General features: G+C 70.9%; 184 protein-coding genes and 4 tRNA genes (1 of these 188 only partly in view). 113 read left to right on the top strand and 75 right to left on the bottom strand.

Annotated features, from left to right (window positions below; translation table 11 throughout):
* Together POL25_RS09920 and POL25_RS09915 are read right to left on the bottom strand one after the other, a co-directional pair.
* A protein-coding gene (locus tag POL25_RS09920; protein WP_272085693.1) for a hypothetical protein crosses the window boundary here: on the bottom strand, positions 1-418 show its 5' portion. It extends 158 nt beyond the left edge of the window; only the first 418 of its 576 coding nucleotides appear in the window; its start codon is at positions 416-418; its stop codon lies beyond the left edge, outside the window.
* A 39-nt stretch (positions 419-457) separates the two neighbouring features.
* Positions 458-1,828, bottom strand: a complete 1,371-nt coding sequence (locus POL25_RS09915; protein ID WP_272085692.1) for a tetratricopeptide repeat protein — start codon at positions 1,826-1,828, stop codon at positions 458-460.
* A gap of 172 nt (positions 1,829-2,000) precedes the next feature.
* Between POL25_RS09915 and POL25_RS09910 the strand changes: the two genes are divergently transcribed.
* Entirely contained in the window at positions 2,001-2,978 is a 978-nt protein-coding gene (locus POL25_RS09910; RefSeq protein WP_272085691.1) for a hypothetical protein, read from the top strand.
* Positions 2,979-3,050: 72 nt separating this feature from the next.
* Here the strand turns inward: POL25_RS09910 and POL25_RS09905 are convergent, their stop codons facing one another.
* Positions 3,051-3,458 carry a hypothetical protein gene (locus tag POL25_RS09905; RefSeq protein WP_272085690.1) on the bottom strand — a complete coding sequence of 136 codons (408 nt, stop codon included), beginning with the start codon at positions 3,456-3,458 and terminating at the stop codon, positions 3,051-3,053.
* Between the two features lie 117 nt (positions 3,459-3,575).
* Between POL25_RS09905 and POL25_RS09900 the strand changes: the two genes are divergently transcribed.
* The 3 genes from POL25_RS09900 to POL25_RS09890 are packed head-to-tail and all read left to right on the top strand — an operon-like array spanning position 3,576 to position 5,541.
* Positions 3,576-3,974, top strand: a complete 399-nt coding sequence (locus POL25_RS09900) for a hypothetical protein (RefSeq protein WP_272085689.1) — start codon at positions 3,576-3,578, stop codon at positions 3,972-3,974.
* Between the two features lie 5 nt (positions 3,975-3,979).
* Complete coding sequence (deoC, locus tag POL25_RS09895; protein ID WP_272085688.1) at positions 3,980-4,693, top strand: deoxyribose-phosphate aldolase; 714 nt, start codon at positions 3,980-3,982, stop codon at positions 4,691-4,693.
* Positions 4,690-5,541, top strand: coding sequence for a nucleoside phosphorylase (locus POL25_RS09890; protein WP_272085687.1), 852 nt, complete (start codon positions 4,690-4,692; stop codon positions 5,539-5,541). The genes deoC and POL25_RS09890 overlap by 4 nt, the downstream gene beginning before the upstream one ends.
* A 49-nt stretch (positions 5,542-5,590) precedes the next feature.
* On the opposite strand, the gene POL25_RS09885 is transcribed toward POL25_RS09890, so the two are convergent.
* From POL25_RS09885 to POL25_RS09870, 4 genes are read right to left on the bottom strand one after another with little or no spacing between them, the layout of a single operon-like run.
* Positions 5,591-6,910 carry a hypothetical protein gene (locus POL25_RS09885; RefSeq protein ID WP_272085686.1) on the bottom strand — a complete coding sequence of 440 codons (1,320 nt, stop codon included), beginning with the start codon at positions 6,908-6,910 and terminating at the stop codon, positions 5,591-5,593.
* Positions 6,911-6,933: 23 nt separating this feature from the next.
* Entirely contained in the window at positions 6,934-7,704 is a 771-nt protein-coding gene (locus tag POL25_RS09880; RefSeq protein ID WP_272085685.1) for a tetratricopeptide repeat protein, read from the bottom strand.
* Positions 7,688-8,287 carry an RNA polymerase sigma factor gene (locus tag POL25_RS09875; RefSeq protein ID WP_272085684.1) on the bottom strand — a complete coding sequence of 200 codons (600 nt, stop codon included), beginning with the start codon at positions 8,285-8,287 and terminating at the stop codon, positions 7,688-7,690. The genes POL25_RS09880 and POL25_RS09875 overlap by 17 nt, the downstream gene beginning before the upstream one ends.
* A complete protein-coding gene (locus tag POL25_RS09870; RefSeq protein WP_272085683.1) occupies positions 8,284-9,420 on the bottom strand; it encodes a hypothetical protein in 1,137 nt (378 codons plus the stop codon). Before POL25_RS09870 ends, POL25_RS09875 begins: the two co-directional genes overlap by 4 nt.
* A gap of 31 nt (positions 9,421-9,451) precedes the next feature.
* On the opposite strand from POL25_RS09870, the gene POL25_RS09865 reads away from it, so the two are divergent.
* Positions 9,452-9,583, top strand: a complete 132-nt coding sequence (locus POL25_RS09865) for a hypothetical protein (protein WP_272085682.1) — start codon at positions 9,452-9,454, stop codon at positions 9,581-9,583.
* Positions 9,584-9,596: 13 nt separating this feature from the next.
* Here POL25_RS09865 and POL25_RS09860 read toward each other — a convergent pair whose 3' ends face one another.
* A complete protein-coding gene (locus POL25_RS09860; protein ID WP_272085681.1) occupies positions 9,597-11,657 on the bottom strand; it encodes a cation:proton antiporter domain-containing protein in 2,061 nt (686 codons plus the stop codon).
* Between the two features lie 288 nt (positions 11,658-11,945).
* On the opposite strand from POL25_RS09860, the gene POL25_RS09855 reads away from it, so the two are divergent.
* A complete protein-coding gene (locus POL25_RS09855) occupies positions 11,946-13,361 on the top strand; it encodes a DUF4215 domain-containing protein (protein WP_272085680.1) in 1,416 nt (471 codons plus the stop codon).
* A gap of 57 nt (positions 13,362-13,418) precedes the next feature.
* On the opposite strand, the gene POL25_RS09850 is transcribed toward POL25_RS09855, so the two are convergent.
* The 3 genes from POL25_RS09850 to POL25_RS09840 form a co-directional block, all read right to left on the bottom strand.
* On the bottom strand, positions 13,419-14,063 hold the full coding sequence (locus POL25_RS09850) for a BON domain-containing protein (RefSeq protein ID WP_272085679.1): 645 nt from the start codon (positions 14,061-14,063) through the stop codon (positions 13,419-13,421).
* Between the two features lie 268 nt (positions 14,064-14,331).
* Positions 14,332-14,922, bottom strand: coding sequence for an OmpA family protein (locus POL25_RS09845; protein WP_272085678.1), 591 nt, complete (start codon positions 14,920-14,922; stop codon positions 14,332-14,334).
* A 249-nt stretch (positions 14,923-15,171) separates the two neighbouring features.
* Positions 15,172-16,356 (bottom strand): vWA domain-containing protein, encoded by a 1,185-nt coding sequence (locus tag POL25_RS09840; RefSeq protein WP_272085677.1) that lies wholly within the window; start codon positions 16,354-16,356, stop codon positions 15,172-15,174.
* 109 nt (positions 16,357-16,465) lie between these two features.
* On the opposite strand from POL25_RS09840, the gene POL25_RS09835 reads away from it, so the two are divergent.
* The 3 genes from POL25_RS09835 (at position 16,466) to POL25_RS09825 (ending at position 19,217) form a co-directional block, all read left to right on the top strand.
* Positions 16,466-17,047: an adenylate/guanylate cyclase domain-containing protein gene (locus POL25_RS09835; protein WP_272085676.1), complete on the top strand. Its 582-nt coding sequence runs from the start codon at positions 16,466-16,468 to the stop codon at positions 17,045-17,047.
* A 135-nt stretch (positions 17,048-17,182) separates the two neighbouring features.
* Entirely contained in the window at positions 17,183-18,154 is a 972-nt protein-coding gene (locus tag POL25_RS09830; RefSeq protein WP_272085675.1) for a hypothetical protein, read from the top strand.
* A 124-nt stretch (positions 18,155-18,278) separates the two neighbouring features.
* On the top strand, positions 18,279-19,217 hold the full coding sequence (locus tag POL25_RS09825) for an MYXO-CTERM sorting domain-containing protein (RefSeq protein ID WP_272085674.1): 939 nt from the start codon (positions 18,279-18,281) through the stop codon (positions 19,215-19,217).
* 4 nt (positions 19,218-19,221) lie between these two features.
* On the opposite strand, the gene POL25_RS09820 is transcribed toward POL25_RS09825, so the two are convergent.
* The 4 genes from POL25_RS09820 to POL25_RS09805 all read right to left on the bottom strand — a co-directional run bounded on the left by POL25_RS09820 (position 19,222) and on the right by POL25_RS09805 (position 23,608).
* Positions 19,222-20,211: a sialidase family protein gene (locus POL25_RS09820; RefSeq protein WP_272085673.1), complete on the bottom strand. Its 990-nt coding sequence runs from the start codon at positions 20,209-20,211 to the stop codon at positions 19,222-19,224.
* Positions 20,212-20,227: 16 nt separating this feature from the next.
* Positions 20,228-21,433, bottom strand: coding sequence for a cytochrome P450 (locus POL25_RS09815; protein ID WP_272085672.1), 1,206 nt, complete (start codon positions 21,431-21,433; stop codon positions 20,228-20,230).
* A gap of 169 nt (positions 21,434-21,602) precedes the next feature.
* Positions 21,603-22,286, bottom strand: a complete 684-nt coding sequence (locus POL25_RS09810; protein ID WP_272085671.1) for a hypothetical protein — start codon at positions 22,284-22,286, stop codon at positions 21,603-21,605.
* Positions 22,287-22,393: 107 nt separating this feature from the next.
* Positions 22,394-23,608: an FG-GAP repeat domain-containing protein gene (locus tag POL25_RS09805; protein ID WP_272085670.1), complete on the bottom strand. Its 1,215-nt coding sequence runs from the start codon at positions 23,606-23,608 to the stop codon at positions 22,394-22,396.
* A 159-nt stretch (positions 23,609-23,767) separates the two neighbouring features.
* Here POL25_RS09805 and POL25_RS09800 point away from each other — a divergent pair, with 159 nt between their 5' ends.
* Entirely contained in the window at positions 23,768-24,340 is a 573-nt protein-coding gene (locus POL25_RS09800) for a hypothetical protein (RefSeq protein WP_272085669.1), read from the top strand.
* Here the strand turns inward: POL25_RS09800 and POL25_RS09795 are convergent.
* The 4 genes from POL25_RS09795 to POL25_RS09780 all read right to left on the bottom strand — a co-directional run bounded on the left by POL25_RS09795 (position 24,333) and on the right by POL25_RS09780 (position 30,257).
* On the bottom strand, positions 24,333-25,316 hold the full coding sequence (locus POL25_RS09795; protein WP_272085668.1) for a WD40/YVTN/BNR-like repeat-containing protein: 984 nt from the start codon (positions 25,314-25,316) through the stop codon (positions 24,333-24,335). The genes POL25_RS09800 and POL25_RS09795 overlap by 8 nt on opposite strands.
* A gap of 89 nt (positions 25,317-25,405) precedes the next feature.
* On the bottom strand, positions 25,406-25,657 hold the full coding sequence (locus POL25_RS09790; RefSeq protein ID WP_272085667.1) for a hypothetical protein: 252 nt from the start codon (positions 25,655-25,657) through the stop codon (positions 25,406-25,408).
* 37 nt (positions 25,658-25,694) lie between these two features.
* Positions 25,695-27,833, bottom strand: coding sequence for a hypothetical protein (locus tag POL25_RS09785; protein ID WP_272085666.1), 2,139 nt, complete (start codon positions 27,831-27,833; stop codon positions 25,695-25,697).
* A gap of 282 nt (positions 27,834-28,115) precedes the next feature.
* A complete protein-coding gene (locus tag POL25_RS09780) occupies positions 28,116-30,257 on the bottom strand; it encodes a hypothetical protein (protein ID WP_272085665.1) in 2,142 nt (713 codons plus the stop codon).
* 122 nt (positions 30,258-30,379) lie between these two features.
* On the opposite strand from POL25_RS09780, the gene POL25_RS09775 reads away from it, so the two are divergent.
* From POL25_RS09775 to POL25_RS09740, 8 genes are all read left to right on the top strand, one after another.
* A complete protein-coding gene (locus tag POL25_RS09775; protein ID WP_272085664.1) occupies positions 30,380-30,712 on the top strand; it encodes a hypothetical protein in 333 nt (110 codons plus the stop codon).
* A gap of 46 nt (positions 30,713-30,758) precedes the next feature.
* Entirely contained in the window at positions 30,759-31,172 is a 414-nt protein-coding gene (locus tag POL25_RS09770; RefSeq protein ID WP_272085663.1) for a molybdopterin-binding protein, read from the top strand.
* Between the two features lie 38 nt (positions 31,173-31,210).
* On the top strand, positions 31,211-32,269 hold the full coding sequence (locus tag POL25_RS09765) for an agmatine deiminase family protein (RefSeq protein ID WP_272085662.1): 1,059 nt from the start codon (positions 31,211-31,213) through the stop codon (positions 32,267-32,269).
* 187 nt (positions 32,270-32,456) lie between these two features.
* A complete protein-coding gene (locus POL25_RS09760) occupies positions 32,457-34,610 on the top strand; it encodes a catalase (RefSeq protein WP_272085661.1) in 2,154 nt (717 codons plus the stop codon).
* Between the two features lie 199 nt (positions 34,611-34,809).
* The gene (locus tag POL25_RS09755) at positions 34,810-37,044 is read left to right on the top strand and encodes a DUF4139 domain-containing protein (protein WP_272085660.1); all 2,235 of its coding nucleotides are present in this window, start codon (positions 34,810-34,812) and stop codon (positions 37,042-37,044) included.
* A gap of 3 nt (positions 37,045-37,047) precedes the next feature.
* The gene (locus tag POL25_RS09750; RefSeq protein WP_272085659.1) at positions 37,048-38,682 is read left to right on the top strand and encodes a mucoidy inhibitor MuiA family protein; all 1,635 of its coding nucleotides are present in this window, start codon (positions 37,048-37,050) and stop codon (positions 38,680-38,682) included.
* Positions 38,683-39,062: 380 nt separating this feature from the next.
* The gene (locus POL25_RS09745) at positions 39,063-41,582 is read left to right on the top strand and encodes an FG-GAP repeat domain-containing protein (protein WP_272085658.1); all 2,520 of its coding nucleotides are present in this window, start codon (positions 39,063-39,065) and stop codon (positions 41,580-41,582) included.
* A gap of 167 nt (positions 41,583-41,749) precedes the next feature.
* A complete protein-coding gene (locus tag POL25_RS09740) occupies positions 41,750-44,098 on the top strand; it encodes an FG-GAP repeat domain-containing protein (protein WP_272085657.1) in 2,349 nt (782 codons plus the stop codon).
* Between the two features lie 136 nt (positions 44,099-44,234).
* On the opposite strand, the gene POL25_RS09735 is transcribed toward POL25_RS09740, so the two are convergent.
* The 4 genes from POL25_RS09735 to POL25_RS09720 form a co-directional block, all read right to left on the bottom strand.
* The gene (locus POL25_RS09735) at positions 44,235-45,887 is read right to left on the bottom strand and encodes a M66 family metalloprotease (RefSeq protein ID WP_272085656.1); all 1,653 of its coding nucleotides are present in this window, start codon (positions 45,885-45,887) and stop codon (positions 44,235-44,237) included.
* 102 nt (positions 45,888-45,989) lie between these two features.
* The gene (locus POL25_RS09730) at positions 45,990-48,290 is read right to left on the bottom strand and encodes an alanine:cation symporter family protein (protein WP_272085655.1); all 2,301 of its coding nucleotides are present in this window, start codon (positions 48,288-48,290) and stop codon (positions 45,990-45,992) included.
* Positions 48,291-48,308: 18 nt separating this feature from the next.
* A tRNA-Sec gene (locus POL25_RS09725) sits at positions 48,309-48,404 on the bottom strand.
* A 47-nt stretch (positions 48,405-48,451) separates the two neighbouring features.
* Positions 48,452-49,081 (bottom strand): hypothetical protein, encoded by a 630-nt coding sequence (locus POL25_RS09720; RefSeq protein ID WP_272085654.1) that lies wholly within the window; start codon positions 49,079-49,081, stop codon positions 48,452-48,454.
* A 149-nt stretch (positions 49,082-49,230) separates the two neighbouring features.
* Between POL25_RS09720 and dnaJ the strand changes: the two genes are divergently transcribed.
* Positions 49,231-50,349: a molecular chaperone DnaJ gene (gene dnaJ / locus POL25_RS09715; protein ID WP_272085653.1), complete on the top strand. Its 1,119-nt coding sequence runs from the start codon at positions 49,231-49,233 to the stop codon at positions 50,347-50,349.
* Between the two features lie 147 nt (positions 50,350-50,496).
* Here the strand turns inward: dnaJ and POL25_RS09710 are convergent, their stop codons facing one another.
* From POL25_RS09710 to POL25_RS09695, 4 genes are all read right to left on the bottom strand, one after another.
* Positions 50,497-50,982, bottom strand: coding sequence for an MOSC domain-containing protein (locus POL25_RS09710; protein ID WP_272085652.1), 486 nt, complete (start codon positions 50,980-50,982; stop codon positions 50,497-50,499).
* 7 nt (positions 50,983-50,989) lie between these two features.
* A complete protein-coding gene (locus POL25_RS09705; protein WP_272085651.1) occupies positions 50,990-51,277 on the bottom strand; it encodes a hypothetical protein in 288 nt (95 codons plus the stop codon).
* A gap of 80 nt (positions 51,278-51,357) precedes the next feature.
* Entirely contained in the window at positions 51,358-52,995 is a 1,638-nt protein-coding gene (gene pruA, locus POL25_RS09700) for an L-glutamate gamma-semialdehyde dehydrogenase (protein WP_272085650.1), read from the bottom strand.
* A 100-nt stretch (positions 52,996-53,095) separates the two neighbouring features.
* A complete protein-coding gene (locus POL25_RS09695) occupies positions 53,096-53,752 on the bottom strand; it encodes a hypothetical protein (protein ID WP_272085649.1) in 657 nt (218 codons plus the stop codon).
* A gap of 127 nt (positions 53,753-53,879) precedes the next feature.
* Between POL25_RS09695 and POL25_RS09690 the strand changes: the two genes are divergently transcribed.
* Positions 53,880-55,487, top strand: coding sequence for an ABC-F family ATP-binding cassette domain-containing protein (locus tag POL25_RS09690; protein ID WP_272085648.1), 1,608 nt, complete (start codon positions 53,880-53,882; stop codon positions 55,485-55,487).
* 96 nt (positions 55,488-55,583) lie between these two features.
* On the opposite strand, the gene POL25_RS09685 is transcribed toward POL25_RS09690, so the two are convergent.
* Positions 55,584-56,126 (bottom strand): lytic transglycosylase domain-containing protein, encoded by a 543-nt coding sequence (locus POL25_RS09685; protein WP_272085647.1) that lies wholly within the window; start codon positions 56,124-56,126, stop codon positions 55,584-55,586.
* Between the two features lie 222 nt (positions 56,127-56,348).
* Here POL25_RS09685 and POL25_RS09680 point away from each other — a divergent pair, with 222 nt between their 5' ends.
* The 4 genes from POL25_RS09680 (at position 56,349) to cgtA (ending at position 59,937) form a co-directional block, all read left to right on the top strand.
* On the top strand, positions 56,349-57,878 hold the full coding sequence (locus tag POL25_RS09680) for an MYXO-CTERM sorting domain-containing protein (protein ID WP_272085646.1): 1,530 nt from the start codon (positions 56,349-56,351) through the stop codon (positions 57,876-57,878).
* Between the two features lie 195 nt (positions 57,879-58,073).
* Positions 58,074-58,394, top strand: a complete 321-nt coding sequence (gene rplU / locus POL25_RS09675; protein ID WP_272085645.1) for a 50S ribosomal protein L21 — start codon at positions 58,074-58,076, stop codon at positions 58,392-58,394.
* A 22-nt stretch (positions 58,395-58,416) separates the two neighbouring features.
* Positions 58,417-58,707 carry a 50S ribosomal protein L27 gene (gene rpmA, locus POL25_RS09670; protein ID WP_272085644.1) on the top strand — a complete coding sequence of 97 codons (291 nt, stop codon included), beginning with the start codon at positions 58,417-58,419 and terminating at the stop codon, positions 58,705-58,707.
* A gap of 3 nt (positions 58,708-58,710) precedes the next feature.
* The gene (gene cgtA, locus POL25_RS09665; RefSeq protein WP_272085643.1) at positions 58,711-59,937 is read left to right on the top strand and encodes an Obg family GTPase CgtA; all 1,227 of its coding nucleotides are present in this window, start codon (positions 58,711-58,713) and stop codon (positions 59,935-59,937) included.
* 96 nt (positions 59,938-60,033) lie between these two features.
* Here the strand turns inward: cgtA and POL25_RS09660 are convergent, their stop codons facing one another.
* The 7 genes from POL25_RS09660 to POL25_RS09630 form a co-directional block, all read right to left on the bottom strand.
* Complete coding sequence (locus tag POL25_RS09660) at positions 60,034-61,632, bottom strand: TolC family protein (RefSeq protein WP_272085642.1); 1,599 nt, start codon at positions 61,630-61,632, stop codon at positions 60,034-60,036.
* A gap of 55 nt (positions 61,633-61,687) precedes the next feature.
* Positions 61,688-64,969 carry an efflux RND transporter permease subunit gene (locus POL25_RS09655; RefSeq protein ID WP_272085641.1) on the bottom strand — a complete coding sequence of 1,094 codons (3,282 nt, stop codon included), beginning with the start codon at positions 64,967-64,969 and terminating at the stop codon, positions 61,688-61,690.
* Positions 64,970-64,980: 11 nt separating this feature from the next.
* Positions 64,981-66,003 carry an efflux RND transporter periplasmic adaptor subunit gene (locus tag POL25_RS09650; protein WP_272085640.1) on the bottom strand — a complete coding sequence of 341 codons (1,023 nt, stop codon included), beginning with the start codon at positions 66,001-66,003 and terminating at the stop codon, positions 64,981-64,983.
* Entirely contained in the window at positions 66,000-66,602 is a 603-nt protein-coding gene (locus POL25_RS09645; RefSeq protein ID WP_272085639.1) for a TetR/AcrR family transcriptional regulator, read from the bottom strand. The genes POL25_RS09650 and POL25_RS09645 overlap by 4 nt, the downstream gene beginning before the upstream one ends.
* Positions 66,603-66,829: 227 nt before the next feature.
* Positions 66,830-68,107 carry a flotillin family protein gene (locus tag POL25_RS09640; RefSeq protein WP_272085638.1) on the bottom strand — a complete coding sequence of 426 codons (1,278 nt, stop codon included), beginning with the start codon at positions 68,105-68,107 and terminating at the stop codon, positions 66,830-66,832.
* Between the two features lie 2 nt (positions 68,108-68,109).
* The gene (locus tag POL25_RS09635; RefSeq protein ID WP_272085637.1) at positions 68,110-69,483 is read right to left on the bottom strand and encodes a flotillin family protein; all 1,374 of its coding nucleotides are present in this window, start codon (positions 69,481-69,483) and stop codon (positions 68,110-68,112) included.
* 29 nt (positions 69,484-69,512) lie between these two features.
* On the bottom strand, positions 69,513-70,082 hold the full coding sequence (locus tag POL25_RS09630) for a hypothetical protein (protein WP_272085636.1): 570 nt from the start codon (positions 70,080-70,082) through the stop codon (positions 69,513-69,515).
* A gap of 155 nt (positions 70,083-70,237) precedes the next feature.
* Here POL25_RS09630 and POL25_RS09625 point away from each other — a divergent pair, with 155 nt between their 5' ends.
* The 4 genes from POL25_RS09625 to POL25_RS09610 are packed head-to-tail and all read left to right on the top strand — an operon-like array spanning position 70,238 to position 73,541.
* A complete protein-coding gene (locus POL25_RS09625; RefSeq protein ID WP_373372071.1) occupies positions 70,238-70,846 on the top strand; it encodes a DNA-3-methyladenine glycosylase in 609 nt (202 codons plus the stop codon).
* A 10-nt stretch (positions 70,847-70,856) separates the two neighbouring features.
* A complete protein-coding gene (locus tag POL25_RS09620; protein WP_272085634.1) occupies positions 70,857-71,288 on the top strand; it encodes an HIT family protein in 432 nt (143 codons plus the stop codon).
* A gap of 25 nt (positions 71,289-71,313) precedes the next feature.
* Complete coding sequence (gene hemB, locus POL25_RS09615) at positions 71,314-72,324, top strand: porphobilinogen synthase (RefSeq protein ID WP_272085633.1); 1,011 nt, start codon at positions 71,314-71,316, stop codon at positions 72,322-72,324.
* A 2-nt stretch (positions 72,325-72,326) separates the two neighbouring features.
* Positions 72,327-73,541, top strand: a complete 1,215-nt coding sequence (locus POL25_RS09610; RefSeq protein WP_272085632.1) for a 2-hydroxychromene-2-carboxylate isomerase — start codon at positions 72,327-72,329, stop codon at positions 73,539-73,541.
* Between the two features lie 94 nt (positions 73,542-73,635).
* Here POL25_RS09610 and pip (POL25_RS09605) read toward each other — a convergent pair whose 3' ends face one another.
* A complete protein-coding gene (gene pip, locus POL25_RS09605; RefSeq protein WP_272085631.1) occupies positions 73,636-74,628 on the bottom strand; it encodes a prolyl aminopeptidase in 993 nt (330 codons plus the stop codon).
* A gap of 38 nt (positions 74,629-74,666) precedes the next feature.
* Positions 74,667-75,632, bottom strand: a complete 966-nt coding sequence (gene pip, locus POL25_RS09600; protein WP_272085630.1) for a prolyl aminopeptidase — start codon at positions 75,630-75,632, stop codon at positions 74,667-74,669.
* Positions 75,633-75,832: 200 nt separating this feature from the next.
* Here pip (POL25_RS09600) and POL25_RS09595 point away from each other — a divergent pair, with 200 nt between their 5' ends.
* From POL25_RS09595 to POL25_RS09580, 4 genes are all read left to right on the top strand, one after another.
* Positions 75,833-78,163 carry a DUF4139 domain-containing protein gene (locus tag POL25_RS09595; RefSeq protein WP_272085629.1) on the top strand — a complete coding sequence of 777 codons (2,331 nt, stop codon included), beginning with the start codon at positions 75,833-75,835 and terminating at the stop codon, positions 78,161-78,163.
* Between the two features lie 333 nt (positions 78,164-78,496).
* Positions 78,497-82,435: an nSTAND1 domain-containing NTPase gene (locus POL25_RS09590; protein WP_272085628.1), complete on the top strand. Its 3,939-nt coding sequence runs from the start codon at positions 78,497-78,499 to the stop codon at positions 82,433-82,435.
* A 208-nt stretch (positions 82,436-82,643) separates the two neighbouring features.
* Positions 82,644-83,738 carry an ADYC domain-containing protein gene (locus POL25_RS09585; RefSeq protein WP_272085627.1) on the top strand — a complete coding sequence of 365 codons (1,095 nt, stop codon included), beginning with the start codon at positions 82,644-82,646 and terminating at the stop codon, positions 83,736-83,738.
* A gap of 52 nt (positions 83,739-83,790) precedes the next feature.
* Positions 83,791-84,690 carry an alpha/beta fold hydrolase gene (locus POL25_RS09580; RefSeq protein ID WP_272085626.1) on the top strand — a complete coding sequence of 300 codons (900 nt, stop codon included), beginning with the start codon at positions 83,791-83,793 and terminating at the stop codon, positions 84,688-84,690.
* 112 nt (positions 84,691-84,802) lie between these two features.
* On the opposite strand, the gene POL25_RS09575 is transcribed toward POL25_RS09580, so the two are convergent.
* The 6 genes from POL25_RS09575 to POL25_RS09550 form a co-directional block, all read right to left on the bottom strand.
* Entirely contained in the window at positions 84,803-85,384 is a 582-nt protein-coding gene (locus tag POL25_RS09575; protein ID WP_272085625.1) for a hypothetical protein, read from the bottom strand.
* A 525-nt stretch (positions 85,385-85,909) separates the two neighbouring features.
* Positions 85,910-87,607 carry an NAD(P)-binding protein gene (locus POL25_RS09570; RefSeq protein ID WP_272085624.1) on the bottom strand — a complete coding sequence of 566 codons (1,698 nt, stop codon included), beginning with the start codon at positions 87,605-87,607 and terminating at the stop codon, positions 85,910-85,912.
* A gap of 106 nt (positions 87,608-87,713) precedes the next feature.
* Positions 87,714-89,252 carry a polyamine aminopropyltransferase gene (locus POL25_RS09565; protein WP_272085623.1) on the bottom strand — a complete coding sequence of 513 codons (1,539 nt, stop codon included), beginning with the start codon at positions 89,250-89,252 and terminating at the stop codon, positions 87,714-87,716.
* Between the two features lies 1 nt (position 89,253).
* Entirely contained in the window at positions 89,254-89,439 is a 186-nt protein-coding gene (locus tag POL25_RS09560) for a hypothetical protein (protein ID WP_272085622.1), read from the bottom strand.
* A 100-nt stretch (positions 89,440-89,539) separates the two neighbouring features.
* A complete protein-coding gene (locus tag POL25_RS09555) occupies positions 89,540-90,925 on the bottom strand; it encodes a DUF4178 domain-containing protein (protein ID WP_272085621.1) in 1,386 nt (461 codons plus the stop codon).
* Positions 90,918-91,565: a DUF4178 domain-containing protein gene (locus POL25_RS09550; protein ID WP_272085620.1), complete on the bottom strand. Its 648-nt coding sequence runs from the start codon at positions 91,563-91,565 to the stop codon at positions 90,918-90,920. The genes POL25_RS09555 and POL25_RS09550 overlap by 8 nt, the downstream gene beginning before the upstream one ends.
* A gap of 82 nt (positions 91,566-91,647) precedes the next feature.
* On the opposite strand from POL25_RS09550, the gene POL25_RS09545 reads away from it, so the two are divergent.
* A complete protein-coding gene (locus tag POL25_RS09545; protein WP_272085619.1) occupies positions 91,648-92,487 on the top strand; it encodes a hypothetical protein in 840 nt (279 codons plus the stop codon).
* Positions 92,488-92,655: 168 nt separating this feature from the next.
* Complete coding sequence (locus POL25_RS09540) at positions 92,656-94,602, top strand: N-6 DNA methylase (protein ID WP_272085618.1); 1,947 nt, start codon at positions 92,656-92,658, stop codon at positions 94,600-94,602.
* Here the strand turns inward: POL25_RS09540 and ygiD are convergent.
* Positions 94,599-95,378 (bottom strand): 4,5-DOPA-extradiol-dioxygenase, encoded by a 780-nt coding sequence (gene ygiD, locus POL25_RS09535; RefSeq protein ID WP_272085617.1) that lies wholly within the window; start codon positions 95,376-95,378, stop codon positions 94,599-94,601. The two genes, POL25_RS09540 and ygiD, sit on opposite strands and share 4 nt — an antisense overlap.
* Before the next feature lie 139 nt (positions 95,379-95,517).
* Between ygiD and POL25_RS09530 the strand changes: the two genes are divergently transcribed.
* The 3 genes from POL25_RS09530 to POL25_RS09520 all read left to right on the top strand — a co-directional run bounded on the left by POL25_RS09530 (position 95,518) and on the right by POL25_RS09520 (position 98,737).
* Positions 95,518-96,750 (top strand): hypothetical protein, encoded by a 1,233-nt coding sequence (locus tag POL25_RS09530; protein WP_272085616.1) that lies wholly within the window; start codon positions 95,518-95,520, stop codon positions 96,748-96,750.
* A 66-nt stretch (positions 96,751-96,816) separates the two neighbouring features.
* Positions 96,817-97,287: an RDD family protein gene (locus tag POL25_RS09525; RefSeq protein WP_272085615.1), complete on the top strand. Its 471-nt coding sequence runs from the start codon at positions 96,817-96,819 to the stop codon at positions 97,285-97,287.
* 145 nt (positions 97,288-97,432) lie between these two features.
* Positions 97,433-98,737: an MYXO-CTERM sorting domain-containing protein gene (locus POL25_RS09520; RefSeq protein ID WP_272085614.1), complete on the top strand. Its 1,305-nt coding sequence runs from the start codon at positions 97,433-97,435 to the stop codon at positions 98,735-98,737.
* A gap of 65 nt (positions 98,738-98,802) precedes the next feature.
* Here POL25_RS09520 and POL25_RS09515 read toward each other — a convergent pair.
* A tRNA-Asn gene (locus tag POL25_RS09515) sits at positions 98,803-98,875 on the bottom strand.
* A 311-nt stretch (positions 98,876-99,186) separates the two neighbouring features.
* On the opposite strand from POL25_RS09515, the gene POL25_RS09510 reads away from it, so the two are divergent.
* The 6 genes from POL25_RS09510 (at position 99,187) to POL25_RS09485 (ending at position 105,912) form a co-directional block, all read left to right on the top strand.
* A tRNA-Gly gene (locus POL25_RS09510) sits at positions 99,187-99,259 on the top strand.
* A 183-nt stretch (positions 99,260-99,442) separates the two neighbouring features.
* Positions 99,443-99,976, top strand: a complete 534-nt coding sequence (locus POL25_RS09505) for a hypothetical protein (RefSeq protein ID WP_272085613.1) — start codon at positions 99,443-99,445, stop codon at positions 99,974-99,976.
* A 126-nt stretch (positions 99,977-100,102) separates the two neighbouring features.
* Positions 100,103-101,539, top strand: a complete 1,437-nt coding sequence (locus tag POL25_RS09500) for a DsbA family protein (RefSeq protein WP_272085612.1) — start codon at positions 100,103-100,105, stop codon at positions 101,537-101,539.
* Positions 101,540-101,620: 81 nt separating this feature from the next.
* Positions 101,621-103,729 carry a DsbA family protein gene (locus POL25_RS09495; protein WP_272085611.1) on the top strand — a complete coding sequence of 703 codons (2,109 nt, stop codon included), beginning with the start codon at positions 101,621-101,623 and terminating at the stop codon, positions 103,727-103,729.
* A gap of 120 nt (positions 103,730-103,849) precedes the next feature.
* The gene (locus POL25_RS09490; RefSeq protein ID WP_272085610.1) at positions 103,850-105,268 is read left to right on the top strand and encodes a DsbA family protein; all 1,419 of its coding nucleotides are present in this window, start codon (positions 103,850-103,852) and stop codon (positions 105,266-105,268) included.
* A 35-nt stretch (positions 105,269-105,303) separates the two neighbouring features.
* Entirely contained in the window at positions 105,304-105,912 is a 609-nt protein-coding gene (locus POL25_RS09485; protein WP_272085609.1) for a peroxiredoxin family protein, read from the top strand.
* A gap of 87 nt (positions 105,913-105,999) precedes the next feature.
* Here POL25_RS09485 and POL25_RS09480 read toward each other — a convergent pair whose 3' ends face one another.
* Positions 106,000-107,508: a serine/threonine protein kinase gene (locus tag POL25_RS09480; RefSeq protein WP_272085608.1), complete on the bottom strand. Its 1,509-nt coding sequence runs from the start codon at positions 107,506-107,508 to the stop codon at positions 106,000-106,002.
* 148 nt (positions 107,509-107,656) lie between these two features.
* Between POL25_RS09480 and POL25_RS09475 the strand changes: the two genes are divergently transcribed.
* Complete coding sequence (locus POL25_RS09475) at positions 107,657-108,361, top strand: hypothetical protein (RefSeq protein WP_272085607.1); 705 nt, start codon at positions 107,657-107,659, stop codon at positions 108,359-108,361.
* Positions 108,362-108,714: 353 nt separating this feature from the next.
* On the opposite strand, the gene POL25_RS09470 is transcribed toward POL25_RS09475, so the two are convergent.
* The 4 genes from POL25_RS09470 to POL25_RS09455 all read right to left on the bottom strand — a co-directional run bounded on the left by POL25_RS09470 (position 108,715) and on the right by POL25_RS09455 (position 116,416).
* Positions 108,715-110,475 carry a DUF2330 domain-containing protein gene (locus POL25_RS09470; RefSeq protein WP_272085606.1) on the bottom strand — a complete coding sequence of 587 codons (1,761 nt, stop codon included), beginning with the start codon at positions 110,473-110,475 and terminating at the stop codon, positions 108,715-108,717.
* A 158-nt stretch (positions 110,476-110,633) separates the two neighbouring features.
* Positions 110,634-113,783: a serine/threonine-protein kinase gene (locus tag POL25_RS09465; RefSeq protein WP_272085605.1), complete on the bottom strand. Its 3,150-nt coding sequence runs from the start codon at positions 113,781-113,783 to the stop codon at positions 110,634-110,636.
* Positions 113,780-115,162 carry a rhomboid family intramembrane serine protease gene (locus tag POL25_RS09460; protein WP_272085604.1) on the bottom strand — a complete coding sequence of 461 codons (1,383 nt, stop codon included), beginning with the start codon at positions 115,160-115,162 and terminating at the stop codon, positions 113,780-113,782. The genes POL25_RS09465 and POL25_RS09460 overlap by 4 nt, the downstream gene beginning before the upstream one ends.
* A gap of 324 nt (positions 115,163-115,486) precedes the next feature.
* Entirely contained in the window at positions 115,487-116,416 is a 930-nt protein-coding gene (locus tag POL25_RS09455) for an alpha/beta fold hydrolase (protein ID WP_272085603.1), read from the bottom strand.
* Positions 116,417-116,543: 127 nt separating this feature from the next.
* Here POL25_RS09455 and POL25_RS09450 point away from each other — a divergent pair, with 127 nt between their 5' ends.
* From POL25_RS09450 to POL25_RS09300, 31 genes are all read left to right on the top strand, one after another.
* Complete coding sequence (locus POL25_RS09450; RefSeq protein ID WP_272085602.1) at positions 116,544-117,032, top strand: hypothetical protein; 489 nt, start codon at positions 116,544-116,546, stop codon at positions 117,030-117,032.
* Positions 117,029-118,015: a heme o synthase gene (gene cyoE, locus POL25_RS09445; protein ID WP_272085601.1), complete on the top strand. Its 987-nt coding sequence runs from the start codon at positions 117,029-117,031 to the stop codon at positions 118,013-118,015. The genes POL25_RS09450 and cyoE overlap by 4 nt, the downstream gene beginning before the upstream one ends.
* A complete protein-coding gene (locus POL25_RS09440) occupies positions 118,012-118,722 on the top strand; it encodes an SCO family protein (RefSeq protein WP_272085600.1) in 711 nt (236 codons plus the stop codon). The genes cyoE and POL25_RS09440 overlap by 4 nt, the downstream gene beginning before the upstream one ends.
* Before the next feature lie 19 nt (positions 118,723-118,741).
* Positions 118,742-119,224, top strand: coding sequence for a c-type cytochrome (locus POL25_RS09435; protein ID WP_272085599.1), 483 nt, complete (start codon positions 118,742-118,744; stop codon positions 119,222-119,224).
* Between the two features lie 447 nt (positions 119,225-119,671).
* Positions 119,672-120,325: a cytochrome c3 family protein gene (locus POL25_RS44190; RefSeq protein ID WP_272085598.1), complete on the top strand. Its 654-nt coding sequence runs from the start codon at positions 119,672-119,674 to the stop codon at positions 120,323-120,325.
* 24 nt (positions 120,326-120,349) lie between these two features.
* Entirely contained in the window at positions 120,350-123,613 is a 3,264-nt protein-coding gene (locus POL25_RS09425) for a Fe-S-cluster-containing hydrogenase (protein ID WP_272085597.1), read from the top strand.
* 15 nt (positions 123,614-123,628) lie between these two features.
* Positions 123,629-125,041, top strand: a complete 1,413-nt coding sequence (gene nrfD / locus POL25_RS09420) for an NrfD/PsrC family molybdoenzyme membrane anchor subunit (RefSeq protein WP_276593720.1) — start codon at positions 123,629-123,631, stop codon at positions 125,039-125,041.
* A gap of 2 nt (positions 125,042-125,043) precedes the next feature.
* Positions 125,044-125,589 carry a DUF3341 domain-containing protein gene (locus POL25_RS09415; RefSeq protein ID WP_272085596.1) on the top strand — a complete coding sequence of 182 codons (546 nt, stop codon included), beginning with the start codon at positions 125,044-125,046 and terminating at the stop codon, positions 125,587-125,589.
* A gap of 1 nt (position 125,590) precedes the next feature.
* Positions 125,591-126,229: a c-type cytochrome gene (locus tag POL25_RS09410; RefSeq protein ID WP_272085595.1), complete on the top strand. Its 639-nt coding sequence runs from the start codon at positions 125,591-125,593 to the stop codon at positions 126,227-126,229.
* A gap of 2 nt (positions 126,230-126,231) precedes the next feature.
* Positions 126,232-127,488 carry a hypothetical protein gene (locus tag POL25_RS09405; RefSeq protein WP_272085594.1) on the top strand — a complete coding sequence of 419 codons (1,257 nt, stop codon included), beginning with the start codon at positions 126,232-126,234 and terminating at the stop codon, positions 127,486-127,488.
* A 17-nt stretch (positions 127,489-127,505) separates the two neighbouring features.
* Positions 127,506-128,309 carry a hypothetical protein gene (locus POL25_RS09400; protein ID WP_272085593.1) on the top strand — a complete coding sequence of 268 codons (804 nt, stop codon included), beginning with the start codon at positions 127,506-127,508 and terminating at the stop codon, positions 128,307-128,309.
* A 17-nt stretch (positions 128,310-128,326) separates the two neighbouring features.
* A complete protein-coding gene (locus POL25_RS09395; protein ID WP_272085592.1) occupies positions 128,327-129,166 on the top strand; it encodes an SCO family protein in 840 nt (279 codons plus the stop codon).
* A gap of 23 nt (positions 129,167-129,189) precedes the next feature.
* Positions 129,190-130,218 (top strand): cytochrome c oxidase subunit II, encoded by a 1,029-nt coding sequence (coxB, locus tag POL25_RS09390; protein WP_272085591.1) that lies wholly within the window; start codon positions 129,190-129,192, stop codon positions 130,216-130,218.
* 32 nt (positions 130,219-130,250) lie between these two features.
* Positions 130,251-131,894 (top strand): cytochrome c oxidase subunit I, encoded by a 1,644-nt coding sequence (gene ctaD, locus POL25_RS09385; protein WP_272085590.1) that lies wholly within the window; start codon positions 130,251-130,253, stop codon positions 131,892-131,894.
* Positions 131,895-131,933: 39 nt separating this feature from the next.
* Positions 131,934-132,620, top strand: coding sequence for a cytochrome c oxidase subunit 3 family protein (locus POL25_RS09380; RefSeq protein WP_272085589.1), 687 nt, complete (start codon positions 131,934-131,936; stop codon positions 132,618-132,620).
* 22 nt (positions 132,621-132,642) lie between these two features.
* Positions 132,643-133,191 carry a cytochrome C oxidase subunit IV family protein gene (locus POL25_RS09375; protein WP_272085588.1) on the top strand — a complete coding sequence of 183 codons (549 nt, stop codon included), beginning with the start codon at positions 132,643-132,645 and terminating at the stop codon, positions 133,189-133,191.
* Between the two features lie 160 nt (positions 133,192-133,351).
* Positions 133,352-134,416: a GTP 3',8-cyclase MoaA gene (moaA, locus tag POL25_RS09370; RefSeq protein ID WP_272085587.1), complete on the top strand. Its 1,065-nt coding sequence runs from the start codon at positions 133,352-133,354 to the stop codon at positions 134,414-134,416.
* Positions 134,417-134,422: 6 nt separating this feature from the next.
* A complete protein-coding gene (locus POL25_RS09365; protein ID WP_272085586.1) occupies positions 134,423-134,842 on the top strand; it encodes a cytochrome c maturation protein CcmE domain-containing protein in 420 nt (139 codons plus the stop codon).
* 20 nt (positions 134,843-134,862) lie between these two features.
* Entirely contained in the window at positions 134,863-136,878 is a 2,016-nt protein-coding gene (locus POL25_RS09360) for a heme lyase CcmF/NrfE family subunit (protein ID WP_272085585.1), read from the top strand.
* Between the two features lie 2 nt (positions 136,879-136,880).
* Entirely contained in the window at positions 136,881-137,642 is a 762-nt protein-coding gene (locus POL25_RS09355) for a zinc ribbon domain-containing protein (protein ID WP_272085584.1), read from the top strand.
* Positions 137,639-139,576 carry a hypothetical protein gene (locus POL25_RS09350; protein WP_272085583.1) on the top strand — a complete coding sequence of 646 codons (1,938 nt, stop codon included), beginning with the start codon at positions 137,639-137,641 and terminating at the stop codon, positions 139,574-139,576. Before POL25_RS09355 ends, POL25_RS09350 begins: the two co-directional genes overlap by 4 nt.
* Positions 139,573-140,331 carry an ABC transporter ATP-binding protein gene (locus tag POL25_RS09345; RefSeq protein WP_272085582.1) on the top strand — a complete coding sequence of 253 codons (759 nt, stop codon included), beginning with the start codon at positions 139,573-139,575 and terminating at the stop codon, positions 140,329-140,331. Before POL25_RS09350 ends, POL25_RS09345 begins: the two co-directional genes overlap by 4 nt.
* Positions 140,332-140,405: 74 nt before the next feature.
* Positions 140,406-141,167, top strand: a complete 762-nt coding sequence (locus POL25_RS09340; protein ID WP_272085581.1) for a heme exporter protein CcmB — start codon at positions 140,406-140,408, stop codon at positions 141,165-141,167.
* A complete protein-coding gene (gene ccsA / locus POL25_RS09335) occupies positions 141,164-141,844 on the top strand; it encodes a cytochrome c biogenesis protein CcsA (RefSeq protein WP_272085580.1) in 681 nt (226 codons plus the stop codon). The genes POL25_RS09340 and ccsA overlap by 4 nt, the downstream gene beginning before the upstream one ends.
* Entirely contained in the window at positions 141,841-142,161 is a 321-nt protein-coding gene (locus POL25_RS09330; RefSeq protein WP_272085579.1) for a hypothetical protein, read from the top strand. The genes ccsA and POL25_RS09330 overlap by 4 nt, the downstream gene beginning before the upstream one ends.
* A complete protein-coding gene (locus POL25_RS09325) occupies positions 142,158-142,349 on the top strand; it encodes a hypothetical protein (protein WP_272085578.1) in 192 nt (63 codons plus the stop codon). The genes POL25_RS09330 and POL25_RS09325 overlap by 4 nt, the downstream gene beginning before the upstream one ends.
* Positions 142,350-142,411: 62 nt before the next feature.
* Positions 142,412-143,557, top strand: a complete 1,146-nt coding sequence (locus tag POL25_RS09320) for an acyl-CoA dehydrogenase family protein (RefSeq protein WP_272085577.1) — start codon at positions 142,412-142,414, stop codon at positions 143,555-143,557.
* 1 nt (position 143,558) lies between these two features.
* Positions 143,559-144,425, top strand: coding sequence for a glutamate racemase (murI, locus tag POL25_RS09315; RefSeq protein ID WP_272085576.1), 867 nt, complete (start codon positions 143,559-143,561; stop codon positions 144,423-144,425).
* Between the two features lie 212 nt (positions 144,426-144,637).
* Positions 144,638-148,123, top strand: a complete 3,486-nt coding sequence (locus POL25_RS09310) for a TonB-dependent receptor (RefSeq protein ID WP_272085575.1) — start codon at positions 144,638-144,640, stop codon at positions 148,121-148,123.
* Between the two features lie 285 nt (positions 148,124-148,408).
* The gene (locus POL25_RS09305; protein ID WP_272085574.1) at positions 148,409-149,626 is read left to right on the top strand and encodes an alpha/beta hydrolase family protein; all 1,218 of its coding nucleotides are present in this window, start codon (positions 148,409-148,411) and stop codon (positions 149,624-149,626) included.
* Positions 149,627-149,890: 264 nt separating this feature from the next.
* Complete coding sequence (locus POL25_RS09300; protein WP_272085573.1) at positions 149,891-151,390, top strand: DUF4215 domain-containing protein; 1,500 nt, start codon at positions 149,891-149,893, stop codon at positions 151,388-151,390.
* A 97-nt stretch (positions 151,391-151,487) separates the two neighbouring features.
* On the opposite strand, the gene POL25_RS09295 is transcribed toward POL25_RS09300, so the two are convergent.
* Complete coding sequence (locus POL25_RS09295; RefSeq protein ID WP_272085572.1) at positions 151,488-151,901, bottom strand: hypothetical protein; 414 nt, start codon at positions 151,899-151,901, stop codon at positions 151,488-151,490.
* Between the two features lie 176 nt (positions 151,902-152,077).
* Entirely contained in the window at positions 152,078-153,688 is a 1,611-nt protein-coding gene (locus POL25_RS09290; protein ID WP_272085571.1) for a hypothetical protein, read from the bottom strand.
* 187 nt (positions 153,689-153,875) lie between these two features.
* Between POL25_RS09290 and POL25_RS09285 the strand changes: the two genes are divergently transcribed.
* The 6 genes from POL25_RS09285 (at position 153,876) to POL25_RS09260 (ending at position 164,501) form a co-directional block, all read left to right on the top strand.
* Positions 153,876-157,073: a hypothetical protein gene (locus POL25_RS09285; protein WP_272085570.1), complete on the top strand. Its 3,198-nt coding sequence runs from the start codon at positions 153,876-153,878 to the stop codon at positions 157,071-157,073.
* A complete protein-coding gene (locus POL25_RS44185; RefSeq protein WP_272085569.1) occupies positions 157,063-158,715 on the top strand; it encodes an SWIM zinc finger family protein in 1,653 nt (550 codons plus the stop codon). Before POL25_RS09285 ends, POL25_RS44185 begins: the two co-directional genes overlap by 11 nt.
* 400 nt (positions 158,716-159,115) lie before the next feature.
* Positions 159,116-160,669, top strand: a complete 1,554-nt coding sequence (locus tag POL25_RS09275; RefSeq protein ID WP_272085568.1) for a reverse transcriptase family protein — start codon at positions 159,116-159,118, stop codon at positions 160,667-160,669.
* Between the two features lie 30 nt (positions 160,670-160,699).
* Positions 160,700-161,410, top strand: coding sequence for an NnrU family protein (locus POL25_RS09270; protein ID WP_272085567.1), 711 nt, complete (start codon positions 160,700-160,702; stop codon positions 161,408-161,410).
* 10 nt (positions 161,411-161,420) lie between these two features.
* Positions 161,421-162,800, top strand: coding sequence for a tetratricopeptide repeat protein (locus POL25_RS09265; RefSeq protein ID WP_272085566.1), 1,380 nt, complete (start codon positions 161,421-161,423; stop codon positions 162,798-162,800).
* Positions 162,801-162,992: 192 nt separating this feature from the next.
* Complete coding sequence (locus tag POL25_RS09260; protein ID WP_272085565.1) at positions 162,993-164,501, top strand: YfaP family protein; 1,509 nt, start codon at positions 162,993-162,995, stop codon at positions 164,499-164,501.
* Between the two features lie 584 nt (positions 164,502-165,085).
* Here POL25_RS09260 and POL25_RS09255 read toward each other — a convergent pair.
* Positions 165,086-165,733, bottom strand: coding sequence for a hypothetical protein (locus POL25_RS09255; protein WP_272085564.1), 648 nt, complete (start codon positions 165,731-165,733; stop codon positions 165,086-165,088).
* A gap of 89 nt (positions 165,734-165,822) precedes the next feature.
* Here POL25_RS09255 and POL25_RS09250 point away from each other — a divergent pair, with 89 nt between their 5' ends.
* Positions 165,823-166,845, top strand: coding sequence for a phosphoinositide-specific phospholipase C-related protein (locus POL25_RS09250; protein WP_272085563.1), 1,023 nt, complete (start codon positions 165,823-165,825; stop codon positions 166,843-166,845).
* 31 nt (positions 166,846-166,876) lie between these two features.
* Complete coding sequence (locus POL25_RS09245) at positions 166,877-167,020, top strand: hypothetical protein (RefSeq protein WP_272085562.1); 144 nt, start codon at positions 166,877-166,879, stop codon at positions 167,018-167,020.
* A 111-nt stretch (positions 167,021-167,131) separates the two neighbouring features.
* Here the strand turns inward: POL25_RS09245 and POL25_RS09240 are convergent, their stop codons facing one another.
* Positions 167,132-167,527 carry a hypothetical protein gene (locus tag POL25_RS09240; protein ID WP_272085561.1) on the bottom strand — a complete coding sequence of 132 codons (396 nt, stop codon included), beginning with the start codon at positions 167,525-167,527 and terminating at the stop codon, positions 167,132-167,134.
* Positions 167,528-167,565: 38 nt separating this feature from the next.
* Complete coding sequence (locus POL25_RS09235; RefSeq protein WP_272085560.1) at positions 167,566-168,486, bottom strand: hypothetical protein; 921 nt, start codon at positions 168,484-168,486, stop codon at positions 167,566-167,568.
* A gap of 239 nt (positions 168,487-168,725) precedes the next feature.
* On the opposite strand from POL25_RS09235, the gene POL25_RS09230 reads away from it, so the two are divergent.
* The 4 genes from POL25_RS09230 (at position 168,726) to POL25_RS09215 (ending at position 172,208) form a co-directional block, all read left to right on the top strand.
* A complete protein-coding gene (locus POL25_RS09230) occupies positions 168,726-169,022 on the top strand; it encodes a hypothetical protein (protein ID WP_272085559.1) in 297 nt (98 codons plus the stop codon).
* 71 nt (positions 169,023-169,093) lie between these two features.
* Positions 169,094-170,806, top strand: a complete 1,713-nt coding sequence (locus POL25_RS09225) for a 1-acyl-sn-glycerol-3-phosphate acyltransferase (RefSeq protein WP_272085558.1) — start codon at positions 169,094-169,096, stop codon at positions 170,804-170,806.
* Positions 170,803-171,744 (top strand): NAD(P)-binding domain-containing protein, encoded by a 942-nt coding sequence (locus tag POL25_RS09220; protein WP_272085557.1) that lies wholly within the window; start codon positions 170,803-170,805, stop codon positions 171,742-171,744. The genes POL25_RS09225 and POL25_RS09220 overlap by 4 nt, the downstream gene beginning before the upstream one ends.
* Before the next feature lie 5 nt (positions 171,745-171,749).
* Positions 171,750-172,208, top strand: a complete 459-nt coding sequence (locus tag POL25_RS09215; protein WP_272085556.1) for a hypothetical protein — start codon at positions 171,750-171,752, stop codon at positions 172,206-172,208.
* Between the two features lie 110 nt (positions 172,209-172,318).
* Here the strand turns inward: POL25_RS09215 and POL25_RS09210 are convergent, their stop codons facing one another.
* The 4 genes from POL25_RS09210 to POL25_RS09195 all read right to left on the bottom strand — a co-directional run bounded on the left by POL25_RS09210 (position 172,319) and on the right by POL25_RS09195 (position 176,187).
* Positions 172,319-172,771 (bottom strand): hypothetical protein, encoded by a 453-nt coding sequence (locus POL25_RS09210; protein ID WP_272085555.1) that lies wholly within the window; start codon positions 172,769-172,771, stop codon positions 172,319-172,321.
* A complete protein-coding gene (locus tag POL25_RS09205; RefSeq protein WP_272085553.1) occupies positions 172,768-172,995 on the bottom strand; it encodes a hypothetical protein in 228 nt (75 codons plus the stop codon). Before POL25_RS09205 ends, POL25_RS09210 begins: the two co-directional genes overlap by 4 nt.
* Positions 172,992-173,240 carry a hypothetical protein gene (locus POL25_RS09200; protein WP_272085552.1) on the bottom strand — a complete coding sequence of 83 codons (249 nt, stop codon included), beginning with the start codon at positions 173,238-173,240 and terminating at the stop codon, positions 172,992-172,994. Before POL25_RS09200 ends, POL25_RS09205 begins: the two co-directional genes overlap by 4 nt.
* Before the next feature lie 289 nt (positions 173,241-173,529).
* Complete coding sequence (locus POL25_RS09195) at positions 173,530-176,187, bottom strand: SIR2 family protein (protein ID WP_272085551.1); 2,658 nt, start codon at positions 176,185-176,187, stop codon at positions 173,530-173,532.
* A 304-nt stretch (positions 176,188-176,491) separates the two neighbouring features.
* On the opposite strand from POL25_RS09195, the gene POL25_RS09190 reads away from it, so the two are divergent.
* The gene (locus POL25_RS09190) at positions 176,492-177,472 is read left to right on the top strand and encodes a peptidyl-prolyl cis-trans isomerase (protein ID WP_272085550.1); all 981 of its coding nucleotides are present in this window, start codon (positions 176,492-176,494) and stop codon (positions 177,470-177,472) included.
* 142 nt (positions 177,473-177,614) lie between these two features.
* Here POL25_RS09190 and POL25_RS09185 read toward each other — a convergent pair whose 3' ends face one another.
* From POL25_RS09185 to POL25_RS09155, 7 genes are all read right to left on the bottom strand, one after another.
* Entirely contained in the window at positions 177,615-178,328 is a 714-nt protein-coding gene (locus POL25_RS09185; protein WP_272085549.1) for a hypothetical protein, read from the bottom strand.
* A gap of 221 nt (positions 178,329-178,549) precedes the next feature.
* On the bottom strand, positions 178,550-180,013 hold the full coding sequence (locus tag POL25_RS09180; protein WP_272085548.1) for an NCS1 family nucleobase:cation symporter-1: 1,464 nt from the start codon (positions 180,011-180,013) through the stop codon (positions 178,550-178,552).
* Positions 180,014-180,078: 65 nt separating this feature from the next.
* Positions 180,079-180,825, bottom strand: coding sequence for a hypothetical protein (locus POL25_RS09175; protein ID WP_272085547.1), 747 nt, complete (start codon positions 180,823-180,825; stop codon positions 180,079-180,081).
* Positions 180,826-181,180: 355 nt separating this feature from the next.
* Entirely contained in the window at positions 181,181-183,457 is a 2,277-nt protein-coding gene (locus POL25_RS09170; RefSeq protein WP_272085546.1) for an RCC1 domain-containing protein, read from the bottom strand.
* Between the two features lie 59 nt (positions 183,458-183,516).
* The gene (locus tag POL25_RS09165; RefSeq protein WP_272085545.1) at positions 183,517-185,088 is read right to left on the bottom strand and encodes a vWA domain-containing protein; all 1,572 of its coding nucleotides are present in this window, start codon (positions 185,086-185,088) and stop codon (positions 183,517-183,519) included.
* Between the two features lie 284 nt (positions 185,089-185,372).
* Positions 185,373-185,446: transfer RNA gene (locus tag POL25_RS09160), tRNA-Pro, on the bottom strand.
* 232 nt (positions 185,447-185,678) lie between these two features.
* Positions 185,679-186,887, bottom strand: a complete 1,209-nt coding sequence (locus tag POL25_RS09155; RefSeq protein WP_272085544.1) for an FHA domain-containing serine/threonine-protein kinase — start codon at positions 186,885-186,887, stop codon at positions 185,679-185,681.
* 160 nt (positions 186,888-187,047) lie between these two features.
* Between POL25_RS09155 and POL25_RS09150 the strand changes: the two genes are divergently transcribed.
* The 6 genes from POL25_RS09150 (at position 187,048) to POL25_RS09125 (ending at position 197,823) form a co-directional block, all read left to right on the top strand.
* Positions 187,048-187,776, top strand: coding sequence for an HAD family hydrolase (locus tag POL25_RS09150; RefSeq protein ID WP_272085543.1), 729 nt, complete (start codon positions 187,048-187,050; stop codon positions 187,774-187,776).
* A gap of 156 nt (positions 187,777-187,932) precedes the next feature.
* Entirely contained in the window at positions 187,933-189,150 is a 1,218-nt protein-coding gene (locus POL25_RS09145; protein WP_272085542.1) for an efflux RND transporter periplasmic adaptor subunit, read from the top strand.
* A 3-nt stretch (positions 189,151-189,153) separates the two neighbouring features.
* Positions 189,154-192,765 (top strand): efflux RND transporter permease subunit, encoded by a 3,612-nt coding sequence (locus POL25_RS09140; protein ID WP_272085541.1) that lies wholly within the window; start codon positions 189,154-189,156, stop codon positions 192,763-192,765.
* Complete coding sequence (locus POL25_RS09135) at positions 192,762-195,938, top strand: efflux RND transporter permease subunit (RefSeq protein WP_272085540.1); 3,177 nt, start codon at positions 192,762-192,764, stop codon at positions 195,936-195,938. Before POL25_RS09140 ends, POL25_RS09135 begins: the two co-directional genes overlap by 4 nt.
* A 34-nt stretch (positions 195,939-195,972) precedes the next feature.
* On the top strand, positions 195,973-197,061 hold the full coding sequence (locus POL25_RS09130) for an alpha/beta hydrolase-fold protein (protein ID WP_272085539.1): 1,089 nt from the start codon (positions 195,973-195,975) through the stop codon (positions 197,059-197,061).
* A gap of 303 nt (positions 197,062-197,364) precedes the next feature.
* Positions 197,365-197,823, top strand: a complete 459-nt coding sequence (locus POL25_RS09125; protein ID WP_272085538.1) for an NUDIX domain-containing protein — start codon at positions 197,365-197,367, stop codon at positions 197,821-197,823.
* On the opposite strand, the gene lnt is transcribed toward POL25_RS09125, so the two are convergent.
* Complete coding sequence (gene lnt, locus POL25_RS09120) at positions 197,795-199,381, bottom strand: apolipoprotein N-acyltransferase (RefSeq protein ID WP_272085537.1); 1,587 nt, start codon at positions 199,379-199,381, stop codon at positions 197,795-197,797. The genes POL25_RS09125 and lnt overlap by 29 nt on opposite strands.
* 97 nt (positions 199,382-199,478) lie before the next feature.
* Between lnt and POL25_RS09115 the strand changes: the two genes are divergently transcribed.
* The 10 genes from POL25_RS09115 to POL25_RS09070 all read left to right on the top strand — a co-directional run bounded on the left by POL25_RS09115 (position 199,479) and on the right by POL25_RS09070 (position 212,840).
* Positions 199,479-200,240 (top strand): DUF7873 family protein, encoded by a 762-nt coding sequence (locus tag POL25_RS09115; protein WP_272085536.1) that lies wholly within the window; start codon positions 199,479-199,481, stop codon positions 200,238-200,240.
* A gap of 641 nt (positions 200,241-200,881) precedes the next feature.
* Positions 200,882-201,340: a hypothetical protein gene (locus tag POL25_RS09110; RefSeq protein ID WP_272085535.1), complete on the top strand. Its 459-nt coding sequence runs from the start codon at positions 200,882-200,884 to the stop codon at positions 201,338-201,340.
* Positions 201,340-202,728 (top strand): hypothetical protein, encoded by a 1,389-nt coding sequence (locus POL25_RS09105; RefSeq protein ID WP_272085534.1) that lies wholly within the window; start codon positions 201,340-201,342, stop codon positions 202,726-202,728. The genes POL25_RS09110 and POL25_RS09105 overlap by 1 nt, the downstream gene beginning before the upstream one ends.
* A gap of 2 nt (positions 202,729-202,730) precedes the next feature.
* Entirely contained in the window at positions 202,731-204,149 is a 1,419-nt protein-coding gene (locus POL25_RS09100) for a vWA domain-containing protein (RefSeq protein WP_272085533.1), read from the top strand.
* A gap of 5 nt (positions 204,150-204,154) precedes the next feature.
* Complete coding sequence (locus tag POL25_RS09095; RefSeq protein WP_272085532.1) at positions 204,155-205,384, top strand: ATP-binding protein; 1,230 nt, start codon at positions 204,155-204,157, stop codon at positions 205,382-205,384.
* Positions 205,385-205,395: 11 nt separating this feature from the next.
* Complete coding sequence (locus tag POL25_RS09090) at positions 205,396-208,413, top strand: DUF5682 family protein (RefSeq protein WP_272085531.1); 3,018 nt, start codon at positions 205,396-205,398, stop codon at positions 208,411-208,413.
* Positions 208,414-208,424: 11 nt separating this feature from the next.
* Entirely contained in the window at positions 208,425-209,015 is a 591-nt protein-coding gene (locus POL25_RS09085) for a hypothetical protein (RefSeq protein ID WP_272085530.1), read from the top strand.
* 407 nt (positions 209,016-209,422) lie between these two features.
* A complete protein-coding gene (locus POL25_RS09080) occupies positions 209,423-210,655 on the top strand; it encodes a carbohydrate-binding family 9-like protein (RefSeq protein ID WP_272085529.1) in 1,233 nt (410 codons plus the stop codon).
* Positions 210,656-210,659: 4 nt separating this feature from the next.
* Positions 210,660-212,381 (top strand): CAP domain-containing protein, encoded by a 1,722-nt coding sequence (locus tag POL25_RS09075; protein WP_272085528.1) that lies wholly within the window; start codon positions 210,660-210,662, stop codon positions 212,379-212,381.
* On the top strand, positions 212,382-212,840 hold the full coding sequence (locus POL25_RS09070) for a putative ABC transporter permease (protein ID WP_272085527.1): 459 nt from the start codon (positions 212,382-212,384) through the stop codon (positions 212,838-212,840). It abuts the gene before it with no gap.
* A gap of 168 nt (positions 212,841-213,008) precedes the next feature.
* Here POL25_RS09070 and POL25_RS09065 read toward each other — a convergent pair whose 3' ends face one another.
* Genes POL25_RS09065 through POL25_RS09050 form a run of 4 tightly spaced genes read right to left on the bottom strand, consistent with a single transcriptional unit; the run spans position 213,009 to position 217,483 of the window.
* Positions 213,009-214,133, bottom strand: a complete 1,125-nt coding sequence (locus POL25_RS09065; RefSeq protein ID WP_272085526.1) for a hypothetical protein — start codon at positions 214,131-214,133, stop codon at positions 213,009-213,011.
* A complete protein-coding gene (locus POL25_RS09060) occupies positions 214,133-215,266 on the bottom strand; it encodes an NHL domain-containing protein (protein WP_272085525.1) in 1,134 nt (377 codons plus the stop codon). Before POL25_RS09060 ends, POL25_RS09065 begins: the two co-directional genes overlap by 1 nt.
* A 22-nt stretch (positions 215,267-215,288) precedes the next feature.
* The gene (locus POL25_RS09055; protein WP_272085524.1) at positions 215,289-216,461 is read right to left on the bottom strand and encodes an NHL repeat-containing protein; all 1,173 of its coding nucleotides are present in this window, start codon (positions 216,459-216,461) and stop codon (positions 215,289-215,291) included.
* A 44-nt stretch (positions 216,462-216,505) separates the two neighbouring features.
* Positions 216,506-217,483: an NHL repeat-containing protein gene (locus POL25_RS09050; RefSeq protein WP_272085523.1), complete on the bottom strand. Its 978-nt coding sequence runs from the start codon at positions 217,481-217,483 to the stop codon at positions 216,506-216,508.
* A gap of 87 nt (positions 217,484-217,570) precedes the next feature.
* Between POL25_RS09050 and POL25_RS09045 the strand changes: the two genes are divergently transcribed.
* The 7 genes from POL25_RS09045 (at position 217,571) to POL25_RS09015 (ending at position 224,385) form a co-directional block, all read left to right on the top strand.
* On the top strand, positions 217,571-218,884 hold the full coding sequence (locus tag POL25_RS09045; protein ID WP_272085522.1) for a sensor histidine kinase: 1,314 nt from the start codon (positions 217,571-217,573) through the stop codon (positions 218,882-218,884).
* A 42-nt stretch (positions 218,885-218,926) separates the two neighbouring features.
* Complete coding sequence (locus POL25_RS09040) at positions 218,927-219,520, top strand: response regulator transcription factor (protein WP_272085521.1); 594 nt, start codon at positions 218,927-218,929, stop codon at positions 219,518-219,520.
* A gap of 33 nt (positions 219,521-219,553) precedes the next feature.
* The gene (gene thpR, locus POL25_RS09035; RefSeq protein ID WP_272085520.1) at positions 219,554-220,099 is read left to right on the top strand and encodes an RNA 2',3'-cyclic phosphodiesterase; all 546 of its coding nucleotides are present in this window, start codon (positions 219,554-219,556) and stop codon (positions 220,097-220,099) included.
* Positions 220,100-220,105: 6 nt separating this feature from the next.
* Entirely contained in the window at positions 220,106-221,068 is a 963-nt protein-coding gene (locus POL25_RS09030) for an ABC transporter permease (protein WP_272085519.1), read from the top strand.
* A gap of 174 nt (positions 221,069-221,242) precedes the next feature.
* Entirely contained in the window at positions 221,243-222,028 is a 786-nt protein-coding gene (locus tag POL25_RS09025; protein ID WP_272087246.1) for an ABC transporter permease, read from the top strand.
* Positions 222,029-222,303: 275 nt separating this feature from the next.
* A complete protein-coding gene (locus POL25_RS09020; protein ID WP_272085517.1) occupies positions 222,304-223,407 on the top strand; it encodes an LBF_2804 family protein in 1,104 nt (367 codons plus the stop codon).
* Between the two features lie 57 nt (positions 223,408-223,464).
* Positions 223,465-224,385 carry an N-formylglutamate amidohydrolase gene (locus POL25_RS09015; protein WP_272085516.1) on the top strand — a complete coding sequence of 307 codons (921 nt, stop codon included), beginning with the start codon at positions 223,465-223,467 and terminating at the stop codon, positions 224,383-224,385.
* 206 nt (positions 224,386-224,591) lie between these two features.
* On the opposite strand, the gene POL25_RS09010 is transcribed toward POL25_RS09015, so the two are convergent.
* Positions 224,592-225,857: a sigma-54-dependent Fis family transcriptional regulator gene (locus POL25_RS09010; protein ID WP_272085515.1), complete on the bottom strand. Its 1,266-nt coding sequence runs from the start codon at positions 225,855-225,857 to the stop codon at positions 224,592-224,594.
* 315 nt (positions 225,858-226,172) lie between these two features.
* On the opposite strand from POL25_RS09010, the gene POL25_RS09005 reads away from it, so the two are divergent.
* Entirely contained in the window at positions 226,173-226,313 is a 141-nt protein-coding gene (locus POL25_RS09005) for a hypothetical protein (RefSeq protein WP_272085514.1), read from the top strand.
* Positions 226,314-226,650: 337 nt separating this feature from the next.
* On the opposite strand, the gene POL25_RS09000 is transcribed toward POL25_RS09005, so the two are convergent.
* Both POL25_RS09000 and POL25_RS08995 read right to left on the bottom strand, forming a co-directional pair.
* On the bottom strand, positions 226,651-227,070 hold the full coding sequence (locus POL25_RS09000; protein ID WP_272085513.1) for a secondary thiamine-phosphate synthase enzyme YjbQ: 420 nt from the start codon (positions 227,068-227,070) through the stop codon (positions 226,651-226,653).
* Positions 227,071-227,085: 15 nt separating this feature from the next.
* Positions 227,086-228,627, bottom strand: coding sequence for an HAD-IG family 5'-nucleotidase (locus POL25_RS08995; RefSeq protein ID WP_272085512.1), 1,542 nt, complete (start codon positions 228,625-228,627; stop codon positions 227,086-227,088).
* 103 nt (positions 228,628-228,730) lie between these two features.
* On the opposite strand from POL25_RS08995, the gene POL25_RS08990 reads away from it, so the two are divergent.
* Entirely contained in the window at positions 228,731-229,450 is a 720-nt protein-coding gene (locus POL25_RS08990; protein ID WP_272085510.1) for a Crp/Fnr family transcriptional regulator, read from the top strand.
* A gap of 155 nt (positions 229,451-229,605) precedes the next feature.
* Here POL25_RS08990 and POL25_RS08985 read toward each other — a convergent pair whose 3' ends face one another.
* Entirely contained in the window at positions 229,606-230,643 is a 1,038-nt protein-coding gene (locus POL25_RS08985; RefSeq protein WP_272085509.1) for a hypothetical protein, read from the bottom strand.
* Between the last annotated feature and the right edge of the window lie 43 nt (positions 230,644-230,686).

Genomic DNA, 230,686 nt, shown 5'->3' with positions numbered 1-230,686 from the left:
GATTGGGCAGGTCGTCGAACAACTCGGCCTGGGCGGAGTTCTTGCAATAGCCGGCGTTGCATTCGTAGGCGTCGTTGCCGATGACGGGGCAGTCGCCGTCGGCCTCGCAGACGACGAGTCGGCCGAGCCGCGGGAAGCTGACCCAGCCTTTCGAGTCGGCGCACACCGCCGACAGCTCGATCAGGTGGCCCCACGAATAGCTGAAGGTGGGCTCGAGCTCCGGCCCGCAGTCCTCGACCGGGGCCGGCGGCGAGTCCTCCAGCCGGCTCAGCCGGCACTTCATGGCTTCGTCGCACTCCCAGCCGAACACCGCGCCGCTCTGGTCGGTGAGGACCTCGGGCTGGACGAAGGGTTCGTCGTCATCTCCGCCGCAAGCGGCGAGGAGGGTGAGCGAGAGGACGGCCGCGGGTGTTCGCATATGCCGAGGGTTACACACGATCCCGGCGGCGCATTCCCGTCAGTGCACGCGGTCGAGCCGCTCGATGAAGGCGTTGATGTCGATCGGCGGCGGGATCTTGGCGCCCTCGAACTCGTCGCGGGCGAGCACCGCGTGCGAGCGGGCGTGGTCGTACTCGGCCAGGCGGGCGTCCATGGTCGCGGCGAAGAAGTAGCGCAGGCCGCGGCGCATGAGGTCCTTCTCGAGCTCGACGTCGACGAGGAGGGCGTCGCGGCACACGGTGATGAGGTCGTTCTCGGCCGGCAGGGTGACGTAGGCCTCGAGGTTGTCGAGCGCGCGCTCGAGCTTGTCGGTGACGAGCGGGCCCTCGAGGAGGATCGACGGGAAGGCGGCCTGGAGCTGGCGGATCGCCGCGCTCTGGCCGTCGGCGGCGAGGGTCATGCGCGTGAGCCCGAGCAGCGACGGCAGGTGGGCGCCGTCGAGCTTGCGCGCGGCCTCGTAGAAGCCGCGCGCGGCCTTGAGGTCGCCCTTGTTGCGCGCGACCTCGCCGCGGAGGAACAGCGCCTGGGCCTGCTGGTCGACGTCGCCGAGCTTCTTGTAGTTGGCCTCGGCCTCGGCGGCGTGCTTGTCGGCGGCCGCGAACTCGCGCTGCTCGAGGGCGATGACGGCCAGCATGGTGGCGATCGTCGGCTCGTCGTAGCCGCCCTCGCGAGCGAGCAGCAGGAACGGCTTGGCGGCGGCGCCGGAGTACTCGCCCATCTGCACGCCGGCCCACAGGAACGCGAGGTCGGGGGTGAGGTGGTTCTCGGCGGCGAGCGCCGCGAGGTCGCCCTTGAGGATGCCCTGGGCCATCTCGGCGACCTCCTTCGAGGCCGGGCAGCGCGCCACGTAGGCGGTCGCGCGCGCGCGGGCGATCCGCGCCTGGGTCTGGAGGATCGGCTCCTTGGCCGTGAGCGCCGCGTCGAGGTTGGTCAGCATCGCCTCGACCGCGATGTCGCCGGGGCCGAGCTTGGTGTCCTCGCTGTAGTCGCTCTTGCGCGTCGGCGGGGTCTTGATGTCGAGGTCGACGAGCCGCCAGGCGACGCCGCGGATGCACACGGTGAAGTAGAGCGCGGCCAGGTCGGCGCGGGCGACGGTGATCCAGTGGCGGCCCTCGCTGTCGGCCAGGGCGGCGAGCACGTCGTCGGCGCTGCGGGCCTTGCCGTCGCGCAGCAGCTTGCTGGCCTTCTCGAGCGCGGTGACGGTGGTGGGGCCGGCGTGCGAGCGGGCGGCGTCGACCAGCGGGGTCAGCGCGAGCCACTCCGGCCACGAGCCCATGGCGACCTGCGCGGCGCCGGGATCGGGCCCGGCGGACGGGCGGCCCTTGCAAGCTGTCCCGAGAGACAGGCCGAAGGCGAGCGCGACAGCGAGGGCGGAGCGGCGGAGCGGCACGGCTGCGAAGGGTAGCGCGCGGGCGCTCGCGACCCGGGGGCCGGAGGCGTGACGATCTTCACGGAGGGGCCGGGCTGTAAGCGGCGCGGGGAGGGGGGCGTTCGGGGCGCGAGGGCCGGAGAACGGCCCGTTCGGGCCCCGGCGGCGTTCGGGGCCTGCGGAGACAGACGACATGCGACGACCCACTATCAAGTCCTTCGGCCTGATCGCGACCCTTCTCCTCGGCACGGCGGTGTTCGCCTGCGGACCAGGCGTCGCCGAGGCCCACCGGCCGTGGGGCGATTCGGGGCAGATGGTGGCGCCGCCGTGGGGCCAGGAGGTGTCGCTCTCGATCGAGAGCGGGTACGGCGGGACGCTGCCGACCTATCAGCACCGCGGCTCGATGTTCGTCGCCGGGCAGATGGGCGAGCGCTACAACATCCGCGTCCGCAACAACTCGGGCGAGCGCGTCGAGGCGGTGGTGACGGTCGACGGGCGCGACGTGGTGAGCGGCCAGCTCGGCAACTACAAGACCCAGCGCGGCTACGTGCTCGAGCCCTACGGCTCGGTGCTGATCGAGGGCTTCCGTCAGTCGCTGGACCACGTGGCGGCGTTCCGCTTCACCGACGTCGGCAACAGCTATTCGGGGCGCTGGGGCACGCCGCAGCACGTCGGCGTGATCGGGGTGGCGGTGTTCAAGGAGCACCAGCCGCGCCGGCCGCGGACCCCGCCGGCGCCGATCGCCACGCGGCCCTACTACGAGCCGTTCTACGGCGACTACGACACCAGCAGCCGCGCGGGCGCGGCCGAGGTCCGACCGGCGCCGGCGCCGGCCGACGCGCCGGCGGCCAAGCGGGCCGCGTCGGCGCCCCCGAGCGGCGGCTACGCCCAGGAGCAGGCGCTCGACGACGGCCGTAGCGCGCGGCTCGGCACGCAGTACGGCGAGACGACCCACAGCTCGGTGCGCGAGGTGACGTTCGAGCGCCGCGCCAAGCGCCGGCCCGACGTGATGATGACGGTCTACTACGACAGCGCCGAGAACCTGCGCGCCCGCGGCGTCATCGTCGATCCCTACGTCTCGCCGCCGCCGCCGCACGACCCGCGGCCGTTCCCGGCCAGCAGCGAGCGCCACAACCAGTACGCCCCGCCGCCGCCGGCCCGCCGTTATTGATGACCCTTCGGGCATGACCCGAAGGGCATGCCGTGAAGGACAGGTCCTTGTGGACCTGTCCTTTTGCGCATGTCATCCGGGCCAGCCGAGGAAGTGGCGGCTGAAGAAGCCGAGGCCGGCGCTGGTGGCGTTGGCGAGCAGGGCCCACAAGAAGGCGCGGCGGAGGCCGCAGCCGCGCAGCAGCAGGGCCTCGACGACCACGGCGAAGGTCTCGGCGACGATGAAGTAGATGGTGTAGCGGTGGGCGGTGACGAACGGCCAGTGGTAGCCGAGATCTTCGTAGGCGCGCGAGTAGAACACCCCGAAGAACACGAACCACACGTAGGGGTGCGTCAGCGCCGAGGCGAGGAATCCGAGCCCCAACCGCTGCGGCCGCGAGAGCCTCGGCGCCTGGTCGGGTCCGCCCAGCGCTCGCAGGTAGATCGGCACTTCCACCAGCTGGGTGAAGGCGAAGGACCAGAACCAGCGCGCGACCATCACGTGCGCGCAATGTACCAGTCCGCGCCGCTCCTCGGGGAGATAACGCGGTTGTGGCGCGCGGTCCCGGCTGTTATGGTCCGCCCCGCCGGCCGCCTCGGCCGCAGGAGCGAATTGCCCATGAAGCGCCTCTCGATGCCCATCGTGTCCTTGTTGGTCGCTTTCGCCGCGGGTTGCGGGGTCGGTCCGCACGTCGACGACTTCAACGAGTCCCTGGTCGCCAAGGAGCTGGCCGAGTGCGGCTGCACCCCCAACGAAGAGGAGTGCCGCGAGGACGCGCCCCCCACCGCGGGCGAGCAGGCGTGCGTCGAGGCGCTGTTCAAGAACGCCGAGGGCAACTACGAGGCCCAGCTCGACTGCCTCACCGCGGCCAACAACCGCCTCGCGGGCTGCCTCAACGGCAAGACCTGCACCGACCTCGCGCGCCTCGGCTGCGGCGTCGATGCCCTCGACGACATCGAGGACTGCCCCGACCTGCCGAACGACATCGCCAACGAGCTGCGTCAGTGCCTGGATTGAGGCCCATGCGCCGCGCCGAGCTGGCCGCGCACATCGACCACACGCTGCTGCGCGCGACCGCGACCGCGGCGCAGGTCGAGCAGCTGTGCCGCGAGGCCGCCGAGGGCGGGTTCTTCAGCGTATGCGTGCAGCCGAGCCGGGTCGCGCTGGCCCGCCGCACGCTGGCGTCGCTGGGCGCGGGCGCGAAGGTGTGCACGGTGATCGGCTTCCCGCTCGGCGCCAACTCGCCGGCGATCAAGGCGGCCGAGGCGGCGCAGGCGCTGGCCGACGGGGCCGAGGAGCTCGACATGGTGATCGCGCTCGGAGCCCTGCGCGACGGCGATGAAGCGGCTGTCCTTTCGGACATCCAGGGAGTGGTGCGCGCGGGCGACGGGGCCCACCTGACGAAGGTGATCCTCGAGACGGCGCTGCTGGAGCCGCACGAGATCGACGTCGCGTGCCGCCTCAGCGTGGCCGCGGGGGCGCGGTTCGTGAAGACCTCGACCGGCTTCGGCCCGGGCGGAGCGACGGTCGCGGCGGTCCAGCGCATGCGCGCGGCCGTCGGCCCGGACGTGGGGGTCAAGGCCAGCGGCGGGATCGCCGACGCCGCGACCGCGAGGGCCATGCTGGCCGCCGGGGCGTCGCGCCTCGGCGCCAGCGCGTCGGTGGCGATCGTCGCCGGCTGGGACGAAGATGTCCCCTTCGACAGGGTCGTCGGGGCAGGTCAGGAGCAGAGATGACGCAAGGCTACGAGTCCGCCACCAACGTCCGCGACGCCGAGGGCCGGCAGTATCACATCGCTCTCGCGCCTGGCGAGGTGGCCCGCCACATGATTTTGGTCGGCGACCCCGAGCGCGCGCGCCGGGTCGCCGGCAACTTCGAGAAGGTCGAGCTCGAGCGCTCGAACCGCGAGTTCGTGACGATCACGGGTGTGCATCAGGGCCTGCGCGTCAGCGTGATGGGCACCGGCATGGGCGCGGCCAGCACCGAGATCGCGATCGTCGAGCTGTGCCAGTGCGTCGAGCGCCCGGTGATGATCCGCTGCGGCAGCACGGGCGCGCTGCAGCCGGGGATGTCGCTCGGCGATCTGGTGATCTCGCAGGCGGCGCTGCGGCTCGAGAACACGACGCGGTTCTACGTCGAGGACTCGTACCCGGCCGTCGCAGATCCGCAGGCGGTGATGGCCCTGGCGGCCGCCGCCGACGCGATCGGGCACCGCTACCACGTCGGCGTGACGGCGACGTCGCCGAGCTTCTACGCCGGCCAGGGCCGGGCGGTCCAGGGCTTCGCGCCGCGCGAGCCCGACATCGTCGATCGCCTGGCCCGCCAGGGCGTCAAGAACCTCGAGATGGAGACGGCGTGCCTGCTGACGCTGGCGACGCTGCGCGGGTTCGTGGCCGGGGCGGTGTGCGCGGTCTATGCGACCCGCGCCGACGACGTGTTCATCTCGGCTGGCCAAAAGGACATGGCCGAAAAGGCATGCGTAGCGACCGGCCTGGGCGCGCTGCACCTGCTCGACGCGATGGAGCAGGCCCGCGGTACGCGGCCGATCTGGCACCCGGGCCTCGAGCTGAAGACTCCGCGCTGAGGTCATGGACGCGAGCGACGCTCGCGTCCGTCTCCGCGTCGCGACGAGCTCAAGGCGTGGAGCCGGCGGCAGTCATGGCGGCGTCGAAGTCTTCGTCGCAGATCGAGAAGATCTGCGGGGCGCCGAGCATCGAGGTGGCGAGGCCGATCAGGCGGGTCGGCGGGATGGCGGTGATGTTCGCGTCGTCGGCGGCGACGCAGCCGGCGGCGATCCCGAACAGCTCCTGCTGGTCGGGGTCGGGGTCGTCGGCGTAGACCAGCGGGACGGTCCCGGTCTCGAAGCCATGCGGGACACCGGCGAGGGCGAACAGCCCCACGCTCGCGCCGCCGGTCTTGGTGGCCTGGATGTCCTGCAAGAGCTCGACGTACTCCGAGATCGGGCGCAGCACGGCCTGCGCGGGATCGGCGGCCACCGTCCCGTCAGCGGCGAAGTCGACCGCCTCGCAGCTCGCGTAGGTCGGTCCGGGACCGTCGCACTTCACGCCGGCGTTGAAGCAGACGGCGCTGGTGGCGTCGGGGCGATCGGGATTCTCCCAAAAGGTCTTGTTGGTGGTGAAGATGTCCTTGAACTCGTGCCGATAGCTGCAGTCGGCCTCGTCGGTGACGATGATGATGCGCAGGTCGGCCTCGGGGCGGAGGAAACCGTAGTTGGTCTGGCTGTCGCTGGTGAGTGCCAGGGTCAGTGCGAACGACATCGCTTGCAGCGGCGACTCGAAGCCGCAGCCGGACACGCCCTGCGGCAGCGCGCAGGCGAGCGCGTCGGCCAGGCTGGTGCCGACGTTGAGGTCGCCCCCGGTGCGCTCGATCCAATTACGCGGCTTCGGAGCGGGGTCGAGTGCCGTGGACGTCGGAGCGACGGTGAAGTCGATGGCGGAGAGCGTGCAATGATCGGTGCACGCGCTCGAGAAGTCCTCTTCGTCGAAGATGAAGTCACCCTGGTCGATCGCGTCGACGCATCTGCGCATGACGAACTTGCCGCCCTCGGGGGTGGTCTGCGCGGCGGGGCAGCGCGGGTTGCCGGTGTCGGTGGTGGTGACGGCGATCCGCAGATCCTGGCCGTCGAGCCCGGCCAGCAGGGCGGGGATGCTCTCGACCAGGCGCTCCTGGTGACGGGCCATGTTCCCGGAGTTGTCGATGACGAACAGGATATCGACGGCGCTGACCGAGGGCACCTCGCCGGTCGAGGCCTCGGTGGTGGGCTCGCTGTCAGAGCCGGCGGAGGGATCGGTGGTCGACGTCGGGGCGGTGGTGGTCGTCGCGCTCGAGTTGCCGGGTCCGTCGCCCGTGGTGGACACGGTGCCCCCGTCGGTGTCGGCGCCGGTGAGCGTGACGCCGTTGAGCTCACAGGCGCCGACGAGGGGGAGGAGCAAGGAGAGGCTGAGAGGTAGGCGTGTCATTGACCGGGCGATGGCCGCCGGTCGTCGGACCCGTGAGACGATTTGCAGGCCGCGGTCGCGCGCTCGCGCAACGGTGATTGTGGGTAGTCGGCGAGGAAGGCGTCGACTTCGCGGCGGGCCTCGTCTTCGCGCCCGAGCAGGCACAGCGCTTCGAGTCGGCGCAGGCGGGCCTCGGGGACCAGCGAGCCGCGCGGGTGGGCCGCGAGGTAAGCGTCGGCGTGACCGAGAGCGGCCGCGCCGTCGCCGTCGCGCACGGCCTGGGCGGCGGCGCGGACGGCGGCGAGCTCGCGCGCGAGGTCGATCTCGGCGGCTGGCTTTTCGGGCATGGTGGAAGGGACAGGTCGCTGGACGCTCGCGGCCGTGGGCGGCGCGAGCGAAGGGCTGTCTTCGGGGACAGCTCGCGGCGTGGAGGCGGTCGGCGCGGGCGCGGGGACGGCGAGGCTCTGCGGGCGCGCGTCGGGCTCGTGCTGGTAGGGCGCGGCGGCGCCGAGGTCGCGACCGCGGGCCGAGAAGCGCTCGGGCCAGACGAAGCGAGCCACGAGCAGCGCGGCGGCGGCCGCGGCGAGCAAGCCGAAGGCCCAGGTGCGCGCGGCGGAGGCAGGGGCGGGCATCGGTGCCTCGCCAGCGCCGAGGACGGGCGCGGGCTCGCCGGCGTCGATGCGCCGCAGGAGCTGCTGCCAGTTGTCGGCGGCGGCCTGCGGCGACGGGGCGTGCCGCTCGCGATAGCCGAGCAGGAGGTCGCGCGAGTCGTCATCGTGGCTGGCCATGGGTCCTCCGCAGTTCGGGGGCGAAGCGTCGCACGGCGCGATCGAACAGGGCGCGCGCGGCACGAAGTCGCGAGTAGACGGTGTTGAGGTTGGCGTCGGTGGCGGCGGCGATCTCGGGCGCGGTGAGGAACTCGAGCTCGGCGAGGACGAAGACCTCGCGCTTGTCGTCGTCGAGGGTGGCGAGGAAGCGCTCGACGAACGCGGCGGCCTCGGCCTGCGCGAGCGCCTGGTCGGGCGTGACGGCGGGCGTGGGTTCGGGCACGGCGCGTAGCCTGCGTTCGGCCCGCGCGGTGCCGCGGCGCAGGTCGGCGGCGACCCGGCGGGCGATGCCGTACAGCCAACTGCGCATGGAGCTGCTGCGGTCGAAGTCGTCCCAGCGGCGGTAGACGACGAGGAAGACGTCCTGGACCTTGTCGTCGACGGTCGCAGGCGGGACGCCGAAGTAGCGGAGGATCCGCCACACGAAGTCGTGGTGTTCGCGGAAGACGACGGCGAACTCGGGGCCGACCCCCGAAGGACCGGACCGCGCGGCGAGCGGAGGCATGTCGGGCGGGCATTGGCCGCCGGGCTCGCGGTCCGTCACGGGATTCTAAGCTGCAGGCCGAGGACGGCGCGGAAGGCCGCAGGGTTGGCGCGAAACGCCGATCCGACGCCGTCCAGGACGAACTGCGGGCGCACCAGCGGGACCACCGCGTCGACCCCGAGGGTGACCGCGAGTCGCGGCGCGACGGGGACCGCGAGCTCGGGCCCGACGACCACCGCGAGCCACGGCTGCGCGCGCGTACGCGCGGCCTCGACCCCGAAGCCGGCGCCGAGCAAGGCCCCGGCCTCGAGGCCGCCGCAGCCGCCGAGCTCGAGCCGCGGCCGCAGCCCGGCGACGCCGCAGGCGCGGAGCGTGGCTGTCCACAAGGACAGGCGTGCACCGGCAGGCTCGGCCGGGTCCGGTCGGGCCTCGCGCGGGGCCAGGCCGGCGAACCCGAGCTCGACGCGGAAGCGCCGGCGCATGACGCCGAGCGCGAGCGCGAGGCCGCCGGTCGGGCCAGACAGGCTGCCCTGGTCGAACACGCCGGCGAGGCGCAGCGAGGCGCGCAGCGGGTCGGGCGGGGGCGACGTCGGGGCGGGCGTAGCGAGCGGATCGTCGCCCGCGGGCGGCGTAGCGAGTGGGTCGTCTCCCGCGGGCGCGAGCGGCGAGACGGGGGCCGTGGGCGGGCCCTCGACGAGCGCTGGGGCTGACCCCGGGGACATGGTCGATGGGGCAGGTGCTTCACGCCATGTCCCATCGGACAGGGGATTCGGAGGGGCGAGACTCGGGGACATGTTCGATGGGGCATGTCCTTCACGCCATGTCTCATCGGACTCCGGCGGCAGCACCGGCGGGACCCCGGCGGCGAGGCTGGGGTCGACGGCGGTGGCGACGATCTTGGCGGCCGCGTCAGCCAGCACCTGGCATCGGCGATCGCGGAGGCTGCGGCGATCGAGGCCGGCGCCGCTCTGCAGCTCGAGATCGAGGCGGAAGCCGCGGGGCTCGCGGACGACCACGGCGCGGGCGCGGACGCGCCGCGAGGGGTCGACCTCGGCGGGCCGGCCGAGCAGCCGGGCGGTGGCCGTGACGACCGCGTCGGCTCCCGGGCAACCTTCCGGGGCCAGCCACTCGAGGTCGAAGCCCGCGGGCGCGAGCGCGAGCACGAGGGCGAGGGTGGAGGCAGGCGCGGGCACCACGGCGGAGAGTAACGAGTCCGCCGCTCGCGTGCACCCGGGCTCACCGAGCCGTACCAGCTCGCCGGCGACCGTCAACTTCGTCACCACGTACGTGTCGTACGCGTACCCGGCCGGCGCGGCGATCAAGGCGATCAACGACGTCGAGATCTTGCCGCAGTGATTTCGGCTCGGCGTCACCCGTGCTCGAGGATCTGGCGGGCGCGGGTGATCGCCTCGGGGGTGCCGGCGAGCGCGAGCACGTCGCCCAGCGCGAGCGGGGCGTACGGCGCGGGTGAGGTGTCGGGCGTCGACGGGCGGCGGACCGCCATCACCGTCGCGCCCGAGCGCTGGCGCAGCTGCAGCTCGGCGAGCGTGTGACCGATGGCGAAATCGCCGGGGTCGAGGCGCAGCGGCGAGAGGTCGGGGAAGCCGGGCAGGAGGTCGCGCACGCCCGGCAGCGGTCGCTCGGCGCTGCTGCCCTCGTAGCTCTGCTTGGCCAGCATGGCGACGATCAGCTCGGTGCCGGCGCGCACGTGGCCTTGCAGGTTGGCGAGGCTGCGCCAGCCGTCGTAGAGCAGCACCACGGCGATGAGGCCGAGCACGAACAGGATCGTGCTGAGCGGCACGAACGGCTGGGCGATGGCCACCAGCGGGCCGCTGACCGCCAGGCAGAGCGCGACCTCGAGGGCGACGGTGAGGGCCCGACGCGGGGCGGCGCCGAGGTCGGGGCCGTCGTCGACGTGCGCCGGCACGACGATGCGCGCCAGCGTGCGCGCGACGGCCCGCAGGTGGCGCAGCACGCCGAGGAAGAACAGGCCGCCGACCACCAGCGTCAGCGTCAGCCACACCACGTCGACCAGTGACGGCGGCAGGTGGAAGCGGTCGGCGAAGAACTTCACCACGTCCCAGTGGATCAGGTGCGAGCCGGCCGCGCTGGCCATCAGCAGCGCCGCGTCGACCACCAGCAGGATCACCGGTCGGCGCACCCGGCTCCACACCGTCACCGTGCGCGGCGCCGTGCGGAGCTGCTCGATCCACGACTCGTAGAACTCGACGAACGTCTGCAGCCGCCCCGGCAGCCGCCGCTCGAGCGCGTGGGCCAGCCGCTCCGAGCGGCGCACCAGCAGCGGCGTGGTGATCTGCGTCAGCAGCGACACGCCGACCACCACCGGGAACATGCTCTCGTCGAGGATCCCGGCGGCGATGGCGAAGGCGGCGATGATGAAGGAGAACTCGCCGTTCTGGGCGCAGCCGAGGCCGGCGCGCACGGCGTTGGAGAGGCCGTTGCCGGTGAGGAAGGCGCCGGTCGACACGCCGACGACCTTGCCGACGATGACCACGGCCGTCAGCGCCAGCACCAGCGGCCACTGGGCGAAGATCTCGAGCGGGTCGGAGTGCATGCCGACCGACACGAAGAACACCGCGCCGAAGATGTTGCGCAGCGGCTGCACGTGCGGCTCGAGCCGCTGCCCCTCACCCGACTCCGACACCAGCATGCCGGCCATGAAGGCGCCGAGGGCCACCGAGTAGCCGGCGGCGGCGGCCAGCGAGGTCATGATGAAGCAGACCGCGACGCTGGCGATCAGCAGCGTCTCGGGCCGCTCGTGGGCGGCGGCGCGGCGGATGAAGCGGGGGATCACGAGCAGGCCGAGCGCCAGCAGGGCCAGGAGGAAGGCGATCAGCTGGCCCACCGACCAGGCGAAATCGCCGGCCGACACCCCGCTGCCGCCGGCGACCGCGGTCAGCAGGGCGAACACGAGGATCGTGAACATGTCGTCGAACACGAGGATGGCGAACGCGAGGTCGACGAAGCCGGCGCGCTGGTGGTGCTCCTCGAACGCCTTGGCGGCGATCATGGTCGACGAGCTCGAGATGCAGGCGGCGACGAACAGCGCCTGGAAGCGGTCCCAGCCGAACAGGCGCGCGCAGCCGAAGCCGAGCGTCATCATCAGCGCGACCTCGAACAGCGCGGTGAGCCCGGCGGCGGGGCCGATCCTGGCGATCTTCCGCAGGTTGAACTCGAGGCCGATGCTGAACATCAGCATGATGATCCCGAACTCGGAAAGATCGTGGGTCAGCATGCCGCTGTCGCGGGCGACCTCGATGCCCGGCACGTACGGCCCGATCAGCACCCCGGCGAGCACATAGCCGAGGACCGGCGGCTGCTTGAGCCGCTGCGAGATCATGCTGGTGACGGTCGCCGTCGCCAGGATGACGCTCAGGTCCTGAATGTAGTGGACGACGTCGCCGGCCATGAAAGGTGGCGAGGTATAGCGCTGCAGGCCCGGCGAGCGCGCCGCCCGGAGCGGAGCGCTCGCTGCTGCCGATGCATCGGCCCATGCGACGAGGCGGCCGAACGGGCGCGCAGGGGGCGGACTCGCAGCGAAGCCAAACGAGGGGCCGCCAGCTCGCGGCGCGCAGGCGGCAGCGGGGCGGCTGAGGCCGCCGCGATCGGCTCGCCGGGGGGTCTGGGGGCCCACGGGCGCTCGCGCGCGAGCTCGCGGACTTTCGCCGGCGAGGGCCATGGTCTAGATTCGGCGATCATGACGATTCCAGCTCGCGTCATCGCTGCGTGCTCGCTGCTGGCCTGTCAGTCGTCACCGCTCGCGGGCGACAGCGAGAGCACGACCACGGACACGACGACCGTGAGCACCGTCGCCGGGCCGACCACCGCCGAGCCGGTCACCGTCACCGCCGATCCGACCGTCGATCCGACCGCCAGCACCACCGGGACGACCGAGCCCGCGGTGCCGGTGTGCGGCGACGGGATCGTGACCTCCGACGAGGCGTGCGACGACGGCAACCAGATCGACGACGACTGCTGCACGAATACCTGTACCAAGGGACAGGTGGCGCCGGGGCAGGTGTGCTGGACCGCGATCATCGAGGGCACCAAGAACGGCGAGGACCTCGCGGGCGGGATCGCGGTGGACGCGGCCGGCGAGATCTACATCGCCGCCAGCGTGGTCGACATGATCGCCGGGCCCGACGCGCGCATCCAAAAATTCGACCCAGGCGGGGTCAGCCAGTGGACGCAGCAGTACGACGGCGGAGTCAACGCCGCCGATTCGGCGATCCGGCTGGCGGCCGAGCCCAGCGGTTTCATGGTCGCGGTCGGTCGGCAGACGATCGCTCAGGGGCAGCCGGGCCTGTTCTGGCTCAGCAAATGCACGCCGACCGGGCAGCTCGTGTGGCAGTTCACCGACGCGGGGCCGGTCGCCGGCGCGTCGATCGCGATGGCTGGCAGCGACTTCGTGGTGGCCGGCAACATCAAGCAGGGTCAGGACACCGACGGGCTGCTGCGCAAGTACGACGCCGACGGGGCCGAGCTGTGGTCGCATTCCCACGTCGGCGAGGGCGGCGGGCTCGATCTCCTGAGCGGCGTGGCGGTCGACGGCGCGGGCAACGTGTTCGCGGTCGGGCGTGAGGCGACGGCGACGCAGGGGTTCGACATCCTCGTGCTGCAGTTCGGGCCCGACGGCGCGCCGGGGTGGAGCGACTCTGTCGATGGCGGCACGGGCGGCGACGATTGGGCGCTCGACGTCGCGGTCGACCTCGACGGCGTGGTGTACGTGGCGGGCCGCGCCGGCACCGGCGGCGGCTACGGGGACGCCTGGCTGCGCAAGTACGAGGCCACCGGCCAGGTGCTGTGGACGGACACCTACGCCGGCGAGTTCGGGGGCAGCGACGACGCCAGGGCGATCGCGGCGGTCGAGGGCGGCGGCTTCGTGGCGGCCGGCGGCACCGCGGTCGGTGAGGACGATGTCGACCTGTGGATCCGCCGCTACGACGGCGACGGCGCGGTGATCTGGACCGACGTCGTCGCCGGCATGAACGGCGGGAACGACAGCGCCACCGACGTGGCGGCGACGCCCGACGGTGGGGTGGTGGTGACGGGCACCGTGACGGTGGCGCCGAGCCTCAACAGCGACGTATGGGTCCGCAAGTACGGACCGTGAGGCGCTCGGGACATGTGCGAAGGGACATGCCCGGTCGGGCATGCTCCTTCGGACAGGTCATGATCCGGTGGCGTCCTCGTCGACGTCCTCGAGCTTGAGCTCCTCGGCGTCGAGGTCCTTGTTCTCGAGCTCGACCTCCTCGTCGACGGCCGTGGGCGCGGGCCAGCGCGGCTCGGGGACGATGAGGGGCCGCTCGGGGGCGGTGATGCGCTCGCCGGCCGAGGTGTCGCGCGGGCCGGTGTACGCGTGGCTGCGCAAATCACGACGGTCGAGGGTGCGCTGCAGCTCCTCCTCGAGGGTGCCGCGGTCGCGCAGGTGCTCGCTGATCCACGCGTCGCGGCGCGACGGGTGATCGTCCTTGGTCGTGCTGCGCAGCTTGCTCTCGACGTCGTCGTCGGCGAACTGCTCGGGCTGCGGTCGTGGGGCCGCAGGCGGGCCGATCCGCAGCAGGTTGGTGACGTCGCGGACCCCCCCGATCTGGTAGGCGATGTCCTCGACCAGCCGCTTGGTGGCGCGGCGGCGGACGTTGCCGCGCAGCAGCACCTCGCCGCGCTCGACGAGGACCTCGACGTCGCTGGCGTCGATCTCGTCGTGCGCCGTGAGGATGACGTGGAGGTCGTCGCGGATCGATTCGTCGCTGCGACGGTAGCCGCGCGGGCCGCGGCCGGTATGGTCAGGGGAGAGGTCTGCCTCGAGCTCCAAGCCTGTATAGTCGAGCTCGGCGTATTCGGACTCGTCGACACGAGTGCCGTCGAGCGTCGCGTACGCGCCGTAGCCCTGGTACGAGGCATCGGCGAGAGGAGCACGTGATTCCGCGAATCCGCCGGGGAATCGCGGCCCCTGTCCGAAATCGCCGGGGTGTCTGAATCCTTCGTCGGTGGGTGGTCTGCGCCGGGTCATCGGAATCTCCTCCGCACTCCAAGTCTTGTCCAAGTTGGGGCGCGGGCAAGCGGCGGCGTCTGCAGCGATGTCACTCGGTCGGGAGCAGGACGACGTCGACGCGCCGCTCGTAGGGCCAATCACTAGGAGCCTCGGGCGCAGCGCCGGCCTCTCCGGCGGCGCGCACGACGATGCTCTCGGGGTCGACGCCCTGCATGGCGAGGAACTCGCTGACAGACTGAGCGCGCGACATGCCGAGCCGGTCGCCGTAGCCGTCGCCACCGCGCGGGTCGCTGTAACCCCGCAGCTCGATCCTGCGGTCGTTCAGCGGGCCGGTGGTCAGGCACTCGGCGACGCGCCGCAGAAGGATGTTGTTCTCCGGGGCTCGCGCGGCGACGTCGAACTCGAAGTAGGCCTCGGGCGCGAGGGGGATGCCACAAGCCGTGGCGAGCGGGACGTCGATGAAGACGCCGGTGATCTCGAGCGGCCGCTCGCCCGCGGGCTCGCCCGGGATGGCGGTGGCAGGCGGCAACGACCTGCGCTCCTCGGCCTCGGCGACGAGGGCGTCGTCGACGCGCTCGGCGACATCCTCCGGGTGCTCGACCGGTCGGTCGGCCGAGGTCTTGTGGCAGCCCGCGCCAGTCGCAAGCAACACCCAGAGGGACAGGTGGACGGCTCTCATGGCCCGGCAAGATTGACGAGCGCGCACGGCCGTCAAGCGCGGGCGTGCTGGACCGCGCCACCAGGCCGCGCCCGCCCCGACGAGCGCCCGTCCGCCCGCCACGGCGGCGCATGACGCGGTCGCCCGCGGATGTTTTCGGGGACATGTCCCGAAGGTCGGGTGGCGTCACGGCCGTCCGCTCGCTGCGAGCGATGACATGTCGCATTGGACATGGCATATAGGACATGTCCAATGTGACATGTAAAAGGTTCAGTACGAGACGCCGATCGAGGCGGCCTGGCGGCGCAGGGTCTCGGTGACGTTCCCGTCGAAGCCGCCGCCGACGCCGGCGGCCTTCTCGGCGTCGCGCAGGAAGGCGTCGCGCTGGACCGAGAGGGCGCGGATCTCCTCGTTCACGGCGGTCCGCTGGCGGCGGATGTCGGCCACGTGGGTGACCTGCTGCTGCTGCGTCATCGTCTTCATGACGTCGGGCAGCTGGTCGGTCGGGATGTCGACGAGGGCCTGGCCGCCGTCGAGCGCGCCGAGCAGGTCCTCGTTGTTCATGCGATCGATCTTGGCGCTGTAGCTGGCAGCCTCGGCGGCGGCGCTGGCCGACATCGCCATGCGGTTGCCGAGCTTGACCTGCGCGTTCAGCTTGTCGCCGTGGCTGCCCCAGGTGAGCACGGTGGCGGAGAGCTGGTTGTTGAGCTGCTGCAGGCGCCCGTCGAAGGGCGTGGCGACGGCGACGACGCCGCCGTTCTGGGCGATCTGGCTGTACTCGCCGTTGGTGGCGGCGGCGATCGCTCGCCACGCGGTCTCGGCCTCGGGCGACAGGCCGCACTGCACGGTGTTGATGACGATGCCGCGCCCGGCGGCGCGTTTGGCCAGCTCGGCGGTGGTCGGGTCGTCGCCATAATCGTCGTGCGGCGGGGCGTCGCCGACGAGGAAGACGAGGCGCAGGGCCTTGTCGCCGTCGCTCCACTGCATGCGGTCGATGGCGTCCTCGAGGCCGCGGCCGACGTGCTCGGGATGATCGCCGCCGCCACCGACCTCGTAGCCGAGCAGCTCGGCGTAGACGGCGTCCATGTCGCTCGAGAAGTCGAACCGCTTCGTGACGTATTCGTCACCGAGATCGCGGTAGGCGACGAGGCCGATGCGCAGCTCGGGTCGTGGCTCGCCCGATGCGAGGCGGTTGGCGATCGCCCAAATCTTCTGCTTCGCGCCCTCGATGAGCCCCGACATGCTTCCCGTGGTGTCGAGGACGAACACGACGTCGATGCGGGGGCGCGCGGCCGCGGACGGTTGCGTCGGTGTCTGGACGACCGTCGGGACCGTCTCGAAGGTCGGCGCCGCGGCGGGCTCGACAGGGCTGCGCAGCGTGGGATGAAGCGCCAGGGCGAGGCAGCAGACGGCGATGGCGCTGGCGGCGAGGACTTCCATGGGGCGGTGACGCATGTCCGCACCGTACGCGTGACACGACGAGGCCGCTGCAGGGCCGCGTGGGCTTTTACACAACCTTGACCGGATGCCGCGCGCACGCGCGAGCGCCTCGCACGATCGGTCGATGGATCGAGGGCGTATGATCCACGGCGACTGCGATGAACTGGTCCCGGCTCGGCATCACGCCGACCGGGCGATGTGGTGCGCGCTGCACATGCAAGAGGCGCTGCGCCGGTTCAACCTCCGCCGCGAGGGCGCCGGGGGGCCGCCGCTGAAGATCGGGGTCGCGCTGCACAGCGGGCGGGTGATCGTCGGCGACATCGGCTCGCCGCGCCGCCGCGAGTACACGGCGATCGGCGACGTGGTCAATGTGGCGTCGCGGCTCGAGGCGCTGACGAAGCAGCTGGCGAGCCCGATCGTGGTGTCGGAGTCGACGCGCTCGCGGATCCGCGGGCCGGTGCGCTTCGTGCAGGCGCCGAAGCAGCCGATCCGCGGGCGCAGCGGGCGAATCGCGGTGTTCCTGCCGGAGTTCGACGCGTCGGTGGGGGTGCGCGAGGGGATCTGGCTGCGGGACCACGAGAGCATCCCGGAGCTGGCGGACGCCGCCGATTCGGCGGGGATCGACGAGACGCTGCAGAGCCTGGCGCCGGCCGAGTCGAGCCCGTGGCTGGCGAAGAAGGAAGTCGCGGCGGTCGGGTCGAGTTGAGGCGCGAGGAGGGCGCGCCGCGAGCTCCTGCGTGCACGAGGAGCGACGTGACCTGGCCGAAAGGCCCCGGTCGCGGCGTTCGTCGGGCGATGCCCGAGCGCGCGACCGCGTGGGTTCGCTGCTATGGTGGCGAGGATGCTCCTGGTTCCGCTCCGCCGAGTCCTCGTGTGCGCGACCGTCCTCGCTGTCGGATGCGGTGAAGCAACGCCCCCGCCGGCGCCCGCGGCCGCGCCCGAGGAGTTCGACGATCCGTTCGCCGACGAGGCCAAGGGGGCCAAGGCGGAGGTCGAGGACGCGGCGGAGGAGGCGAAGACCGTGCCGGTGATCGCGGCCGCCGAACCGGCGCCGACGACGGCGGTGGCGGGCGAGCCGGCGCCGACGACGGTGGCGGGTGAGCCGGGGCCGACGACCGCGGAGCCGACCCCCGCGAGCGCGGTCGCCGAGGTCAAGCCGGACGGCGAGAAGGCGGCGCCGGCGAAGAAGGTCAAGCCGACGGGCGAGAATCAACCTGTCCCGAAGGACAAGTCACCGACGACGCCCGCGCCGGTGGAACCTGTCCCGAAGGACATCCCGCAACCGACGCCCGCGCCGACGCCCGCGCCGACGCCTGCACCGACGCCCGCGCCAGCCCCGGCGGCGCCGGCCCAGCCCGAGCAGGCGCGCTTCGCCGGGACGTTCCGCTACGCCGGCGGCGAGGCCCAGCGCACCAAGCTGACCGAGGCGATCGAGACGACGGTGCAGCAGCTGAACGCGCTGATCCGCGGGATCGGCCGCAAGCGGCTCACCGCGGCCAACCCCATCCGCGATCAGATCACGTTCGCGGTCGACGGCACCAGAGTGACTGCGACGTTCGCCGCGGGGCGCACGGTCACGGGCACGATCGGCGGCTCGGCGGTGGCGTGGACCTCCGACGACGGCTCGCCGCTGACGGTCGCGTTCTCGATCGTCAAGGGTCGCCTGGTGATGGACTTCAAGGCCGACGACGGCGGGCGCCGCAGCACGTTCACGCTCGACGAGACGGGCGACAGGCTGACGATGAGCGTGACGATCACGTCGAGCCGGCTGCCGGAGCCGCTCAAGTACGCGCTGACGTACAAGCGCTCGTGAGCGCGTCTGCAGGCCCGGCGATCGCCGAGTGGGGCGCGGCCCCCACGCGTCGCGGGCGCGGCCCCGTCCGCGCGCACGACGATCGCGGTGGCGAGGGTCCGCCGTGGTCGATACTTTGGCCGGCATGAGCACGAAGGGACTGGCGCTCGCAATCGCGGCAGGCGTCGCGGCGACGAGCTGGGAGGCGCAGGCGGGGCAATTGGTGGTGATGGACGAGACGTGGGTGCACGCGCCCGAGCTCGCCGATTCGCACTACCGGGTGATGCCGACGGGAGAGGTGCCGACGGACTGGACGAGCCCGATCGACTGGACGAAGGGCTCGGTGTGGGTCCACCTCGAGGTGCTGAGCAAGCCGACGGCGCAGGAGACGAAGTTCCAGGTGTGCTTCGAGGCCAACCCGACGTACGCGTGCACGCTGCAGTCGCCGACGTACACCGAGGTCGGGATCTACGCGTGGGAGTCGACGTTCGCGCAGTTCTGGTCGCCGCCGAACCAGTTCGTCGACTGGAAGCAGGGCGTCAACAAGTTCGCGTGCATCCTCAAGGACACGATGAACGGCAAGCCGTCGGCCGACAACGTCGGGCCCGAGACGGCGGCGCTTTACATGCCAACCGAAGTCCGCATGGTCATCACGCTGGTCGAGCCGGGCAGCACGTACGAGCCGCCGGCGCCGCTCGGCGAGGAGACGACCGGCGGGGAGTCGACGACCGGCGAGACGAGCGGGGACACGACGGGCGAGCCCGGGACGACCACGAGCGACACGGGCGGCGAAGCGACGACGGGTGAAGCGACGAGCACGGGGCTGCCGACGACGACGGGCGAGGGCACGAGCGGGGAGTCGACGACTTCGACGAGTGACAGCGAGTCGACGTCGGAGATCAGCGGGGCCGACAGCTTGCCGAGCGAGGCACCGGACACCACCACGAGTGACGGGGCGAGCGCGGGCGACGGGGCCACGGACACGGGCAAGGAGGGCTGCGGCTGCCGCGGCGGCGGTGATGGAGCGGGCTTGTCCGGGCTGGTGGTCGTCGGGCTGGCATGGCGCCGGCGACGGGTGCGCTGACGCGTCAGTTCGAGTTCGGGCAGTAGCCGCCTTTCCGCAGCCAGAACAGCTGGCCCTCGCCGCCGGTCTTCGGGCGATTCGGATCGTCGGCGTACCAGTCGATCGCCTGCTCGAAGTCGTGGAAGACCATGGGGAGATCGAGGTTGCCTCCCCAGCGCCACAGACGACCTTCACCGAGGAAGAGGGTGTCGCTGTGGACGTGCACTTGCCGGAGGTCGTCGGAGATGCCGAGGTCGAGCGCCTGCCACGAGAGGCCGTCATCGATGGAGCGCAACACCGTGCCTCCAGCACCGACGGCGAGCCCCCACCACGGCCGGTCCCAGTGACTGGCCTCGACATGGCACGGCGTGATGAAGTCGACCCACGCGAGGTCCTGCGCGGTGCCGGAAGTGATTGTTTCCCAGGTCGCGCCCTGGTCGGCCGAGCGCACGATCGTGCCGGCGTCACCGACGGCGACGACGATGTCGGATTGCTCGCCGATACCGGTGGCGACGCTGCGGAGCGTGCGGGAGGTCGGCGACTCGACGAGCTCCCAGGCCATCCCGCTCGAGGTGCTGCGAACGATCCGCCCGGATTCGCCGACCGCGACCGCGACCTCGGACATGATCGCCGTGCCCTCGGCGATCTGGCAGGTGATCCGGACCGCCAGCAGGTCCTCCGCGATCGACGGCGTGATGGCTCGTTCCCAGGTCGTGTTCGGCGACTCCGAGAAGAAGATCGCCCCGGCCTCACCCGCGGCCAACATGGTGGGTTGATTGCCGGCGAGGCCGTACAGCGGCGTCCCGAGTTCGGTGTAGACCTGGAAGGTAAACACCTGGCCGCCGTCCGGGGCGGGGTAGAAGACTTCGCCGGATTCGGCGATCCCGACGTTGCCGTCGATCCTGGAGATCCGCGGATCGAGCGGCTCGCTCTCCCACCGCGGACATTCCTCGCCACAGCCGCCCGCGACCGCAGCGAGCGGCAGGATGGTCAGGAGGAACCGTGGAAGCAGCATCGCTCGGGAGCATGTATCAGGTGAGGGCGACCCGCAAGAAGTTCGGGCCGCGCACGGTGAGGTTGTCGAGCCAGGTCGGCTTCTCGCGCAGCTCCCAGCGCGGGAATTTCAGGAGGGCCTCGAGCGCGAGGCGGGCTTCCATGCGGCCGAGGGCGGCGCCGATGCAGTAGTGCGGGCCGACCGAGAACCCGAGGTGGCGGTTGTCGGCGCGGGCGATGTCGAAGCGGTCGGGCTCGGGGAACTGGGCCTCGTCGCGGTTGGCGGCCGCGAACGAGAGGAACAGACGATCGCCGGCATTGAGCTGCTGGCCGTGCCACTCGAACTCGACGCGCGCGACCCGGCCCATGCGCGAGACGGGGCACTCAAAGCGCAGGACCTCCTCGATCGCGCTGGCCAAAAGGCCAGGTTCGTCGCGCAGCCGCTGCAGCTGGTCGGGGAAGCGCAGCAGGCTGTAGACGGTGTTGGCGATCAGGTTGGTGGTGGTCTCGTGGCCGCCGAACAGGATCGCAGTGCAGGTCGACAGCAGCTCCTGCTCGCTGAGCACCGAGCCTTGCTCCTCGGCGACGACGAGGGCCGAGAGCAGGTCCTGGCGCGGGGCTTCGCGCCGCTCGGCGATCGCCTTGCGGAAGTAGTCCTCGAGCTCGAGGATTGCCGCGCGGGCGCCGGCGAGCAGCTGCTGGCTCATGGCGCTGGCGCCGAAGAAGCCGGCGATCGCGTCGGAGCAGGCCTTGAGGCGGTGGCGATCCTCGGGCGGCAGGCCGAGCATGTCGCCGATCACCAGCACCGGCAGCGGGGCCGCCAGCGCGTGCACCAGATCGACCTCGCCCGGCTCGATCGCCGCCATCAGCTCGCCGAGGATCTGCTGGATCCGCGGCCGCCAGGTTTCAATGAGGCGCGGCGTGAAGGCCTGGTTGAGCAGGCCGCGCAGGCGCGTGTGGTCCGGCGGGTCGCGCAGCAAGATCCAGTGCGCGAGGTTGTCGATCACCGGCGCGACCCACTGCCGCGCCTCGGGCGGCAAGCGCTTGGCCATCGCCTCGGCCCGACTGGCCGACAGGCGAGGATCGCGGAAGCCGCTGGCGACGTCGGCGTAGCGCGTGACGATGTACGAGCCCGCGCCCTCGTTGCCGGCGAAGTAGAGCGGGGCCTCGCGACGCAGGCGGGCGAGCACGGGGTAGGGGTCGTCGCGACTCTCGGGGGCGTACAAACCGAGTGGATCGTGCATGGCCTCCGAGGTTAGCGGAGTTCACACGGCGCGGGTCACTGTCCTGGCCGGTGATGTGAAACCAGGGCCCCCCGCGATGGTCGAAGGGCTCGATATCAAGCCGAGCGGGTATTCCCACATCGCGGTACAACCGACTGTCGATGCCAAGAGGTGCGGCCAGCGTGGCTCGTCAGAGATCGGAGTATTGCATGGACTCGTCGCAGACTTCGGTCGCCGATCCATCCGACCATTTCTTGAGGCACAGGTAGCGCTCGGCCGGGTCTTGCATCGCTCGGCACGTCTCGAAATAGGCAGCGCTCTTCAGCGGGATGAGCTCGAGCGCCGATTCGAAGCCTCCCAGATCGGCAGACTGCCAGGTCCGCGAGAGACCCAGGCGGCCGGCGCCAATCCGCAAGAACCCGCCCGACCGCGAGACGCCCCGGTCCGCGGAGAACGTGAAGTGTACGAGGCCCGACGCCCCTTGAACGAGCATGTCGAGGGCACAATCGAGCGCTGTGATGTCCATGACCAGCTCACCGTAACCGGCGTCACACAGCGGGTGCGGCGCGTGCTCACTTCCTCCCTGGCACGCGACTTCAATCGACCCACAAGGCCCCCAGCCGCAGGCCTGATGATCATAGGAGTCGAGCTCGGCATGATCGGGCAGCACACAACGACAGGACGCGCTCGGTTCGACCTCCGCGTCGGAAGCTCCGGTCGAGGCTTCGGTCGTGTCGCCCACGGGTGGTGATGTGTCCGACGAGCTCGTCGTCCCTGCGTCTTCGGTAGGCTGCGTATCTGACCCGTCCCCAGGATCCGCGCTACAACTCATGATCGCCAGCGCGGTGAGCGACAAGGAGATGGGCGACAGCACAAATCGCATGATCGTCTCGCATTCGTGGGAAACTGCGGCGCCGACGCCTTATAGGATGCGATGATGCGCTGAGCTCGCCGATTGCGGCCGGAGTCCCACCGGCGCGATCAAGGCTGGGCGAGCGCGAGCCAGATCCCTTCGTACTCGGTGGCGAGGAGCAGATCGATCGCAGCGTCGGCGTTGGCGTGCAGCGGATGCACGCTCTTCGCCTCCACCTCGACAGCTGCGCTGGCACAGACGGAGAACGCGAGCTCGGCCGTCTGACAGAGCACTTCCAGCCGGCGGGCTCCGCCCTTGTTGTCGCGCAGCAGAACGAGCAGATCGACGAGCCCGTCGGCGTTCATATCGGCGGACGAGGGGGATGAGACCAGGGTGTCGTTTTCACCGAGGTCGTGGGCCGCGAACGGCCAGGAATCGACATCCGCCCGCTCCGGCCAGCCGAGGACCAACCGATTGAGCGGGGGCGCCGGGTATTGGATGAAGTTCGAGTAGAGGGCGAGCGCGGGCCCGCTCACGTCGTGTGCGAGCGCGATGTCTGCCATTCCGAGCTGCATGACATCGAAGCCGTCGCTGAACTCGAGGTCTGCCGCGCCCCACCGGATCTGAAACAGATCGAGGCCCGCGACGGCCAGGTCGGGGTGGCCGTCGGCGTCGAAGTCCGCGACCTCGAAGTCGAACCCGGGCAACGCGTACGTAGCGAGCGGGTCGAATCCACCATCGGGTCGTGCGGTCCAGACCTTGATGGGGCCCGCGAACGTGTCGCCCAGGCCGGCGAGCTCGTCACGCCCGTCCGCGTCGATGTCGACCGCCCTCAAGCCCAGCACCTCACCGATCGTCGAAGTGACCGGCGGGGCGAGGAAGGTCGCGTCGCCGTTGCCCTGGAAGCGATGCACCTGCCCAGCGTAAAAATCGTAGGTGAAGATGTCGGAGTTGCCGTCGTCGTCGAACTCTCCGACCTGGAGCGGAGCGTCGGAGGTCGGCGGCGCTCTCCAGGCGAAGGTGCCGTCGGGTTGCTGGAGAAACAGAGCGGATCCAGCGACGAAATCGGTCCGTTCGTCGTTGTCCAGATCGGCCAGGCGCAGGGGGGCCGTACCCTCTTGCGCGAGCAGCGTCCAGGCGCCCAGACACACCTCGCCGACCTCGAGCTCGCCGTTGTTGCAAGCGGCCGGGCCGCCGCCGTCGGTCGTGCTGGACGCATCGGTGGGCAGCGTTCCGGAGCTCGCGGCGGTGCCCGATGGATCGCTCGTCTCCGCGGCTTCTGAGCTCGAGGGGCCGCCTGGCTCCGGTTGACACCCTGAAAGAACGAGAGGCGCGACGAGCACGATGCATGCGGTGGAACGTCGAATTTGCATGTGCTCGCTCCGAGACGACGGCTCAGCCTAGCGCCATGCAGACCGCTGTGTCCAGACCTCGAGAGATGACGAGCGCTGCTACCATGGCGACGGGATCCGCACCGCCCAAGGAGAGATGATCTGATGTTCGTGCTCCAAAAATCCGCCCTGCTCTTCGGCCTCGTCGGCCTGTTTGTCAGCCAGGAGGCGCGCGCCGAGGATCCTGTCGTCATCGTCGCGCCGCAGGACGGCGCTGTCGTACCGGCCCAGTTCACGGTCAAGGTCACCTATGGTGACATCCAGTACTGCGACACCGACGGCTGCTTCGACATCCCCGCCGAGACGGTGGCTCTCTCGGCGGACAGCAGCACGGTGGAGCAATGCCTGTCCTGTCCCGCCGGCGGGGTCGAGTTCGACATCATGCTCGGACCGGGCGAGCACACGCTCGAGGCATCCGCCGCGGTGGGCACCGTGTTCTCGTATTCCGACCCGATCAAGGTCAGCGTGGAGGAGGCCGCACCCACCGATGCGAGCGACGGCATGGACCCCGGTACGAGCTCGGGCACCGGAGACGGTTCGGGCTCGAGCGGGACGCCCGGCGACGACGACGGATGCGCATGCGGCATGACCGGCGCTCCGTCAGGCGGGCTGGTCTGGCTGGGAATTTCGCTGCTCCTGGCGAGGAGGCGCCGGGCACCGATCGCGGGGCGACCCGTCAGTTGAGGCCCGAGCAGTAGCCGGGGCTCCGGTACCAGAACAGGCGCCCCTCGCCGCCCGCCTTTTCCGGCGCGGTGCGATCGGAGTACCAGTCGATCGTCTGGCCGAAGTCGTGCAGGACCGAGGCCCTGTCGCTGCCCTCGACCAGGACCCACAGTCGGCCGTCACCGAGGATGCGGGTGTCGCTGTGGACGTGGATCTGGCGCATGTCGTCGGGGATCCCGAGGTCGATCGGCTGCCATGTGAGGCCTTCGTCGAGCGACTTCAACACGGTGCCGCCGGTGCCGACCGCATAGCCCGGCCACGGGTCGTCGGGGTCGACCGACTCTGCGTCGCAGGCGCTGACGAAATCGATCCATGCGAGGTCGACGTCGGTGCCGGAGGCGATGACGCTCCAGGTCGCACCGTCGTCCTCCGAGCGCACGATGGCGCCTGCGTCGCCGACGGCGACGGCGACCCTCTCGCTCGCGCCGATGCTGGCTTCGACGCTGCGAAGGGTCCTGGCGGTCGTCGAGTCCGTGAGCTCCCAGCTGCGGCCGGTCGTGGTGCTGCGAAGGATCCGCCCGCGCTCGCCGACGGCGATCGCGATCTCGGGCTGTACGAACGGGTTCGTCCGCCGACATGCGAAGCGTACCGCGAGCAGCGACTCGTCGATAGGCGGCGTGGTCGCTCGCTCCCAGGTGGTGTTCGGCCACGGCGACACGAACACGGCCCCCTTCGCGCCGACGACCAGACCGTCCTCGTAAAGGCCCGCGAGGCCGTACAGCGGTGTCTTCAGCTCGGCGACGACCTCAAACGAGTACGATTCGCCGTCATCCGGGGCGGGGTAGAAGATCTCACCGGTCTTGGAGATCCCGAGGCGGCTCTCGACGCGAGAGATCCGCGGATCGAGCGGCTCTTGCTCCCACCGCGGACAGTCCTCGGCGCAGCCACCAGCGGCCAAGTGGAGGGCCAGGAGAGGGAGGAGCCGGCGAACCTGCACGGTCGAAGTATGGCTCGAGCCAGCGTGCCGCGCAGGCTCCATCGCTCGTAGGAGGCGACTTGTCGTTCACGCTGCGGTCCGGCCTGCGCTCAAATAGGGCCGAAGCAGTTCTGCGGGCCGGGTCGGACGAACAGGGTGCCCTCGGCGATCGCGTACTCTTCGGCGCCGAACGCATCATAGGCGAGGATCTCGCTGTAGAACTCGTGATGGGTGGTGAGCCGGGTGGTGCCGAACGCGCGGGCACCGTCGCCAAGGACGCGCCGCTCGCCGAGCGGCGCAGACCGGGACCATAAAAAACGACGACCCGCCGGCGGGGGGCCGGCGGGTCGTCGCTGTCTCACCGATCACGGCACATGTCCCGGAGGACATGTAGCGAAATCACTGGGGGAAGATCTGCTGGCAGTAGCCGTCGACGCAGGGGCTGTCGGGCTCGCAGCAGTCGGCGTCGGACTCGCAGGCGTTGCCGGCCTCGGAGCAGGCGCCCTTCTCGCCGCAGACCTTGATCTCGCCCATCTGGATGCAGTGGCCGGAGCAGCAGTCGATGCCCGCTTCGCAGGGCTTGTTGGGCTCCTCGATGCAGGGGTCCGGAGCGAAGTAGGCGTTCTCGGACAGGGCGCAGTCCTCCTGGCCGCGGACGTAGAAGGGCGGGTTGGAGGGGTCGCCGCCGGCGTTCGGCGGATCGTTGATGGCGGTGATCCACAGCTGCTGGCGGTTGGCGCCGACGAGGGTGTTGCCGTAGTCGCGGCGGGACATGAAGACGACCCAGAAGTAGCCGCCGGCGCGCAGCGGAGCGAAGGTGGGGTTGAAGCTCTTGTTGTCGGAGCTGGCCTTCTCGAGCATGACCTGGTCGTTGCCGTCGACGCCGACCAGGAACAGCTTGCCGTTGCCGGTCGAGCGCGAACCCTGGGTCGGGCGACCGAACACGAGCCACTCGTTGCCGGGGGAGAAGTTGGGGTAGGCCGGGCGGCCGACGTCGGCGCCCTTGGGGACGATGATCTTCTGGTTGCTGACGGTGATGCCGTCGGGGTTGACGTCGGCGACCACGAGGTCGGCGTTGTTCTGGTCGAAGGTCCAGCCGCCCTGGGGATAGCCGCAGGTGGCGGCGATCTTCTTGCCGTCGGGCGACCAGGCCGGCTCACCACAGCCGGTCTGCAGCACGTTGGGGTTGAGGATCGCCCCGTTCATGGTGTCGATCACCCGCAGCAGCGAGGCGACCGCGTTGGCCGGGTCGTTGGACTGGAGCAGCTTGGTGCCGTCGTGGTTGAAGGCGCTGAAGGTGCCGCCGAGGCCGGGGTTGGGCTGGATGTTGCCGTAGACGGCGGGCTCCTGCGACACGTCGATGGTGAAGGTCGGGAACGGCGAGCCGTTGTCACGCACGGCGGCGACGGTGCGACCGTCGCGGCTGACGGTGTGACAGCCCCAACAGCCGCCGGGCTGGAAGAACTCGTTGGCCTGGGCCTCCTGGGGCTTGATGCTGAGGACGCGGCCGTTGGCGTTGCCGCCGCAGTTGCCGGGCAGCTCCCAGTAGTAGACGCGGCCGGGCAGGCGCGCCTGGGCCATGCGCCAGGTCTGGTTGACCGACTCGTAGAGGTTACCGCCGCTCTTGCGCTGGAGCGAGAAGGAGATCGGGTCGCTCTGGGCGCCCTGGCCGGACTCGCTGATGGCGATCCACTCGGCGGCGTCGATGAGGTGACGGGCCGGGACGTTGGTGGAGAAGTAGAGGGTGTAGTCGTAGAACTGCTCGCTGATGTGCAGCTTGTACTGGTCGCCGTTCTGCACGTTGTTCCACTGGACGATGGGCGCGGCGACCTTGAGCGGGAAGACCGTCTCGTTGTACGGGTAGACGATCGTCATCGACGGGTCGGGGCCGACGGGGTTGCCCCAGCCGGGCTCGAGGCCGCCAGGGTCGAGCTTCTTGATGATCTTGACGGAGACGGAGGTCTCGGCCTGCGCAGCCTGATAGGTGGCCTTGAGGGTGCCAGTGCCGCCGAGGTTGCCGGTGGGCAAGAACTCGGCGTTGAGCTGAATTTCGCCGATCTCGGGCTTGTTGTACGACCAGCCGACGTCGCCGGTGACGTCGACGCCGTTGTAGGTGGCGGTGTAAGCCTGGGTGACGATGACGCCGTCGATGATCTCGAGGGTGACGTCCTTGGGGTTGATGTCGAGGACGCCGTTGCCGGTGTCGGTGCCGGTGTTGGTCTGCGAGGTGCCGGAGGTGTCGGTGACGGTGCCGTCGGTGCTGTCGGTGCCCGGGGACGTGTCGGTGCCGTCGGTGCCGGGCGAAGTCTCGGTGCCCGAGGCGGTGTCGGTGCCGAGCGTGCTGGCCGAGGTCGTGGGCGTGTCCGTGGTCGGGCCCGCGGTGGTCGGGCCGGTGGCGGTGGGATCGGTGGCGGTGGCTGGGCCGGCGGTGGTGCCGGGGCCCGAGTCGGTGACGTTGCCGCTCGAGTCGCCGCACCCGATCAGAGGCAGACACAGGGCAAGCGACAGGTGCGGGACGACGGTCCGTAACGAATGCATGTCGCTCAAGAGACGCGGAGGACGGCCGGCCGTCAAGCGACAGCGATGGGTAGTCGGGACAGGGCGTCAAGGCCAGGTTTGAAACCGCCCGGAGCAGGCGCGAGACAGCACGACGGAGCCGATGCGGACGGGCGGATCCCCCTGAGGCCGGCGGTGCAGACCCTCGATCGGGCCGCGGCGCGAAATCATCATAGCATTGAAAATACGTATCAATAGAGCCGCCGGCGCGATGGCGCGCCGGCGGCCGCGGGTCATGCGATATGTCCCGAAGGACATCTCATGTCACTGGGGGAAGATCTGCTGGCAGTAGCCGTCGACGCAGGGGCTGTCGGGCTCGCAGCAGTCGGCGTCGGACTCGCAGGCGTTGCCGGCCTCGGAGCAGGCGCCCTTCTCGCCGCAGACCTTGATCTCGCCCATCTGGATGCAGTGGCCGGAGCAGCAGTCGATGCCCGCTTCGCAGGGCTTGTTGGGCTCCTCGATGCAGGGGTCCGGAGCGAAGTAGGCGTTCTCGGACAGGGCGCAGTCCTCCTGGCCGCGGACGTAAAAGGGCGGGTTGGAGGGGTCGCCGCCGGCGTTCGGCGGATCGCTGATGGCGGTGATCCACAGCTGCTGGCGGTTGGCGCCGACCAGGGTGTTGCCGTAGTCGCGGCGGGACATGAAGACGACCCAGAAGTAGCCGCCGGCGCGCAGCGGAGCGAAGGTGGGGTTGAAGCTCTTGTTGTCGGAGCTGGCCTTCTCGAGCATGACCGGGTCGTTGCCTTCGACGCCGACGAGGAACAGCTTGCCGTTGCCGGTCGAGCGCGAACCCTGGGTCGGGCGGCCGAACACGAGCCACTCGTTGCCGGGCGAGAAGTTGGGGTAGGCGGGGCGGCCGACGTCGGCGCCCTTGGGGACGATGACCTTCTGGTTGCTGACGGTGATGCCGTCGGGGTTGACGTCGGCGACCACGAGGTCGGCGTTGTTGGCGTCGAAGGTCCAGCCGCCGTTCGGGTAGCCGCAGGTGGCGGCGATCTTCTTGCCGTCGGGCGACCAGGCCGGCTCGCCGCAGCCGGGCTGCAGCACGTTGGGGTTCAAGATCTGGCCGTTCATGGCGTCGATGACGCGCAGCACCGACGCGACGGCGTTGATCGGGTCGTTGGACTGGAGCAGCTTGGTGCCGTCGTGGTTGAAGGCGCTGAAGGTGCCGCCGAGGCCCGGGTTGGGCTGGATGTTGCCGTAGACGGCGGGCTCCTGCGACACGTCGATGGTGAAGGTCGGGAACGGGATGTTGCCGTTGTCGGCGACGACGGCGACGGTGCGGCCGTCGCGGCTGACGGTGTGACAGCCCCAGCAGAAGCCGGGCTGGAAGAACTCGTTGGCCTGGGCCTCCTGCGGCTTGATGCTGAGGACGCGGCCGTTGGCGTCGCCGCCGCAGTTGCCGGGCAGCTCCCAGTAGTAGACGCGGCCGGGCAGGCGCGCCTGGGCCATGCGCCAGGTCTGGTTGACCGACTCGTAGACGTTGTTGCCGCTCTTGCGCTGGAGCGTGAAGGAGATCGGGTCGCTCTGGGCGCCCTGGCCGGACTCGCTGATGGCGATCCACTCGGCGGCGTCGATGAGGTGACGCGCGGGGACGTTGGTCGAGAAGTAGAGGGTGTAGTCGTAGAACTGCTCGCTGATGTGCAGCTTGTACTGGTCGCCGTTCTGCACGTTGTTCCACTGGACGATGGGCGCGGCGACCTTGAGCGGGAAGACCGTCTCGTTGTACGGGTAGACGATCGTCATCGACGGGTCGGGGCCGACGGGGTCGCCCCATCCGGGCTCGATGCCGCCGGGGTCGAGCTTCTTGATGATCTTGACGGAGACGGAGGTCTCGGCCTGCGCGGCCTGATAGGTGGCCTTGAGGGTGCCGGTGCCGCCGAGGTTGCCGGTGGGCAAGAACTCGGCGTTGAGCTGAATTTCGCCGATCTCGGGCTTGTTGTACGACCAGCCGACGTCGCCGGTGACGTCGACGCCGTTGTAGGTGGCGGTGTAAGCCTGGGTGACGATGACGCCGTCGATGATCTCGAGGGTGACGTCCTTGGGGTTGATGTCGAGGACGCCGTTGCCGGTGTCGGTGCCGGTGTTGGTCTGCGAGGTGCCGGTGGTGTCGGTGACGGTGCCGTCGGTGCTGTCGGTGCCCGGGGACGTGTCGGTGCCGTCGGTGGCGGGCGAGGTCTCGGTGCCCGAGGCGGTGTCGGTGCCGAGGGTGCTGGCCGAGGTCGTGGGCGTGTCCGTGGTCGGGCCCGCGGTGGTCGGTCCGGTGGCGGTGGGATCGGTGGCGGTGGCCGGGCCGGCGGTGGTGCCGGGGCCCGAGTCGGTGACGTTGCCGCTCGAGTCGCCGCAGGCGGTCAGAGGGAGACACAGGAGCAGCGACAGACGAGGTACGACGGTCCGTAACGAATGCATGAGGCCCAAGAGACGCGCGGGCGCGCCGGCCGTCAAGGGGCATGCGGCTGACCGGCGAGGGAGCGGGCCGAGGCGCGCGCGACGGCCCGAGTTGATAGAGTGTGCAGCAAGAGGATCCACCCATGCGACTGGCCATCATCCCCCTGCTCCTGTGCTTCGTCGGTTGTGACAAACCCAGTCCCACGACCGAGCCGCCGACGACCGCGGTCACCGAGTTCCACGTCTCGATCTTCAACGCCTGCGCCACCGACGTCACGGTCGAGGTCGGCGCCGCGGCGGGCAGCGGGCGCAAGGTGCTGCTGCTCAACGAGGCCCGCGAGACGATCACCGGCGGGACCGAGAAGATGTTCTTGATCGGCAAGGACGGCGAGGTGCTGGCCACGTACGCGCCGATCCAGGGCAAGCAGAAGGCGCAGGTGACGAGCGACTGCACGGCGATCGAGCGCCTCGAGTGAGCCGCGGCTTGTCGGCCGCAGGCGGCGCGGATATGCTCGCCGACGCATGCTCCGCCCGTCGCTCGCGTTCGCCGTCGCGCTCGCCGTGTCCGCCTGCTCCGCGGCGCCGGCCGGTGCGCTCGCGGTGCACACGGCGTCGCGCTCGGAGTCGCTGCTGGCGGCCCGCCTGACCGCGCTGCCGCAGGTCGAGGTGAAGGACGGGGACATTCGCCACGTCGGGCCGCGGCTGCGCGAGGCGCTGCTGGCGGCGGGGGTCCCGGCGGGGGTCGACGTCGAGGCGACCGGGGCTGACGGCGAGCCGAAGACGATCGACGCGGCCACGGTCAAACGCGACGACGTGATCGTGGCGCTCGGGCTGCCGGACGCCGAGGGGCCGCTGCGGCTGGGGGTCCCGGGGTCGCCGGGGCTGTCGGTCCGCGGGCTGATCGGGCTGCGGGCGCTGCTGGCGGCGGCGCCCTGAGTGAAGAGACATGTTTGAAGGGACAGGGGCGAAGGGACATGGCTGAAGAGACACGTGTACTGCCGGCCGAGTGGGCGCCGCAGGCCGGGGTGATGTTGACGTGGCCGCACGCGGACAGCGACTGGGGCCCGATGCTGGCGCGGGTCGAGCCGGTGTTCGTCGAGATCGCGCGGCAGATCGCGCTGCGCGAGGTCGTGGTGATCGCGTGCCACGACGCGGCTCTGGCCGGCCACGTGCGGGCGCTGCTGCGCCGGGCCGGGGTCGACGACGCGCGGGCGCGGCTGCACGCGGTCGCCTGCGACGACACCTGGGCCCGCGATCACGGGCCGCTGACGGTGACGATCGCGGGGACGCCGCGGGTGCTCGACTTCGAGTTCAACGGCTGGGGCGGCAAGTTCGCGGCTTCCCGGGACGACGTCGTCCCGCAGCGCCTGCACGCGCTCGGGGCCTTCGGCGCGGCGCCGCTCGAGGTCGTGCCGCTTATCCTCGAGGGCGGCAGCGTCGAGTCCGACGGCGAGGGCACGATCCTCACCACCGAGCGCTGCTTGCTGTCCGATCACCGGAGCGGCCTCGGGCTCGCAGAGGTCGAGTCGGCGCTGCAGCGCCACCTCGGCGCGACGCGGGTGCTGTGGCTGCGCCGCGGCTGGCTCGAGGGCGACGACACCGACGGGCACATCGACACGCTGGCCAGGCTCTGCGACGCGCGCACGATCGCCTACCAGAGCTGCACCGACGCCGACGACTCGCACTGGGACGAGCTGCAGGCCATGGCCGACGAGCTGGCCGGGCTGCGCACCGCCGCCGGCGAACCGTACGAGCTGGTGCCGCTGCCGTGGCCGCGCCCGCGCTTCGGCGAGGACGGGCGCCGCTTGCCCGCGACCTACGCCAATTTCCTCATCCTCGACGGCGCGGTGCTGGTGCCCACCTATGACGACCCGGCCGACGCGCAGGCGCTGTCGCGGCTGGCCGGGGTGTTCCCCGGGCGCGAGGTGGTGGGCGTCGATTGCCTGCCGCTCATCGAACAGGGCGGCAGCCTGCATTGCCTGACGATGCAACTGCCGCGGCCGCTGAGCGTGGGACCGTCCACCGCAGCCTGATGATGTCCTGAAGGACAGATCGCCTCCGGCCGCTCGAGGCGGGGGGTCGAGCCCGCGCGAGCCCGCGGGGGCGCGGCAGACGTCTCGTCAGCCGTCGTTCGCGGCGGGCTCGGTTGCACCGATCGTCGAGGGTGCTAAGGAGGGCGGCCGCACCGTGTCGCGATGGTCGGCGCATCAGGAGGACGAGATGTCGACGGACGATCGCAACGAGAAGGACGAGGCTCCCCGCGGGCCCGGTAATTGCCCCGAACTTACGACGAATCAGGGGGTCGCAGTCGGCGACGACAACAACTCGCTCAAGGCCGGACAGCGCGGCCCGACGCTGCTCGAAGACTTCATCCTGCGCGAGAAGATCACCCACTTCGACCACGAGCGGATCCCCGAACGGGTGGTCCACGCCCGCGGCGAAGGGGCCCACGGCTACTTCGAGGTCACGAACTCGCTGAAGAAGCTGACGACCGCCAAGTTCTTGCGCAAGGTCGGGCAGAAGACGCGGGTGTTCGTCCGCTTCTCGACGGTGGCCGGCTCGCGGGGCTCGACCGACCTGGCCCGCGACGTGCGCGGCTTCGCGGTCAAGTTCTACACCGAGGACGGCATCTTCGACCTCGTGGGCAACAACATCCCGGTGTTCTTCATCCAGGACGCGATCAAGTTCCCCGACGTGATCCACGCGGTGAAGCCGGAGCAGGACAACGAGATCCCGCAAGCGGCCTCGGCCCACGACACGTTCTGGGACTTCGCGTCCTTGACGCCCGAGTCGACGCACATGCTGATGTGGGTGATGTCGGACCGGGCCATCCCCCGCAGCCTGCGCATGATCGAGGGCTTCGGCGTCAACACGTTCCGCCTGCTCGACGAGGACGGCAAGGCCCACTTCGTCAAGTTCCACTGGAAGCCGAAGCTCGGCCTCCACTCGGTGGTGTGGGACGAGGCGCAGAAGATCAGCGGCAAGAACTCCGACTACCACCGCCTCGACCTGTGGCAGGCGATCGAGCGCGGTCAGTACCCCGAGTGGGAGTTTGCGATCCAGACCATCCCCGAGGGCGAGGAGGGCCAGTTCCCGTTCGACGTGCTCGACGCGACCAAGGTGTGGCCGGAGCAGCTGGCGCCGCTGCAGAAGGTCGGCCGCCTGGTGCTCGACCGCAACCCCGACAACTTCTTCGCCGAGACCGAGCAGGTCGCGTTCTGCCCGTCGCACCTGGTGCCCGGCATCGACTTCTCGGAGGACCCGCTGCTGCAGGGCCGGCTGTTCTCGTACCTCGACACGCAGCTGAGCCGCCTCGGCAGCCCGAACTTCCACGAGCTGCCGATCAACCGCCCTGAAAACGCGATCGTCAACAATCAGCGCGACGGGCACATGCGCCACATGGTCAACAAGGGGCCGGTCGCCTACTCGCCGAATTCGCTGGCGAAGGGCTGCCCGTTCCAGGCCGGCGGCAAAGGGTTCAACAGCTTCCCCGCGCCGCAGGAGGGCAAGAAGGTCCGCGAGCGCAGCCCGCGGTTCGGCGACCACTTCGGCCAGGCCGAGCTGTTCTGGCGCAACCAGGCCGACTACGAGAGGCAGCACATCGTCGACGCGTTCAGCTTCGAGCTCAGCAAGGTCGACGCGGTGCCGGTCCGCAAGCGCATGGTCGACCTGCTGACCCAGGTCGACGTCCAGCTGGCCGAGCGCGTGGCCAAGAACCTCGGGCTCACCGTCGACGACCCGGCCTCGGCGATGAAGCGCCTCAAGGCCGAGTGGTCGAAGTTCGGCGTGACCTCGGCGCCGGGCCTGCGCCAGGACTACTCCAAGGTCAAGGCGCCCGAGCTCAGCATGGCCCACACGGTCAAGGACACCATCCAGACCCGGCAGATCGCGGTGCTGGTGGCGGACGGGGTCGACGGCGCCCAGGTCGACGCGCTCAAGGCGGCGCTGACCGCCGGCGGCGCGACCGTCGAGGTGGTGGCGCCTTCGATGGCCCCGGTCAAGCGCAGCGACGGCAAGCCGCTCGCGCCGCAGAAGTCGCTGCGAACGGCGGCGTCGGTGTTCTACGACGCGGTCTACGTGCCCGGCGGGGCCGACAGCGCGGCGGCGCTGAAGAAGGAGGGCGCGGCGCTCCACTTCGTCGCCGAGGCGTTCGCCCACTACAAGCCGCTCGCGGCCACCGGCGAGGGCCTCGACCTGCTGCTCGCCAGCAACATCCTGCCGGCGGGCGGGTCGGAGGCCGACCTGCTCAAAGAGCCAGGTGTGGTCGGGGCCCGCAAGCCGGCCGACCTGCAGCAGGTGGCGCAGCAGTTCGTCAAGGCGATCGCCAACCACCGCTTCTTCGACCGCAAGGACGTCGGACGCGTGCCGGCGTGATCGCCGGCGCAGACGAGCGCGGCCGCGCTGCGGCTCGCGCTCGCCCGCGTGCGTGGGCGCGGACGCGTGACGAGCAGGCGCGCAGGCGGCCGGCGCCGCGCCCGTGAAACCGCGTGGAACGGCGATTTCGCCGCTTCGAGGCCGGCGCGTCGGCTTGCCGGCGATCGCCGGCCGAGACGCGGGCATAATCCGCCGGCCTATGAACGTCCCCGTCCTGACCTCGCGGATCGACTCGGTCACGGTGTATCGCCAGGGCGCGCTCGTCACTCGCTCGGCGATCTTGCTGGCGGCCCAGCCGGTGCCGCCGCAGGTCAAGCTGCTCGGGTTGCCGCTCAGCCTCGACGACGGCTCGGTCCGCGTGCGCGTCGAGGGTGAGGGCGGCGAGCTGCCGGTGGCGATGGACCTGCGGGTCGCGCTCGACCTGGCGGTGCCCGATCCATCACTGCCGCCTCCCGACGACGCCGAGCTCAAGCAGGCCCGCCGGGACGTCCGCGCGCTCGCCGACCGCCGCGCCCACCTCGAGGCCCAGCGCGCCCGCATCGAGCGGCTGCAGGTGTACGAGCGCCCGGCCAACAAGCGCGGGCAACCACCGCGGCCGTCGCCGACAGCGGCGCGGCTGTCTCTGGTGGCGTTCCAGCAGCAGCAGATCGCGGCCATCGACGCGCAGCTGCAGCGGCTGCGCGAGGAGCAGCGCCAGGCCGAGGAGCGCCGCGAGCACCTCGAGGCCCGGCGCAAGGCGGCCTCGAAGGCGCGCCAGGCCAAGCCGCACGAGCTGCGCAAGGCGGCGCTGATCAGCCTGCGCGCGCGCGACGTGCCGCCGGCGCCGGTGCGGCTGATCATCGAGTACATGGTGCCCGGCGCCCGCTGGGCCCCGGCCTACGCGGTCAGCCTGACGCGCGACATGGCCCGGGCGACGGTGGCGGTGCGGGCGATGGTGGCTCAGGACACCGGCGAGGACTGGGCCGGCGTGCGCCTCACGCTGGCCACCGCCGACGCCCAGCGATGGGTCGAGCTGCCGGAGATGCAGGCGCTGCGGATCGGTCGCCGCCAACCAGCGCCGCAGCGCCGCGGCTGGCGAGCGCCGCCGGCCGGGGCGGGTGAGCTCTACGCCGATTACGATCGCTTCCTCGCCGCCGGGTCCGTGCCGCGGTCCAAGCCGACGCCCGAGCCGGTGCCCAGCGAGGCGTGGGCCGACCCCGAGACGGAGGCCTCGATCGAGGTGCTCGCCGACATGCCGCGCGAGCACACGCAGGACGGGAGCATCAGCCCGCAGTACCAGCAGCGCTCGAGGCAGCTCGAGCAGGCCCGCAACCAGCCGGCGCCCGGGGCTGGGCGACCGTCACCCAAAGTCAGCGCGCCGCCGATGGTGATGCGCTCGGGGGCACCGCCGCCGTCGCCCGCATCGCCCCAGCCGGTGATGGCCTCGGCGCCCCTGCCTCGCAAGGGCGGCCTCGGCGGAGCCCTGGCCGACGCGGTCGGCGGCTTCTTCGGCGGGGCCGAGGGCGGCGGGCCGCAGGGCGGGCTGGCTCGCCCGGGGCCCGAGCCCGAGCACGAGGCGGCGCCCGAGCAGCTGGCCTATGGCGACCTGCGCATGCCTGGGCCCGAGGCCGGCCGGCGCGGCGTGCTGACGCTGACGCACCGGCGCGAGCGCTACCTCGAGATGTTGTGGGTGCGCGAGGTGACGCGCGAGCTCGACGTGGTGTCGCTGATCGACGGCGCGGTGACGCGGGCCCAGCAGGCGGGCGGTCGCGGGCTGCCGCCGCGCCACCGGTTCGCCGAGTCGTGGTTCGGCTTCGACTACGTGTACGCCGCCGAGACGCCGGTCGACATCCCGTCCGACGGCGACTACCACTCGGTGCCGCTGCTCACCCAGGCGGCGCCGATCCAGCTCGGCTACGTCGTGGTGCCGCGCGAGAGCACCGACGTGTACCGCTTCGTCAAGCTGAAGAACCCGCTCGACGCGCCGCTCTTGCCGGGCCCGGCGGACATCTACGTCGGCGGCGACTACTTGCTGTCGGCCGACCTCAAGGTCGCCCCGCCGCGCGGCGAGGTGCAGATCGGCCTCGGCGTCGAGCAGGCGATCAAGGTCTCGCGCAACACCCACTTCCGCGAGGAGGCGGCCGGCTTGATGGGCGGCTCGCTGTCGCTGCGCCACGACCTCGAGTTCGAGGTCGCCAACCGCTCGCCGCGGCCGGTCGAGGTCGAGGTGCAGGAGCGGCTGCCGAGCGTGCGCGAGCGCGAGGACGAGATCCAGGTCGAGGTCGGCGCGGTCGAGCCGGCGTGGGCGCCGTTCGAGCCCGAGGACTACGCGCTGAAGGGCGGCTACCGCTGGCGCGTGCAGGTCCCTGCCGGTCAGCAGAAGAAGCTCACCGCGACCTACGTGGTCCGGATCTCCGCGAAGAAGGAACTGGTCGGCGGCAACCGCCGGGAGTGAGTCATGACCGAGCCCACCCTCATCGAAAAGCACGAGTCCGCCACCCCCTCGGTCGCCCCGGTCGAGCTCAAGGCCCCGATCGTCGAGGTCACCGTGCTCGAGGATCGCGCCCACGTGGTCCGCCGCGCCGCAGTCGAGCTGCGCGCCGGCCTCACGCGCCTGCGGGTCGCCGGCGTCGCGCCGGTGCTGGCCGACAAGACGCTGTGCGCGGCGATCGCCCCGCACGGCGGCAAGGCCGGCGACGGCGGGCGCGAGCGCGTCAGCGACGTCCGGGTCCGCCGCTCCCGGCTCGTGCTCGGCGACGACAAGCCCGAGCGCGCGCGCGAGCTGCAGCGCGAGCGCGACCGCCTGTCCCAAAGGCTAGGTGAGCTGCAGGCCGCGCGCGAGCTGGCGCAGCACCACGAGACCGCGCTGGCCGGGGTCGGCGAGGTCGTGGTCCAGGACATCGGCGTCGACGTCTGCTACGGCGGGGAGGCGCCGAAGCAGTGGGCCGAGGCGCTGGCGCTGGTGGCCGCGCGCGAGCACAAGGTCCGCGAGGAGCGGCTCGCGCTCGACTTCGAGATCGTCGAGGTCGAGGCCGAGCTGGCGCGCCTGAACCACCGCATCGGCGCGACCGCGCAGGTCAGTGACGCGGTCGCGGCCGAGGTCGTGGTCGAGGTGTGGGTCGCGACGGCCGGCGCCTACGCCGTGCAGGTCGACTACGTGGTCCCGGGCGCGTGCTGGCGGCCGTACCATCGGGCCCAGCTGGTCGAGCTGGTCAAGGGCGCCGACCCGGTGCTGCACTTCAGCAGCGAGGGCTGCGTGTGGCAGAACACCGGCGAGGACTGGAGCGACGTGCAGCTGATCTTCTCGACCGAGCGGCCCTCGCTCGGCACCGAGCCGCCGCAGCTCGCCAGCGATCTGCTGTTCGTCCAGCGCAAGAGCGAGGCCGTGGTCGTCGAGGCGCGCGAGCAAGAGGTCCAGACCACCGGGCTCGGCTCGGCGCCGAAGCAGCGCTCGCAGGACCTGCCCGGCATCGACGACGGCGGCGAGGCGCTGAGCCTGCGCGCGTCGGCCCGCGCCAGCGTGCCGAGCGACGGCCGCCCCTACCGCGTGCCGCTGATGAGCGGGACCCTCAAGACCACCAGCGAGCACGTGCTGATGGCCGAGCTCGCCGAGGCCGTGATCCTCAAGACGACCCACGTCAACGATCGCCTGCATCACCCCATCCTCGCCGGCCCGGTCGACCTGATCAAAAACGGCGGGTTCGTCGGTCGCACCAGCGTGCTGTTCATCGCGCCCGGCGAGAACTTCGCCATCGGCTGGGGCCCCGACGGAGCGGTGCGGGTGCAGCGGTCGGTGACGCAGGCGCGCGAGGAGCGGGGCATGCTGTCGGGCTGGGCGTCGCAGATCCACAAGATCGAGGTCAAGCTCAGCAACCTCGGCCCGCAAGCCCGCACGGTGCAGGTCAGCGAGCGGGTGCCGGTGTCGGAGATCGAGAAGGTGAAGATCGAGGTCGACGCGACGGCGACCAGCGATCGCGCACGACCCGACAACAACGGGCTGGTCCGTTGGAAGGTCGAGTTGCCGGGTTACGGGCGCGCAAGCCTCAATCTCGGCTACATCGTGCGCAAGCACGGCGACGTCGTCGGCATCTGAGACACCTCCGCGACGTCGGACCGCGGGTGCAGGTCCGGGGGGTGCGTAGCGCCCAGCGCGCCTGAAGTCACCTGTTCTTGCAGACAGGTGATCGCAGCGCGCCGCCGATGTGACACATCGAAGTCGCCGGCGCGAAGGGCCCGCCGTCCGGTTTTCCCATGGGCCAGGGGTGTAAACCCGGAGGCTCGAGACCGCGCGTGGACTCACTTTTACTGGACGCCGGCGCGAGACCCTTCTTATGCTGGCTACGGCGCTCCAGGGCCCTGTCGCGGCGACCCGTCTCGGGCTGCCTCGGCGTGTTTCCCCCGATTGAAGGTTCAAACATCATGCGTTTCGTCCGTCTGCCGCACTCTCAACCCCTCTCCCGGAGTCTCAAGGTCGTGACGGCCCTTACGGCGGTGCTGATGCCGTCCATCGCCGGCGCCGCTCCCTGGCAGGTCGACAACAACGTGCAGCTGCCGGACTCCGGCTACGTGACGCAGAAGCTGGAGCTGGTCGACGTCGACAACGACGGGTTCGTCGACATCGTGTTCGCCAACAGCTCGGGCGACAACACCGGCAGCGTCCAGAACGCCCAGCTCAACCAGCTGCTGATCAACGACAACGGGGCCGGCTTCACCGAGCAGGGCGGCGTGTTCGAGGACGAGGACAACGCCTACGTGATCAAGGCGGGCGACCTCGACGACGACGGCGACGCCGACCTGGTGGTCGGCGTCAACTTCACCGGCCAGAGCTACGTCCTGCTCAACGAGGGCAACGGCGACTTCACCCGCCAGGACATCACGCCGGGCAACAACAAGAGCATCGGCGACCTCGAGCTCGGCGACATCGACGGCGACGGCGACCTCGACATCGTCGCCACCGACTGGGGTTCGAGCCAGCCGTACGGCGACCCGGTCGACCAGGGCGCCTCGCTGCACCTGTGGCTCGGCAACGGCGACGGCACCTTCGACAACGGCGACGGCAACCTGCCGATGGGCATGGCGACCTGGTCGGCCTGGTCGTTCGACATCGAGCTGGTCGACGTCGACAACGACTACGCCCTCGACGTGCTGGTCTCGAACCGCGGCGTCGGCTTCGGCTTCGGCCTCAAGAACGACGGCAACGGCACCTTCACCAAGCTGAGCGTGCCGGCGCTCGAGGCCAACATCGCCAAGCAGGTCAACGCCTCGTTCACCCCCAGCGACTTCAACGGCGACGGCTTCATCGACCTCATCACGCTGCAGGACGGCGTCGGCCAGGGCGGCAACTGTCTCGACATCATGGGCGTGCAGTACTGCGCCAAGCGCAACTCGGTGCTCATCAACAACGGGATGGGCAACTACCCCACCGACAACCAGGGCAACTACTGGGCGATCGCCAACAACCCGGCCAAGCTCGACTTCGACGCCGCGACCCTCGACTTCAACAACGACGGCCGGCCCGACTTCGTGGTCACCGGCGTGCGCCTGGGCCCGAACGACAAGAACTCGCGCCTGTTCCTCAACAAGAACGGCACCACGGTCGAGCCGGCCCCGGTCCCGCAGGACGCCGCGTTCCCGATCGTGCCCGAGCTGGCGTCGACCTTCGGCCTGCAGTTCGCCGACTTCAACCACGACAAGCGCGAGGACGTCGCGCTGGCCTCGCGCGACGCCGCGTCGAAGAACTTCGTGCTGTTCGGCCGCAACGACCCGACCGACGGCGTGGCGATCGACACCACGCCGCCCCGGATTTTTGATGACGGGTTCGCCGCCAAGCTCGGCACGCTGCTGTTCTTCGGCAAGCAGGCCGGCATCGAGGCGCGCGTCGACGACTACAAGACGCCGGTCCGCTGGCACGACTTCCTGTTCGACACCGGCCTCGGCGACCTCAACCTGACCGGCGACGGCGCGACCTTGATCGCGCACGGCCGCCGCCTGCCCTACATGGAGTTCGCGCTCGGCCTCGGCGATCCGAACGAGCTCGAGACGATGGCCGACGACGACCCGAAGAAGTTCATCGCCCCGTCGATCTGGTTCGGCGAGGCGCTGTGGCGGGTCGGCTTCACCGTGCCGTACAACGGCAGCCCGACCGACACCCTGACCTGGCAGTACTGTGCCATCGACGCCGCCGGCAACCGGGACTGCGTCGGCCCGTTCTCGGTCGAGCTCGAGATCGATCCGAACGACTGCGGCGACGGCACCGTCCAGGAGTGGGAGACCTGCGACGAGGACTCGGAGACCTGCGTCGACTGCCAGGAGACCTGCGGCAACGGGACCTGCGACCCCAACGAGACGCCGGCGAATTGCCCGGAGGACTGCGGTCCCAACCCGTGCGACAACGACGGCGCCTGCGAGCCGCCCGAGAACGCCGAGAACTGCCCGGACGACTGCGACTACGACGGCGTGTGCGGCGACGACATCTGCCAGAACCCGCCGGAGACTCCGGAGAACTGCCCGCAGGACTGCAACCCGTGCGACAACGACGGGGCCTGCGAGCCGCCCGAGGACTCGGTCAACTGCCCGAACGACTGCGACTACGACGGCTTCTGCGGCGACGACATCTGCCAGGACCCGCCGGAGAACGAGATGAATTGCCCCGAGGACTGCCTGCCCGAGCCGACGGACGGCGGCATTTGTGGCAACGGCGTCTGTGATGCCAACGAGTCGGTGCAGACCTGCCCCGAGGATTGCGCCGTGTGCGGCGACGACATCTGCACCAACCCGCCGGAGAACGCCGATAACTGCCCGGCGGACTGCAGCGGGGCGACGGCGAGCGACGGCGAGTGCCCCGACACCGCGGGCGGCGTCGACGGCCAGTGCCAGCTCGACGACGACGGCTGCGGCTGCGTGGCCGAGCCGGAGGGCGGCACGCGCGGCCTGTGGGCGTCGCTGCTGCTGTTCGGCGTGTTCGGCGTGCGTCGCTTCCGCAAGCGCGCGTAGTGCCGACGCGACCGGGGCCGAGGGTTCGGCGGCTCGTCCGCCCGCACCTTCGGCCCCTTTCGATTTTTTCGCCCTGAATTCTTCACTGCACCTGACCCCTCGCTTGAAAGTGAAACACCATGTTCGACGCTCGCTTTAGGTCCAACTCCTGTCCTCGTCCGGCCCGCGTGCTCCAGGCCGTCACGGTCGTGTCGACGGCGCTGCTGCCGGCGCTGGCCGGCGCGGCCCCGTGGGCGCTCGACGCCGGCATCACGCTGCCGGACGCCGGGTACACGTCGCAGAAGGTCGAGCTGGTCGACATCAACAACGACGGGTTCGTCGACCTCGTGTTCGCCAACAGCTCGGGTGACAACACCGGCAGCGACCAGAACGCCCAGCCGAACCAGCTGCTCGTCAACGGCGGCGGCACCGGCTTCACCGCCGCGGCCGGCGTGTTCGACGACCCCGACAACGCCTACGTGATCAAGGCCGGCGACATCGACGGCGACGGCGACGCGGACCTGGTGGTCGGCGTCAACTTCACCGGCCAGAGCTACGTCCTGCTCAACGAGGGCGGCGGCGCGTTCACCCGCCAGGACATCGGCCCGGGCAACAACAAGAGCATCGGCGACCTCGAGCTCGGCGACGTCGACCTCGACGGCGACCTCGACATCGTCGCCACCGACTGGGGCTCGAGCCAGCCCTACGGCGACCCGGTCGACCAGGGCGCCTCGCTGCGCCTGTGGCTCGGCAACGGCGACGGCACGTTCGAGGACGGCGCCGCCAACCTGCCGATGGGCATGGAGAGCTGGGCCGTGTGGTCGTTCGACATGGAGCTGGTCGACATCGACAACGACTACGCGCTCGACGTGCTGGTCGCGACCCGCGGCGTCGGCTGGGCGATCGTGCTCAAGAACGACGGCGACGGCAACTTCACCCACCTGCCGATCGGCGCGCTCGAGGGCAACATCGCCAAGCAGGTCAACGCCGCGTTCACGCCGATGGACTTCACCGGCGACGGCTTCGTCGACGTCGTGACGCTGCAGGACGGTGTCGGGCAGATGGGCAACTGCGTCGACATCATGGGCACCAACTACTGCGCCAAGCGCAATTCGGTGATCGTCAACAACGGCAGCGGTGACTTCGCCGACAACCCCAACGGCTTCTGGGACATCGGGCAAAACCCGCCGAAGCTCGACTTCGACGCGGCGACCCTCGACTTCGACAACAACGGCACGCCCGACTTCGTGACCACCGGCCTGCGCCTGGGCCCGAACGACAAGAACTCGCGGCTGTTCCTCAACGACGGCAGCAAGTTCACCGCGGCGGGGGCACCGCTGGACGCGGCGTTCCCGGTGGTGCCCGGCCTGGCTTCGACGTTCGGCCTGATGTTCGCCGACTTCAACCACGACGAGCGGGTCGACGTCGCCCTTGCCTCGCGCGACGCGGGGCAGCCGAACTTCGTACTGTTCGGCCGCGACGACCCGGCCGACGGCGTGCCGGTCGACATCACGCCGCCGCGGATCTACGACGACAACATCGAGGCCAAGCTCGGCACGCTGCTGTACTTCGGGCAAGAGACCGGGTTCCAGGCCCGCGTCAACGACTACAAGACGCCGAGCCACTGGCACGACTACTGGTTCGACGCCGGCCTCGGCGACCTCAACCTGACCGGCGAGGGGGCGGCGCTGACGGCCCACGGCCGGCGCCTGCCGTACATGGAGTTCGCGCTCGGCCTCGCCGACCCGAACGAGCTGGTCAACATGCTGGACACCGATCCGAAGAAGTTCATCGCTCCTTCGATCTGGTTCGGCGAGGCGCTGTGGCGGGTCGACTTCACCGTGCCGTACAACGGCAACAAGACCGACACCCTGACCTGGCAGTACTGCGCCATCGATGCTGCCGAGAATCGGGTCTGCGTCGGCCCGTTCACCGTCGCCCTCGAGATCGATCCCAACAGCTGCGGCGACGGGATGGTCCAGGAGTGGGAGACCTGCGACGAGGACTCGCCCACCTGCATCGAGTGCCAGAACACCTGCGGCAACGGCGTGTGCGACGAGCCGGCCGAGACCAACGAGCTCTGCCCGCAGGACTGCCCGTGCAACGGGGTGTGCGAGCCCGATGAGACCTGCCCCGCGGACTGCCCCACGAGCGAGAGCGACACGGGCCCGATGTGCGGCGACGGCAGCTGCGAGGCGGGCGAAGTGTGCCCGGAGGACTGCGGCGAGACGGCCGGCGAGTGCGACGGCATCTGCGAGCCGACCGGCGGTGAGACCTGCCCCGAGGACTGCGGAGTGTGCGGCGACGACGTGTGCGACCCGGGCGAGGAGTCGACCTGCCCCGAGGACTGCGGCGACAGTGCCACCGACACCGACGGCCAGTGCCCCGACGGCGCGGCCCCGGGCGCCGACGGCCAGTGCCAGCTCGACGACGACGGCTGCGGCTGCGTCGCCGACAGCCAGGGCACCCGCGGCCTGTGGGGCTCGCTGCTGCTGCTCGGCGTGTTCGGCGTCCGCCGCTCGCGCAAGCGCGCCTGAGACGGGTGAGCGGTGAGGGGAAGGGCTCCGGCGCGGCGCGCCGGGGCCCTTCGTCTTTCAAATCGACTGGCGACAATGCGCGAAGGGACATGTCGCGAGCGACATGTCCCTTCAGACCTGACCGGAAGGTCAGCCCCTACTTGTTGCTCAGCGGCAGCGCGCGGTACTTGTGGCTGATCGTGATGTCCTCGGCCCTGGTGATCGTGCGGCGAGCGCCGTCGACGCGGGCGATCTGGGTGACATCATCGAAACCCTCGGGCAGGGCGACGACGATGTTGACGGCGTCGCTGTCGGGCTGCGGGCGGACCTCGGCGGCCTGGACGGCGACGGACTCGCCGCCGGCGAAGAACTCGACGTGCTGCACGGCGCTGAGGTTGTTCGGGTCGACGGCGCCCGGGGTGGTGATCCACGACTCGGTGCCGTCGGGCTGGATCACGCCGAGCAGGACCACGTCGCCCTGCTCGGGCGCGGGCGGGGCGTCCGTGTCCCACGAGCTCAGCTGCTGGATGATCGGGAACACCTTGTTCCAGCCGAAGGTCGAGGCCCACACCGGGTGGCAGTAGGTCATGTAGTCCTTGTGCACGGTGGGGTGGTAGAGCTTGAAGTTGTTGATGCCGAAGCCCCACTCGCCGATGTCGCCGCCCTGGTGCGGATAGCTGTTGTCGGTCCCGGCCTCGCCGCTGCAGGCGATGTGGTAGCGACCCTGCGAGTGGCCGACCTCGTGGACGAAGGTCTCGGCCGCGTAGTCGGTGTTGCCCGGCAGCGACAGACCGGACGAGGTCCGCTTCCACGCGTCGTTCTTGAGCGCGCCGCTGGGGATGTCGATCGCCTGCCCGCCGGCGCCGCCGAGGCCGCCCGAGCACACGTCGACGTAGCCGTAGTAGTAGGTCTCGGGCGGCGCGCCGTCCTGCTGGCGCAGGTCGACCATGAACTGGTTGAGCTGGCCGAAATGCGTCAGCTCGCCCTGCCAGTCGATCGGCTCGTGCAGCGTGATCTCGAGCCGCTCGATCGGGTTCATCATGAACATGAACGTCTCGAACTTCTTCATCGTCGACTCCGACAGGTCGGGCGTCGTGACGCAGCCGCCGAAGTTGTAGTTGTACGGGACGATGGTGACCTTCATGATCTGGTAGCTGTCCTCGACGCCGATGAAGGCGTTGCCGGACACCGGCAGATTGGGCGGGGTCGAGCCCGCGGGCGTGGACGGATCGATCTGCGCCCAGCCCTTCTCGGTCTCCCACAGCTCGATGCGGTACTTGAGCCCCGAGATGACCTCGGCCGGCATCAGGCCCCAGTAGAAGCTCTTCTCGAGGTTGCCGACGAACGCCGCGCCGTCGACCAGCGCCTTGCTCGACAGCACCTTGTCGCCCTCGGGGTAGCCGCTGATGATGAGCCGGGCCTCGATCTCGCGCGGGACCCAGTCCTCGGGCAGCTTGCGCCAGAACGCGCGGATCAGCGTGAGCCGGTTCTGCAGCAGGTACGAGGTGCGGTCGGACCCGCCGACGCCGGCGCCGTCGCGGCCGATCGCCACGCCGATGCCCTGGTTGGCCTCGACCCACTCGAGCTCGATGCCGCCGACCGCCGGCACCGGCACGAACGGCTCCGGCGCCGCGGTCGTGACCCCGCCGTCCGACTCGCTGCCGCCCTCGCTCGTCCCCCCGGGACCGTCGGTCGCCGTGATGTTGGTGGCCGGGCCGTCGCCGGTGGCGGCGCCGCCGGTGTCATCGCCGCACGCAGGGGCGAGGGCGAGGGCGAGGGCCGCGGAGATCGAGAGCTGGGGGCGCGTCATATGGACACGCTATCCGGCGCGCGCGGGCCCGACAAGCGCGGCGTTCTGTCGCGGTGCTAGAGCGTATGAAGGCCCCGTGGCGAAGCGGCCCCGCGCGGGCGCTCAAGGCCCCCGCAGCCGCTGCAGACGGGTGAGGATCACGGTGAGTCCGAGCACGGCGGCCAGCGCCAGCGCGGGCACGGCGAGCCGCAGCAGCGCGGCCGGATCGCACGCGGGACCGGCGAAGACGCAGACGAGGAACACCAGCGCGACCCCGAATTCACCGCCGCCGAAGCAGCCCGCGGCGAAGCGCTGGCCCCGGCGCAGCCAGAACATCAAGCCCGCGAGGGTGAGGACGCCGAGGACCAGGCCGCCGGCGATGTCGCCCGCCCGCCCGAGTCCCGCGCGCAGCCCGGGCAGCACCTGCGCGGCGCCGAACTGGTCGCGCACCGGCGCCTGCATGCCCGCGAGCAGCAGCTCGGCCGGATGCGGCGTGTAAAGCGAGTAGCCCGGATTGCCGGTCGGATGCAGGTCGCGGTGAAGCGGAATTAACACCGGGCCGTCGGGCCGCGGCGCGGGCACGCGGGTCGACGCGCGCACCTCGGCGGCGAAGCGATGGCTCGGCGGCACCAGCCGCGGCGCGCCGTGATCGGGATGCGACTTGGAGAGCTCGGCGAACACGATCGCGGGGTCGGCGCTGGTGAAGCGCAAGCGGCCGAACGCGAGGCGGCTGCGGACCGGCACGTGCACGTCGAGCCCGGGGTCGTCGCGGTGGGGCAGCACGGCGTCAGTAACGCCCGCGAGCAGATCCCACGGCGGCACCTCGAGCTCGCCGAGGCGATTGACGAACCCGAGTTCCAGGCCGCGCACCGGCGCGTCGAGGCGGAGGTGCACGCGCTGATCGAGCGTCAGCGCGGCCCCGGGCGCGGCGGCGAGGGCGAACGGAGGCGCTTCGGTCGCGCCGCCCGGATCGAGGTAGGGGCCGGCGAAGCCGAGCGTGATCAGCTCGCGCAGCGTGGGGTCGGCCGGCGCGTCGTCCGGGCGCGGCTCCTCGTAAAGAAGGTGACGCGTCTCGTTGCTGCCGAGGGCGACGGCGGGGCGGACGCTGGCGACGAAGTGATAGTCGCGCAGCCGCACGTACGGCCCGTCGAGGTCGCGCGCCCGCATCAACTGGAAAAGGTTGATGTTGGGGTCGCGCGGGCGCAGCTTGTAGAACTCGCCGACGCGGGTCTTCACGCGCTCGCGGGTGCAGGCGATGTGGACGTCGAAGCCGGGGTTGCCGGCGCGCGCCGGGTCCTTGTCGCGCAGGATGACGCTGTCGACGTCGGCCGCGACGGCGTAGGTCGGCACCACCACCAGGTTGTCGCCGGCGATGACCTCGCCGGCCCGATGCCCGCGCGGGTCGGCGCGCAGCACGACCTCGTAGCGCTTGCCCGGCGTGAGGCCGAGGTCGCCGGCGAGCACGACGGTCTGGCCGTAGTCGCTCGGCTGCAGGCCGACGCCGATGTACCGCTCGAGCGCGACCGTGCCAGCGGGCGCGCCGGGCAGCGCGCTCGCCTCGGCGGCGACGATCGGCGCGCGCGGGTCGCCGCCCGCGAGCACCAGCAGACCGGCGAGGGTGGCCACCGCGGCCGTGATCGGCGCGACGCCGACCACCCGCTCGGCCGGCTCGGACGGGTCGCCGTCGGCCGCGCCGCCGATGCCCGCGGCGAAGCTGCTCCAAAGGACAGCTTGACCCGCGGCCGCGAGCGCGCCGGCCAGCGCGGCCTCGCCCGACCATGCCCCTTCGACCATGGCCGAAAGACCAGCCGCGAGCGCGCCCGGGGCGGCGAGCAGGGCGGCCAGCGCCACCCCGGTCCACGCCAGCAAGGCGAAGCCGGCGAGGGCGCCGAGGCCGGCGAGGTCGTCGCCGCCGGGGCGACGGCGGGCGAGCAGCGCCAACGCGAGCAGCAGCCCGGCCAGCACCGGCCCGGCCGCCCACGGCGCCAGGCCGAGCGAGTCGCGCAGCACTTCGGCGCCCTGCTGGGCGAGCAACAGCCCGCCTGCGGCGAGGGCGGCGGCCAGTCCTGCGCAAGCGGACATGAACTTCAGGACATGTCCGAAGCGACCGGAACCTCGGGACATGTCATCGACGCGCTCGGCGGCGCCGAGACGGGCCTCGGCCCAGTGGAGCCCGCCGCCGAGCAGCCCGGCCAGCCACCACCAGGCGATCGCGCCGGGCCCTCCGGCGGCCAGCGCGAACGCGGCCCCGACGATGGCGCCGAGGCCGGCGCCGGCGAACAACCGGCGCCGCGCGCGGCTGGGGCGGAGCGCCTGGGCCAGACCGCGGAGCTGCGGCGCGCGCCCGAAGACGGCGACCAGCAGGCCGGCGGACGCGAAGACGGCGACGAGGAGCGCGAGCAGGCCGGAGGTGGGGTCGAACATGCGTCAGGGCCGAGGAGATCGGAGGCGCACAGGAATCGAACCTGCCCAGGGCGCTCCTCGCACCCCACTCCGGTGTTGAAGACCGGGGGCCGCACCAGCGAGCCGAGCGCCTCCGCGGGCGAGGATAGCGGAAGCGCCCCGGCGTGGGAACGGCGTGCGCGTCACATCGCCGGCTCGCCGGCGATGCCGCACACCTTCCGGCAGCCGGTCCCGTCGAACGAGGCCTCGCTGCGGCCCTGGAACACGTACTGCGAGGTCACGCCGTTGCTGTCGAACACGCCGAACGGGAGCGGGGTGTAGCGCCAGGTGTCGTTGTACGTGTCGGGGCTGTACTCTTCGAGCTGGATCCGGACCCCCTGGTCCGGCGGCACCGCGCCGTTGGCGATGTCCTCCTCGCCCGGCTCCGGCGGCTTCGGCTGGCCCTTGGGCACGAACTCGGTCCAGGTCATCCGCGTCTCGTCGAACTCGTAGTTGAAGCAGCGACAGGCGTAGCCCTGCTCCCCCGACAGGTCGCACTGGCTGGCCTTGACGCCCTGCTCCCCCATCGAGTCGCTGCACGCCGCCGTGGCCACGACCTTCGCGTCCTTGTCGTAGAAGATCATGTACTTCTCCTGGCGCAGGCCAGAGCCGAAGTCGCTGATGGGGTCGCCGTCTTCGAGGCTGAACAGCGAGAGCACCCAGGTGCCCTGCTCGTCGAACAGCGGGAGCGGCTCTTCCTGGCACCCGGCAGCGAGGATCGGGAGTGCGCAGGCGGTCGCCACGAGCGCGCGGATGGGAGCAATCTTGTGCATCGGGCAGTGTCCTCGGGCGCGCACGCTACCACAAGCGTCATCGCCGCGCGCGCTCCGCTGAGCGCGTGGCGGTCCGCACGGCGGCCAGTGCCGACTCGGGGGAGCCGTCGTTGACAGCGAGGACGCAGGTGTTTAGCTTCTCGCGCGCGGTGCCCGCAAAACGCGATTACTATGAGATTCTCGGGGTCGAACGAACGGCCCCCGCGCCTGACATCAAGCGCGCCTATCGCAAGGCGGCGATGCAGTGGCATCCCGACCGCAACCCCGGCAATCCCGAGGCCGAGGAGAAGTTCAAGGAGGCGGCCGAGGCGTTCGAGGTCCTGAGCGACGACGACAAGCGTCGGCTCTACGATCAATACGGACACGAGGGCCCGTCGCGCGCCGGCTTCTCCGGCTTCCAGGGCACCGACGAGATCTTCAGCCGCTTCAGCGACCTGTTCGGCGACCTGTTCGGCAACCTCGGGTTCAACGGCCGCCGCGACGGTCCGCAGCGCGGCGGAGACCTCAAGACCCGCGTGGTCATCCCGTTCGCCGAGGCCGTCGCCGGGGTCGAGCGCGAGCTCACGGTGCAGCGCCGGGAGGCCTGCGACGACTGCCATGGCAGCGGCGCGGCGCCCGGCACCAAGCCGCAGCAGTGCAGCCAGTGCAACGGCCACGGCCAGGTGATCCACCGCCAGGGCTTCTTCACCATCCAGACCACCTGCCCGCGCTGCCAGGGCCAGGGGCAGATGATCACGTCGCCGTGCAAGACCTGCTCGGGCACCGGCGCGGTCCAGCGCGAGGCGACCCTCAAGGTCAACATCCCCGCCGGCGTCGACGACGGCCAGACCTTGCGGATCCCCGGGCGCGGCATGGCCGGCGCCAAGGGCGGCCCGGCCGGAAACCTCTACGTCGAGGTCGCCGTCCAGCCCGACGAACGGTTCCAGCGCGACGAGTACGACGTCCACTCGAAGGTCACGATCTCGATGGTCCAGGCGGCGCTCGGCTGCACCATCAAGGCCGCGACCCTCGCCGGCGACATCGACCTCGAGCTCGAGGCGGGCACCCAGCCGAACCACGTCATCAGCCGCAAGGGCAAGGGCGTTCCGGTGATCGGCGGCCGCGGCTTCGGCGACCACCACATCCACGTCGAGGTCACCGTCCCCACCAAGCTGTCGGGCGACCAGGAGGACCTCCTGCGCGAGCTCGCCGAGCTCAGTGGCGAGTCGGTCTCCGAGCCGAAGAAGGGCTTTTTCAGCAGCCTGCGCAAGCGCAAGCGCGGCTGCTGAGCCCAGCTCGCTGCTGTCCGCAGGGGCATGTCCGCGAGGGCATGCCCCTTCGCGCATGTCCGAATCGACATGTTCTTTTGGGCATGTCCGATTCGACAGGCGCGCAGAGGCGGGCGGCCGGATCCTGCGCAGCCGAGGCGCCGCGGCCTAGGAGGCCTGCCCGAGCAGGCGGACCGGGGCGCGCTCGCGGACCACGCCCTCGCGCAGCACGCGGGCGTAGAGGCGGCTCCAGCCGGGGTGCAGCTTGTCGGAGATCCGCTTGAACTCGCCGCGGGTGAACGAGCCGGCGATCGTGCTGCAGGGCGGGGCGGGGCCGGTGATCTCGAGCAGGACGTCGTCGCCGACGACGAGGCGGTCGCCGGCACCGAGGCGGGCCCAGTCGATGCCCGCGATCGTGAGGTTCTCGCCGGTGGTGCCCGGCGCGATCGGGTGGCCCTCGGCGATCAGCGCATCGATGCGCTCGCGCGCGAACAGGCAGACCGCGCGGTCGGGGCCGCCGTGGTACCTGAGGTCGAGCTGGCGATCGCCGGCGACGCCGCTGACCGTGACGAGCGCGAGGCCGACGGCGAACTTCGGCACCCCGCCGGCGGGGTTCACGTGGACGCCGACGACGACCCCGTCTCGATCGCTCATCGCCGCCTCACGTGGGGGCGCCGCAGCGCTGCAGCGCCTCCATCGACTCGGCCGCCAGCGCGCAGCGGACCTCGGCGGCGGTGCCCTCGCTCAGGCACCGGGCGTGGAGCTCCTGCGCCATGTTCTTGGCCAGCTGCGTGGTCTTGGCGACCTCGACCGAGGTCGGCCCGCCCGCCATCAGCGCCTCGAAGTGAGCCGCGAACTCGGCACACTCGGCCTCCGTCGCCTTGCCGTTGGAACATGCCCCAAAGAGCAGGACGAGGGACGCGCAGGCGGGGAGGATGACGTGTCGCATGGGGGGTCCTCGGGACTTGGCTTACGGGCGAAGGTAGTCGAAGTCGAGGCGCAGTTGCGCGCCCCCCCGAGGACGGGCCGCTAGCCGGCGTCCATGAACGGGTAGCGGTAGTCCCGGAGCGGCGTGAACGTCTCCTTGATCGTACGCGGCGAGATCCACCGCATCAGGTTCAGCAGGCTGCCCGCCTTGTCGTTGGTGCCGCTGGCCCGACTGCCGCCGAACGGCTGCTGGCCGACCACCGCGCCGGTCGGCTTGTCGTTGACGTAGAAGTTGCCGGCCGCGTGGCGCAGCGTCTCGGTCGCCTCGACGATCGCCCCCCGGTTCTCTGCGAAGATGGCGCCGGTCAGCGCGTACTCGCTGCCGCGCTCGCACAGCCCCAGCGTCTCCTCGAAGCGGGCCTGCGGGTAGATGTGCACCGTGAGCACCGGCCCGAACAGCTCCTCCTTCATCGTCCGGTACTCCGGCTCGACCCCGGCGATGATCGCCGGGCGGATGAAGAAGCCGTGCTTGTCGTCGCTCTCGCCGCCGATGACCTCGGCGACGCGCCCGCCCTGGCGGCTGCGCGCCTCCTCGATCGCCTCGCGCAGCTTGGCGTAGGCGCGGGCGTCGATCACCGCGCCCATGAAGTTGGTGAAGTCGCTGACGTCGCCGACCTTGATGCTGGCGACCCCGTCGGCCAGGATCTCCCGCACCTGCGGCCACAGGTTGTCGGGGATGTACGCGCGCGAGGCGGCCGAGCACTTCTGGCCCTGGTACTCGAAGGCGCCGCGCAGCAGGTTGTGCGCCAGCGACTGCACGTCGGCGCTCGGGTGGGCGAACACGAAGTCCTTGCCACCTGTCTCTCCGACCAGGCGCGGATAGCTGACGTAGTTGTCGATGTTGTTGCCGATCGACCGCCACATCTGCTTGAACACCGGGGTCGAGCCGGTGAAGTGGACGCCGGCCAGGTCGCGGTGGGCCAGCACCTGCTCGCCGACGGCGGCGGGCGGGCCGGGCACGAAGTTGATGACGCCCGGGGGCAGGCCGGCGGCCTGCAGCAGCTCCATGATGACCGAGCCCGACAGCACCGCCGTCGAGGCCGGCTTCCACACCACCGTGTTGCCGCACAGCGCCGGCGCCGTCGGCAGGTTGCCGGCGATCGACGTGAAGTTGAACGGCGTCACCGCGAACACGAAGCCGTCGAGCGGGCGGTACTCGACGCGGTTCCACGTGCCTGGCGACGAGATCGGCTGCTCGCCGTACAGCTGCGTCAGGAATTGGACGTTGAAGTGGAAGAAATCGATGAGCTCGCAGGCCGCGTCGATCTCGGCCTGGTGCGCCGTCTTCGACTGGTTCAGCATCGTCGCCGCGTTGAGCTTGTCGCGGAACGGCCCGCGCAGCAGCGCCGCGGCGCGCAGGAAGATCGCGGCCCGCTGGTCCCACGGCATCGCCGCCCAGTCGGCGCGGGCGGCCTGCGCGGCGACGATGGCGTCGCCGACCTCGCGCGAGCCGGCCTGGTGGAACCCGCCGAGCTCCGCCTTGCGCTGGTGCGGGCAGACGATCGGGCTGATGTTGCCGGTGCGGACCGCCTTGCCGCCGATCCACAGGGGCACGTCGAACTTCTTGGCGGCGAGATCGGCGTAGGTGGCCTTGAGCGAGGCGCGTTCCGGCGTGTCGGGCGCGTACGAGCGCACGGGTTCGTTGACGGGTTCGGGGACGCGGAACAGGCCAAAGGACATCAGGGCGGTCTCCAGGCTGGCGCAAGCATGCACGGAATCCCGGCCGTCGGCGACGGTCGTGGTGGCTCCAGGCATGCCGCCCAGACGGGCGCGGAGGCTATCAGGCTCCGGGCTCGCTGACAGGGCCCTGCGGGTGCGGGCTCACGCACGTCGCGGCGCGGCGACGACGGCGGAGCGCGAGCAGGACCAGGCTGGCGAGGCCGGCGGGCCCGCTGCCGGCCAGGTCGCAGCCTTGCCGGGTGGTGGGCGCCGGGGCGCCGAGGGCTGGCGGGGCGGCCGGGGGCTCGATCCGTGGTGGCTCGCGGCTTTGGCTCTCGGGCGCGGCCGGGGCGGGGGGCGGGGTGCCGGCGCCCAGGGCTGCGAGATCTTCGTCCGCCGTGCCCATCTGGCGGGTGCGCGAGCACATCGTGTCGCCGAGATCGCCCTCCGGCGTGCGGTGGGCGTAGAGCAGGTAGCTCTTGCCGACCACGAAGCTGCGGCCGCAGGCGGCGCTGCTGGAGCGGGTCACGACCGTCGTCGACGCGGGCAGGTCGCCCTTGAACACCCGCTGGACCGCCAGCCCGTAGCGGACCATCCCGTTCGAGTCGGAGGTCTGCACCGCCTCGACGCGGGCTTCGAACACTGCCTCGGCCTGGTCGCGGGCGACCGTGGGCGCGGGCGGCGGCATGCAGCTGCAGGCTTGCACTTCGTGAGGAACCGCCCACACCACCACCGCGACGAGGCTCACGGCGAGGAGGATTGGGCGTTGCCGGTGCAAGTCCCGCAAGCTAACCACGCACCGGCGCGCCCGGCAAGCGGCGTGCGGCCTCGGGGCCCTTCGCGCTTTGCGATCGTCGTCGATCGGAGCGCGGCCCTGAACGAGGTTATTTGCGAGGAAGCCAGCGATGCTGACGGTATCTGAGATCACCAAGTCGTACGGCGGAAAGGTGTTGTTCGACGATGTCACGACATCGTTCGAGCCGGGTCACCGCTACGGTCTGACGGGGGCGAACGGCGCCGGCAAGTCGACCTTCATGAAGATCCTCGCCGGCGAGCTCGACGCCGACAAGGGCAACGTGTGGAAGCCGCCGCGGACGCGCCTGTCGGTCCTTCACCAGGACCACTTCCGCTTCGAGGGCTGCCGGATCCGCGACGTGGTCATCATGGGCAACCACCGCCTGTGGAAGGCCATGGAGGAGAAGGAGAAGCTGCTCGCCTCGGGCGACATGAGCGACGAGGTCGGCATGCGCCTCGGCGAGCTCGAGATGGTGATCAGCGAGGAGGACGGCTACGGCGCCGAGACCGAGGCCGAGCGCCTGCTCGACGGCCTCGGCATCCCGGCCGCCGAGCACGAGCTGCCGCTCTCGACCTTGACCGGCGGCATGCGCCTGCGCGTGCTGCTGGCCCAGGCGCTGTTCGGCAGCCCCGACATCCTGCTGCTCGACGAGCCGACCAACCACCTCGACCTCGAGTCGATCCACTGGTTGACCAACTTCCTGCTCGAGTATCGGGGCGTGCTGGTCGTCATCTCGCACGATCGATACTTCCTCAACGAGGTGTGCACCCACACCGCCGACGTCGACTACGAGAACATCATCACGTACACCGGCGGCTACGACGACATGATGCGGCAGAAGATCCAGTACCGGATCTCGGCCGAGAAGGGCAACCAGAGCAAGCAGAAGCGGATCTCCGAGCTCAAGGAGTTCATCCAGCGGTTCGGCGCCAACGCCAAGAAGGCCAGCCAGGCCCAGTCGCGGCGGCGGGCGATCGCCAAGATCGAGATGGTCGATCTCAAGCGCAGCAACATCCAGCGGCCGTTCATCCGCTTCGACCAGAAGGTCCCGAGCGGCAAGCTGGCCCTGGCGGTCGACCGCCTGTGGAAGTCGTTCGACGGCAAGCCTGTCCTCAAGGACATCACCTTCAACGCCACCCGCGGCGAGAAGATCGCGGTCGTCGGCCCCAACGGCATCGGCAAGACCACCCTGCTCAAGTGCATCGCCGGCACCTACGAGCCCGACCGCGGCAAGCTCACCCTCGGCCACGAGGTCGTGCTCGGCTACCTGCCGCAGGACCACGAGGACGGGCTCGGCAACGTCGAGAACCGGACCGCGTTCCAGTGGCTGTACCAGTGGGACCCGAAGTCGACGGTCGAGGAGATCCGCGGCCTGCTCGGGCGCATGCTGTTCCCCTCCGAGGACGCCGACAAGCCGGTCAAGGCGCTCAGCGGCGGCGAGACGGTGCGCCTGCTGCTGGCCAAGATGACGCTCATCAAGCCGAGCCTGCTGCTGCTCGACGAGCCGACCAACCACCTCGACCTCGAGTCGATCCGCGCCCTCACCGAGGCCATGCAGAAGTACGAGGGCACGCTCATCTTCGTGTCCCACGACCACGCCATGGTCTCCGAGGTCGCCACCCAGGTGCTCGAGCTCAAGGGCGACCGCGGCTACGACCTGTTCCCCGGCAACTACGAGGAGTTCCTCGAGAAGACCGGCAAGGCCGGCGGGCGCTGAGCCGGCTGTCTGCCGCGACATGTCCTTGTGGACATGTTCTCGCGGATATGTCGTAACCGCCCTGTCCTGAGGGTCCTGTCCGTGAGGGCAGGGCCCTCAGAACATCTTCTTGGCCGCGAGGATCTTCTCGACGTACTTCTTGCTGCCCTCGGGCACGCCGCGCCGGCCGGCCTTGCGCCACTTGAGCACGTGCCCCGGGCCGCCGTGGTAGGCGGCCAGCCCGAGCTCGGTGCTGCCGTCGAACTTGCGGATCATCCGCGCCAGATAGAGGCTGCCGGCGCGCACGTTGAAGCCGGCGTCGAGCGGGCGCGAGCGCTCGCCGAGGCTGCTCGCCAGCTCGCGCGCGGTCGACGGCATCAGCTGCATGAGCCCCTGCGTGCCGCCCGGGCCGCGCGCGCGGGCGTTGAACTTGCTCTCGACCCAGATCACCGCGTTGATGAGCCGCGGGTCGAGCTTGTGCTTGCGCGCGGCCGACTGCACGTGCGGCTGGACCGCCGCGATCTGGTCGCGCTGCCCCGAAGGCCAGCGTTCGCAGGCCTCGCCGCCGCCTGGCTCCGCGGCCGCCCCGGCGGGAGATCGCGCCGCCTCCAGGCGTGAGGTGGCACAGCCAGGGACGTGCAGCGCAGTCCCCAGCAACATCCAAACAACGGTCCAGCGCGCATGGCGGAGGCCCCGAAGGGCTCGCGGCGCGGTCGAAGGCTGTAGGGTAGTCATGGGTACGATTTATCCTACATTGTCCGGGGTGGACCCAGAGTTTAGCGAAAAATCGGAAAGAGCGTGCATCTCGCCACGCGTGCCCGCGGGGAATGTTCGTATGATGGGTTCTCGTAGCTCGCCTCGGCGGGCAGCAGGAGCGGAGTCATGGCTTTGAAGGCAGACGCAATTCTCCTCCTCTGCGGCGTGACGGCCGGGTTGCCGGCGGTCGCCGCGGCCGCCGACGGCGAGCGGTACGACCCGTACGCGAAGATGGTCACCGGCGCGCATCACTACGACATGCGAGAGGTGTTGCAGGCGGGTGGCAAGTTCGTGGCCGAGCCGGTCGAGCAGCCGGACCTGTCGCAGCTGGACGCGCCGCCCCTGAGCGCGCGCGCGTCGGAGCCGCTGGCGCCCGGCAAGCTGCCCGAGGGGTGGGTGCAGATCGGCGAGGTCGTGCAGCGGCGCGAGATCGCCGAGGGCCTCAAGCAGGTCGATCCCAAGCCGCTGCCGGCCTGGGAGGACATCGAGGGCAACCAGTACCCGCGCAAGGGCACGGTGTTCCTCAACTTCAACGGCGGCATCCTCAAGTCGGGCGCCGACAACTCGGCCGAGAGCAAGTCCACGCTGGCCCGCCACAACCACAAGTACCCGGTGTTCAACGGCTCCGAGGCGACCGCGCTGACCCTGATCCAGGCGGTCCAGCAGGACCTCGAGTCGCTCGGGGTCCGCGTCCTCTACCTGAACCGCCCGAGCAAGACCGTGCCGTACACGATGGCGATGATCGGCGGCTCGTGGACGGACACCAACATCGGCGACCCGGCCGGCGGCGTCGCCCCCGGGACCGACTGCGAGGACCGCGACCAGCGCAACGTGGTCTACGCGTTCGACAGCAGCTCGGCGACGATCAGCCAGGAGATCGCCCACGCGTGGGGCCTCGACCACACGCTCGGCGGCGATCGGATCATGAGCTACCAGGCCGGCAACAACAAGCACTTCGGCGACAACTGCCAGGCGCTGTGCGAGGAGCAGTGCCAGGGGCCCGGCACCATCGGCTGCCGGCTGATCCACGAGATCTACTGCGGCGAGGACAGCGAGCAGCAGAACGACCTCGCGGAGCTCAACAAGATCTTCGGCACGCCCGAGCCCGACACCGAGCCGCCCACCGTCAAGCTCTTGCCGGACAGCGACCTGCTCGAGCTGGAGGTCGGCGAGAGCATCGAGATCAAGGCCGACATCCACGACAACTACGGCGGCGTCGGCTGGCGCATCAAGGTCAGCCGCGACGGCGTGGTCGCGCTCGACGAGGTCGACTACGACCAGGTCGGCGCCTGGTACTTCACCAACCTGCAGGCCGGCGTCTACGAGGTCGTACTCGAGGCCGAGGACCACGCCGAGCACGTGGTGCAGGACCAGATGAAGATCGTCGTCGGCGGCGCCTCGGCGCCGACCACCACCGACGGCGGCAGCGAGGGCGAGGCGGACACCGGCGACGAGACCGCCGGCGTCGACGACGGCAGCGACACCGAGGACCCGGGATCTGCCAGCGACGGGGGCACCGACGGCGACAGCTCCGGCGCCACCGACAAGGGTGGATGCGAGTGCCGCAGCTCGGACCAGGGGGCGGGCGGCGCGCTCGTCCTGCCGCTGCTCGGCTTGTGGTTCGGCCATCGGGCCCGCCGCCGGCGCACGGCCTAGGATCGCAGCGGCGGCTCATGCGCGCCGTGCGCGTGACCTCCGCCGCGCCTCTGCGGCTTGACCGGCCCCTGCGGCCACGCATATAAGCCTGTTCCCTCGCGCCCGGCGAGGGTCTCGAAGAGCATCCGGGCGGTCGCAGCCACCATCTGGCTGCCGCGTGGGCGGGCGGATCGCCCCAGAGAGTGCGAGCGCTTCGTGTCCGAGAACCAGCAAGCCATCATTCGTACCGGCGGGAGGCAGTTCCGCGTCAACACCGGCTCGGTGCTGCGCGTCGAGAAGCTCCCGGTGGAAGCCGGCGCCACCATCAACTTCGAGGTGCTGCTCGTCGGCCAGGGCGAGACCGTCAAGATCGGCAAGCCGCTGGTCGACGGCGCCAAGGTCGAGGGCAAGGTCGTGAGCCACGGGCGCGGGCCCAAGCTCATCGTCTACAAGTTCCGCAAGCGCACCAACTACCGCAAGAAGCAGGGCCACCGGCAGGCCTACACCGAGGTTAAGATCACCGCGATCACGGGCTGAACAGCGCCGCTGGAGAACGACGATGGCACATAAAAAAGGTCAAGGTTCGATCAAGAACGGCCGCGACTCGAACTCGCAGAACCGCGGCGTGAAGCGGTTCGGCGGCGAAGTCGTGCGCGCCGGCAACATCCTGGTCCGTCAGGCCGGCAGCAGCTTCCACGCTGGTCCGAACGTCGGCACCGGCAAGGACTACACCCTGTTCGCGCTGGTCGAAGGCACGGTCCGCTTCTACAAGCGGGGCCACGAGCGCAAGGCGTTCATCGCCATCGACCCGCTCGCGGCCCAGGCAGACGCTGCCGCCGCTGCGGAGTGAGCGATGCGCTTCATCGACCAGGTCCGGATCGTCGTCCGCGCAGGGCGAGGCGGCGACGGGCTGGTCGGCTGGCGCCGTGAGAAGTTCGTGCCCGACGGGGGTCCCGCGGGCGGTGACGGCGGCAAGGGCGGCGATGTCGTCTTTGTCGCCGACGATCATTTGACGACGCTGCTGGACCTCAAATTTCGCCAGCACTTCGCGGCCGAGATCGGCCGCCCCGGCGGGCCGAACAAGATGACGGGCCGCTCGGGCAACGACCTCCGGATCCGCGTGCCGGTCGGCACCACGGTGTTCTTCGAGGCGCTGGCGGGCGAGCCCGGCGAGCGGCCGCCGTGGCTGGCCGACGACGTCGGCGAGGAGCTCGACGAGATCGGCGCGATCGCCTGGACCGACGACGGCACCGACATCCCGGAGCCGGTGCGGGCGCAGAAGTCGGGGCCGATCCGCCGCGCGCAGGCCGAGAAGGACCGGCGCGAGACGGAGCTCGAGGCCGGGGAGCAGCTCGGCGACCTGACGTTCCACGGGCAGGAGCTGATCGTGGCCCACGGCGGCCTCGGCGGCCGCGGCAACGTCCACTTCCGCACCTCGACCAACCGCGCGCCCGACTTCGCCGAGCCTGGCGTCGGCGGCGAGGCGTACTGGCTGCGCCTCGAGCTCAAGCTGCTGGCCGACGTCGGCATCGTCGGCTTCCCCAACGTCGGCAAGTCGACCTTCATCCGCGCGATCAGCCGCGCGCGCCCGAAGGTCGCCGACTACCCGTTCACCACCCTGGTGCCGCAGCTCGGCGTGGTCGCGCTGGCCGGCGAGCGCTCGCTCGTGGTCGCCGACGTGCCGGGCCTCATCCACGGCGCCAGCGAGGGACGCGGCCTCGGCCTCGACTTCCTGCGCCACCTCGAGCGCACGCGCGTGCTGCTGCACCTGCTCTCGCCCGACCCGACGCCTGGCCGCGACCCGATGGCCGACCTCAAGGCGCTCGAGAAGGAGCTCGGGCAGTACGGCTCGATGTTCGACGGCCGCCCGCGGGTGGTCGCGCTCAACAAGATCGACACGCCGGAGGGTCAGGAGGTGGTGGGGCCGCTGCGCAAGCTGCTGCGGACCCAGGGCATCCCGCTGTTCCCGATCTCGGCGCGCACCGGCGAGGGCGTGCCGGAGCTGCTCGAGGCGCTGTGGCGCCGCGTCGACATGGTCCGCCGCGGCACCGTCACCGGCCCGGCGCCGACCGAGGGCTAGCGGTCCGGCGGGCATGTCCGCGAGGGCATGTCCGTTCAGACATGGCAAAAGGGGCATGTCCGTACGGACATGCCCCTTCAGTCGTTCGCGCGGGCGCTACCCGCGGGTCGCCTTGTCGCGGGTGTCGTAGACCTGGACGGTGTTGGGCTTGATGCGGCCGGTGGCGTAGAGCAGGCGCGCGTTGGCGGTGCGGAGGTCGATGCGCGAGTTGACGATCCGCAGGATCGCCGTCAGCTGGTCGGCCTCGGCGTCGATGATGTCGTTGGTGGTCGCCGAGCCGGCGGCGAACAGCTCGGAGGCGACGCGGTAGGCCTCGACCGCGGACTCGAGCGTGCGGGCGCTGAGCTCGATGTCGGCGATGGCCTTGTTGCGGGCGAGGAAGGCCTGGGTGACCTCCATGGCGATCCCGCGGCGCAGGAGCTCGATCTGGGCCATCAGCTCGCGCTTGTTGGCCTTGTACTCGCGGATCTCGGCGCGCGTGCGCAGGGCCGAGTTGAGCGAGTAGGTCAGCTGCGCGCCGACCGACCACGACCCGCGCCACACCGGCGCCAGCGGGAAGAACCGCTGGTTCGGGTTGGCGTAGGTCGCCTCGGCGAAGGCGTCGAGGCGCGGGAAGTAGCCGGCGCGGGTCGCCTTGATGCCGTAGTCGACCGCGCCGATGCTCTTCTCCATCGACTTCAGCTCGAGCCGCTTGCTCTGCGCCTCGCGGATCAGGCCCTCGAGGTTGCCGATGTCGGCCATGTCGGGCGGCAGCTCGATCACGTCCTCGCCGGGCACGAAGTCGATGCCCTGGTCGTTGAGCATGATCGCCAGGCCCTGCTCCGCGGTCGCGCGGAACACCTGGGCGTCGTTGATCGCCTGCTCGATCTGGGCGATCTGGGCGGCCAGGCGCATCACCTCGGCCTTGGTCGCGCTGCCGGCGTGGAACAGGTTCTCGACGTCGAGCGCGCGCGCCTTGACGCGGCGCAGCGAGTCCTCGACGGCGACCACCGAGGCGATCGTGCGCAGCCAGTTGTAGTAGGCGAGGCGGGCGTCGGTCTCGACCTTGACGCGCTCGGCGTCGCGGGCGAGGGCGACGGCGTCGCGGCGGGTCTCGGAGCCGCGCTTGGCCGGCAGCAGCGAGAGGATGTAGTCCGAGATCGGGACCGCCAGCTGGGCCTGCAGCGAGTAGGAGTTGAGCGGGATCTGGATCTTGAACGGCGGCGCGACCACGAGGGTGAGCGGCTGGCCGGTGTTCGGATCGACCGTGCACATCTGCGGCGAGCCCATGGCGCACGGGCCGATGCCGATCGGGATCGGGTCGCCGCCGGCCTCGGGGCCCGTGGCGGCGCCGACGCTGTAGCCGCCGCCGAACGCGATCGCGGCCTTGGACATGCGGGTGTAGCCGGCCTTGCCCGAGAGCTGCGGCAGGAAGGCGATCATCGTCTGATCGAGCTTGGCCGCGGCGGCCTGGATCTGGGCCTCCTTGGCGGCGACCGACGGTGACTCGGCGATCGCCTGCACCGCGACCTTGTCGGCCGTGAGGCCGCCGGGCTTCGGCGCGAGCGCGTCGGCGAGCGGGCCGTCGCGCAGGTAGGCGGTGGCGTCGAACACGGCCGCGTCGGCGGCGGCGGGGACTTGGCGGGTGGGCGGCGGCGGGGGGCCCTGCGGGGCCGGGGCCATCAGCGTCAGAGCGACGGACCAAACAAGCGACATGGCGGAAGAGTCCTGTACGAAAGAACCTGTGCGAAAGGGAAGGTGACCGGACCGCTCACTCCGGCGGCTTGGTGACGCGGCGGAGGTGGGGGAACACCACCTCGCGCTCGATCTCGAAGTCGTCGGCGGCCGGCGGCGGGGCCACGAGCGGGGGCATGACCAGATCGGGCGGCGCGGCCGGAGCCGGAGCCGAAACCGGAGCGTGCGCCGTGGGGAGCGGGTCGTCGAGGCTCTCGGCCGGCTTGGTGGCGTCGACGCCGAAGAACTTGAAGCTGATCCAGCGCATCGACCGGCTGGTGACCATGCGGTCGAACAGCATATAGACGACGGGGACGACGACGAGGGTGAGGACGGTCGAGGTGATCATGCCGCCGATGACGATGACGGCCATCGGCGCGCGGGTCTCACCGCCCTCGCCGAGGGCCAGGGCGACGGGGACCATGCCGAAGATGGTGGCCGCCGCGGTCATGACGATCGGGCGCAGGCGGATGGTGCCGGCCTGGACCAGCGCCTCGGTGAGGACGGCGCCCTTCTCGCGCTCGCTGTTGGCGAAGTCGACCAGCAAGATCGCCGTCTTGGTGACGAGGCCCATCAGCATGATGAGGCCGATGAACGAGAAGATGTTGAGCGACATCCCGGCGAGGTAGATGCCGCCGAACGCACCGACCACCGACAGCGGCAGCGAGACCATGATCGTGATCGGCTGGATCAGGCTGTCGAACTGGGCCGCGAGGATCATGTAGACGAGGATGATCGCCAGCAGGAGGGCGAAGATCATCGACTCGAACGACTCCTGCATGACCTCGGCGTCGCCCATGAAGCTGGTCTGCAGCTTGGACGGCACGACCCGCTTGGCGGCGTCGCTGACGACCTCCTGGGCCTCGCCGAGGGTGATGTCGTTGAGCGCCGCCAGCACCAGCACCTGGCGCAGCCGGTTCTGCCGCTCGATCTCGCTGGGGCCCTCGCCGCGCTCGACGCGGACCACCGCCGACAGGTCGACCAGGCGACCCGAGGCCGAGCGGACCTTGATGTTGCTCAGCGCTTCGAAGTTCGAGCGCAGCGCCTCGGGCATGTAGAGGATGACGTCGTAGATCTCCGAGCCCTCCTTGAGGTCGGAGATCGGGTCGCCGGCCATCAGCGAGCGCACGGTGCGGGCGATCGAGGCGATCGGGATGCTGAGGTCGGCGGCCTTGTTGCGGTCGACGGCGATCGCGACCTCGGGCTTGCCGCCGCGGTACGAGGTGTCGAGGTCGACGAACTTGCCGGTCTCGGCGAGCTGGCCCCTGAGCGCCTCGGCGGCGGCGACGACCTCGTCGAGGTCGGTGCCGCGGATCGAGAACTGGATCGGCTGGCTGCGGAAGCCGCCGTCGTTGCCGAACGGGTCGAGCTGGTCGACCGTGAACATCGCGCCCTCGACCCCGGCGAGGCGCTCGCGGGTCCACTTCATGGCGTCCTGCTGCGAGAAGCCGCGCTGCTTGGGCCGCTCGAGCGTGACGGTGATGCGGGCGCGGTTGACCTGGCCGACGGCGCCGCCGCCGATGGTGGTGAAGGTGTCCTTGATCTGCGGCAGGTTGGCGCGCAGGTCGGCGGCCACGGCCTCGGAGGTCTCGATGGTCGCCTCGAGCGCGGTGCCGGTCGGCAGCTCGACGTTGACGGCGAACTGCGACTGGTCCTCGGGCGGGAGGAACTCGGCGGGCACGCGGGTGACCAGCGCGCACGAGCCGAACAGCGACAGCAGGGCGATGAGGACGGTGGTCCACGGCCAGCGCAGCGACCAGCGGAGCACGCCGGCGTAGCCGCGCTCGACGGCGCCGAACATGCGGTTGAACAGGCGCGCGAACAGGCCGGGGGCGTGGCCGTGCTGCTGCCGCATCAGGCGCGACGACAGCATCGGCGTCAGCGTGAACGACACCAGCATCGAGATCAGCACCGCCGCCGAGACGGTCAGGCCGAACTGGAAGAAGAACCGGCCGATGATGCCCTTCATGTAGGCGACCGGCACGAACACCGCGACGATCGACAGCGTGGTGGCGATGACGGCGAGGCCGATCTCACTGGTCGCGTCGAGGGCGGCGCGCATGCGCGGCTTGCCCATCTCGAGGTGGCGGTAGATGTTCTCGATCACCACGATCGCGTCGTCGACGAGGATGCCGATCGACAGCGACAGCGCCAGCATGGAGATGTTGTTGAACGAGAACCCCATGTACTGCATGAACGCGAACGTCGCGACGATGCTGGTCGGGATCGCCAGCGCGGCGATGAAGGTTGCGCGGATGTCGTGCAAGAACAGGAGGATGATGACGATGGTGAGGATCGCGCCGAGGATGAGGTCGAACTTGACGTCACCGATGGCGTGCTCGACGAACACCGAGTTGTCGGTCGGGATCGCGGCGGTGATGCCCCGCCGCTCGAGGTCGGGGCGCATCTCGTCGAGCACCTCGCGGACCTGCTCGGCGAGCGACACGACGTTGGCGCCGGACTGCTTCTTGACGACCAGCGCCAGCGCGGCGTTGCCGTTGAGGAACGAGGCCGAGCGGGCGTCCTCGACGTCGTCGAGGACCTCGGCGACGTCGCGGATCCGGACCACCGCGCCGGGCGGGCCGGGGATCAGGATGTCGGCGATCTCGGCGGCGCTCTTGACCTCGCCGCGGGTCTTCAGGGTCAGCTCGCTGGTGCCGGTCTTGATGAAGCCGGCCGGCAGCTCGAGGCTCTGCGCGCGTACGGCGTTGGCGACGTCGTCGGCGGTGAGGCCGAAGCCGGTCATGCGCGCGGGATCGACGAGGACCTTGATCTCGCGCTCGCGGCCGCCGATGAGGTCGACGTTGCCGACGCCCGAGATCTGCTGGATGCGCTGCTTGACCTCGTCCTTGGCGACCCGCGTCATCTCGGCCATCGGCACGTCGCCGGCCAGCGCGATCGAGAGGATCGGCGCGGCGCCGACGTCGAACTTCTGCACCACCGGCGGGTCGATGCCCTGCGGCAGGTCGCGCTCGATCGCCGAGATCTTGTCGCGGACGTCCTGCAGCGCCTGGTTGCCGTCGACCTCGAGCTCGAACTCCATCACCACCTGGGTGACGGCCTCGAGGTTGCGCGAGGTCATGCGCTTGACGCCGCTGATCGACTGCAGCGCCTCCTCGATCGGGTCGGCGACCTTGGTCTCCATCGTCTCCGGGTCGGCGCCCGGGTAGACGACGGTCGCGGTCACGACCGGGAACTCGACGTTCGGGAACAGCTCGACGCCGATGCGCGGCAAGCTGAAGAAGCCGAACACCATCAGCGCGGCGATCAGCATCGTCGCGAAGATGGAGCGGCGGATCGAGACTTCGGCGAGCAGCATGGCGGGGGACCTCAGTGAGTGCCGGCGGCCGGCGGGGGGTCGCTCGGGGCCTTCTTGCCCGGTTTCGCCTTGGCCACCTCGGCCTTGCCCTCGGGCGCGGGCGCGGGCGCGTCGCCCTCGGCGCCCGGGAGCACCGAGGCGAGCGGCGGGCGCAGCTCGAGCTCGACGTACATGCCGGGGCGCAGGATGCCGTCCTTGTTCTCGACGTCGGTGACGATCTCGATCGTGCGCGTGGCGGCGTCGACGGTCGGCTGGACGCGCACGACCTTGGCCTCGCGCGAGATGCCGAGCGCGGAGAAGTGGGCGGTGACCTGGTCGCCGACGTGGACGAGCCGCAGCGCGGCCTCGGGGATTCGTGTCCTGACCTCGAGGACAGATTGGTCCTGGATCACGACGACGATGGTCGGCGGCATCATCGTCACCGTCTCGCCGACGTCCTTGAACTTGTGGGCGACGAGGCCGTCAATCGGCGAGACGACGGCCGAGTCGGCGGTGCCGCGGCGGGCCATCGAGAGGGCGACGCTGGCCTGGCTGACGCCGTTCTCGGCGCTGTTGAAGGCCGACTCGGCCCGCTCGAGCACAGCCGCGGCGATGGTGCCCTTGGCCGCCAGCTGCTGCTGCCGCTCGAGCTCGCGCTTGGCGTTGTCGCGGGCGATCTGAGCCCCCTGCAGGCCGGTCTCGGCCTGGCTGACGCCGAGCCGGGTCGAGCGCGCGTCGAGGCGGAACAGCACCTGGCCCTTCTTGACCTGCTGCCCCTCCTCGACGTCGACCGAGGCGAGCGTGCCGCTCATGCGCGGGCCGAGCTCGGCCTCCTGCTTGGGCAGCGCGGTGCCGACGTAGCGCTCGATCGAGAGGTCGCGCGCGCCGGCCTTGACGCCCGGCTGCGGCGCGGGGCCCTTGTTGCTCGGGACCGGGATCGTCGGGGCAGCGCCCTGCGTCGCCGGCAGGGCGGGCTTCTCGGCTTCTTTGCCGTCACACGCGGCGACGAGGAGGCCGGCGAGGACGAGGGGGACGATGGTGAGGCGTGCGGTCATGGGGCTCTCGCGCCGTGGAGGAAGAAGTCGATCAAGGGGTCGGCTTGCGTGCGCAGGCCCGGCGGGCAGCCGGAGCGCACCCAGGAGAAGATCGTCGCGTCGGTCAGGCCGCTGAGGAACACGGTCAGCCGCTCGAGCGGGAGGTCGCCGCGGATCTGCCCGCGCGCCGCGGCGTCGCGCAGGGTGGCCTCGCTGAGGGCGAAGTAGCGGGCGCTGTTCTCGTCGATCAGGGCCTGCTCGACCCGCTTCTGGGCCCAGTCGAAGCCGCCGCCGATCGAGACGTAGAGCAGGAACAGCGCGCCGTGCTCTTCGAGGAAGGTGAAGGCCTCGCGGGTCGAGGCCCGCATGCGCTCGATCGGGTCCTCGAGCACCTGGTGGACCATGATGCGCTGGTAGACCAGCTCGTGCGTCCGCTGGAGGATCGAGCGGAACACCTCTTCTTTGTTCTTGAAGTAGTTGTAGACGGTGCCGGCGGCCACGCCGGCTTCGGCGGCGATGTCGGCCATCTTCGCGTCCTGAAACCCGAGCCGCCCGAACACCCGCGTCGCCGCGTCGAGGATCGCCTCGCGGTATGCGGCGCGCGTCTCCGTCCGTACCACCTCGCGAACTCGCGCGCCACGCGAGCTGCGCGGCGCGTCGTCCCGCCCATCGACCCTGCGCGTCACCGGGGGGTTCATTGGCGTGAACCGAGATTCATGTCAAGGTGAGTTCGGTATCGATCGGGAAGTCCGGCCAGTTTCGCAGGCTTATCTCCTGGCACGAAAAACCCGCGCCAGCTCGCTGCAAAGCCGAGCTGAAGCGCGGGTTCACGGACTTGAATCGAAGTTCAGGTCGTACGTGGGAGCGGGGGCTTCTGCGAGCGCGGATCTCCCAGGGCGTCGCGCAGCGACTTTGGCACGTCGATGCCGATGGCCGCCTTGATCTGCTCGGAGGCGTCGACCAGGCGGGCGCCGAGCGGCTGTCCTTCGGAACCTGTCCCCTTGGGCAGGATCGTCAGGCGGTCGATCTTGAGCTCGCCGATCGTGCCGGCCAGGCTGTGGAACAGCGGGACCAGCTTCTGCATCAGCAGCACGTCGCGGGCCGCGGCGCCGCCCTTGTTGTAGGTAGCGGCGATCTGCGTCAGCACCTGGGCGGTGGCGCGGCCCTGCTCGATGATCCGCGCGGCGTGGCCCTTGGCGTCCTCCTCGGCCTTGCGCCGGGCGGCGTCGGCGGGCGCGATGATGTCGGCCTGGAGCTGGCGGCGGACCTGCTCGATGCGCGCGTCCTGCATGCCGACCTCGGCGCGGGCCTGGGCGATGATGGCCTCGACCTCGCCCTGCTGCTGGGCGATGAGGGCGGCGCGGCGGGTCTGGGCGTCGGCGATCCGGCGCTCGTTCTCCTTGAGGGCGATCTGGGTGTGCGCCTCGAGGGTGGTGAGCTCGGCGTTGCGGGTGTTGGTCCACCGCTGCTCGGTGGCCTGGGCCTGGCTGACGGCCTCGGCGATGAGCGCGTCGCGGCGGATCGCGGCGGCCCGCTGGCGACCCATGGCGTCGAGGTAGCCGACCTCGTCGCTGACGTTCTGGATCTTCAGGGTGTCGAGCACGAGGCCGAGCTTGTTGAGGTCGTGCTCGGCCTCGGCGGCCAGGCGCTGGGCGAAGGTCTCCTTGTCGGTGTTGACCTGCTCCGGGGTCATGGTCGCCAGCACGCCGCGCAGGTTGCCCTCGAGGGTCTCGCGCGCGGTCTTCATGATCGAGTCGCGCGAGCGGCCGAGGAAGCGCTCGACGGTGTTGTTGAGCAGCGGCTCCTCGCCCGGCACCTTGATGTTGGCGACGCCCTGGATGTTGAGCGGGATGCCGCCGCGCGAGTAGGCGTTCTTGACCTGGACCTCGATGATCATGTTCGTCAGGTCCATGCGGTCGACCGTCTCGAACAGCGGGGTGCGGATGGCCCGGCCGCCGCGGATGATCTTGTAGCCGAACAGCTTGCCGTCCTCGGTCGTGCGCTGGCGGCCGCTGAAGATCAGGACCTCGTTCGGCTGGCAGACGTAGAGGACGTTCTTGATGATGAGGATCAGGGCGACGAAGGCGACGCCGGCGACGCCGAGCAGGGCGAGCAGAGCTTCCATGTTCACTGGGCACCTGTCTTTCCGGCCAGGATCGCGGGGACGTCGACGCCGGTGGTCTCGCGCAGGGCGCTGAGCACCGCCGCGACGGCGCGCGGGTAAGAGGCGGCGTAGCTGGCGATCGCGCTGCCGTCGCCCGGGTCGAGCGCGGCGACCTCGCGGATCTTGAGCTTCTCGATCGGCTGGAGGACCGCGGCCAGCAGCTCCTCGAGGTGCTGGATGACGTAGATCTCGCGGGCCTGCGGGCCCATGGTCAGCCAGGCCTCGCTGGTGAGGCGCAGGACCTCGGCCACCGCGGCGCCGTTCTCGATCGTCGGCGCGGCGTCGCCCTTGGCCAGCAGCAGCCGCGCGGCCCGGTCGACCTCGGCGGGGATGATGACCTCGGCCATGAGCCGCTTCTGCTCGAGCTGGCTGCGCACGGTCTGCAGCTCCTGCTCGGCCTCGGCGCGCGCCGTCTTGGCGGCGGCCTCGGCCTCGCGCTCGACGGCGCCGGCGCGGCCCTCGAGCTCGGCGCGGATCTTGGTGAGCTCGTTGCGCTTGACCAGGATCGCGGTCTCGGCCGCGGCCTTGGCCACCTCGGCGCGCTGGTTGGCCTGGGCCTGGGCCTCGGTGACCTCCTGCTGGGCCTGGCTCTCGGCCTTCTCGGCGTCGCGCAGGACCGCGGCGATCTGCGGCCGGCCCAGCGAGTCGAGGTAGCCGGTCTCGTCGGCGACGTGCTGGATCTTGAGGGTGTCGAGCTGCAAGCCGAGCTTGTCGAGGTCGTCCTGGGCGCTCTTGGCCAGGTTGTTGGCGAACTCGAGCCGGTCGTGGTTGACGGCCTCGGGGGTCATCTGCGCCAACACCTCGCGCAGCGCGCCCTCGAGGGTCTGGCGCGCGACCTGCTGGATCTCCGAGGTGGAGCGGCCGAGGAAGCGCTCGATCGCGTTGCGGATCAGCCGCGGGTGGGGGCTGATCTTGACGTTGGCGATCGCGTGGATCTTGAGCGGGATGTTGCCGGACGAGTAGGCGTTTTGCACGTAGACGTCGATCGACATCGCCGACATGTCGAGGCGGTCGACGAGCTCGAGCACGGGGATCCGCCAGGCGCGGCCCTTGCCGCAGCCGTGGTGCTCGGGCGGTTGACCGACGACGCCGCGGCCGAGGATCACCAGCGGGCCGAGGTCGACGCCGTCCTTGACGCGCTTGCGGCCGGTGAAGATCAGCGCCTCGTTCGGGTGACAGAGGTAGAGGAAGTTCTTGACCAGCATCAGCAGGAGCAGCACCCCCAGGCCGATGGTGAGCGAGCCGACGATCGCCAGGCCGGCGACGTTTTGGGTCAATGCTTCAAATACGGAATCCACAGCTGGCGCGAAGGCCAGGTAGGTGAGAGGCAGGTTCACTCGGTCCTCCGGTGGCAGGTTGGCCGCGGTCAGCCGCCCGAGACGCGGGCGACGACGGCGGTGGTGTCGTTCATGGCGATGACCAGGGCCTCGTCGCCGACGACGAAGCCGCGCTCCTCCTCGGTGCTGGCCAGGACGTCGACGGTGGTGCCCTTGAGCGTGAGCCGCACCTTGCCGAGGTCGCCGGCGGCGAAGCCGACCATCACCCGCCCGCTGCGGCCGATGTAGTCGGCGGCGCTGGCGGCGGTGCTGGTCTCGCTGTGCGAGAGGTTGCGGAACACGGCGACGGTGCCCAGGCCGGTCAGGAGGCCCATGCCCAGCGCGGCGACGAGGGCGGCGGTCGGGCTGTCGACGAGGTCGAGGCCGTCGAGCACGAGGCCGGTGAGCCCGAAGAAGGCGAGGAAGAACATCCAGAAGCGCAGCGAGAAGAAGGCGGTGAACAGCCCGGCCAGCGTGCCGTGGCTGTCGTCGACGCCGTGGTCGAAGTGCTCGGCCGTGCTCGCGTCGCTGTCGCCGCCGTCCTTGTCGCCGATGAAGATCGAGCCGAGAAGAAGGACGCCGCCGAGCCCGAATGCGAACAGGTACAGATAGATCAGCATCGCGTGAGGGGTGAACAGTATGCCACGTCCGGACGGCCCATGCGCGCCATAAGCGCTGTACACCGACCAGGGGCGCGACAGGCCGCGAATACGTCGTACGCGCGGGGCCCGTTCGACGCTACGCTGAACTCGATCACCACCTTCGCTGGAGCCACATGGCCGACGACACAGGAATCTTGCCGCGTTCTTTTTTCGCTCGCGACGCGCTGGTGGTCGCGCGCGATCTGCTGGGCAAGCTGCTGCGACGCGACGGCGTGATCGTGCGCATCACCGAGGTCGAGGCCTACCGCCACCCGAACGACAGCGCCAACCACTGTCGCTTCGGCCTGACCGAGCGCAACGCGGCGATGTGGGGCCCGCCGGGGCGCGCGTACGTGTACCTCTGCTACGGGATCCACAACATGCTCAACCTCTCGACCAATGAAGAGGGCGAGGGCGCGGCGGTGCTGATCCGCTCGGCGGAGCCGGTGCTGGGGCTGACGGAGATCCAGCGCCGCCGCGGGGCGACGACGGCGGGGCCGACGCTGCTGACCGGGCCGGGCAAGGTCGGGCAGGCGCTGCAGCTCGACACTTCTTGGTCGCATCACCCCGTCACCGAGCCCGGCGGGCTCGAGGCGCTCGACGCCCCGCCGGTCGGCGAGATCCTCGCAGGGCCGCGCGTCGGCATCGATTTCGCGGCGCCGGCCGACCGCGACGCGCCGTGGCGCCTGGCCGTGGCCGGGTCGAAGTGGGTCAGCGCGCCGAAGGGCCTCCGCCCGGTGTAGAGTCCCGGCCATGCCGTCCGTGTTCACCCGGATCATCAACGGCGAGCTGCCCGGTCGCTTCGTCTATCAGGACGACCGCTGCGCCGCATTCCTGTCGATCGCGCCGCTGCGCCCCGGCCACACGCTGGTGGTGCCGAAGCAGGAGGTCGACCACTGGCTCGACCTCGACGCCGAGCTCGCCGCCCACCTGACGACGGTCGCGCAGGCGATCGGCCGCGGTCAGATGCTGGCGTTCGCGCCGGCCCGCGTGGGCTTGATGATCGCCGGGCTCGAGGTGCCGCACGTGCACCTCCACGTGGTCCCGATCGACGGGCCGCACGACCTCGACTTCGCCAACGCCGACACCCGCGCCAGCGCGGCCACGCTCGACGAGGCGGCCGACAAGCTGCGCCAGGCGCTCGCCAAGCTGGCGCCCGAGGGCGCGGGCGACTGGTGTCTCTAAGGACATGTCACGAAGGACAGATGTGATGACGTTAGGCCGCCGAGACCCGCTCAACCTGCTGCAGCGCCCGCGACGCAACCGCAAGCACCCGGCGATCCGGGCGTTCCTGCGCGAGACCACGCTGGGGCCGGAGCACTTCATCTACCCGCTGTTCATCCACGCCGGCGCCGACGACGTGCCGATCGCGTCGATGCCCGGGTGCGCCCGGCTGTCGCGCCGCGGGCTGCTGGCCGAGGTCGAGGCGGCGCGCGCGGTCGGGGTCAACCTCATCGCCCTGTTCCCGGCGGTGGTGGAGTCGCTCAAGACCTCCGACGGCCGCGAGGCGTGGAACCCGAACGGCCTCATCCCGGAGACGATCAAGGCGCTGAAGGACCGCTGGCCCGACCTGGTGATCGTCACCGACGTCGCGCTCGACCCGTACAACAGCGACGGCCACGACGGGATCGTCGCGCCCGACGGGCGCATCCTCAACGACGAGACGGTGGCGGCGCTGTGCGAGCAGGCGCTGTGCCAGGCCCGCGCCGGCGCGGACATCGTCGCGCCGTCGGACATGATGGACGGCCGCGTGCAGGCGCTGCGCGAGGCGCTCGACGGCGAGGACTTCATCGACGTGTCGATCCTCGCCTACACGGCCAAGTACGCCTCGGCGTTCTACGGGCCGTTCCGCGACGCGCTCGACTCGGCGCCCAAGAGCGGCGACAAGAAGACGTATCAGATGGACCCCGCCAACGCCCGCGAGGCGCTGCGCGAGGCGGAGCTCGACGAGGTCGAGGGCGCCGACATGCTGATGGTCAAGCCGGCCGGGCCGTACCTCGACATCCTCGCCGAGCTGCGCCGCGCGACCAGCCTGCCGCTCGCGGCCTACCAGGTCAGCGGCGAGTACGCGATGCTCAAGGCGGCGAGCGAGCGCGGCTGGCTCGACGAGAAGCGGGTGGTGCTCGAGAGCCTGCTCGGCATCCGCCGCGCCGGCGCCGACGTGATCTTGACCTACTTCGCGCGCCAGGCGGCGGAGTGGCTGACGGGGACGCGGAAGTAGGGATGGGGGCGCGGCTCGAGTTCTGGTTCGATTTCTCGTGCCCGTACGCCTACGTGGCGTCGACGCAGGTCGAACAGCTGGCCCGAAGGGCAGGCGCCGAGCTCGACCTGCGACCGATGCTGCTCGGCGGGGTGTTCAAGGCCCGCGGCACGCCGCAGAACCTGGCGGCGACGCTGAACCCGGCCAAGGCGCGCCACAACTTCGACGACATGCGCCGCCAGGCCCAGCGCGCCGGCGTGCCGCTGCGCATGCCGGCGAGTCACCCGATGCGCACGGTCGAGGCGCTGCGCTGCGTGCTGGCGGCGGAGCTGTCACTGCCGCTGATCCACCGCATCTACCGCGCGTACTGGGACGAGAACGCCGACATCGCCGACCGCGAGGTGCTGGCGCGGGCGATCGCCGAGGTCGGGCTCGACGCCGCGGCGATCCTGGCCCGCGCCGAGTCGCCGGAGATCAAGGACGCGCTGCGCCGCCGCACCGACGAGGCGATCGCGCGCGGGGTGTTCGGCGTGCCGACCTACTTCGTCGGCGACCAATTGTTCTGGGGGCAGGACCGGGCGGACATGGTCGAGGCGGCGCTCGGCGGGACGCCGCCGATGCCCGTGCCGTCGCCGACGGCGCCGGTCGAGCTCTTCTTCGACTACTCGAGCCCGTTCGCGTACCTGGCGATCGGTCGCGCGGGCGAGCTGGGCCCGCAGGTGACGTGGCGACCGATCCTGCTCGGGGGGCTGTTTCGCAGCCTCGGCACGCCCGACGTGCCGCTGTTCGAGCAGAGCCCGGAGAAGCGGCGCCACACGCTGCAGGACCTCGATCGCCAGGCGGCGCGCGCGGGGCTGCCGTTCAAATTCCCGCAGCGGTTCCCGATCCGCACGGTGCTGCCGCTGCGGGTGACGCTGGCCGCCGGCACGCCGCCGCCGCTGGTGCGCGCGCTGGCGACGGCGCTGTGGGCGGAGGACCGCGACATCAGCGATCCCGCCGTGGTCGCGGCGATCGCCGACGCGGTCGGGCTCGACGGGTCGGCGCTGGTGGCCCGGGCGGCGGCGCCGGAGATCAAGCAAGCGCTGACGACGAGCACCGCGGCGGCCGAGGCGGCCGGGGTGTTCGGGGTGCCGACGTTCGTGGTGCAGACCCGCGAGCGCGGCCCGCAGCTGTATTGGGGCGCCGACCGCCTGACGCTGGCGGCCGCGGCGGCCGGCGGCGACCTTTCGGCGATGTGACCCGGAGGACATGACCGAAGGGGCATGCCCCCAAGGGCATGGCGCACGGGGCATGTCCTCTCGGACATGAGGGACGCACCGCCCCGGCCCGGCCTCACAGCTGGGAGTAGCGGTCGGTGGCGCGACGCAGGCTGAGGGCGATGCCGGGCTCGAAGGCCGAGTGGCCGGCGTCGGGCACGATCACCAGCTCCGAGCGGGGCAGCCGCTTGTGCAGGTGCCACGCGTTCTCGAGCGGGCAGATCACGTCGTAGCGGCCGTGCACGATCGTCGTCGGGATGTGCTGGATCTTCGGCGCGTCGTCCAGCAGCTGGGTCTCGCTGTTCAGAAAACCCTTGTTGACGAAGTAGTGGCACTCGATGCGCGAGAAGGCGAGGGTGAAGTCGGTGTTGTCGCAGTGCATCTCGACGTCGGGGTCGGGGTGCAGGGCGGCGACGCGGCTCTCCCACAGGCTCCACGCGCGCGCGGCCTCGACGCGGACGCGCGGGTCGTTCGAGGTGAGGCGGCGGTAGTAGGCGGCGATCAGGTCGGCGCGCTCGGCCTCGGGGATCGGGGCGACGAAGGCCTCCCAGGCGTCGGGGAACAGGTTGCGGGTGCCGCGGCCGTAGAACCAATCGGACTCGCGGCGGGTGAACATGAAGATCCCGCGCAGGACCAGCTCGGTGACGCGGTGCGGGTGGGCCTCGGCGTAGGCGACCCCGAGCGTGCTGCCCCACGAGCCGCCGAACACCTGCCAGCGGTCGACGCCGAGGTGCTCGCGCAGGCGCTCGATGTCGTCGACCAGGTCCCAGGTGGTGTTGTCCTCGAGCGAGGCGAACGGCTCGCTCTGGCCGCAGCCGCGCTGGTCGAACAGGATGATGCGGTAGCGCGCCGGGTCGAAGAAGCGCCGGTGCTTGGGGTCGGTGCCGCCGCCGGGCCCGCCGTGCAGGAACACCACCGGCTTGCCGGCGCGGTTGCCCGACTGCTCGAAGTAGAGGTCGTGCCCGCCCGGGACCTGCAGCCGGCCGAAGTGGAACGGGTCGATCGGCGGGTACAGGCCCGACAGCGGGTCCTGGCGGTGCGGCGCGGAGTGAGCGGGTCGAACGGTCATGGCGGAAAGACCAGGTGCTTGAGGACAGGTCGGAAAGGTCAGGCGCGGCCGGCGAAGCGGTCGGTCGCGGCCACCAGCTCGTGGAGGATCCCGGGCTCGAAGGCGGAGTGGCCGGCGTCGTCGACGAACCGCAGCTCGGCCTCGGGCCAGGCGCGGTGGAGGTCCCAGGCGTTCTGGGCCGGGCAGACGACGTCGTAGCGGCCCTGGACGATGACGGCCGGGATGTTGCGGATCCGCGGGACGTTCTCGATCAGCTGGTTCTCCCGCTCGAGGAAGCCGCGGTGGACGAAGTAGTGGGCCTCGATGCGGGCGAACGCGAGGCTGAACTCGTCCTCGCCGGCGCGCTCGATCTGCTCCGAGTTGACCTGCAGGTAGCTGGTGCTGGCCTCCCACACGCTCCACGCCCGCGCGGCCTCGAGGCGCAGGGCCGGGTCGTCGCTGGTGAGCCGGCGGTGATAGGCCTTCATCAGGTCGCCGCGCTCGGCGGCGGGGATCGGGGCGAGGAACCGCTCCCAGGCGTCGGGGAACAGCGAGCTGGCGCCGTCCTGGTAGAACCACTTCAACTCGCTGCGGCGCAGCAGGAAGATCCCCCGCAGCACCATCTCGGTGACCCGCCGCGGGTGCTTCTGCGCGTAGGCCAGGGCGAGCGTGCTGCCCCACGAGCCGCCGAACACCAGCCACTTCTGGACGTTGAGGTGCTCGCGGACGCGCTCGATGTCGGCGACGAGGTCCCAGGTGGTGTTGTCCTGCAGCTCGGCGTGCGGGGTGCTCTTGCCGCAGCCGCGCTGGTCGAACAGGACGATCCGGTAGCGCTCGGGGTCGAAGAAGCGCCGCTGGTCGGGCACCGTGCCGCCGCCCGGCCCGCCGTGCAGGAACACCGCCGGCTTGCCGTCGGGGTTGCCCGACTCCTCGAAGTACACGCTGTGCAGGTCGCTGACCTGCAGGAAGCCGGCGTTGTAGGGCTCGAGCTCCGGGTAGAGCGTGCGCCTGCGTGGGAGGGCCATCGGCGCGAGCTTGGCAAAGCGCGATCAAGGCGTCCATAGGCGCCGCGTGCGACCGCCTGGCGGCATTTGGGGCGGCCCGCGCGGGCAAAACCGCGCAGCGGCCGAAGACGCGCCTCCGGCGGGGTTTGGCGGGCGCGCGTGCGAGTAAGAGGGCGTGGGCTCGCGGCGTTACAGTCGACCTCGCAGGAGATCCCTCGCACGTGCCCAGGCTCGCCCCGTCCGCCCTCGTCGCCCTCCTCTTCATCGGTTGCGCCCACGGCCGCAACCCTTACGCCGCCACCGAGAGCTCGCTGGGGCTCGACCGCGTGGTGCTCTATCGCAACGGCATCGGTTATTTCGAGCGCCGCGGCGAGGTCAAGGGCGAGGCGCTGGTGATCAAGGTCCGCAAGGACCAGATCAACGACCTGCTCAAGAGCCTGACCGTGGTCGACCGCAAGAGCGGGCAGGCAGTCAGCGTGTCGATGCCGCTCGACCCCGAGTCGTGGGCCAACGCCGCGCTGTCGACCCTGGCCCCGGGGCAAGGTTCGCTGGCGCAGGTGCTCGACGCGCTGCGCGGCACCTACGTGACGCTGAAGACCACGCAGGGCAAGCTGCGCGGGCGCATCGTCCTGGTCGAGGCGGTGATCGACGAGCCGGACCCGACGCCGCCGCCGTCGTCGGAGCGGGTGCCGGCGCCGCAGGGCGGGGCGCGCGACTTCAAGGTCTCGCTGCTCGACGGCAAGCAGCTGCAGGTGGTGCGGCTGTCGAAGGTGCGCGGGGTGACGCTGCAGGACGGCGACCTGGCGCTGCAGTTCCACCGCACGCTCGACGCCACCGCGGGCGAGGGGATGTTCCAGCAGGTCGCGGTCGAGATCCGCCTCGCGGGCGCGAGCAGCCACGACCTGCTGGTCAGCTACGTGGTGGCGGCGCCGATGTGGAAGCCGACCTACCGGGTGGTCCTGCCCGAGCCGGGCGAGAAGGGCCCGGCGCTGCTGCAGGCGTGGGCGGTGGTCGACAACACCAGCGGCGAGGATTGGGGCAAGGTGTCGATGAGCCTGACCTCGGGCGCACCGATCGCGTTCCGCTACGACCTGCACACGCCGCGCACCGTGGGCCGCACCGACCTCACCGAGGCGGGGGTGCAGAAGCGGGCCGCGGTGGCGATGGGCGAGACCTCGTACGACGCCGGAAGTGATCGCGACGGCGACGCGATCCCCGACGGGCTCGACAAGTGCCCCGACAGCCCGGAGACGTTCAACGGCTACACCGACGAGGACGGCTGCCCCGACGCCGTCCCGGCCCGCAGCCTGCCGCCTCCGGCCCCGCCGCCGGCGCCCGCGATGCGAGAGAAGGCGGACGACCTCAAGAAATCGGCGAAGCGCGCGGAGCAGCGGCCGAACAGCATCGGCGGAGGCGGCCGCGCCGCGAGCGGCCCCAGCTACGACTTCGAGCCGGCCCCCGACGTCGCCTACGACGAGGTCGAGAAGGCCGAGGCGCCGGCGATGGACCTCGAGTCGCTGCGCCGCAGCACGCAGGCGAGCGCGCGGGCCAAGAGCGTCAGCGGGCTGACGCGCTTCGACCTGCGCGACCGCGTGACGGTGCCCGACGGCAGCTCGACGATGGTGGCGATCGTCAACCAGGACGTGGCGGCCGAGCAGACGTTCCTGTTCCGTCCGGGCGGCGCCGGCACCGGCTACGAGCAGAACCCGTACCGCGTGGTCCGCTTCAAGAACACCACCCCGTTCGTGCTCGAGCCGGGGCCGATCGCGATCTACGCCGGCGGCAGCTTCGTCGGCGAGGGCCTGTCGGAGGCGGTCGGGACGCAGACGAGCACGACGATCCCGTTCGCGGTCGAGCCGTCGCTGCTGGTGTCGTCGCAGGCGCAGTACACCGGCGACGAGCTGCGCATCGTCAAGATCGTGCGCGGGCTGATCTCGGTCGAGAACTTCCAGCGGGTGGCGACGACGTGGACGGTGAAGGGCCAGCCGGACCCGAAGGGCTACTCGGTGCTGATCCGCCACCCGAAGCAGGGCGGGCCCTACGCGCTCAAGTCGAAGATCGAGGGGCTCGAGGAGCTGCCCGACGCCTACCTCGTGCCGGTCAAGGTCACCGGCAACGCGGTCGAGGGCAAGGTCGAGGTGGTCGAGCAGACGCCGTCGCAGACGACGATCTCGATCTGGGACACGCGCGTGCCGCAGCTGTTCGAATCGCTGCTGCGGGTGCCGAACCTCGACGCGAACGCGCGCAAGAAGCTCGAGCCGCTGGGCCGCCTGCGCCAGGAGATCGGCCGCATCGACACCGAGATCGACGGGCTCACCCGCCAAAAAGCCGAGCTCGATCAGCGCGCGAACGAGACCCGACAGAACCTCGAGGCGATCAAAAAGGACGGCGCGGCCGGCGATCTGCGCGGCAAGTTGAACAAGCGCCTCGACGAATTCACGCGCGACGCCGACAAGCTCGCGCGCACGATCGTCGAGCTGCAGTCGAAGCGGCTCGAGAAGAAGATCGAGCTCGAAGACTCGCTGCAGAGCATCGATTTCTCGGCGCCCTGAGGCCGGCGCGATCGGTCGCGGTCAGGGTCTCGACCGCGAGGTGATCGGGGTTCGGACCGTGAAGCGAATTGACGGGTCTGCGGGGTGCAGAAAACTGCACCCCGCAAACACACTGTCGCGAGCCGGCCTGTGCCGGTCCCAAGTGGGATACGCACGGACTTGCCGGCCCCCCGCTGGCCGTGCGACGCTGGTGTTGATGTCCCGGAACCCCGAGGACTTTCGGTGAGCGATCACGACGCAGGCGCGTCCGGCGCGATTCCGAACATGGATCCGAGGCCAGGTCCCAAAGGCCAGGTACCCTCGGCGTCGCAGCACGGCCGCTCGATGCGGCCGGTGCCGAAGATCGTCGAGACGCCGCTCGTGGAGTGGGAGCCGCCGGCCACCTTCGACGAGTACAAGCTGGTCCGCCTGCTCGGCAAGGGCAGCATGGGTCGGGTCTACCTGGCCCACGACACGGTGCTCGACCGGCCGGTGGCGGTGAAGTTCGTCGGCCACGTGGCGCCCGACGCCGACGACCGCGAGCGCTTCCAGGTCGAGGGCCGCGCGGTCGCCCGCATCCAGCACCCCAACGTGGTGACGATCTACCGCGTCGGTCAGCTCGAGGGTCACCCGTACCTCATCACCGAGTACATCCGGGGCAAGAGCCTCAACGAGATCCAGGTCCCGCTGCCGTCGCGCAAGGTGCTCGAGCTGGCGATTGGCCTGTGCCGCGGGCTGGCGGCGGCGCACCGCCACGGCGTGCTCCACCGCGACATCAAGCTCGCCAACGCGATGCTGGCCGAGGCCGGCGAGATCAAGCTGCTCGACTTCAGCCTGGCCAAGCTCATGGACCCGGCGTCGCTCGACCCGGTGCGGCCCGAGCCGCCCAAGGACGAGGCGATCGAGGCGGCGGCGTCGGCGGTGATGCGCAGCAACGACGGCGGCCGCATCGACCGCGCGGCCGAGACGATCAAGCTGCGCGACGCCAGCGCCAGCGCGGCGCTGCCCCGCGCCCACGGCGACTCGGGGGCCGGGCGCTCGAGCGCGGGCCTGTCGGCGGCGGCGCTGTCGGCCGCCGACATCCCGGTGACCGCGGAGTCGCTGACGCAGGCCGGCACGCTGCTCGGCACGCCGCACTACATGGCGCCCGAGCTGTGGCGCGCCGAGCCGGCGTCGCGCCGCTCCGATGTCTACGCGCTCGGGGTGTTGATGTACATCCTCGCCTCGGGCCGGCCGCCGACCGAGGCGAGCACGCCGCTCGAGCTGGCCGAGCGGCTGCAAGAGCTCGAGCCGCGGCCGCTGCTCGAGCGAGCGCCGCGCTGCGACCCGCGCCTGGCGGGGCTCATCGACCGCTGCCTGCGGCGCGACCCGTTCATGCGGTTCGGCTCGGCCGACGATCTGTTGGCCGCGCTCGAGTCGCTGCAGCCGAGCGGCCGCGAGCTGGTGATCCCCGAGGGCAACCCGTACCGCGGCCTGCAGGCGTTCGAGTCGAAGCACCGCGCGGTGTTCTTCGGCCGCGGCGTCGAGATCCGCGCCGTGCTCGAGCGCCTCCGCGCCGACGCGCTGGTGGTCGTCGCCGGCGACTCGGGCGTCGGCAAGTCGTCGCTCGTCAAGGCCGGCGTGGTGCCGATGGTCGAGGAGGGCAACCTCGACCACCACCGCCAGTGGGCCTCGGCGGCGATGACCCCGGGCCGCTACCCGCTGCAGACGCTGGTGTCGACGCTGGCTGTCCTCTTCGACATGTCCGAAGAGACACTCTCCGCGCTGATCGCCGAGAGCCCGGGCGAGCTGGTCCGGTCGCTGCGCAAGCAGCTCGGCGAGGCGCGCGGGCGGCTGCTGGTGATCGATCAGTTCGAGGAGCTGGTGACGCTGAGCGCGACGCAGGAGGTCGCGGTGGTCGGCCCGCTGCTGGCGCGTCTGGCATCCGGGTTGCCGGGGCTGCGGGTGATGGCGACGGTGCGCGGCGATTTCTTGACGCGCGTGGTCCAGGTGCCGGGCATCGGCGACGAGCTGTCGCGGGCGATCTACATCCTCCGGCCGCTGTCGCCCGAGGGCGCGCGCGAGGCGATCGTCGGCCCGGCCAAGGTCAAGGGCGTGCGCTTCGAGCCGTCGACGCTGGTCGACGAGCTGGTCGAGGCCGGCGCGCGCGGCAGCCTGCCGCTGCTGCAGTTCGCGCTGGCCGAGCTGTGGGAGCTGCGCGACCAGGCGACCAACATCATCTCGCCGGCCGACCTGCGCAAAGTCGGCGGCGTGACCGGGGCGCTGGCGCGGCACGGCGACGCGGTGCTCGCCGAGCTGATCCCGGCCCAGCGCGCGGCGGCGCGGCGGATCTTGATGCGCCTCGTGACGGTCGACGACACCCGCGCGGTGCGGACCGAAGACGAGCTGACCTCCGACTCGCCCGCGGCCGCCGAGGCGCTCAAGGCTTTGGTGCGCGGGCGCCTGGTGGTGGCCCGCGAGGTCAACGACGACGCGGTCTTCGAGATCGCCCACGAGGCGCTGCTCGGCGGGTGGTCGACGCTCAGCACCTGGCTCGAGGAGGAGCGCGACGGCCGGGCGGTGCGGCACCGGCTCGAGCTCGCGGTCACCGAGTGGGAGCGGCTCGGCCGCGGCCGCGACGCGCTGTGGAGCGGGGCGCCGCTGCAAGAGGTGGTGGCGCTCGACCCGGCGTCGCTGCGGCCGAAGGAGCGCGACTTCATCGCCGCGTGCAAGACGGCGGCGGCGCGGGTGCGGGCGCTGCGACGCGGGGCGATCGTGCTGGTGCCGGCGGTCGCGATCTCGATGTACGCGGCGATGTGGCTCAAGGGCCAGCGCGACCTGCGGCTCAAGGTCGACGCGCAGGTGACCGCGGCCGAGCAGGAGCGGGCGGTCGCCGGCAAGGCGCGGGCCGACGCCGAGGCGCTGCGGACGCAAGCGCTGGCGGCCTACGACGCCGGCAAGCAGACCCACGCCGACGGGCTGTGGACCCGCTACGAGGCGACGCTGCCGGAGGCGGAGCTGCGGCTGGCCCGCTCGGCGCAGAAGCTCGAGACGGCGCTGAGCCTCGACGGCCGGCGCGACGATGTCCGCGACCGCCTCGGCGAGGTGCTGCTCGAGCGCGCGCTGCTGGCCGAACAGGCGGGTCACGGCGAGTTCGTGATCCAGGACCTGCTCGAGCGCCTGAAGCTCTACGACGAGGACGGGGCGCGGATCGGGCGGTGGAACGCGCCGGCCCAGTTCTCGGTGACGAGCGAGCCGCCGGGGGCGCGGGTCCAGCTCGAGCGCTACGACGCGTCGCGGGCCCGCATCGACGCGACCGAGACGCTGGGGGTCACGCCGGTGCCGGCGCGTCCGCTCGATCGTGGGTCGTATCGCCTGCGCTTCGAGCTCGAGGGCTACGCGCCGGTGACCCTGCCGATCGCGCTGGCGCGCGAGGAGGTCGCCGACTTCTCGGTCGTGCTCCCGCCGACCGACACCATCCCCGCGGGCTTCGTCTACGTGCCCGCCGGCCGCTTCCTGTACGGCACCGGCGACATCGTCGACCTGCGCGTGTCGATGAGCGCCGAGCCGCTGCACAGCGTGCAGACCGGGGCCTACGTCATCGGTCGGCATGAGGTGACGTGGGCCGACTACATCGAGTTCCTGTCGGCGCTGCCGCCCGGCGAACGCGCGGCGATCCTGGCGATCAACGCCGCGCGGGTGCTGTCCGACAGCGCCCGCCTCACCGAGCTGGCCCAGGGCGGCTGGCAGCTCGAGCTGCATCAGACGGAGCGTGTGTACACCGCGCGGACCGGCGAGCCCCTGGTCTACGAGGGCAGGACGCAGCGGGCCCGCGTCGAATGGGAACGTCTGCCAGTGACGGGAATCGGGGTCGAGGAGGCGATAGCGTATTTCGCGTGGCTCGATTCCTCGGGGCGAGTCCCAGGCGCCCGTTTCTGTGATGAACACGAATGGGAGCGTGCAGCCCGCGGCGCCGACGACCGACGATTCTCCATCGGCCAGCGCCTCGAGGCCAGCGAGGCCAATATCGACAGGACGTACGGCCTGCTGGGATCGGCGTTCGGCCCCGACCCGGTGGGCTCGTATCCCCAATCGGTGAGCCCCTACGGCCTCTATGACACGATCGGCAACGCCTACGAATTCACGGTGTCGCCGTACGACCACAAGCAATTGAATGCGCGCGGCGGTGGGTTCTACTATAATGAATTCGCCGGGCGAGTCTCCAACCGCTTCGAGATCCCTACGAGTTTTCGGCATAGTACGGTCGGGTTGCGCGTGTGTGCGACATGGCCGCTGACGCGCGCCCAAAAGTGAGCTCGCTCGGACAGATGTCCTTTCATATGTCCGCGGACTGTGCTACAGTACGGGGAGTCGATGGGGGGTGGTTATGGCCGTGCGTCGTGTGGCGCTTGTCGTGTCGCTGCTGGGTCTCAGCGCAGGGTGCTACGTGGGGGCGGATGCACCCTCCGATGTCGTCTCGACCCGTGACGAAGAATTCAACGCAGTCGAGCTGAACAGCCCCGTGCTGCAAGGCCCGGTGCTGAACGGGCCCGTGCTGCAGGGCATCATCCTGGGGCCGGTGCTGAACGGGCCGGTGCTGAACGGCAACGTGCTCGAGGGCCCACTGATGCAGGGGCCGGTGCTGAACGGCGTGAACCTGAACGGGCCGGTGCTCAACGGTCCGGTGCTGAACGGGCCGGTGCTGAACGGGTCGGAGTTCAGCGCCAAGGTGATCAAGAACGGCAAGAAGGTGCCCGCGAAGGGCAAGGACTTCATCGGCTCCGAGTGGCAGCTGACCGTCGGGCAGGTCGTCAACGGCAAGGAAGTCTACGAGGACTACGTCCTGCGCATCGACGACATCACCAAGTCGCCGGACCAGGACGACGTGTACCTGTACGACGTGGTCCACCGGGCCAAGAATTCGAACCAGTGGAAGCCGCTGTGTCAGGACGGTCAGGGCGGCATGGTGCCGGCGATCCCGGTGGCCAACTACTGGAACCTCGAGACCGGCGACCGCGTCGACGACCCCAACGTGTTCGTTTGGGCCTGCACGAACGCCGTCATCGCCAAGTGCGTGATGTGGGGCTATCGCCCGTGGGCGACCACCAAGCGCTGCAAGGACTGGAAGAAGGGCAAGAACTGCAAGACGATCTCGCTGCGAGATCATCACCAGGCTTGCACGCGCATGGCTCGCGCCGACTACTGCGGCAACGGTGAGCCGTGGACGGTCAACGGGACGCCGATCGACCTGTGGGACCACATGTCGCCGCAGGTCGAGGCCCGCGCGACCAACTGGTTCATCGAGGCCGAGTGGACCCCGGACGGGGCCACCTGCCTCCGTGACATCCGCCACCAAGAGTACAAGGAGCAGGGGCTCTACCCCAAGTGCTTCCTGGACAAGAAGGGCAAGCCCGTCAAGGCGCCCAAGGACTGCGGCTCGCTCGACGATCACCGCGCGCTGCTCGTCAGCTCGTTCGACAAGTACGGCGAGGGCCTGCCGAACGGCGACGACGACGACGACGATGACGACGACGACGACGGCGGCTGGGGCGGGCACGGCCACGGGAACGGGCACGGGCACGGCCATGGGCACGGCCACGGCCACGGCGGCCACTGAGCGCTGACGCGGCGCGCTTTACATCGTCCGGCGGCTGTGTTGCCGTCGGGCGATGTTCGACGTCCCCGAGTTGCCGGCGTGGCTCGCTGCCCTGTTGCCGCTGCGGCGGAGCGTGAGCGCGCTGCGAGACGGGTGCCGGATCCACCGCATCGACCACGGCGACCCCGCAGCGCCGGTGGTGCTCCTGCTCCACGGCAACCCGACCTGGAGCTTCCTGTGGCGCGACGTGATCGCGGGGCTCTCGGGGCTGCGCTGCGTCGCGCCCGACCTGCTCGGGTTCGGCCTCTCGAGCCGGATCGCGCTGCACGAGCACTCGGTCGAGCGACACGTGGCGGCGCTGACGGAGCTGGTGGAGACGCTGGGGCTGCGCCGCTTCGTGCTGGTCGGTCAGGACTGGGGCGGCGCGCTGGGAGTGGCGCTGGCCGCTCACATGCCCGAGCGCGTGGCCGGCGTGGTGCTGGGCAACACGTCGGTGGTGCTGCCGTCGCGGCCGCGCGGGACGTGGTTTCACCGGTTCGCGCGGGTGCCGGTGATCAGCGATCTGGTGTTTCGCGGCCTCGGGTTCCCGCAGTCGACGCTCTGGGTGGCGCAGGGCGATCGGCGATCGATCTGGGGGCCAGTGGCCCGGGCCTACCGCTGGCCGCTGCGGAATCTGTCCGAAAGGGCAGGTCCTCTGGCGCTGGCGCGCATGGTCCCGGATGGTCTGGAGCACCCGAGCGTCCCGCCGCTGCGGCGCGGTGAAGCGTGGCTGCGCGGTTTCACGGCCGCCGGAGGGCCGCTGGCGCTGGTATGGGGCGAGCGCGACCCGATCCTCGGTCGCGCGCTGGCCCGCCACGAGCGGGCGTTCCCGGGCGCGAGCGTGCGGCGAACCGCGGCCGGGCACTTTTTACAGGAGGAGGTGCCCGAGGCGTTGGTGGCGGCGATCCGCGAGGTGGTGGGGCGCGCGGGCTGAGCGGAGCTCCACCTGGCCCGAAGTGCAGGTGGGGTGCTGGCGCCGGCAGTCCGATGATCGATCCTGGCTGTCCTTTGGGACATGCCCCTAGAAAAATGTCCTCGGAGACATGCTAGGCGTCGATGTGGCGGTGGACGGCGATCACGCGGGTGAAGCGGCGATCGAGGCCGTCGGCGTCGGGCACGAAGCAGGGGGCGAACTGGTCGAACAGGGCCTCGACCTCGGCGCGGACCGGGAGCTCGGGGTCGTGGGCGGCGCCGTCGACGTAGGCGGCGAAGAAGTCGTCGGCGTCGCGGGCCAGCGGAGTGCCGATCGCGGCCATGATCCGGAGGACCGCGCCGCGCTGCTCGGAGGGCAGCTGGGCGGGGTCGCCGAAGCGCAGGCCGGCGACGGCGTGCAGGGCCTGGGCGACGTTGGCGGCGATGTCGGCCTCGGGCAGGGCGTAGAACGAGGCCATGAGGTCGGCCTCGTCGCACCACACGAACAGGATGTGCGGCGGGAGGGCGAGCAGCTCGTCCTGACTGCGAGCGACGAAGTCGTCCATGTCGAACTCGAGCGCGCGCGCGACCGGAAGGATAGCCTCGGCGATCGCGGCGTGGAGGGCGGCGTAACCATCAGGGTCACGCCGCGCGACGGCCTGGGTCGGGAAGGCCTGTTGCGAGAGCGCCTCGAGCTGCGCGAGCGACAGCGGCACACGAGGAGGATAGCGCGGCCGCGGGCGCGCAGGGACGGGCAAGACCGCTCAGGAGCTGTCGGGATCGACAGACGCGGACGGGGGGCGCGCGCTGCGGCCGTTTGTGCCCAGGGCAGCGGTCCCGGCGCAGAACATGTCCCTCGGGACATGTTTTTCTCAAAATAGTTTCGCAGAGCGGGCGGGCGGCAGCGCGGCGAGGCGATCGCGGGGATGTCCGAAGAGACATGGGAGCTCGGCTCGACCGCGGCGGTGGCACGAAGCCGAGAGGCGGGCGGCTGGCGCGGAGCTCCGCCGGGATGACGCGCTTCGGCGGGAGCGCCGACCGGCGGTGGGTCTGAAGGGCCAGCGCGCGTGAGAGCCTGGCTTGCGGTCCGGAACTCGGAGAGGACGCCGCTGCTTGTCGCCGACCAAAACGTCAGCTCCGCGGCCGCCTGCGCCGCGACGGCCCACGCCCGAAGGCGAGGGTTAAAATGGTCACGTGCAGGGTGGGCTTTCGGACATGCCCTCATGGACATGTCCGAAGAGTCATATAAAAATCTCGTCGGCGAGGGCGTCGGGGGCGGCGCGGCCGAGGTCGGCGAGGGCCGCCAGCGCGGCGCGGCTCCCCTTGTAAAAGGCCTCCTCGAACAGCGGCAGGCCGGCGACGTCGGCCGCGCACGGGCGCAGGCGGCCGATCGGGGCGCTGGCGAGGGCGAGGTTCTCGCCGAACAGCAGGCCGGGGACGGGGCGGATCATGGCGTGTCCCCAGCGCGTGATGGCGACCTCGGAGATCTCGCTGGCGATACCGGGGTGCATGGCCGCGAGCGCGCTGATGACGTGGTCGGCCCAGTGTGAACGATCGCCGGCGAGTAGGCGCTGACGCTGGGCGGCGAGTTCGGCGGGGCCGTCGCCGCACAGCGGCTCGTAGTAGGTGAGCACGGCGCCGGGCTGGCGCTCGTCGGCGGTCTCACCGTGGGTGGCGACGACGTAGCCGAGGCTGGAGCCGGCCAGCGGGACGTTGTCCCACGCGAGGCGAGCGCCGACGCCTCGCGGGGCGTTGCGGACCTCGACGCTGGCGACCAGCCAGGGGGCGTAGGTCAGCGCGCCGACAGGCAGCGGATCGGGGCCGACGAGCAGGCGGCCGAGGACGAAGCGGGGGGCGGCCCACAAGATCGATCGGGCGTGGACGCGCAGGCGGCGGCCGTCGCCGGGGCAGTGCACGCGGAGCTCGCCGGCGTGCGGGTCGACGGCGACGACCGCCGCGCCGCGGTGGAGGCGAGCGCCGAGGTCGGCGCGCTCGAGCATGCCGCGCACGAGCCGCGCGTTGCCCTCGGGCCAGGTGAGGAGGAAGCCGCCGCGGGTCTCCTCGAGGCCGCGCGCGAGGAAATGATGCAGGCCGGCGAAGGCCGAGGTCTGGGCGAGGGTGCAGCCGTAGTCGTCGCGGCAGGCGTAGTCGAGGGCCCAGCGCAGGCGCTCGCTGCGGAGCTCGAGCTCGTCGAGGTGCTGCGCGAACGAGACGGCGTCGAGGTGGCGCAGCTCGGCGCTGCTGCGGGCGACGGGGATGGCGAACAGCGGCTTGCCGTCGCCGCCGCGCCGGCCGTCGAGCGCGCGCAGGTGGGCGTGCCAGCGGGCCCACTGGGCGGCCTCTTCGGCGGTCTCGCCGGCGGCAGGGTAGAGGCCCTCGTACCAGCGGCCGCGGCCGAAATGCCGCTCGAGCGGGGCGGCGGCGATCGCCGAGGGGGCGTACTCGGGTCGGCCGTGCGCGTCGCGGCCGAGGATGACGCCGAGGTCGGTCAGCAGGCGCTCGAGCGCGGGGCAGTCCGGCGGCGGGGTCGGCAGGTAGTGGGCGCCGAGCGGGTGGCGCGAGCGCGGCAGCTCGCCGCCGCGCGCGGTGCCGCCGACCTCGTCCTCGAGCTCGAACAGGTGGAGATCGGCGAGGCCGGCCCGGCGCAGGCGCCAGGCGGCGGCGCTGCCGGCCACGCCGCCGCCGACGATGGCGACGTCGGTGTGAATGGTCTCATGGACAGGTCCTTCGCGCCATGTCCCTTCGCGCAGGTGATGGCTGCGCTCGGGGTCGGGGCCGACGAACGCGATCGCCGGCGGAGGCGGCGTGCTTGGGCCGCAGGCGGCCGTCGCCAGGGTGCCGGCGGTGGCGCCGAGGAAGCCGCGCCGCTTCACGCGCGGGCCCCGGGGCGACGCGAGGAGACGGGAGCGCGCGGGCCGGTCGTCTGTCTCCGGGGACATGTACGAACGAGCAGGGTAGTGGCGCACTTGCGACGCCGCGGCCGCGATCGCATGTCATAAAGGACATGTCCCATGCGACAGCAACGGAAGGACATGTCCCGAGCGCTCATCCGCGGCCTCCGCGGCCGGGCAGGGCCCGCAGGTCCTCCTCGTAGTAGTGGACGAGCAGCTGATCGTTGAGGCGGTTGGCCTCGACGTCGGGCGGCTGCTGGTCGCGCGGGAACACGAACAGGGTCGGCAGCAGGGCGTCGTCGAGGAACCGCAGCGGCACGTCGGCCAGGTGGGTCGGCTCGGGGCGCGGGGCCGGCGACACCAGCACGAAGCCCCAGTCGCCGAACGACGGCACGTGGGCGTGGTAGGGGCGCGGGTGCAGCTCGGCGGCGGCGAGCGTCTTGACCACGCACCAGAACGAGCGCGGCGCCAGGTACGGCGAGGTCGCCTGGACCACCCCGACCCCGGCGGGCGAGAGGACCCGGCGCAGCAGGCGGTAGAACGAGCCGGTGTAGAGCTTGCCGAGCGAGAAGTTGTTGGGGTCGGGCAGGTCGACGACCGCGACGTCGTAGACCTCGCTGTTCGTGCGGACATGTCCTTCGAGCCAGCGCATGGCGTCGGCGTTGTGCACGTGGACGCGCGGGTCGGTCAGGCTGCCGCGGTTGATGCGGACCAGCAGCGGGTCGCGGCCGAACAGGCGGGTCATGCCGGGATCGAGGTCGACGAGGTCGATGCGCTCCAGGCCCGGGTACTTGAGCAGCTCGCGCACGGCCAGGCCGTCGCCGCCGCCGAGCACGAGGGCCCGGCGCGGGGCGACGCCGGCGAGGGCGGGATGGACCAGGGCCTCGTGGTAGCGGTGCTCGTCGCTGCTGGCGAACTGCAGGTTGCCGTCGATGTAGAGGCGGATGTCGTCGCCGCTGCGGGTGATCGAGAGCCGCTGGTAGGCGGTCTTCTCGGAGAAGATGACGGGGGCGTCGTAGAGCTCGCGCTCGGCCAGGCGCTCGAGCCGGCCGCCGACGGCGAGGCCGGCCGCGAGCGCGGCGCAGACCAGGGCGGCCTGGACCAGGGCGGCGCGCGGGCGCGGCAGGTGGGCGCGGAACACCCAGGTGCAGGCCAGCGCGACCGCGGCGTTGAACAGGCCGCACAGCATGCTGGTGCGCACCAGGCCGAGGTGGGGCAGCAGCGCCAGCGGGAACAGCAGGCTGGCCAGCAGCGCGCCGACGTAGTCGAACGCGAGCACCCGCGCGACCGTGTCCTTCAGCTCCTCGCCGGCGCCGACGATCCGTATCAACAGCGGGATCTCGAGCCCGACCATGGTACCGACGATCACCAGGATCGAGAACAGCAGCGGGCGCACGCTGGCGAGGTAGGCGTAGCCGTAGAACAGCGCGACCGCCGACAGGCCGCCGACCACGGCGATCACCAGCTGGACGGCGATGAAGCGGGCGTGCAGGTCCCTGACGACGAACTTGCTGAGCCACGAGCCGAGGCCCATGGCGCTGAGGTAGACGCCGATGACGAGGCTCCACTGGGTGACGCTGTCGCCCAGCAGGTAGCTCGCCATGGTCGCGGCGATCAGCTCGTAGACGAGGCCGCAGGTGGCGACCACCAGCACCGAGGCGAGCAGCAGGCGGGTCCCGGGCGCGGCCGACATGTCACTTGCCGCCGTGGTAGCCGCCGCCGAGCCAGACGAAGGCGGCCCGCCCGCGCACGGTGCCGTCAGGGTCGCGCTCGACCTTGCCGCGCTCGGGCGTGCCGGCCAGCAAGAAGCCCGAACGCGCCCCGAGCAGCAGGAGCAGCAGGGCGGCGACGGAGCAGGTCCAGTAGATCTTGCGGAACATGGTCAGGGCAGGGGAGGGCGATCAGGGCATGTCGGAGAGGTCATGTTCGATAAGACATGTCCGAAGAGTCAGTGGATGATGCGGGCGGCGCGAGAGCGGCTCAGAGCGGGTAGTCGCTGTTGGCCCAGCGCTTGCGCTCGCGCCGGCGCCCGAGCAGCCAGGCGAGCAGCGGGAAGCCGAGGATGATGGGGAGCGGGAGCACGGCGTAGCGGGTCAGGAACACGTCCTCGCGCACGCGGAGGGCCCAGGTGTCGGGGCTGCGGACCCCGAACGGGCCGCCGAGGTGGATGCCGAGCGGGTCGCTGCCGGTCAGCGCGCTGGTGTCGCGCTCGGGGGTGACCTGCAGCAGGTAGCGGCCGCCGGGCACGCGGCCGAGGACCTGGTCGGCCTGGCGCTCGCTCTCGGTCCACGACTCGCCGTCCTCGAAGCCGCTGTAGCTGCTGACCTCGAGGCCGAGGCCGATCGCCTCCTCGCTCTCGAGCGGGATCAGCACCACCTCGGCGAACGCCCACGAGTTGTCGAGCGGGTAGGCGGAGAACGAGACCTCGACGGTGGTGTGGCCGCCCGGCTCGCCGATCGTGATCTCCTGCGAGAGCACGGCGTCGAACCCCAGGTCGGTGGCGAGGAACACCTCGCGCTCGCTGGCGCGGCCGGCCACCAGCTGGACCGCGGCGTACCAGGCGAGCGCGAAGACCAGGCACGACAGCCACAGCGAGCGCGCCTGCTCGCGCCAGCGGTTGGGCGCGAGCATGCCGACGCCCTTCGGTTTGGGCGGCTTGCCCGGGCGGTCGAAGGCGCGCCAGACCGCGTCGGCGTCGAGGTGACGCGTGGCCGTGCGGGTCAGCTCGACGCCGTCGGCGGCCACGACCTCCTCGATCGAGATGCCGTGCGGCGGGGCCACGAAGTCGTCGACGTGGGCGGCGTCGCCGACCTGGACCTGCCACGGGAACTCGCCCTCGGCGTAGGTCACGTGGGCGTCGGCGCCGGCGAAGTGGCGGTAGCGGCGGCCGCGGTAGGCGATGACGTGGCGCTTGCCGCCGACGATCTGCGGCGCGCCGGGGATGACCTGTCCCAAAGACCAGTGGCCGTCGCGCTCCGACCAGGCCAGGTAGCGGTAGCCGCGGTAGGGGTTGTAGAGCAGGAACTCCTGCCACGGCCACGGCGGGCTGAGGACGGTGCGCCAGCAGATGCCGACGATCTCCCAGGTGGCGCCGTCGAGCCGGCCGCGGGCGTGCAGCGGCAGCGTCGACGGCTGGTGGGCGCGGGCGGCCCGGTCGATCAGCGCCAGCGCGCCGCTGTCCTCGGGTCGCAGGGTGCTGCCGCAGGCGGGGCAGACGACCCGCTGGATCGCCCCGAAGCCGCGCAGCGCGAGCGGGCCGCCGCAGGCCACGCACTGCACGGCCTCGGTGCGGGCCTCGTCGCGGAACAGCCGCTGCGGAGTGGCCTCGGCGCGCCGCGGGGTGACGTCGGGGGTCGCTTCAGTCATGCCAGCCCTCGAAGCGGCGCAGGCGGTCGAGCCCGAGCTCGGCCAGCAGGACGGCGCGGCCGAGGTAAACGGCGGGGCGCTTGTTGTGGGGGTCGACGCCGTAGTCGAGGCTGACGAACTGATCGTCGGGGCCGGCGAGGTCGAGGGCGAAGAAGGTCAGGCCGGGCTCGGCGACGAACGGCAGGCAGCCCTCGGCGCCCTGGTAGCGGGCGGCCCGGCGGTCGACGAGCATGTACTTCGCGCCATGTACTTCATGCCATGTCCCCACGGACATGTCGTAAAAGCCAGGGAAATCGGCGCCGGCGGCGGGCACGGTGATGGCGAAGTTGCCCTGGAAGTCGGCCAGCCAGCCGACGCCGTCGGCGAACTGCAGGTACCACTCGCTCCAGGCGCCGCGGGCGTAGCGGAGCTGCAGGCGGCCGACGATCTCGAAGCCGCGGCCGGCGAAGCTGCCCTTGCCGCCGAGCAGCAGCGGGCTGCCGTCGTCGATCACGGAGGAGACGCGGCCGAGCAGGCGCACGTCGACGCCGGTGCGGACGACGGTGCTGCCGCAGTGCTCGCACACCAGCGAGACGGCCGTGCCGCGAAACGGGGCCGGAGCCCCGCACTGCGGGCACGAGACCTGGCCACCGCGCTCCATCGCGGCCGATGGTGCCACTTCTCGCGGTCCGCATGCGCGGGATTCTTCGCCCACGGGCGAAAATGCGCTACCGTCGCGCAGCATGGTGTTGACTGGCAAGATCCGAACTCTGGGGCTCGCGGCGGGGCTCCTGTCCGCGTGCCCGCCGACAGGCGCCGGGACGGCCAGCGAGCCGCAGACCACGTCGTCGTCGACGGCGACGCCGACCACCGGCGAGCCGGCGACGAGCACTTCGACGACGAGCGCGACGACGACCGGCAGCACGGGCGAGCCGACCACTGCGGGGCCCGAGGCCAAGCGCTGCCAGTCGCAGTGCGAGAGCGATCGTGACTGCCGGATCGGCGGCAGCGACCTCGGGTTCCGCTGCATCGACGGGCTGTGCCTGTTCCCGCCGTGCACCAGCGACGCGCAGTGCCTGGCCGAGCTGTCGGGGTGGAAGACGCCGTGCGCGGGCCCGGGCGAGTGCGCGCCCGAGGAGGCGTGCGTGCTGGTGGCCGACGCGGGCCGCTGCGCGCTGACCCCGGGCACCTTCGCGTGCGCCGATTTCGGGCTGGTCGAGCAGATGTTGCCGCTGTTCGCGGGCGAGCGCGAGGTGCTGGTGTGCGGGCAGGCGGCGGCCAGCTGCGAGGCGGGGGCGTGCCAGAGCCCGTGCACGGGCGACGAGGGCTGCGTGCCGCAGACGGGGCACCCGGCGTGCGACGTGCCGTCGGGCGCGTGCGTGTGCCAGATCGATCAGGACTGCGTCGATTCGGGGCTGCCCGGGTATGTGCAGTGCGTGGCCGGCCGCTGCGGCTGCGCGGTCGACAGCGACTGCGCGGGCGGACAGAATGTGGACACCTGTTACGCGGGGATCTGCGGCTGCGCGGCCGACTCGACCTGCACCATGACGGTCTTCGACGGCGCGCCGCTGACCTGTCAGTAGGTTCGGGCCCGGCTGCGGGACTCGCGCGGCCGATGCTTTCGCGGTAGGCTGCGCGCCATGTCGTCGCACGATTCTGCCATCGCCCGCCGCCTGGTCGCCGCCGGCTCCTCGGCGGGCAGGGGCGCGAGGTCGGGTTCGAGCTGCTGCGGCGGGGATGACTGAAAGCACATGTTTGAAGAGACATGTCCTTCGACGCAGGTCCCTGAGACCAGGGCCATGTTCGGCCGGCTGCGCAACTTCCTGGCCGGCCGGTTGGTCGGCGCGACCCGCGACGCGGCGCTGCTCGACGAGGTGCTGCGCTGCGTGTTCTGCCGGACGCTGACGGTCCGCAGCGGCGACGCGGCGCCGGGCGAGGCGGGCGCGCTGCTGGGGTTCTACCGGGCCCAGCTCGCGCGGCTGCAGGCGCTCATGCCCGAGGTGTTCGCCGCCGACGCGCAGATCGGGCTCGACGCGGCGACGCTGCACGAGGTCGACCGCGAGCTGCGCGGGCTCGACCTCGACGACCCGCGCTGCGACCCGATCGGCGACGCCTACGAGGTGTTCACCGCGTCGGCGACGCGCGGGGTCGAGGGCCAGTTCTTCACCCCGCAGACGGCGGTGCGCATGCTGGTCGACCTGGTCGATCCGCGCCCCGGCGAGCGGGTGATCGACCCGGCCTGCGGCGCCGGCGGGTTCCTCAGCCACACGGCGCGGCGGCTGGTGGCCCGCGGCGGCGCGCCGGCCGAGGTGGCGCGCAGCGTGGTCGGGATCGACAAGGACCGCTACCTGGCCGGGCTGGCGCGCGCGCACGTCGGGCTGGTGACGATGGCGCCGGCGCGGGTCTACTGCGGCGACACGCTGGCCTGGCAGGGCGAAGACGGCGGACCTATCGCGTGCGAGCAGCGCGGGTTCGACGTCGTGCTCGCCAACCCGCCGTTCGGGGCCAAGATCGTGGCGGCGTCGACCGAGGTCCAGCAGACGTTCGCGCTCGGCCACGCGTGGCGGCGCGGCGCCGACGATCGCTGGGAGCGCACGCCCCGGCTGCAGCGCGGGGTCTCGCCGCAGGTGCTGTTCGTCGAGCGTCTGCTGGCGCTGGCCCGCCCCGGCGGCCGCGTCGGCCTGGTGCTGCCCGAGAGCCTGATCTCCGGCAAGTCGTATCGACATGTCGTTCAGTACATGTTCGAACAGGCAGATCTGCGGGCGGTCATCGGCATGCCCGAGGAGCTGTTCAAGACGTCGGGCAAGGGCGGCACGCACACCAAGGTGTGCCTGGTGCTGCTGACCCGCCGCGAGCCGGCGCCGGCGAGCGAGCGGCCGGCGATCTTCATGGCCGAGGCGGCGTGGTGCGGCAAGGACAGCCGCGGCCGCAGCATCGCCCGCGACGAGCTGCCGGAGATCGGCGACCGGTTCCGCCAGCACGAGGCCGGCAGCCCGCCCGCGGCCAGCCGCCTCGGCCACGCGGTCGCGCCCGAGGCCGTGCGCGGCAACGTGCTGGCCCCGCGCTACTACGACCCGCGGGTCGCGGCCACCCTGGCCCGGCTGCAGCGCACGCACGAGCTGGTGTCGATTCAGCAGCTGATCGACGACGGGATCCTCGGCATCACCAGCGGGCACGAGGTCGGCAAGCTGGCGTACGGCGGCGGCGACGTGCCGTTCGTGCGCACCTCCGATCTCTCCAACTGGGAGCTCAAGCTCGACCCCAAGCACTGCGTCGGCGAGGCGGTCTACGAGTCGCTGCGCGCCAAGCAGGACGTGCGCGCGGGCGACATCCTGATGGTCCGCGACGGCACGTACCTGATCGGCACGTGTGCGTTCATCACCGAGCACGACACGCGCATCGTGTTCCAGAGCCACCTGCTGAAGCTGCGCGTGCGCCGGCCCGAGCTGCTGTCGCCGTACCTGCTGCTGGCGATGCTCGGCTCGGAGCCGGTGCGCAAGCAGATCGAGGCCAAGCGGTTCACGCAGGACATCATCGACTCGCTCGGCGACCGCGTCGGCGAGCTGGTGCTGCCGCTGCCGCGCGACCCAGCCCAGCGGACCCGGATCGCGGCGATGGTGGAGGCGTCGATCCGCGAGCGCGTGGTCAGCCGCGAGCGCGCGCGGGCGGCCTGCCTCGAGGTGGCGCGGGTCGACTAGCCGAACACGGCGCCGCGCATCGAGATCGAGCCGAGGTCGAAGCCGGGGTTGAAGAACCGCGGGGCCTCGGTCTCGTGCGCGGCCCCGACGGCGTAGAGCAGCGGCAAGTAGTGGTCGAGGCTCGGGTGGTTCTGGCGCCCGAGCGGGCTCTCGGGGGCGCGGGCGAGGAACTCGTGGTCATGCTGCTCGACCGCCCGGGCCACGTCGGCGTCGAATTGCAGGGCCCACTCCTGCTGCGTGCCGTCGCCGCTCTGCGCCCACTGCATGGCGGCGCGCAGGTTGTGCGTGATGTTGCCGCTGGCGAGGATCAGGACGCCCTCCTCGCGCAGGGGCGCGAGCGCGCGACCGATCGCCAGGTGCTCGGCCGGCGGCCGCCGGTGGTCGATGCTGAGCTGCACCACCGGCACGTCGGCGCGCGGGTACATGTGGTGCAGGACGGACCAGGTCCCGTGATCGAGGCCCCAGTCGCTGCGCGGCGCGGCCTTGTCGCCGACCAGCAGCTCGCAGACCCGGCGCGCGAGCTCGTCGTGGCCGCGGGCCGGGTACTGGATCTCGAACAGCCGGCGGGGGAAATTGCCGAAGTCGTGGATCGTCGGCGGGTCGCCGCCGGCGGTCACGAAGGTGCCGCGCGTGTACCAGTGCGCCGAGATGGCGAGGATGGCCCGCGGCGTCGGCAACGCCGCTCCGAGATCCTTGAACGACCGCGTCCAGGCATTGTCGAGGATGACGTTCATCGGTGAACCGTGGCCGACGAACAGGACGGGCGTGGTGGGCATGCAGGGGCTCCTGACCGCCTGGTATGTTACCCCGCGCGGGCCCGGACAAGCCGGGGCCGGAGCAACGTATTGTTGCGCTGCTGTCGACAATCCACGAACCCTCGACGAGAGCGGGAGGCTCGCGCTAGCGTCAGCCCAGATGCGCGCGCCAGCCGACTGCCCCCGCGTCGCTGGCACCGGCGCGGTCGTCGTGCCGTTCGTCCGCGATTGCGAGCCGGCGTGGCTGCGCAACCACGAGCCGGCGGCCGAGCTGGTGTGCTTCGACCCGGACCGTCAGCTGTTGTGTGAGTTCGCCGGGAGCGCCGCCGGCGAGCCCCGTGTGCGCGTGACGGTGGTCCCCGAGGTCGGCTTCGCCGAGGCCGACGAGGCCGATGCGCTGCACAGCGCCGGTCTGGCCGAGGAGGCGGAGATCCTGGCGGGCGAGCCGAACAGCCCGCTGTGGCTGCGGATCCGCGAGCCGCTGGGGCGATCGACGCGGCTGATGCCGCTGTCGGGTCAGCGGCGCATGCCGTGGGCGCTCGGTCGCACGGTCACCGGCTACGCGCTCGCCGATGGGGCGGTGCTGGCGCTCGAGACCGAGAGCTGGCGCAACGCGTCGCAGCTGGTGATCGCACACCCGAGCGGGCGGGTGGAGCGGCGCGCGCTGGCCGAGACCGGCACGATCCGCGGCGGGTGGTTGTTCGGCGCCATCGCCGAGGCCACGGTGCTGCGGATGTTCGCCCGTCGGGTCGGCGCCGCGGGGGTCGGCCCGCGCGTCGAGCTCGGCCTGGTGCCGGCGACTTCGCCCGGCGTGTATCCGTGTCAGTTCCACCTGCGCACGCACGGCGAGGCGTCGTTCCTGGCGATCGAGATCTCCCACGGGCCCGAGACGCCGCAGGTGGCGACCGCGTTCTGCCGCGCCGGTCAGTGGTCGCCGCTGGCGCTGCACAACCTCGACAGCCTCGACACGCGTGTCGCCTTCTCCCGCGGGGCCGGCCGCGTGCTGTGGAAGGACGACAACATGTTCTCGGGGACAGGTTCGCGCGACATCGTCGAGCTGACGACCCGCCCCGAGGGCACGGCGCGGGTCGAGCGGCACCCGCCGCTGCCGGCCAGCGACTACCTCGACTTCACGGTGCTGCCGCTGGGGGACCGCGTGCTCGCGCTGTCACTGGCGGAGTCGGGCCTGACGGCGCGCCTGGCCCCGCTGGTCGAGCTCGGCCGCGCGGAGGAGCGGGCGCTGGTCGACCTGCCGGACGGGCTGTGGTCGTTCACGGCCCACGCGCGAGGCGAGCACGCGATCGTGATCCTGCGCGAGTCGGAGGCCCGCTGCGAGTTCGCGGTCCGGATCGACGCCGACTTCGAGGTGCGGGCGGTGGCGCCTTTCGAGTGACGATTTTTGCCGTGGCGACCGATGAGTCGCGCCGGCCGCCGCGGTCCATCACGCGGAGGCTCTGCCATGACCGTCGCATCGTCCACTTCTGCTCCGACCCCCGCCGAGTTCCCGGTGCGCCTGCTGGCCCGCGGGCTCGATGTCCTGATCCTCGCCGCCGTCGAAGTCGGCCTCGGGCAGGTGATGGGCTACGGCTTCGACTGGTTGCTGGTCGGCTCGGCTTTCGTGTTCTTCTACTTCAGCCTGTTCGACGCCGGGCTGGGCGCGACACCCGGCAAGCTGGCGCTGCGGCTGCGCGTGCTCGGGCCCGCCGGCGGGCGGCCGACGTTGCGCCAGTCGCTGTGGCGCGAGGCGTTCACGCTGGTCGGCTCGGTCCCGTTCGTCGGCCCGCTGCTCGCGCTCGCCGCGTGGATCGTGATCGCCAGGGCGATCGCCCGCAGCCCGCAGCGCCAGGGCAATCACGACGCGTTCGCCGGGGGGACGCGGGTGGTCCAGCTGCCGCGGGCCGAGGGCCCTCGTGGATCGGCCTGCTCATGAATTTCTCGGCGCCTGGCAATTGAACAGGTCGCGCCCTTCACAGATCGAGAGGCTCGCGGCGGATTGGCGCTATACCGGGATGGTGATGCCCTTGACGCCGTGATCATCGGCGGAACAACCTCGACGCGAGCCAGGTTCGATCGACATGCCCGATATCTCGACACGCTATGTCTATGCTGCGCTGCTTGCGACCTTCGGCTTCGCCGGGACTGCCCGCGCCGCGTTGCCCGATCCGGGCGATTTCTCGGTGACGTACTATGTGACCGACGAGAGCGGCGAGTTCGTGCGGCCGATGGTCGAGCGCGACTTCAGGTACTTCAGCAACCGCGCCCGCTGCGAGTGCGGGCAACGCGTCGGTATCGAGGTCAAGGCCAAGGCGAACGCGATGCTCGACACCGCCAGCCGGATCCAGGCCTACATCGGCACGCAATGCCCGACCGCCGAGACCAGCCTCGCCGGTCAATTCCTCCGCTGCGGCGTGCTGGCCCAGCTGCTCGGCGCGGAATACATCAAGGGCATTTCCGGCGCGTTCCACCCGGCCTTTTTGCCGTTCGGCGTCGATCCGGCGGCGCCGACGCGTGATGTCGGCGCGCCCGAGACGATCCTCGGCGAAGGTTGCGGCGACGTCCAGGGCGAGGCCGGGCTGTGGCTGTGCTCGCCCAACGAGAACGCCATCGCGGGGTGCCAAGCGCAGGACTTCTTCTACGGGCCGGACAACGCGCTCTCCAAGCTGTCCGACATTCCGACGCTGGCGTACGACTTCTCGCCGCCGCTGATGAAGGTCACAGGCCTCACCGCCGAGCCGGGCAGCGGCGGCGTCGAGCTCCACTGGGAAGTGCCGGGCGCCGGCGACATCGCGGGCTTCCGCGTCCTGTGCGAGGAGGCGGACAGCGGCGCCTCGCTCGGCCTCGACAAGGCGACGCCCGACCTGCTCGATCTCCCGAGCGGCACCCACTACTTCACCGCCGGCAACCTGTGCGGCGCCGAGCCGTTCTCGACCGTGAAGATCGCCGGGCAGGGCGTCGAGGACCCGGGCGTCTGCGGCAACGGCGTGGTCGAGGCCGGCGAGGCCTGCGACGACGGCGACGACAACGGCCCCGCGGGCCTGTGCGACGCGGGCTGCGGGCTGCGGGTCAGCGCCGGCCTGCACGCGCTCGACTGGGACCACGTGTGCAGCGATCACATCCCGTTCAGCAGCGAAAGCGTGGCCATCGCGGGGCTCGAGAACGGCAAGACCTACAACTTCGTGCTCGTCGCCTACGACGCGTTCGGCAACCCGCGGGTCCACGACAAGGTCGTCACCGCGACCCCGGACGAGGCGTTGCCCGCGGTCGGCGGTGACGAGGGCGCGGCCGAGGGCTGCGCCTGCGCGGCGGGGCAGGGCGGGCCTGGCCTGTGGGCCATGTCGCTGGTCGGCCTCCTCGGGCTCGCGCGCCGGCGCCGGCGCTGACCCGTCGCCCGCGCGACCCAAAGGAAAAACCCCTCCGGCGCGCGCGCTGGAGGGGTTTTGCTGGGCTCCGACAGTAGGACTCGAACCTACGACCCGCGGATTAACAGTCCGCTGCTCTACCGACTGAGCTATGTCGGAATGACCCGGACTTGGGGGCCCGGGGCGAGCGTGTGTACTCGATCCCTCGGGACGGCGTCAAGCTGCATCACCCGCGCACTTGTGAGCTCCTGCACGAACACGGCGCGCCCCCTGCCGCGGACCCCCGAACCCCCAGATCTCGCGCGCACGAGCGGTCCAGGCGCCTCTGCAAGGTTTTGCGCGAACGTGTCGAAGGGGGCTTGACACTCCATGGGGCTCGTATATTCTCCGCCTCCCCTCGTCACGGCGCGGGGCAAAAACCTGAACCAACCGGCAGGGTTCCGTCTTCGGACGTTGTTCTGCACGATCCTGCGGGAGTAGCTCAGTTGGTAGAGCACGACCTTGCCAAGGTCGGGGTCGCGAGTTCGAGTCTCGTCTCCCGCTCAGAAAATCGAAGCCCTGTCACCCCCGGTGACAGGGCTTCGTGCTTTGGGTCCGACGCCGGTCCGCGGGGGCGCCACCAGGCCAGCGGCCCCTGGCGACCGCTGTTCGTGGTCGGGCGCACGGGCGGGAATGGATGGCGGCTTGCGCAGTTTACAAAACCCGCCTAACGTTTCGCCGCCCTCCGTGCCTGCCGTGTTCGCCAGCTTCTTGCGCTGCCTCGTCGTGCTCAGCCTTTGGCTGGGCGCGGCCGTGGCCGCATCGAGCGCGGAGGCCGCGGTTCCGGGCACCCCCGACCTGCGCAGCGACATTCACCTGCGGCTGGTCGAGCTGCTCGGCGCCGCGGAATTCTGCGGCGACGAGGACGACCCGGACGCCGAGGTCCTGTGCGGCGGCGATCTCCTGGCCGACCTGGTCGTCGACCCGTCGGTCCTCAAGCTGTCGCGCGGCTCCTGTTCGCGCCTGCTCGAGGTGCTGTTCAAGCGGGCCGTGTGCGACCCGACCGACGAGACCTGCGGCAAGCTCCAGCGCGGCGGTCTGCCGCCGCGGGCCCCGCCCGACCTGCTCGGGCCCTCGAGTGCCGCGGTCGCCGCGCTCCTGCGCGACGAGTGGTCGCCGCAGCGCGTGGCGCTCACGGCCGCGCGCCCGCGCGACGACCCGCCGCTGCTGTCCCGAACGACCTGTCCCGAAGCACCCCCGCCTCGCGTCGCGCCCGTGTAGTCCGCTCGGGTCGGCCGGAGGCTTTGGGTCGCGCCCGAGAGGCTGCAGGTGCCTCGTGCACCTGCACGCGGGAGCCGGCGCTGCGCGCCTCGGCGGCGCCCTCCGGGTGTTCGAGACGGTCCCCTCATGCGTGTCCCACATCTCTGGCTCGGTCAGGTCGCCTTCGGCCTGGCGCTGAGCAACGCAGCCTGCGAGTGCTCCCCGAGCGCTCCTGAATCATCCGCCGCGCCGGTCGCCGCGCCGTCGCAGCGCTACCGCGTCGACCTCGACCCTGACGAGCACGCGCTCGGCGGCGCCGAGCCGCTCGTCACGATCGTCGTCTTCTCCGACTACGCCTGCCCGCCGTGCGCGCGCACGTGGAAGGTCCTCGATCACCTGGTCGAGGACTACGGCGACGACTTGCGGGTGGTGTTCCGCAGCCAGACCTTGCCCGGCTTCGCCGACGGCGAGCGGGCCGCCGAGGCCGCGCTGGCCGCCGGGGCGCAGGGCCAGTTCTGGCCGATGCACCGCCGGCTCTACGACACGCTGAAGTTCGACCGCGCGGCGCTCAAGGCGGACGCCGAGGCGCTCGGGCTCGACGTGCCGCGCTTCCTCGACGACCTCGACGCGGGGGTCTATTCGGGCACGCGGATCCGCCATCGCCGCCAGGCGGTGGAGCTCGGGATTTACTTCAGCCCGGTGGCGCTGGTGAACGGCCGGCCGCTGATCGGCTTCCGCGACGAGGCGGCCTGGCACGCGCTGATCGACGAGGAGATCGTCGCCGCCCAGGCGCGCCTGCGCGAGGGCACCGCCCGCGCCGACCTCTATGGCGCCGTCATGGACGCGGCGGTGACCGCTCCGCTGGCGGTCGACGACGCCACGGCGCAGCAGCGGCGGCTGCTCGCCGAGCGGTTCAAGGCCGCCGAGGCGCCGCCTCCGCAGCGGGCCGAGGCGGGCAAGCGCTATGCCGTCGACGCCGGCGTCGCGCCGACGCTCGGGCCCGCCGACGCGCCGGTGCTGCTGGTCGCGTTCATGGACTTCGAGTGCCCGTATTGTCGCAAGGCCGCGACCGAGGGCATCGCCGAGCTGCGGCGGCGCTATCCGGACGACGTCCGGATCGCCTACCGCCAGCTGCCGCTGCCGATCCACCCCGGGGCCGACAGCGCCGCCCGGGCGGTGGTCGCCGCCGACCGCCAGAACCGCTTCTGGGACTTCGCCGACAAGCTGTTCACCGCGCCCCGGCTCGGCCGCCGCACCTACGCGGCGATCGCCCGCGAGCTCGGCCTCGACGAGGCCCGCTTCCTCGCCGACCTCGACAGCGCCGAGGTCGCCCAGGTCGTCCGCGACGACCTCGTATACGCCCGCAGGCTCGGGCTCGACGCCACCCCGGCGATCTTCCTCAACGGTCGCTATGTCGACGGCTTTCGCGGCGCCGAGGCGCTCGCCGCCGACGTCGCGACCGAGCTCGCGCACGCCCAGGAGCGGATCGCCGCCGGCGCCGCCCGCGAGACCGTCGTGCGCACGATCCTGGAAGCGGAGGCGATCCCTCCCAACCAGTTCCCGAGCGCCGATCTCCACCAGTGACGACTCCCCACATGTCCTTTTGGACATGGTTTTTGTGACATGTTCTTTCAACCACCCAGCAAACTACAGACACAGAGCCCCATGAAACGCATCAGCCTCCCCGTGTTCCTGGTCTCGGCGCTCGCCCTGGCCGCTTCTCCTCTCACTGGTTGCACCGGCAACCGCGGCGGCAAGAAGGAAGAAGCCGCGGCCGCCGGTCCGGCCGCCGCCGCCTCCGGCGGGCTGGTCACCATGGACCAGGTCGACGACTCGCTGAACGCCAAGATCCAGGGCGAGCGGTTCCGCGTCACCTACGGCGACAAGGACCAGGTCAAGGGCGCCGCCGACCCGCTGGTCACGATCATCGAGTTCAGCGACTTCCAGTGCCCGTTCTGCTCGAAGTTCACGGACATGCTGAACGAGCTGATCAAGGACCCCGCGTACGCCAACGACGTGCGCGTGGTGTTCAAGCAGTACCCGCTGCCGATGCACAAGGACGCGGCGATGGGCTCGGAGGCGGCGCTGGCGGCCGGTGAGCAGGGCAAGTTCTGGGAGATGCACGACATCCTCTTCAAGAACCAGAAGGCGATGACGCGCGCCGACGTCGAGAAGTACGCCGAGGAGCTGAAGCTCGACATGGCCAAGTTCAAGGCCACGCTCGACGCCAAGACCTACCAGGCGCAGGTCAACGAGGATCTGGCGCTCGGCAAGAAGTTCGGCGTGCGCGGCACCCCGAGCTTCTTCATCAACGGCAAGTGGCAGCGCGGCGCGCCGCGCACGATCGACGGCCTGAAGAAGCTGGTCGACGAGGAGAAGGCCGCGGCCGAGCAGCTGGTCAAGGACGGCAGCAAGCGCAGCGAGATCTACGCGCGCATCATGAAGGCCGCCAAGGACGAGCGGAAGGAGCCGCCGCCCGAGAACAAGCCCAAGGTCGGCGAGCCCGACCCGGCCGCCAACTACGCGGTGCCGGCCGACAACCGCCCGGCGTTCGGCCCGGCCGACGCGCTGGTCACGGTGATCGAGTTCAGCGACTTCCAGTGCCCGTTCTGCAACCGCGTCACGCCGACGCTCAAGCAGATCAAGGAGAAGTACCCCAACGACGTGCGCGTCGTGTTCCGCCAGCTGCCGCTCGGCTTCCACGACCGCGCCCGCCCGGCCGCCAAGGCCTCGCTGGCCGCCGGCCAGCAGGGCAAGTTCTGGGAGATGCACGACCTCCTGTTCGCCAACCAGAAGGCGCTCAGCGACGCCGACTTCGAGGGCTACGCGCGCCAGATCGCCGGCCTCAACTTCGACCAGTGGAAGAAGGACCTGGCCGACCCGAAGCTCGAGCAGATGATCAAGGAGGACGAGCAGACCGCGCAGAAGTTCGGCTCGAACGGCACGCCGGCGTTCTACGTCAACGGCCGCCACCTCTCGGGCGCGCAGCCGTTCGAGGCGTTCCAGAAGCTGATCGACGAGGAGAAGGTCAAGGCCGAGAAGTTCCTGGCCGAGAAGAAGCCGGCCAAGGACAAGCTGTACGAGGAGATGATCAAGGGCTTCGAGACCGAGCTGAAGATCCCGCCGGCGCCGCCGCCGGCCGACTTCAAGCGCCGCGAGGTCGCGACCAAGGGCCTCGCCGGCAAGGGCAACCTCAAGAACCCGAAGATCACGATCGTCGAGTGCTCGGACTTCGACTGCCCGTTCTGCAAGCGCGGCGCCGACACCGTGGCGCAGATCGTCAAGGACTACGGCGACAAGGTTGCGATCTACTTCCGCAACTACCCGCTGCCGATGCACAAGATGGCCGAGCCGGCCCACCGCGCCGGCGTCGCCGCGCAGAACCAGGGCAAGTTCTGGGAGATGCACGACCTGCTGTTCGCCGACAAGACCAAGCGGTCCGACGAGGACTTCAAGGCGTTCGCGACCCAGCTGGGGCTCGACCTGGTCAAGTTCGAGCGCGACTACAACGACGCCGGGACCGCCCAGCGCGTCAAGGACGACATGGCGGAGTGCGGCAAGATGGAGGTCCGCGGCGCGCCCGGCTTCCTCATCAACGGCCGCCTCATGAGCGGCGCGCAGCCGATCGAGCGCTTCAAGAGCGTGCTCGAGGAGGAGCTGAACGGCGGCTTCGAGGCGACGCAGAAGAAGGAGAAGGACGCCGCGGCCAAGGGCGGCGCGCCGGCCAAGGCGCCGACCCCGGCCCCGGCCCCGGCTCCGGCTCCGGCCAAGTGAGCCTGGTCTCCGGGCCAGGCATCGCCTGGTCCTGACCCGCCCGGCCCCGTGCGCGACGGGGCCGGGCGTCCCCTCCCGGTTTGCATCGCGCGCTACTATTGGGTACCCACGAGGTCGACGATGTCCGACGCCACGACGCCTGCACCCACCCCCAACAAGCGATCCACCACCTCGATCCTGGTCGCGGTCCTCGGGTTCGCGGCGACCATCGGGGTCGGCTTCTACGCCGGGCAGTGGGTCCGCGACCGCTTCTTCGTGCCCTCGGCCAAGCTCGAGCAGGGCGACCGCTACCGCGCCGATCTGCGCGGCGACGAGCCGCAGCTGGGCCCGAACGACGCGCTCGTCACCGTGATCGAGTACTCCGACTTCCAGTGCCCGTTCTGCGCCAAGGTCACCGACCCGCTGAAGGACGCGATGGGCACCTACGAGGGCGACGTGCGCCTGATCTTCAAGCACTACCCGCTGCCGGGCCACAACCTGGCGCCGCCCGCGTCGCAGGCGGCGTGGGCTGCGCACCAGCAGGGCAAGTTCTGGGAGATGCACGACCTCCTGTTCGGCAACCAGAAGAAGCTCGACGACAAGACCTTCGAGGCCCACGCGCAGCAGCTCGGCCTCGACCTCGCCAAGTTCAACGCCGACCGCACCAGCGACGCCGCCAAGGCCGCGATCGACAGCGACTACGTGTCCGGCGGCAAGGCCGGCGCGACCGGTACGCCGTACTTCCTGGTCAACGGCCGCCCCTACTCGGGCTCGCTGCCGGCCAAGCAGTGGCGCGAGATCTTCGAGTACGAGCGCGAGCAGGCCCGCCAGCTCGAGAGCCAGGGCACCGCGCGCGCCGAGGTCTACGGCGCGATGATGAAGGACGCCAAGGCCCAGCGCGGCGGCGGCGGGCCCGGCAAGGCCCCGAGCCAGCGCGACGACGGCCCCGATCCGAGCAAGACCTACCGCGTGCCGCTCGACGCCCGCCCGCAGTTCGGTCCCGACGACGCGCTCGTCACGATCGTCGAGTTCAGCGATTTCCAGTGCCCGTTCTGCAAGCGCGTCAACGCGGCCCTGGCCGACGTCAAGCAGAACTACCCCAATGACGTGCGCATCGTGTTCCGTCAGCGCCCGCTGGCGATGCACCCGCAGGCGCGCGTCGGCGCCCGGGCGATGCTGGCGGCCCACCGCCAGGGCAAGGCGTGGGAGATGCACGACCGCCTGTTCCAGAGCCCTTCGGACATGTCCGAAGAGACAGTCAAGAAGCACGCCCAGGAGCTCGGCCTCGACGTGGCGATGTTCGAGCTCGACCTCGCCGCCGCCGAGACCGAGCAGATGGTCAAGGACGACGAGGCGGTGGCCAACCGGCTGAAGAGCGGCGGCACCCCGTCGTTCTTCGTCAACGGCCGCTTCCTGTCCGGCGCCCAGCCCTACGAAGGCTTCAAGACCCTCATCGAGGAGGAGAAGGCCAAGGCGCAGAAGCTGGTCGACGAGGGCACGCCGCGCGGCCAGGTCTATGACAAGATCATGGCCGACGCCGAGGAGAAGCCCGGCAAGTGACGGACACGCGGCCTCCGGCGGGCGAGCCCGCGGGCTTGAGAGCACCTGTCCTCGAGGACGGGGAAGAGCGCCGCGGCCTGCTGGGCCCGCTCGCCTACGTGGTGTTCATCGCCATCGGCTCGCTGTGGATGTTCTGGTTCGCCGCCTCGCTCGGCCCGGCCGCCAAGGCCCAGGCCGAGGCGGCCTGCCGCGCGCTCGAGCCCGAGCTGCGCGAGGGCCCGGCGCCCGACTTCACGCTGCAAGACCGCGCCGGCCAGCCGGTCAGCCTGGCCGACCTGAGCGGCAAGTTCGTGGTCCTCAACTTCTGGGCCACGTGGTGCGAGCCGTGCATCCGCGAGTGGCCGCAGCTCGACCGCCTGGCCGAGCGCCTGGAGCACCGCGACGACGTGGTGATCGTGGCGGTCAGCGTCGACCAGGACCAGACCCTGGTGGCGCCGTTCCTGGCCCGCATGGGCCTCGAGCAGACCGGCGTGCGCGTGCTGTGGGACCCGACCGGCAAGCTGCACACGGCCTACGGCAGCGAGAAGCTGCCCGACACGTACTTCGTCGACGCCGCGGGCCAGCTGGTCCACGCGTACGTCAACGTCCGCGACTGGGGCCGCCCGGCGGCGCACAACTGCGTCGAGTCGATGCTGGCCCGGTAGCGGCGGGACGGGCGGATCGCTCGACCGCGACCAGGGGCGACCTCCGAGGTCGCCTGCACGCGCACTCGCGGTCGCGCGCGACCGGCGTCACGGCAGCGCCGCGAGCTGCTCGATCGACTGCTTCAGCGTCGGGCGCAGGCACTCGAGGCAGTCCGCGCTCTTGGCCTTGCCGCAGCCCTTGGCCGGCGTCTTGTTCAGGCGCTGCAGGGCCGGCAGGCCGCGCTTGTCCTTGGCCTCGGCGATGCGCTTGACCGCGGCGTGCTTGGCCTCGCAGCCGTCGGCCTTCTCGAGCAGGGCCACGCCGTGCAGCCACAGCGGCACGTCGACCTCGGGCTCGTAGGCCAGCACCGCCTCGGCCGCCTTGACCTGGCCCTCGCGAGCCGTGCCGAGCAGCGTCGACCCCGGGCCGCGCAGCTTCGCCGGCAGCTCGCCGAGGTCGAGGTCGCTGGCCGAGAGGACAGGTTCCGAAGGACCTGTCCCTTCGGACTTGTCCTTGCCCGCGGCCGGCACGAACTCGGCCGACCGCTCGCCGGCCTCCTGCGGCGCTCCGGGCTGGCGGACCGCCCACAGCACGATCACCAGCAGCGCCGCGCCGACGAACACGGCGATGAAGCCGAGCAGGCCGCGGTTGCTCGGCGGAGCGACCGCCGGCGCCATCGGCGTCGCGCCCGGCGGCGGCAGCGTCGACGCCGACACCGGGCTGACGCTGCGGCTCAGGGCTCGCAGCGCGTCGCGGACCTCGCGGGCGGTCTGCGGGCGCTGCTTGGCCTCGCGCGCGAGCAGCTGATGGATGATGCGTTCGAACTCGACCGGCAGGTCGACCACCTCGCCGGCCAGCGGCGGCGGCGGCTGGGTCAGCTGACGCGTCAGCAGGTCGCTCATCTCGCCGCCGTCCCACAGCGCGCGGCCGGCCAGGCACTCCCACAGGATCACGCCGAGCGCGTAGAGATCGGTGCGGAGGTCGGTGGGCTCGCCCATCGCCTGTTCGGGGGCCATGTAGCCCGGCGTGCCCATCACCGTGCCGAGGCGGGTCAGCGGCGTCGTCCCGTGGCCGGCGTCGGCGACGCGGGCGATGCCGAAGTCGAGCACCTTGACGACCTCGCCGTCCTCGCGCGGCTCGAGCAGGATGTTGTCGGGTTTGAGGTCGCGGTGGACGATGCCGGCCGCGTGGGCCGCCGTCAGCGCGTCGGCGATCTGGGCCCCGATGTCGCATGCCGCCTGCCAGCGCATGCGGCCGCGATTGATGATGTCGGTCAGCGTCGAGCCGCGCACCAGCTGCGTCACCAGGTACGCGCCGCCGCCGGGAAGCGGGCCGAAATCGATCGCGCTCGCCACGTTGGGGTGCTCGATCTGCGCCGTCGCCATCGCCTCGCGGCGGAACCGCTCGGCGATCTCCTCGTTGCCCGTGTACTCGGCGTGGATCATCTTCACCGCGACCAGCTTGCGCAGGTTGAGGTGCTCCGCCGTGAACACCGCTCCCATCCCGCCCTCGCCGAGCAGGTCGCGGAGCTGGTAGCGGCCGTCGAGGGTGTGACCGATCCACGCGTTCGGCGGGGCGTCGGGGGCGGGTAGCGGCGAGGCAGCGGCGGAGGTCACGGCGGCCGCGGCAGTATAGGCCGTTTACCGGGTCGCGTGCGCGCCGGCTGCCGTGCGGTCGCGGCCTCGTTATACTGCCGGGCGGGCCCCTCGCCGTGCGACCGGCCCCGCGGCGCCGTCCGGGCCGCGCTCTCCTCGCTCTCGGGGCGTGAGCCCTCGCGGAGGCAACATGTTCGAAAGTACAGCTCGGAGCGCAGCCCTGGTCCTCGCCGTCCTCGCCGTCGCGTGCGGCAAGCCGGTCGACCCATCCGGAGACGAGGACGCCACCTTCACCCGGGCGTCGATGGCCGGGGCCCCGGCGCCGACCGGCGTCGATCGCCCGCTGTCCGCCGACCTCGCGGTCGAGCCGGTGTCGATGCTCGTGAGCTTCAACCGCCTGAAGACGGCCGACAAGCTGCAGGAGGCGCTGAACAAGCAGCCGGGGCAGTTCAGCCACATCGACCTCGACAAGGACGCCCAGCCCGACCCGCTGACCGTCGCCGATCGCGCGGCCAAGGACGGGCACGCGTTCGAGATCCGCGTGCGGCCCAAGACCGGCGAGTTCGTGGTGGCGACGATGCTGTTCGACCCCGAGTGGAGCTATCTCGGGCATTACGACGGCGTCATGGGCGGCGCGGCCTCGACCACGGCGCGCCCGCTGCCGGCCGTGCCGCAGGTGAACGCGGCCCCGGTCGCGCCGGTGGTGGTCGCCACCCCGCCGGCGGTGGTGCCCTCGGCCCCGCCGACCCAGGTCGCCGCGCCCCCGGCCGCGCCGGTGACGCCCGCGATCGCCGAGGCGCCCGCGCCCGCGCCCGGACCCGCAGGCGCCGTGCAGGCGGCCCCCGCCGGCGGCGCCCAACCGGCGCAGCCGTGAGGCCCCGAGACGAGCGGCATGCCCGAAGGGGCATGTCGCTTCAGGCGTGCCCGTCCGACAAGTCTCTTCGTGAATGCCATCGAGGGACATGCCCGAACAGGCGCGTCTCTCCAGGCATGCCCGTTGCACAAGTCTCTTGCTGAATGCCATCGAGGGGCATGCCTGAAGGGGCATGTCGCTCCGGGCATGCCCGTTGGACAATTTTCTTCGTGAATGCCAGCGATTGGCATGCCCGAAGCGACATGTCGCTTCAGGCATGCCCGAAGGGACATGTGCGTCCGAGCATCGCGCCGAAGGACATGCTCGAACGAGCATGTCCCTTCAGACATGCCCGATCGGACACCCCCGGAGCTTCACGCCCGCCGGCGCCGGCGCAGCGCCAGCAGGCCGAGCCCCGTAAGCCCGAGCAGGGCCGCGCCGTTGGGCGCCGGGTCGCTGGCGCAGCCGCAGCCGGACTCGCCGCCGCCGTCGTTGCCGGCGGTGCCGGAGGCGGCGTTGCGAGGCCAGCCGTGGCGGGTGTTCCACGCCTCGATCTTGGTGTTGATCGCGGCGGTGTTGTTGACGAGGTGCATCGGCTTGCCCTTGAGGGCGATCTGGCTGATCTCCTCGGCCCAGAACATCTCGCCGATGAATTCGGGCCACGGGCCGGCGTCGGGCACGAAGATCTCGCGCTCGTCCGGGAGGGTGACGACGCTGTTGCCGTCGCACAGGTTGTAGTTGGTGGCGACGCGGACGTTGTCGACGTCTTCGAGGTCCGGGTTGATGTGGAAGGTCGGGTCCGCGATCATCTCGTTCGGCGAGATGACGGTGTACATGCGGGTGAGGTACGGGAAGGTGTCGAGCAGGTCCTGTGCGTGCAGGCCGGGGGTGATGATGCGTTCGGCCAGGCCGGTGGCGAAGCCGCTGCCGTCGCCCCACTTCATCGCGTCGATCTGGTCGACGTAGCTGGCCAGGCCGCCGTAGAACTCCTCGTCGGACAGGCCGTCCGGGGCCGGCAGGTACTCGCGCAGCAGGCCCTCGACCAGCGGGTGGTTGTAGAAGCAGAAGCCCGGCTCGTAGCAGTTCGTCAGGCCCTGCTCGTTGAGGCGCTCGATGACCTGCTCGGGCGCGAGGCCGGCGAACGGCGCCTCGTTCCAGTTGGGGCTGTAGACGTTGAAGGCGAACGGCGCGGTGATGCTGGTGGCGCCCGCGTACTCGGTGACGAAGGCCAGGCCGTCGGCCTCGAGCTCGTCGACCGCCTTGCCGATGACTTCTTTGTAGTTGGCGGCGAAGTTGAGCCAGTCGATCTTGAGCGGGTTGACGAGGACGTGGCGGTAGTTGGTCGGCGCGGCGCGGCCGTTGGCCAGCAGGAACACGCGGATGTCCATGTCCTGGACCGACGAGAAGCGGGTCAGCCGCAGCGGAAAGCAGTTCTCGTCGGACGGGTAGCGCAGCACGATCGGGTGCACGTCACCCTCGTCGGCCCCGCCGGTCAGCTTGAGCGCGACGATCACCTGGCCGGCGTCGAGGTACTGCTGGAAGGTCTCGTCGGCGCCGTCGATCCACAGGAAATCGTTGTCGAGCAGCCACTCTTTGATCGGCGCGACGGTCTTGTCCTGCAGGACGACGATCTCGAACGCGCCGGCGGTGGTCTTGAGCAGCACCGGGTCGCCGCCGGTCGCCCCGGTGGTCGCGGCGTCGCCAGTGGAGCCGCCGCCGCTGTCGGTGCCGCCGCCGTTCGGCGAGGTGAGGCCGGCCGAGATGCCCTCCTCGCCGCACTGCTCGAAGGTCTGGGTCAGGCCGTACTGCGGCACGGAGGCCTGCAGGAGCGCGTCGAACAGCGGCTGCGAGCCGACCTCGAACTCGGGGATCTGGGCGATCGGGATCAGCCAGGCGAACTTCTGCGCGTTGGTGTCAGGGTCGATGCTGATCTGGATGTGGACCTCGACCTCGCCGGGGTTGAGGACGAACAGCACGTTCTCGCCGTCCTGGTTGACCGGCATCGGCCCGGGCACGCCGCCGTCGCAGCCGTTGACCCCGCAAGCGTCGGCCGGGCGCGCGTGCGCGAAGGTGAGGGCGGCACCGGCAGCGGCCGCGAGGATCGAGGTCCGCTTCCACATAAGTCTATTGTTCACGGTGGCAGGGTCGCACGGGTTGGGCCGGAGCGCCAGAAGCGGGCCGGCGCCGGCTCCAGGCGAGACACGGGCGCCGCGAGAGTTCATGACTCTTTGGACATGTCACAGGGGACATGTCGCTCGCCGACCTCGCGGGCGCATGACAGTGTTCCGCCGGCTCAGCGCGGGCGCGGGCCGGCGAGCAGGCGCTCGGCCGCGGCGCGCAGCGGGTCGTCGGCGGCCAGCGAGGTCGCGAGGGGCCCGGCGAGAGCCCGCACGCGCTCGCGGTCGCCACGAGCCGCGAGCGCCTCCGCCAGGCCGAGGCGCAGCACGGCGAGATCGTGGGCGTCGAGCTCGGCGGCCTCGGCGTCGCGCACGGCGGCCTCGAGCGTGGCGACGGCGCGATCGAGCCGGCGGGCCCGCAGGAAGCAATTGCCGAGCTGGCCGCGGGCGAGCAGGGCCGCGGCGCTGGTCGGCCCCAGGAGCGCGCCGATCCGCTCGGCGCCGTCGCGGACCCGCTGCAGACCCTCGTCGAATTGCCCGGCGGCGATCAGCGCCTCGCCGAACGCGAGGTCGAGGGTCGGCAGGTCGGGGTAGTCGGCGCCGAACTTGTCGACCAGCAGCGCGCGGGCCTTGGTGAAGGCGGTGAGGGCGTCCGCGTGGCGGCCGAGCGCCGACAGCGACATGCCGGCGGCGCTCCAGGTGATCGCCACGAACTCGTGCGCCGGCCCGAGGGTGCGCGAGAACACCACGCGCGCCCGCTCGAGCTGGGCCACGGCCTCGTCGTGCTCGCCGCGGGTCGACAGCACCTCGGCGAGGTTGACCCGCTTGATCGCCACGTCGGCGTGGTCGTCCCCGAGCAAGGCGCTGTCGATCGCCAGCGCCTCGCTGGCGCGCGCGTGGGCGAGGTCGAGGGCGCCGCGCGTGACCAGCAGGGTGACCGAGTTGTTGAGCAGGCGGGCGACGGTGGTGCTGCGGTCGCCGTCGCGCGCGCGGGTGCGGACCAGCAGGTCGTCGTAGATCCGCAGCGCCTCGTCCTCGCGCCCGAGCTGCTCGAGCACCGACGCGATCCGCTCGTCGGCCAGCATCGTGCCCGGGTGGTCGGGGCCGTGCTCGGCCAGCTTGATCGCGCGCGCCCTCTCGAACTCGGCCAGCGCGCGCTCGATGTGACCTTGCTTTTCGGCCAGGTTGGCGAGGGTGTAGATCACGTTCGAGGTCAGCGGGTGGCCGACCCCGAGCAGGCGCTCGAAGTCGGCGAGCACGGCCTGCAGGGTGCTCTCGGCCAGCTCGCCGCCGTCGGTCTCGACCAGGTGGGTGGCGCGGTTGAGGCGGACCCGCAGGCGCTGGATCTCGCTGATCTCCGGCGCGTCGAGCAGGGCCAGCGCGGCCTCGTAGTGGGCGCTCGCGCGGTCGGGCATCGACAGCCGCTGGTAGGCGTGGGCGACCGTGCTGTGGAACAGCACCGCCAGCCGCGGGGTCTCGCGCGCGCGGGCCAGCGCGACCTCGGCGGTGCGGATCAGCGTCGCGGTGACGTCGGGCGAGGCGCCGCGCACGCTGTGCTGCCAGATCGCCGCCAGCCAGGCGTCGACCAGCAGGTCGTCGCGGCCGGCGATCGCGGCCGCGGTGGTCGCCTCGGCCAGGTGCGCGGCGGCGTTCTCGTGCTGGCCGAGCTCGAGCTCGAGGCGCGACACGGCCAGCGCCGCCTCGGCCAGCGCCGGCGCGAAGCCGAGGTCCGCTGCGGCGGCGCGGCTGGCCTCGGCGACCACCAGCGCCTCCTTGTCGCGCCCGGCGGCCCGCAGCGTCGCTGCGCTGGCGCGGTCGCGCTCGACGGCGGCCAGGCGGGCGCGGGCCTCGGGGTCGGTCGGCGGCGGGACGGCGCCGAGGCGCTCGCGGTCGGAGCAGGGGGCTAGCGGCTCGAGGCCGTCGACGAGGTCGAGGGCCCGCTGCGAGGCCTGCGGACCTGGCACGAGCAATTGCTCGACGGCGTTGCCGAGGCCGGCGAGCCGACGGTCGAGGCAGGCGGCGCGCAGGTCGAGCATCGGCTCGCTCTGGTCCCCGACGACCCGGGTCGCTTCGCAGTTCTCGACCGCGACCCGCGTCCACGCCGCGGCGTAGTCGGTCAGCGCCGCGTCGACGCTGGCGGCCAGAGCACCCGCGTAGGGCTTGCCCGAGGCCAGCAGCGCCGCGTGGACCTCGGCGCGCCGGCCCGGGTCGGCGACCCCGACCATGCGCTCCGGGATCGCGGCGCACGGCGCCTCGCCGCGCAGCGACAGCGCCGCGATGCCGAACCCGCCGGCCAGCGCCGCGGCGACGCCGAGCGCGACCGTGGCCCGTCGCACCTGCCGCGGCCGCACCACCCGCTCGAGCGCGTGCAGCAGCGACGGCATGTCGGGCCAGCGGCGGGCCGGGTCGACGGCGAGGCCGCGGCGGAGGATCGTGAACAACGCCGCGTGCGCCTCGACATCGCGCGGGGGCGGGCGGACCTGGCCGCTGCGGATGGTCTGCAGCAGCGCGTACGGGGTGCGCCCGGCGAACGGTCGCACCCCGGCGAGCGTCTCGTAGAGCGCGACGCAGAAGCTGAACTGGTCGCTCACCGCGGTCGCCGGGCGGCCCTCGAACTGCTCCGGCGGCATGTAGGCCGGCGTGCCGAGCATGGTGCCGCTGCGCGTCAGCTCGACGTCGAACGAGCCGCGGGCGACGATCGAGGCCCCGGCCTCGACCCGCTCGCCGTCGATGCGCGCGAGCCCGAAGTCGAGCACGCGCGCGCGCCCGCGGGCGTCGACGAGCACGTTGCTGGGCTTGAAGTCGCGGTGGACCAGGCCGACCTCATGGGCGGCGGCCAGGCCCCGACCTGCCTGAAGGAACATGTCGAGGCGGGCCCGCCAGTCCGGCCGCGGACCGCCGAGCGGGCGGCACCACTGGTCGAGCGTGACCCCGTCGACCATCTCCATGGCGACGAACAGCAGGCCGTCGCTCTCGCCGACCTCGTGGACCACGACCACATTGGGGTGGGCGATGCGGGCCATCGCCTGGGCCTCGCGGGTCAAGCGGTGGAGCGCGTGCGGGTCGGCCGTGCTCCCGCGCAGCAGCACCTTGAGCGCGACCTTGCGCGCCAGCGCCTCGTCGCGGGCCGCGTAGACCACCCCCATCGCCCCGCTGCCGAGCCGCTCGAGCAGGCGGTAGCGGCCGAGCCGCGCGGGCATGGCGGCGAGCAGCCGTCGCGCCTCGTGCTCGGCCGGCGACGAGGACGCGGTCTGCTCGTCGACTTCGCCGGCGACGGTGACCGCGAGCCGGGTCGGCGCCTCGTCCTGGCTCGAGGTCTCGCTCACGGCGACCTCCGGACCGGCTGGACCACGATCGGCGGCCCGCGCCGGCGCGGCACCTTGCCGAAGATCGCCGCCGCCGACTTGACCCGCACCGCCTCGCCGACCTCGCGCCGGACGCTGCGCAGCACCGGCAGCGCGAGCGCGGCCCCGAGCGCGAAGCCGCCGAGGTGGGAGGACCACGCGAACTCCTGCGCGTCGGACAGGGCCGCCATCGCCGCCTGGAAGCCGATCCACGCCCCGAGGTAGATCCACGCCGGGATCTTCAGCGGCACGTACACGAGCGGCAGCGTATGCAGCAGCCGCGCGCGCGGGAAGGTCACCAGGTAGGCGCCGCACACCCCGGCGATCGCCCCCGAGGCGCCGATCACCGGCGTGCCGGTGGCGCGGGTCAGGACCAGCTGCAGCAGCCCGCCGAACACACCTGCCCCGAAGTACAGGATGAGGAAGCGCCGGCGGCCGAACACGTGCTCGACGTTCCTGCCGAACACGTACAGGAAGTAGAGGTTGAACAGCAGGTGGAACCAGTCGGCGTGGAACAGCGTGTGCGTGAGGACGGTGTAGATGCGCGCCGGCTCGGCGAGCACCTTGCCGGCCACCAGCGCGTACTCGCGGGCGTAGACGAGGCCGAGCACCGAGGCGACGTAGCAGCCGAGCAGCAGGGCGCCGAGGCCGAGCACGACCCAGGGGATCCCTCGCCGCGGGTTGTCGACCTCGATCGGCAGCTGGGTCAGGACCTGGGCGGCCCACTGGACGCCGCGCTTGGCCAGCAGGACCTTGGGGTCCTCCTGGCCGGACGGGGTGGTCGAGCGGGCGAGGGCGTGGCGCTCGTCGCCGTCGAGCCAGATCCCGCGGCAGCGCGGGCAGCGGTCGACGGGGGTCCGGAGCATGCCCGGGAGCAGGTGCTCGTTCATGAAGCCGTGGCCGCGCGGGCACATGCGGCCGGCCGAGCGACCGACCACGGTCTTGAGGAAGGCAGGGTCGACCTCGGCGTCGCCGAGCTGGTCGAGCTCGCCGTGGTCGAGCCACACCCCGAAGCACACCGGACATGTATCGAGGGTCAGGTCCTCGGGGACAGGTCGCTCGCGGGCGCCGAGCTGCCGCCAGCGCCCGCCCGCGGCCCGGCGCAGGTGGACCGCGACCAGCGCGTGCAGGCTGCAGGCCGGGCACTGCGCCGACAGCGGGGCGGCCGGCGGCACGGGCCCGGGACCGGCGCCCGGCGGCAGCAGGTCGGGCGGGCGCAGGCTCAGCTGGCGGGTCACCGGCGGCAGGTGCGGGGCGAGCAGGTCGGGCGGCCCCGCGGGCTCGGTCTCGCGCGGCAGGTGCGGGGCGAGCAGGTCGGGCGGGCGCGGGGCGCGAGCGCTGGAACCTGCCCCGAGAGACATGTTGGAGGCCGAGGCGGAAGGGGCGAGCCTCGACTCTCTTGGACCTGCCCTGAAAGACAGGTTGGAAGACGAGGCCGAACCGGCCTGTCCTCGAGGACCTGCTCTGAGGGACATGTTCGCGGGCGGACCGGCCTGTCCTCCGGGACCTGTCCCGAGGGACATGGGTGAGGAAGTCGCCCCGGACGGTCCTGCCTGGCCCTCAGGACCTGTCCCGAGGGGCATGTTCGAAGCGGCTTCGAGCGGCCCCGCTGCCCCGGCGGATCGGGCTCCAGACGGGCCAGGATGCGGCGGGGCGGGCGGCACGGCGGCCCGCAGCATAGTCGCTCACTGGCGGCGCAACCAGGCCAGGACTTGCGGCTCCAGGCCCGGCGCGTCGCCCATGCCGAGATCGAGGCCGGCGCGGAAGCCGACGTGGCCGCCGGGGACCCACCGCGCGCTGACGTGCTCGGGGAGGTCGTGGAGGTGGGGCGCGACCGTGGCCGCGGGGATCATCGGGTCGCCGTGCGCGGCGACGATGAGGGTGGGCAGCGCGAGGGCGCGCAGCCGCGGGCCGGCGCTCTCGCTGGCGTAGTAGTCGTCGACGCTGCAGAAGCCGTGGCGCGGCACGACCGCGAGGCGGTCCCACGCGCGGATGGTCTTTATCGTGTGGATCAGCGGCAGCGGCGTCGGCACCGGCCTGCGGGCGGCGACGGCGGCGTAGATCTCGCGCAGGCCGGCCAGCACGTGGCCGCGGTACAGGGCGGCGCGTGGGTGGTCGATCGCGGCGCAGCCGGCCGCCAGGTCGAGCGGGGCGCACACGCTGGCGACCGCCCGCACGCGCGGGTCGCTCGGTGTCATCGCCCAGCGCAAGGTCATGTGTCCGCCGAGCGAGAAGCCGATCACGTACACGCGGGCGTAGTCGGCGAGCGCAGGGCTCTGCAGCGCCGCGGTGAGGTCGTCGACGAGGCCCGCGTGATAGAAGTCCTCGCCGCTGCGGTCGGCGCCGCGGAGCGACAGGCGCAGGCTGTCGAGCCCGACCGCCGCGGCCGCCCGCGCCGCCTTGATGACGTACGAACTGTCGATCGCCCCGCCGAGCCCGTGGACCAGGACCACCAGCTCCTGCGCGCCGGGCAGGCGGGCGAGCGCCCCGGTGAGGCGCACCTCGCCGACCCGACGGTCCTGCAAGGTCGTGGACCACGGCGTCGCCGCCGGCGCCGCGTGGGGCAGCAGGCGGTGTCGCAGGTTGGGCCCGATCGTCCAGAAATGTCCGAGCATCGCGCCACGCCGCATAGCACGGGGACATAGGAGGATCCACACGGGCGCCGGACGGCGTGCCCGGAGGGTGCGACCGCCGGTCGCCGCGCCGTTGACCGCCCCGGCCTCGGCGGCTAGCGTCGCGCCCGTGACAAGCCCTGACCCTTCTGCCGGTCCTCCGCGGCCGGAGACGCAGTCGCGAGGCCTCAGCCTGCGCACCGTGATGATCGGCATCTTCGCGCTCGGCGGCCTGATGACCTGGCAGATGCACCGGGCCTACGTGCACGGCGAGCGCGTGGTCCAGGCGGTGTTCCCGGTGATGGAAGAGAAGGGCAAGTCGCTCGACGCCGAGGGCTGCATCGACGCCGTCATCGCCTGGCACAAGCAGTGCGACGCGACCGCGGTGATGTGCAACCACGGCGTCAAGCAGGCCATCTTCCACTGTCTCAAGAGCCAGGACCGCAAGGAGGGCTGCGCCAAGCTGCCCGCCAGCGAGAGCATGGACGGCAAGTGGGTGTTCCTCACCTGCAAGGAGCGCGGCACCCAGTGCAAGCGGACCAAGGACTGCGCCTGCGCCGACGCCTACCGCGCGTTCGACAGCTTCTGCCGCAACGAGGGCAAGGCGGTGCAACTGTGAGCCACGACACCGCCAGTCCTTCGGAACATGTCCCTTCGGACATCCCCGCGCCGAAGCGCAAGCGCCACACCCCGGGCCGCGACCTGTGGGAGCTGACCAAGCCCGGCGTCACCCGCATGTGCGCCATGACGGCCGCCGGCGCCGCCTGGCTGGCGCTGCAGTCGGACGACGCGCCGTTCCCGGCCGAGACCGTGGCCGACGGCTGGTGCTCGCCGGGCTTCGCCGCCGGGTTCGCCGGCGTGGTCGGGGCCAGCCTCGCGGTCGCGGCCGCCAGCGCCTTCAACATGTGGCTCGAGCGGGCGAGGGACCCGCTGATGGCCCGCACCAAGGACCGCCCGCTGGCCGCCCGCCGCATGTCCTCCGCGACCGGCCTCGGCTTCGCCGCCGCGCTGCTGCTGGCCTCGGTCGCGACCCTGTCGCTGTTCACCAACCCGCTGACCCTGCTGCTCACGCTGTGGGCCACCGTCGGCTACGTGCTGGTGTACACCCCGCTCAAGTACCGCACGCCGCTGGCGCTGCTGATCGGCGCGTTCCCGGGGGCCGCGCCGCCGCTGCTCGGCTGGACCGCGGTGACCGGCCGGCTCGACCTCGGCGGCATCGCCCTGTTCCTGATCCTGCTGGTGTGGCAGATGCCGCACTTCCTGGCGATCATGCTGTTCCGCCGCCAGGAGTACGCGCGCGCCGGCATCCGCTGCGTGTCCGTGGTCCGCGGCGAGTCGGCCGCGCGCGTGCAGGCGTTCTTGTGGTCGATGCTGCTGCTGCCGATCTCGATCCTGCCGAGCGTGATCGGCCTCACCGGTCCGCTCTACTGCGCGCTCGCCCTGCTGCTCAGCCTCGGCTTCCTCGGCTGGGCCTGCACCGGCCTGCGCGCCTTCGGCGACCGCGCCAGCGAGATGCGGTGGGCGCGGCAGTTCTTCTTCGCCTCGCTGATCTACCTGCCGGCGCTGATCGTGGGCCTCGTGCTCGACGTGGTGCTGCGATGAGCGACGGCCCCGAGCCCCGCGAGCCCGAGCTGCCTGGCATGGTCGAGGGCGGCTGGCTGCGCCGCAAGTTCATGCAGTACCCGTGGCACTTCGCCACCGTGGCCGGCTTCGTGCTGGTCACCGCCATGCGCCCGTGCACCCGCCACGTGCCCGAGCCGCCGCCGGTGCTGTCGCAGCTGCCGGCGTTCGAGCTGGTCGACCAGGACGGCCAGCCGTTCACGCCCGAGTCGATGCGCGGGCAGGTGTGGGTGGCCGGCCTGATCTTCACCTCGTGCCCGAGCACGTGCCCGAAGATCTCGCGGGCCATGCTGGGCCTGCAGGAGCGCTACGTCCAGCACGGCATCGACGCCGTCAAGCTGATCAGCTTCTCGGTCGACCCCGAGACCGACACGCCGGCGGTGCTCAAGACCTACGCCGGCCACCTCGGCGCCGACGAGAGCCGCTGGCGCTTCGTCACCGGGCCCTACGAGGCCATGGAGAAGCTCGTCGTCGGCGGGTTCGCCACCGCGATGGACAAGCGGACGGGGCCGTCGGGCATGATCGACATCGCGCACACCACCAAGCTCGTGCTCATCGACGGCGACGGCAACATCCGCGGCTACTACAGCAGCGACGACGAGCTGGGCCTCGACGAGGTGTTCCATCGCTCGCAGCACGTCCTCCGGGAGATGCGCCAGCGGTCCGGGGGCTGCAACCGGTCTCCGTGACGGTGTTCAATTCCGACTCATGACATTGAACATCAAATTCAACACGGCGATTGTGGTCGCTGGATTGCCGGTCCGGCGATTCCTCTTCGTCGCGTCCTGCCTGCTGCTGGCCTGCGAAGCGGGGCCTCCGCCGTTTGCCGAGGCGCAGCGGCTGGGCGGCGTCGACATCCCGGCCGAAACCCTCAATCACGGGCAGAAGCTCTTCAACCGCTACTGCGCCTCGTGTCACGGCTACGACGGCGGCGGCAACGGCCCGGCGGCGCGCAACCTCGAAGCACGGGACTTTCGGGCGGCGCACTTCCTTTATAAGTCGACACCGGGCGACGAACTGCCGACCGATGGCGACCTCGCCAATACCATCAAGCGCGGCAAGGTCGACAAGGGCATGCCTGCGTGGGGTGGTCTGCGCGACGACGACGTGCGCGCAGTGGTGAGTTACATCAAAACCTTCTCTCCGCGTTGGCGCGAGCAGGCCAGCGCGCCCGCAGCGACGGCGCCGTGAGCGACGAATCGCCGCTGTCCCGGTCTCGCGACGCAGACGCATACGGCGAGCCGAAAAGCCGCCTCAGCGGCCTTCGAGAGATCGCACTTCGGGTCTCTTGTGCCTCCGCACATGTCGCCCGGGCCGCGCCTCGGATCTGCGATTTGCGAACACCTGTACGCGCCGCAGCGCCGCGCTCGACCGCCCGGACTGAGACCCGCGGTCGCACCGGTCGGCGGCGCCGAGCCCGTCATTCACAATCCATACGAAATGCCGCGAAACTTGCCGGCGCATTCGACCTCGGGCCCGCTCACGACTGTTGCACTGGCGCCCGCGGTGCTGTTAGGGTGCGCCGCGAAACAAGGGTCCTGGTCGTTTCTCGCTGCTTTCATGTCGCGCCACGAACACGTCCCAGCACGGGGGGTCCCTGCGGCCTCCCTGGACCTTTTAAGAAGAGGGTGAACTGAAGTGCCGGCCATCTTTCCCCGCTGGACCAACAACATCCCGCTCGCCGTCGCTGTGCTCGGCCCCTTCGCGCTCGCCGGCCTCGTCGGCTTCGTCTGGTACTACTTCTCGCCGAAGTACACGGACGTCGGCTACCGCCCGATCCAGCCGGTGCCGTTCAGCCACAAGCTGCACGCGGGTGACATGGGCATGGACTGTCGCTACTGCCACAACACGGTCGAGCGCGCCGCCGTCGCGGCCGTGCCCCCGGCGGCGACCTGCATGAACTGCCACTCGCTGGTCAAGACCGACAGCCCGCGGCTCAAGCTCGTGCGCGACAGCTTCGAGACGGGCGAGACCATCCCGTGGGTGCGCGTCCACCAGCTGCCGGACTTCGCGTTCTTCGATCACCGCCCGCACCTCGCGGCGGGCGTCGGCTGCTCGTCCTGCCACGGTCGCATCGATCAGATGACGATCGTCGAGATGGACCAGCCGCTGTCGATGGGTTGGTGCCTCGAGTGTCACCGCAACCCGGAGCCGAACCTCCGGCCCGTCGATCAGATCACCAACATGGCGTGGGACCCCGCCACGGACGGCAAGGCGTACGACGCCGCCAAGGATCCGAAGCGCAAGCGCGACGTCAACCCGCCGGAGCATTGCTCGGGGTGCCACCGCTAACCCGCCGCCAGACAGGTTTTTCGCATGACCAAGTCCACCGACAACCTCAAGGCATACTGGCGCAGCCTCGCGGATCACGACGGCACGCTGGCCCCGCAGCACGACGAGTTCCCGGGCCTCAAGGACGCGAGCGCGCAGCAGAGCGGCGGCGGCACCAGCTTCGTGCCCGCGACCTCGCTGGCGCGGCGCAAGTTCATGGGCCTCGTCGGCGCCTCGACGGCGCTGGTCTCGGCCGGGTGCGTGCGCAAGCCGGTCGAGCACATCGTCCCGCTGAGCAAGCGGCCCGAGGACACCATCCCCGGCCAGGCGGTCTTCTACGCCACCGCGTACCAGGTCGGCGGCACCGTGCAGGGCCTGCTGGTCGAGTCGCAGGACGGGCGCCCGACCAAGGTCGAGGGTAACCCGCGCCACAGCGGCTCGCTCGGCGCGACCGACTCGTGGGCCCAGGCCAGCGTCATGGTCCTGTACGACCCGGCGCGCTCGCGGACCCCGCTGAAGCGCAACGGCGACGTGCAGGAGGCGACCGACTGGGACACCGCCACCGAGGAGCTCGGCGCGACCTTCAAGGCGCTGCGCGGCAAGGGCGGCCAGGGGCTCGCGGTCGTGCTGCCGACGGTGCTGTCGCCGTCGCTGCGTGAGGCCGTCAAGACCTTCACCACCAACTTCCCCAAGGCCAAGCTCTACAACGGCGACGTCGTCGGCTCGCAGAACGCCGACGCCGGCGCCGAGATGCTGTGTGGCGCGGGCACCCGCTTCACCTCGCACATCCAGGGCAAGGGCAGCGCGGGCGGCCAGGTCACCCCCGCCGGCACGCGCGTCATCTTCTCGGCCGACTCCGACTTCCTGTGCGGCGAGCAAGACAGCGTCCGCCTCCAGCGGGAGTTCGCCGCCGGCCGCGACGTCCACTCGCAGGACGACGCCGCCAGCATGAACCGGCTCTACGTCGTCGAGCCGCACTTCAGCATCACCGGCGCCCAGGCCGACCACCGCCTGCGCATGCGCGCCAGCCAGGTCGGCGCGGTCCTCGTCGCGCTGATGAACGAGATCAAGGGCAGCACCAAGGCGCCGAGCGGCGCCGAGGCGGTGCTGGGCAGCCTGCCGGCCGTCACCCTCACCGACGCCGAGCAGCAGTTCGTCAAGGTCCTGGCCAAGGACCTGCTGGCGGCCAAGGACGCCCGCGACGCGCACAGCCTCGTGATCGTCGGCGAGCGCCAGCCCGCGTGGGTCCACGCGCTCGGCCTGCTCATCAACGTCATGCTCGGCAACGTCGGCAGCAGCGTCCGCCTGCGCCACGACGACACCGCGGTGGTGGCCGAGCCGGTCACCGCGCTCGCGGCGGCGCTCGGCGCCGGCATCGACACCGTGCTGGTCGTCGAGTGCAACCCGGTCTACGAGACCCCGGGCGAGCTCGACCTGGCCGGCAAGCTCAAGGGCGTCACGCTCATCCACCACGGCCTCTACAACGACGAGACCGGCAAGCTGGCCGCGTGGCACCTGCCCGCGACCACCTACTTCGAGGCGTGGGGCGACCTCGAGGCGGCCGACGCCACCATCTCGATCGTCCAGCCGCTGATCGCTCCGCTCCACCAGAGCAAGAGCGCGCTCGAGCTGCTGTCCTGGATCGCCAGCGACGCTCAGGTCGACGGCTACAGCCTGGTCCAGGGCTACTGGCGGAAGGCCCTCGGCGCCATGTGGTCCGACAAGGTCTGGCGCCGCTGGCTGCACGACGGCGTCGTCCACGGCGTCCCGCGCTCGGGCCAGAACCCGATCCCGCGCGAGTACGCCAAGGTCGCCGAGGCGATCAAGGCGGCCGACTTCACCGCCAGCAAGTTCGAGATCAACTTCCACATCGACCCCAAGGTCGCCGATGGTCGGTTCGCCAACGTCGGGTGGCTGCAGGAGCTGCCGCACCCGATGACGAAGCTGACCTGGGACAACGCGGCCTACGTCAGCATCGACACCGCGCGCAAGCTCGGCGTCGAGAACTGCGACCTCGTGACCGTCAGCGTCGGCGGCCGCTCGATCCAGATCCCGATCTGGATCGCCCCGGGCCAGGCCGACGACACCGTCTCGCTCGCGCTCGGCTACGGCCGCGAGAACATCGGCCTCGCCGCCAACGGCTCGGGCATCGATGTCTACCCCCTGCAGTCGGCCGCCAACCTCTGGTTCGTCCAGGGCGGCGACGTCAGCAAGGCCGGCGGTCAGCGCAAGATCTACTCGACGCAGGACTGGGGCTCGCTGTCGCCAGCGATCGACACCGCGTCGACGCGCGACGACCACGACCCCAAGCTGCTGAATCCGGGCCGCGGCTACCCCGAGCGCCCGATCGTGCGCGAGACCACCGTCGACCACTTCAAGGCCACCGGCCGCGAGTTCGCCATCAAGGGCGACCTCATGGCGGCCGACAAGCTGGTCTCGCTGTGGGATCACAACACCCACCCCGACTTCGGCGCGCCGGCGATGGTCGGCAAGCAGCAGTGGGGCATGGTCATCGACCTCAACAAGTGCAACGGCTGCAGCGCCTGCGTCGTCGCCTGTCAGGCCGAGAACAACATCCCGGTCGTCGGCCGGGCCCAGGTCGCCAACGGCCGCGAGATGCACTGGATCCGCCTGGACCGCTACTACAGCGGCGCCAAGGAGGACCCGGCCGCGGTCGTCCAGCCGATGCTGTGCCAGCACTGTGAGACCGCCCCGTGCGAGAACGTGTGCCCGGTGGCCGCCACCGCGCACAGCCCCGAGGGCCTGAACGACATGGCGTACAACCGCTGCATCGGCACGCGGTACTGCGCCAACAACTGCCCGTACAAGGTCCGGCGGTTCAACTTCTTCAACTTCAACCGCGACCCGATCAACAGCGACGACGAGAAGTTGCTGTGGATGCAGAAGAACCCGGACGTCACGGTGCGCTTCCGCGGCGTCATCGAGAAGTGCTCGTACTGCGTCCAGCGGATCCAAGAGGCCAAGATCCAGGCCCACACCGCGGGCGAGGACACCGTCAAGGACGGCGTCATCGTCATGGCGTGCGAGCAGTCGTGTGCCTCGCAGGCCATCGTGTTCGGCGATGTCGCCGACCCGACCACTCGGGTCTCGCAGCTCCGCGCCAACATCCGGCACTACGGCGTCCTCTCCGACCTCAACACGCGGCCGCGCACCACCTATCTCGGCCGGATCCGCAACCCCAACACCGAGCTCGCTCCGTCCGCTCCGGCGCCGGCCGCCGCGCCCGCTGCTGCCGCACCCCACGGTGCTGCCGCCGAGCACAAGGCCGACCACGCCCCGGCGCACTAAGCCCAGGTGACGCACATGGCTCAGTACAAAGACGAACTCGACCCGATCACCGGCCGCATGGAACTCGTCGAGGGTGACCACGTCACCTTCCACGACGTGACGGAGGCCGTCGCGCGGCCGATCGAGGTCCCCAGCAGCCGCTGGTGGATCGCGTTCATCCCGTCGGTGATGTTGCTCGGCGTGTACCTCATCTCGATCGCTTACCTGCTCTACATGGGCACCGGCATCTGGGGCCTCAACAACCCGGTGGCGTGGGGTTGGGCGATCGTCAACTTCGTGTTCTGGGTCGGCATCGGCCACGCCGGGACGCTCATCTCGGCGGTTCTGTTCCTGTTCCGCCAGAAGTGGCGCACGTCGATCAACCGCGCCGCGGAGGCGATGACGATCTTCGCCGTCATCTGCGCGCTGCAGTTCCCGACGTTCCACACCGGTCGCCCCTGGTTCATCTACTGGCCGCTGCCGCTGCCGAACCAGATGGAGATGTGGCCGAACTTCCGCAGCCCGCTCCTCTGGGACGTGTTCGCGGTCTCGACCTACTTCACGGTCTCGCTGCTGTTCTGGTACGTCGGCCTCATCCCCGACCTGGCGACGATGCGCGACCGGGCCAAGACGCCGATCCGGCGCTTCGCCTACGGGCTGTTCTCGCTCGGCTGGCGCGGGTCCACGCGCCACTGGCTCAACTACGAGAAGGCCTACATGATCCTCGCCGGTCTGAGCACCCCGCTGGTGCTCTCCGTGCACACGATCGTGTCCTTCGACTTCGCCGCCTCGCAGCTGCCCGGCTGGCACACCACGATCTTCCCGCCCTACTTCGTCGCCGGCGCCATCTTCTCCGGCTTCGCGATGGTGCTCACCCTGCTGCTGCCGGTTCGGGCCTGGTTCAAGCTCGAGCACATCATCACGGTCAAGCACCTCGAGAACATGGCGAAGATCATCCTGCTGACGGGCACGATGGTCGGCTACGCGTACGCGATGGAGTTCTTCATCGCCTGGTACTCGGGCAACCCGTACGAGAGCTTCGCGTTCCAGAACCGCCTGTTCGGTGACTACTGGTGGGCCTACTGGATCATGGTCAGCTGCAACGTCATCTCGCCGCAGTTCTTCTGGTTCAAGCGGATCCGGCGCTCGGTGGTGTGGCTGTTCATCCTCTCGATCTTCGTCAACATCGGCATGTGGTTCGAGCGCTTCGTCATCACGGTGACCTCGCTCCACCGCGACTTCCTGCCGTCGAGCTGGGACTACTACTCGCCGACGGTGTGGGACGTGTCGACCCTGGTCGGCAGCTTCGGCCTCTTCTTCACCCTGTTCTGCCTGTTCGTCCGCTACCTCCCGACCGTCGCCATCGGCGAGGTCAAGAGCGTGATGGCGATCGCAAACCCGCACTACCACGGTGATTCGCACGGTGATTCGCACGGGGAGCAGCACTAGCCATGAGTAAGCCCATCAAGAAGAAGACCTACGGCTTGCTCGCCGAGTACGACACGGCCCGCGCCGTCTACCACGCGTGCGAGCAGGTCCGGGACGCCGGCTACAAGGTGTGGGACTCGCACACGCCGTTCGCGGTGCACAACCTCGACAAGGCCATGGGCCTCGGTCCCAGCGTGCTGCCGTGGATCGTGTTCGCCATGGGCATGACCGGCGCCTCGCTGGCGATGCTGCTGCAGTGGTGGACCTCGACGGTCGACTACCCGATCATCATCGCCGGCAAGCCGTACTTCAGCTGGCAGGCCTTCGTGCCGGTGACGTTCGAGCTCGGCGTGCTGTTCGCGTCGTTCGGCGCGGTGTTCGGCATGCTGGGCTTGAACCGGCTGCCCATGTGGTACCACTCGCTGTTCAACAGCGAGCGGTTCCTGCGCCACACGGACGACAAGTTCTTCATCGCCATCGAGGCGCGCGACCCCAAGTACGACCCGCAGAAGACCCGCGAGCTGCTCGAGCGCACCGGCGCCTTGCACATCGAGGAGGTCGAGGACTGACATGGCACGCACGAACCAGATCCAGGCCATCGCCCTCTGCCTCGGTACGCTCGGCGCCCTCGCGGGCTGTCAGGGCAACCGGTCCGAGCTGCCCCCGGTCCACCTGATCAACCAGATGGACTTCCAGCAGCGCTTCGACGCCCAGGAGGTCAACGAGTTCTTCCAGACCGTCGACTGCGCCAAGGCCCACAACCCGAACCAGTGCGAGGGTAGGGCGGCGCGCCTGCCGTTGGCCGGCACCGTGGCCGTCGGGCAGCTGCACGACGACGACGAGCTGTACCGCGGCCGCGGCCCTGACGGCCGCCTGCTCGACCGTCTCCCGGCGGCGATCAAGCTCAGCACCGAGCTGATGGCCCGCGGCGAGGAGCGCTACAACATCTACTGCCAGCCCTGCCACGACTACACGGGCGGCGGCCAGGGCGTGGCGACTCAGCGCGGCGGCGGCTTCAGCGTCGCTCCGAAGAACCTCAACGACCCGCAGATCCGGGCCATGCCGCTCGGCCACTTCTTCGACGTCATCACCAACGGCAAGGGCACGATGATGCCGTACGCCGCCCAGATCCCGGCGCAAGACCGCTGGGCGATCTCGGTGTGGGTCCGCACGCTGCAGGTCGCGCGCACGCCCGAGGAGGCCAAGTAGCCATGAGCCACGCTCACGACAAGCCGTTCGTCATCCCGGCCGATCAGGTCCACATCCCGGCCGGCTCGATGTGGCGCAAGATGCCGATCATCGGCCTCCTGATCGGGGCCGCCGGCATCGGCGGCGCCTGGGCGACCTCGCACGGCGACAGCCACGCGTTCTGGTACGCCTACCTGGTCGCCTACATGGTCTGTCTGGCCATCGGCCTCGGCGGTCTGTTCTTCGTCATCGTCCAGCACCTGGTCCGCGCCGGCTGGTCGATCGCGGTCCGCCGGATCGCCGAGAACGCCATGATCACCCTGCCGGTGATGTGCCTCCTCGGCCTGCCGATCATCTTCCTCGGCGCCCACGACCTCTATCACTGGACGGACGTCGCCGCGGTCGAGCATGACTTCATGCTCAACGCGAAGAAGGGCTACCTCAACGAGACGTCCTTCCTGTACCGCATGATCACGTACTTCGTGGTCTGGACGGGCCTCTCGGCGTTCTTCTACGGCAAGAGCACCGGCTCCGACGGCAACCCCGAGGCCGGCATGCGCGCCGCGCACTCGATGCGGTTCTGGGCCGCGCCGGCGCTGTTCCTGTTCGCGCTGTCGCTGACCTTCGCGGCGTTCGACCTGCTGATGTCGCTCGACCCGCACTGGTTCTCGACCATGTTCGGCGTCTACTACTTCGCCGGCAGCGCCCTCTCGATCTTCGCGTTCATCACGCTGACGATCATCCTGCTGCACAAGTCGGGCTACCTGCGCGGCGTCGTCACGACCGAGCACTTCCACGACCTCGGCAAGTTCCTGTTCGGCTTCACGGTGTTCTACACGTACATCGCGTTCAGCCAGTACTTCCTGATCTGGTACGCGAACATCCCGGAAGAGACGATGTGGTTCGGTTACCGCATCGCCGACGACTTCCTGCCGCTGACCTTCCTGCTCGCCGGCGGCCGCTTCTTCATCCCGTTCTTCTTCCTGCTGCCCCGCGGTTCCAAGCGCAACGCCTTGCCGTTGACGCTGGCCGCGGTGTGGATCCTGTTCATGGAGGTCGTCGACATGTACTGGCTGGTCCAGCCGGTCCTGGCGCACCACCACGCCCAGGAGAGCACGGACCACGTGATGCACCTGCACATCGGCCCGGTCGATTTCCTGGCGCTGCTCGGCGTGGCTGGCGTGTTCATCGCCGGCTTCACCTGGGCGCTCGGCCGCAAGGCCCTGGTCCCGACCGGTGACCCGCGGATCGCGGAGTCGATCCAGTTCGAGAACTTCTGAGCGGAGCGGAGGCAGTCATGACCGAGCATCACCACGACTCCACTTCACACGGCCCCGGCCACGGCCACGGCGGCGGCCACGAGCTCGACGCGCCGCCGACGCGCGAGCTGTTCAACATCATCTGGGGCCTCGGCGCGCTGACGCTGCTGTCGCTGGTCACCTGCGTGCAGCTGTTCAACGACCAGGCCCGCGACCTCACCGCCGAGCGCGGCAAAGAGGGCTCGAGCCTGCTCGCCAAGTACCGGGCGGACATGGACGCGCGGACCCGCGGCGCCGGCGAGGACGTGCTGACCGACGCCAACGGCAAGGTCGCCGCTCGCTACAACTACATCCCGCTGGCTTCGGCGCGCGACCTGATCCTCGCCAAGCCGGAGAAGATCGGCGCCTTCGCGGCGCCGGCCGGGTGGGTCCATCCCGACGACGTCGCCGCGGGCGGGCAGAAGGCCGCCGCGCCGACGGGCACGCCGCCCGCCGGTGAGCCGGCCGACGGCACCGCGCCCGCGGTCCCGGGCGCCGAGGGTGCCGCGGCTCCGGCCGACGGCACCGCGCCGGCCGAGGGCACCGCGCCGGCCGGGGGCACCGCGCCTGCGGGCGCGCCGGCCGAGGGCGCTGCCGCTGCTGCGCCGGCTGACGGCGCCGCCAAGCCGGCCGAGGGCGCCCCCGCCAACTTGCCCCCGGGCACCAAGGACGAGGCCATGCCGATCAACGCCGACAAGGGCCAGTCCGAGAGCAGCAAGCCTGCGCCCGGCGGCACCGTCGAGCCGGTCGGCGCCAAGAGCGACCCGGGCAAGACCACGCCCGCGCCGGCGCCTGCCCACTGAGTCGTCGAGTCGTCGCCATGTCTTGCCGGATCTCCGCAGCATGTCTCGCCGCCGCGCTGGCCCTCGGGTCGGCCGCGGTCGTGCGCGCTGCGCCCGGTGAGGCGCGCGAGGCGGGCAGCAACCAGATGCTGGCGCCGGCGATGACGGCGATCGACGTCGACGAGCACCTCGGCCTCGACGTCGACCGCGGCCTCGCGTTCGTCGACCACACCGGCAAGCGGGTCACGCTCGGGGACTACCTCGACGGCAAGCGGCCGGTGCTGGTGACGATGAACTACTTCCGCTGTCCGGTGCTTTGCAACGTCCAGCTCAACGAGCTGACCGACGCGCTGCACAAGCTCGACTGGACGCCGGGGGACGAGCACTTCCGGGTGGTCACCGTCAGCATCGACCCGCGCGAGACGCCGGAGCTGGCCGCACCGAAGCGGCAGAACCACCTGAACTCGCTGAACCGGGGCGATGACGCCGACTGGGCCTTCCTCACCGGCGACGCTCTGAACGTCCGCCTGCTCGCGGCCCAGCTCGGGATTTCGTACACGTACGACCCGGAGCAGGACCAGTACGCGCACCCGGCGGTGATCGCGTTCCTGTCCCCCGAGGGCAAGATCGCCCGCTACGTCTACGGCCTGTCGTACAACCCCAGCGACCTGAAGTTCGGCCTCATCGAGGCGAGCGAGGGTCGCGTCGGGACCACCATCGACCGGCTCATCCTCAGTTGCTTTCACTACGATGCGACCCTCGGTCGCTACGGCCCGTTTGCGTTCGGTCTCATGCGCATCGCGGGCGCCGTGACTGTGTTATTGATCGGAACAACCCTGCTCGTGTACTGGCGGCGCGAACGCCGGGCCACGACCTGACAGGGTCCTGCGGAGGTAACCCCGTGCTCTTCTCGCTCTTGATCGCCCCTGCCGCCGCGGAAGCAGCGTTGCCGCCCTCGAACCCGGGCACGCCGCCGATGTCGGACTCCCCGTGGAGCCTCTTGCCGGCGGCCTCGGCCAACGCCGAGGCGCTCGACACGCTCTACATCTTCTTCTGGATCCTCTGCGGCGTCGCCTTCGTCGGCATGATCGGGGTCCAGGCGTACTTCATGTGGAAGTACAAGAAGCCCGCCCATGGCCACGCCAAGACCTCGCCGCTGACCCACAACGGCAAGCTCGAGTTCATCTGGAGCGCCATCCCGACGGTCTTCTTCGTCATCCTGTTCATCTGGGGCGAGGTCGAATACATGAAGCAGGTGACCCCGCCGCCGGACGCGATGGACGTGCGGGTGACGGGTCAGAAGTGGTCGTGGACGATCGAGTACCCCGAGGTGAAGGGCTGTTCGCTGACGAACGACCTGTACGTCCCGGTCGGCCAGCCGATGCGCCTGACCATGACCTCGGTCGACGTCATCCACTCGTTCTACCTGCCGGCGTTCCGCCTGAAGAAGGACGTGGTCCCCGGGCGCTACACGGTGCTCTGGTTCGAGGCGACCAAGGCGGGCCTGTACCCGCTGATGTGCACCGAGTACTGCGGTGACGAGCACTCGAGCATGGTCGGCCGCGTCCACGTGGTCCCGCAGGAGGAGTACCAGGCGGTGCTCGCCAAGGCCTGCGAGCTCAAGCAGGGCGACGCCGAGACGGCCGAGGACTTCGGCGCCCGCGTCGTCACCCGTGGCGGCTGCGCGAGCTGCCACACCACCGACGGCACGGTCAAGACCGGCCCGAGCTTCAAGGGTCTGTTCGGCAAGACCGAGACCCTGGCCGACGGCAGCACGATCACCGTCGACGAGAACTACATCCGCGAGTCGATCCTCGAGCCCAACGCCAAGATCGTGTCCGGCTTCAGCCCGCAGATGCCCAGCTTCGCCGGGCGCTTCGACGACAAGCAGATCGCCGCGCTCATCGCCTACATCAAGGCCCAGAAGTAACGCGTCGCCCGCGGCACTCCACGGAGTTTCCCATGTCCACTGCTGTCCAGTCGCAAGACCCACACCCCGCCGTCGAGCCGAGCTACTTGGTCTCGAAGCGGGGCCTGATGTCCTGGCTCGTCACCGTCGACCACAAGCGGCTCGGCCTGATGTACCTGGCGTCGGTCATGTTCTTCTTCCTGATCGCCGGCATCCTGGCGATCGTCCTGCGCACCGAGCTGTTCACGCCGGACCAGGACTTCATGAGCGCCCAGACCTACAACCAGGTCTTCACGCTGCACGGCGCGATCATGGTGTTCCTGTTCATCATCCCGAGCGTACCGGCGGCGCTGGGGAACTTCCTGCTGCCGCTGATGCTCGGCGCCAAGGACGTGGCGTTCCCGCGGCTCAACCTGCTGAGCTTCTACGTCTACTCGGTCGCGGCGGTGTTCCTGATCGTCGCCATCCTGACGAGCGGTCTCGACACGGGGTGGACGTTCTACACGCCGTATTCGACGAGTACGGGGACAGCGGTGATCACCGCGACGGCAGGCGTGTTCATCGCCGGCTTCTCGTCGATCCTCACCGGCCTGAACTTCGTCGTCACCGTGCACAAGATGCGCGCGCCGGGCATGAACTGGAACCGGATGCCGCTGTTCGTGTGGGCGATCTACTCGACCGCGGTCATCCAGGTGCTGGCGACGCCGGTGCTGGCGATCACGCTGCTGCTGCTCATCGTCGAGCGGTCGCTCGGGATCGGCATCTTCGACCCGGCGATGGGCGGCGACCCGGTGCTGTTCCAGCACTTCTTCTGGTTCTACAGCCACCCGGCTGTCTACATCATGATCCTCCCGGGCTTCGGCATCATCTCGGAGATCATCACGGTCCACAGCCGCAAGCACATCTTCGGCTACAAGGCCATCGCGCTGTCCTCGGTCGCCATCGCCGTCATCTCGTTCGTCGTGTGGGGCCACCACCTGTTCGTCTCGGGTCAGTCCGAGCTGGCGGGCGTGCTGTTCAGCTTCCTGACCTTCGCCGTCGGCGTGCCGACCGCCATCAAGGTGTTCTCCTGGGTTGCGACGCTGTACGGCGGCAGCATCCAGTACAACACCGCCTGCTGGTACGGCATGGCGTTCCTGTGGACCTTCACGGTCGGCGGCCTGACCGGCCTGCCGCTGTCGACCCTGGCCATCGACGTCCACCTCCACGACACCTACTTCGTGGTCGCGCACTTCCACTACGTCATGGTCGGCGGCACCGTCGTCGCCTTCATCGGCGGCCTCCATCACTGGTGGCCGAAGATGACCGGCCGGATGTTCAACGAGACCGCCGGCAAGTGGGGCTGCCTCCTGGTGTTCGTCGGCTTCAACGTCACCTTCATGACCCAGTTCTTCCTGGGCCACCAGGGCATGCCGCGGCGCTACTACGCCTACCTGCCCGAGTACCAGGTGATGCATCAGGTCTCGACGATCGGCTCGTACATCCTCGCGCTCGGCCTGCTGTGGACCCTCATCTACCTGCTCCACTCGCTGTGGAAGGGTGACAAGGCCCCGTCCAACCCGTGGGGCGCCGTGACCCTCGAGTGGCAGACCCAGAGCCCGCCGATCGAGCACAACTTCCACGAGACCCCGCACATCCATGGCAGCCCCTACGACTTCCCCGAGATCGACAAGTCGGCCGGCGCCCTCCATCACTGAGAGCCTCTCCACGCTGAGTTTTCACCGGGGTACGAAGCCATGAGCAACGATCACGCCCACGCGCCCGCCCACGTCGACGACGACGAGCACAACCCGCACCTGGCCCACCACTTCGACACGATGGGCCAGCAGACGGCCTCGGCGAAGCTCGGGATGTGGCTCTTCCTGGCCACCGAGATCCTGATGTTCTCGGGCCTGTTCCTCGCCTACTTCATCCTCCGGATGTTCTACCCGGAGATGGTGCTCGAGGCGCACGAGCACCTCAGCAAGTGGGCCGGCGGCATCAACACCGTGGTCCTGCTGTCCTCGTCGTACACGATGGCCCTCGGTGTCCGCTCGATCCAGCTCGGCGACGCCAAGAAGCTGCGCCTGATGCTCGTGCTGACCATGCTGTGCGGCTGCATCTTCATGGTGGTCAAGTACTTCGAGTACAGCGCCAAGTTCGAGCACGGCATGCTGCCGGGCAAGTTCTACTCGGCGCACCTCCACGGCTACGAGATCGAGGGCCTGCCGCACATCTTCTTCGGCGTCTACTTCCTGATGACCGGCCTCCACGGCGTGCACGTCGTGATCGGCCTCGCCATCATGTTGTGGATGTTCATCCGCGCCGGACGCGGCGAGTTCAGCGCCAAGAACTACGTGGCGATCGAGAACACCGGCCTTTACTGGCACCTCGTCGACCTGGTCTGGATCTTCCTCTTCCCGCTCCTCTACCTGGTCAAGTGACCCTCGCCCGGAGTTGATTGTCATGGCAAAGGTCTTTCTCAACGGTCAGCCGGTCGAGCACCCGCACGAGGTCCACGAGCACATCTCGCCGATGAGCACGTACAACGGCGTCATCGGCGCCCTGTTCGTCCTCACCGGCCTGACCTTCGCGGTCTCGTTCGCCGACCTCGGCCCCGCCAGCCTCACGGTGGCGATGGTCGTCGCCTTCGTGAAGGCGACGCTGGTGGTCGCCTACTTCATGCACCTGAAGTACGACGACAAGTTCCACCTGTTCGTCTTCCTCGGCACCATCATCTTCGTCGGCATCTTCTTCGGCTTCACGATGTTCGACCTCAAGAGCCGTGACGCCCTCAACGACGAGCAGGAGACGTTCGTCCGTTGGAAGGAGCAGACGAACGAGGGCAAGGGCCTCCCGGTCGGCGTCGACAACGTGCCCGAGCGGCGCGCCAAGATCCTCGCCGAGATCGAAGCCCACGGCGGCGGTCATGGTGGCGGCGAGCACAGCGCTGGTCACGGTGGCGGCGAGCACAAGGCCGAGGCCAAGGCCGAGCACAAGGCCGCAGCGCACTGAGCCGGATCACGAGTTCGGCCCGCGCCGCGCGCGAGGCCGACGAACTCGGCCACGGGCCGCCCGCTACAGGGGCCGCCACGTGGCCGAGCCCGCTTTCGGCCCCGGCGGGCGCTGCCCGCACCTGTGGTAACATGAAGGTGTCGCAGCAGGTTGTCGGCGCATGACCCTGGTTCAACTCCGCACCGCGCGGCCGCCGTCCGGGGTGGTCGGAGAGCCCTCCCTGCCGGGGACTCTGGTCGACCCGCAGGCGCGGCGGATCCGCTACTTGCGCGTCTCGCTGACCGACCGCTGCAACTACCGCTGCACCTACTGCATGCCCGAGGAGGGCATCGACCGGCTCGCGCGCGCCGACCTGCTCACGCTCGAGGAGGTCGCCACGATCGTCCAGGTGTTCGCGGGCCTCGGCGTCGAGCGCGTGCGCCTCACCGGCGGTGAGCCGATGGTGCGCCGCGGCCTGGTCGAGCTGGTCGAGGCGCTGGCGGCGATCCCGATCGATGTCGCCCTGACCACCAACGGCGCCCGGCTCGCCGAGCTGGCCGGGCCGCTGCGTCGCGCCGGCCTGCGCGGCCTCACCGTCAGCCTCGACAGCCTCGACCCCGCGCGCTTCGCCGCGATCACCCGCCGGGGCGTGCTGTCGGAGGTGCTGGCCGGCCTCGACGCTGCCGGCGACGTCGGCTTCGAGAACATCAAGATCAACACCGTGGCGATCCGCGGCTTCAACGACGGCGAGCTCGGCGAGCTCGCGCTGTGGGCGTGGCAGCGCGGCCACGTGCCGCGCTTCATCGAGGTCATGCCGATGTCTGCCGGCCGCCTCTATGTCCCGGGTGAGCTGATGCCGGCTGCGGAGATCCGCGAACGCATCGCCGACGCGGCCGCTGCGCCGCTCGTGAGCGACAGCGGCGAGGGCGTGCGCGGCCTCGGCCCTGCGACGTACTGGCGCGTCGCCTCCGGCCCTCACGCAGGCCGCCGCGTCGGCGTCATCGCCCCCATGACCGAGAACTTCTGCGCCTCTTGCAATCGGCTGCGGCTGTCTGCCGCAGGATCGCTGCATAATTGTCTCGCCCGCGACGACGCCGGCGATCTACGCTCGGTCCTGCGATCCGCCGGCCCGGTCGCCCTCGCGGCGCGCGTACGCGCGGTCCTCGGGTTCAAGCAGGCGGGTCACACTTTCGCCCTGGATGGCCACGGAGGCCCGGACAAGGCGATGATCAGCATCGGAGGCTAATCCATCATGGCGCTGCCCGTCTCGTCCAAGGTCTTCATCGGTCTCTTCGTCGGCGGCGCGGTGTTCTACCTCGTCAGCACCAGCAGTGGCGAGGGCGTGCTCGACTACATCTTCGTCGACAAGGTCGTCGACAACCCGGCCATGTACAGCGGCCGCATGATCAAGGTCCACGGCACCGTGGTGCCCGGCACCGTCAAGCAGAAGAAGGGCGAGGCCGGCGACTACACCTTCGACATCGAGCGCGAGGGTCGGCGCATGCCCGTGCACTTCACCAGCATGGTGCCCGACACCTTCGCCGAGGGCGGCGAGGTCATCCTCACCGGCGAGCTGCAGGGCGGCCGCTTCGAGTCGGAGGAGATGGCCGCCAAGTGCCCCTCGAAGTACGAGGAGCGGCCCTCCGCCGATCCCAGCAAGAACGGTCGCTGACCTGTCCCAAGGAAGCTCTCATGTCCATCGCTACCCTCGGTACAGCCTCGATCCTCCTGCTTTTCGTGCTCAGCCTGGCCAGCACCGGCTTCTCCGCCCTCGGCGCCGCGCGTCGGTCCGAGCGGCTGATCGAGGCCGGCCTGCAGGGCGTGTACGCCAGCTTCGCCCTGGCGGCGTTCGCCTCGTCGCTCATCATCTACGGGTTCATCGCCGGCGACTACTCGATCCAGTACGTGCAGAAGACCAGCGACGCCGCGATGCCGCTGTTCTACAAGATCACGTCGTTCTGGGGCGGGCTCGACGGCAGCATGCTGTTCTGGGTCCTGCTGCACACCCTGTTCGCCTCGCTGGCGCTGCACGCCAACCGCAACCGCCACCGCGAGCTGATCCCGCACGCCGCGGCTGTCCTTTCGGTCATCACCGCGTTCTTCGCCGGGCTGCTGCTGTTCATCAAGGACCCGTTCGGCGTCTACATGCTGGACATCCCGACCCAGGGCAAGGGCCTGAACCCGCTGCTGCAGAACCTTTACATGATCGTGCACCCGCCGAGCCTGTACCTCGGCTACGTCTCGCTGGCGGTGCCGTACGCGTTCGGCATGGCGGCGCTGATCACCGGCCAGGTCGACGCCGCGTGGCAGCGCAGCGTCCGCCGCTGGACCCTGTTCTCGTGGATGTTCCTGACCTTCGGCCTCATCCTCGGCGGCCTGTGGGCCTACGAGGAGCTGGGGTGGGGCGGTTACTGGGCCTGGGACCCGGTCGAGAACGCGGGCCTGCTGCCGTGGTTCACCGTCACCGCGTTCCTGCACTCGATCATGATCCAGGAGCGCCGCGGCATGATGAAGGTGTGGAACGTGTCGCTGGTGGTCGTCAGCTTCCTGCTGACGATCGTCGGCACGTTCATGACCCGCAGCGGCGTGGTCCAGAGCGTGCACGCCTTCGGCGCCGACCCGGTGCTGGCGTGGACCTTCGGCGCCTTCATGCTGGTGATCGTGCTGTTCAGCTTCGGCCTGGTGATCTGGCGCCTGCCGCTGCTGCGCTCGCGCGGCGAGCTCGAGAGCGTGCTGTCGCGCGAGTTCGCGTTCCTGGTCAACAACTGGCTGTTCCTGGTCGCCGCGCTGTTCGTGCTCGGCGCGACCATGTGGCCGACCTTCACCGAGTGGCGGATGGTCCTCGCCGAGCGCTACCCCGACCTGCTCGCCTGGCAGGACCCGGGCGAGCGCGTCACCATCGGCGCCCCGTTCTTCAACCGCTACATGCGCCCGCTCGGCCTGGCGCTGCTGCTGCTGACCGGCGTCGGTCCGCTGCTGGCGTGGCGCAAGACCTCGCAGGTCAACCTCATCAAGCAGTTCATGGGCCCGCTGATCGCCGGCGTGGTCACGGTGATCGCCCTGTTGGCGATCGGCCTCGGCTCGCCGTGGGGCCTGGCCTGCTTCGGCCTGTGCGCCTTCACCTTCTGGACCATCGTCCAGGAGTTCTACCGCGGCGTGGCCCTGCGCCGGCGCCAGCGCCCGCAGAGCCTCCTCGACGCGATGATCGGCCTGGTCCTGCGCGCGCGCCGGCGCTACGGCGGCTACATCGTCCACCTCGGCATCGTGCTGATGTTCTTCGGCTGGGCCGGCAACGCCTACAAGATCGAGCGCAAGACCACGCTGCGCCCCGGCGACACCACCGAGCTCGGTGAGTACGTGATCCGCCACGACGGCCTGCGCGCGACCGAGGACTGGCAGAAAGAGATGATCACGGCCCACATCGCCGTGCTCAAGGGCGGCGACCACAAGACCACCCTGCTGCCGGCCCGCTGGTGGTACTTCCAGCTGCCCGAGCAGCCGACCACCGAGGTCTCGCGCTACATGACCTTCGGCGAGGACGTGTACGTCTCGATCCAGGAGGTCGACATGACCACCGGCTGGACGCAGATGAGCCTCTACATCAACCCGCTCGTCAACTGGATCTGGTTCGGCTTCGCCGTCATGCTCGCGGGTTCGCTGATCTGCGTCGGCACGCGCAAGAGCGACGGGCCGGGAGAGGACGCCTGAGCGTGACCGAAGCGCCGCAGAGCAAGGAAGCTCGCGCCGCGGCTGCGCCGAAGCCCCCGCGCACCGCCCTGTGGACCGCCGGCCTCGCGCTCCTCGCGTTCGCGCTGGTGCTGTTCGCCGCCCGCGCCGCCGGCCCGCTCGAGGAGGCGACGATCGCCCTCGCGGTCGCCGGCGCCATGCTGGTCTACGCGCTCGGCCGCATGTTCGCGATGGTGCGCGCGCTGGCCCGGCCCGACTCGCTGGCCCAGGTCGGCCGCGGCGTCGGCCACTTCAGCCAGTCGGAGCTGCGCGAGGAGAAGCGCCGGCTGCTGCGCGCGATCAAGGAGCTCGAGTTCGACCACGGCATGGGCAAGCTGTCGACCGCCGACTTCGAGGCGGTGATCGGCACCTACCGCGTGCGCGCGATCGAGGTCATGCGCGCCCTCGACGGCGGCGGCGACCTCCACCCCGAGCTGCAGAAGGTCCTGTCCGAGCTCGACCGCCAGGCCAGCCCGGAGGCCGCGACGACGGCGACCCCGACCCGCGCGCCGGTCGAGGACGCCACGCCGCCGCCGCTGCAGTCATCGGCGCCGGTGCGCAACATGACCGAGATCTCGGCGCCGGACCTCGACCGCACCTCGCGGATCTGCGCCAACTGCGTCGGCAACAACGACAACGACGCCAAGTTCTGCAAGCACTGCGGCGTCTCGCTCGCGCGCAGCAGCAAGGTGAGCGTCGGCGAGAAGCGCGGCAACTCGGCGAGCTCGGGGGAGATCGGCCCATGACTGCGTCACGCCGGCCGCTGCGCGCGGCTGCCCTTTCGTTCATGTTCGTTGGGACATGTCTTACGGGACATGCTTCGGCCCAGCCGGCCGGCGGGCCGCCGATCGACCCGCGGGCGATGTCCGGCATCCCGCGCGCCGACCCGCAGACCGAGCCGGGCACGATCACCGTGCGCGCGCTGCTCGGCTCGTTCAGCCAGCCCGCGGTGGGCGTCACCGTCGAGCTCGAGCTGAAGTCGCAGGACGGCAGCAAGACCGAGACGCGGACCGTCGTGGCCGGCCAGGACGGCCGCGCCAACTTCACCGATCTCTCCGCGTTCCACGGCGGCACCGCGGTCGCCCGCGCCGACCTCGACGGCGAGCGCCAGGCCTCGCAGCCGATCGCCGTGTCGCCGGCCCAGGGCTTCCGCGTGCTCCTGGTCAAAGGGGCAGGTTCGTCCGGCGCCGCCGCCGGCCCCGCGACCGACCCGGGCTCGGGCCCCGCCGCGCCGCCGCCGAGCCAGGCCGACGTGCCGCTGCCGGGCGTCGCGTTCGACAACCCGGGCACGCCGAAGGGCACGCTGCTGGTCGGCACCCTCGACCTGCGCGGCGGCACCCCGGTCGTGGGCGTCAAGGTTCGACTCCTGCTGACCGGGCCCGACGGCAAGACCGAGACCCGCGAGGCCGTCAGCGACGCCCGCGGCACCTCGCGCTTCCCCGAGCTCGACGCCCTCGCGGCCGACGTCTCGCTGGTGGCCGAGGCCGACCTGCCGACCGGCACCGAGCGCAGCCAGCCGTTCTCGCTGACCGGCAAGGACGTCGGCATGGCCCTGGTGCTGGCGGTCCTGCGCCCGCAGGCCCCGCAGAAGCGGCAGATGATGGGCCCGCGCGCGGTGCCGACGATCTTGCCCGGCAGCGTGCGCGTCACCGTCGTGGGCCCCGACGATCGGCCGATCAACGGCATCCCGGTGGCGATCGTCAAGCAGGACACGACCGGCTTCAGCAAGCGCTTCGAGGACGCCACCGGCGAGGACGGCGTCGCCCGCATCGGCGACATCCCGCTCACCGGCGAGGGCCTGTTCCACGTCGAGGCCTCGTACGCCGGGGCCCCGTGGAAGTCGGCCTTCTTCACCCTCGACGAGCGCATGGGCGTCGCCGTCGAGATGCGCGTCTTCCCGGTCACCACCGACCTGACGCGCGTGCGCTCGGCGGTGCAGTTCGGCGTCGAGTCGATGGAGAACGACCTCGCGCGGGTCGACCACCTGCTGCAGGTGTTCGTCGACGGCGAGTCCGCCTACTGGCCCGGCAAGCCCTACAAGCTCAACGGCGCCGAAGGGGCCACCGGCCTGGTCGTGCGCGACCGCGCCGACCAGGTGCTCGACCACGACGCGGACGCGCCGTTCACCACCATCAGCGGGCCGCTGCCGCCGGGCGAGCTGATCGACCTCTCGACCGCCTACCTGCTCGAGCACGATGGCACCGCCGAGATCCGCTGGAGCGCCCCGTTCCCGATCGTCGACGGCCGCACCGTCGTGGTCGACGGCCTCAAGCTCACCAAGGGCGCCAAGAAGGGCCCGGTGCGGCCGCCGCACGAGAACGGTGAGAGCCGCGTCGACCTCGACGTCTACGAGATCGGCGCCATGCCGCAGGGCCAGGCCTACGACCTCGTGATCGACGGCCTCGTCACGCGCCCGCGCACCTACAAGTGGCTCGGCCTCGGCTTCGGTCTGTTCGTCGCGTTCGCCTGCGGCCTCGCGTTCGCTCTGCGCCCGCGCGCCTCCTTGCGCGAGCGGCTACTGAAGCGCAAGGCGGCCCTGATGCGCAAGCTCGAGGCCGCCAGCCCCGGCGAGCGCGAGCCGATCGTCGCCGCCCTCGACCAGGTCTACTGCCAGCTCGACGCCCTCGACTCGCGGCCGCGCCACGCCGACCCGGGCGCCGCGTGGCAGGACAAGGCATGAGCGGCCCCCGCGAGCCGATCACCCCGATCGTCCTGAGATCGATCTCCCAGCGGTTCGGCCGCAAGGTCGTCCTGCGCAGCGTCGACCTCGAGCTGCGCCCTCGCACCATCACCGGCCTCGTCGGCGCCAACGGGGCCGGCAAGACCACGCTGTTCTTGATCCTCGCCGGCCTCCTGCAGCCCGACGGCGGTGAGCGGCAATTCGGCGGGCGCGTGGTCGGCGACATCGACCTCGAGCTGCGCGCCCGCCTGGCCTACGTCGCCCACGCGCCGCAGCTTTATCCCGGCCTCGGCGCGCGCGCCAACCTCGAGCTGTTCGCCGAATTGCGGCACGCGGCCGGCCTGTCCTCGCGGCCAGCCGACGCCGTCCTCCGCGACCTGGGGCTGCCGGCCGACGCCCTCGATCGCCCGGTCTCGACCTTCTCGCGCGGCATGGCCCAGCGGGTCGCGCTGGCCCGGGCCGTCGCCGGTGATCCGGAGCTGCTGCTGCTCGACGAGCCGTTCACGGCGCTCGACGCCCGCGGGCGCTCGCAATTGGCGGGGGCGCTGCTGGCCGAGCGCGACCGCGGAACGGCGATCCTGCTCAGCTCCCACGACCAGGGCACGCTGCTGCGCGTGTGCGATCGCCTGGTGCTGCTCGAGGCCGGGGTGATCGTCCGCGAGGTCGAGCGCGGCGGCGACGACCCGGCCGCCTTCGCCGCCCGCGCGAGTGAGGTCCTCGCCGCCGTCGGCCCCGACGATCACGCCGCCGCGTGAGCCGCGGCGGCTGGCCGCAGGCTTCGCATCGGCCGGTTCCGCCGCGCGCCGACCCTGTGCTACACCTGGCGCCGGTGCGTCTGCTCCGCCAGAGCCTGCTCCTCCTCCGCAGCGAGCTGCGGCAAGAGCTGCGCGACCTCGAGCTGGTCCTGACCTCGACCTTCTTCACCCTGGTCGTGCTCGGCATGTTCTACCTGTCGTTCGCGGCGCTCGAGAAGAAGCACACCTTGCCCGCGGTTCCGGGCCTGCTGTGGCTCACGGTCGCGTTCGTCGGCACCATCACCTTGACCCGCGCCTTTGATCGCGAGCGCGAGGCCGACACCCTGCGGGCGCTGCTGGCCGCGCCGGTCGAGCGCCTGGCGATCTACGTCGCCAAGGCCGGCTCGACCCTGCTGGTGCTGCTGGTCTGCTGCGCCCTGCTGGTGCCCGGGCTGGCCTCGATGTTCCCCGCGGGACAGGTCTTTTGGGACATGCCCCTCGAGACAGTCGCGCTCGTGGTCCTCGGCTGCCTCGGCTACGTCGCCATCGGCACCCTGTTCGCCGCCGGGCTGGCCGGCGGCGGCGGCAAGAACATGCTGCTCGCGGTGATCCTCTACCCGGTCACCACCCCGGTGTTGATGTTCGCGCTGGTGACCACCCGCGCGCTGCTCGACAAGAATCCCAACCTCCCGAGCTACCTCGGCCAGATGGCCGCGCTCGACGTCATCTTGCTCGGCCTCGGCGCGCTGCTGTTCGAGCCGGTGCTCGTGGGGGCCGCGCCGGCCCGCACGGCCCAGGCCGCGCGGCAGCACGCGCGCCAAAGCCTGCGCGCCGCCGGCCGAGAGGAGCCCCGATGAAGCGAAAGTCCGAGCTCGTGGTCCCCTTGCTGTTCCTCGCCGCCGCGCCGCTGGTGGTCTACAGCGTGCAGCGGGTGTTCCTGCAGACGCCCAACGAGCGGACCATGGGCACCGCCTTCAAGATCTTCTTCTTCCACGTGCCGATGGGCTGGCTGTGCATGCTCATGGCCGTCATCTCGGGCGTGGCCGCGGGCGTGCAGCTGCGTCGGCGCTCGCGCACGGCCGGCGCGGTCGCCCTCGCGGCCGCGGAGATCGGGTTCCTTGGCGGCCTCGGCGTCCTGCTGACCGGCCCGATCTGGGGTCACGCCACCTGGGGCACCCCGTGGACCGGCGACGCCCGCCAGGTCACCACCGCGCTGCTCTGGCTGGTGATCGCCGCCTACTTGCTGCTGCGTCACTTCGGCCAGCACGCGTCGGAGCGGCTGGCCGCGGCGCTGGCGATCTTCGGCGCCGTCAACGTCCCGCTCATCTACTACGCGGTCAAGCTGTGGAAGACCACGCACCCGACCACCGGCGTGGTCGCCAAGCTGCCGCCGGAGATGTGGGCCACCTTCTGGCCCGGCCTGTCCGCGCTGCTGCTGGTCAGCTTCGGCCTGTTCGCCATCCGCGCCCGTCAGCTCGTCCTCGTCGGCGAGCTCGACGAGGCCTACGTCCGCCTGGAGGACTCTCGCGCATGACACCGATCGCTCTGCCCGTCCTGATCACCGGCCTCGCCTTCGAAGCTGCGCCCGCGCCGGCCGATAACGGTGACTACGAGCCCGCCGTCGGCACCAGCCGCGAGGAGAAGGAGATCCTCGCCAGCCTCGAGGACAAGGCCGCGGCCAAGACCGCCAGCGACTACCAGCACATCGTCTGGGCCTACGGCATCCTGTGGGCGCTGTTCGCCGCCTACGGCCTGTTCTTGTGGCGCCGCTCGGCGCGGCTGCGCGCCGACGTCGACGCCCTGCGACGCGAGCTGGATCGACCGGCGGCCCGCGGAGGACCGGGCGCGTGACGCTCGGGCACTTCCTGTACATCCCGGGCGTGTTCTTGCTGGGGATCTTGATCGGCTACATCCTCGGCGGTCGAGCGGTCGCCAGCAGCGCCGCCGACCGCGAGCTCGTGGCCCGACGCGCGGCTGCCCGAAGGGCCAGGTCGGAGCCGACTCACGAGCCGCAGCACGGTCCTGACGCCCGCCCGTGACGCGGGCGTGGGCCGGCTCGGATGCTGGCGCTGGTCCGGCGGCCATGGTATGCGGGGTCGCCGTGTTCGACCCGACGTACACCGACGAGCAGAACGCCCTCATTCAGACCGCGCGCAAATTCACGCGCGAATCGATCATCCCGGTCGCGCACGATTACGACGAGGCCGAGAAGTTCCCCGTCGACGTGTTCAAGGCCGCGTTCGACCTCGGCCTGATGAACATCGAGATCCCCGAGGCCTACGGCGGCCTCGGCTACCACACCCTCGACGGCTGCATCGTCTCCGAGGAGCTCGCCTACGGCTGCGCCGCGATCGCCACCAGCGTGATGTGCAACCACCTCGGCGCGCTGCCGCTGCTGGTCGCCGGCACCGAGGAGCAGAAGCAGAAGCACCTGCGCCGGCTGACCGAGGAGTTCATCTTCATCAGCTACGCCTGCAGCGAGCCCGAGGCCGGCTCCGACGTCGCCGCGATGAAGACCCGCCTCGTGCGCGACGGCAACGGCTGGCGCCTCAGCGGGCAGAAGCGGTGGATCACCAACGCCGGCCACGCCAGCATCTTCACCGGCTTCGCCACCCTCGACCCGGCGCTCGGCCACCGCGGCATCACGGCCTTCGTCGTCGACAACGACCGGCCCGGCATCAGCATCGGCAAGAAAGAGAAGAAGCTCGGCCAGCGCGCCTCCGAGACCTGCGACGTCATCTTCGAAGACGTCCCGCTGACCGACGCCGACATCCTCGGCGAGCCCGGCAAGGGCTTCTACGTCGCCATGGAAGTGTTCGATCGCTCGCGGCCGATGATCGGCTCGCAGTGCGCCGGCATGATCCGCCGCTGCCTCGACGAGTCGGCCCGCTACGCCAAGGAGCGCAAGACCTTCGGCAAGCCGATCTCCGAGCACCAGGCGATCCAGTTCATGATCGCCGAGATGGCGATGGCCTACGAGACCACTCGCCTCCTCTACAACAAGGCGGCGTGGGAGGTCGACAAGGGCATCCGTCGCACCAACACCAGCGCGATCGCCAAGTGCATCGGGGCCGACAACGTCGTGAAGTGCGCCTCGGACGCCGTGCAGGTGTTCGGCGGCTACGGCTACACCCGCGAGTACCCGGTCGAGAAGATCTACCGCGACGCCAAGCTCATGCAGATCTACGAGGGCACCTCGCAGGTCCAGCGCATGGTGATCGCCAAGAACATCCTCGCTCGAGGCTAGCGTGACCGGGTCGCGAGGCGAGGCCGAAGCGACCGTGGCCGATCTACCGATCGGCGTGTTCGACTCCGGCGTCGGTGGACTCACGGTGCTGCGGTCGCTGCGGGCCGCGTTACCAGACGAGCGATTCATCTATCTCGGCGACACGGCCCGGCTGCCGTACGGGACCAAGAGCGGCGAGACCGTCACGCGCTACGCCGAGCAGGCCGCGCGGGTCCTGGTCGGCCGCGGGATCAAGCTGCTGGTCGTCGCCTGCAACACCGCTTCTTCGGTCGCGCTCGGCCACCTCGCGGCGGTGTTCGCCCCGTTGCCGGTGATCGGCGTCATCGAGCCGGGGGCCGCGGCCGCCTGCGCGGCCTCGGTCAGCGGGCAGATCGGCGTCATCGCCACCGAGGGCACCGTCCGCGGCGGCGCCTACGAGCGGGCCATCCGGGCCGCGCGTCCGGCCGCCGAGGTCGAGTCGATCGCGTGCCAGCTGTTCGTCGCGCTCGCCGAGGAAGGTTGGGTCAGCGGGCCTGTCGCCGAGGCGGTCGCGCAGCGCTACCTCGCCGGCGTGGTCGGCGAGCGACCGGCGCTCGACTGCCTCGTCCTCGGCTGCACCCACTTCCCGGTCCTGCGCCAGGCGATCGCCACCGCCGTCGGCCCGCGCGTAAGGTTGGTCGATTCGGCCGAGACGACCGCCGAGGTCGTGGTGGACTGCCTCCTGCGATCGGACCTGCGCGCCGGCCCCCGGACCCGCGGGCAGGGCGGGGCAGGGCAGGCGGGCGTCCGCTTCCTCGCTACGGATGCTCCGGCCCGGTTCGCGCGGGTCGGTGCGGTGTTCCTCGGCGAGGCGATCGCGCCCGAGGACGTCGAGCTCGTGGACCTCTGACGGACCTCGCGTGGTCGGGCCGCGCTACGCCTTCGCGTACGCCCGCGGTTTTCGCGGCAGCGGGGGGGAAGTCTGATCGCCGTCCGGCCCCGGGGGGGCGGGACTCAAGGCAAGATTCCCGTATTCAGTGTTGCTTTCGTTGTGATATACCCCCCGCTGGTATCCAAGCCGATGCCCGAGGCGCTCGCCGTGACCGCAAGGAGCACCCTCCTGTGAAGACAAGCCGCTCTCTGCTCAAGTACTCGTTGTCCTTGCCGCTGGTCGTCATTCCGCCAGCGGTCGCGGCGATGGCCCCTAACCTCGCGCTGGCTGCCTCCGACGTCACGATCAGCGGCGTCGTCACTGACCAAAACTCCGGTCAGAAGATCTCGGGCGCCCTCGTCATCATTCAGTGTACGTGCCTCCAGGGCGCGCGCGAGGTGATGACCAACGCGGACGGCCTCTACACCTTCCGCAACTTGCCGCAGGGCAAGTACACGGTGCAGGTGCTGTATCAGGACGCCAACGTCAACAAGACGATGGACGTCCTGCCCGGCGCCAAGATGCGCGCCAACTTCCAGATCGATCCGAAGCTCAAGTTCCGCGTCGACATCGAGGTTCAGACCAAGACGCGCAACGACGCCGCCCAGGTCACCAAGGTGAAGATGGAGCAGGCGCGCAACATCCCGGTCGGCGGGGCGAGCCGCGACTTCACGGCCGTGGTCGACATGTCGCCGACCGCCAGCCGCGACGCCGCCGGCATCCGCCTCGGCGGCACGACGGGCGCCGAGAGCAAGTACGTCGTCGACGGCCAGAACGCCACCAGCCCGGCGTTCGGCACCGTCGGCGCGACGATCGTCCAGGAGTTCATCGACGAGGTCGAGATCGTCGAGGGCGTGTACGACGCCGAGAGCGGCGGCGCCTCTGGCGGCCTCGTCAAGGCGCGCCGCATCGGCGGCAGCAACAAGATTCGCGGTCAGGTGCTGTTCCGCATGACCCCGCGCATCGCCCTGCCGCGCTTCATCAGCGCGACGGACGAGTCGCTGCGCGTGGCCGAGATCAACAACTACGAGGGCCAGGGCGTCGTCACCCTGTCCGGTCCGATCATCAAGGACAAGTTGTTCTTCGCCGTCGGCGTCGCGCCGGGCGGCACCAACAACTCCCTGATCCAGTCGTTCTACAAGCGCCGCGACAAGGACCGCTCGGGCGGCTACGAGGAGTGTGCCTACGAGAACGGCACCAACGACTGCGCGGCCAACGGCAACTACATCGACTCGGTCAAGTTCGCCGAGCAGCGGTTCAAGACCGGCCGCTTCAACATGGGGTGGACGGTCGCGATCGACTGGCAGATCAACCCCAAGCACCGCCTGCGCCTGTCGGGCGGCGGCGGCCCGGGCACCCAGCGGCGCAGCTATCGCCAGCCCCCGGGCTCCGAGCCCAACTCGTTCGGCACCAACCCGAACGCGACCATCGGCGGCGCCTCGCGCGTCGGCTCGGGCGTCGTCAACAACAGCTTCGGCAGCGACCTCGGCAACCAGACCCAGGTCGGCCTCGACTACGAGGGCCGCGTCGCCAACGACAAGATCGAGATCGACGCCGGCGTCTACTACTCGCGCTTCTCGCAGAAGCAGGCGTGGAAGCTCGACAACGAGATCCAGCGGAACACCCCGCTGACGCAGGAGACCGACAGTCAGGGTCGCAACCTCTACGACCTGCTCGACCGCGATGGCGCCGTGCGCCTGGTCCAGGGCGTCGACGAGGCGTGTAACAACGCCAACCTGCCGGGTCTCACCTGTCCGACGCGCGTGTGGCTGTCGGGCGGTATCGGCACCTACTCGCAGTCGGTGTCCGACCGCGTCGGCGGCCAGGTCGCCCTTACCCACTTCCTCAGCGGCAAGCGGGCCGGCGCGCACCAGCTCAAGTACGGCACCGAGATCGACAGCGTGCGCCTCAAGCAGGGCACCGCCTACTCGGGCCAGAACGACTCGGACTTCTACCAGAACTGTCCGGCTGGCACGGTCGGCGGCGGCGAGTACTGCTACGACCCGTCGACCAACAACTACATGATCGGCAACGAGGTTAGCCCGAACCGGGTTAACAACAACCGCCTCGTCATCGTCGACGCCGACAACCCCGACAACCGCCGCACTCTCGGCTTCGGCCGCGTCCGCTATGAGCAAGAGGACCTGCGCGCGATCGCCAGCCCGATCGGCGCCGGCGTCCGCGTCTCGGCCTACAACTCGACGCTGACCACCCAGAACTACGCGCTGTTCGTCCAGGACAAGTGGTCCATCATGTCGAACCTGTACCTCAACGCCGGCGTGCGTTGGGAGATGCAGGACATGAAGGACGTGTTCGGCAAGCGCAACATCTTCATCAACGACAACGTCGCCCCGCGCGTCAGCCTCGTCTACGACTGGACGGACGAGGGCAAGAGCCGCCTGTACGCCTCGTACGGCTGGTTCTACCAGCAGCTGCCGGTCGTGTTGAACAACCGCGCCTTCGGCGGCCTCGTCAACGTCAACCGCAGCTACCGCGCGTCCGACTGCTCCACCCCGGTGCTCATCGGCGGCGAGTCGCGCGAGCGGTCGATCAACGGCGCCCCGACCGAGTGGTGCACCGACTTCAACCAGTCGACCACCGGCCTCACCGCGGGCTCCGTCGTGCCGAAGCTGCGCGGCATGTACACGCAGAAGTTCGTCGTCGGCTACGAGCAGGAGGTCATCGAAGACCTGCTCGTCGGCGTCAAGTGGCAGCACGAGAGCCTCGGCCGCGCGGTCGAGGACGTGTCGACCAACGGCGGCCTCAACTTCATCATCGCCAACCCCGGCGAGTCGGTGTCGGCCTCCGACATCCAGCGCCAGCAGGACGCCTGTACCAAGCTGCAGGATCAGTTCGACCAGGCCGCTGACGACGACCCGCAGCGCGACGTGCTCGCCCGCGAGCTCAACCGCTGCACCTTCCTCGCCGACGCGTACACGAAGGTCGGGACGCTCTTCAACAAGCCGGTCCGCAACTACGACGCGTGGGTGTTCAACATCACCAAGCGCTTCGCCAAGAACTGGACCATCCAGGCCAGCTACATCTACAGCCGCCTGATCGGTAACTACGACGGCTTCGTCAACCGCAACACCGGCGCCATCGACCTCGGCACCACGACGACCTACGACATCCCCGAGCTGGTCCGTAACAGCTACGGCCCGCTGTGGGACAACCGGCCGCACCAGGTCAAGTTCGACGGCTACTACTCGTTCGACCTCAAGAAGGCCGGCCGCCTGACCCTCGGCCTCAACTTCCGCTACCAGTCGGGCACGCCGATCAGCGTGTTCGCCGACAACAACCGCTACAGCGGCCAGTTCCTGGTCTACGCCATCCCGCGCGGCGCCGGCGGCCGGCTCGAGCCCAACTACTTCGCCAACGTGGGCATCAGCTACGCCTACCCGCTGCCCGGCGAGGTCGAGCTCGAGGTCTCTGCGCGCCTCGTCAACATCACCAACAACAAGGCCGTCCTCCGCGTCGACGAGACCTACTCGTACTCGCAGGGCCGCGCCATCGCCGGCGGCGACCTCGACGACCTCAAGCACGCCAAGGTCCAGAGCCCGAACGCCCCGACCAGCTTCTTCCAGCGCGGCGTGCTCCCGCCCCAGGGCAACTTCCTGGTCCAGACCGTGTTCCAGCAGCCGATCGGCGCTCAGTTCGAGCTCCGCCTCCGCTTCTAGTCCCGGACTTTGAGACCCGGACCTCCGCTGCGAGGTTTCAGCTCGGCCCGCCTGTCCACGACAGGCGGGTCGAACCGCTTTCGGGCGATCGTTCACCGCGCGTCGCGTGACGATCCGCGGGGTCGATCGTCCGGAGCCGCGCGTTCAGGCTGCACGCGGCGCGCGAGCGCTGCGATCGAAGCCTGAACGGCTCGCCACGGAGCGGCCCACTCGCGCGCCTGGCCTCGCATCAGCGAACGCGGGCTTGGCGGCCGCGCCGCCGGCTATGCGATGATGGCGGGCATCATGCGTCGTGGGCTCCTCTGTCTTCCTGTCCTCGCCACCCTGGCCTGCGGCGACCTCGTGGGCGACACCGAGGCGACCAGCGCCGGCACCTCCGACGCCACCACGAGCACGAGCACCGCGGCGACGGGCGCGCCGACCACCACGCCGACCACGCAGGCGACCGACGACGGCACCGCGAGCGAGGGCGAGACGACGACCACGAGCGGCCCACCGACCACCTCGGAGCCACAGACCGGCACCACAGGCGAGCCTCCCAAGGTCGACATGGGCAGCAGCGGCGGCGAGTTCCTGCGCTGCCACGACGCCCCGCCCGACGGCGCCACCCTCGCGCCCGATATCGCCGCGTACGGCGGCACCTGTCCCGCGCTCGAGGTCGGCTACATGGAGGGCCAGGCGTACAACGTCCTGCCGCAGCAGCTCGGCGGAGGCACCGTCGAGCGTCAGTTCCTCGTCATCGCCCCCGAGGACGCGGCGCCCGACGAGCGCCTGCCGGTGATCTTCCTGTGGCACTGGCTCGGCGGCGACGCCCAGGACTTCTACGACCGCGGCGACGTGCAGAACGCGGTCAATGAGAAGCGCTTCATCGCCGTCATCCCCGAGGCGCGCGAGGGCCTGCTCTTCAAGTGGCCGTTCACCGTCATCGACAGCGACGCCGACCTCCAGGCCGAGTTCCAGTTCTTCGACGACATGCTGTCGTGCGTGGCCGAGCAGTTCAGCGTCAACCAGGACTGCGTCGCCTCGACCGGCGTCAGCGCCGGCGCCCTGTTCACCAGCCAGCTCGCCGGCGGCCGCGGCGACGTCCTTTCGTCGTTCATGTCCCTGTCCGGAGGGACAGGCGGCGGCACCATCAAGCCGTGGACGGCCCCCGCCCGCAAGATGCCGGCGATGGTGCTGTGGGGCGGCCCCGACGATTTCTGCATCGTCATCGACTTCGAGCAGACCTCGAAGGACCTCGAGCAGAACCTCGAGGCCGGCGGTCACTTCGTGCTCGAGTGCATCCACAACTGCAACCACTCGACGCCGCCGTTCCCGGTCCAGCCGGGCGAGACCGCGTTCGCCCCGCTGTGGGACTTCTTCCTCGACCACCCGTACTGGCTCGCGCCCGGCGAGTCGCCCTACCAGGAGTTTGGGGTCCCCGCCGGCATGCCCGACTGGTGCGCGATCGGGGTCGGCAACGCGGTCGCGCCGGTCGAGCCGTGCGACAAGAACGAGTGCTAGCGGCGCCCCTGGCCGGGCCTGGAGCCCGGACGCACGAAGGGCCCGGCGCGGCGCGTCGGGCCCTCGCTGCGCCGCCGTGGCGCGCGCGGCTCACAGCCCGCTGACGTTCAGGCCGCCCGCCTTCACCTTCGATTTCGTCTTCATGGGACCCTCCTTTCGCGTCGACGATAGCCGGCCGCCCCGCGAGGCACCACGCGCCGGGTCGCGCACGGAGGCAGCCGCTCGGGTTGCGCGGGAGCGCGGGGCTGCGGCATCCTGACCGCGATGCTCGATACGCGCCGCTTCGGGGCCCTCCTCGCGCTGTTCTGCGCCTGCAACGATCCCGCGGCGACCACCGCGAGTTCGACCGACGACGGCAGCACCACCGCGACCAGCACGGGCGCGGGCACGAGCACGTCGACTGCCACCACCGCGCCGACCACCACCGGTGAGCCGGACAGCAGCACCAGCAGCGGCGATCCTGGCTTCGACCCGCCCGTGCCCGTGTGCGGCAACGGCTACCTCGAGGCCAGCGAAGAGTGCGACGACGGCAACACTGACGATGGTGACGGCTGCGACAGCGCTTGCAGGATCCCCTGCGGGCGCGCCGGCGAGGTCGTCGCCCTCGCGCCCTCGGCCGAGTCCGAGCTGTGGGTGGTCGCGGTCGCGCCGGCCCCTGACGGCAGCTTCGTGGCGATCGCTCGCCAGCGGGAGATCACCAGCGACGAGGAGGGCATGCAGACGATCGGCCTCGCGCGCACCCGGGTGCTCCGCTACGGGCCAGACGCTCAGCTCGCGTGGGACGTGCTGCTCGCCCCAGCCGACGTCCGGCTCACGCCGGTCGACGGGGTGGTCGACGCCGACGGTCACGTCTACGTCGCCGCCACGGTCGCTGGCGCCGACGAGGACGACATCCGCGCCATCAAGCTCGATGGCGCCGACGGCCACGTGCTCTGGACCATGGACAAGGACGGCGCCGAGCCGATGAGCGACGACAGCGCCAGCGGCATCGCGCTGGCGCCTGACGGCGACGTGGTGATCGCCGGCGAGGTCACCGACGGGCCCGGCGGCGCTGACGTGTGGGTCGGCAAGCTGGCCGCGGGCGACGGCGCCGAGGTGTGGTCGACCGTGTGGAGCGGCGCGGGCAACGGCATGTTCTCCAACGACGACGCCGGGCGGATAGCCGTCGCGGGCGACGGCTCGATCTACGTCGGCGCCCGCGAGTACGTCGACTACAACATCGGCGAGGCGGTGCTGCTCAAGTTCGCGGCCGACGGCGGGCCGGCCGAGTGGGTGTTCTCGCCGCTGGCCGACGGCAGCGTGCACAACCACGGTCCTGGCTGGGTCGCGGTCGACGGCGCCGGCGACGTGCTCTACACCGCCGTGCGCCTGCAGGGCGCGGTGTCCAACTTTTGGGTCTACAAGCTCGGCCCCGACAACGAGCTGCTGTGGGAGCGCTCGCGGGCCGACTACGAGACTGACGGCGACCAGTGGCAGCTCGACGGCGCCGGCTTCACGCCCGACGGCGAGGCGGTGCTGGCCGGCAGCATGCGCGTCAAGGACAAGGTCGCCCAGCTCGAGTGGCGCGAGGCATGGATCGCCCGCCTCGGCGGCGACGCCGAGGTCCGCTGTCAGGTCCGCCACCGCGCCCCCAGCCCCGACCTGCTGCCGCCCGACGTGGTCACCTACGACACGGCCGTCGGCGCCGACGGGACCGCCTACGTCGGCGGCGTGCTGGTGGTCGCCGGCGAGCAGCAGAGCTGGGTCGGCCTGTTCCGGCCGTAGCGGGCATGTCCCCCGGGGCATGTCGCCCGGGACATGCCCGCGAGAGCATGTCCTTGCGAACATGCCCTGAAAGCCATGTCCGAAGAGACAGCGGCGGCTACTCGCAGCGCGGGGCGAAGAAGCTGCCCTCGAGGTCGATGTCGTCGTCGGCGTAGAGCGGCGAGTCGACGTGGCACAGGCGACCGGTGACGCCGGTCTCGTCGACCGCCAGGATCTCGAGCGTGGCGTGGAAGGTCTCCCAGCGGGTCTCGCACGCGCCGTCGACCGGCTCGGCGTCGACCTCGATGGCCTGGCCGACGATCGCGGGGCCGCTGAGGTGATAGACGCCCGGGGACTGGAGCTCGGGCGGGATCGAGAAGGCGAGGTCCCAGTTGCCGCAGGGCGGGTGCTCGAACGGCTCGCCGCACACGTAGGGCTCGCTGGAGAGGTGCACCGTCAGCGAATCGGCCGGCGGACCCTCCCAGCAGCCGGTGCCGGTGTTGCCTTCGCACGGCACCGGGAAGGTTGGCACCACGAGGAAGGCGATCGCCGCGGCGTCGATCGGCGTCGCCTCGCCCGCGCACGGGGTCGGCTCGGTCTCCGGCTCGATCTCCGGATCGGTCGTCGCGTCCGAGCCGGACGTCGTCGTCGTGCCGGTCGGCGTCGTCTCGCCGTCGCCGTCGCGTGGCCGCGCTCGCCGAGCCGCGCTCAGTGCAGACGCACGACCTGGCTGGCGCCGACCGCCGCGCGCAGCTTGCCGCCTGTCCTGAAGGACAGGCCGCTCAAAGTCCCCGCCGGCAGGGCCGCGACCACCAGCGTCGCCTCGCTGTCGGGGATCTCCAGCGCCGCCGCCGGCTCGCGCGCCGTCTCGCCGTCGACCGCGAACTCGACGAAGGTGTCCTCGGCCCGCCCGCGCAGCGGCACGGTCCCCGTGGTCGTGTACCAGCGGGACTTGCCGTCCTTCATCAGCGTGCCGACCACGATCGGCTGCGCCGACGGATCGATCGGAGCGCCGCCCGCGTCCCACGAGGTCAGCTCGCGAATATTATTAAAAGTCTTCTCCCACCCGAAGTCCGACACCCACGATTGCGAGCAGTAGCTCATGTAATCGCGGAAGCTCGTCGGCGAGCGCATGCCGGTGTCGTGGATCCCATAGCCCCAGCGACCGATGCGTCCGTTGGGGTAGGGGTAGTCGAGGTCGACCCCGGCTTCGCCGCCGCTGCAGCGGATGTGATAGAGGCCCTGCGTGTGGCCGACCTCGTGCACGAACGTGTCGCGCGCGCCGGCCCCTGACGATTGATAGCGACCGACCGCCAATCGCTGATACGCATAGCCGGGCGTCGCCTGGTCGGGGATGCCCGCCGCCTGGCCCAGCAGCCCCGGCGGGTAGCCGTCGCAGCTCTCGATCAGGCCGTAGTAATAGACGTTGTCGGCCGGCGCGTCGGCGGCTCGCAGCTCGCTCAGCTTGCTCAGGATCGGCACGAACCCGTTGGGCTCGGCGCCGATCGTCGCCGTGTACTCCCACGGCTCGTGCACCGTCAGCACCGCGCGCTGGATCGGGTTGTGCTGCTCGAGCCACACCCGCATCGCCTCGAGGTCCGCGTCGGTGATCGTCGGCGTGCACGTCATGCCGTCGATGACGTGCTTCAGCGGCACCAGCTCGACCTTGATCTCCATCGCCGCGTCCTCGATCTGCAGCGTCCCGCGGCCGGCCAGCGGCAGGATCGGCGGCGGGTCGCTGACCTCGCCGGTGGCCAGCGACGGATCGGGCTCGAGCGCCTCGATGCGGTACTGCAGGCCCGGCCCGACCAACGCCGCCGGCAGCTCCCACGAGAAGGTCGTGAACAGGTCGCCGTCGTTGCTCGGCCCGCTCACCATCACCTTGAAGTCGTCGACGCGGGTCTCGCCGTCGGGGGTCCAGAGGGTCAGGCGGCCGACGATCTCGCGCGGCGCGAAGCCGGCGTGCAGCAGCCAGTCGGCGCGCATCACCGCCTTGCGCCCGGCCAGCAGCCGCGCTCCGAGCTCGCTGCTCGGCACCTCGACGCCGTCGCGCACCAGCTCGACCTGCACGCCCTGGTTGAGGGTCGCGCGGGTCAGGCGGATCCCCCGGGCGGGGGCGAGCGCGGGCTCCTCGTCGCCGGTCGTCGACGAGCCGGTCGAGGTCGTCGGCGCGGCCTCGGTGTCCGTCGTGGTCGAGCTTGAGGGGTCGCCGCTGGTGCCGGTCGACGAGGGCAGGGACTCGGTGCCGCTGGCCGGGTCGTCGGCGCACCCGGGCAGCAGGACGAGCGCCACGATGGACGCGAGGCGGAGGCGCGACATCGCCTGCGACTGTATCAGGCCGGGGCGGCGGCGAGTACCGTCCGGGACCACGAAGAGGACCGCGGGGCGGCCGGGCCGGCGGTCACGCGCGGGTGGGCGGCCCCGCGCCTCGGGCCGGCGCGTGATCCCGGACGGCGCTCGCACCTGCTTGCAGGTGCAAGCCGGTCGGGGCTATAGCGGGAGTGCCGTGAAGTTGATCCGACGCGTCTCCCTCGGCCTGCGCGAAGGCTCCTCCGACAAGGTCTACATCGTCGACCTGTGCGAGGTGAGCAAGGGCAAGTTCGTCGTCAACTTCCAGTTCGGCCGCCGCGGCGCGCCGCTGAAGGACGGCACCAAGACCGAAGCCCCCGTCGCCGAGGCCACCGCGCGCTCGGTGTTCGCCAAGCTCGTCGACGAGAAGCAGCGCAAGGGCTACACCGAGTCGAACGAGGCGGCGGCGGTCGGGCGCACGCTGGGCGGCGCGCCGAGCGAGACGGCCGCGGCGGCACCTGGCCGAAAGGCCAGCCCCGCCTACACCACCCCGGCCGAGGCGATCCTCGCCCGTTTGCAGGGCGGCGGCGGGCGCAAGCCGTGGAAGCCGGCGCGGGTGGTCTGGCGGGCCGGCGAGTACCGCCTGCGCGAGGCCGTGCCGCACCTCATCCGCCTGATCGGCTCCGGCGATCAAATGCTCGACTACTGCATCGCCTGGGCTCTGGCCCGCTGCGGCGGCGCCGACACCTTCACCGCGCTCGCGCGGGCCCGCAACGAACCTGGCCTGCAGCCCAGCAGCCTCGACGAGGCGCTGAAGCTGTTCATCCCGCGGGCGAGCAAGAGCGACATGGTGATGCGCATGCAGCTCGAGATGCTGCGCGGCTGGAGCGACGAGCTGCGCGAGGCCGTGGCCGCGCGGGCGCGCGCCGCTCTGCCGCCCGCGCTGCGCGAGTTCGCCGGCAGGGGCGATCCGGAGGCGTTCACCGCCGTGCTGCTGGCCGCCCTGGCCGCCGGCGACAGCGCCGCGCTCGAGGACATCTATCGCATCGACGACGACACCGTGCGCCCGGGCCTGCTCGCCGGCCTGCGCACGATCCCCCTGCAGGTCGGCAACTTCCGTCACGTCCGCCACCTGCTCAAGATGGCCGAGGTCCGCGGCGACGCCGAGGTGTTCGGCCTCATCGCCTATCGCATCGAAAAGACCCCGGCGGCCTTCGGTGCGCGCCGCACCATCTTCCTCGGCGGCGGCCGCTGGACCGACGTCAGCAAGGAGCTGAAGCGGCCCGACTCGCGCCTGGCCTACTCGAGCAAGACCCGCGACTACCTGCGCCGCCGGGCCTTCCGCTCGCTGCGGCGCCTGGCCGAGGCCGGCGACGCGATGGGCTACGTCAAGCTGGCGGTCGGCGTGCTGCTGCCGTTTTCCGACGCCGACGGCCAGGAGGTCAAGACGGCCACGCGCTACAGCTACAGCACGCGCAAGAACAAGGTCACCCGCTGGGACCGGTTCGCCGCCTACCACGCCTTCAACGCCATCCTCTACGGCGGCAACAGCCCGCGCTACGAGCCGCGGGTGCGCGGCGCCACCTGGCGCTGCCGCGCCAACTACAAGCCCGGCGACCCGGCCCCCGCCAGCCGCGAGGAGGCGTTCCCGAAGGTCTGGGACCAGGTCCCGTTCGGCCTCATGCACCTCCTGTCCGAAAGCACATGTACTTTGGTACATGAATTTGCGGTCAGGGCGATCCGCGACAACAAGGACTTCCTGACCCAGCTCGACGTCGACGGCATCGTCATGCTGCTCGAGCGGCCGTTCGAGGTCACCGCGCAGCTCGGCTTCGAGCTGGCCCGGGCCCGCTACGACGCCGACAACCCCGACCTCGCGCTCGTCGCCGCGGTGGCGAGCTGCGCCGTCCCGGCCGCGCGCAAGCTGGCCCACGGGTGGATCGACGCCGACCGGGCCCGCTTCGCCGGGGCCCACGACCTGGTGCTCGCGCTGCTGTTCTCGGCCCACGCCGACACCCGCGCCTACGCCCGCGTGCTGCTGCAGGGCGTGCCGCTGGCGGCCGCGGCCGCGTCGACGCTGATCGCCCGGGCCGTGGCCGGCGTGCTGGCGCTACCGGCCACGCCGGACGCCGACGCGATCGCGGCCGACGTGGGCGAGACGCTGATGCGGGCGTTCGCCCGGCCGCTGCGCGGCGTCGGCCTCAACGTCGTCGTCGACCTGGTCGCCCACCCGCTCGAGGGGGCGCAGCTGCTGGCGGCCAACATCCTGCTCAACCACGACACGCGCCCCGAGGACCTGCCCGAGCAGCTCATCGCCGCGCTCGCGGTCGAGAGCAAGCACGCCGCGGTGCGCAGCCTCGGCATCAGATTGTTCGGCGAGCTGCCCGACAGCGTGCTCGTCGACCGCGGTGGGCTGATGCTGGCCTTCCTGACCTCGGCCCACGTCGACCAGCGCGACGCGATCCGCCCGGTGGTCCAGCGCCTGGCCGCCCGCGACCCGCGGTTCGCCGCCGCGATCGTGGCCCCGCTGATCGGCACGCTGTTGGTCAAGGAGACCCACGAGGGCGTGCACAGCTTCGTCTTGCGCCTGCTCAAGAGCGACCTCGAGCAGGGCCTCGGTTCCGTCGACAAGGAGCTCGTCATGCGCCTCCTGCGGGCCAAGGCCTCCGCGGCGCAGGAGCTCGGCGGGATCTTGCTGGCGCGCAACGTCGACCCCGACAGCCTCGACGTCGCCGAGGTCGCGCGCCTGGCCAGCCACGAGATCCTCTCGGTGCGCCAGGCGGCGTGGAGCTTCTTCGACCGCAACGTCGCGCGGATCGGGCGCGAGCTGCCGCACGCGATCCGGATCCTCGACGCCAAGTGGGACGACTCGCGCGCGTTCGCCTTCGAGTTCTTCCGCGAGCGCCTGCAGCCGGCCGACTTCCCGCCCGACGTGCTGGTGGCGATCGCCGACTCGGTGCGCGCCGACGTGCAGGCGTTCGGGCGCGAGATGATCACCCGCTGCTTCCGCGAGGAGCACGGCCTCGACTACCTGCGCCGCCTCAGCGAGCACCCGTCGGCCGACGTGCAGCTGTTCGCCACCAACTACCTCGAGCAATACGCGGCCGGCTCGATCGAGCGCCTGCGCGAGCTCGAGCCGTACTTCCTCGGCGTGCTGTCGCGGGTCAACCGCGGCCGGATCGCCAAGGCGCGGGTGTTCCGGTTCCTGACGGCCGAGGCGGAGAAGAGCCCCGAGGCCGCGCAATTGGTCGCCGCGCTGATGACCCGCCAGAGCTTGACGATGGCGATCGGCGACCGGGCGGCCAGCGTGATCGCCATGGTCGGGGTCCGCCAGCGCTTCGGCGACGTGCCGTTGCCGATCGAGATCCGTCAGCCGCCGGTGCGGACGAAGGGACAGGTGCAGCGTGGAGTTTGAGTACCGCTATCACGGCAGCACCGCCGTCGACTCGTCGGCGCGGGCGACCAGCATGTCGTTCTCGCCGGACACCCGGCGCGAGCCGACCTACTTCGTCGGCGAGCTCGGCAAGTGCCTCGAGTTCCGCGAGGCGATCTCGGCGCTGCACGACGTCGTCGTGTCCGACCTGCGCTTCAAGCCCAAGGACCGGACCGAATACAAGGAGTGGCTGGCCAAGCAGGAGCAGGTCAATTGGCAGCAGGTCGCGCTGCAGCGCTCGCGCAACGCCGCCGACCTCAAGCGCATGCAGGACGAGCTCTCGGCCCTGCAGCGCACCAGCAGCGCGCGCATGCAGGGCTACTACAACGCCAAGCGGCGCTACTTCGATTACCTGTACCAGAAGGACCGCGACGCCTGGTTCGTGCTCGACCCGGTGATCACCGTCCACCCGGACGAGGTCTTCTTCGAGTGCTTCTCGCAGGACGAGTCGACCTACGGCCGGCTCGGCGCCCGCTACGAGGTGTTCAACAAGGTCCAGGAGTTCGCCTGCGGGACCACCAACATCGACTATTCGGCGGCCCTCTACGACGAGTTCCAGAAGATCCGCCGCTACAAGCAGACGATGTTCACGGTCGACCCTTCGGGCTTCGGGGTCCAGACCACCGCCGAGGACGAGTTCAAGGAGCTGAAGATCGACCTGCCCGACTCGTGGGTGCGCGGGTTCCTGCAGGTCAGCTCGGCGATGACGCTGCCGACGATCTCGTTCGACCTCCACCCGATGGACGTGCACAACCTGTGCTTCATCCTCCGCCGTCACAAGGAGAAGGTCGGCCCGCGCAGCCTGCGGTACATCCTCAAGCCCGGTCAGCCGGTCAAGGTCGTGTTCGAGCCGTGGAACCGCGAGGTCGTGTTCCCGCGCTCGATCTTCCGCGGCGACAAGGAGCACGAGGTCCGCGTGTGGGGCCGCCGGCGGATCCTCATCCTCGAGCGCCTCATCCAGCTGGCCAAGAAGTTCACCGTCCACCTGCTCGGCACCGGCCTGCCGTCGTTCTACATCGCCGACCTCGGCGACATGAACTTCACCCTCGGCCTGTCCGGCTGGACCGCCAACGACTGGTCGACCGCCGGCAACTTCGACCTCATGGCCCCGCGCGCCACCGTCGACGAGTTCACCAAGCGGCGCGTGTTCGACGGCCTCAAGAAGCACTGGTTCCACCGCCCCGAGGCGCTCGCGCGCGAGCTCGACCTCGACACCTCGGCGGTCTACGGGGCCCTGGCCGCGTACACCCAGGCGGGCCGGGCGATGTACGACCTCGACAAGCAGGTCTATCGCGTCCGCGAGCTCAGCCGCGACCCGCTGCCGATGGACAAGCTGCGGTTCGCCAACGACCGCGAGGCCGCGGCGCAGACGCTGGTCCAGCAGAACATGGCGACCGTGCGGCAGGCGTTGCCCTCGGGCGAGGGCGGGCTGGTGCTGCGCGGACGCGTCCGCGACGGCTCACACAACTACGAGCCCGAGCTCGCGCTCGACCGCGACGAGCGGCTCGCTTCCGCGTCGTGCACGTGCAACTTCTACACGCAAAATAAACTGTACAAGGGGCCGTGTGAGCATATACTGGCCCTGCGGATCCAGCACCGCCGAGCGCAGGGCCAGCTGGCCTGACCTGTCCTCCGGACCAGCTCGAATCCCTGTCGCTCCCCTCATTCCCACGAGGCGCATCACCACCCAGTTTCGTCATGACAACGGCGAAGGCCGAGCCTAGCAACCCGGGCGGTGGATCGCCGTCCTTGCGAAATGCTCGTTCACGCTTCACTGGCCCGCTCTTGACTGTGCGGCCCATCGGGTAGCTGTCGCTATTCCGGTGTGACTTCCATGAAGCGACTGAGCGACAGCTACCCGGGGCCGCTGGAGTTGAGCGGTCCAGTCCTTAGAGCCTTCGTAGCGGGTCTTCGCCGTTGTCATGACACCCTATTCCGCGCGCCGCTGAGCGGCCTCGCCTGATTCTTCTTCGTCCGTCTCCTCCGTCCGTCCTCCTGCGTTTGTTTCCCCCGTCCTTTGTTTCATGGCCGGCCAACCGACAACCCGCGAAGCCCTGTACGAGCGGATCCGCAGCACCTCCAAGGAGGAAGTGATCCTCGAGGAGATGGTTCGCCTCGGGTTCTGGCCGGCGCAAGGAACGGTGCCGCACGACCCGGCCGAGGAGATTCGGCGCCGCGGCGAGCTCGAGCGCCAGCTCGCCGAGCTGCGCGAGAAGTCGCGCAAGCTCTACAACGAGAAGGTCCTGATCGCCGAGCAGCGCAAGGCCCGGCTGCTCGAGTCGCGGCGCAAGCAGAAGGAGACGAAGGCCCGGCGCGAGCGTGAGCGCCAGGAGCGGGCCCAGAAGTGGGCCGCGCGCAAGGCCGGCGAGATCCTCCACCTCGGCGTGGATGTCTCCGGGGGCATGTCCCACAGGACAGCCGACGCAGAGACGCTGAAGCAAGCGGGCCTGCCGCTGCTCGCCACGCCCGAGGAGCTGGCCAAGGCGATCGGCGTCGAGGTCAAGGCGCTGCGCTTCCTCGCCTACGACCGCAAGGTCTCGCGCGTCTCGCATTACCGCCGCTTCCTCCTGCCCAAAAAGACAGGCGGCTTCCGCCTGATCTCCGCGCCGATGCCCCGCCTCAAGCGGGCCCAGACGTGGGCGCTCGAGCACATCTTCGCCAAGCTGAACGTCGACCCGCACGCTCATGGGTTCGTCGCCGGGCGCTCGATCGTCTCCAACGCCAAGCCCCACGTCGGCGCCGACGTGGTCGTCAACCTCGACCTCAAGGACTTCTTCCCGACGGTGTCGTTCCCGCGGGTCAAGGGCGCCATCCGCCACCTCGGCTACAGCGAGTCGGTGGCGACGACGCTGGCGCTGATCTGCACCGAGCCGGACGTCGACGAGGTCGCGCTCGACGGCACGACCTGGTTCGTCGCCCGCGGGCAGCGCTACCTGCCGCAGGGCTCGCCGTGCAGCCCGGCGATCACCAACCTGCTGTGCCGCCGCCTCGACAGCCGCCTGCACGGGCTCGCGCAGGCGCTGGGCTTCGTCTACACCCGCTACGCCGACGACCTCACGTTCAGCGGCCGCGGCGAGGCGGCCGAGAGCAAGCGCGTCGGCAAGCTGCTGCGCGGGGTCGCCGACATCGTCGCGCACGAGGGCTTCGTGGTGCACCCGGACAAGACGCGGGTAATGCGTCGCGGTCGCCGGCAAGAGGTCACCGGCATCGTCGTCAACGACAAGCCGAGCGTGGCCCGCGACGAGCTGCGCAAGTTCCGGGCGACGCTGTTCCAGATCGAGAAGGACGGGCCCGCGGGCAAGCGCTGGGGCAAGGGCGGCGACGTGCTGGCCGCCGTGCACGGCTACGCCTGCTTCGTGGCGATGGTCGATCCGGCGCGCGGCCAGCCGCTGCTGGCCCGCGCGAGGGCGCTGCTCGCCAAGCATGGCGGGCCCGGCAAGCCGCCGTCGGGCTCGAGCCCGCGCGCGCCGACGCCGGACGCTGCGATCGCGCCTACCACCAAGGCCCCCGAAGCGCCCAAGCCCGCCGCACCCACGCCGCCAGCAGCGCCCGCCAAGAAGGGCTGGAAGCTCTTCTAGGCCCCTCGGGGGCGTGCGACAGTCCCCGGCATGACGCCGGAGCTCACCGCGCTGATCGTGACCGCCGGGGCGTGGATCCTGCTCCACCTCGTGGTCGCCGGTTCACCGCTGCGGCGGGTCCTCGTCGCCGAGATCCGCGAACCTGGCTTCCAGGGCATGTTCTCCCTGCTGTCGCTCGCCGGCCTGGTCGCGCTGGTGATGGCCTACCGCAGCGCCGCCGCCCCGGGGGTCAACTTCGACCTGTGGGTGCCGGGCCTGGCGGCGTTGTGGACGCCGCTGGTCGTCATGCCGGTCGCGCTGCTGCTGATCGTCGGCTCGCTGACGACGCCGAACCCGACGTCGGTGGGCATGGAGCGCGTGCTGCAAGCCCCGACGCCGGCCCGCGGGATCTTGCGAATCACCCGTCACCCGCTGCTGTGGGGCTTCGTGCTGTGGGCCGCGACGCACGCGGCCGCCAACGGGGACGTGGCGTCGCTGGTGCTGTTCGCAGCGATCGCCGTGCCGGCGCTGGCCGGCATGTTCAGCATCGACCGCAAGCGGGCCCGCCGGGACCCGATCGGCTGGCAGCGCTACGCCGCCGTCACCTCGATCGTCCCGTTCGCCGCCATCGCCGCCGGCCGCAACAGCTTCGTGCCCGGCGAGATCGGTTTGTGGCGCGCCGGCGTGGCCCTCCTGATCGCCGCCGCGATCATCGCCGCCCACCCGCTGGTGATCGGCGCGTCGGCCCTACCCTTCTCCTGAGCGCTTGGACATGTCCTTCAAGACAGCCGACGAAGCGTACGCCGAGGGCGAGCGGCGGGCCCGGGCCGGTGAGGTCGACGCGGCGCTGGCCGCCTTCGAGGCGGCGATCAAGCTCGACCCGCGCCACGCCGGGGCGCTCAACTACGCCGGCTGGCTGCTGACGACGAGCCTGTCTCATCGGCCAGAAGCGATGGGACAGGGCCTCGACCTGCTGCGCGACGCTGTGGCCGCCGCACCCGACACCACCGCGGCGCTCTACAACTTCGCCGACGCGTGCGTGGCCGTCGGCCAGCCAGCCGAGGCGCTGGTGCCGGTCGAGGCGGCGCTGCAGCGGCGGCCCGACTGGGCCGAGGTGTGGAACCTGCGCGGCTGGCTGCGCGGGGTCAAGGCCGGCGACCCGCGCGGCGGCCTCGAGGACTTGCAACAGGCGCTGGCCCGACGCGCATGGTACGGCGACGCCTACCTCAACCGCGCACGCATCTTCCTCGCGCTCGGCGAGCACGCCGAGGCCGAGTCGGCGTTGCGCCTGGCGCTGCGCTGCGGCTGCTACCGGCCCGCCGAGGCCCACCTCCGCCTGGCCGGCCTCGTCGAGCGTCGCGGCCACCTGCGGCGCGCCGTGGGCCACTTCCGCCGCGCCGTCGAGCTCGGCGCCGCCGACTCGCAGCAAGACGCGCTCGGTGGGGTGGTCCGCTGCGGCAACGCGCTGCTCCACCGCGGCGTCTTCTTCCTCCACGCCGACGAGCAGGTCCGCCTCGCCACCACCGACCGCGACGAGCGCCGGCCCCGGCCGCTCGCCGCGGTGTTGCTCGACGTGCGCGCCGAGCTGGCGCGCACGCCCGACGATCCGAACGACCCGCGCCGCACCATGGGCCGCATGGGTCTGATGGCCTCAGAGACATGTTGCGAGGGACATGTCCTCGAGCCCAGGTGGGCCGATCAGTCGCCGCCGCTGGCGATCGAGATGCTGGCGACCTGCTTCACCGGCGAGCGCCACGACGCGCTGCGCCGCCTGGCCGAGGACGTGCGGCGGATCTGGCTCGAGCTTTACGACGAGCTGCTGGCGCGTGAGGAGCCCGACCCCGAGGCGGCGGCCCTGGCCGACGTCGAGCGGCTCGCCGGCGAGCGCGACCATGTCTCAGCGCTCGCGGCCCTGCGCGCGATCGACGTCTGCGACGATGTCCACCTGCTGCGTCGGGCCTCCGTCGCCGAGCGCCTCGGCGATCGCGCCCGTCTGCACGGCGACCCGACCGGCGCGCACGAGCTCTACCGCCTGGCCCACGGCGACTTCGCGCGCCACGCCTCGTACGCGACCGCCGGCGGCGAGGGCATGGCGCGCATGCTCGACGTGAACCGCCTCAACGGCAAGCTCTCCGACCTCGGCGATCGCTGAGCAGGCGAGCGCCAGAGCTCGGCGATCGCCGAGCGTATCCTTCGCGTGCTCCATGCGCGGAGCGGCGAGCGCGTCCGCGGGGGCGCGTTCACGCTCGTTGAGCCACCGGGCCGGCCGCGCTACGGTGCAGACCGGCGCGCGGCCCGGGCATGACCTGTCCCGAAGACCATCCTCCGCGCGCCCGGAGCGAGCATGGGCGGCGGAAGTTACGACGGCGAAGTGGCGAGGGAGTCGCGCTCGCGCGGCGGCGACGTGTTCACCTACCGCGGCGAGACCAGCCCGCACGGGGCGCGAGGCGTACACCCGCTGCTCGACGCGCGCGGCAAGCTGCGCGAGTGCATGAACCAGACCCCGATCGTGGTGGCGATGGACGTGACCCGCTCGCGCGGCGACGACACCCGCATCATCTACGCCAAGCTGCCGCTGTTCATCGGCCAGATCGAGCTCAAGGGCTACGTACCCGGCGCGGCGATCAGCTTCTGCGCGATCGGGGACGCCACCGCCGGCGACAAGGCGCCGATCCAGATCGGCCAGTTCGAGGCCGACAACCGCCTCGACGAGGCGCTCAGCAAGTGCTGGATCGAGGAGGGCGGCGGCGGCTCGGGCCAGGAGTCCTACGAGCTCGCGGCGTATTACTACGCGCGCCACTCCAAGCTCGCGTGCCTCGAGCGCGGCGCCAAGGGCTACTTCTTCTTCCTCGGCGACGAGGGCTTCTACCCCGAAGTCAGCGCCGAGCAGGTCAAGCGCGTGCTCGGCCACGACATGCCCGAGGCGCGGCCGGTGCAGGCCGGCGACGCGCGCGAAGGCTTCTACGAGCAGCCCGGCGCGACCGGCGTCGACAGTCGCGCGATTTTCCGCGAGCTGCAGGACAAGTTCCACACCTTCCTCATCTACCCGCAGAAATCGATGTCCGAGCGCCGCGCCGACATCGACGCCGAGATCCGCCAGCGCGTCATCCAGGCCGGCGGCCGCTACGAGGGCGTCGACATCCGCGCGTCGCTGATCTGGGACAACCGCAACGACCTCGACCTCCACGTCGTCGCGCCCTCCGGCGAACACATCTACTACGCCCACAAGCGCTCGCAGTGCGGCGGCTGGCTCGACGTCGACATGAACGTCCGCGGCGAATCGACCAAGCCGGTCGAGAACGTCCAGTGGATCCGCGGCACCGCCCCCGCCGGCCGCTACCGCGTGTTCGTCCACAACTATCGGTTCCACGAGCCGGACCGGCGGCCCACGGAGTTTCGTGTCGAGGTCGAGATCAACGGCCAGGTTCAGCATTTCAGCCGGACGATCTCCGGGAAGGGGGAGACTGGCGCCGACAGCGAGGTTGCCATCCTCGAGTTCGACTATGACCCTGCCGAGCGGCCTGCGGAGCATCCGGCCGATGCTGGTGTGTATGCCAGCTACAACGATGATGTCATTTTGCGGCAGTGGGGCGAGGTCTTGCCGCAGCCGCACATCCTTCGCATCGAGGATCCGAAGGCGATCATCGACGTCATGCTCGGCGCGCTGGCCATCACTGGCGGGGGGCGCACGCTCGATGAGTACATCGCCGACATGCGTGGCCGGGAGCAGCTCGACCTGCGCCAGGACCAGGCGTTCCGGACCCTCGGGGCGCTCGCGGCGGCGTGGCGGACCGGCGGACCGCCGCCGGTTCAGGCGAGCGAGCCGCGGGCCGGCCGCTCTCGTCGACTCTGATCTGTCTCTGAGGGCATGTCCCGTGGGTCATACAGCTCACGGGACGCATGCTCGCGCGGATCGGCACGAAGTTCGCGCGACGAGCCGGCGGGTGTGATGCGGCCCTCGCTGGCGAGATCGGTGCAAACGAGCCGGCGGACAGCGGCGCGGGCATCGCTGGCGAAGTACGAGCGACGGGCGAGCGGGGAGCGGCGCGGGCATCGCTGGCGAAGTACGAGCGACGGGCGAGCGGGTAGCGGCGCGGGCATCGCTGGCGAAGGTACGAGCGACGGGCGAGCGGGGAGCGGCGCGGTCATCGCTGTCATCGCTGGCGAAGTACGACCGACGTGCGACCGGGTAGCGGCGCGGGCATCGCTGGCGAAGGGTACGAGCGACGCTCGAGCGGGGAGCGGCGCGGGCATCGCTGGCGAAGGTACGAGCGACGGGCGAGCGGGGAGGCGGTCATCGCTGGCGAAGTCCGTGCGAAGGGCGGGCTGCTTCGCGGCCATCGTCGGCGAGGTTCGCGGGGCCTGTCACTTGGCGGCAAGGCTGCGCGGATCGCTGGCGATCTCGTGCAGCCCGCGTCCTCGTGCGACTTTTTAGAATCAGTGGCGGCCGCAGGCGACCGCGCGCAGTTCGTTCATCGTCTTGAGGCGGAGGCCGCACGGAAGGGTCTCGACGAACTTGGCGGCCTGGCGCCACGAGTCGCCGCGCATCTTCCACGAGCGGAGCTCCTCGACCGGCGTGTACTTGCGGCGCTCGAGGTCGGCGCAGTACTGCTCGGCCGAGCGCTTGGCCATGCGCTTCGACGGGGTCAGCTTGCGCTGGTCGACCGCCTTGGGGGCCTTGGCGGCGGGAGCCAGCTGCAGCTGCGAGCCGGTCCACATGCCGGCGGTGACGGTCAGCGCGTCGCGCTTGCTGAGGCCCGCGGCTTGCCACGCGGCCACGTCCTCGGCCGGCGTCGGGCCGAGCGCGTCATGGCGTTGGAGCCATGTCCCGAAGACCAGGGAGGCCACGGCGGCCACGGCGAGCGCGCCGGCGCGGGCCGGGCGGATGGCGGTCTCGGAGCCGCGGAGCACCACCACGGAGCCGGCGAGGGCGGTGGCCACCGCCGCGATCGCGGCCACCGCGGTCGAGCCGGACAGGCCCACGAGCAGGCCGAACAGCGTCCCCACGGCGCTGCCGAGCGTCAGGTCGGCAGCGAGGGCGTGACGGGGAGCGAGGTCGGTAGGCGAGGGGAAGGCTTTCATCATCGTGCCGCCAGCGTATCACTCCGGCGAGGGACTGCGACGGGCGAGCCCGCGCGGTGCAGCGACCGGCGAGCGTCGGATATCCTGCGCAGATGAGCCCACGTCCGCTGCTCGTCGCCCTCCTGCTCGTCGCCTGCCCCGGTGGGTCGGCGACGTCCGCCACCGATGCCGACACGGGTGAGGGTTCGACGGCGAGCGCGACGGTGTCCGGCTCCAGCGGGGACGGCGCGAGCGGATCGTCGAACGAGGTGACGAGTGCGACAGGGACCACCGGCTCGCCGACCGAGGCGACGACGACCGAGGTCACCGGCGGCTCGACCACCGAGGACGAGGCGCTGGCGTGCAACGGGCACGTCGCGCTGTGCTCGCGCCGCTACGACGAGGTCGCCTATCCGTGCACGCACAACAGCTATTCGGCGCAGGAGGCAGGCTTCACGCCGCTGGTGGCCAATCAGCGGCGCACGGTCGCGGCCCAGCTGGGCGACGGCGTGCGCGCCTTGATGCTCGACGTCCACCTCGACGAGGGCGAGACGGCGCTGTGCCACGGCGTCTGCTCCTACGGCAGGACGCCGCACGTCGAGGTGCTCGCCGACATCGCCGCATTCCTGGACGAGCACCCGCGCGAGGTCGTGACGATCCTCTACGAGGACTCGGCCGACACCGCCGACATCCTCGCCGACTTCGCGGCGCTCGGGCTCGAGGACCGGCTCTTCGTGTACGAGGGCGGGCCGTTCCCGACGCTCGCGGAGATGATCGCCGCCGACACGCGCCTCGTCGTCACCGCCGAGCAGGGCGGGCCGCCGCCCGCGTGGTACCACCACCTGTGGGACCTCGCCTGGGACACGCCGTACTCGTACATGAGCCCCGACGCGTTCTCGTGCGCGCTCAACCGCGGCAGCGCCGACAACCCGCTGTTCCTCGTCAACCACTGGGTCAACAGCGTGCTCGACCTGCCGCTCGAGATGAACGCGATCGCCGTCAACACCTACGAGGTCCTGCACGCGCGCGTGGTCGAGTGCATGCAGGCGAGCGGCGACTTCCCCAACTTCGTCGCGGTCGACTACTACGAGCGCGGCGATCTGTTCGCGGTCGTCGACGCGCTCAACGGCGTGTGAGGTCGGCATTCAAGGACATGTCGTATCGGACATGTCCTCGAGGTCACCGATCTCCGCGCTGCAAGGGCGCAGGCGGGGCGGCGACCCCGACGACGACCTGCCCGGCGGGATCGGCAATGAACCCGTCGCGCGTCGTGGGGCTCGAGCGCTCACCGTCGCCGAGCTGCTCACGTGAGCGGCCGAGCCCGCAGGGGATGCACTTCAGGGCATGTTCTTCAAAACATGCCCGGCAGGACAGGCCCTCAGAGACATGCTCGCGAGGACATGTCCCTGCGGAGCTGGGATCTCACCCGTGGCGCACGGTGACCTGCAGGCTGCCGGCCTTGGGCACCGTGAGCACGCCCTCGGCGAGGATCTTCTGGCCGTCGCGGACCTGGATGTCGTGCTTGCCGGGCAGCAGCGACAGGTTGGCGCCCGGGGCGGTGCCGGCGTAGCGGCCGTTGACGAACACGCTGCCGCGGCCGCCGTCGATCTCGAACGCGACCTTGCAGGCGGGGCCCTTGCGCTTGGCCTTGAGCTGCTTGGTCGACAGCGAGGTGTCGGGCTCCCACTTGGCCTTGTCGTCCGACAGGCACACGCCGCTGGCGTCGGAGCAGGCGGCGGCGGCGCGGGCCGGGGCGGCGGCGCCGAGGGTCAGGGCGAGGGCGAGGGCGGACAGGACGGCGGGTGTACGAAGGGACATGGCCGAAAGTTCCTGGTCGAAGGGGAATGTCCTCGGGGTCAGAAGCGACCGCCGAGGGTGAGGCCGCCGTAGCCGTAGCCCAGCGCGGGGGCGACGTTCCAGCGCGCCGTCTCGCTGCCGCCGTGCTCGGCGCGGTAGGCCTTGCGCTTCTTGACGCCGAGCGCGAGCAGGGCGATGCCGACGCCGAGGCCGACGGCCGCCACGCCGATGCCGGCGTAGGCGACCACGTTGGCGGTCTTGCCCTTCTTGTCGATGTCGTTGAACTGGGCGTCGTAGTCGATCGCCGACGGGTCGAGCGCGTCGACGTCCTTCTGCGCCTTGCTGCTGAGCGCCAGGCCGGCGCCGATCATCGCCAGGCCGCCGACGCCGACCACGGTCGCCAGCGCGCCGCCGGCGATGAGGCCGCGACCGTCGCGCGGGGTGGTGCCCTTGTCCTTCTTCGGCTCCTCGACCGGCGGCTCTGCCTCGACCGGCTTGTCGAGGTCGGCGATGGCCTTCTCGCTGTCCTCGATGACCTGCTTGCCGCGGCTCACCTCGCGCTCGAACTCGCCGGCGTCGAGGTGCTGCCAGCCGGGGTCGCAGCGCGGGTCCTGCTGGAAGGCGGCGATGTCGAGGCCGATCGAGGCCTGCTCGATGGCCTGCTCGAGCGCGGCCTTGTCGCGCTCGGCGACGCCCGCGGCGAGGTAAGCCTCGCCGGCGTCGATGAAGAGGACCGGGTCGCTGGTCTTCTTGGCCTCGCCGGCGAGCAGGGAGGCGGCGCCGCCGGGATCGCGGCTCAGCATCGGCTTCGCGCGATCTTGCACGGTCTTGCGCACGCCCGCGGCGCGGGCCGGCGTGACGTCCTCGGCGGCCAGGGCCGGCAGCGGGAGCGTCGTGATCGGGAGCGTGACGGCGAGGAGGGCCGCCGCGAGCTTCAAAGCGGGCCGCTTCGCCGGTCCCGGGATCGAGTGCGCGATCATCCCGGGCACGGTACCAGGGCCGGCCACGGAGGAAAACAGCGCTGCCGGGCGCGAAACCCCGGTCCCTGGGCGCGCGTGCGGGCGCGGCGGGGTCTGGGTGCCGCAGCCTCGCGCCTGTCCCGAGGTCCGGCGCAGACGTCCGGGACCGCGGGCCCGGCTCACTCTTCCCTTGCGCGCGGTTTTGCGGCTACGGTGATCGGGTGATCAGAGGCCGCCACCGAGTTCGCGAGCTGTTGGGCGTGGCGCTGCTGGGCGCGCTGCTGGGCGGTGCGTGTTACGAAGGTCCGGGCCCGAAAGAGCCGCCGCCGGGCTCGCCCGGAGGCTTTTGCGCGCCGGGGGGCTTCTGCAACGAGCCCACCAGCGTGTGCGACCCGGACGGCGATTATTGCTACGACAAGTTCAACGTGTGCCGCGGGGTCTTCTGCGGCGAGGCCGGCCAGTGCGTGCCCGTCGACATCAAGCCGACCTGCGTGTGCGATCCCGGCTACACCAACGAGAACTACTCGCTCTACTGCGAGCCGATCACCGCGCTGTGATCGCCGGCGCACGATCGGGGGCCGCAGGGGAGTAGTGGCGGCGCCGCGAGCCGGCTATGCTCGCCCGGCCCATGCGCTCGATCGTGCATCGCCTGCTGTCCCGCCCGTTGCGCCTGCCGGCCATGTTCGGGCCCAAGCCGCAGCCGGGTGACCCGCAGATCTTCCGCTTCAACAGCGAGCGCGAAGAGATCATCACCGAGGTGGTGCGCCGCACCGAGGAGCACTTCGCGGCCGATCCGAAGCGGCTGCTGTACGCGCTCAACGAGGCCGGCCACGCCGAGATCCGCCGGCTCGCGGGGCAGGGCGACGCCGAGGCCGACCTGGCGCTGGGCTCGTGGCGCCGGCTGGTCAAGCGGCTCGGCAAGATGTCGCACGAGGAGCGCAGCGACAGCCTGCGGTCCATCAGCCGCGTCATGGTCGAGGACATCGCCGGCAACTTCGACCCGCGGGTCTACAACTTGTCGGCGCGGCTGATCCCCGGCGTGCTGACGGCGGTGATGAACCCGATGGGTCTGCCGACCCAGCTGCTGGCCGGCGGCTTCAGCCAGCTCGACGCCCTGATCTCGGCCGAGGGCCCGATCGACAAGCTGCGCCGGCTGGCCCAGATCGGCACGCTGGTGCTGGTCCCGACCCACTCGTCGAACCTCGACTCGGTCGCGCTCGGCTACGTGCTGCTGCGCGCCAACCTGCCGCCGGTGGTCTACGGCGCCGGCAGGAACCTGTTCTCGAACCCGCTGATCAGCTTCTTCATGCACAACCTCGGCGCCTACCGCGTCGACCGGCGGGTCTCGGCCGCGGTCTACAAGGAGGCGCTGAAGACCTATTCGTGCCTGATGGTCGAGCGCGGCTATCACTCGCTGTTCTTCCCCGGCGGCACGCGCTCGCGCTCGGGCACGATCGAGCGCCGGCTCAAGCTCGGGCTGGCCGGCACCGCGGTCGAGGCGTTCTCGCGCAACCAGACCAACGGGCTCCACCGCCCGGTGTTCTTCGTGCCGGCGACGCTGAACTACGCGCTGGTGCTCGAGGCCGAGACGCTGATCGAGGATCACCTCAAGGGCGCCGGCCAGGCCCGCTACATCATCGACGACGACGAGTTCTCGCGCATCGACCGGATCTACGCCTTCATGACCAAGCTGGTCACGCTGCGCTCGGCGCTGGTGGTCCGCTTCGGCGACGCGATGGACCCGTTCTGCAACCCCGTCGACGACGAGGGCCGATCGATCGCGCCGTCGGGCCAGCCGGTCGATCCGGGCTCCTACGTCCGCCGCCGCGGCGTGCCCAGCGTCGACCCGGCCCGCGACGCCGGCTACACGCGCGAGCTCGGCGACGCGATCGCCCGCGTGTACCAGCGCGAGACGGTGATCATCTGGACGCAGCTGGTCGCCCACGTGCTCTACCGCTACCTCGTGTGGTCCACGCCCGAGCTCGACCTGTTCAGCCGCCAGCGCCGCCGCGGCGAGGTGGCGATGCCGCGCGAGCAGCTGGTGCGCGAGGTCGCCGACGCGCGCGACCGCCTGCTGCAGGCCGAGGCCGAGGGGCGGGTCCACGTCGGGCCGGTGCTGCGCTCGCAGTCCCCCGAGCGGATCGTCTCGGAGGCGCTGTCGGCGTGGCGCGACTACCACACCAAGGTCGTCGCCACCGAGGTCGGAGACGACGTGCTGATCGAAGATCCGAACCTGCTGCTGTTCTATCAAAACCGCCTGCTGCCGTGGGCCGAGGAGCTGGCGACCGAAGAGACGCTGGCGGCCGCGCGCAGCATCGTCAATCAGGGAGGCAAGGCATGAGCGCGCCGCCGGTCGGGATCGTCGGAGGCGGAAACTTCGGCTGGGGCCTCGCGCACGCGGTCGAGCGGGCCGGGCGTGAGGCGCTGCTGTGGAGCCGCCGGCCGCAGCGCACGGGCACCGAGCACATCGACCTGGTCTCCGGGCCAGCCGCGCTCGCCGCGTGCGAGCTGATCTTCTTCGCCGTGCCGTCGCCGTACGTCGCCAGCATCGCCCGCGAGCTCGGGGCGCACCTCGACGGCGGGCACTTCCTGGTCCACATCTCGCGCGGCGTCGTCGGCGACGACCTGCACGGATTGACGCAGGTGCTGCGCAGCGAGACCCCGTGCCGCCGCGTCGGCGCGCTGGCGGGGCCGCTGGTGGCCGAGGCGCTGATCACCGGCGGGCCGAGCGGCGGCGTGGTCGCCAGCCGGTTCCCCGAGGTGCGGGCGGCGGTGCGCGAGGCGATCGGCGGGCCGCTGCTGCGGCTCTACAGCACCGACGACGTCACCGGGGCCGAGTTCGCGTCGACGGCGGTGGGCCTGTTCGCCACCGCGATCGGGTTCGCGCAGGGCCACGGGCTCGGGCCGGCGGCGCAGGCGATGCTGGCGACGCGGGCGATGGCCGAGGCGGCGCGGATCGGCGTGGTGCTCGGCGGCAAGCACGAGACCTTCATGGGCCTGGCCGGCTTCGGCGACTTGCTGGCGGCGGTCGCCGGCGACGAGCGGCCCGAGCTGGCGATCGGGCGCGCGATCGCCGAGAACCAGCCGTTCGAGGCGATCGGCTCGATCGGCGGGACCTACTTCGAGGGCCTCGAGAGCGCCGGCCGGATCGCCGCGTACACCCGCCGGGTCAAGCTGCACTCGCCCGTCATCACCCTGTGTGCGGGCGCCTTTGCCCGCGAGATCCCCGCCAGCGAGGCCGTCGCCGCATTGATGTCGCGCGAGGTCGGTGAGGAGTGAACGCCATGACCATGCTGCCCGATACCCGTCTCGTCCCCTGTCCTGCTTGTCGCGAATTCTTGCGCGCCGGCGCCGGCAGCTGCCCGCACTGCGGCGAGAGCCTGTCCCAGGGGACAGGCCTGCTGTGCACCGCCGCCCTGCTGGTCTCCGGCTTGACCCTGTCCGGCTGCCTGGTGACCGCCGTCTACGGCGTGCCCGCCACCGAGTCGGACTCGTTCCAGCCGCCGCTCAGCACCAGCACCGGCGGCGAGACCGAGACCGGCACGAGCACCAGCACCGGCACCACCAGCGAGACGACCGAGACGCCGACCACCGGGACGCCGACGACCGGGACCTCGACTTCGACCTCGACGACCGACACGACGACCGACGCGACGACCGGCACGACGACCGACGAGCCCGAGACCGGGACCACGAGCACGGGCACCGACACCGGGGCGACGACCACCACCGGCATGGACTAGCGGTCCGGAGCGGTCGATCATCGCCTGTCGGAAGGGGCATGTCGCTCGCGACATGTCTGGATGTTTATGCGTGAAAGGTCATGTCCTCGAAGACATGCTCTTGGCGCGCTTCAGAGGATCGCTTCGCGGCGGAGATCGCGGGCGCGCTGGCCGGCGTCGGCGACGATGAGGCCCTCGACCTCGCGGACGACGTGAGCCAGCAGCGGCCCGAGCGCGCGCTGGCGGCGGCGGATCAGCGACCACAGCAGGGCCGCGAGGGCAGGGACGTCGACCTCGCCGTCGCCGGAGACGCGGGCCAGCAGGTCGCGCAGGGGTCGGCCGCCGAGCTCCGTCAGCCACGGGGCCAGGCGGTCGTCGAGCGTCGCTCCGACCTCGCGCCACAGCTGCTCGTCGCCCGCGAGCGCGTCGCCGAGGGCCGCGACCACGGCCGAGGGCCGCAGACCTTCGACCTCGCCGGCGCGCGCGAGCAGGCCCGCGGCTTCGCGCCGGGTCAGCGCCAGCGTCAACACCAGCCGCAGCGCGCCGGCCTCGGGCGGCTCGCTGGCAGGGAAGCCGGCGGTCACCCCTCGCCCCCGCCGGGCAGGACCTCGAGCACAGGTCGTTTGGGACAGACCCGGGCCAGCCGCACCATCGCCCGCGCGAGCGTGGTGGTCAGGGCCTCGCAAGCGTCGCGCGCGAGGCGAAAACTGACCGGGCCGGCGTGGACGAGGACGACGCCGCCCTCGCCCAGCTCGACGCGGTAGCCCGGCGCGCTCGCCAGCAGCAGCGGGCCGGGGCGACCGCTCACGCCTCACCTCGCACGCGCCGGCCGACGTGCAGCGGGAGCCCGCCGTCGTGGTCGCTCGGCGGGCGCGAGGCCATCTCGGCGACGGCCTCGAGGATCAGCCCCGACAGGCCCTCGAACGCCTCGGGGGTGAAGCGCAAGGTGGTGGCGCCGACGTTGAGGTGGATCATCGTGCAGCTGCACGAGTCGATCGTGACCATGGGGCTGGTGGCGAGGCGGGTCCGCTGGCAGGGGCGTGTGGGGTGCATGGGTGCTCTCCAGATAATTGATATGGGTTTTGAATATCATTTTCAAGATGTTATAGAACGAAGAATAGGAGCCAATTGACGCTGTTGCGGGACTATGCGCGGAAACGGCCTGGCTCTCGGGACGGCTGGCACCGGCGGGATTTCGGATGTCAGCATCCTGTCTTGAAAGTCATGCGCGACGGCCCGGCGGACTCTCACCCCGAAACGGATCCACAGGACGGGTCTGCGGCGGCGAGCTTGATGTCCATCGAGACATGTCTTTCGAGACATGTCCTTCGCGCTGCGAAGCTCAGACGCGGGCGACGGGCGAGCCGGCGAGCCGGGGCTCGCGGCGGGCGAACTCCTCGGCCGACAGCCTGCCGGCGAGGCGGTCCGACAGGTGGAGGTACAGGCGGCGCGAGGCCGGGTCGAGGCGCCCCGCGAGGGCGACGATGAGAGCGTGCGGCAGGCCGACGATGGGCGACATGCCGTGGACGTGGACCTGGAACGGGGCCAGCGCCGAGTCGTCGTCGGCGCCTTGCAGGCGCAGGAGCAGGCCGTCGAGGAAGGCGAGGCCTGCGATTTCCACGGCGATCGCATCGGAGCCGGCGACCGCGTCGCCCAGGCGGCGCAGCGCCTCGCCAGCGGCGGGATAGAGCCCGAGCCAGGCCAGCAGCAGCACGCGGTGCGCCAGCGCGAGCTTGTCGCCGGGGTCGGCGGCGAGCCGCGCGGCGATCGTGGACATGGCCGATTGCACAGCTTCGGTGGTGGGCCGCTCGGTGAGGCGCTCCACGAGGTCGAGCGAGAGGGTGCGGTCGGCCGGGAACTGCTGCAAGCCCGCGCGCAGGAGGGCGATGGCGCGCTCGCGGTCCGGCTCGGCGCGCGCCTGCAGCGAGATGGTCCACGGATCGGCAGCGGCGGCCTCCCCCGCGACCTGCTGCAGCGCCCGCTGCAACGAGCCGGCGGCGGCAGGCAGGCGCCGCAGCGGGCCTGCGGTCCACGAGCGGGGAGCAGCCGCGAAGCTCACGGGTTCATCGGCGTCGTCGAGGGACTCGTGCCGGCGCGAGGACATGTCCAAAAGCACATCTTCCAGATAGGCGGCTCTGTCATCGCTCGGGTCCCGCTGGCGGTCTTCGCTCTCGGCCTCTTCGTCGCTCGCTGCGTTCAGCCCCAGGTCGTCCTCGCGCGAAGCATCGACCTGCGACGGCGGGGACATCGCACCGAGAGAATCGAGCCCGCGCTCGTGCGAGGTCTCCGACTCGTGAGGCTCGGCCGGCCGATCGATGCCGTCGAGGCGCAAGACGAAGGCGCTCGTCGAGAGCAGCGGCGACGGCCGCGAGTGCGCGACCTCGAGGCCGCGGGTCGGGGCCGAACCGGCTGCGGACGGGCCGGACCGGGCGGTGGGCGACTCGGGGCTCGCGGGCGCGCGGTTCAGCGGCGGCGATGGTCTGGCCGAGGGCGACTGTGACATGTCTGAAGAGACATGCTGCGGGGCGAGCGGTGGCATGTCCGAAAGGCCAGGTTCTTCTGCTGGCGACAGGTCGGAAGGGGCAGACCGCAGCTCGGGCGACGGACTCCTGGAAGAGGCAGATTTTCCTGTCGGAGACAGGTCCGAAGGGGCAGGCGACGGGCTGTCCGCAAGGACAGGCAGGCCCGAACGCGACGGCGCCGAAGCATCACGGGACGACGGCCTGGCGAGCGGGGCCTGGTGCGAACGGACCGGCGAACCGGATGGCGACGTCGCCGCGTTGCCTCCGGACGGCGAACGCCGGGGCGGCGAGCTGTCCGAAGGAATAGGTGAAGACGACGGCCGCCGCGCCTCCCCTGCGTCCGAGAGCGGTGCTGCCGACCGCTCGGCCGGGGCTGGTTGCGGCGAGGCCTCGGGCGGCGCCACGATCGGTGTGATGCTGTCCGAAGGGACAGATCGCGGTGACGCGGGCTCGGCCGACGCCGGCCCGCCGGTGCGCTGCTCGATCGCCTCGGCCTCGGCCGGCGTCGAAGGGAACAGGCGCGCCTGCAGCTCCTCGACGCGGCGGCGGTAGTTGTCGACGCGCGTGCGGGCCTTGGACTCGATCACCTGGTCGAGCAGGGGGATCCGCAGGCGCGCGCTGAGCCGCAGCATGAGCTCGTCGAAGCCCTCGACCGGCACCAGCACCCCGCGGTGGCGCGCCACGAGGCGGCGGATCTCCGGGCTGGGCGGGCCTGACGGGCCGTAGTAGCACCAGAAGATCCCGCCGGGGATCGCGTCCTCCGGCAGGCTATTCAAAAAGCCCATGAGGCTGCCGTCGTTGCCGCCGTAGCCGATCACGATCGGCGTGTATGCGCGGAACACCCGGGTGAGCGGATCGATCCACGCCGTCTGCAGCGCCGCGATCTCGGCGGCCTGGTTCATCGGCGCCATCAGCAGGTCGCGGTGGATCTTCACGACCACCGGCCGGCGCGGCTCGACGTGCACGAAGTTGGCCAGCGACTCGTGGCCGCACACCAGCGGCGTCGTGCCGGTGAAGATCGACAGCGCGTCGCCGACGAGGTTGTCGAAGTTGGTGGTGATCACCAGCTTGTGGCGGGTCTCGGCCAGGATGTGGGCCAGCACCGAGTAGCCGAAGCTCGGGTCCTTGCCCTGCATGATGTCCTCGAGGTCGGCGTAGCCCTCGTCGGGGTGCTGGCGGAAGCGGCGGGCGAACACCTGGCTGTAGGACGCCGGCAGGTCGGCGAACGAGAAGCCGGCGATCTCGAGCGCCTCGGCGGTGGCCCAGCGCTCGAGCGGCACGTCGGCGCGGGCGAGGCGGCGATGCAGCTCGCCGAGCCAGCGCCGCACCAGCGTGCCCGCCGTGGGGATCCCCGACTGCACCGACGCGCCGGCGCCGAGGATGAAGGCGAAGCGGCGGTTGTGCATCTTGCGGTCGACGTCCCAGAACTGCTCGCACAGCCCCTCGGGGCCCCACACTTCGGGCTCGACCACGCTCATGCCGGTCCAGGATGACCCCCCGCGACCGCCGCCCGCAAGGGCTGCCGGCCGGTGCGGGTCGCGGCGCCCGCGGCAGGGGCTCTCCGCGGGCTCGCCGGGCCGGAGCCCATATGCGGGAGAACCTGGCCGCGGGGACAGCTCGGAATCAGGTCGGCGCCTCGCGGCCACCGGGGGCGCCCGTCGCGGGCTCGACGCGGTTATTCCTGGCTTTGAGGACAGCTCGGCCGCCGGGGCCGGTGGGCCGCGGGCGGGCCGCCGTCGCCGCGGCCTTGTGCCCGGGGGCGGGCGGTGCTACGAGGGTCGCATGCGCAGGGTCGCACGCGTCGCAGCGCTCGTGGTCGCCGGGTTCGCCTCGCTGGCGGTCGGCTCGGGGCCGGCGCGCGCGGAGGGGCTCGTGCTCGACAAGATCGTCGCCGTGGTCGGCGACGAGATCATCCTCCTGAGCCAGCTCGACACCCTGGTCGCCAGCTCGCCGCTCATGCAGGAGGCGCTGCAGAAGTACGGGCGCAACCCGACCCAGCAGCAGATCGAGATGGCGACCCGCGAGGCGCGGACGCAGGCGCTCGACGAGCTCATCGACCAACAGCTGATCAAGAAGGAGGCCTCGCGCTTCCAGATCAGCATCACCGACGCCGACGTCGACCGCTACCTGCAGCAGATCGCGCAGGAGAACGGGTTCTCCAACACCAAGCAGCTGCGCGAGGCGGTCGAGCAGAGCGGCCAGTACGGCAACTGGAACGACTACCTGCAGGACACCAAGGACCAGCTGCTCGTGTACCAGACCACCCGCGCGCTGGCCAACACGTCGGTGACGGACGCCCAGATCCGCGAGCAGTACCGCAAGATGGTCCGCGGGGTCGACATCAAGGCCGACCTGCTGCGCTTCGTGTTCACGCCCGAGGAGCAGACGGCCAAGTCCCGCGACGCGGCCTACGCCAACGCCCAGGCGGTCGCCCGCCGCATGCGCTCGGGCGAGGACCCGCTGGCGCTGGCGCAGGAGTTCCAGATCACCGAGCCGAAGGCGACGCTGTCGCGCGGCGAGGTCGCCCCGACCATCGAGGACGCCATCTTCGCCGCCCGCGTCGGCGAGACGGTGGGCCCGCTCGAGACCGGCCAGGGGTTCCTGGTGGTCAAGGTGGTCCGCCACGACACCGGCAACGTGCTGCCGTTCGACCAGGCCAAGGAGCGCATCCGCATGCAGCTCGAGCAAGAGTCGTTCGCCCGCGCGGTCAAAGACCTGCGCTCGAGCCTGCGGGCCAAGACGCACATCGACCAGCGGCTGTGAGGCCGGGGTCGGCGGGCGGGTAGCCGCGCGGGGCCAGTTCGGCGGGGAAGCCCCCACGCCGTGACGGTGGCGCACCGCAGTGCGCCACTCCGGGACATGTGCGAACGGGCATGTTCGTTCGCACATGTCCTTCAGAGCATGTTCATCCGCACAGGATGTCTTGCGGGCAGTAGATCGAGTCGAACGCGCCGCTCAGCACGGTGTTGTCGGGCAGCGTGACCTCGTAGGTGCCGCGCAGGCCGTCGGCGGTGATCTCCTGGATGAGGACGTTGCCCTGGTCGGTGTTCTCCGGCGTGCCGTCACCGTCGTCGTACCAGGCGAAGCCGCCCTCACCGGCGAGCTGGTGCGGGCCGAGCTCGAGCTCCGCGATCGACTTGAACAGGACGATGCGAAACAGCGGGACGTCCTCGGGCCAGTCGCTGTCGCAGGCGCGCTCGGCCAGATCGATCTTGAACTCGACCGCGACCCCGTCGTTGGGCGCGCACGACTCACCGTGGCTGGCGGGGCCCTCGACGAGCGGACCGCCGGTGGTCTCGCCGGTCGAGGAACCTTCGCTGGTGCCGGACTCGGAGGTCTCGGCGGTGGTGCCGGGCTCGGCGGTGGTGCCGGTCTCGGAGGTGGTCTCGGCGGTGGTGCCAGGCTCGGAGGTGCCGGTCTCCGAGGTGCTGGTGCCGGTGCCGGTGGGGTCTTCGGTGGCGGTGCCGGTCGAGTCGTCGGTGGCGGTGCCGGTGCCCTCGGTGGCGGTGGCCGACTCGGGGAGCTGGTCGCAGCGGAAGCTCGAGCCGCAGTCGCCGCCGCCGCTGCTGCAGGCCGCGAGCATCGAGGTGAACGGGAGCACGTAAAGGTAAGTTCGCATGCGGGCAGTATAGAAGACGGCGCAGCGGTGTCGAGCGCGCAGGCCCGCGCGCAGCGGGCACGTGGCGCGCGGAAGCCCGTGGTCACGCGGAGACGGGCGGCGTTTACTCGCGTCGACCGTGGTTGTCTCGCGCGAGGCGAGCACCCACCGGCTCGCAAGGCATCACGGCGCGGAGCGCTTCGCGGGGCTAGCGATGGCACGCGGACGCGTCGAGCGCGACGCTATGACCTGCGCGTGCGGGCCAGGTAGACCGCGGCCGAGGCGGCGAAGCCGGAGAACCATGCGCCCGAGAACAGGAACTCGAGGCCAGGTACCAGCTTGCCGAGCAGGACCACCGCGACGCCGACGGCCAGCGCCAGCATCGCGTCGAGGTTGAAGCCGCGGCGGTAGGTGTAGGGGCCCTGCGAGCGGTAAAGGCCGGCGAGGTCGAGCTCGGTGCGACGGATCAGCCAGTAGTCGGTGAGCAGCACCCCGCTGACGGCCCCGAGCAGGCCGGAGTAGCTGACCAGCCAGGCCTGATAGACGTCGAGCAGCAGCCACGGGCACACGACGATCCCGAGGCCCGCGGCGACCAGGCCGCCGCGGCGGAAATCGAGGGCCCGCGGGAAGGCGCTGGCCAGCGAGTTGGCGGGGCCGACCACGTTGGCGGCGATGTTGGTCGAGAGGGTGGCGACCGCGAGGGTGAGCATGGCGAGCACGGCGAGCAGGGTCGAACCTGTCTCTTTGGACATGCGCACCACCAGCTCGACCGGGTCCCAGATCGCCTCGCCGTAGAGGATCACGGTCGCCGAGGTGACGGCGACGCCGATGAACGAGAACAGCAGCATGGTGGTGGGCAGGCCGTAGAGCTGGCCCAACAGCTGCTCGCGCTGGCTGCGGCAGTAGCGGGTGAAGTCGGGGATGTTGAGCGAGAGCGTGGCCCAGAAGCCGACCATCGCGGTGAGGCCGGGCAAGAACACCTGGACGAACCACGTCCAGGAGGACATGTCCTCCTGGCCCTGGACGAGCGCCTGCGAGCCGACGAGGATCGCACCGAGGCCGCCGGCGCGGCTCTGGGCCCACCACAGCAGCGCGAAGCCGACGACGATGAGGAACGGCGCAGCCAGGTTCTCGAGCCACTTGATCGACTCGGTGCCCTTGTAGACGAACACGACGTTGAGCAGCCAGAAGCCGAGGAAGGCCAGCCACATCGGCAGCGACAGGCCGATGAAGGTGCCGCCGCCGCCGAGGTCGTGCCACGCGGGCCACAGCAGGCCGATCAGCTGCGACATGGCCTGGCCGCCGATGAAGGTCTGGATGCCGAACCACCCGCAGGCGATCAGCGCCCGCGCGAGGCTGGGGATGTGCGCGCCCTGGGTGCCGAAGGCGGCCCGCGCGAACACCGGGAACGGGATGCCGTAGCGGGTGCCGGCGTGGCCGCAAAGGATCATCGGCACCAGCACGATCAGGTTGCCGAGCAGGATGGTGAGCATCGCCTGCCACCAGTTCATGCCGCTCTTGATCAGCGAGGCCGCGAGCACGTAGGTCGGGACGCACACGCTCATGCCGACCCACAAGGCGGCGAGGCTCCAGCGGTTCCACGTGCGCGCGCTGCGGGGCGTCGGGTCGAGATCGGCGTTGCGGAGGGCGTCGTCGTCGGGCGGGCTCGCGAGCTCGACGAGGCCGTCCTGCTCCTGCGTGGGCATGACGGCGATGCTATCAGCCCGCCGCAGGGCGGAGGGAGCGGGGCCGCGGAACGGCGGTCGTCGGCTCAGCAGCCGGAGACGGCGACGGGACCACCGAAGACCTGGACATCGGCGGGCACCCATGGCTCATCCTGCGGGAACTCGAGCAGGAGCTCGAACGCGTCGAGCGTCGACGGGCAGAACGAGTCGGTGGTCCAGGCGGCGGAGCCGGCGATGCTGTCGGCGAAGGCCCCGGGCGGCAGCGAAGCCATGAAGTCGAGGCAGTCGACGACGCCCGGCGAGACGGTGGCGCCCTGGTACCACCAGTCGGTCGGGAGGGTCAGGCCGGGCAACTCGGAGCCGCCGGGGCGGGCGAACTGGATCTCGACGCAGTAGTCGTCCTTGAGGGCGGCCATGCGCAGGGTGAGGTGATCGAGGCCGCCGGCCCAGAACTGAACGGCGAATTCGAAGCCGGGCGCACCGTCGGTCTCGCCGGTGGTGGTGGTCGAGGGATCGACGGTGGTGGAGGTGGTGGTCTCGACCGGACCGGAGGTGGTCTCGATGGGCCCGGAGGTGGAGGTCTCGACGGGCCCGGAGGTGGTGGTCTCGACGGGCCCGGAGGTGGAGGTCTCGGGGCCGGTGGTCGGCAGGGCGTCGGTGGTCGCGGGCGGCTCGGTGGCCGACACCGAGTCGCTCGAGGCCGTCCCCGAGTCAGTGGTGCCCGCGGTGCCTGTGCCCGTGGTGCCGGGCTCGGTCTCGCTGTCGCCCGGGGCTTCAGGGCCGCATGCGAGGATGGTCGAAAGGACAGGTAAGGTAAGCAGCGTGATGCGCATGTCGGGAGGATGCGCGCAGGCCGGCCGCGTGTCCATGCCGACGCAGCGACCCGCAGGCCGCTCGCCCACCGTGGGTTCCGCCGCTCACGGCGCTGCGTCGGTAGCCGCTCGTGATCCTCCGGCGAGCCCGCCGAGCGTGGCTCCGTCGCCGCTCGTGATCCGCCGAGCGCGGCCGCGCGCGAGTCGGCGCATAGAGCGATGAGCACGCCCGCGTCGTGAGGCGCCGGCGCGTGACTGCAGGGGCGGTGACCTCCGGACATGAAGGACATGTCGATAAAGACATGTCCATGGCGACATGTCCCATCAAGAATGTCCTAAAGGACATGTCTCTCGAGACATGTCCATTTAATCGGATTTACGGGATGTCGACCACGGCGGTCGGGGTGGTCGTCTGGCTGCCGGTGCCGCCGCCGAGTTGGCCACGCTGGTTGCTGCCCCAGCACAGCACGCGGCCGTTCTGGCGCAGGGCGCAGGTGTGTTCGGAGCCGGCGCTGAGGCGGATGGTGCCGTCGATGCGCGGGCCGGCCACGGGGAACCGCTGCAGCTGCGTGCCGCGGTCGCCGAGCTGGCCGGCGTTGTCGCGACCCCAGCAGTAGATCTGGCCGCCGGCCACCGCCGCGCAGGTGTGCGCCTCGCCGCCGGCGATCGCCATCGTGCCGCGCACGTCCTTGACGCGCACGCGCGCGACCGAGGCGATCGTGAGGCCGGCGCCGAGCTGGCCGTCGTCGGTGTTACCCCAGCAATAGACCTCGCCGTTGGTGATGCGGGCGCAGGTGTGAAGCGCCCCGGCGGTGACCTCCTCGGCCGGCAGCAGCTTCATCACCGGGACCACCGCCTGGCCGGTCTGGGTGCCGACGCCGACGAGGTTGCCGAGCTGGCCCCAGCGGTTCTGCCCCCAGCACAGCGGGATCCGGTTCGACTGCAGCGCGCAGCTGTGGACCTCGCCCATCGCGAATTGCGTGACCTGTCCGAACGACCCGGCGACGATCGTCGGTCGGTCGGCGTCCTCGATCTTGCCGACCGCGACCTGGCCCTCGGCGCCGCGGCCCCAGCACACGACCTGGCCCGATTTGCGCTGGGCGCAGGTGTGGTCGCGACCGGCGCCGATCTCGACCGCGTCGCTCAGTCCGGCGACCGCGACCGGGCGGCTGCGGGTCTGCTTGCTGCCGTCGCCGAGCTGGCCGCGGCCGTTCTGACCCCAGCACGCGACCGCGCCGGACTTGCGGCGGGCGCAGGCGTGGTTGCGACCGGCGGCGATCTGGACCGCGTCTTCGATGCCGGTGACGTCGTCGGCGCCGCCGCGGTCGCCCTGCGAGCCGTCGCCGAGCTGGCCCATGTTGCCGGCGCCCCAGCACTGCACGGCGCCGCCGGACAGGGCGCAGGAGAAGTCGTCGCCGCTGGCGATCTCGCTGACGCCGGTGAGGTTGCGGACGCTGACGGCGACGCCCTCGGTCTCCTCGCCGGCGACGCCGTTGCCGAGCGCGCCGGCGCCGTTGCTGCCCCAGCAGACCACGCCGCCGCCGCGCAGGGCGGCGCAGGTGTGGTCGGCCCCGGCGGCGACGCTGACGGCCTGCGTGAGGCCGACGACCGCGGCCCCGGCCTTGCGGTCCTCGCTGGTGCCGTCGCCGAGCTGGCCGTTGGCGTTGTCGCCCCAGCAGCGGACAGCGCCGTCGCTGGTGCGGGCGCAGGTGTGGGCCTCGCCGGCGGTCAGAGCCACGGCCCCGGACACGCCGCTGATGTCGACCGGCAGCTTGCCGAAGCCGGCGCCCCAGCACAGCGCGCCGCCGCCGGCCTTGAGCGCGCAGGTGTGGCCCTGGCCGGCCGCCAGCGCCTGCACGCCTTCGACCCCGGGGACCAGGCCGGGCGCGCGGGCGCTGCCGCGATCGCCGAGCTGTCCGTGAGAACCTGTCCCCCAGCACATGACCTTTCCGCCCTGTACTCTGGCGCAGGTGTGACGCGCGCCGGCGGCGACCTCGGCGGCGTTGGTGACCGCGGGGACCAGCGCGGGCGAGACCCACACCTGGCGGCTGAGGTCGCCGACCTGGGCGTGGCGGTTGTCGCCCCAGCAGGCGATCTGGCCGGTCTTGCGGGCGGCGCAGGTGTGGCTCGGGCCGGCGGCGATGGCGACGGCGTCGGCGAGCCCGCGCACGGGGGTGGGGCGGGCGCTCTGGGCCCCGGGCCGGCCGGCGCCGTCGCCGAGCTGACCGGCGCCGTTGCTGCCCCAGCACTGGACCTGGCCGCCGCGCACGAGGGCGCAGCTGTGCTGGTCGCCGAGCGCGAGCTGGATGACTTCGCCGAGGCCGACCACCCGCACCGGCCGCGGGCTGTCGCGCAGGTTGCCGTCGCCGAGCTCGCCGCTGGCGCCGCGGCCCCAGCAGTCGACCGCGCCGGAGCGCAGCACGGCGCAGGTGTGGAGGCCGCCGGCAGCCACGGCGACCGCGGGGTCGGGGCCGGTGTGGTTGTTGCTGGGGGCGGGTTGCGAAGGACCTGTCCCGGGGGACGTGTTCGAAGGGCCAGGTTGATTGGCGCCGGTCGGGGTCGGGGCGGTCGGGTAGCCGCGCGGCCCGGTGGCGCAGGCGGCGAGGGCGAGGAGGCCCGCGGCGAGGCCGAGGGCGCGCGGGGAGCGGCGCATGCGGCGAGTATGCCCGGGCCGGGCGGCGGGCGGCCGCAAATCGCGGGGCGCTCGCGGGCTCAGCGGGCCACGCCGACAGGCGCCTCGAGCGGCTCGCCCTGGCGGCCGGCGGCGAGGCCGAGCAGGGCCAGCATGCCGCGGCGATAGCCCCGCGGATCGGGGCCGAGAGCGCCCTCGGCGAGGCCGCGGATCTGCCGGTACGAGATGGCCTTCGCGTGCTCGGAGTTGCGCAGCTTCATGCCGAACATGGCGACCGCGGCGGCGAACCTGAGGTCGTCGGAGGCCGCGTCGAGGGCGCTGCCGGGGTCGGCGACCGGCATGGTGAGCAGCTGGCTGTCGTCGCCCTCGGGCGGCTTGAAGCGCAGCTTGACGTGCATGAGCTCGCCGCTGCCGGTCGCGGCCGCCGACGCGGGCCGTTGATAGCGCAGCGGATCGACGCCGGGCACCGCGCCCTCGGCCCCGGGCGGCAGGACCTCGTAGAGCGCGGTGACGGTGTGACCGGCACCGATCTCGCCGGCGTCCTTGCGATCGTCGTTGAAGTCCTGGTGCGCGAGCATGCGGTTCTCGTAGCCGACGAGGCGGTAGGCGCCGACCGCGAGCGGGTTGAACTCGACCTGGATCTTCACGTCCTTGGCGATCGTGACGAGGGTGGCGCCGGCCTGCTCGACCAGGACCTTGCGCGCCTCCTGCAGGCCGTCGATGTAGGCGTAGTTGCCGTTGCCCTTGTCGGCCAGCAGCTCCATCGTGCTGTCCTTGACGTTGCCGGTGCCGAAGCCGAGGACCGACAGGAAGATGCCGCTGTCGCGCTTGCGCTCGATGAGCTGCTGCAGCGCGCCCTCGCTGCTGACGCCGACGTTGAAGTCGCCGTCGGTCGCCAGGATCACGCGGTTGATGCCGCCCTTGCGGAACGACCGCTGGGCCAAGGCGTAGGCGGCCTCGATGCCCTGGCCGCCGTTGGTCGCGCCGCCGGCGTAGAGCCGATCGATGGCAGCGACGATCGCGTCGCGGTCGGAGGTCGGCTCGAGCACGACGCCCGCGGCGCCGGCGTAGACGACGATGCCGACGCTGTCGACCGGGCGGAGGTCGGCGACCAGCATCGTCAGCGAGCGCTGCAGCAGCGGCAGCTTGTCGGGGCTCGCCATGCTGCCCGAGACGTCGAGCAGGAACACCAGGTTGCGCGGCGGGATCTCGGCCGGCGCCAGCGACTTGCCCTTGATCCCGATCTGCACCAGCCGCGCCTTGTCGTTCCACGGACAGGCCGCGACCTCGGTCCGCACCGAGAACGGCTGCGCGCCCGCGGGCTCGGGGTAGGCGTACGAGAAGTAGTTGATCATCTCCTCGATGCGGACGGCGTCGGCCGGCGGCAGCTGGCCGTCCTCGAGGAAGCGACGCACGTTGCTGTAAGAGGCCGTGTCGACGTCGATCGAGAAGGTCGAGAGCGGGTCGTCGGCGACCCGCTTGAACGCGTTCTCGGCGACGTGCGCGTAGCTCTCGCTGTTCGGCGCCTCCATGGCGGCGGTCGCGGTCGCGCCGTAGCCCCCGGCGGCGTCGCTGTGGTAGCCGGCCCGCTTCGCGCAGGCGGGGGTGAGGAGCAGCAGGACGGCGAGGGGGACGAGGCGCGTGCGGGTCATGCAGCCGCCCCAACGCCGGGCCGCGACGGGCTCTTACAGGCCGGCGGGGCGCGCGGGCGCGCGGGAATCAAATGTCCGTCGGGACATGTTCGAAGAGACTGGTCGCAGATCGAAGCGCGCCGACATGTCGCGCTCGGTCGCCGCAAGGCTCGCTTCGAATTCCGCAGACTCGAGCGCGCCCGCTCGCAAGCTCACCGTCCTCGCGCTCGCGGCGAGGCTCGCGTCGCGCGGACCAAAGCAAGAAGGCCCGGGTCTTGCGACCGCGGGCCTGCTCACTTTTGTTGTCGGGGTGAGAGGATTTGAACCTCCGACTCCCTGGTCCCGAACCAGGTGCGCTACCAGGCTGCGCTACACCCCGAAGAGGAGGCCGGCTAGATAGCGGAAACGAGGCGTCCGTGTCAAAGGGAAAAACGTGATGAAACGCGCCGGCTACGGCGGCCAAACGGGCTCAGACGCGAGGATCGGGGCAAGCGCGACGGCCGCCGCGCCGGAGCAGCCGATCGCGGGCCAGCGAGCGGGAGATCGCGTCGCCAGGACGGCTCGTGGGCGCGCCGAACACCGTAAAAACCGGGCCGGCGAGCGCCCCGCCCTCAGGTGACGATCGAGATCTCGTAGGGGCCGACCCAGATCTTGTCGTTCTCCTCGAGCTCGACAGGGCGCTGGACCGGGGTGTCGTTCACGCGCACGGAGCCGTCGCCGATGATCGGCCGGAGGAAGGGATGGTTGGGGATCCCGCTCCACTCGAGCACGGCGTGGACGCGACGGATGTGCTGCGAGTGGTGGTCAGGCAGCATGATCTCGCAGCGCTCGCCGCTGCCGATCCGGTAGCTGCCGGGCAAGAACATCCGCTCCTCGACGCCGCCCTCGGGCCAGCGCAGGCGCAAGGTCGCCGCCACCGGGATGCCGAGCTCGCGGTGCAGCACCTCGCCGAGGATGTTGGCCAGCACCCCGGCGTCGTGCGGCCGCCGCTCCGGCTCCTTGTCGAGCGAGGCCATGAGCCCCTTCACCAAAGTGCGCGGCAGGTTCTCGCAGCCCTCGTGCTTGTCGATCGGGACCACCGCCATGCTCGCGTGCGCGTGCAACCATCGCACCGGCTTCTCGCGGTACTCCTCGCGCACGGCGTTGAGCGGGCGGTCGCCGTGGAACGGCGAGCGCGCCGACAACAGCTCGTAGAGGATGGTCGCCAGGCTGTACACGTCGCTCGCCGGCGACAGCACGCGGGTCTTGAGCTGCTCGGGCTGACAGTAGTGCGGCGTGCCGACGACCATGTGGATCTGGGTCGCGTTCATGCCGATCACGCTCTTGCCGTCCCACGAGCGCGCCAGGCCGAAGTCGAGGACTTTGATCTGGCCGTTGTCCTGGACGAAGATGTTCTCGGGCTTGACGTCGCGGTGGACGATGCCCTGCGCGTGCGGCTCGGCCAGCCCCAGACACGCCTGGTGCACGATCGTGACCGCCTGCGCCGGGTGCAGCGGCTGGTCGAACTTGTGCCACGTGTTGAGGGTCTGGCCCTCGAGGTAGTCCATCAACATGTACACGTGGCCGTCAGGCCGCAGGCCGCAGTCGAAGGTGCGCACCACGTGCGGGTTGGTCAGCGACCGCAAGATCGTGATCTCGCGGAGCGCCCGCTGGGCCTGGTCGCCCGAGGTCACCGGCTCGCGCGTGAGCTTCAGCGCGAGCGGCTTGTCGTAGCCACGGACCTCGACCTTGTACACGCTCGCAAAGGCGCCGCTGCCGAGGACCCGCAGGATCTTGATGTTTCCGGCGTAGACATCCCCGGGTTGAAGTACAAGCGCCATAGCCCGCACGAAAACTATCACGAGGGCCCCGCGAGACAGCAAGGGGGCCCGCGAACGAGCCGCCGGTCCCATGAACACACACCTGCCGAGCCACCCCCCCCCCGAAGGCACATCGGGTAAAGCCCCGGAAATTACGCCGATTTCGCGCCTGAGGCCGTCCGTGCGGCCTGCGCTGATTGCGACCGACGTCGACGGAACGTTGACCCGGGCGGGGAAGCTGGATCCGGCGGCGCTGGCGGCGATCACCCGCCTGGTCGCCGCGGGGGTCGCGGTCATGCCGGTGTCGGGCCGGCCGGCGGGTGAAGTCACGGGGCTGTGCCGCTACCTGCCCGGCGTCACGCGTGGACTGGCGGAGAACGGCCTGCTCGAGGTGATCCCGGACCGCGCGCCGCGCTGGCTCGGCAGGCCGACCGACAAGCCGCGCCTGCGCCAGGTCGGCGAGCGCCTCAACGCCGAGCACGACGCCCGCCTGCGCCTCACCGGCGACGACTTCTGCCGCCTGGGCGACATCGCCTTCGAACGCGACGGCCGCGAGGAGCCCGAGCTGGTCCGCCTGCGCGACCTGGCCGCCGAGATGGGCGTGCACCTCGTGTGGTCGAACGTGCATGTGCACCTGGCCGAGTCGGTGCCCGACAAGGGCGCCGCGGTGCTGCAGATGGCGACCGAGCTCGGGCTCGACCCGCGGGCGATCGTGACGATCGGCGACGCGCCGAACGACGCGGGCCTGTTCGTCGGCGGCCGCTTCGGCGCGACGGTGGGGACCGCCGACATCGCCGAGCAACTGCCGTACCTGCCCGAAGCCCCCCAATTCATCACCGCGGCGCGCGAGGGCGCCGGCTTCGTCGAGATGGCCGAGGTCGTGCTCGCGGCGCTGGCTGCCGGGGCGTGAGGGCCCCTACGCGAGAATTCGTCGGCGGATGAAACCAGGCGCGCGCTGCGGAGGTCGCAGCCCTCCGCTGCGCGATGCATCGACCGCGAGAGCGCTGCGGGAGTCCGCGGCGATCTCTTCGCTTTCGTGCTATGCCGCGAGGCGTAAGGCCTGGACATGCTGAGTTCGCCCGCCCCCACGAGGATCCGTCCGTCGCGTCATTGGTTGGCGCTCTCGCTCGCGCTCGCGCTCGGTTGCCAGGCCAGCGCCGGCGGGGTCGAAAAGAAGGCCGCGGACGCAGAAGTGGTCGAGCAACCGAGCCCGGTGGTCGTCGGCACCGTCGAGCGCGGCGCGATCACGGCGACGATCTCGGCCGCCAGCACGATCGAGGCCGAACGCCAGGTCACCGTCCACTCCGAGTCGGTCGGCCGGCTCGTCGACCTCACGGTCGAGGAGGGCGACAAGGTCAAGGAAGGCCAGGTGCTGGCGAGGATCCGCTTCGACGCCCAGGCCAACTCGCTGCTGCGCGCCAACACCTCGCTGGCCAAGGCGCAGACCGACTTCCAGCGCATCGAGCAGCTCTACAACGAGCGCGTGCTCGGCCACGAAGAGTTCCAGAAGGCCCGCAACCAGCTCGACATCGCCGAGCTCGACCTGCGCGACCGCACCCGCGAGATGAAGAACACCAAGGTGACGGCGCCGTTCTCGGGCACGGTCACCGTGCGCAAGGTGACCGAGGGCGGCTTCGTCACCAACGGCGCCGAACTGCTGCAGGTGACCGACTTCAACACGCTGGTGGCCCGCGTGTTCGTGCCGGAGAAGGAGCTCGACCGCGTCAAGGTCGGGCAGGAGGCGCTGGTGCTCGGCAAGGCGGCGAAGGGCCGCAAGGGCGTCGGCAAGGTCCTGCGGATCTCGCCGACGGTCGACGCCGGCACCGGCACCGTGAAAATGACGGTCGCGCTGCCGCAAGAGCTGGCCGGCGCCCAGGGCTTCCTCCCGGGCATGTACGCCGAGGTCACGCTGACGGTCGACCACCGCGAGGACGTCGCGCTGGTGCCGAAGGGCGCGATCGTCCACGACGAGGAGCAGACCTACGTGTTCGTGCCCGAGGGCGAGCAGGCCCGCCGCGTGCGCGTCGAGCTCGGGCTGCAGGACGCCGAGCGGGTCGAGATCCTCAAGGGCCTCGGGCCCGGCGAGGCGGTGATCGTGGCCGGACAGACGGGCCTCAAGGACGGGGCGAAGATCGCCCGCGTCGACATGCAAGGCCGCCCCGAAGGCGAGGCCAAGCCCGCCGACAAGCCCGCCGACAAGCCCGCGGAGGCCAAGCCCGCGGGCGACGACAAGCCCGCCGAGGCCGCGGCCGACGCCCCGAAGACTGCCGCCAAGGAGGGCTGAGCCGTGGAGCCCGTTCGTCCGGAGTCCGGCGACCTCCTGCTGGCGGCCAGGGCCCGCGAGATGGAGCGCTACCGCTTCACGGTCACGCGACCGGTCGCGGTGCTGATGGTGTTCCTCGCGGTGGTGGTGTTCGGCGCGTTCAGCGTCCGCCTGCTGCCGCTGAACCTGATGCCCGACATCAGCTATCCGCGCCTGACGGTCCGCACCGAGTACCCCGGCGCGGCCCCGGCGGAGGTCGAGAACAACGTGTCTCGGCCCATGGAGGAGATCCTGGGGGTGGTCACGGGGCTGACGCGCATCGACTCGGTGTCGCGCGGTGGCTACAGCGACGTGATCCTCGAGTTCGCCTGGGACACCGACATGGACGAGGCGAACCAGGATGTCCTCGAGAAGATCGACGCGATCAAGCCGACGCTGCCGACGGAGATCAAGCAGCCGCTGATCCTGCGCTATGACCCCACGCTCGATCCGGTGCTGACGCTCTCGATCCACTCGCCGGCCACGGCCGAAGAGGGTGACGACGCGTTCGCCGGCTCGGTCGGGCTCAAGTACCTGCGCCGGATCGCCGACCGCGACATCCGCCGCCTGCTCGAGCCGCTCGAGGGCGTCGCCGCGGTCAAGGTCAAGGGCGGCCTCGAGGAGGAGATCGAGGTCCGGCTCGACGAGGACCAGCTCCGCCGCACCAACATCAACATCGACACCGTCATCAAGCGGCTGCAGGCGGAGAACATCAACCTCGCCGGCGGCAGCATGCGCGACGGGCGGACGCGCTACCTGGTGCGCACCGTCAACGAGTTCCGCGACCTCGACGACATCCGCGACCTCGTGGTCGTCTCGCGCGACGGCAGGGACATCAAGCTCCGGCACATCGCCGAGGTCTCGAGCGGCTTCAAGGACCGCGACGTGATCACCCGCGTCGACGGCCACGAGGCGGTCGAGATCGAGGTCCACAAGGAGGCCGACGCCAACATCGTCGACATGGCCGCGCGCGTCACCGCCGCCGTCGAGCAGCGGGTCCAGCCGCGCATCCTCAAGGAGTACGGGGCCCAGGTCGACATCCTCACCGACCGCTCGAAGTTCATCGAGTCGAGCATCGAGGAGGTCCGCGGCACCGCGCTGTCGGGCGGCGTCCTCGCCGTCATCATCCTGTTCCTGTTCCTGCGTGACCTGAAGACCACCCTCATCGTCGCCGTCTCGATCCCGATCTCGGTGCTCGTCACCTTCGCCCCGCTCAACATCGCCGGGGTCTCGCTCAACATCATGAGCCTGGGCGGCCTGGCGCTCGGCATCGGCATGCTGGTCGACAACTCGATCGTCGTGCTCGAGTCGATCCACCGCTGCAAGGAGGAGGGCGACGACTACATCCGCGCCACCGTGCGCGGCGTCGCCGAGGTCGGCAGCGCCGTCGTCTCGTCGACGCTGACCACCGTCGCGGTGTTCTTCCCGATGGTGTTCGTCGAGGGCATCGCCGGGCAGATGTTCGGCGACCTCGGCCTGACGGTGGTGTTCAGCCTGCTCGCCTCGCTGGCGGTGGCGCTGTTCCTGATCCCGATGCTGGCGTCGCGGCGGTTCGTCGGCGGCCCGCCGTCCAACGAGAAGCCCGCGGTCGGCTTCTGGCGCTCGCTCGGCCGGCTGTGGCGCGACTGGGAGTCGCTGCGCGACCTCCGGCGGGCGATCCGCCCCCGCTGGTGGTGGCTCACGCTCGTGCCGGTCGTCTATGGCGCGATCCGCTTCGTCCTCCACTTCGTGTTCGAGCTGCTCGGCAAGCTGTTCACCGCGCTGTTCCTGCTGCTGAGCTTCGCCTCCGTGCGGGCCGTGCGGTGGCTCGGCTGGCTGCTGCGCTGGCCGCTGATGCCGGTGCTGTTCCTGTTCGACGGGCTGCTGCGGCTGCTCGAGGCCGGCTACCCGAAGCTCATCCGCTGGAGCCTGCGCAACCGCATCGTCGTCTACGCGCTGATCCTCGGGGCCGGCGCGGCCACGGTGTGGGCGGCGCCGCGGCTCGACAGCGAGCTGATCCCCGAGCTGCACCAGGGCGAGTTCACGGTCGAGATGAGCCTGCCGGTCGGCACGCCGCTGCTCGCCACCAACGAGACCACCGCGCCGCTCGAGCGCCAGCTGCTGGCCAGCATCCCCGACCTGCGCACGCTGATCACCACCATCGGCAGCCAGCGCGACTCGAGCGAGGCCGGCGAGCGCGGCGAGCACACCGCCCGCCTGCGCGTCGCCCTCGGCGAGCGGCGGGCGGCGCCGGCGGCCAAGACCGAAGGGACAGGTCCCGAAGGACAGGGTGCAAAGGACACGTCCGAAGGGGCAGGTCCCGAAGGACAGGCGAAGCCCACCAAGCAGGTCGACCCGGCGGCGGCCGAGGCGGCGGCGCTGGCGGTGATCCGGCCGCTGATGCAGGCGGTCCCGGACGCGATCGTGCACGTCACGCGGCCGGTGCTGTTCTCGTTCGCCACCCCGATCGAGGTCCAGGTGCGCGGCTACGAGCTCGACGAGCTGGGCGAGGCGACGAACCGGGTCAGCGAGGAGCTGGCCCAGATCGCCGACCTGCGCGACGTCAAGTCGTCGATCCTGCCGGGCAGCCCCGAGGTCCAGATCGTCTACAACCGCGACGCGCTGGCCCGGCTCAACCTCGACATCCGCTCGGTCGCCGAGCTGGTGCGCAACAAGGTCCAGGGCTTCGAGGCCACCAAGTACAACCGCAAGGACCGCAAGATCCCCGTGCGGGTCCGGCTCAAGGACATCGACACCGCCACAGTGCGCGAGCTCGAGGACCTGGTGGTCAACCCGGGCCAGGCGCGGCCGGTGCCGCTGTCCGCGGTCGCCGACATCACGCTCGGGCGCGGGCCCAACGAGATCCGGCGTATTGGCCAACAGCGCGTCGGCCTGGTCTCGGCCAACCTGGCCGGCTCGGGCCTCGGCAGCGCCGCGCGCGAGATCGACGAGCGGCTGGCCAAGCTGAGCTTGCCGGCCGGCGTGACGACCGCGGTGACCGGCCAGAGCGAGGAGTGGGAGACCTCGTCGCGCTCGCTGTACCTCGCGCTCGGGCTCTCGATCTTCCTCGTCTACGTGATCATGGCCTCGCAGTTCGAGAGCCTGATGTACCCGATGATCATCCTGATCTCGATCCCGCTGGCGCTGGTCGGGGTGGTCTGGACGCTGCTCTTGCTCGACGTGCCGGTCAGCGTGCTGGTGATCCTCGGGCTCATCTTGCTGGCGGGCATCGTCGTCAACAACGCGATCGTGCTGGTCGACTACGCCGGCCAGCTCAAGGAGCGCGGGCACAGCACCGAGGACGCGCTGGCGCTGGCCGGGCAGGTGCGCCTGCGGCCGATCTTGATGACGACGCTGACGACCGTGCTCGGCCTGGTGCCGATGGCGCTGGGGCTCGGCGACGGCGCCGAGCTGCGCACGCCGATGGCGATCACCGTGATCGCGGGCCTCAGCTTCTCGACCCTGCTGACGCTGGTCGTGATCCCGACCATCTACGCCGGGGTCGACCGCGTGTTCGGCGGCGGCGTGCCCGAGCCGCGCGAGGTCAAGCTGCTGCGAGAGACGCGGGCGGTGACGCCGGAGCAGCTCGCGCCCGAGGTCGAGGTGCCGAAGTCATGAGCGCGCCGTCGTCGGTCCCGGGGTCCGAGCTGCGCGACAACGGCATGGTCCACCTGTCGCTGGTGCGGCCGGTGACGATGCTGATGGCGCTGCTCAGCGCGGTCGTGATCGGGGTCGTCGCGTTCTTCGGCATCCCGCTCGAGCTGATCCCGTCGGGCTTCTCGGCGCCGTTCTTGATGATCGAGGTGCCGTACCCGAACGCGACCGCGCAGGACATCGAGGACCGGATCACCCGGCCGCTCGAGCAGTCGCTGGCGACCACGCCGGGGCTCGAGGAGATCAGCGCCACCTCGCGGGCCGACCGCGCCAGCGTGACGCTGGTGTTCGAGGGCGACACCGACATGGACGTCGCCTACCGCGAGGTCCGCGACCGGGTCGCGCGCGCGCGGCCGGAGCTGCCGACCGACGTCCAGCGGGTGCGGATCCAAAAGCAGTCGGGCGCGGGCATCCCGGTCGCGTTCTACAGCGTGACCTGGGACGAGTCGATCGAGCTGCCGCGCGACAAGGTGCAGAAGCACCTGGTCCGCGCCATCGAGCGCATCGACGGCGTCGCCCTCGTCAACCTTTGGGGCAAAGAGGATCGCGAGATCCGCATCGAGCTCAACCGGCCGCTCGCCGAGGCCGCCGGGGTCAACATCTTCTCGCTGGCGCAGAAGCTGTCGCAGGCCAACTTCAACCTCGCCAGCGGCGAGATCCGCGATCCGGACGGGCGCTTCGTCGTCCGCTCGCTCGCCACCTACCAGACCGTCCAGCAGCTCGAGGACACGATCGTCGGCCAGAAGAGCCTGCGGCTCAAGGACATCGCCGACGTCGTCTACGACTACCCCGAGAGCGACCGCATCGACCGCTTCAACGGGCGCCCGTCGATGGTGCTGTTCGTGCTCAAGGAGTCGCAGGCCAACACCGTCGAGGTCTGCGACAAGATCCGCGTCGCCGTCGAGGCGGCGGTGCACGAGCCGGCGCTGACGGGCTTCGCCGTCAAGGACTTCTTCATGCAGGGCGACGCGATCCGCTACTCGCTCAACCAGGTCACCAGCTCGGGCCTGCAGGGCGGGGCGCTGGCGATCGTGGTCCTGCTGTTCTTCCTGCGCCGGGTCCGCCTGACGCTGCTGATCGCCGCCTCGATCCCGCTGTCGATCTTCCTGTCGCTGCCGGTGATGTACTTCCTCGACCAGTCGATCAACATCATCTCGCTGCTCGGGCTGATGATCTGCGTCGGGCTGGTGGTCGACAACTCGGTGGTGGTCGCGGAGAACATCGACCGCTACCGCGAGCGCGGCATGGGCCCGTACGCGGCGGCGCTGCACGGCGGCTCCGAGGTGGCGCTGCCGATCACGCTGGCGACGCTGACGACGATGATCGTGTTCGCCCCGGCGGCGCTGCTGAGCTCGGGGCCGACGCAGTTCTTCATGATCCGCATGGTCACGCCGGTGTGCGTGTCGCTGCTGGCCAGCCTGTTCGTGGCGCTGGTGCTGGTGCCGATGACGAGCGCCATGGCCCTCGGCGACGCCGACCCGCTGCGCCGCCGGGGCGAGCGCTGGCGCGCCGTGCTGGCGGTCGACGTGTGGTGGAAGCAGTGGATGGGGCGGCTGTACGCGGCCACGCTCGGGCGGCTCAACGGGTGGTACGGGGCGCTGCTGCGCGGCAGCCTGCGGCGGCGCATCGACGTCGTGATCCCGTCGCTGCTGTTGTTGCTGGCGACCTGCGCCATCCCGATGCAGCACGTCAAGTTCTCGAACGGCGAGAACATGGGCACGCGCAACTTCTGGACCTACTACTCGATGCCGTCCGACGTCACCAAGCCGGAGGCCGAGGCCTTCTTCGGCGACGTCGAGCGGTCGATCGCGGCGGTCAAGGACGACTACCGGATCTCCGGCCAGTACATCGGCTTCGACGGCAGCTTCGCCCAGGTGCAGGTGTTCTTCGAGCCGCAGCAGCCCGGCGAGCGCCCGTTCAACGAGGTCCGCCAGGAGGTCTACGACAAGATGCCCAGCCGGCCCGGCTGGGTGAAGGAGGCCCGCTTCGGCGGGGCCGACGGCGGCCAGGACAACACCTTCATGGTCACGCTGTACGGCGACGACCACCGCTCGGTGCAGGAGGCCCGCGAGGCGCTGCAGACGGCGCTGCTGCTGCAGCCGGGCGTGCTCGGGGTGTCGAACCGCGGCGCCGACGCGGTCCGCCGCGACGAGCTGGCGCTGGCGGTCGACCGGACGATGACCGAGCGGTTCGGCATCCCGGCCGGCAACATCGCCAGCTCGATCGCCTACGCGATCCGCGGGCAGGTGCTGCCGCGGTTCCAGAGCGCCACCGAGGACCGCGAGATCGAGGTCCGGATCCGCTACCGCAAGGAGGACCGCGAGCAGCTCGGCGAGCTGCTCGAGTTCAAGGTCCCGAGCGAGAAGAAGCCGGGCACGGTGGTGCCGGTGCGGGTGCTGACCGAGATGACGGTGCAGAAGGGCGAGCAGGCGCTGATCCGCAACGACAAGCGGGTGGCGGCGATGATCCGGCTCGAGCTGGCCGAGGAGGGCCGGCTCGAGGTGATGGACAAGCTGCGCAAGTTCATCGCCACCTACCGCCTGCCCGCGGGCATCAGCTTCGACGCCGACCACGACACGCGCGAGACCGACACCCTGCGCAACGACATGGTCGGGGCGATGGTGCTCTCGACAGCCTTCATCTTCCTGGTGATGGGCTTCCTGTTCGAGAGCTTCATCCTGCCGATGAGCGTGCTGCCGTCGATCCCGCTGTCGTTCATCGGCGTGTGGTGGTTCTTGATGCTCACCGGCTCGCCGATCGACGCCCTGGCGGTGATCGGGATCCTCCTGCTGCTCGGCGTGGTGGTCAACAACGGCATCGTCCTGGTCGACTTCATCAACAGCGCCCGCGCCTCGGGGCTGTCGCGCGAGGAGGCGATCGTCCAGGCCGGCATGCAGCGGTTCCGCCCGATCTTGATGACCGCGCTGACGACCGTCGGCGGCATGATCCCGCTCGCGTTCACCACCCCCAACGGCGAGGGCCTCGACTACGGCCCGTTCGGCAAGACCCTCGTCGGCGGCATGACGACCGCGACGGTGCTGACGCTGGTGGTCGTGCCGGTCGCGTACACCTACTTCGACGACCTCCGGATCGCCGCCAGCGAGTGGACCCGCCGCGTGTTGTGGCGCCGCCGCTGAACGGTGATAGGTTTGCCGCGCGGAGAGGTGTCCCATGAGCCAGGTTCTGAGGATCGGCGCCGGCCTCGGCGCGCTCGCGGTCGCGGCGCTGGCGGCCTGTCCGTTCCCCCTCGCGACCCAGGTGCCGATGCGCCACAGCGAGCTGCGGGCCCACGCGGGTGAGCGCAGCGACACGGTGGCGATCTTGCTGCAAGGCCACGGCGACGCGCCGCAGGAGTTCGTGCGCCACGGCTTCGTCGCCGAGATCGAGGCCGCGGGCGTCGACGTGATCCTGGCCGACGCGCACTCGGGCTATTACGCCGAGCAGTCGACCGAGACGCGGCTGTGGACCGACGTCGTCGCACCGGCGCGCGCGGCCGGCTACGCGCGCGTGTGGTTGGTCGGGCTGTCGATGGGCGGGATGGGGGCGATCTGGACGGCGTCGATGCACCCGGGCGAGATCAGCGGCGTGGTCCTGATGGCGCCGTACCTCGGGCGCCGGCGCACGCTGAAGCCGATCGAGGAGACCGGCGTGGAGCAGTGGCAGCCGCAGGCCGAGGCGGGGCCGTGGGACTACGAGATCTGGCGCTGGCTCAAGCAGGCGAGCGCGGCCAAGAACCCGCCGATCTTCCTCGCCTACGGGACCGAGGACGGCGACCGCGGGCGGGCGCTGCTGGGGCGCATGCTGCCGCCGGAGCGCGTGTTCACCCGCCCGGGCGGGCACGACTGGCAGACGTGGACCGCGCTATGGCACGTGATGGCGCCGAAGGTGCCGTGGCGCGGCGAGGACCCGCGGCTGCCCGGGGCGGGGCCGGTGTTGCGCACGGCCGACGAGCTGTGCCAGGACAAGGGTTTTGATTTCGCCTACGACCCCGCCGGCGTGCCGGTGGAGGGCAGCGGCGAGCTCGGGTGCGGCTTCGGCCCCGGCACCGCGTGCGTCGAGGAGACCAGCGACGCCTACTGCGACGGCGCCGCGATGGTCGCCTGCGTGCGCGGCAAGCTGGCCGCGACCAACTGCGTGCAGCACTGCCGCCAGGTCGGCGACCCCGAGGGCACGCCGAGGGACTCCGGGCGCTGCGCGATCCGGAGGGACGAGGCCGCCTGCGTCTGCTGCGACCGCGAGCAGCCGGGCTGCTTGCTGTGACGCGGTGATCATCCGGTATGTCGTCGAGGACATGTCATGAAGGGCATGTTCATGGGGGCATGTCGTGAAGGGCATGTTCTTGAAGGCAGGTCATAGACAGGGGTCGGCAGCGAGGCGAGCGCGTTCGCAGGCCTCGCTCCGAGGTCTGGCGACGACACGGGTGCGAGCGCTGCTCACGGGGTGTGCGCGGCGCGAGTCGGCGCGCGCCTGCGGCGGCGCAGGAGGCACTGGCGGCCCGATCGGCCGCCCGCGGTCGCGTGCTCTGGCGCCGGCGCGGCGGCCGGTCGTACTCTCGGCCGCGACATGCCGCGCCCCGCTGTCCCCTCGTACTACTTCGCCCTCGTGGTGGTCCGCCGCGCCGACCGGTTCCTGGTCGTCCACGAGGTCAAGCACGGTCAGCTCTGGTACCTGCCCGCGGGGCGCGTCGAGCAGGGAGAGGCGCTGCTCGAAGGCGCGGCCCGCGAGGTGCTCGAGGAGACGGGCATCCCCGTCGCGCTGACGGGCGTGCTGCGGATCGAGCACACGGCCCACGCCGAGATGACGCGGGTGCGGGTGTTCTTCACCGCCGAGCCCGTCGACGATCGCCCGCCCAAGTCGCACGCCGACGAGCACTCGCTCGAGGCGCGGTGGGTCACGCTGGCCGAGCTGCGGGCGCTGCCGCTGCGCGGGGAAGAGGTCGAGGAGCTGTTCGCCGCGGTCGAGCGCGGCCTGCCGGTGCATCCGCTGTCGCTCATCACGTCCGAGGGCGCGCCGTGGCGCTGAGCTTGCGGCGGCGCCACAGTAGCGCCAGGACGACCACAACGCTGGCCTGGCAGACATGTCCGAACAGCCAGCCGAAGCGCGCGTAGATCGTCGGCGCCGAGGCGGTGTCGCGGCCGAGCTCGAGCTGGACCACCAGGTGCTCGGGTGGCACCGGCGCGTCGACGCTGACGGCGCGCACGTCGGTCGAGGCGACCACCTGGCCGGTGCGGTCGACCAGCGAGCTCGGGCCCGAGTTGACCGCGCGCAGCAGCGGGATCCGGTGCTCGACCGCGCGGAACTGCGACAGCGCCAGGTGTTGCCGCGGCTCTGCCGTCGCGCCGAACCACGTGTCGTTGGTGAGGTTGACGAACGCCTCGATGCCGCCGGGCTGGCCGGCGACGGCGCGCGCGTAGGTGGGCAGCACGTCCTCGTAGCAGACCAGCGGGCCGAGCGTGAGCGGCGGCGCCTCGCTGCCGGCGGCCCCCGGCTGGACCACCAGGCGCCCCGGGCCCTCGCCGCGGAAGTTGTGGGCCATGCCCGGCACCAGGCCCTTGGCCCACTCCGGGTCGACCAGCGGGATTTCTTCGCCCAGAGGCACCAGGAAGATCTTGTCGTAGCGGCCCAGCACGCGGCCGTCGGCGGCCATGTGGATCACCGAGTTGTAGCCGTACGGATCGCTGTCGGCGGCGGTGCCGGCCCCGAACACCGTCGGCAGCGCGTGGCGGCGCAGCACCCGGTCGTCGTCGCTGAAGTCGCGCTCGAACGGGCGGTTCAGCGTCCACGGGAACATGTTCTCCGGCCACACCACCAGCGCGGCGCCCTCGGCCTCGGCGCGGGCTGACGGCTCGCGCAGGCGCTCGAGCTTGGCCGGGCGGTCGGACCACAGCAGCGGGATGTTGGGCTGGACCAAGCCGACGGCGACGGTGCGGACCGTCTCGCCGGCCAGCGCGGCCATTCGCCAGCTGCCGAGCGCGAAGCTGGCGAGCGGCAGGACCAGCGCGACCGCGGCCAGGCGCAGCCGCGCGGCTCCGCGGGCGCGCCAGGCCTCGCCGAGCAGCGCCCCGCACACCAGCATCGGCACCTCGACCAGCGCCACTCCGCCGAGCTCGGCCGCCTGGATCCACGCCGGTCGGAACGCCAGGCCCATCGCCAGCGTGAACGGGAACACCATCGGCCACGACCACCACAGCCCGGGCAGGGCCATCGACATGACCCATGGGACATGTCTTGAAGGACCTGTCCATGCGGACACCATCGCCGCCCACGCCGCCAGCGGCGCCGCCGTCCACGCCGCGAACACCCCGAACAGCGGGATGCTCAGCCACAGATCGAGCTCGCCGAAGGTGTGAAAGAGATCGATCATCCACGGGTAGCCGATCGCGCCGGTCACGAGGCCGGCGACGAGGCCGAGGCGCAGGCCCGCGCGCCAGTCGGGCGCTCCGCGGGCGGCGACCCATAGTGGTGCGACGGCGAGCCACGCCAGCGCGGGCAGACCGTGCGGGCGGAACGAGGCGGCCAGGAGGGCGCCGGTGCTGGCGGCGGCCAGCAGGCGGAGCGTCGGCGCGCGGTCGGAGGGCACGCGCGAGAGTATTCCGCGCGCGGCGGCGAACGCAACCTGCGGCCTTGACTGGGGCTGCCCGGCCGATAGCCTCGTCGCCCACCCATCGGAGGGGCCCATGCCCAAGCTCAATGCCATCCTCGCGGTCGAGAAGGGCCGCCGGACCGAGCTCCACACGCTCATCACCAGCCTCCACAAGTCGACGCAGCAGCCGTCGCTGATGACGGGCCACCACAAGAAATTCACCCCGCGGCGCGAGGACGGCGAGACCTTCCCCGACGACTCGCAGGTGGTGCAGCTGACCTATGAGGCGGCGATCAAGGACATCGGCGGGGCGCTGGTGTCGCTGCTCGACACGGTCGCCACCAAGGACTGGTCGAACTGCGAGGCGCGGGCCGACGTGGTGGTCGACGGCAAGGTGTTCCTGCCGCAGGTGCCGGTGACCTACCTGCTGTTCCTCGAGAAGGAGCTGCACGACCTGCAGACCTTCATCGAGAAGATGGTCGAGCTCGACCCGGCCGAGCGCTGGTCGTACGACGCCGGCACCGGGCTGCACCAGAGCGACCCGGTGCAGACGCAGAAGACCCGCAAGGAGCAGCGGCCGATCGTGCTGTACCACGCGACCGAGCACCACCCGGCGCAGACGCAGCTCATCACCGAGGACGTGGTCGTCGGTCACTGGACCACGATCAAGCGCAGCGGCGCGATCCCTCGCCCGCGCAAGAAGGCGCTGCTCGAGCGCATCACCAAGCTCCACGAGGCGGTCAAGTTCGCCCGCGAGCGCGCCAACACGATCGACGCCACAGAGGTCGGTGCCGGACGCCGGATCCTCGACTTCATCTTCGAGGGCACCCAGGCCGAGGGCCCGGTCAAGAAGTAGGAGGCCCAAGAATTCCCGTCAGGGAGACAAGCTCAAGCTGAAGTTCAATCTGAACGCCACACGAGCGAAACCATGAAGGTTCGAGTCCTTCCCCCGACATCTGCACGCGCGTCGGGGTGGCGAAACGGTAGACGCACCTTCACCTGCCGGTGAGGGCGGTTCGCTGGCATCAAGCTCAAGTTCTCTCCCAATCTCAAGACAGGTCGGACGAAGCTCTCTCGACGCCCAGCCACACCCCGATCCGAGATGCCGGTTAGATTCCGGCCTGGCACGCCAATCGTATGTGCCGGTGGTCCAACGTCAAGACGCGGGTCTTCAAATCTAAGGGCTGGAAAAGGCCGTGAGCCTCGAAATCCGACCCCGTGGGCGCAAGTGCCGGTGGCACCCAGGCTCGCGGTCCCCAGGGGCTCCAGGGTAGGCTACACTCTGGAGCTCCGCCTATTTAAATCAGGGGCATCCACCGGCATGAACTTTTGGCCAGGTGAGGCGCCGGCGGTGCAGGTGCGGCGCGGATTGGAGCGTGACCTCGTCGTGACGCTCGGTGTCAGCAACTGCCAGTCGGGGAGCGATCGTCGGCGTTGCGGCGCTCGCTGCGATCGTTGTATGGTCCGGCTCGCGTGTCTGCTGCGTCCCCCCGCTCCGTGATTCGCCCCCGCGTGCTGCCGCGTGCGCGCAAGGTCCAGAAGGTCCCGTTCGTCGAGCTTTACGCCGGCCGCCTGCAGGGGGTGGTCTCGAGCGGATCGGACGACGAGCGGGTGTACGTCTCGTACTTCGAGGCCGGGACCGGCAACTTCTATTGCAGCACCAACAACAACCGGCCGTGCGGCGGCTTGCGCGGCTCGCCGTGCAAGCACCTGGTCGAGCTGCTCAACGAGGGCGTGCTGCAGTACGGGCCGGCGCGGGTGATCGCCTACCTCGGGCTGCAGCAGGCCGAGCCCGACAAGATCAAGACCGGCGGCGAGCTGCTGCGCTTCATCAAGGGCGGGCCGCACAAGGTCGAGGCCGGGATGGTGTTCAGCCGCTTCCTCACCTATCTGCAGTACGTCAGCGTCGCCCCGACCGGCGCGCCGCTGCCCGACATGGTCTGGTTCGTGCGCTGATGCCCATCCTCGATCTTCGCAGTGTCCCCGAGCCCGTGGTGCACACGGCCGAGCTGATCGGGCACCTCGACGAGGTGTTCGAGTCCGGGTTCGGTCGGCTCTCGAGCGCCAACCTGCAGACCCTCGCTTCGCTGGCGGCGAGCTTCGCCGGCACGCCGCTGGCCGAGCCGCTCGACGCGGCGATCGCCGGGCTCGGGCGCTCGGAGTTCGTCGACCGTCACTTCGCAGTGATCGCGGCGGCGCGGGCGGCCGCGCACGGGGCGATGCACGACGCGCTGGTGGCCCAGGCGAGCGCGGCGCTGTCGCGGCCGCGGCCCGAGCTCGAGGCGCTGGCGGCTACCCCGGGGCAGGCCGCGCCGCCGCGGGCGGCGGTGCTGCTCGAGAGCGTGCGGCAGTGGTTGATGGAGCTGGCGATCGCCGGGTTCGCCAACCTCGAGGTCGGGGCGCTGTTGCCGTTCCAGGCCACGCTCGACGCGATCATGGCCGAGCCGGCGCTGGTGCGCCACGCGGCGCTGCTGAGCGGGTTCCTCGACGAGCTGCTCACGGTGTTCCCGGCCCACGGCAAGCCCGAGGTGCCGCGGCTGCGGTGGGTCGATCTGTGGGCGCGCGCGATGGTGCTGTCGCTGGCTCCGCCGGCGCCGGCGGCCACGCGCGAGGTCAAGGGCGAGCTGCGGGTGTTCGCCACCGACCTGCGGCAGCACGATCACGTCGTCTCGCTGGTGGCCTTCGGCGCGCTGCACGAGCCGGGCAAGCCGGCGCGGGTGGTGCGGACGCAGGTGTCGGCGTTCAAGGTCGACGTGCTGCAGGGCGACGACATCGCCGGCCTGCTGAACGAGGTCGGCGGCAAGCTGCTCGAGGCGATCGCGGGCGGGCAGGGCGTGAAGATCGTCGGCATGCTGCTGCACGCGACCGGCGACCTGGTGTGGCAAGAGGCGCGCGCCGAGGTGCTGCCGGCCAAGCTGAAGCTGGCCGAAGAGGCAGCCGCGGTGCTGACCTCGCCGACGCCGCTGCGGCCGAGCGCGCGGCCCGAGGATCGCCACCCGGCCGTCATCGAGGAGCTGGTGTGGCTGCCGGGTGACGCCTACGCGGCCGCCGGCAAGGAGGCGCGCGAGCTGTCGCTCGGCGGGCAGATGTTCCCGGTCGCGTTCGAGCGCTGGCCGAGCAGCGACGACCTCCAGTTCGCCGACCTGACGGGCAGCAAGGGCCTGGTGGCGCTGCTGCGGTTCGACGGCGGGCGCTGGGCGCTGCAGCCGGTGATGATCGACAAGGGCAAGCCGCTGCCGCGGATGATCGGCACCGGGCTGCAGTCGGCCCGCGGCAAGGCCAAGGGCGGCAACCTCGCGACCCTCAAAGAGCGCGCCGGCAAGCTGCTGCGCAAGAAGAGCTGACGATGACCGCCGCCGATCCCGAGCTGATGCAGCGGGCCCGTCAGGGGCTCTACTGGCGGTTGATGTCGGCCCTGTTCGAGCAGGGCGACGCGGCGCCGAACCTCGAGTCGCTGGCGCGCGAGCTGGCGAAGACGACCGACCTGCCGGCCGAGCTGCTCGACCCCAAGGTGACGGTCGACGTGCTGGTGCACCGGTTCCCCAAGCTCAAGCCGGAGTTCTCGCGGCCGCTGCCCGGGTTCGCCCCGCCGACACCCGAGGGTGAGGCGCCGCAACCGGACGAGAGCCCGACCGATCTGAAGGGCACGGTGCAGCGGGCGCTGGTCGTCTCAAAGCTGCTGCTCAACGCGTTCGGGCCCAACACCCAGGGCACGGTGACGGCGCAGCAGTACGGGGCGTGGGCCCGCGACGTCGAGTGGCTCGAGGGCGCGCTCGGGCTGCCGCCCGGGTCGCTGCGGCAGAGCGGCGGCGGGCACGGCTCGCACGGCGCGGGTCCGCCGTCGGGCGGCGGCGGCGAGGCGACGCGGCCGCCGATCGGCGACGACGAGCTCAAGGCCGGGCTGGCGGTGCTCGAGGCCGACATGATCCACCGCATGGACCTGCGCGAGGTCCTCAAGGACCCGGTGCTGAGCGAGCGGCTGACGCCGTCGATGGCGCTGCTCGAGCAGATCCTGTGGGACAAGGGCAACCTCAGCGGGCCGGCGCTGCAGAACGCCAAGAAGCTGATCGCGCGCTACGTCGACGAGCTGTCGAAGGTGCTGAAGCTGCAGATGCGCCAGGTGACGTCGCGGGTCAGCGACAACCGGGTGCCGCCGCGCCGGATCTTCCGCAACCTCGACATGAAGCGGACGATCTGGAAGAACCTGACCAACTGGGATCCGAACGAGCGCCGGCTGTACGTCGACCGCCTGTTCTACCGCCGCACCGGCAAGAAGAGCCTGCCGACGCGGCTCATCATCATCGTCGACCAGTCGGGCTCGATGACCTCGGCGATGGTGCAGACGACCATTCTGGCGTCGATCTTCGCCACGCTGCCGAAGGTGATCGTGCACCTGTTCGCGTTCGACACCCGCGTCATCGACCTGACGCCGTTCGTGCACGACCCGGTCGAGACGCTGCTGCGCACCAAGCTCGGCGGCGGCAACGACATGCGGCTGGCGCTCGACCTGGCGGCGCCGTGCATCGACTCGCCGCAGAACACCGCGGTGGTCGTGATCTCCGACTTCTACGACTGGAGCGACTTCTTCTCGGTGCTGCGCCAGTGGAAGGAGTCGGGCTGCCACCTGATCCCGGTCGGGTCGCTGCACACGACCGGGTACTTCTCGGTCAACCCCGAATACGCGGCGAAGTTCAAGGAGATCGGCGCACCGATCCTCAGCGGCAGCCCCAAGAAGCTGATCGAGCAGATCAAAAAGGTGATGTAGTCGCCATGGCGAAGAAGATTGCTACCCCCCCGACGGATTCCGCGCCCGCGCCCGCGCCGGCCACCAGCGAGACCAAGCTGCGCCTGCCGGCCGAGGAGAAGTACGCGGCCGAGCTGACGTACCTGGCGAGCGTCGACAAGGACCCGCGGCCGTTCGCGTGGCGCCTGTCGCCCCGGATGATCCGCACGTTCATCCTCGGGGCTGGCCCCGGGGACAGCTTCGACCGGCCGATCGCGCAGAAGTTCTTCGGCGACGCGTCGCTGGTCGAGCGGGCGATCGTGACGCTGGCGTCGGACCGCGGCCTGTTGCTGATCGGCGACCCGGGCACCGGCAAGAGCTGGCTGGCCGAGCTGCTGGCGGCGGCGACGTCGGGCAACTCGACGCACGTGGTCCAGGGCACGGCGGGCACCACCGAGGACCACATCAAGTACTCGTGGAACGTGGCGATGGTGATCGCCAGCGGTCAGTCGCGCGAGTCGATGATCCCGTCGCCGATCATGACTGCGATGCAGCTCGGTGAGATGGGCCGGTTCGAGGAGCTGACCCGCTGCGGCTCCGACGTGCAGGACGCGCTGATCTCGATCCTGTCGGAGAAGTACATCACGATCCCCGAGCTGCGCGGCGACGAGGGCGTGGTCTACGCCAAGCCGGGCTTCAACATGATCGCCACCGCCAACAGCCGCGACCGCGGGGTCAACGAGCTGTCGACGGCGCTCAAGCGGCGCTTCAACTTCGTGACGATCCCGATCGTCACCAACAAGAAGTCGGAGAAGGAGATCGTGCTGTTCCGGACGCGCGAGCTGATGGCGCGCCACACGATCACGGTCGACGTGCCGCCGACGATGCTCGACATCCTGCTGCAGACGTTCGCCGACCTGCGCGAGGCGACCGCCAACACCACGGCGGAGGACCAGCGGCTCGAGTCGGCGCTGTCGACGGCCGAGCAGATCGGGGTGCTCGAGGACGCGCTGCTGCACAGCAACTTCTTCGGCGACAAGGCGCTGCAGCCGGGGACGCTGGCCCGCTCGCTGGTCGGCTCGCTGGTCCGCCGCGTGCCCGAGGACGTGTCGATCCTCAACAAGTTCTGGCACGCGACCGCGGCCGAGGGCGAGGGCCCGAAGAAGCGCAAGAAGGGCGAAGAAGCGACCCCGGCGGCGGCTCCGAAGGGCGAGAAGTCGCCCGAGTGGGAGGCGTTCGTGGCCGGCGGCAAGCAGGCGCTGTCGTCGTTCAAGTAGGCGGTGCGGCTGTGAACTCGATCCTCGACCCGGCCCTCCTCGACCCGGCGCTGCAGGCCCTGCGCACGCAGCTCGAAGCGGCGGCGACGGCGTTCGCCGGCGACTCCGCCCACCTCGGGGCGCTGCTGCGCGCGATGATCGAGGATGTCCAGCGCGCGACGGCCGAGCCGGTCGAGGTGTTCCCGGTCAAGCATCACTCGCCGTCGTCGGCGCTGCACATGCTGCGGCGGCTGCGAGCGCGGGCGCCGAAGGTGATCTACATGGAGGGCTGCGAGGACCTGAACGGATCGCTCGCGGGTCTTCATCACTGCCGCTTCCCGGTGGCGCTGCAGGCGTTCGCTCCCGAGGCGCCGGCGTTCCCGGCCGACTGGACGCCGCTCAACGTGGTGCTGCCGCTGACGGAGTTCTCGGCCGAGTACCAGGCGATCGCGTACTGCCTGCAGAACCCGGGCACCAAGCTGGTGTTCGTCGACCGCTCGGTCGACCACGTGTTCCAGTGGATGCCGAAGGGCGGGCCGCCGCCGGGCGAGGACAGCGACGAGGCCGACGACGGCGGCGAGGCGCCGGAGCCGGCGGAGAGCTCCGGCGAGGGCGAAGGCGAGGCCACGGGCAACACCGGCAACCTGCACGGCGGCGCCGTCGGGCTGCAGATCGGCGACATGCAGCCGACCTTCGGCGATTTCCTCGACGTGCTGCTGCGCAACGCCAAGGTGCGCCACTACAGCGAGTGGTGGACGCAGTACGTCGAGGGACCGACGCTGGCGTGCGACTACGGGACGTACCGCCAGGTGTTCTTCCTGGTCGGGTCGCTGCTGCGGCGGATCGGGATCACCGAGAAGGACCGCGTCGCCGACTGCGAGCGCGAGCGCTACATGTGGACGCGGATCCGCGAGCACATGAAGGCGCACAAGATCGACCCGCGCGAGGCGATGTACGTGTGCGGGGCGATCCACGCGGTCTCGCCGATCGCCGAGTTCGGCTCGCGGGGCGCCGGCTGGACGGTGCCGGCGAAGACGCCGACGCAGTGGTTCTACGGGGTGGTGCCCTCGAGCTACGCGGCGATCGAGCGCCAGTTCACGCTGCCGGCCGGCGAGATCTCGATCGCGCAGTCGATGTGGGACAAGGGGCTGCAGGCGCTCGAGCTGAAGCCGTTCAAGATCGAGGCCGAGAAGAAGGCCGAGGCCGAGGGCAAGCCGGCGGTGCGCAAGAAGGCGGCGGCTCCGAGCGCTGCGAGTGCGCCGGTCGAGGTGGTGCCGGCGGCGGTGAGCGGCGCGGGTCTGCGCGAGTTCTTGACCCGGCCGCCGACCTTCGTCACCGCCGACGACGAGCAGTTGATGCGCTGGTGCATCGAGATCGTCCGCCTGGCGCGCAAGCACGGCTACGTGGCGTCGACGGCCGACACGATCGCCATCCTGCACACGGCGACGCTGCTGGCGCGGCTGCGCGACCGGCCGCACCCGTCGCCGTACGACTTCCAGGACGCGGCGGTGACGTGCCTCGAGAAGGATCGCGTGCCCGGTCGCCGCGACGTGCGTCGGCTGTGCCAGATCTTGCTCGGCGGCGACCGCCTGGGTCGGGTCGGCTACGAGTCGCTGCCGCCGCTGGCGCAGGACGTCTACGACCGGCTGGCGGTGCTCGGCGTCAACCTCAAGTCGAGCCGCATCGAACGCGCGCTGCTCGACATCCAGGGCCGACCGGAATTGTTGCCGGCGTCGGACCTGCTGTGGCGGCTGCGCTACCTGGGCGCGGGCGTGCGGCCGATCATGGGCGAGCGCACGCTCGGTCACAAGCCGAAGCAGGAGTCGTGGGACATCGAGATCGGCAAGCACCAGGGCTCGCTGATCCAGCTCGGTTACGAGGGGCTGACGATCGAGCAGGTGCTCGAGAAGCGGCTCAAGGCCAAGGCGTTCGAGTCGACGTCGCGGGCCGCGAAGGCGCTCGAGGCGACCGAGGACAGCGTGCTGTACCTGCGCAGCGGGCGTCTGACGCGCGAGCTGGGGCTGCGCGCGACGGACCTGCTGCGGGCGGAGCTCGGGGGCAACGACGCGCCGGAGATCTTCCAGCGCGTGCGCGGGCTGGTGCACTACTACCGCACGCTGGGGATGCCGGATTGGATCAAGGACTTCGTGTCCACCGGCTACCGCCACTACGCGACGCTGCTGCCGGCGGCGTTCGTCGATCGCGGCACGGCGCCGCGCCAGCTGGCGGCGATGCTGGCGTTCATCTTCACGCAGGAGGCGCTGGCGTTCTCGATGGGCTGCGAGCGCAGCCAGCTGCTGATCGCGGTGGCGCAGGCCGAGCCGGAGGACCCGCCGAAGATCGCGCTGCGCTGGGCGGCGCAGTGGATCCTCGGCCAGCGCAGCGAGGACGAGATCCGCGCCGACTTCTCGCACCTGCTTCACAGCCCGATGCTGCTGCCGGCGTTCCCGGAGTACATGGCGGGCTTCCTGCTGGCGCTCGAGTTCACGCCGCGGATCTCCCGGCTCGCGGTCGAGTTCCTCAGCCGCGCGTTCGCGGCCCTGCCCGACGAGGTGCTGGTGCCGTGGCTGCCGAAGCTGGTGGTGACGCTGCGGCCGCTCGGGGCGGGGGTGATGCAGACGCTGGTGAAGGAGGCGGGGTTGGCGTTCCCGCGCGAGCTGAACAAGCTGCCGGCGTGGGAATTTTCGTGGGACCGCAGCACGCCGGTGGCGGCTCCACCTGTCCCGAAGGCCAGGAGAGAGGCGAAGCCGGCCGCGAAGGCGAGCGGGGCGCCGGCGGTCGAGCGCTCGCCCGCGGAGCTGGCCGTGGCGACGCTGCTGCGCGCCGAGCCGGCGACGCTCGACGCGCTGGCGGGGCTGCTCGGGGTGGCAGGATCGTGGGCGCCGCTGGCCGGGGCGACCGAGGCGACAGAAGCGGCGAGTGAGGCGAGCGAAGCGGCAGGCGAGGTGACGGAGCCGGCGAGCGTCGCCGAGACACCGCTGGCGCAGCTGCTGGCGGCTCACCCCGAGGCGCTGCAGGCCCTGGCGGCGCGCTTGCAAGCGCTGGCGTGAGCGAGGTCGGCATGGTTCGCTTGCTCGCGTGGCTGGTGGTCGGCGGGCTCGCCAGTTGTGCTGGCGCTAGGGACATGTCCTCGCGGACAGGCCCGGCGCAGGGTCCGGAGCAGGTCGCGGCCGAGATGCCCGGGGTGAGTGAGGAAGCGACGACGCTCGATCCGCAGGATGGGACGCCGGCCGCTGGCTCGGACGAGGTCGCGGGCCAAGCCGGGGCCGCGCAGACAGAAGGCGCCGCGGCGGGGCCGAGCGCACCCGCGAGCTCGCTGCGCCCGCCGGGACAGTGGCTGGGTCGCACGCAGAAGCAGATCGAGCAAGAGCTCGGTGCGCTGCGCTTCGCGGGCGGCTGGGCCACGCCGGCGGGCGAGCCGACGTTGCAGCTGCAGTTCCGCGGCGGTCGCTGCGTCGAGATCCGCGGACATGTCCCCGAGGACATGGACTGCCTGGCGGTGGCGAGCTGGCTGGGCTACGCGAACGCGTACCCGCTGCGGCGCGCCGATCGCTGCGAGTGGCCGGGCATCAGCCCCAAGCACCGCCTCGCCGAGGACGTGGCCGGCAGCTACGTCCCGGCCACGCGCGAGTTCTCGCTGTCGACGCGCTGAAGCGGAGCGAGCCCGCGGGGCGAGTCGCTCGTGATAAGGCGTTGCCATCGCTACACAGACGGGGCGGCGGGCGTGGCTGTCCTCGGGGACAGATGTTTCGCAGCGATGAGAAAAAATGTGGGCGAGGCCGGGCCTCGATGCTGTCCTTTGGGACATGTGAATCAAGCCCCATTTAAAAAAGGTCGGGGACGGAGCGGCCGGGATGCGACGCGCGCGCCGGGGCGTTGCGCCGAGTGCCGCGACGGCGGAGTCCGGGGCCGTTCGGCGAGATTTTGTCGCCTGCGGGGCGCACGGTGCCCGACGTGCGAAATCACTCCGCGTTGCGGCGGGGCGTTCGCGCCGCTCGCCTTGCCAAGGCGGACTCGGTTGTGGTCTCGTCAGCGCGGATGCGCCGGGCCGGCCTCGCGATGAGCTGTCTTTGGGGACATCTCGTCGCGGCGTCGGCGTGCGGCGGCGACCCGCGCGGGCCGGCGGAGCGGGCCGAGCCTGCGGTCGAACCGGTGCTGCGCGCGGCCGAGTTCGTCGACCCGCAGGGCGGGCAGCGGTTCGACGGCGACGTGCGGTTCGCCGGCGGGGCCACGATCGGCGCGCGTCAGCTCTCGCCGGCCGACCCACGCGCGGGTGAGACGATCACGGTGCGCTTCACTGCGACGGGCATCGGCGCCGGCGCGCGGCTCAAGGTCGGGCTGCGCGCGCCGCAGATCGCGGGGCTGCAGGAGGCGCGCGGGCAGACGAGCGTGCCGAAGGGACAGGTCGACGATCCGCGCGATCGCTTCGTCGAGCTCGCGGGGCCGCTCGAGGACGTGGTGGTCGAGCTGCCGCTGGCGTCGCCGTGGCATGCGAGCCATGCGGTGATCGTCGCCGAGCTCGTCGGCGACTTCGCGGTCGCGGGGCCGCGGCGGGCCGATGGCGTGGCGATCCTCGGGGCGGTGCGAGTGGTGGGCGGGCCGATGCAGGTCAGGGCGGTGCGCGCCAGCGCGATCACGGTCGACGGCGTGCTCGACGAGCCGACATGGAGCGGCCAGACCGGCGTGCCGCTGACGCTGTCGCTCGACGGCGAGCCCGACCCGACTGCGACGACGAGGGGGCAGGTGACGCCGCTCGGGTCGCTGTCGCCGGGGCTCGGCACGCGGGTCGCGTTCGCATGGGACGACGAGTTTCTCTACGCCGCCGCCGACGTGCCCGACGACGATCTCTGGACCGAGTACACGCAGCAGGACGATCCGCTCTACAAGCAGGAGGCGTTCGAGCTGTTCGTCGCGGCCACCAACGAGGGCCGGCGTTACCTCGAGTATCAGGTGTCGGCGCGCGGGGTGACGTTCGACGCTCGCTTCCCGCGCTACCGCGCCGGCGACGAGGCTTGGGACTCGCGCTGGCGCACGGCGGTGCAGGCCAGCGGCACGGTCGACGGGCCGCGCGACCGCGACCACGGCTTCGTCGTCGAGGTGGCGATCCCGTGGGACGAGCTGTGCGCCGAGACCGAGCTGGCCTGCCCGCCGCGCGCGGGAATGCAGCTGCGGGTCAACGCGTTCCGCCTCGAGCGGGTCGGGCGCAAGCGGGCCGTCGGCCTGTCGCTGAGCCCGACCCGCGCCCCCGACTTCCACGCCTGGGACAACGCGGCGGTGCTGCGGCTCGAGTGAGACGATGATGCTGAACTTGAAGACATGTGCGTTCGGACTTGTCCTTTCGAGCATGTTCGTGCAGACAGGTTGCGCCGGCGCGCCGGGTGGCGGCGGCGGTGGTGGCGGCGGTGGGGCCGGCGGCGTGCTGCCCGACGGCGCGACCTCGGCCCCGCGGGTGCGCGGGATCAGCATCTCGGTCGAGGACGTGCGGCTGTCGACCGCCGCGGCGCCGCGCTACGGCACCCCGGTCGAGCAGCCGCTGATCGCGGCCGAGGCGGCGCTGGTCGAGGCGATGAACGGCGCCGGCCTGCGCCATGATCCGGGGCTTTCACGCGCGGCGCGCGAGCTGGCCCGTACGGCGCCCGACCGCACCAACGTGCCGGGGGCGCTGATCACCGGCATCACGTCGTGGGTCGGGTTGTTCGATCCGCCGCCGCGGCTGGCCATCTCCGAGCTGCCGCGCGACGGGGCGCCGTGCGGCGATCAGGTCGGGCCGAGCTGCCGCGAGGCGATCGCGATGCTGGCCAAGGCGGCGCGCGAGTCGGTGCGCCAGCTGACGCGCGGCGGGGTGTACTTCGGCGTCGGGGTGACGGCGTTGCCCGACGGGACGATCCGCCTGGTGGTGGCGCTGACGGAGCGTGGGGCGGCGATCGAGCCGATGGCCAAGGCGCTGCCGGCGGGCGGGCGCGCGGAGATCCGCGGGCGCCTGCTCGGCAAGCGGCAGAACCCGTCGTTCGAGGTGTTCGACCCGCAGGGCCGGTGGACGCCGATCCCGGCCAAGATCTCGCGCGGCGAGTTCGTCGGCCAGTTCTCCTGCGAGCGCGGGCGCGGGGCCTACCAGGTCGAGGTCCTGGCCGAAGGGACATACGGGCCGGAGGTCGTGGCCAACTTCCCGCTGTACTGCGGCGAGGACCCGCCGGGGGCGCTGCGCGTCGAGGTCGAGCGGTTGGACGCCAGCGTCGACGCCGGCGAGGTCGCGCGGGCCAACTTCGCCGCGCTCAACGACACGCGCGCGCGCCAGGGGCTGCCGCTGCTGCAGTGGGACAACCAGGCGGCGGCGCTGGCCCAGGCGCACAGCGAGGACATGCTGCGCAGCGGATTCGTCGGTCACACGTCGCCGACCACCGGCGACGTCGAGGACCGCTTCGCGCGCGCGAGCGTGAAGTCGGCGGTGGTGCGCGAGAACTTGGCCCGCGGCTACGGGCCGTGGGCGATCCACCAGGGGCTGATGCAGAGCCCCGGGCATCGCGTCAACATCCTCGCCACCGACGTGACCCACGTCGGTATCGGCGTCGTCATCGCTCCGCCCGAGACCGAGGCCAAGGACGCGCCGCGACCGATCTTGCTGACGCAGAACTACTACTCGAAGGTCGGCGCCGACGCGCCCACCTCCGACATGCCAAAGGCGCTGCGCGACCGCGTCGACGCGCTGCGCAAGCAGAAGGGCCTGGCCGCGATCGGATGGCACCGCGGGCTGTCGGAGGCGGCGCAGGGGTTCGCCGACGGGATCGCGGCTGGCGACGAGGGCCGCGCGAACAAGCAGTACGACGCGCGGGTCGAGCAGCAGAAGTTCGCTCGCGTGGAGACGCACCGCGTGCTGGCGCCGAGCTTCGCCTCGCTCGACGGCGTCAAGCTGTGGTCCGAGGCGGTCGCGGGGGCGGTCGGGGTCGGGATCGCCAAGGTCGCCAAGGGCAAGGATGTCGGCTCGCTGATCGTCATCATCGCCGTGGGAGCGGCGCGCTAGGTGCTGCTGCGATTCCTGATCTACGGGGTGATCGGCTGGGCGGCGGAGATCGTGTGGACGGCCGCGTACGAGCTGGTCACCGGTACACGCAAGGACCCGCTCGACCCACGCGTGCGCGTGGCGATGACGCGGCCTGAGCGGTGGAAGCTGGCCGGGCATACGTACCTGTGGATGTTCCCGCTGTATGGGCTCGGCGGCCTGGCCTTCGAGCCGTGTCACGAGCTGATCCGCGACTGGTGGTGGCCGATCCGCGGGGCGCTGTGGACGACGGCGATCTTCGCGGTCGAGTACGCGTTCGGCCGGCTGCTGCGCGCGGCTTCGGGCCGATGCCCGTGGGACTACAGCTACGCGCGCTGGCACGTCCACGGGCTGGTGCGGCTCGACTATGCGCCGGTGTGGTTCACGTTCGGGCTGCTGCTCGAGCGGCTTCACGACGCGCTGCGCGGGCTCGGCGGCTGAGCAGTGACGAGGGTCGGGCTGCTCGAGCTGCGATCGTGATCCAAGGACATGTCGATAAGGACATGTCGATAAGGCCATGTTAATGAAGACATGTCGATGAGGACATGTCTTGATAGGCATGTCCTCGGGACGAACTCGGGCCCACGTGTCGCGGAGACGGGAGCGACTTCAGCGGCGGCGCCGACGGCCGCACGCGAGCAGCACGAGCAGCGCCAGCGCCGAGCCGCCCGGGCTCGAGGCATCGCAGGCGCAGCCGTCGCCCGGCGCGTCGGGCGGGGTGGACGACTCGTCGCCGCTGCCCTTGCCGCAGTCCGGCAGGTCGTCTGCGGCCGGGTTGTCGCGGCAGAAATCGAAGTCGTTCGGCTCGTCGCCGCCGCTGCCGGTCACTCCGGTCTGCTTGCGCATCAGCACTGTGCCCGGCGTCGGCATGTGGGCGATGGTCGTGCGCCCCTCCGGGTCCTCGACCACCAGCCGCACGTGCAGGCGCACGTCCGCGTGCACGTCGTCCAGCACGAACTCGACCTCGAACTCGGTCGACTCGACCGGCCCCACCGGGACCAGCGGCTGCCAGTCGAGCTCGAGCCGCGGTTCGTCGGGCATCTCGGCGTACTCGAGCTTCCACGTCGAGCCGGCCATCGCGTCGACACACGCGGTCAGCCGCACGGGATCGCCGTACCAGACGTCGACCGCGGTGGTGAAGATCGCCGCGGCCGGCGGCGCGATGTCGAGGTCGCCGTCGTGGACGCGAAACACCCCGCGGCGCGGCGTCCAGTCGTTGAGCGTTGGCTCGTAGGTGTAGCCGGCGACGACGTAGGCGCCGGGCGCGAGCGCGGAGGTGTCCCAGTCGACGCCCGGTCGCGCGGCGGCGCAGGTGATCGGTCGCCGCTCCTCGGCGCCGGTGATCGGGAACCAGCAATCGGCGAAGTACGGGGTGTCCTCGACGACCTGCCCCGGCTTCAATTCGGCGGGGTCGAAGTACCCGGAGTCGATGTTGGCCTGCACGTCGGCGAGGCTCAGCCAGTGCGGGATCGACTCCGGCGGGGCGTCGCGGCAAAAGGCGACGAACTGGTGGGTGCGGCTGTCGGTCGGCTCGTCCGGGGTGAGGCAGATGTCGACCGAGGGGACGGTGTACTCGAGGTGGACGACCGGGTCGACGCTGCGGTCGACCCGGGTCAGGCAGGCCTCGCCCCGGTGCTGGACCGGCGTGCGCGGCAAGCCGACGTTGCCGGCCCAGGCCAGGCCCGGGACCAGCAACGCGAGCCCGAAGGTGAGGATGTCCCGAAGGACAGGCATCACTCGAGGCCGACGACGCGGATCCGGTGATTGTGGGTGTCGGCGATGTAGAGGAGGTTGTCCTCGAGCTCGATGCCGTAGGGGCGGTCGAGCAGGGCCGCGGCCGCCCGGCCGCCGTCGCCGCCGTAGCCCGGGTTGCCGCACTGGCCGGCGACGGTGGTGATGACGCCCTTGGTGTCGACCTTGCGCACGCAGGAGTTGTCGGTGTCGGCGATGTAGAGGTTGCCGGCCGGGTCGAGGTCGATGTCGCTGGGGCGCGACAGCGAGGCCTTCAGCGCCGGGCCACCGTCGCCGCCGAAGGTCGGATCGCCGTTGCCGGCGTAGGTGGTGATGACGCCGCTCGGGTCGATCTTGCGGATCCGGTTGTTGCCCGAGTCGGCGAGGAAGATGGTGCCCGCGCCGTCGATCGCCAGGCGCCCGGCCGGCGGCGCCGACTGCCCGCCGGGCAGCTTGATCTGGGCCGCCGCGGCCGGGCCCTCGTCACCGCTGAAGCCGGCCATGCCGGTGCCGACGAAGGTGTCGATGACCTTGTCGACGCCGACCTTGCGGATCCGCTGGTTGGCCTGATCGGTGATGTACATGTTGCCCGCGGCGTCGAACGCGGTGGCCACCGGCAGGTCGAGGATCGCGTCCTTGGCCGGGCCGCCGTCGCCGCCGTAGCTGCGCATGCCGTTGCCGCAGATCGTCGTCAGGGTGCCGGCCTTGGGGTCGAACTCGATGATCTTCGAGTTGTGCCAGGCAGAGATGATGAGCTTGCCGTCGGGCGAGTTGCTCAGGTGGGTCGGGTGATTGAGGTTGGTCCTCAGCGCGTCACCGTCGGGCGCGTCGCCGAGCTCGCCGGTGCCGACCACCTGCTTCACGGTGTCGTCGGGCTCGACCGTGATGATGCGGTGGTTGTTCCAGTCGAGCACGTAGGCCAGGCCGTCGCCGGCGAAGGTGAGGTCCTGCGGGAGATAGAGGTGGGTGTCCTCGCGATCGAGGCCGTCGTCGCCGAGGCCGGCCTCGCCGGAGCCGAGGTAGGTGCAGATCTTGCCGGGGCCGGGCTGGCAGCGCTCGTCGCGGTCGCAGGCGAAGCTGGCCGCCAGGGACAGGGTCGCGAGCGAGAGCAGGGTGGCGGTGGTCTTGATGGACATGGCTTTAAGTTCCTGTTCTAAGTTACTTGCCGAGGACCACGGTGCGGACGCGGTGGTTGTGGCTGTCGCTGACGTAGAGGGTGCCTTCGGCGTCGAAGGCGACGCCGGTCGGGCGATTGAGGCCAGCGTCGACGGCCGGGCCGCGGTCGCCGCTGAACTCGGCGCGGCCGTTGCCGGCGACGGTGGTGATGACGCCCGACTCGAGGTCGAGGGCGCGGACGCGGTGGTTGAGCTCGTCGGCGATGTAGAGCCGGCCGTCGGGGCCGATCTCGATGTCGCGCGGGTTGTTGAGCTTGGCCGCGGTGCCGGGGCCGTCGTCGCCGCCGTAGCCGGCCTCGCCGGTGCCGGCCACCGTCTCGATGGTGTCGGCCGCGAAGTCGATGCGGCGGATCGCGTGGTTCAAGGTGTCGGCGATGTAGAGCCGACCCTCGGCGTCGCGCGCCAGAGTGCCAGCGGGCGGCGGGTTGCTGCCGGGCGGGAAGTGGAACTTGGCCGCCATCGGCCCGCCGCCGTCGCCGCCGTAGCCCATCTCGCCCGAGCCGGCGACGGTGCTGAGCATCGCCCCGTCGGCCGAGAGCAGGCGGATCCGCTGGTTGCGCTGGTCGAGCAGATAGAGGTTGCCGTCGTCGTCGAGCGCGCCGCCCGAGGGCTGGTTGAGCCGCGCCATCGGGTCGTCGACCCGCCCGCCGTCGCCCGCGTAGCCGGCCCCGCGCCCGCAGATCACGATCACCTTGCCGGTCTTGGGATCGTAGCGGCGGATCTTGTGGTTGTGCCACGAGATCAGCAGCAGCGTGCCGCTGGCCTCCTCGAGCATCTGGGTCGGATGGTTGAGGTTGATCTCGGTGCCATCGGCCCCGGGCGCCATCAGGTCGGACAGGTCGAACGGACCGTCGCCGACGAAGTCGGTGCCGATCACCGTCTTCAGGGTGCCCTCCTCGGTCAAGAGGCGGACCTGATGGTTGTTCCAGTCGAGGATGTAGAACTCGCCGCCCCTGGTGATCGTGACATCGATCGGCCAATAGAGGCGGGCCTGGGCCAGCGGCTCGTCGTCGCCGTTGAAGCCGGCCTCGCCGTCGCCGGCCCAGGTGCAGATGGTGCCCGCGGTGGTCGGGCAGGGCGGGGGGCCGTCGCTGTCACATGCGGGCGCGAGGGCAGCGACTGCGAGGAGCGAGAGGAGGGGGAGGCTGCGGATCATCTTGAGCTACCGATGGTTGGGGTTTAAGCGGCAGGTGTAAGCATTCACTGCGGGAGCGGGGGGCCGTAATGGGTGAGCAGTCCGTCGCTCAGGTTGCCGGTGTAGATCCGGCCGCCCACGGCCCAGATGCCGCCCTCGGGGTCGGCGTAGACGGCATGGTACTCCAGCGGGGTGGTCGGGGCAGCTTCGATGGCGGCCCAAACACCGTCATCCCCGCGCTGCCAGATCGCCCCCTCGAGCCCGGCCGCGACCGTGGCGGTTTCGCCCAAATAGACGCCCGCGAGCTGCGGGACCTCGCCCTTCGGGGTGACGTCGCGGGCGCTCTGGTCCCCGAGCTCGACGACGTAGCCCGAGACCGCCCCGCCGACGGCGAAGACCTCGTCGCCCGCGCCATGCACGGTGAACAGCGGTCTGTCGGCAGGCAGCTCGATGCGGCTCCAGGTCCCGCCCTGGTAGCGCAGGACGACCCCGCCGTAACCGACGAACCATAGATCGTCCGGACCGGAGCCCCAGATCTTGAAGCAGGCGAAGCCGGCCATCAGCTCCGGCGTGAGGCCCGCCGGTGCGGCCCAGGCGGCGCCGTCATAGCGCCAGATCACGCCGGCGGTGTTCTGCTCGTCGCTGCCGCACGCCCACACGTCGTCCTCGGCCAGCGGGAACACCCCGTACAGCCGCTCGGGCGAGGGCGCTGTCCATGTCTCGAAGGACATGTCCTTGCGGTCATATCGAAGCACGCGCCCACCGTCGCCGGACATCCAGATCCCGTCGCCGCGGCCGCTGACCCACCAAAGGTGCCCGGGGCTGCCGGCGTCGAGCTCGGCCCAGGCGGCGCCGTCCCAGTGCTTGACCGCCGGACCGTCGCCGGCGTCGGCACCGACGATCCAAATGTCGTCGGCGCCGCTGCCCCACACGCTCATCAGGGCGCCGGGCAGGCCCTTTTCGACGATCTCCCACGTGCCCTCCGCGGGGGCCGGTTCGGGGCAGGCGGACAAAAGCATAAGACAGACCAGGGCACGACGCATGGCGCGACGGTAGCACACCCGCGCGACCGGCGGTCGCAAGCCGGCGCGCGGCCGAACGCGGCGCGGCTTTTGTGGCATGGTCGCGCGATGCAACGGCTCACGAGCTCGGTCCAGATCACGCTGCGGCTGTTCGTGGTGGCCCGCTGGGTGATGCTCGGCCTCATCGCGCTGGGCTGGACGCTGCAGCTGGTGCGGCCGACGTTGTTCCGCCAGATCGTGTCGTGGTTCCCGCCGCAGCCGGAGCCGATCGGGACCAGCATTGTCGTGGGGCTCATGGCGGGAGCCAACCTGTTCGTGGCCCGCCGCGTGCTCGCGCGCGGGCGGGCCACGATGTCGCTGGCGGGCAGCCACCTGCTGCTCGACGCGGCGGCGTTGACCGCCCTGCTGGCGCTGTCCGGCGGGGTCTCGAACGCGTTCACTTCGATGTACTTCGTGCCGATGACGCTGGCGATCCAGCTGTCGCCGGGGTGGGCGTGGGCGATCGGCGGCGCGTGCCTGCTCGGGTTCGCCAGCCTGTTCGTGCTCGGCCCGGCGCCGGTCGGCCCGCCCGGCCACGAGGAGCACTTCCTCGGCCACATCCGCGGCATGTGGGTGGCGTTCGGCATTTCGGCGGCGTTCGTGATCTACTTCGTGCACCGCATCGCCATCTCGCTGGCGCGTCAGCGGGCCGAGCTCGAGCGGCTGCGCTTGACGGCCCAGCAGGACCGCCAGCTGGCCGCGCTCGGGACTCTGGCCGCCGGGGCAGCCCACGAGCTCGGCTCGCCGCTGGCGACGATCGGCGTGCTGGTGACCGACCTGCCGGTGATGGACTCGCGCGAGCAGAGCGAGGCGATGCAGACGATTCGGCACGAGCTGGCCCGCTGCAAGCACATCCTGCAGCAGATGTCGTCGCCCGAGCTGCGCGTCGGCAGCCTGGCCGCCGCCGCCGAGGCGTGGCCGCTGGCCGAGCTCGGCGAAGAGCTGCGCTCGCTCGGCGGCGAAGTAAAGATCGAGCTGGCGCCGGACGGGGCGGCGGCGACGACGACGCAGCCCCAGGACGTGGTGCTGCAGATCGTGCGGGCGGTCGGCACCAACGCGGTCGACGCCTGCCGCGCCAAGCCGGGCAGCACGGGGGTGCGGGTGGTGATCGACGTGGTGGCGGACCAGGCGCTGCTGCGGGTGCGGGACGACGGGGTGGGCATGGCGCCGGAGGCGGTCACGGCGGCGTTCGATCCGTTCTTCTCGACCAAGCCGGAGGGCAAAGGCATGGGCCTGGGGTTGTTTTTGGCCCGGGCCCACCTGCGCAAGCTCGGCGGCACGATCGAGCTCGAGTCGGAGCACGGCCGCGGGACCACGACGACGGTCCGCTTCCCGCTGCGCGAGGCCCTGCGCGACGGTGCGACCGACGGTCGCGGCGGCTGAGGCCGCGCGGCCGCAGACTTGCCGCGACGTCACGGGCGCGGGATGCTTGCGGCAGAGGAGCGCGAGATGCCGGAGGCAGAGGACAGCCACAGTACGGTGCTCGTAGTCGACGACGACAAACTGTTCTGCGCCGCCCTGGCCGGCTCGCTGCGCCGCCGCGGCTGCGCGTCGATCGTGGCCCACAACTTCGAAGACGCGATGGCCGAGGCGGAGGCGTGGGCGCCGGACCGCGCGGTGGTCGACCTGCGCATGCCGGGCCGCGGCGGCCTCGAGCTGGTGGCGGCGCTGCGCCGGCTCGACCCGACGATGGCGATCGTGGTGTTGACGGGCTTCGGCAGCATCGCCTCGGCGATCGAGGCGATCAAGCTGGGGGCGACCTACTACCTGACCAAGCCGGCCGAGCCCGACGAGATCTTGCGGGCGTTCGAGCGCGTCGAGCCGACCATCGTCGAGCCGCCGAGCCCGCACGCGGCCAAGCCGCTCGACGAGCTCGAGTGGGAGCACCTGCAGCAGGTGCTGACCGACTGCAACGGCAACGTGTCGGAGGCGGCGCGGCGGCTGGGGATGCACCGCCGCAGCCTGCAGCGCAAGCTGGCCCGCGGGCGCCCGAGCCACGAGCCGCCGGACGCGCCGTGAGCGGGCCGGGGCGGTTCGCGTTATAGTGGCCGGGTGCCGCGCCTCTTCATCGGGATCGACCTGCCGTCCGGGGTCGACGATCACCTCGAAATGATGTGTTACGGCCTGCCCGAAGCCCGCTGGGAGGGCGCCGAGAAGTTTCATCTGACGCTGCGCTTCATCGGCGAGGTCGACGGGCGGGTCCACCGCGAGATCGTCGACGCGCTGCAGGAGCTCGACAGCCCGTCGTTCATGCTCGGCCTCAAGGGCATGGGCATGTTCCCGCCCCGCGGGGAGCCGACCTCGGTGTGGGCCGGGCTGGCCGATCCGGAGCCGCTGCTGGCCCTGCGCCACAAGATCGACGCCTGCTTGCGCAAGGTCCCCGGGGTGCCGCCCGACCCGCGCAAGTTCATCCCGCACGTGACGATCGCCCGGGTCGCCGACTGCGAGCTCGACGACGTGATGGTCTACCTGACCGAGCACGCGCTGGTCCGCACCGAGCTGTTCCCGGTCGAGCGCGTGCTGCTGTTCTCGAGCACGAAGACGCACCACGGCTCGGCCTACCGCATCGAGGCCGGGTTCCCGCTGCGACCTGTCTGAAAGGCCATGTCCGCCCGGCCCGCGTCGATCCCCTGGCCGGCCGTGCTGCGGCGCCTGGTGGTCGCGGTCGCCTCGCTGGCGCTGGTGGCGGTGCTGGTGTTCCTGACCTTCGAGTGGCTGGCCGACCCGGCCGCGCTGCGCCTCGGTCGCGGCGCCAGCCCGGAGGCGCGCGAGTCCCTGCGCGTGGCGATGGGGCTCGACCGGTCCTTTGGGACACGTCTCCTGGAACATGTCGCAAGGGCCATCACGTTCGACTTCGGGGCGAGCCAGGCGCGCGGCGCCCCGGCCGGGCCGCTGATGCTGCAGGCGCTGGGGCCGACGCTCGCCTACGCCCTGCCCGGCTGGCTGCTCGGGACAGCAGCGGCGGTGAACGGCGGGCTGGCGGCGGCCCGGCGGCGCGCGGTCGACCGGGCGCTGAGCGGGCTCTCGACGGCGGTGCTCAGCACCTCGAGCGTGATCGTGGTGGTGCTGGCGCAGCACGTGCTGGCCCACCGCCTCGGCTGGTTCCCGGTGCTCGGCTGGCCGCTCGCGGGCGCCGACAAGAGCCCGCTGGCCTATGTGATGCTGCCCGCGCTGGTGTGGGCGCTGCTGCAGTGGGGACCCGACGTGCGCCACTACCGGGCGGTGTTCGAGCGCGAGCTGGCGGCCCCGCACCTCGACGGCCTGCGCGCGCGCGGGGTGCCGGAGCGGCGGATCGCCGGACATGTGCTGCGCGCTGCGGTCGGCCCGGTCGTGGCCCGCATCGGCCAGCGAATCTCGCACGTGGTGGTCGGCAGCGTGGTGATCGAGGAGCTCTTCAACATCCCCGGGCTCGGGGCGCTGTTGGTCGCGGCGATCCACGAAGCCGACGCGGCGCTGGTGCAGGCGATCGCGGTTGCGACCGCGGCGGTGACGATCGCCGGCCAGGCGCTGTGCGACGCGGTGGTCTGGTGGATCGATCCGCGCGTCCGCCGAAGGGACGTGAACTGATGGGGGCGGAGCGATGCTCGCGGAGCGGAGCATGAGCGTGGCCTCCGCGAGGACGTGGCACGAAGGACAACCTGTCCGTGCATCAGCGGCGGGCACGGGCTGGTGCGACAATGTGTTCTTTGAGACATGTCGAAACGCGCATGTAGTCTCAGTCGGAGGCAGCGCGTGAGGCTGATGCTCGGCGGTCGCCTGGCGCTGCTCGGGCTCGGTGGGTTCGCCGTGCTCGCCTCGGGGGCGGCCGCAGGGCTGTGGGCGCAGGCGTGGGACGTGCCGGTGGGCCGGCCGTACATGTCCCCGGGGACAGCTGCATGGCTGGGGACCGACGCGCTCGGCTACGACCTGTTCGCCCAGGTGGTGCAGGGAGCGCGCGTCTCGCTGGTCGCGGGCGTCGGCGGGGCGGCGGGCGCAGTGGCGGTCGGCGGGCTGCTGGGGGCCTGGGCCGGGCTCCGTGGGGGGTGGACCGACCGCCTGCTGTCGGGGGCCACGGATGCGTTCGCCGCGGTGCCGCCCGTGGTCGCGCTGCTGGCGATGGCTCTGGCTCTCGGGCCCGGCGTGGCGACCGTGGTGGTGGCGATCGCCGTGACGCAGTGGACGGGGGTGTTCCGGGCCGCCCGGGCTGAGGGTCAGCGGCTGCGCGTCGCCGATTACTACCGTGCGGCCGAGGCGATGGGCGCCGGCGCGCTGCACCAGATCGGCTGGCACGTGGTCCCCGCGTTGCGGCCGGTGCTGCTGTCGGCGCTGGTGGTGCTGTTCGCGCATGCGGTCAAGGTCGAGGCGCTTCTGGCCTACCTCGGGGCGAGCGCCCCGGAGCTGCCGAGCTGGGGGAAGCTGCTGGCGCGCAGCGGCAGCGAGCTGGCGCGCGGGGTGTGGTGGCCGACCGTGGCCGCGAGCGCTCCGCTGGCGCTGCTGGTGCTGTGCGCCCAGGTGCTGGCGGACAGCTCGGCCCGTCGTCCGGAGTGAGGCGGCCGTGCGGAGGCGTTGCGGGTGACATGTCCTTCGGGTCATGTCATGATCCTTGTCGGGGGCTCATGATCGATGGCGGGTGCGATCGAGGCCGGGGGGCGGTGGTCGGAGCCCCGCCTGGGTCTCGGGGCTGTGCGGCGCCGACCCCCCGTGAGGGGCTCGCGTGCCTGGTGATGGGCGATGCGGGCCAGGATGCGCGGTGGTTGCGGCCGCGCGCGATCGTGACGCCGTAGCGAACCGTCGCCGCGCCGTGATAGTGGAGAGCGAAACTCATGAGCGCGCTTTTCCGCCGTTTCTTCGACCGCTTGCCCGTGCGCACGATCGCCAGCGACGGTCAGCTGCACCTGCTCAGCGACGCGGAGCTCGCGGCCGTCCGGCGCACGCATCGCGCGGCCGTGGGGGGCGCGGCGGCCATGAGCGTGGTCGGTTTTTTGCTGTACTTCATGCCGGTGTACAGCGCTCCGGAGCTGTTCCCTTCGGTCACGGTGTCGCTGTTCGGCAGCGAGGTCGCCTTTCCGTGGGCCGAGACGCTGTGGGGCCTGCTGCTCATGGTGATCGAGATCTACGCGCTGGTGCTGCTCAACCTGTGGGGCGTGCACGAGATCGCGGCGGCGACGGGGTTGCTCGGGCCGCATAACAAGGCCGAGGTCGCGGGCACGCTCCTCGACATCGGCCTCGAGAACAAGCACCGCGGCCTGCTGAAGTACGGCATCGACCCGTTCCTCGGCGTCAATCCGACGCTGCTGTTCGTCGTCAACCTGCTGCTGCGGCTCAAGGGCTGGCTCGGCAGCAAGCTCCTCCGTTACGCGGTCCAGCGATTGCTCGGGCGCTTCGCCGTGCGCGAGGTGCTCGACTTCGCCGGCATGCCGATCTACATGGCCATCAATGCCTGGAGCACCCATTCGGTGCTGCACGAGGCCAAGGTGATCATCATGGGCCAGAAGCTGATCGAGCACCTTTGCGTGCGCCTGCCCGCCGATCTGGCCGCGAGCGCCGAGGACAAGGCGCTCCTTTACGATACGTTCAGGTTCATCGCCGTCAGCAAGCGAGACTTCCATCAGAATCACTTCGCGCTGACGAAGGCGCTCGTCGAGCACTATGCGATCGCCGTCGAGCCCGATCGCGGGACGCTCGAGGATTACCTGGCGCGTCTGGCCGTGGCGCCGGAGCGACTGCGCCGCGCGGCGGTGCTGCTGATCGTGATCGGATTCCTGCTCGACGGCCAGATCTCGTGGCGCGAGCGGCGACGGATCCGCGAGCTCGCAGAGCGGGGCGTGTTCCGCTACAGCGCCGGGGAGGTGCAGACGATGTGCCGCGACTTCGTGCGGGGGGCGGGCATCGAGGCGCTGCTGACGCGTCAACTGGCGCCGGCGTGAGTCTGCATCAGCCGAGCCGGTCGACAGCTCGAGAGCGGATGGGCAAGCTGCTGCGCGATGCCGACCGTATTCGAGGATTTCGTCGCCGTCCCGGGCGTCTGCGAGGTCACCTATACGCCGCCGCGGGCCGGCGCGTCGACGCTGCTCGTCGAGCTGCCGCACGGGGCCACGCGGACCGCCGATTACGAGGCAGCGCGGGTGCGGCTGACGGGGACGCTGCCCGTCGGGCTCGAGGCATTCTTTTATGTCAATACTGACATCGGCACCCCCGAATCTGCGCAGTGGCTGAGCGAGACGTTGGCGGCCGAGGGCTTCGGCACGCTTGTCCTGCGTTGCCTGGTGCCGCGGACCTTCATCGATTGCAACCGCGTCTTCGAGGGGTCGCAGCGCGGCGCGGTCATCGACGGGCTGACTCCGGCGGTCGCGGCGTACATCGAGGAGCCGGCCGACCAGGCGCTGCTGTCGCAGCTGCACGCCAGCTATCACGCGCTCACCGAGCGAGCCTATCGCCGGCTGTGCGGGACCGCCGGCCTGGCGCTGCAGCTGCACTCGTATGCGCCCCGGTCCGTCGGCATCGATCGCATCGACGGCGAGATCGTCACGGCGCTGCGGCACGCGTACGAGCCCGCGGTCTACGAGACCTGGCCCGAGCGACCGGCGGTCGACCTGATCACCGCCGACGGCGAGGGCACGCTGTGGTCGTCGCGGGAGCTGGTCGGGGCGGTGCAGGCGGCCTTCGCTGCCATCAACGTCGACGCGCGCGAGAACGTGACGTACAAGCTCCACCCCGCGACCATGGGTTATCACTACGCACGGGCCTATCCGGGTCAGGTGCTGTGCGTCGAGCTCAACCGGGGGCTGCTGGCCGACCCGTTCGTCCCGTTCGGCGAGTCGCCGATCAGCGCCGCGCACGTCGAGCGGATGACGCGGCCTTTGGCCGTGGCGCTGTCGCAGGCGCTGGCCAAGCAGACCTCCTGAAGTCCGCGCGTGACCGATCGGGGCAGGAGCCCAGGGCCGCGCGTGGCGGACCTTGGTGTTGTCTGGCGCGGCAGGTAAGAGCTCTCCGACGTGGTCAGCGGCTGGCGGCGCCGCCTTCGCGCTCGTCACGTGTGGCGGAGGTCCGGGTGGAGCGTCGGCCGCCGGCGTCGATTTGCGAGGCGAATCGTCGGACATGACAGGCTCTCTCAGAACACCCGGACGCGGCGGCACGCCAGGCGAAACCCCTCGCCGGTCATTCCTGCCGCCCTGGCCGCGGCGATCTTGGTCCGGTGGGCGCACAGTTGATGACGGAAATAGAGCGTCTCGAAGCCGGCGACGGCCTCGTGGTGAGTGCTGTGCATGAGCGCGGCCACCCGGGCCAGGTTCGGGTCGAGGTCGCGGCCGAGGCCGAGGTCGGCGCGCTCGATCACCGCGCCGTCCGTGGCCAGACGGGCGCGCTCGACCACGAACTCGAGCTCGCGCACGTTGCCTGGCCACGAGTACTCGCGCATGGCTGCGACGGCCTCGGCGGTGAGCGTGCGGCTCCGGCCGTCGACCCCGAGGCGAAGCAGGAGCCGCTCGGCCAGGAGCACGACATCCCGACCCCGCTCGCGCAGGGGAGCGAGCACGACGTGGAAGCCGCCGAGGCGCGCGTGTAGGTCGCGGTCGAACAGGCCGGCAGCGGCAAGGCGCTGCAAGTCGCGCCGGGCGGTGGCGAGGAGCCGGACGGGAGCGGCGATAAGGGCACGATCGAGGGCGGCCTGGGAAGCCAGCGGGAGCTCGTCGACGGCTTGCAAGAGCAGCGTGCCGCCGGCGGCCTCGGCCAGCCGCCCGCGACGGGCCGGTGTTCCGAACAGCTCGGTGTCGATTTGATCGCGGGGGAGGCGGCGCAGATCGACGACGACGAAGGGTGCGTCCCGATCGGGACCCATGAGGTGGAGGCTGCGAGCGGCGAGGGCCTTGCCTGTCCCGGCCTCGCCGGAGAACAGCCCGTGACAGCGCCCGGGTCGCGCCATCAGCTCGGCCAGGCGGTAGAACAGCAGCCGCATCGCCGTGCTGCTGCCGTCAAGGTCGCCGAAGCGACAAAATGGCGGCAGGGGCACGTCGCAGAGCTCGAGCGCGACCAGCTCGAGGCGGGTGCCCCCGACAGAGAAGCATGCCCCGGGGGTCAGCAAGGCCTCGCGCACGCGAATGTCGCCGACGAGGATGCCGGTGGCGCTGTCGAGGTCTCGGACGATCAGCCCCCCGCGCTGCGCGGCGAGCTGAAAGTGCAGGTCGCTGACCCGCGGATCGCGGAGCACGAGGTCGCAGAGCTCGCTTCGTCCGCCACGGAGCGGACCGCCGGCGATTTCGTGATCGAACGTAAAGATACGGCCTGCTTCGGGGCCTGCGACGACGCGGAGCGCGACCTGGCGAACGACGCGCTCGGCGTTGGGGGGGGAGATGTCCTGAACCACCGGGATGGAGTTCATGGCGGCGACGGGATCGCGGGCGGGGGAGGTCGAGGCAGGACAGGTCTCGGTCATACAGGGCTCCTGTTGGCCGCGGCCTCTGCACGGAGCTTGCCAAGCGTAAACAGGGTCATAGAGGGCGTGAGAGCCTGTTTGCAGGAGTGCACCCAAGTAGCGTTGGGCAGCGCGGGCGGGGGGGGACCCACTGGAGTTGGGGATGCCATGGCTTCAGAGACAGGTCATTGCCATGCTGACAAAGCGGCGCGATGGCTGTGCCCCGAAGAGTCGGAGCCGAGGTGCGAGCGAAAGCCTGGCGACGGGGGGATCGGCGCGAGCATGGGTGACTCCAACAATGGCGCGAACGCGAGCCATGTCGACAAGCTAATCGATGCGGATCCGCAGTGCCACGATTTAATGCATGCAAGCGTGATTGGGGATGAACTGCTGCGATTGGGTGTACCCAACGATATTTGGTGAGGAAGCACGAATCGTCGGACCTGGCGCGCCGCGGGGGAGGCGATACTCTGGTGCCGTGGCCAGGGCGATTCACATGTCCGAGACTGTGATGCCGAAGGGCGGCGTGGAAAGAACCGCCTTCGCCCGGGCAGCGCTGCGCCCAACTCCGGACGACGCGACGATTCGTGTCACAGTCAGGAGCGAGCGATACGAACGGTTCCCGGCATGGCAGCCTTCGGGCTCGGAGTGTGGGGCTTCTCGCCCGGTCGGCGATCAGGCCTCCGGGCCGCGGCGACGGGCCCTGCTGGGTCCTCGGGTCGCCGCTTGTATCGGCGGTCGCCTCGATGACGTCGCGGCATCACTCGCCGATGATCTTGATCAGCGCTCGCTTGCGGCGGCGGCCGTCGAACTCGGCGTAGAAGATCTGCTCCCAGGGGCCGAAGTCGAGCTTGCCTTCGGTGATGGCCACGACCACCTCCCGCCCCATCAACTGGCGCTTGATGTGGGCGTCGCCGTTGTCCTCGCCGGTGCGGTTGTGCCGGTAGTGGCTGGTCGGCGCGTGCGGTGCCAGGCGCTCGAGGAAGTCGTCATAGTCCTGCAGCAGGCCGGGCTCGTCGTCGTTGATGTAGACGCTGGCGGTGATGTGCATCGCGTTGACGAGGCAGAGCCCCTCACGCACGCCGCTCTTGCGGACCGCGGCCTCGACCTGCCCGGTGATGTTGAGGTAGGCGCGTCGGGAGTCGGTCTGGAACCACAGCTCTTCGCGGTACGACTTCATGCGCGCGAGCGTCGCTCACTTGGCGGACGAGTGCCAGTGGGACATCGAGCCGTGGGGCGAATGGAAGTAGCGGGTCGGCGAGATGTAGCGAAAGTTGGTGACGCGGCTGGTGTAGATGCAGGCGTAGCTCTCGACCTGCGCGCCGAAGCGGCTCGAATCGCGGCGAGCGGCGAACACCGAGCCCCAGTAGGGGTTGAAGGCCTCGTCGACATCGGCGATTCGGCGCTCCAGGGTGGCAGCCATCTCTTCCTCGTACTTGCGGAGGCGGTCGAAGCGGCGCCGGACCTGGATTCGGGTGTCGGCGAGCAGGCTCTCCGCCGCCTCGGGGGCGACGCCCTGGCGGACCAGATCGTCGGGAGTCATGCGCGCGAGCAGGCGCGACAGATAGCGTTGCGCCGAGAGCTCGTCGGCGAGCGAGATCCGGAGGGACGACAATTGTTCGACCTCCTTGAGCGGGATCTGGCGGTCGCGGCGGATGCCGAGCTCGTGCTCGAGGTCCTCGACGACCAGCGCGGTGCGCCAGCCGGAGCTCTTCTTGCTGCGGACGATGTCGCCGTAGATGTGGTCGCCCACGTAGAGCACCTCGTCGGGGTGGACACCGAGCGCGGCTTGCAGCCCGAGCTGATTGCCTCCGTTGTAGATCCGGCCGCGGCGCGGCTCGCCGGTGGGGCGTCCGAGCGGGTTGGCGGTCGCGTCGAGCTCCTGGAACGGATTGTTGCCGGTGAAGAACTCCGGCTTGCGCGCGCCGACGATGACCCAGTCGAAGTAGTCGCGCCAGGTGGCGTAGGCCGACATCTGCCCGCCGAGGACGTAGCCGAGCACCGACTCGGTGTAGGGCAGGAGGCTGTTGGTGAGGAGGAACAGGCGCTTGCCGGCCGAGCGGAACTTGTGGAGCGTCGGTCCGAGCTCGAGGTCGAGCTGGAAGTAGCGCGGGAGGTCGGCCTGGATCAGGTCCTTGAGCGAGCCGTCTTGATGAGCCTGGTCGATGCACTCGCGCACGTCGGTCCACGCCTGCGTGTACGTCGGCGGGCCGGAGGGCCACAGGTCGGGTCGCTGGTCGATGCAGTCGACGACCTCGGCGTACATGGTGACTTCGGGCAGCGCGAACAGGGTGTCGACCGGGGCGAAGCGCTCGCGCTCGGTACCGAGGCGCTGGGCGCGGTAGAGGGCCTTGCGCGTCGGCTTGGGCAGCAGGTTCTTGCCGTGATAGGCGCGCCCGACGTAACCGTGCCGGTCCATCTTGATGATGTTGCCGTACGTCTTGTCGACCACGAGGCCGCGGATCGCGAACGCAGGATCGGCCTGCGTGTCGCGCAGCGCTTCGGGGTAGCCGCGGGCGATCAGCTTGTCGAGGGTGCAGCGGATCGACAGCGCCTCGAGCTCTTCCTGGCGATAGAGCGCCAGGGTGTAATCCATGTCGAAGCCGATGACGCCGATCTGGTCGAACGCGAGGTCGCGGTTGGTGAAGATCCGGCGGGTGAACGGAGCTTCGAGGACGAGCTCGCCCTCCTGAAGCACTCTGCGGATGGGAGACGGGAGCCCGCTGGCGATCGACATGGGGGAACTCTCAGGGTAGCAGCGCAGGCCGCTGATGGCGGAGCGTTTCCCAGATTGCGCGGATCCGCAAAGCCTCGTAGTTTAGGAGGTAGCGAGAGCGCGCATGCATCAAGCCGCCAAGGAGCCTGCTCCGCCCAGGGACGAGCGCCGGGTGCTCTGGTACCTGCGCAAGATCCCACTGTTCGAGGGCGTGGGCGGCGAGCACTTGAGGGCGCTCGCCGCGGTGGTGGAGATCAAGGAATTTCGCCGGCGACAGATCGTGTACTTGCCGGGCGACCCGGGCGAGCACGTGTTCTTCCTGCAGGGCGGCCGGGTCAAGTGCAGCAAGGTGTCGCGCGACGACAAGGAGCTGACCCTCGACTACCACGGGCCAGGGGCGTTCTTCGGGGAGCTGTGCGTATTTACGGGCGCGCCGCGCGAAGAGATGGCGGAGGTGATGAAGCACGCGATCGTGGCGCTACTGCCGCGAGAACCCCTGCGAGACCTCATCTTCTCCGACCCGGTGCTCGCGTTCCGCTTCTCCCAGGTGCTGGCCCAGCGGCGGCGCACCGCGGAGACCAGGCTCGAGCACTTCGTGTTCCGCGACGTCCACGCCAAGCTGGCGGCGCTGCTACTCGAGCTCGGCCGCGAGTACGGGCACGAGACCGACGATGGGATCAAGGTCGACCTCAAGATCACGCATCAAGAGATGGCCAACTTGATCGGGTCGACCCGCGAGACCATTTCGCTGGCGCTGGCGAGCTTTCGCAAGCGAGGCCTCGTCAATCTGCTCGGACGCACGGTCGTGCTCGTCGACGTCGAGGGCCTCTCGGCGCTCTGCTGAGACGCCGCGAGCTCGATCGGCAGCAGGACTCGGCGGCGCAGCCGCTCGGCGCGGCGGACGAGGTCGAGAGACCGGCGAGCGTGAAGCACGAGGTCGAGAGGCCGGTCGTCGCCCCGGACGAGGTTGCGACGGCAGGACGGCGGCGGCCCCGGAGATCAGGGCTCGTCGCGGTCGCTGAGCTCGACGCCGATGAACTCGGAGAGGATGCCGAACTTGTACATCGGCACGCGGCCGAGCTCGCGCATGACGACGTTGCCCTGCGGATCGAGGACGACGAGGGCAGCCTCGCCGGCGGGGATCTGGAAGGCTGCGCGGGCCTCGCTGCTGTCGGGGGCGGTCTTCCAGTGCTTGAGCTCGGCGCCGTCGATCTGGCCGACGAGCTGGGCGCCGACCTTGCCCGAATCGAGCTTCGTGTCGCTGTCGACGACGATCCCGGCCAGGCGAACGTCGGGCTTGGCGAACTGCTTCATGCTGTCGTCGTTGCTGCCTTCGAAGCCCTGCTTGCCGCCGGGGATGTCCTTGCGGGCGACCGGACCTCCGAGGAAGACCATGGCGCAGGTGCGGCCCGCGCAGGCGGCGTTGTCGAGCTCGCCGACCTTGAACGCGGGGGCGGGGCTCACGACTGGGAGCGTCGCTCCCAGGAGGCCGCGCAGCTTCTCAATCTCGGCCGGCTCCATCTTGCCGCTGTGGCGATAGGCGACGGCGCCGGTCGGGTCGATGACGACGATCCCGACGTGGCCTTTCGGGAGTTTGAAAGTCTTGGTGACGGCGCCCTGAAAGTCGATGTAGAGCGGCAGCCGCAGCTCGGGCCGCATCGGTCCGACGAACTCTTCGATCTTCGAGGCGAGGAGGGCGAAGCCGTCGGCGTCGCCGACGGCGAAACCGGACACGGTGTCCGGATAGCCCCAGCGGGCCATGGCGCGGCTCATCGCGGACGATTCGCGGGCAGCCATGCTCTCGCGGTCCTCGACGATCAGGTAGACGGTGCGACCCTTGAGGTCGGCGAGCACGAGGTCGCCGAGGCCGCCGCTCCCGGGGATGACGAGCTTTTGCGGGTCGGCCTCGGCGACGTTGATCGCGGGCAGTTCGTCGGGAATCGCCTCGGCGCGCGAGCGCAACATCCAGGCGGCGAGGCCGAGGAGGATCAGGACGAGGAGGACGAGTCCGAGGGCGATCTTGCGGAGCACCGACACGAGGTGGGCAGTATATCGGCGGCTCCCGTGGGCGCCACTTCGC

The organism is Nannocystis bainbridge (genome assembly GCF_028368995.1).
GTDB lineage: Bacteria > Myxococcota_A > Polyangia > Nannocystales > Nannocystaceae > Nannocystis > Nannocystis bainbridge.
Note: the sequence above shows the minus strand (reverse complement) of the source record. Positions and strands in the feature narration are given on the sequence as shown.

Bases quoted from the DNA above. Each gene is read 5' to 3' on its own strand.
- POL25_RS09820 (WP_272085673.1), bottom strand. From the start codon at position 20,211: ATGCTGCTTCCACGGTTCCTCCTGACCATCCTGCCGCTCGCTGCGGTC.
- POL25_RS09460 (WP_272085604.1), bottom strand. From the start codon at position 115,162: ATGTCTCTCGGGGCAGGTTCCAGCGCTCGCGCCCCGCGCCCGCCCGAC.
- POL25_RS09845 (WP_272085678.1), bottom strand. From the start codon at position 14,922: ATGAGAGCCGTCCACCTGTCCCTCTGGGTGTTGCTTGCGACTGGCGCG.
- POL25_RS09900 (WP_272085689.1), top strand. From the start codon at position 3,576: ATGAAGCGCCTCTCGATGCCCATCGTGTCCTTGTTGGTCGCTTTCGCC.
- POL25_RS09620 (WP_272085634.1), top strand. From the start codon at position 70,857: ATGCCGTCCGTGTTCACCCGGATCATCAACGGCGAGCTGCCCGGTCGC.
- rpmA (WP_272085644.1), top strand. From the start codon at position 58,417: ATGGCACATAAAAAAGGTCAAGGTTCGATCAAGAACGGCCGCGACTCG.
- POL25_RS09260 (WP_272085565.1), top strand. From the start codon at position 162,993: ATGGGCGGCGGAAGTTACGACGGCGAAGTGGCGAGGGAGTCGCGCTCG.
- POL25_RS09750 (WP_272085659.1), top strand. From the start codon at position 37,048: ATGACCGAGCCCACCCTCATCGAAAAGCACGAGTCCGCCACCCCCTCG.
- POL25_RS09775 (WP_272085664.1), top strand. From the start codon at position 30,380: ATGCGACTGGCCATCATCCCCCTGCTCCTGTGCTTCGTCGGTTGTGAC.
- POL25_RS09040 (WP_272085521.1), top strand. From the start codon at position 218,927: ATGCTTGCGGCAGAGGAGCGCGAGATGCCGGAGGCAGAGGACAGCCAC.
- POL25_RS09185 (WP_272085549.1), bottom strand. From the start codon at position 178,328: ATGCGAACTTACCTTTACGTGCTCCCGTTCACCTCGATGCTCGCGGCC.
- POL25_RS09245 (WP_272085562.1), top strand. From the start codon at position 166,877: ATGTCCTCGAGGTCACCGATCTCCGCGCTGCAAGGGCGCAGGCGGGGC.
- POL25_RS09375 (WP_272085588.1), top strand. From the start codon at position 132,643: ATGGCAAAGGTCTTTCTCAACGGTCAGCCGGTCGAGCACCCGCACGAG.
- POL25_RS08990 (WP_272085510.1), top strand. From the start codon at position 228,731: ATGCATCAAGCCGCCAAGGAGCCTGCTCCGCCCAGGGACGAGCGCCGG.
- POL25_RS09000 (WP_272085513.1), bottom strand. From the start codon at position 227,070: ATGAAGTCGTACCGCGAAGAGCTGTGGTTCCAGACCGACTCCCGACGC.
- POL25_RS09235 (WP_272085560.1), bottom strand. From the start codon at position 168,486: ATGATCGCGCACTCGATCCCGGGACCGGCGAAGCGGCCCGCTTTGAAG.
- POL25_RS09075 (WP_272085528.1), top strand. From the start codon at position 210,660: ATGATGCTGAACTTGAAGACATGTGCGTTCGGACTTGTCCTTTCGAGC.
- POL25_RS09010 (WP_272085515.1), bottom strand. From the start codon at position 225,857: ATGAACTCCATCCCGGTGGTTCAGGACATCTCCCCCCCCAACGCCGAG.
- POL25_RS09685 (WP_272085647.1), bottom strand. From the start codon at position 56,126: ATGTTGCTGGGGACTGCGCTGCACGTCCCTGGCTGTGCCACCTCACGC.
- POL25_RS09290 (WP_272085571.1), bottom strand. From the start codon at position 153,688: ATGTCGCGCCTCCGCCTCGCGTCCATCGTGGCGCTCGTCCTGCTGCCC.
- POL25_RS09770 (WP_272085663.1), top strand. From the start codon at position 30,759: ATGCTCCGCCCGTCGCTCGCGTTCGCCGTCGCGCTCGCCGTGTCCGCC.
- POL25_RS09330 (WP_272085579.1), top strand. From the start codon at position 141,841: ATGACACCGATCGCTCTGCCCGTCCTGATCACCGGCCTCGCCTTCGAA.
- POL25_RS09240 (WP_272085561.1), bottom strand. From the start codon at position 167,527: ATGTCCCTTCGTACACCCGCCGTCCTGTCCGCCCTCGCCCTCGCCCTG.
- POL25_RS09755 (WP_272085660.1), top strand. From the start codon at position 34,810: ATGAACGTCCCCGTCCTGACCTCGCGGATCGACTCGGTCACGGTGTAT.
- POL25_RS09545 (WP_272085619.1), top strand. From the start codon at position 91,648: ATGGTGTTGACTGGCAAGATCCGAACTCTGGGGCTCGCGGCGGGGCTC.
- POL25_RS09365 (WP_272085586.1), top strand. From the start codon at position 134,423: ATGGCGCTGCCCGTCTCGTCCAAGGTCTTCATCGGTCTCTTCGTCGGC.
- POL25_RS09400 (WP_272085593.1), top strand. From the start codon at position 127,506: ATGACCGAGCATCACCACGACTCCACTTCACACGGCCCCGGCCACGGC.
- POL25_RS09890 (WP_272085687.1), top strand. From the start codon at position 4,690: ATGACGCAAGGCTACGAGTCCGCCACCAACGTCCGCGACGCCGAGGGC.
- POL25_RS09105 (WP_272085534.1), top strand. From the start codon at position 201,340: ATGCCCATCCTCGATCTTCGCAGTGTCCCCGAGCCCGTGGTGCACACG.
- POL25_RS09080 (WP_272085529.1), top strand. From the start codon at position 209,423: ATGAGCTGTCTTTGGGGACATCTCGTCGCGGCGTCGGCGTGCGGCGGC.
- POL25_RS09760 (WP_272085661.1), top strand. From the start codon at position 32,457: ATGTCGACGGACGATCGCAACGAGAAGGACGAGGCTCCCCGCGGGCCC.
- POL25_RS09060 (WP_272085525.1), bottom strand. From the start codon at position 215,266: ATGTCCATCAAGACCACCGCCACCCTGCTCTCGCTCGCGACCCTGTCC.
- POL25_RS09135 (WP_272085540.1), top strand. From the start codon at position 192,762: ATGAGCGCGCCGTCGTCGGTCCCGGGGTCCGAGCTGCGCGACAACGGC.
- POL25_RS09650 (WP_272085640.1), bottom strand. From the start codon at position 66,003: ATGACCGCACGCCTCACCATCGTCCCCCTCGTCCTCGCCGGCCTCCTC.
- POL25_RS09305 (WP_272085574.1), top strand. From the start codon at position 148,409: ATGCGTCGTGGGCTCCTCTGTCTTCCTGTCCTCGCCACCCTGGCCTGC.
- POL25_RS09015 (WP_272085516.1), top strand. From the start codon at position 223,465: ATGCCGACCGTATTCGAGGATTTCGTCGCCGTCCCGGGCGTCTGCGAG.
- POL25_RS09300 (WP_272085573.1), top strand. From the start codon at position 149,891: ATGCTCGATACGCGCCGCTTCGGGGCCCTCCTCGCGCTGTTCTGCGCC.
- POL25_RS09165 (WP_272085545.1), bottom strand. From the start codon at position 185,088: ATGACCCGCACGCGCCTCGTCCCCCTCGCCGTCCTGCTGCTCCTCACC.
- POL25_RS09275 (WP_272085568.1), top strand. From the start codon at position 159,116: ATGGCCGGCCAACCGACAACCCGCGAAGCCCTGTACGAGCGGATCCGC.
- POL25_RS09045 (WP_272085522.1), top strand. From the start codon at position 217,571: ATGCAACGGCTCACGAGCTCGGTCCAGATCACGCTGCGGCTGTTCGTG.
- POL25_RS09785 (WP_272085666.1), bottom strand. From the start codon at position 27,833: ATGCATTCGTTACGGACCGTCGTCCCGCACCTGTCGCTTGCCCTGTGT.
- POL25_RS09005 (WP_272085514.1), top strand. From the start codon at position 226,173: ATGGGTGACTCCAACAATGGCGCGAACGCGAGCCATGTCGACAAGCTA.
- POL25_RS09705 (WP_272085651.1), bottom strand. From the start codon at position 51,277: ATGCGACACGTCATCCTCCCCGCCTGCGCGTCCCTCGTCCTGCTCTTT.
- nrfD (WP_276593720.1), top strand. From the start codon at position 123,629: ATGGCTCAGTACAAAGACGAACTCGACCCGATCACCGGCCGCATGGAA.
- POL25_RS09640 (WP_272085638.1), bottom strand. From the start codon at position 68,107: ATGGAAGCTCTGCTCGCCCTGCTCGGCGTCGCCGGCGTCGCCTTCGTC.
- POL25_RS09155 (WP_272085544.1), bottom strand. From the start codon at position 186,887: ATGGCGCTTGTACTTCAACCCGGGGATGTCTACGCCGGAAACATCAAG.
- POL25_RS09815 (WP_272085672.1), bottom strand. From the start codon at position 21,433: ATGCACGATCCACTCGGTTTGTACGCCCCCGAGAGTCGCGACGACCCC.
- POL25_RS09095 (WP_272085532.1), top strand. From the start codon at position 204,155: ATGGCGAAGAAGATTGCTACCCCCCCGACGGATTCCGCGCCCGCGCCC.
- POL25_RS09265 (WP_272085566.1), top strand. From the start codon at position 161,421: ATGTCCTTCAAGACAGCCGACGAAGCGTACGCCGAGGGCGAGCGGCGG.
- POL25_RS09195 (WP_272085551.1), bottom strand. From the start codon at position 176,187: ATGAGCGTGGTCGAGCCCGAAGTGTGGGGCCCCGAGGGGCTGTGCGAG.
- POL25_RS09100 (WP_272085533.1), top strand. From the start codon at position 202,731: ATGACCGCCGCCGATCCCGAGCTGATGCAGCGGGCCCGTCAGGGGCTC.
- POL25_RS09435 (WP_272085599.1), top strand. From the start codon at position 118,742: ATGACATTGAACATCAAATTCAACACGGCGATTGTGGTCGCTGGATTG.
- POL25_RS09835 (WP_272085676.1), top strand. From the start codon at position 16,466: ATGGATCGAGGGCGTATGATCCACGGCGACTGCGATGAACTGGTCCCG.
- hemB (WP_272085633.1), top strand. From the start codon at position 71,314: ATGACGTTAGGCCGCCGAGACCCGCTCAACCTGCTGCAGCGCCCGCGA.
- POL25_RS09910 (WP_272085691.1), top strand. From the start codon at position 2,001: ATGCGACGACCCACTATCAAGTCCTTCGGCCTGATCGCGACCCTTCTC.
- ygiD (WP_272085617.1), bottom strand. From the start codon at position 95,378: ATGCCCACCACGCCCGTCCTGTTCGTCGGCCACGGTTCACCGATGAAC.
- POL25_RS09200 (WP_272085552.1), bottom strand. From the start codon at position 173,240: ATGCACCCCACACGCCCCTGCCAGCGGACCCGCCTCGCCACCAGCCCC.
- POL25_RS09490 (WP_272085610.1), top strand. From the start codon at position 103,850: ATGTCCGACGCCACGACGCCTGCACCCACCCCCAACAAGCGATCCACC.
- POL25_RS09565 (WP_272085623.1), bottom strand. From the start codon at position 89,252: ATGTCGGCCGCGCCCGGGACCCGCCTGCTGCTCGCCTCGGTGCTGGTG.
- POL25_RS09025 (WP_272087246.1), top strand. From the start codon at position 221,243: ATGCTCGGCGGTCGCCTGGCGCTGCTCGGGCTCGGTGGGTTCGCCGTG.
- POL25_RS09115 (WP_272085536.1), top strand. From the start codon at position 199,479: ATGCCCAAGCTCAATGCCATCCTCGCGGTCGAGAAGGGCCGCCGGACC.
- POL25_RS09455 (WP_272085603.1), bottom strand. From the start codon at position 116,416: ATGCTCGGACATTTCTGGACGATCGGGCCCAACCTGCGACACCGCCTG.
- POL25_RS09625 (WP_373372071.1), top strand. From the start codon at position 70,238: ATGGCCGACGACACAGGAATCTTGCCGCGTTCTTTTTTCGCTCGCGAC.
- pip (WP_272085630.1), bottom strand. From the start codon at position 75,632: ATGGCCCTCCCACGCAGGCGCACGCTCTACCCGGAGCTCGAGCCCTAC.
- POL25_RS09350 (WP_272085583.1), top strand. From the start codon at position 137,639: ATGACTGCGTCACGCCGGCCGCTGCGCGCGGCTGCCCTTTCGTTCATG.
- POL25_RS09530 (WP_272085616.1), top strand. From the start codon at position 95,518: ATGCGCGCGCCAGCCGACTGCCCCCGCGTCGCTGGCACCGGCGCGGTC.
- POL25_RS09250 (WP_272085563.1), top strand. From the start codon at position 165,823: ATGAGCCCACGTCCGCTGCTCGTCGCCCTCCTGCTCGTCGCCTGCCCC.
- POL25_RS09055 (WP_272085524.1), bottom strand. From the start codon at position 216,461: ATGATCCGCAGCCTCCCCCTCCTCTCGCTCCTCGCAGTCGCTGCCCTC.
- POL25_RS09395 (WP_272085592.1), top strand. From the start codon at position 128,327: ATGTCTTGCCGGATCTCCGCAGCATGTCTCGCCGCCGCGCTGGCCCTC.
- POL25_RS09130 (WP_272085539.1), top strand. From the start codon at position 195,973: ATGAGCCAGGTTCTGAGGATCGGCGCCGGCCTCGGCGCGCTCGCGGTC.
- POL25_RS09020 (WP_272085517.1), top strand. From the start codon at position 222,304: ATGAGCGCGCTTTTCCGCCGTTTCTTCGACCGCTTGCCCGTGCGCACG.
- POL25_RS09630 (WP_272085636.1), bottom strand. From the start codon at position 70,082: ATGCTGATCTATCTGTACCTGTTCGCATTCGGGCTCGGCGGCGTCCTT.
- POL25_RS09425 (WP_272085597.1), top strand. From the start codon at position 120,350: ATGACCAAGTCCACCGACAACCTCAAGGCATACTGGCGCAGCCTCGCG.
- cgtA (WP_272085643.1), top strand. From the start codon at position 58,711: ATGCGCTTCATCGACCAGGTCCGGATCGTCGTCCGCGCAGGGCGAGGC.
- POL25_RS09050 (WP_272085523.1), bottom strand. From the start codon at position 217,483: ATGCGTCGTGCCCTGGTCTGTCTTATGCTTTTGTCCGCCTGCCCCGAA.
- POL25_RS09525 (WP_272085615.1), top strand. From the start codon at position 96,817: ATGACCGTCGCATCGTCCACTTCTGCTCCGACCCCCGCCGAGTTCCCG.
- POL25_RS09415 (WP_272085596.1), top strand. From the start codon at position 125,044: ATGAGTAAGCCCATCAAGAAGAAGACCTACGGCTTGCTCGCCGAGTAC.
- POL25_RS09145 (WP_272085542.1), top strand. From the start codon at position 187,933: ATGCTGAGTTCGCCCGCCCCCACGAGGATCCGTCCGTCGCGTCATTGG.
- POL25_RS09730 (WP_272085655.1), bottom strand. From the start codon at position 48,290: ATGTTCGACCCCACCTCCGGCCTGCTCGCGCTCCTCGTCGCCGTCTTC.
- POL25_RS08995 (WP_272085512.1), bottom strand. From the start codon at position 228,627: ATGTCGATCGCCAGCGGGCTCCCGTCTCCCATCCGCAGAGTGCTTCAG.
- POL25_RS09065 (WP_272085526.1), bottom strand. From the start codon at position 214,133: ATGCCTGTCCTTCGGGACATCCTCACCTTCGGGCTCGCGTTGCTGGTC.
- POL25_RS09765 (WP_272085662.1), top strand. From the start codon at position 31,211: ATGGCTGAAGAGACACGTGTACTGCCGGCCGAGTGGGCGCCGCAGGCC.
- POL25_RS09570 (WP_272085624.1), bottom strand. From the start codon at position 87,607: ATGTCCCCGGAGACAGACGACCGGCCCGCGCGCTCCCGTCTCCTCGCG.
- POL25_RS09360 (WP_272085585.1), top strand. From the start codon at position 134,863: ATGTCCATCGCTACCCTCGGTACAGCCTCGATCCTCCTGCTTTTCGTG.
- POL25_RS09840 (WP_272085677.1), bottom strand. From the start codon at position 16,356: ATGCGTCACCGCCCCATGGAAGTCCTCGCCGCCAGCGCCATCGCCGTC.
- POL25_RS09830 (WP_272085675.1), top strand. From the start codon at position 17,183: ATGCTCCTGGTTCCGCTCCGCCGAGTCCTCGTGTGCGCGACCGTCCTC.
- POL25_RS09880 (WP_272085685.1), bottom strand. From the start codon at position 7,704: ATGGCCAGCCACGATGACGACTCGCGCGACCTCCTGCTCGGCTATCGC.
- POL25_RS09085 (WP_272085530.1), top strand. From the start codon at position 208,425: ATGGTTCGCTTGCTCGCGTGGCTGGTGGTCGGCGGGCTCGCCAGTTGT.
- POL25_RS09170 (WP_272085546.1), bottom strand. From the start codon at position 183,457: ATGCGCCGCTCCCCGCGCGCCCTCGGCCTCGCCGCGGGCCTCCTCGCC.
- POL25_RS09560 (WP_272085622.1), bottom strand. From the start codon at position 89,439: ATGTTCCGCAAGATCTACTGGACCTGCTCCGTCGCCGCCCTGCTGCTC.
- POL25_RS09030 (WP_272085519.1), top strand. From the start codon at position 220,106: ATGTCCGCCCGGCCCGCGTCGATCCCCTGGCCGGCCGTGCTGCGGCGC.
- POL25_RS09655 (WP_272085641.1), bottom strand. From the start codon at position 64,969: ATGCTGCTCGCCGAAGTCTCGATCCGCCGCTCCATCTTCGCGACGATG.
- POL25_RS09855 (WP_272085680.1), top strand. From the start codon at position 11,946: ATGACGATTCCAGCTCGCGTCATCGCTGCGTGCTCGCTGCTGGCCTGT.
- POL25_RS09180 (WP_272085548.1), bottom strand. From the start codon at position 180,013: ATGCCCACGCAGGAGCAGGACGGCCTCGTCGAGCTCGCGAGCCCGCCC.
- POL25_RS09660 (WP_272085642.1), bottom strand. From the start codon at position 61,632: ATGTCGCTTGTTTGGTCCGTCGCTCTGACGCTGATGGCCCCGGCCCCG.
- POL25_RS09555 (WP_272085621.1), bottom strand. From the start codon at position 90,925: ATGACTGAAGCGACCCCCGACGTCACCCCGCGGCGCGCCGAGGCCACT.
- POL25_RS09190 (WP_272085550.1), top strand. From the start codon at position 176,492: ATGCGCAGGGTCGCACGCGTCGCAGCGCTCGTGGTCGCCGGGTTCGCC.
- POL25_RS09720 (WP_272085654.1), bottom strand. From the start codon at position 49,081: ATGCACAAGATTGCTCCCATCCGCGCGCTCGTGGCGACCGCCTGCGCA.
- POL25_RS09175 (WP_272085547.1), bottom strand. From the start codon at position 180,825: ATGCGCATCACGCTGCTTACCTTACCTGTCCTTTCGACCATCCTCGCA.
- POL25_RS09710 (WP_272085652.1), bottom strand. From the start codon at position 50,982: ATGAGCGATCGAGACGGGGTCGTCGTCGGCGTCCACGTGAACCCCGCC.
- ccsA (WP_272085580.1), top strand. From the start codon at position 141,164: ATGAAGCGAAAGTCCGAGCTCGTGGTCCCCTTGCTGTTCCTCGCCGCC.
- POL25_RS09735 (WP_272085656.1), bottom strand. From the start codon at position 45,887: ATGACGCGCCCCCAGCTCTCGATCTCCGCGGCCCTCGCCCTCGCCCTC.
- POL25_RS09680 (WP_272085646.1), top strand. From the start codon at position 56,349: ATGGCTTTGAAGGCAGACGCAATTCTCCTCCTCTGCGGCGTGACGGCC.
- POL25_RS09345 (WP_272085582.1), top strand. From the start codon at position 139,573: ATGAGCGGCCCCCGCGAGCCGATCACCCCGATCGTCCTGAGATCGATC.
- POL25_RS09825 (WP_272085674.1), top strand. From the start codon at position 18,279: ATGAGCACGAAGGGACTGGCGCTCGCAATCGCGGCAGGCGTCGCGGCG.
- POL25_RS09225 (WP_272085558.1), top strand. From the start codon at position 169,094: ATGCGCTCGATCGTGCATCGCCTGCTGTCCCGCCCGTTGCGCCTGCCG.
- POL25_RS09440 (WP_272085600.1), top strand. From the start codon at position 118,012: ATGAGCGACGGCCCCGAGCCCCGCGAGCCCGAGCTGCCTGGCATGGTC.
- POL25_RS09220 (WP_272085557.1), top strand. From the start codon at position 170,803: ATGAGCGCGCCGCCGGTCGGGATCGTCGGAGGCGGAAACTTCGGCTGG.
- POL25_RS09520 (WP_272085614.1), top strand. From the start codon at position 97,433: ATGCCCGATATCTCGACACGCTATGTCTATGCTGCGCTGCTTGCGACC.
- deoC (WP_272085688.1), top strand. From the start codon at position 3,980: ATGCGCCGCGCCGAGCTGGCCGCGCACATCGACCACACGCTGCTGCGC.
- POL25_RS09215 (WP_272085556.1), top strand. From the start codon at position 171,750: ATGACCATGCTGCCCGATACCCGTCTCGTCCCCTGTCCTGCTTGTCGC.
- POL25_RS09550 (WP_272085620.1), bottom strand. From the start codon at position 91,565: ATGGAGCGCGGTGGCCAGGTCTCGTGCCCGCAGTGCGGGGCTCCGGCC.
- POL25_RS09540 (WP_272085618.1), top strand. From the start codon at position 92,656: ATGTTTGAAGAGACATGTCCTTCGACGCAGGTCCCTGAGACCAGGGCC.
- POL25_RS09255 (WP_272085564.1), bottom strand. From the start codon at position 165,733: ATGATGAAAGCCTTCCCCTCGCCTACCGACCTCGCTCCCCGTCACGCC.
- POL25_RS09690 (WP_272085648.1), top strand. From the start codon at position 53,880: ATGCTGACGGTATCTGAGATCACCAAGTCGTACGGCGGAAAGGTGTTG.
- POL25_RS09500 (WP_272085612.1), top strand. From the start codon at position 100,103: ATGCGTGTCCCACATCTCTGGCTCGGTCAGGTCGCCTTCGGCCTGGCG.
- POL25_RS09780 (WP_272085665.1), bottom strand. From the start codon at position 30,257: ATGCATTCGTTACGGACCGTCGTACCTCGTCTGTCGCTGCTCCTGTGT.
- POL25_RS09410 (WP_272085595.1), top strand. From the start codon at position 125,591: ATGGCACGCACGAACCAGATCCAGGCCATCGCCCTCTGCCTCGGTACG.
- ctaD (WP_272085590.1), top strand. From the start codon at position 130,251: ATGTCCACTGCTGTCCAGTCGCAAGACCCACACCCCGCCGTCGAGCCG.
- POL25_RS09380 (WP_272085589.1), top strand. From the start codon at position 131,934: ATGAGCAACGATCACGCCCACGCGCCCGCCCACGTCGACGACGACGAG.
- POL25_RS09270 (WP_272085567.1), top strand. From the start codon at position 160,700: ATGACGCCGGAGCTCACCGCGCTGATCGTGACCGCCGGGGCGTGGATC.
- pruA (WP_272085650.1), bottom strand. From the start codon at position 52,995: ATGTCCTTTGGCCTGTTCCGCGTCCCCGAACCCGTCAACGAACCCGTG.
- moaA (WP_272085587.1), top strand. From the start codon at position 133,352: ATGACCCTGGTTCAACTCCGCACCGCGCGGCCGCCGTCCGGGGTGGTC.
- POL25_RS09860 (WP_272085681.1), bottom strand. From the start codon at position 11,657: ATGGCCGGCGACGTCGTCCACTACATTCAGGACCTGAGCGTCATCCTG.
- POL25_RS09495 (WP_272085611.1), top strand. From the start codon at position 101,621: ATGAAACGCATCAGCCTCCCCGTGTTCCTGGTCTCGGCGCTCGCCCTG.
- POL25_RS09580 (WP_272085626.1), top strand. From the start codon at position 83,791: ATGTTCGACGTCCCCGAGTTGCCGGCGTGGCTCGCTGCCCTGTTGCCG.
- POL25_RS09610 (WP_272085632.1), top strand. From the start codon at position 72,327: ATGGGGGCGCGGCTCGAGTTCTGGTTCGATTTCTCGTGCCCGTACGCC.
- POL25_RS09125 (WP_272085538.1), top strand. From the start codon at position 197,365: ATGCCGCGCCCCGCTGTCCCCTCGTACTACTTCGCCCTCGTGGTGGTC.
- POL25_RS09405 (WP_272085594.1), top strand. From the start codon at position 126,232: ATGAGCCACGCTCACGACAAGCCGTTCGTCATCCCGGCCGATCAGGTC.
- pip (WP_272085631.1), bottom strand. From the start codon at position 74,628: ATGACCGTTCGACCCGCTCACTCCGCGCCGCACCGCCAGGACCCGCTG.